At 52.9% G+C, this 230,686-nt stretch carries 257 protein-coding genes, 2 tRNA genes, 4 pseudogenes and 2 riboswitches (1 of these 265 cut by a window edge); of the genes and pseudogenes, 173 read left to right on the plus strand and 90 right to left on the minus strand.

The features are described from left to right. The 50 genes and pseudogenes from WC515_00005 to WC515_00250 all read left to right on the plus strand — a co-directional run. A partial coding sequence (locus WC515_00005) for a hypothetical protein (protein ID MFA5145754.1) occupies positions 1-115 on the plus strand: 115 nt, incomplete at its 5' end. Between the two features lie 4 nt (positions 116-119). After that, on the plus strand, positions 120-437 hold the full coding sequence (gene rpsJ / locus WC515_00010) for a 30S ribosomal protein S10 (protein ID MFA5145755.1): 318 nt from the start codon (positions 120-122) through the stop codon (positions 435-437). Positions 438-440: 3 nt separating this feature from the next. Next, positions 441-1,070 (plus strand): annotated as a pseudogene (rplC, locus tag WC515_00015) (50S ribosomal protein L3). A gap of 78 nt (positions 1,071-1,148) precedes the next feature. Further along, entirely contained in the window at positions 1,149-1,847 is a 699-nt protein-coding gene (rplD, locus tag WC515_00020) for a 50S ribosomal protein L4 (protein ID MFA5145756.1), read from the plus strand. A 2-nt stretch (positions 1,848-1,849) separates the two neighbouring features. Next, positions 1,850-2,128 (plus strand): 50S ribosomal protein L23, encoded by a 279-nt coding sequence (gene rplW, locus WC515_00025; protein MFA5145757.1) that lies wholly within the window; start codon positions 1,850-1,852, stop codon positions 2,126-2,128. A gap of 52 nt (positions 2,129-2,180) precedes the next feature. Continuing rightward, entirely contained in the window at positions 2,181-2,999 is an 819-nt protein-coding gene (rplB, locus tag WC515_00030; GenBank protein MFA5145758.1) for a 50S ribosomal protein L2, read from the plus strand. Positions 3,000-3,003: 4 nt separating this feature from the next. Continuing rightward, a complete protein-coding gene (gene rpsS, locus WC515_00035) occupies positions 3,004-3,288 on the plus strand; it encodes a 30S ribosomal protein S19 (protein MFA5145759.1) in 285 nt (94 codons plus the stop codon). A 4-nt stretch (positions 3,289-3,292) separates the two neighbouring features. Continuing rightward, entirely contained in the window at positions 3,293-3,787 is a 495-nt protein-coding gene (rplV, locus tag WC515_00040) for a 50S ribosomal protein L22 (GenBank protein ID MFA5145760.1), read from the plus strand. A gap of 11 nt (positions 3,788-3,798) precedes the next feature. After that, entirely contained in the window at positions 3,799-4,470 is a 672-nt protein-coding gene (rpsC, locus tag WC515_00045; protein MFA5145761.1) for a 30S ribosomal protein S3, read from the plus strand. A gap of 27 nt (positions 4,471-4,497) precedes the next feature. Next, on the plus strand, positions 4,498-4,911 hold the full coding sequence (gene rplP, locus WC515_00050; protein MFA5145762.1) for a 50S ribosomal protein L16: 414 nt from the start codon (positions 4,498-4,500) through the stop codon (positions 4,909-4,911). Further along, positions 4,911-5,105, plus strand: a complete 195-nt coding sequence (gene rpmC / locus WC515_00055; protein ID MFA5145763.1) for a 50S ribosomal protein L29 — start codon at positions 4,911-4,913, stop codon at positions 5,103-5,105. Before rplP ends, rpmC begins: the two co-directional genes overlap by 1 nt. Beyond that, the gene (gene rpsQ, locus WC515_00060; GenBank protein MFA5145764.1) at positions 5,095-5,352 is read left to right on the plus strand and encodes a 30S ribosomal protein S17; all 258 of its coding nucleotides are present in this window, start codon (positions 5,095-5,097) and stop codon (positions 5,350-5,352) included. The genes rpmC and rpsQ overlap by 11 nt, the downstream gene beginning before the upstream one ends. A 13-nt stretch (positions 5,353-5,365) precedes the next feature. Then, positions 5,366-5,734 (plus strand): 50S ribosomal protein L14, encoded by a 369-nt coding sequence (gene rplN, locus WC515_00065; protein ID MFA5145765.1) that lies wholly within the window; start codon positions 5,366-5,368, stop codon positions 5,732-5,734. A gap of 17 nt (positions 5,735-5,751) precedes the next feature. Then, positions 5,752-6,063, plus strand: a complete 312-nt coding sequence (gene rplX, locus WC515_00070; protein MFA5145766.1) for a 50S ribosomal protein L24 — start codon at positions 5,752-5,754, stop codon at positions 6,061-6,063. A 4-nt stretch (positions 6,064-6,067) separates the two neighbouring features. Then, a complete protein-coding gene (gene rplE / locus WC515_00075) occupies positions 6,068-6,616 on the plus strand; it encodes a 50S ribosomal protein L5 (protein ID MFA5145767.1) in 549 nt (182 codons plus the stop codon). A gap of 40 nt (positions 6,617-6,656) precedes the next feature. Continuing rightward, complete coding sequence (locus WC515_00080) at positions 6,657-6,842, plus strand: type Z 30S ribosomal protein S14 (protein MFA5145768.1); 186 nt, start codon at positions 6,657-6,659, stop codon at positions 6,840-6,842. Positions 6,843-6,891: 49 nt separating this feature from the next. Next, on the plus strand, positions 6,892-7,290 hold the full coding sequence (gene rpsH / locus WC515_00085; protein MFA5145769.1) for a 30S ribosomal protein S8: 399 nt from the start codon (positions 6,892-6,894) through the stop codon (positions 7,288-7,290). Between the two features lie 12 nt (positions 7,291-7,302). Further along, the gene (gene rplF, locus WC515_00090) at positions 7,303-7,860 is read left to right on the plus strand and encodes a 50S ribosomal protein L6 (GenBank protein MFA5145770.1); all 558 of its coding nucleotides are present in this window, start codon (positions 7,303-7,305) and stop codon (positions 7,858-7,860) included. A gap of 15 nt (positions 7,861-7,875) precedes the next feature. Next, complete coding sequence (rplR, locus tag WC515_00095; GenBank protein MFA5145771.1) at positions 7,876-8,244, plus strand: 50S ribosomal protein L18; 369 nt, start codon at positions 7,876-7,878, stop codon at positions 8,242-8,244. Between the two features lie 27 nt (positions 8,245-8,271). After that, positions 8,272-8,910, plus strand: a complete 639-nt coding sequence (gene rpsE, locus WC515_00100; protein ID MFA5145772.1) for a 30S ribosomal protein S5 — start codon at positions 8,272-8,274, stop codon at positions 8,908-8,910. Continuing rightward, on the plus strand, positions 8,897-9,343 hold the full coding sequence (rplO, locus tag WC515_00105) for a 50S ribosomal protein L15 (protein MFA5145773.1): 447 nt from the start codon (positions 8,897-8,899) through the stop codon (positions 9,341-9,343). The genes rpsE and rplO overlap by 14 nt, the downstream gene beginning before the upstream one ends. Further along, a pseudogene (secY, locus tag WC515_00110) lies at positions 9,336-10,685 on the plus strand (preprotein translocase subunit SecY). The gene rplO and the pseudogene secY overlap by 8 nt, the downstream one beginning before the upstream one ends. Continuing rightward, positions 10,685-11,341, plus strand: coding sequence for an adenylate kinase (locus WC515_00115; protein MFA5145774.1), 657 nt, complete (start codon positions 10,685-10,687; stop codon positions 11,339-11,341). Before secY ends, WC515_00115 begins: the two are co-directional and overlap by 1 nt. Then, entirely contained in the window at positions 11,338-12,087 is a 750-nt protein-coding gene (gene map / locus WC515_00120; GenBank protein MFA5145775.1) for a type I methionyl aminopeptidase, read from the plus strand. The genes WC515_00115 and map overlap by 4 nt, the downstream gene beginning before the upstream one ends. A 6-nt stretch (positions 12,088-12,093) precedes the next feature. Further along, positions 12,094-12,315 carry a translation initiation factor IF-1 gene (gene infA / locus WC515_00125; GenBank protein MFA5145776.1) on the plus strand — a complete coding sequence of 74 codons (222 nt, stop codon included), beginning with the start codon at positions 12,094-12,096 and terminating at the stop codon, positions 12,313-12,315. Then, positions 12,312-12,425, plus strand: coding sequence for a 50S ribosomal protein L36 (rpmJ, locus tag WC515_00130; GenBank protein ID MFA5145777.1), 114 nt, complete (start codon positions 12,312-12,314; stop codon positions 12,423-12,425). The genes infA and rpmJ overlap by 4 nt, the downstream gene beginning before the upstream one ends. A gap of 102 nt (positions 12,426-12,527) precedes the next feature. Next, a complete protein-coding gene (gene rpsM, locus WC515_00135; GenBank protein MFA5145778.1) occupies positions 12,528-12,941 on the plus strand; it encodes a 30S ribosomal protein S13 in 414 nt (137 codons plus the stop codon). Further along, entirely contained in the window at positions 12,922-13,317 is a 396-nt protein-coding gene (rpsK, locus tag WC515_00140) for a 30S ribosomal protein S11 (GenBank protein ID MFA5145779.1), read from the plus strand. The genes rpsM and rpsK overlap by 20 nt, the downstream gene beginning before the upstream one ends. After that, positions 13,317-13,949, plus strand: a complete 633-nt coding sequence (gene rpsD / locus WC515_00145) for a 30S ribosomal protein S4 (GenBank protein MFA5145780.1) — start codon at positions 13,317-13,319, stop codon at positions 13,947-13,949. The genes rpsK and rpsD overlap by 1 nt, the downstream gene beginning before the upstream one ends. A gap of 30 nt (positions 13,950-13,979) precedes the next feature. Beyond that, positions 13,980-14,969, plus strand: coding sequence for a DNA-directed RNA polymerase subunit alpha (locus WC515_00150; protein ID MFA5145781.1), 990 nt, complete (start codon positions 13,980-13,982; stop codon positions 14,967-14,969). A gap of 7 nt (positions 14,970-14,976) precedes the next feature. Continuing rightward, the gene (gene rplQ / locus WC515_00155; protein MFA5145782.1) at positions 14,977-15,609 is read left to right on the plus strand and encodes a 50S ribosomal protein L17; all 633 of its coding nucleotides are present in this window, start codon (positions 14,977-14,979) and stop codon (positions 15,607-15,609) included. Between the two features lie 195 nt (positions 15,610-15,804). Further along, the gene (locus tag WC515_00160; protein ID MFA5145783.1) at positions 15,805-16,971 is read left to right on the plus strand and encodes a pyridoxal phosphate-dependent aminotransferase; all 1,167 of its coding nucleotides are present in this window, start codon (positions 15,805-15,807) and stop codon (positions 16,969-16,971) included. Next, positions 16,964-18,229, plus strand: a complete 1,266-nt coding sequence (locus WC515_00165) for a 3-isopropylmalate dehydratase large subunit (protein MFA5145784.1) — start codon at positions 16,964-16,966, stop codon at positions 18,227-18,229. The genes WC515_00160 and WC515_00165 overlap by 8 nt, the downstream gene beginning before the upstream one ends. A gap of 16 nt (positions 18,230-18,245) precedes the next feature. Next, complete coding sequence (locus WC515_00170) at positions 18,246-18,746, plus strand: 3-isopropylmalate dehydratase (GenBank protein ID MFA5145785.1); 501 nt, start codon at positions 18,246-18,248, stop codon at positions 18,744-18,746. Continuing rightward, complete coding sequence (locus tag WC515_00175; GenBank protein ID MFA5145786.1) at positions 18,739-19,836, plus strand: isocitrate/isopropylmalate dehydrogenase family protein; 1,098 nt, start codon at positions 18,739-18,741, stop codon at positions 19,834-19,836. The genes WC515_00170 and WC515_00175 overlap by 8 nt, the downstream gene beginning before the upstream one ends. Next, complete coding sequence (locus tag WC515_00180) at positions 19,826-20,767, plus strand: malate dehydrogenase (protein MFA5145787.1); 942 nt, start codon at positions 19,826-19,828, stop codon at positions 20,765-20,767. Before WC515_00175 ends, WC515_00180 begins: the two co-directional genes overlap by 11 nt. Beyond that, a complete protein-coding gene (gene lpdA, locus WC515_00185) occupies positions 20,764-22,128 on the plus strand; it encodes a dihydrolipoyl dehydrogenase (protein ID MFA5145788.1) in 1,365 nt (454 codons plus the stop codon). Before WC515_00180 ends, lpdA begins: the two co-directional genes overlap by 4 nt. After that, positions 22,125-22,787 carry a lipoyl(octanoyl) transferase LipB gene (lipB, locus tag WC515_00190; GenBank protein MFA5145789.1) on the plus strand — a complete coding sequence of 221 codons (663 nt, stop codon included), beginning with the start codon at positions 22,125-22,127 and terminating at the stop codon, positions 22,785-22,787. The genes lpdA and lipB overlap by 4 nt, the downstream gene beginning before the upstream one ends. Then, a complete protein-coding gene (lipA, locus tag WC515_00195) occupies positions 22,762-23,595 on the plus strand; it encodes a lipoyl synthase (GenBank protein MFA5145790.1) in 834 nt (277 codons plus the stop codon). The genes lipB and lipA overlap by 26 nt, the downstream gene beginning before the upstream one ends. 27 nt (positions 23,596-23,622) lie before the next feature. Further along, on the plus strand, positions 23,623-23,853 hold the full coding sequence (locus tag WC515_00200) for a lipoyl domain-containing protein (GenBank protein ID MFA5145791.1): 231 nt from the start codon (positions 23,623-23,625) through the stop codon (positions 23,851-23,853). 7 nt (positions 23,854-23,860) lie between these two features. Next, on the plus strand, positions 23,861-24,982 hold the full coding sequence (locus WC515_00205; GenBank protein MFA5145792.1) for a glycosyltransferase: 1,122 nt from the start codon (positions 23,861-23,863) through the stop codon (positions 24,980-24,982). Beyond that, positions 24,979-25,836: a lysophospholipid acyltransferase family protein gene (locus WC515_00210; protein MFA5145793.1), complete on the plus strand. Its 858-nt coding sequence runs from the start codon at positions 24,979-24,981 to the stop codon at positions 25,834-25,836. The genes WC515_00205 and WC515_00210 overlap by 4 nt, the downstream gene beginning before the upstream one ends. Beyond that, positions 25,827-26,507, plus strand: coding sequence for a glycosyltransferase family 2 protein (locus WC515_00215; protein MFA5145794.1), 681 nt, complete (start codon positions 25,827-25,829; stop codon positions 26,505-26,507). The genes WC515_00210 and WC515_00215 overlap by 10 nt, the downstream gene beginning before the upstream one ends. Positions 26,508-26,528: 21 nt before the next feature. After that, the gene (locus WC515_00220; GenBank protein MFA5145795.1) at positions 26,529-27,170 is read left to right on the plus strand and encodes a protein-L-isoaspartate(D-aspartate) O-methyltransferase; all 642 of its coding nucleotides are present in this window, start codon (positions 26,529-26,531) and stop codon (positions 27,168-27,170) included. A gap of 1 nt (position 27,171) precedes the next feature. Next, the gene (locus tag WC515_00225; protein ID MFA5145796.1) at positions 27,172-27,708 is read left to right on the plus strand and encodes a cob(I)yrinic acid a,c-diamide adenosyltransferase; all 537 of its coding nucleotides are present in this window, start codon (positions 27,172-27,174) and stop codon (positions 27,706-27,708) included. A 143-nt stretch (positions 27,709-27,851) separates the two neighbouring features. After that, a riboswitch (cobalamin riboswitch) is annotated at positions 27,852-28,035 on the plus strand. 98 nt (positions 28,036-28,133) lie between these two features. Beyond that, positions 28,134-30,206: a TonB-dependent receptor gene (locus tag WC515_00230; protein MFA5145797.1), complete on the plus strand. Its 2,073-nt coding sequence runs from the start codon at positions 28,134-28,136 to the stop codon at positions 30,204-30,206. Positions 30,207-30,387: 181 nt separating this feature from the next. Continuing rightward, the gene (locus WC515_00235) at positions 30,388-30,588 is read left to right on the plus strand and encodes a cold-shock protein (protein MFA5145798.1); all 201 of its coding nucleotides are present in this window, start codon (positions 30,388-30,390) and stop codon (positions 30,586-30,588) included. A gap of 192 nt (positions 30,589-30,780) precedes the next feature. After that, on the plus strand, positions 30,781-31,731 hold the full coding sequence (locus tag WC515_00240; protein MFA5145799.1) for an aldolase catalytic domain-containing protein: 951 nt from the start codon (positions 30,781-30,783) through the stop codon (positions 31,729-31,731). Then, positions 31,724-32,380 carry a bifunctional 4-hydroxy-2-oxoglutarate aldolase/2-dehydro-3-deoxy-phosphogluconate aldolase gene (locus tag WC515_00245; GenBank protein ID MFA5145800.1) on the plus strand — a complete coding sequence of 219 codons (657 nt, stop codon included), beginning with the start codon at positions 31,724-31,726 and terminating at the stop codon, positions 32,378-32,380. Before WC515_00240 ends, WC515_00245 begins: the two co-directional genes overlap by 8 nt. 24 nt (positions 32,381-32,404) lie before the next feature. Beyond that, positions 32,405-34,876: a glycogen/starch/alpha-glucan phosphorylase gene (locus WC515_00250; protein MFA5145801.1), complete on the plus strand. Its 2,472-nt coding sequence runs from the start codon at positions 32,405-32,407 to the stop codon at positions 34,874-34,876. 6 nt (positions 34,877-34,882) lie between these two features. On the opposite strand, the gene WC515_00255 is transcribed toward WC515_00250, so the two are convergent. Further along, positions 34,883-35,605 carry a lysophospholipid acyltransferase family protein gene (locus tag WC515_00255; GenBank protein MFA5145802.1) on the minus strand — a complete coding sequence of 241 codons (723 nt, stop codon included), beginning with the start codon at positions 35,603-35,605 and terminating at the stop codon, positions 34,883-34,885. Positions 35,606-35,733: 128 nt separating this feature from the next. Between WC515_00255 and WC515_00260 the strand changes: the two genes are divergently transcribed. From WC515_00260 to WC515_00495, 48 genes are all read left to right on the plus strand, one after another. Beyond that, positions 35,734-36,462, plus strand: a complete 729-nt coding sequence (locus tag WC515_00260) for a hypothetical protein (GenBank protein MFA5145803.1) — start codon at positions 35,734-35,736, stop codon at positions 36,460-36,462. Between the two features lie 6 nt (positions 36,463-36,468). After that, positions 36,469-37,350, plus strand: a complete 882-nt coding sequence (locus WC515_00265; GenBank protein ID MFA5145804.1) for a TPM domain-containing protein — start codon at positions 36,469-36,471, stop codon at positions 37,348-37,350. A gap of 29 nt (positions 37,351-37,379) precedes the next feature. Next, on the plus strand, positions 37,380-37,937 hold the full coding sequence (locus tag WC515_00270; protein MFA5145805.1) for a LemA family protein: 558 nt from the start codon (positions 37,380-37,382) through the stop codon (positions 37,935-37,937). A gap of 1 nt (position 37,938) precedes the next feature. Continuing rightward, entirely contained in the window at positions 37,939-38,889 is a 951-nt protein-coding gene (locus tag WC515_00275) for a DHH family phosphoesterase (GenBank protein MFA5145806.1), read from the plus strand. A gap of 6 nt (positions 38,890-38,895) precedes the next feature. Continuing rightward, the gene (locus WC515_00280; GenBank protein MFA5145807.1) at positions 38,896-39,294 is read left to right on the plus strand and encodes an NYN domain-containing protein; all 399 of its coding nucleotides are present in this window, start codon (positions 38,896-38,898) and stop codon (positions 39,292-39,294) included. A gap of 71 nt (positions 39,295-39,365) precedes the next feature. Next, a complete protein-coding gene (gene rpsU, locus WC515_00285; GenBank protein ID MFA5145808.1) occupies positions 39,366-39,536 on the plus strand; it encodes a 30S ribosomal protein S21 in 171 nt (56 codons plus the stop codon). A gap of 68 nt (positions 39,537-39,604) precedes the next feature. Then, the gene (locus tag WC515_00290) at positions 39,605-42,166 is read left to right on the plus strand and encodes a pitrilysin family protein (protein ID MFA5145809.1); all 2,562 of its coding nucleotides are present in this window, start codon (positions 39,605-39,607) and stop codon (positions 42,164-42,166) included. After that, on the plus strand, positions 42,163-43,080 hold the full coding sequence (locus tag WC515_00295) for a TIM barrel protein (GenBank protein ID MFA5145810.1): 918 nt from the start codon (positions 42,163-42,165) through the stop codon (positions 43,078-43,080). The genes WC515_00290 and WC515_00295 overlap by 4 nt, the downstream gene beginning before the upstream one ends. After that, the gene (gene amrB / locus WC515_00300; protein ID MFA5145811.1) at positions 43,081-43,902 is read left to right on the plus strand and encodes an AmmeMemoRadiSam system protein B; all 822 of its coding nucleotides are present in this window, start codon (positions 43,081-43,083) and stop codon (positions 43,900-43,902) included. Positions 43,903-43,926: 24 nt separating this feature from the next. Continuing rightward, positions 43,927-44,712, plus strand: coding sequence for a patatin-like phospholipase family protein (locus tag WC515_00305; GenBank protein MFA5145812.1), 786 nt, complete (start codon positions 43,927-43,929; stop codon positions 44,710-44,712). Between the two features lie 43 nt (positions 44,713-44,755). Next, a complete protein-coding gene (locus WC515_00310; protein MFA5145813.1) occupies positions 44,756-45,097 on the plus strand; it encodes a DUF1844 domain-containing protein in 342 nt (113 codons plus the stop codon). 12 nt (positions 45,098-45,109) lie between these two features. Continuing rightward, positions 45,110-46,042 (plus strand): DNA recombination protein RmuC, encoded by a 933-nt coding sequence (locus WC515_00315; protein MFA5145814.1) that lies wholly within the window; start codon positions 45,110-45,112, stop codon positions 46,040-46,042. Positions 46,043-46,438: 396 nt separating this feature from the next. Beyond that, a complete protein-coding gene (locus WC515_00320) occupies positions 46,439-47,407 on the plus strand; it encodes a lysylphosphatidylglycerol synthase transmembrane domain-containing protein (protein MFA5145815.1) in 969 nt (322 codons plus the stop codon). Then, positions 47,404-47,598, plus strand: a complete 195-nt coding sequence (locus tag WC515_00325) for a Trm112 family protein (GenBank protein ID MFA5145816.1) — start codon at positions 47,404-47,406, stop codon at positions 47,596-47,598. The genes WC515_00320 and WC515_00325 overlap by 4 nt, the downstream gene beginning before the upstream one ends. After that, the gene (gene aroQ / locus WC515_00330; GenBank protein MFA5145817.1) at positions 47,595-48,038 is read left to right on the plus strand and encodes a type II 3-dehydroquinate dehydratase; all 444 of its coding nucleotides are present in this window, start codon (positions 47,595-47,597) and stop codon (positions 48,036-48,038) included. Before WC515_00325 ends, aroQ begins: the two co-directional genes overlap by 4 nt. Then, entirely contained in the window at positions 48,035-49,081 is a 1,047-nt protein-coding gene (locus WC515_00335; GenBank protein ID MFA5145818.1) for a Xaa-Pro peptidase family protein, read from the plus strand. Before aroQ ends, WC515_00335 begins: the two co-directional genes overlap by 4 nt. 18 nt (positions 49,082-49,099) lie before the next feature. Beyond that, complete coding sequence (accB, locus tag WC515_00340; GenBank protein ID MFA5145819.1) at positions 49,100-49,540, plus strand: acetyl-CoA carboxylase biotin carboxyl carrier protein; 441 nt, start codon at positions 49,100-49,102, stop codon at positions 49,538-49,540. Between the two features lie 10 nt (positions 49,541-49,550). Beyond that, complete coding sequence (gene accC / locus WC515_00345) at positions 49,551-50,900, plus strand: acetyl-CoA carboxylase biotin carboxylase subunit (GenBank protein MFA5145820.1); 1,350 nt, start codon at positions 49,551-49,553, stop codon at positions 50,898-50,900. 3 nt (positions 50,901-50,903) lie between these two features. Next, a complete protein-coding gene (locus WC515_00350) occupies positions 50,904-51,302 on the plus strand; it encodes an Asp23/Gls24 family envelope stress response protein (GenBank protein MFA5145821.1) in 399 nt (132 codons plus the stop codon). Between the two features lie 24 nt (positions 51,303-51,326). Continuing rightward, entirely contained in the window at positions 51,327-51,932 is a 606-nt protein-coding gene (gene amaP, locus WC515_00355) for an alkaline shock response membrane anchor protein AmaP (GenBank protein ID MFA5145822.1), read from the plus strand. A gap of 33 nt (positions 51,933-51,965) precedes the next feature. Further along, positions 51,966-53,000, plus strand: coding sequence for an ATP-dependent 6-phosphofructokinase (locus WC515_00360; GenBank protein ID MFA5145823.1), 1,035 nt, complete (start codon positions 51,966-51,968; stop codon positions 52,998-53,000). Between the two features lie 9 nt (positions 53,001-53,009). Beyond that, positions 53,010-53,579 (plus strand): D-sedoheptulose 7-phosphate isomerase, encoded by a 570-nt coding sequence (locus WC515_00365; GenBank protein MFA5145824.1) that lies wholly within the window; start codon positions 53,010-53,012, stop codon positions 53,577-53,579. Between the two features lie 3 nt (positions 53,580-53,582). Next, positions 53,583-54,056 carry a D-glycero-beta-D-manno-heptose 1-phosphate adenylyltransferase gene (gene rfaE2, locus WC515_00370; protein ID MFA5145825.1) on the plus strand — a complete coding sequence of 158 codons (474 nt, stop codon included), beginning with the start codon at positions 53,583-53,585 and terminating at the stop codon, positions 54,054-54,056. Next, the gene (locus WC515_00375; protein ID MFA5145826.1) at positions 54,053-54,484 is read left to right on the plus strand and encodes a thiamine-phosphate pyrophosphorylase; all 432 of its coding nucleotides are present in this window, start codon (positions 54,053-54,055) and stop codon (positions 54,482-54,484) included. The genes rfaE2 and WC515_00375 overlap by 4 nt, the downstream gene beginning before the upstream one ends. Continuing rightward, positions 54,429-55,061 (plus strand): thiamine phosphate synthase, encoded by a 633-nt coding sequence (gene thiE / locus WC515_00380; protein ID MFA5145827.1) that lies wholly within the window; start codon positions 54,429-54,431, stop codon positions 55,059-55,061. Before WC515_00375 ends, thiE begins: the two co-directional genes overlap by 56 nt. Before the next feature lies 1 nt (position 55,062). Continuing rightward, positions 55,063-56,352: a phosphomethylpyrimidine synthase ThiC gene (thiC, locus tag WC515_00385; protein ID MFA5145828.1), complete on the plus strand. Its 1,290-nt coding sequence runs from the start codon at positions 55,063-55,065 to the stop codon at positions 56,350-56,352. After that, positions 56,349-57,248 (plus strand): PfkB family carbohydrate kinase, encoded by a 900-nt coding sequence (locus WC515_00390; protein ID MFA5145829.1) that lies wholly within the window; start codon positions 56,349-56,351, stop codon positions 57,246-57,248. Before thiC ends, WC515_00390 begins: the two co-directional genes overlap by 4 nt. Before the next feature lie 21 nt (positions 57,249-57,269). Next, a tRNA-Gly gene (locus WC515_00395) sits at positions 57,270-57,344 on the plus strand. Positions 57,345-57,373: 29 nt separating this feature from the next. After that, entirely contained in the window at positions 57,374-57,913 is a 540-nt protein-coding gene (locus tag WC515_00400; GenBank protein MFA5145830.1) for a M23 family metallopeptidase, read from the plus strand. A 2-nt stretch (positions 57,914-57,915) separates the two neighbouring features. Further along, positions 57,916-59,550, plus strand: a complete 1,635-nt coding sequence (locus WC515_00405) for an ATP-binding protein (protein MFA5145831.1) — start codon at positions 57,916-57,918, stop codon at positions 59,548-59,550. After that, entirely contained in the window at positions 59,547-60,083 is a 537-nt protein-coding gene (locus WC515_00410; protein MFA5145832.1) for a metallophosphoesterase family protein, read from the plus strand. Before WC515_00405 ends, WC515_00410 begins: the two co-directional genes overlap by 4 nt. Next, positions 60,080-60,895 carry a thymidylate synthase gene (locus WC515_00415; protein ID MFA5145833.1) on the plus strand — a complete coding sequence of 272 codons (816 nt, stop codon included), beginning with the start codon at positions 60,080-60,082 and terminating at the stop codon, positions 60,893-60,895. The genes WC515_00410 and WC515_00415 overlap by 4 nt, the downstream gene beginning before the upstream one ends. A 10-nt stretch (positions 60,896-60,905) precedes the next feature. Then, the gene (locus WC515_00420) at positions 60,906-61,385 is read left to right on the plus strand and encodes an HIT domain-containing protein (GenBank protein ID MFA5145834.1); all 480 of its coding nucleotides are present in this window, start codon (positions 60,906-60,908) and stop codon (positions 61,383-61,385) included. Further along, complete coding sequence (locus WC515_00425; GenBank protein ID MFA5145835.1) at positions 61,379-62,530, plus strand: deoxyguanosinetriphosphate triphosphohydrolase; 1,152 nt, start codon at positions 61,379-61,381, stop codon at positions 62,528-62,530. Before WC515_00420 ends, WC515_00425 begins: the two co-directional genes overlap by 7 nt. 149 nt (positions 62,531-62,679) lie before the next feature. After that, positions 62,680-63,243 (plus strand): nitroreductase family protein, encoded by a 564-nt coding sequence (locus tag WC515_00430; GenBank protein ID MFA5145836.1) that lies wholly within the window; start codon positions 62,680-62,682, stop codon positions 63,241-63,243. Between the two features lie 96 nt (positions 63,244-63,339). Further along, complete coding sequence (locus WC515_00435; protein MFA5145837.1) at positions 63,340-63,543, plus strand: PspC domain-containing protein; 204 nt, start codon at positions 63,340-63,342, stop codon at positions 63,541-63,543. Positions 63,544-63,572: 29 nt separating this feature from the next. Continuing rightward, a complete protein-coding gene (locus tag WC515_00440; GenBank protein MFA5145838.1) occupies positions 63,573-63,887 on the plus strand; it encodes a cupin domain-containing protein in 315 nt (104 codons plus the stop codon). Between the two features lie 152 nt (positions 63,888-64,039). Beyond that, a complete protein-coding gene (locus WC515_00445) occupies positions 64,040-64,990 on the plus strand; it encodes a hypothetical protein (GenBank protein MFA5145839.1) in 951 nt (316 codons plus the stop codon). 21 nt (positions 64,991-65,011) lie between these two features. Then, a complete protein-coding gene (locus tag WC515_00450; protein MFA5145840.1) occupies positions 65,012-65,725 on the plus strand; it encodes a 16S rRNA (uracil(1498)-N(3))-methyltransferase in 714 nt (237 codons plus the stop codon). A 49-nt stretch (positions 65,726-65,774) separates the two neighbouring features. Then, entirely contained in the window at positions 65,775-67,301 is a 1,527-nt protein-coding gene (locus tag WC515_00455) for an HD domain-containing phosphohydrolase (GenBank protein ID MFA5145841.1), read from the plus strand. After that, complete coding sequence (locus WC515_00460) at positions 67,285-67,557, plus strand: hypothetical protein (protein MFA5145842.1); 273 nt, start codon at positions 67,285-67,287, stop codon at positions 67,555-67,557. Before WC515_00455 ends, WC515_00460 begins: the two co-directional genes overlap by 17 nt. 40 nt (positions 67,558-67,597) lie before the next feature. Then, positions 67,598-70,696 (plus strand): ATP-dependent DNA helicase, encoded by a 3,099-nt coding sequence (locus tag WC515_00465; GenBank protein MFA5145843.1) that lies wholly within the window; start codon positions 67,598-67,600, stop codon positions 70,694-70,696. 8 nt (positions 70,697-70,704) lie between these two features. Further along, positions 70,705-71,391 (plus strand): hypothetical protein, encoded by a 687-nt coding sequence (locus WC515_00470; GenBank protein MFA5145844.1) that lies wholly within the window; start codon positions 70,705-70,707, stop codon positions 71,389-71,391. A gap of 68 nt (positions 71,392-71,459) precedes the next feature. Next, entirely contained in the window at positions 71,460-72,077 is a 618-nt protein-coding gene (locus tag WC515_00475; GenBank protein MFA5145845.1) for an SPOR domain-containing protein, read from the plus strand. 19 nt (positions 72,078-72,096) lie between these two features. Then, positions 72,097-72,441: a small basic protein gene (locus WC515_00480; protein ID MFA5145846.1), complete on the plus strand. Its 345-nt coding sequence runs from the start codon at positions 72,097-72,099 to the stop codon at positions 72,439-72,441. Positions 72,442-72,457: 16 nt separating this feature from the next. Continuing rightward, positions 72,458-73,552 carry a 3-dehydroquinate synthase gene (gene aroB / locus WC515_00485; protein ID MFA5145847.1) on the plus strand — a complete coding sequence of 365 codons (1,095 nt, stop codon included), beginning with the start codon at positions 72,458-72,460 and terminating at the stop codon, positions 73,550-73,552. A 31-nt stretch (positions 73,553-73,583) separates the two neighbouring features. Continuing rightward, positions 73,584-74,051, plus strand: a complete 468-nt coding sequence (locus WC515_00490) for a GNAT family N-acetyltransferase (protein ID MFA5145848.1) — start codon at positions 73,584-73,586, stop codon at positions 74,049-74,051. Continuing rightward, complete coding sequence (locus tag WC515_00495) at positions 74,048-74,470, plus strand: thioesterase family protein (GenBank protein MFA5145849.1); 423 nt, start codon at positions 74,048-74,050, stop codon at positions 74,468-74,470. Before WC515_00490 ends, WC515_00495 begins: the two co-directional genes overlap by 4 nt. On the opposite strand, the gene WC515_00500 is transcribed toward WC515_00495, so the two are convergent. Further along, the gene (locus WC515_00500; protein ID MFA5145850.1) at positions 74,460-75,056 is read right to left on the minus strand and encodes a hypothetical protein; all 597 of its coding nucleotides are present in this window, start codon (positions 75,054-75,056) and stop codon (positions 74,460-74,462) included. The genes WC515_00495 and WC515_00500 overlap by 11 nt on opposite strands. After that, positions 75,053-75,868: an XrtA/PEP-CTERM system-associated ATPase gene (locus tag WC515_00505; protein MFA5145851.1), complete on the minus strand. Its 816-nt coding sequence runs from the start codon at positions 75,866-75,868 to the stop codon at positions 75,053-75,055. The genes WC515_00500 and WC515_00505 overlap by 4 nt, the downstream gene beginning before the upstream one ends. A gap of 109 nt (positions 75,869-75,977) precedes the next feature. Here WC515_00505 and WC515_00510 point away from each other — a divergent pair, with 109 nt between their 5' ends. From WC515_00510 to WC515_00860, 71 genes and pseudogenes are all read left to right on the plus strand, one after another. Beyond that, the gene (locus WC515_00510) at positions 75,978-76,352 is read left to right on the plus strand and encodes a PilZ domain-containing protein (GenBank protein ID MFA5145852.1); all 375 of its coding nucleotides are present in this window, start codon (positions 75,978-75,980) and stop codon (positions 76,350-76,352) included. A 90-nt stretch (positions 76,353-76,442) separates the two neighbouring features. Beyond that, positions 76,443-76,775, plus strand: coding sequence for an exosortase system-associated protein, TIGR04073 family (locus WC515_00515; GenBank protein MFA5145853.1), 333 nt, complete (start codon positions 76,443-76,445; stop codon positions 76,773-76,775). A gap of 82 nt (positions 76,776-76,857) precedes the next feature. After that, positions 76,858-77,226, plus strand: a complete 369-nt coding sequence (locus WC515_00520) for a PilZ domain-containing protein (protein MFA5145854.1) — start codon at positions 76,858-76,860, stop codon at positions 77,224-77,226. A gap of 10 nt (positions 77,227-77,236) precedes the next feature. Then, positions 77,237-77,602, plus strand: coding sequence for a hypothetical protein (locus WC515_00525; protein ID MFA5145855.1), 366 nt, complete (start codon positions 77,237-77,239; stop codon positions 77,600-77,602). A 1-nt stretch (position 77,603) separates the two neighbouring features. Next, positions 77,604-78,164 (plus strand): flavin reductase family protein, encoded by a 561-nt coding sequence (locus WC515_00530; protein ID MFA5145856.1) that lies wholly within the window; start codon positions 77,604-77,606, stop codon positions 78,162-78,164. Next, positions 78,145-78,687: a DUF523 domain-containing protein gene (locus WC515_00535; GenBank protein ID MFA5145857.1), complete on the plus strand. Its 543-nt coding sequence runs from the start codon at positions 78,145-78,147 to the stop codon at positions 78,685-78,687. The genes WC515_00530 and WC515_00535 overlap by 20 nt, the downstream gene beginning before the upstream one ends. A 25-nt stretch (positions 78,688-78,712) precedes the next feature. Next, a complete protein-coding gene (locus tag WC515_00540; protein MFA5145858.1) occupies positions 78,713-79,063 on the plus strand; it encodes a histidine triad nucleotide-binding protein in 351 nt (116 codons plus the stop codon). Positions 79,064-79,080: 17 nt separating this feature from the next. Next, entirely contained in the window at positions 79,081-79,443 is a 363-nt protein-coding gene (locus WC515_00545; GenBank protein MFA5145859.1) for a PilZ domain-containing protein, read from the plus strand. A gap of 22 nt (positions 79,444-79,465) precedes the next feature. Continuing rightward, a complete protein-coding gene (locus WC515_00550) occupies positions 79,466-79,957 on the plus strand; it encodes a PilZ domain-containing protein (GenBank protein ID MFA5145860.1) in 492 nt (163 codons plus the stop codon). After that, positions 79,948-80,493, plus strand: coding sequence for a DUF4416 family protein (locus tag WC515_00555; GenBank protein ID MFA5145861.1), 546 nt, complete (start codon positions 79,948-79,950; stop codon positions 80,491-80,493). Before WC515_00550 ends, WC515_00555 begins: the two co-directional genes overlap by 10 nt. Beyond that, positions 80,490-81,068 carry a hypothetical protein gene (locus WC515_00560; GenBank protein MFA5145862.1) on the plus strand — a complete coding sequence of 193 codons (579 nt, stop codon included), beginning with the start codon at positions 80,490-80,492 and terminating at the stop codon, positions 81,066-81,068. The genes WC515_00555 and WC515_00560 overlap by 4 nt, the downstream gene beginning before the upstream one ends. A gap of 4 nt (positions 81,069-81,072) precedes the next feature. Continuing rightward, positions 81,073-82,794 carry an alpha/beta hydrolase gene (locus WC515_00565; protein ID MFA5145863.1) on the plus strand — a complete coding sequence of 574 codons (1,722 nt, stop codon included), beginning with the start codon at positions 81,073-81,075 and terminating at the stop codon, positions 82,792-82,794. Then, a complete protein-coding gene (locus WC515_00570; protein MFA5145864.1) occupies positions 82,791-83,474 on the plus strand; it encodes a polysaccharide deacetylase family protein in 684 nt (227 codons plus the stop codon). The genes WC515_00565 and WC515_00570 overlap by 4 nt, the downstream gene beginning before the upstream one ends. 60 nt (positions 83,475-83,534) lie before the next feature. Beyond that, on the plus strand, positions 83,535-83,918 hold the full coding sequence (locus WC515_00575) for an exosortase system-associated protein, TIGR04073 family (GenBank protein ID MFA5145865.1): 384 nt from the start codon (positions 83,535-83,537) through the stop codon (positions 83,916-83,918). A 120-nt stretch (positions 83,919-84,038) separates the two neighbouring features. Beyond that, positions 84,039-84,425 carry a PilZ domain-containing protein gene (locus WC515_00580; protein ID MFA5145866.1) on the plus strand — a complete coding sequence of 129 codons (387 nt, stop codon included), beginning with the start codon at positions 84,039-84,041 and terminating at the stop codon, positions 84,423-84,425. After that, positions 84,422-84,766, plus strand: a complete 345-nt coding sequence (locus WC515_00585) for a hypothetical protein (GenBank protein MFA5145867.1) — start codon at positions 84,422-84,424, stop codon at positions 84,764-84,766. Before WC515_00580 ends, WC515_00585 begins: the two co-directional genes overlap by 4 nt. Before the next feature lie 18 nt (positions 84,767-84,784). After that, positions 84,785-85,135, plus strand: coding sequence for an aspartate 1-decarboxylase (panD, locus tag WC515_00590; protein MFA5145868.1), 351 nt, complete (start codon positions 84,785-84,787; stop codon positions 85,133-85,135). 7 nt (positions 85,136-85,142) lie between these two features. Next, positions 85,143-85,604 (plus strand): peptide deformylase, encoded by a 462-nt coding sequence (def, locus tag WC515_00595; protein MFA5145869.1) that lies wholly within the window; start codon positions 85,143-85,145, stop codon positions 85,602-85,604. Positions 85,605-85,801: 197 nt separating this feature from the next. Beyond that, on the plus strand, positions 85,802-86,011 hold the full coding sequence (locus WC515_00600; protein MFA5145870.1) for a cold shock domain-containing protein: 210 nt from the start codon (positions 85,802-85,804) through the stop codon (positions 86,009-86,011). A gap of 65 nt (positions 86,012-86,076) precedes the next feature. After that, on the plus strand, positions 86,077-86,523 hold the full coding sequence (locus WC515_00605; GenBank protein MFA5145871.1) for a GatB/YqeY domain-containing protein: 447 nt from the start codon (positions 86,077-86,079) through the stop codon (positions 86,521-86,523). A gap of 62 nt (positions 86,524-86,585) precedes the next feature. Then, on the plus strand, positions 86,586-86,957 hold the full coding sequence (locus WC515_00610; protein MFA5145872.1) for a hypothetical protein: 372 nt from the start codon (positions 86,586-86,588) through the stop codon (positions 86,955-86,957). Between the two features lie 89 nt (positions 86,958-87,046). Beyond that, on the plus strand, positions 87,047-87,565 hold the full coding sequence (locus WC515_00615; protein MFA5145873.1) for a M23 family metallopeptidase: 519 nt from the start codon (positions 87,047-87,049) through the stop codon (positions 87,563-87,565). Then, entirely contained in the window at positions 87,562-87,735 is a 174-nt protein-coding gene (locus WC515_00620; GenBank protein ID MFA5145874.1) for a hypothetical protein, read from the plus strand. Before WC515_00615 ends, WC515_00620 begins: the two co-directional genes overlap by 4 nt. A 19-nt stretch (positions 87,736-87,754) precedes the next feature. Then, positions 87,755-88,468 (plus strand): PilZ domain-containing protein, encoded by a 714-nt coding sequence (locus tag WC515_00625; protein ID MFA5145875.1) that lies wholly within the window; start codon positions 87,755-87,757, stop codon positions 88,466-88,468. A 14-nt stretch (positions 88,469-88,482) separates the two neighbouring features. After that, positions 88,483-89,376: an HD domain-containing phosphohydrolase gene (locus WC515_00630; GenBank protein MFA5145876.1), complete on the plus strand. Its 894-nt coding sequence runs from the start codon at positions 88,483-88,485 to the stop codon at positions 89,374-89,376. Positions 89,377-89,382: 6 nt separating this feature from the next. After that, positions 89,383-90,345, plus strand: coding sequence for a radical SAM protein (locus WC515_00635; protein MFA5145877.1), 963 nt, complete (start codon positions 89,383-89,385; stop codon positions 90,343-90,345). 2 nt (positions 90,346-90,347) lie between these two features. Continuing rightward, positions 90,348-91,055 (plus strand): GAF and ANTAR domain-containing protein, encoded by a 708-nt coding sequence (locus WC515_00640; GenBank protein MFA5145878.1) that lies wholly within the window; start codon positions 90,348-90,350, stop codon positions 91,053-91,055. Positions 91,056-91,235: 180 nt separating this feature from the next. Further along, positions 91,236-92,915: an NAD+ synthase gene (locus WC515_00645; protein MFA5145879.1), complete on the plus strand. Its 1,680-nt coding sequence runs from the start codon at positions 91,236-91,238 to the stop codon at positions 92,913-92,915. Between the two features lie 108 nt (positions 92,916-93,023). After that, positions 93,024-93,563, plus strand: coding sequence for a sigma-70 family RNA polymerase sigma factor (locus tag WC515_00650; protein MFA5145880.1), 540 nt, complete (start codon positions 93,024-93,026; stop codon positions 93,561-93,563). Positions 93,564-93,753: 190 nt separating this feature from the next. Then, entirely contained in the window at positions 93,754-95,079 is a 1,326-nt protein-coding gene (locus tag WC515_00655; protein MFA5145881.1) for a porin, read from the plus strand. A gap of 15 nt (positions 95,080-95,094) precedes the next feature. Continuing rightward, a complete protein-coding gene (locus WC515_00660; protein MFA5145882.1) occupies positions 95,095-95,838 on the plus strand; it encodes a type 1 glutamine amidotransferase in 744 nt (247 codons plus the stop codon). Between the two features lie 17 nt (positions 95,839-95,855). Then, positions 95,856-97,091: an ammonium transporter gene (locus tag WC515_00665; GenBank protein ID MFA5145883.1), complete on the plus strand. Its 1,236-nt coding sequence runs from the start codon at positions 95,856-95,858 to the stop codon at positions 97,089-97,091. A gap of 18 nt (positions 97,092-97,109) precedes the next feature. Beyond that, positions 97,110-97,451 carry a P-II family nitrogen regulator gene (locus WC515_00670; GenBank protein ID MFA5145884.1) on the plus strand — a complete coding sequence of 114 codons (342 nt, stop codon included), beginning with the start codon at positions 97,110-97,112 and terminating at the stop codon, positions 97,449-97,451. A gap of 282 nt (positions 97,452-97,733) precedes the next feature. Next, positions 97,734-99,149, plus strand: a complete 1,416-nt coding sequence (gene glnA / locus WC515_00675; GenBank protein ID MFA5145885.1) for a type I glutamate--ammonia ligase — start codon at positions 97,734-97,736, stop codon at positions 99,147-99,149. Between the two features lie 101 nt (positions 99,150-99,250). Continuing rightward, entirely contained in the window at positions 99,251-99,664 is a 414-nt protein-coding gene (locus tag WC515_00680) for a helix-turn-helix domain-containing protein (GenBank protein MFA5145886.1), read from the plus strand. After that, positions 99,661-104,184 (plus strand): glutamate synthase large subunit, encoded by a 4,524-nt coding sequence (gene gltB, locus WC515_00685; GenBank protein MFA5145887.1) that lies wholly within the window; start codon positions 99,661-99,663, stop codon positions 104,182-104,184. The genes WC515_00680 and gltB overlap by 4 nt, the downstream gene beginning before the upstream one ends. Further along, positions 104,177-105,622 (plus strand): glutamate synthase subunit beta, encoded by a 1,446-nt coding sequence (locus tag WC515_00690; protein MFA5145888.1) that lies wholly within the window; start codon positions 104,177-104,179, stop codon positions 105,620-105,622. The genes gltB and WC515_00690 overlap by 8 nt, the downstream gene beginning before the upstream one ends. A 105-nt stretch (positions 105,623-105,727) precedes the next feature. Then, positions 105,728-107,167, plus strand: a complete 1,440-nt coding sequence (locus WC515_00695) for an NADH-quinone oxidoreductase subunit L (protein MFA5145889.1) — start codon at positions 105,728-105,730, stop codon at positions 107,165-107,167. Next, positions 107,164-109,005: a proton-conducting transporter membrane subunit gene (locus tag WC515_00700; protein ID MFA5145890.1), complete on the plus strand. Its 1,842-nt coding sequence runs from the start codon at positions 107,164-107,166 to the stop codon at positions 109,003-109,005. Before WC515_00695 ends, WC515_00700 begins: the two co-directional genes overlap by 4 nt. After that, positions 109,006-110,439 (plus strand): proton-conducting transporter membrane subunit, encoded by a 1,434-nt coding sequence (locus tag WC515_00705; protein ID MFA5145891.1) that lies wholly within the window; start codon positions 109,006-109,008, stop codon positions 110,437-110,439. Positions 110,440-110,450: 11 nt separating this feature from the next. Continuing rightward, entirely contained in the window at positions 110,451-110,945 is a 495-nt protein-coding gene (locus WC515_00710) for an NADH-quinone oxidoreductase subunit J (GenBank protein MFA5145892.1), read from the plus strand. Then, positions 110,935-111,255, plus strand: a complete 321-nt coding sequence (locus WC515_00715; protein ID MFA5145893.1) for an NADH-quinone oxidoreductase subunit K — start codon at positions 110,935-110,937, stop codon at positions 111,253-111,255. The genes WC515_00710 and WC515_00715 overlap by 11 nt, the downstream gene beginning before the upstream one ends. A gap of 4 nt (positions 111,256-111,259) precedes the next feature. Beyond that, positions 111,260-111,592 carry a hypothetical protein gene (locus WC515_00720; protein ID MFA5145894.1) on the plus strand — a complete coding sequence of 111 codons (333 nt, stop codon included), beginning with the start codon at positions 111,260-111,262 and terminating at the stop codon, positions 111,590-111,592. A 1-nt stretch (position 111,593) separates the two neighbouring features. Continuing rightward, positions 111,594-112,046 carry an NADH-quinone oxidoreductase subunit B family protein gene (locus WC515_00725; protein ID MFA5145895.1) on the plus strand — a complete coding sequence of 151 codons (453 nt, stop codon included), beginning with the start codon at positions 111,594-111,596 and terminating at the stop codon, positions 112,044-112,046. Continuing rightward, positions 112,043-112,516, plus strand: a complete 474-nt coding sequence (locus tag WC515_00730; GenBank protein MFA5145896.1) for an NADH-quinone oxidoreductase subunit C — start codon at positions 112,043-112,045, stop codon at positions 112,514-112,516. Before WC515_00725 ends, WC515_00730 begins: the two co-directional genes overlap by 4 nt. Before the next feature lies 1 nt (position 112,517). Next, positions 112,518-113,750 carry a nickel-dependent hydrogenase large subunit gene (locus WC515_00735; protein MFA5145897.1) on the plus strand — a complete coding sequence of 411 codons (1,233 nt, stop codon included), beginning with the start codon at positions 112,518-112,520 and terminating at the stop codon, positions 113,748-113,750. After that, positions 113,750-114,694, plus strand: a complete 945-nt coding sequence (locus tag WC515_00740; protein ID MFA5145898.1) for a complex I subunit 1 family protein — start codon at positions 113,750-113,752, stop codon at positions 114,692-114,694. The genes WC515_00735 and WC515_00740 overlap by 1 nt, the downstream gene beginning before the upstream one ends. Further along, positions 114,691-115,074 (plus strand): 4Fe-4S binding protein, encoded by a 384-nt coding sequence (locus WC515_00745; protein ID MFA5145899.1) that lies wholly within the window; start codon positions 114,691-114,693, stop codon positions 115,072-115,074. Before WC515_00740 ends, WC515_00745 begins: the two co-directional genes overlap by 4 nt. Beyond that, the gene (locus WC515_00750) at positions 115,043-115,543 is read left to right on the plus strand and encodes a hydrogenase 3 maturation endopeptidase HyCI (protein MFA5145900.1); all 501 of its coding nucleotides are present in this window, start codon (positions 115,043-115,045) and stop codon (positions 115,541-115,543) included. The genes WC515_00745 and WC515_00750 overlap by 32 nt, the downstream gene beginning before the upstream one ends. A 7-nt stretch (positions 115,544-115,550) precedes the next feature. Continuing rightward, the gene (locus tag WC515_00755) at positions 115,551-116,201 is read left to right on the plus strand and encodes an HAD family phosphatase (protein MFA5145901.1); all 651 of its coding nucleotides are present in this window, start codon (positions 115,551-115,553) and stop codon (positions 116,199-116,201) included. After that, positions 116,194-117,969, plus strand: a complete 1,776-nt coding sequence (locus WC515_00760) for a YgiQ family radical SAM protein (GenBank protein ID MFA5145902.1) — start codon at positions 116,194-116,196, stop codon at positions 117,967-117,969. Before WC515_00755 ends, WC515_00760 begins: the two co-directional genes overlap by 8 nt. A 6-nt stretch (positions 117,970-117,975) precedes the next feature. Next, positions 117,976-119,256 (plus strand): radical SAM protein, encoded by a 1,281-nt coding sequence (locus WC515_00765; protein ID MFA5145903.1) that lies wholly within the window; start codon positions 117,976-117,978, stop codon positions 119,254-119,256. A 125-nt stretch (positions 119,257-119,381) separates the two neighbouring features. Continuing rightward, on the plus strand, positions 119,382-120,986 hold the full coding sequence (locus WC515_00770; protein MFA5145904.1) for a CTP synthase: 1,605 nt from the start codon (positions 119,382-119,384) through the stop codon (positions 120,984-120,986). A 16-nt stretch (positions 120,987-121,002) separates the two neighbouring features. Beyond that, positions 121,003-122,082, plus strand: a complete 1,080-nt coding sequence (gene carA, locus WC515_00775) for a glutamine-hydrolyzing carbamoyl-phosphate synthase small subunit (GenBank protein ID MFA5145905.1) — start codon at positions 121,003-121,005, stop codon at positions 122,080-122,082. After that, positions 122,075-123,724: pseudogene (gene carB / locus WC515_00780) on the plus strand (carbamoyl-phosphate synthase large subunit). Before carA (WC515_00775) ends, carB (WC515_00780) begins: the two are co-directional and overlap by 8 nt. A gap of 46 nt (positions 123,725-123,770) precedes the next feature. Next, positions 123,771-124,187: a secondary thiamine-phosphate synthase enzyme YjbQ gene (locus tag WC515_00785; protein MFA5145906.1), complete on the plus strand. Its 417-nt coding sequence runs from the start codon at positions 123,771-123,773 to the stop codon at positions 124,185-124,187. A gap of 20 nt (positions 124,188-124,207) precedes the next feature. Beyond that, the gene (locus WC515_00790; GenBank protein MFA5145907.1) at positions 124,208-124,666 is read left to right on the plus strand and encodes a phage holin family protein; all 459 of its coding nucleotides are present in this window, start codon (positions 124,208-124,210) and stop codon (positions 124,664-124,666) included. After that, complete coding sequence (locus WC515_00795; GenBank protein MFA5145908.1) at positions 124,641-126,314, plus strand: hypothetical protein; 1,674 nt, start codon at positions 124,641-124,643, stop codon at positions 126,312-126,314. Before WC515_00790 ends, WC515_00795 begins: the two co-directional genes overlap by 26 nt. 64 nt (positions 126,315-126,378) lie before the next feature. Continuing rightward, positions 126,379-127,908 (plus strand): DUF1846 domain-containing protein, encoded by a 1,530-nt coding sequence (locus WC515_00800; protein MFA5145909.1) that lies wholly within the window; start codon positions 126,379-126,381, stop codon positions 127,906-127,908. A gap of 296 nt (positions 127,909-128,204) precedes the next feature. Beyond that, positions 128,205-129,350 (plus strand): glutamine-hydrolyzing carbamoyl-phosphate synthase small subunit, encoded by a 1,146-nt coding sequence (carA, locus tag WC515_00805; protein ID MFA5145910.1) that lies wholly within the window; start codon positions 128,205-128,207, stop codon positions 129,348-129,350. Then, positions 129,337-132,606 (plus strand): carbamoyl-phosphate synthase large subunit, encoded by a 3,270-nt coding sequence (carB, locus tag WC515_00810; protein MFA5145911.1) that lies wholly within the window; start codon positions 129,337-129,339, stop codon positions 132,604-132,606. Before carA (WC515_00805) ends, carB (WC515_00810) begins: the two co-directional genes overlap by 14 nt. 26 nt (positions 132,607-132,632) lie before the next feature. Further along, complete coding sequence (gene purF, locus WC515_00815; GenBank protein MFA5145912.1) at positions 132,633-134,051, plus strand: amidophosphoribosyltransferase; 1,419 nt, start codon at positions 132,633-132,635, stop codon at positions 134,049-134,051. Continuing rightward, the gene (gene guaA / locus WC515_00820) at positions 134,044-135,585 is read left to right on the plus strand and encodes a glutamine-hydrolyzing GMP synthase (protein MFA5145913.1); all 1,542 of its coding nucleotides are present in this window, start codon (positions 134,044-134,046) and stop codon (positions 135,583-135,585) included. Before purF ends, guaA begins: the two co-directional genes overlap by 8 nt. Continuing rightward, on the plus strand, positions 135,586-138,447 hold the full coding sequence (purL, locus tag WC515_00825) for a phosphoribosylformylglycinamidine synthase subunit PurL (GenBank protein MFA5145914.1): 2,862 nt from the start codon (positions 135,586-135,588) through the stop codon (positions 138,445-138,447). A gap of 3 nt (positions 138,448-138,450) precedes the next feature. Then, complete coding sequence (gene purQ / locus WC515_00830) at positions 138,451-139,254, plus strand: phosphoribosylformylglycinamidine synthase I (GenBank protein ID MFA5145915.1); 804 nt, start codon at positions 138,451-138,453, stop codon at positions 139,252-139,254. 75 nt (positions 139,255-139,329) lie between these two features. Continuing rightward, positions 139,330-140,040, plus strand: coding sequence for a hypothetical protein (locus WC515_00835; protein MFA5145916.1), 711 nt, complete (start codon positions 139,330-139,332; stop codon positions 140,038-140,040). A 3-nt stretch (positions 140,041-140,043) separates the two neighbouring features. After that, positions 140,044-141,183, plus strand: a complete 1,140-nt coding sequence (locus WC515_00840; GenBank protein MFA5145917.1) for an AAA family ATPase — start codon at positions 140,044-140,046, stop codon at positions 141,181-141,183. Between the two features lie 45 nt (positions 141,184-141,228). Beyond that, positions 141,229-141,636, plus strand: coding sequence for a hypothetical protein (locus tag WC515_00845; protein MFA5145918.1), 408 nt, complete (start codon positions 141,229-141,231; stop codon positions 141,634-141,636). Positions 141,637-141,640: 4 nt separating this feature from the next. Further along, the gene (locus tag WC515_00850) at positions 141,641-142,330 is read left to right on the plus strand and encodes a TIGR00730 family Rossman fold protein (GenBank protein ID MFA5145919.1); all 690 of its coding nucleotides are present in this window, start codon (positions 141,641-141,643) and stop codon (positions 142,328-142,330) included. A 193-nt stretch (positions 142,331-142,523) separates the two neighbouring features. Further along, positions 142,524-144,350 carry a tRNA uridine-5-carboxymethylaminomethyl(34) synthesis enzyme MnmG gene (gene mnmG, locus WC515_00855; protein MFA5145920.1) on the plus strand — a complete coding sequence of 609 codons (1,827 nt, stop codon included), beginning with the start codon at positions 142,524-142,526 and terminating at the stop codon, positions 144,348-144,350. After that, positions 144,347-145,291, plus strand: a complete 945-nt coding sequence (locus tag WC515_00860; protein ID MFA5145921.1) for a TIGR01212 family radical SAM protein — start codon at positions 144,347-144,349, stop codon at positions 145,289-145,291. Before mnmG ends, WC515_00860 begins: the two co-directional genes overlap by 4 nt. Here WC515_00860 and WC515_00865 read toward each other — a convergent pair. The 14 genes from WC515_00865 to WC515_00930 form a co-directional block, all read right to left on the minus strand. After that, on the minus strand, positions 145,266-146,519 hold the full coding sequence (locus WC515_00865; GenBank protein MFA5145922.1) for a glucose-1-phosphate adenylyltransferase: 1,254 nt from the start codon (positions 146,517-146,519) through the stop codon (positions 145,266-145,268). The genes WC515_00860 and WC515_00865 overlap by 26 nt on opposite strands. A 47-nt stretch (positions 146,520-146,566) precedes the next feature. After that, positions 146,567-147,709 carry a hypothetical protein gene (locus WC515_00870; GenBank protein ID MFA5145923.1) on the minus strand — a complete coding sequence of 381 codons (1,143 nt, stop codon included), beginning with the start codon at positions 147,707-147,709 and terminating at the stop codon, positions 146,567-146,569. 83 nt (positions 147,710-147,792) lie between these two features. Continuing rightward, positions 147,793-147,888, minus strand: a riboswitch (cyclic di-GMP riboswitch). 542 nt (positions 147,889-148,430) lie between these two features. After that, positions 148,431-148,730 (minus strand): DUF134 domain-containing protein, encoded by a 300-nt coding sequence (locus tag WC515_00875; GenBank protein ID MFA5145924.1) that lies wholly within the window; start codon positions 148,728-148,730, stop codon positions 148,431-148,433. A 114-nt stretch (positions 148,731-148,844) separates the two neighbouring features. After that, the gene (locus WC515_00880; protein ID MFA5145925.1) at positions 148,845-149,402 is read right to left on the minus strand and encodes a methyl-accepting chemotaxis protein; all 558 of its coding nucleotides are present in this window, start codon (positions 149,400-149,402) and stop codon (positions 148,845-148,847) included. After that, complete coding sequence (locus WC515_00885) at positions 149,399-150,193, minus strand: SurA N-terminal domain-containing protein (protein MFA5145926.1); 795 nt, start codon at positions 150,191-150,193, stop codon at positions 149,399-149,401. The genes WC515_00880 and WC515_00885 overlap by 4 nt, the downstream gene beginning before the upstream one ends. Beyond that, entirely contained in the window at positions 150,190-151,218 is a 1,029-nt protein-coding gene (locus WC515_00890) for a PocR ligand-binding domain-containing protein (protein MFA5145927.1), read from the minus strand. Before WC515_00890 ends, WC515_00885 begins: the two co-directional genes overlap by 4 nt. A 20-nt stretch (positions 151,219-151,238) precedes the next feature. After that, complete coding sequence (locus WC515_00895; GenBank protein ID MFA5145928.1) at positions 151,239-152,636, minus strand: sigma-54 dependent transcriptional regulator; 1,398 nt, start codon at positions 152,634-152,636, stop codon at positions 151,239-151,241. Beyond that, positions 152,605-152,952, minus strand: a complete 348-nt coding sequence (locus tag WC515_00900; protein MFA5145929.1) for a hypothetical protein — start codon at positions 152,950-152,952, stop codon at positions 152,605-152,607. The genes WC515_00895 and WC515_00900 overlap by 32 nt, the downstream gene beginning before the upstream one ends. 48 nt (positions 152,953-153,000) lie before the next feature. Next, positions 153,001-153,861, minus strand: coding sequence for a tetratricopeptide repeat protein (locus WC515_00905; GenBank protein ID MFA5145930.1), 861 nt, complete (start codon positions 153,859-153,861; stop codon positions 153,001-153,003). A gap of 18 nt (positions 153,862-153,879) precedes the next feature. Then, complete coding sequence (locus WC515_00910; GenBank protein MFA5145931.1) at positions 153,880-154,740, minus strand: hypothetical protein; 861 nt, start codon at positions 154,738-154,740, stop codon at positions 153,880-153,882. 263 nt (positions 154,741-155,003) lie between these two features. Then, the gene (locus WC515_00915; GenBank protein ID MFA5145932.1) at positions 155,004-155,564 is read right to left on the minus strand and encodes a PEP-CTERM sorting domain-containing protein; all 561 of its coding nucleotides are present in this window, start codon (positions 155,562-155,564) and stop codon (positions 155,004-155,006) included. Positions 155,565-155,671: 107 nt separating this feature from the next. Next, positions 155,672-156,355, minus strand: coding sequence for a PEP-CTERM sorting domain-containing protein (locus tag WC515_00920; GenBank protein MFA5145933.1), 684 nt, complete (start codon positions 156,353-156,355; stop codon positions 155,672-155,674). Positions 156,356-156,400: 45 nt separating this feature from the next. Then, complete coding sequence (locus tag WC515_00925; GenBank protein MFA5145934.1) at positions 156,401-157,177, minus strand: PEP-CTERM sorting domain-containing protein; 777 nt, start codon at positions 157,175-157,177, stop codon at positions 156,401-156,403. A gap of 1 nt (position 157,178) precedes the next feature. Beyond that, on the minus strand, positions 157,179-157,955 hold the full coding sequence (locus tag WC515_00930; protein MFA5145935.1) for a sugar transferase: 777 nt from the start codon (positions 157,953-157,955) through the stop codon (positions 157,179-157,181). Between the two features lie 506 nt (positions 157,956-158,461). Between WC515_00930 and WC515_00935 the strand changes: the two genes are divergently transcribed. The 3 genes from WC515_00935 to WC515_00945 all read left to right on the plus strand — a co-directional run bounded on the left by WC515_00935 (position 158,462) and on the right by WC515_00945 (position 160,021). Then, positions 158,462-158,977, plus strand: a complete 516-nt coding sequence (locus WC515_00935) for an ORF6N domain-containing protein (GenBank protein ID MFA5145936.1) — start codon at positions 158,462-158,464, stop codon at positions 158,975-158,977. 70 nt (positions 158,978-159,047) lie between these two features. Continuing rightward, positions 159,048-159,560: an ORF6N domain-containing protein gene (locus tag WC515_00940; GenBank protein ID MFA5145937.1), complete on the plus strand. Its 513-nt coding sequence runs from the start codon at positions 159,048-159,050 to the stop codon at positions 159,558-159,560. Positions 159,561-159,667: 107 nt separating this feature from the next. After that, on the plus strand, positions 159,668-160,021 hold the full coding sequence (locus tag WC515_00945) for a four helix bundle protein (protein MFA5145938.1): 354 nt from the start codon (positions 159,668-159,670) through the stop codon (positions 160,019-160,021). Between the two features lie 51 nt (positions 160,022-160,072). Here WC515_00945 and WC515_00950 read toward each other — a convergent pair whose 3' ends face one another. The 28 genes and pseudogenes from WC515_00950 to WC515_01085 all read right to left on the minus strand — a co-directional run bounded on the left by WC515_00950 (position 160,073) and on the right by WC515_01085 (position 189,509). Continuing rightward, a complete protein-coding gene (locus tag WC515_00950; GenBank protein ID MFA5145939.1) occupies positions 160,073-160,702 on the minus strand; it encodes an exosortase C-terminal domain/associated protein EpsI in 630 nt (209 codons plus the stop codon). Continuing rightward, positions 160,699-161,529, minus strand: a complete 831-nt coding sequence (locus WC515_00955; protein MFA5145940.1) for an exosortase/archaeosortase family protein — start codon at positions 161,527-161,529, stop codon at positions 160,699-160,701. The genes WC515_00950 and WC515_00955 overlap by 4 nt, the downstream gene beginning before the upstream one ends. A gap of 1 nt (position 161,530) precedes the next feature. Next, the gene (locus WC515_00960; protein MFA5145941.1) at positions 161,531-162,274 is read right to left on the minus strand and encodes a C1 family peptidase; all 744 of its coding nucleotides are present in this window, start codon (positions 162,272-162,274) and stop codon (positions 161,531-161,533) included. Then, positions 162,271-164,034, minus strand: coding sequence for a glycoside hydrolase domain-containing protein (locus WC515_00965; protein ID MFA5145942.1), 1,764 nt, complete (start codon positions 164,032-164,034; stop codon positions 162,271-162,273). The genes WC515_00960 and WC515_00965 overlap by 4 nt, the downstream gene beginning before the upstream one ends. Beyond that, positions 164,034-165,032: a hypothetical protein gene (locus WC515_00970; GenBank protein ID MFA5145943.1), complete on the minus strand. Its 999-nt coding sequence runs from the start codon at positions 165,030-165,032 to the stop codon at positions 164,034-164,036. Before WC515_00970 ends, WC515_00965 begins: the two co-directional genes overlap by 1 nt. A 96-nt stretch (positions 165,033-165,128) precedes the next feature. Beyond that, positions 165,129-166,121: an NAD-dependent epimerase/dehydratase family protein gene (locus WC515_00975; protein ID MFA5145944.1), complete on the minus strand. Its 993-nt coding sequence runs from the start codon at positions 166,119-166,121 to the stop codon at positions 165,129-165,131. Positions 166,122-166,229: 108 nt separating this feature from the next. Beyond that, positions 166,230-168,512, minus strand: a pseudogene (locus tag WC515_00980) (glycosyltransferase). Then, a complete protein-coding gene (locus WC515_00985; protein ID MFA5145945.1) occupies positions 168,513-169,127 on the minus strand; it encodes a polysaccharide deacetylase family protein in 615 nt (204 codons plus the stop codon). It lies immediately after the preceding pseudogene. 11 nt (positions 169,128-169,138) lie between these two features. Continuing rightward, entirely contained in the window at positions 169,139-171,004 is a 1,866-nt protein-coding gene (asnB, locus tag WC515_00990) for an asparagine synthase (glutamine-hydrolyzing) (GenBank protein ID MFA5145946.1), read from the minus strand. Further along, positions 171,004-172,206, minus strand: a complete 1,203-nt coding sequence (locus WC515_00995; GenBank protein MFA5145947.1) for a glycosyltransferase family 4 protein — start codon at positions 172,204-172,206, stop codon at positions 171,004-171,006. Before WC515_00995 ends, asnB begins: the two co-directional genes overlap by 1 nt. Next, positions 172,203-172,796, minus strand: a complete 594-nt coding sequence (locus WC515_01000; GenBank protein MFA5145948.1) for a serine O-acetyltransferase — start codon at positions 172,794-172,796, stop codon at positions 172,203-172,205. Before WC515_01000 ends, WC515_00995 begins: the two co-directional genes overlap by 4 nt. Beyond that, entirely contained in the window at positions 172,726-173,706 is a 981-nt protein-coding gene (locus WC515_01005) for a glycosyltransferase (GenBank protein MFA5145949.1), read from the minus strand. The genes WC515_01000 and WC515_01005 overlap by 71 nt, the downstream gene beginning before the upstream one ends. A 9-nt stretch (positions 173,707-173,715) precedes the next feature. Further along, on the minus strand, positions 173,716-174,840 hold the full coding sequence (locus WC515_01010) for a glycosyltransferase (GenBank protein MFA5145950.1): 1,125 nt from the start codon (positions 174,838-174,840) through the stop codon (positions 173,716-173,718). A gap of 10 nt (positions 174,841-174,850) precedes the next feature. Next, complete coding sequence (locus tag WC515_01015) at positions 174,851-176,122, minus strand: O-antigen ligase family protein (protein MFA5145951.1); 1,272 nt, start codon at positions 176,120-176,122, stop codon at positions 174,851-174,853. Beyond that, a complete protein-coding gene (locus WC515_01020; GenBank protein MFA5145952.1) occupies positions 176,123-177,079 on the minus strand; it encodes a glycosyltransferase family 2 protein in 957 nt (318 codons plus the stop codon). After that, positions 177,076-178,563 carry a hypothetical protein gene (locus tag WC515_01025; protein ID MFA5145953.1) on the minus strand — a complete coding sequence of 496 codons (1,488 nt, stop codon included), beginning with the start codon at positions 178,561-178,563 and terminating at the stop codon, positions 177,076-177,078. Before WC515_01025 ends, WC515_01020 begins: the two co-directional genes overlap by 4 nt. After that, positions 178,550-179,533 (minus strand): glycosyltransferase, encoded by a 984-nt coding sequence (locus tag WC515_01030; protein ID MFA5145954.1) that lies wholly within the window; start codon positions 179,531-179,533, stop codon positions 178,550-178,552. The genes WC515_01025 and WC515_01030 overlap by 14 nt, the downstream gene beginning before the upstream one ends. Positions 179,534-179,537: 4 nt before the next feature. After that, a complete protein-coding gene (locus WC515_01035) occupies positions 179,538-180,203 on the minus strand; it encodes a class I SAM-dependent methyltransferase (protein ID MFA5145955.1) in 666 nt (221 codons plus the stop codon). 10 nt (positions 180,204-180,213) lie between these two features. Next, a complete protein-coding gene (locus tag WC515_01040) occupies positions 180,214-181,719 on the minus strand; it encodes an oligosaccharide flippase family protein (protein MFA5145956.1) in 1,506 nt (501 codons plus the stop codon). Beyond that, positions 181,716-182,723 carry an aminoglycoside phosphotransferase family protein gene (locus WC515_01045; protein ID MFA5145957.1) on the minus strand — a complete coding sequence of 336 codons (1,008 nt, stop codon included), beginning with the start codon at positions 182,721-182,723 and terminating at the stop codon, positions 181,716-181,718. Before WC515_01045 ends, WC515_01040 begins: the two co-directional genes overlap by 4 nt. Next, on the minus strand, positions 182,720-183,748 hold the full coding sequence (locus tag WC515_01050) for an SDR family oxidoreductase (protein ID MFA5145958.1): 1,029 nt from the start codon (positions 183,746-183,748) through the stop codon (positions 182,720-182,722). Before WC515_01050 ends, WC515_01045 begins: the two co-directional genes overlap by 4 nt. A gap of 68 nt (positions 183,749-183,816) precedes the next feature. After that, positions 183,817-184,191 (minus strand): four helix bundle protein, encoded by a 375-nt coding sequence (locus WC515_01055; GenBank protein MFA5145959.1) that lies wholly within the window; start codon positions 184,189-184,191, stop codon positions 183,817-183,819. A 59-nt stretch (positions 184,192-184,250) separates the two neighbouring features. Next, positions 184,251-184,775 carry an ORF6N domain-containing protein gene (locus tag WC515_01060; GenBank protein MFA5145960.1) on the minus strand — a complete coding sequence of 175 codons (525 nt, stop codon included), beginning with the start codon at positions 184,773-184,775 and terminating at the stop codon, positions 184,251-184,253. 141 nt (positions 184,776-184,916) lie between these two features. Continuing rightward, positions 184,917-185,738 (minus strand): CpsD/CapB family tyrosine-protein kinase, encoded by an 822-nt coding sequence (locus WC515_01065; GenBank protein ID MFA5145961.1) that lies wholly within the window; start codon positions 185,736-185,738, stop codon positions 184,917-184,919. 14 nt (positions 185,739-185,752) lie between these two features. After that, positions 185,753-186,655, minus strand: coding sequence for an AAA family ATPase (locus WC515_01070; GenBank protein ID MFA5145962.1), 903 nt, complete (start codon positions 186,653-186,655; stop codon positions 185,753-185,755). 12 nt (positions 186,656-186,667) lie between these two features. Beyond that, positions 186,668-187,984 (minus strand): GNVR domain-containing protein, encoded by a 1,317-nt coding sequence (locus tag WC515_01075; protein MFA5145963.1) that lies wholly within the window; start codon positions 187,982-187,984, stop codon positions 186,668-186,670. An 18-nt stretch (positions 187,985-188,002) separates the two neighbouring features. Continuing rightward, positions 188,003-189,049, minus strand: a complete 1,047-nt coding sequence (locus WC515_01080; GenBank protein MFA5145964.1) for a polysaccharide biosynthesis/export family protein — start codon at positions 189,047-189,049, stop codon at positions 188,003-188,005. An 82-nt stretch (positions 189,050-189,131) separates the two neighbouring features. After that, complete coding sequence (locus WC515_01085; protein MFA5145965.1) at positions 189,132-189,509, minus strand: four helix bundle protein; 378 nt, start codon at positions 189,507-189,509, stop codon at positions 189,132-189,134. Positions 189,510-189,827: 318 nt separating this feature from the next. Here WC515_01085 and rpoN point away from each other — a divergent pair, with 318 nt between their 5' ends. Next, the gene (gene rpoN / locus WC515_01090) at positions 189,828-191,138 is read left to right on the plus strand and encodes an RNA polymerase factor sigma-54 (GenBank protein ID MFA5145966.1); all 1,311 of its coding nucleotides are present in this window, start codon (positions 189,828-189,830) and stop codon (positions 191,136-191,138) included. A gap of 31 nt (positions 191,139-191,169) precedes the next feature. Here rpoN and WC515_01095 read toward each other — a convergent pair whose 3' ends face one another. From WC515_01095 to WC515_01315, 45 genes are all read right to left on the minus strand, one after another. After that, entirely contained in the window at positions 191,170-191,541 is a 372-nt protein-coding gene (locus WC515_01095; protein ID MFA5145967.1) for a hypothetical protein, read from the minus strand. After that, positions 191,504-191,674 carry a hypothetical protein gene (locus WC515_01100; protein ID MFA5145968.1) on the minus strand — a complete coding sequence of 57 codons (171 nt, stop codon included), beginning with the start codon at positions 191,672-191,674 and terminating at the stop codon, positions 191,504-191,506. The genes WC515_01095 and WC515_01100 overlap by 38 nt, the downstream gene beginning before the upstream one ends. A gap of 26 nt (positions 191,675-191,700) precedes the next feature. Next, positions 191,701-192,930 carry a flippase gene (locus WC515_01105; protein ID MFA5145969.1) on the minus strand — a complete coding sequence of 410 codons (1,230 nt, stop codon included), beginning with the start codon at positions 192,928-192,930 and terminating at the stop codon, positions 191,701-191,703. Between the two features lie 11 nt (positions 192,931-192,941). Further along, a complete protein-coding gene (locus WC515_01110; protein MFA5145970.1) occupies positions 192,942-194,153 on the minus strand; it encodes a DUF748 domain-containing protein in 1,212 nt (403 codons plus the stop codon). A gap of 119 nt (positions 194,154-194,272) precedes the next feature. Further along, a complete protein-coding gene (locus tag WC515_01115) occupies positions 194,273-195,199 on the minus strand; it encodes a PAC2 family protein (protein ID MFA5145971.1) in 927 nt (308 codons plus the stop codon). A gap of 18 nt (positions 195,200-195,217) precedes the next feature. Then, complete coding sequence (locus WC515_01120; protein MFA5145972.1) at positions 195,218-195,760, minus strand: thermonuclease family protein; 543 nt, start codon at positions 195,758-195,760, stop codon at positions 195,218-195,220. 11 nt (positions 195,761-195,771) lie between these two features. Next, complete coding sequence (locus WC515_01125) at positions 195,772-196,002, minus strand: hypothetical protein (GenBank protein MFA5145973.1); 231 nt, start codon at positions 196,000-196,002, stop codon at positions 195,772-195,774. Positions 196,003-196,020: 18 nt separating this feature from the next. Beyond that, entirely contained in the window at positions 196,021-196,722 is a 702-nt protein-coding gene (locus WC515_01130) for a hypothetical protein (GenBank protein ID MFA5145974.1), read from the minus strand. An 87-nt stretch (positions 196,723-196,809) separates the two neighbouring features. Then, positions 196,810-198,303, minus strand: coding sequence for an FAD-binding oxidoreductase (locus WC515_01135; protein ID MFA5145975.1), 1,494 nt, complete (start codon positions 198,301-198,303; stop codon positions 196,810-196,812). A gap of 7 nt (positions 198,304-198,310) precedes the next feature. Beyond that, a complete protein-coding gene (locus WC515_01140) occupies positions 198,311-200,266 on the minus strand; it encodes a patatin-like phospholipase family protein (GenBank protein ID MFA5145976.1) in 1,956 nt (651 codons plus the stop codon). Between the two features lie 92 nt (positions 200,267-200,358). Beyond that, positions 200,359-200,703 (minus strand): exosortase system-associated protein, TIGR04073 family, encoded by a 345-nt coding sequence (locus WC515_01145; protein MFA5145977.1) that lies wholly within the window; start codon positions 200,701-200,703, stop codon positions 200,359-200,361. Between the two features lie 20 nt (positions 200,704-200,723). Next, positions 200,724-201,098 carry a response regulator gene (locus WC515_01150; GenBank protein ID MFA5145978.1) on the minus strand — a complete coding sequence of 125 codons (375 nt, stop codon included), beginning with the start codon at positions 201,096-201,098 and terminating at the stop codon, positions 200,724-200,726. A 15-nt stretch (positions 201,099-201,113) separates the two neighbouring features. Next, entirely contained in the window at positions 201,114-201,524 is a 411-nt protein-coding gene (locus WC515_01155; GenBank protein ID MFA5145979.1) for a glycine zipper domain-containing protein, read from the minus strand. Between the two features lie 95 nt (positions 201,525-201,619). Next, positions 201,620-201,985: a hypothetical protein gene (locus WC515_01160; GenBank protein MFA5145980.1), complete on the minus strand. Its 366-nt coding sequence runs from the start codon at positions 201,983-201,985 to the stop codon at positions 201,620-201,622. A gap of 174 nt (positions 201,986-202,159) precedes the next feature. Continuing rightward, positions 202,160-202,936: an inositol monophosphatase family protein gene (locus WC515_01165; GenBank protein ID MFA5145981.1), complete on the minus strand. Its 777-nt coding sequence runs from the start codon at positions 202,934-202,936 to the stop codon at positions 202,160-202,162. Next, on the minus strand, positions 202,929-203,516 hold the full coding sequence (locus WC515_01170; protein MFA5145982.1) for a flavodoxin family protein: 588 nt from the start codon (positions 203,514-203,516) through the stop codon (positions 202,929-202,931). The genes WC515_01165 and WC515_01170 overlap by 8 nt, the downstream gene beginning before the upstream one ends. Before the next feature lie 37 nt (positions 203,517-203,553). After that, complete coding sequence (locus WC515_01175) at positions 203,554-203,736, minus strand: ferredoxin (GenBank protein ID MFA5145983.1); 183 nt, start codon at positions 203,734-203,736, stop codon at positions 203,554-203,556. Positions 203,737-203,748: 12 nt separating this feature from the next. Beyond that, positions 203,749-204,012, minus strand: a complete 264-nt coding sequence (locus tag WC515_01180; GenBank protein ID MFA5145984.1) for a hypothetical protein — start codon at positions 204,010-204,012, stop codon at positions 203,749-203,751. A gap of 27 nt (positions 204,013-204,039) precedes the next feature. After that, the gene (locus WC515_01185) at positions 204,040-204,450 is read right to left on the minus strand and encodes a hypothetical protein (protein MFA5145985.1); all 411 of its coding nucleotides are present in this window, start codon (positions 204,448-204,450) and stop codon (positions 204,040-204,042) included. Between the two features lie 43 nt (positions 204,451-204,493). Then, positions 204,494-205,060 (minus strand): endonuclease III domain-containing protein, encoded by a 567-nt coding sequence (locus WC515_01190; protein ID MFA5145986.1) that lies wholly within the window; start codon positions 205,058-205,060, stop codon positions 204,494-204,496. A 98-nt stretch (positions 205,061-205,158) separates the two neighbouring features. Further along, positions 205,159-206,190, minus strand: coding sequence for a HEAT repeat domain-containing protein (locus WC515_01195; GenBank protein MFA5145987.1), 1,032 nt, complete (start codon positions 206,188-206,190; stop codon positions 205,159-205,161). Positions 206,191-206,206: 16 nt separating this feature from the next. Continuing rightward, positions 206,207-207,004 carry an acyl-ACP--UDP-N-acetylglucosamine O-acyltransferase gene (lpxA, locus tag WC515_01200; GenBank protein ID MFA5145988.1) on the minus strand — a complete coding sequence of 266 codons (798 nt, stop codon included), beginning with the start codon at positions 207,002-207,004 and terminating at the stop codon, positions 206,207-206,209. Then, positions 207,001-207,441 (minus strand): HAMP domain-containing protein, encoded by a 441-nt coding sequence (locus tag WC515_01205; protein MFA5145989.1) that lies wholly within the window; start codon positions 207,439-207,441, stop codon positions 207,001-207,003. The genes lpxA and WC515_01205 overlap by 4 nt, the downstream gene beginning before the upstream one ends. After that, a complete protein-coding gene (locus tag WC515_01210; protein MFA5145990.1) occupies positions 207,438-208,229 on the minus strand; it encodes a DUF3047 domain-containing protein in 792 nt (263 codons plus the stop codon). Before WC515_01210 ends, WC515_01205 begins: the two co-directional genes overlap by 4 nt. Positions 208,230-208,324: 95 nt before the next feature. Continuing rightward, positions 208,325-209,785, minus strand: coding sequence for an alginate export family protein (locus tag WC515_01215; GenBank protein MFA5145991.1), 1,461 nt, complete (start codon positions 209,783-209,785; stop codon positions 208,325-208,327). A 291-nt stretch (positions 209,786-210,076) separates the two neighbouring features. Continuing rightward, complete coding sequence (locus WC515_01220) at positions 210,077-210,733, minus strand: histidinol phosphate phosphatase domain-containing protein (GenBank protein MFA5145992.1); 657 nt, start codon at positions 210,731-210,733, stop codon at positions 210,077-210,079. Positions 210,734-210,779: 46 nt separating this feature from the next. Continuing rightward, a tRNA-Arg gene (locus tag WC515_01225) sits at positions 210,780-210,856 on the minus strand. Between the two features lie 344 nt (positions 210,857-211,200). Then, positions 211,201-212,226, minus strand: coding sequence for an SGNH/GDSL hydrolase family protein (locus WC515_01230; GenBank protein MFA5145993.1), 1,026 nt, complete (start codon positions 212,224-212,226; stop codon positions 211,201-211,203). Beyond that, positions 212,210-213,127 (minus strand): hypothetical protein, encoded by a 918-nt coding sequence (locus WC515_01235; protein ID MFA5145994.1) that lies wholly within the window; start codon positions 213,125-213,127, stop codon positions 212,210-212,212. The genes WC515_01230 and WC515_01235 overlap by 17 nt, the downstream gene beginning before the upstream one ends. A 102-nt stretch (positions 213,128-213,229) precedes the next feature. Continuing rightward, the gene (locus WC515_01240; protein ID MFA5145995.1) at positions 213,230-213,757 is read right to left on the minus strand and encodes an adenine phosphoribosyltransferase; all 528 of its coding nucleotides are present in this window, start codon (positions 213,755-213,757) and stop codon (positions 213,230-213,232) included. Continuing rightward, the gene (locus tag WC515_01245) at positions 213,754-214,596 is read right to left on the minus strand and encodes an RNA polymerase sigma factor RpoD/SigA (GenBank protein MFA5145996.1); all 843 of its coding nucleotides are present in this window, start codon (positions 214,594-214,596) and stop codon (positions 213,754-213,756) included. The genes WC515_01240 and WC515_01245 overlap by 4 nt, the downstream gene beginning before the upstream one ends. A 76-nt stretch (positions 214,597-214,672) precedes the next feature. Continuing rightward, a complete protein-coding gene (ppdK, locus tag WC515_01250) occupies positions 214,673-217,423 on the minus strand; it encodes a pyruvate, phosphate dikinase (GenBank protein MFA5145997.1) in 2,751 nt (916 codons plus the stop codon). A 20-nt stretch (positions 217,424-217,443) separates the two neighbouring features. Beyond that, positions 217,444-218,754, minus strand: coding sequence for a glycine--tRNA ligase (locus WC515_01255; protein ID MFA5145998.1), 1,311 nt, complete (start codon positions 218,752-218,754; stop codon positions 217,444-217,446). Positions 218,755-218,794: 40 nt separating this feature from the next. Next, positions 218,795-219,130: a hypothetical protein gene (locus tag WC515_01260; GenBank protein MFA5145999.1), complete on the minus strand. Its 336-nt coding sequence runs from the start codon at positions 219,128-219,130 to the stop codon at positions 218,795-218,797. Further along, on the minus strand, positions 219,127-219,900 hold the full coding sequence (recO, locus tag WC515_01265) for a DNA repair protein RecO (protein ID MFA5146000.1): 774 nt from the start codon (positions 219,898-219,900) through the stop codon (positions 219,127-219,129). The genes WC515_01260 and recO overlap by 4 nt, the downstream gene beginning before the upstream one ends. Before the next feature lie 40 nt (positions 219,901-219,940). After that, complete coding sequence (locus tag WC515_01270; protein ID MFA5146001.1) at positions 219,941-220,639, minus strand: diacylglycerol kinase; 699 nt, start codon at positions 220,637-220,639, stop codon at positions 219,941-219,943. Beyond that, complete coding sequence (gene ybeY, locus WC515_01275) at positions 220,597-221,070, minus strand: rRNA maturation RNase YbeY (GenBank protein ID MFA5146002.1); 474 nt, start codon at positions 221,068-221,070, stop codon at positions 220,597-220,599. Before ybeY ends, WC515_01270 begins: the two co-directional genes overlap by 43 nt. Beyond that, entirely contained in the window at positions 221,067-222,014 is a 948-nt protein-coding gene (locus WC515_01280; protein ID MFA5146003.1) for a PhoH family protein, read from the minus strand. Before WC515_01280 ends, ybeY begins: the two co-directional genes overlap by 4 nt. Positions 222,015-222,027: 13 nt before the next feature. Beyond that, a complete protein-coding gene (locus WC515_01285) occupies positions 222,028-222,246 on the minus strand; it encodes a hypothetical protein (GenBank protein ID MFA5146004.1) in 219 nt (72 codons plus the stop codon). A gap of 10 nt (positions 222,247-222,256) precedes the next feature. After that, positions 222,257-224,020 carry an aspartate--tRNA ligase gene (gene aspS, locus WC515_01290; protein MFA5146005.1) on the minus strand — a complete coding sequence of 588 codons (1,764 nt, stop codon included), beginning with the start codon at positions 224,018-224,020 and terminating at the stop codon, positions 222,257-222,259. Beyond that, a complete protein-coding gene (hisS, locus tag WC515_01295) occupies positions 224,014-225,285 on the minus strand; it encodes a histidine--tRNA ligase (GenBank protein ID MFA5146006.1) in 1,272 nt (423 codons plus the stop codon). The genes aspS and hisS overlap by 7 nt, the downstream gene beginning before the upstream one ends. Before the next feature lie 100 nt (positions 225,286-225,385). After that, positions 225,386-225,658 (minus strand): HU family DNA-binding protein, encoded by a 273-nt coding sequence (locus WC515_01300; protein ID MFA5146007.1) that lies wholly within the window; start codon positions 225,656-225,658, stop codon positions 225,386-225,388. A gap of 13 nt (positions 225,659-225,671) precedes the next feature. After that, on the minus strand, positions 225,672-226,094 hold the full coding sequence (locus WC515_01305; GenBank protein MFA5146008.1) for a hypothetical protein: 423 nt from the start codon (positions 226,092-226,094) through the stop codon (positions 225,672-225,674). A 64-nt stretch (positions 226,095-226,158) separates the two neighbouring features. After that, entirely contained in the window at positions 226,159-229,608 is a 3,450-nt protein-coding gene (locus tag WC515_01310) for a DNA polymerase III subunit alpha (GenBank protein ID MFA5146009.1), read from the minus strand. Positions 229,609-229,736: 128 nt separating this feature from the next. Further along, positions 229,737-230,686 carry the 3' portion of a GuaB3 family IMP dehydrogenase-related protein gene (locus tag WC515_01315; protein ID MFA5146010.1) on the minus strand. 214 nt of this gene lie beyond the right edge of the window, so 950 of the gene's 1,164 nt are visible here — the last part of the coding sequence; the start codon falls outside the window, past its right edge — the gene reads right to left on this strand; it ends in the stop codon at positions 229,737-229,739.

Consider the following 230,686-nt stretch of genomic DNA (forward strand, 5'->3'; position numbering starts at 1 on the left):
GAATATAGAGATAACCCTAATCACGCCGATAGCGCTCGAGAAGGAACTGAGGTTCGCCGTAAGAGAAGGCGGACACACGGTAGGCGCGGGAGTCGTGACACAGGTCATTGAGTGATACGATGGCACAGCAACAGCAGCAGCAGAAGATAAGGATAAAGCTTTTGGCGTACGATCACCGCCTCCTCGATATATCCACGAGCGAGATAGTGGAGACGGCCAAGCGCACGGGCGCGCTCGTCGTCGGACCGATACCGCTCCCGACCAGGCGCGAGGTCTTCACGGTGCTCCGTTCGCCGCACGTCGACAAGAAGTCGCGGGAGCAGTTCCAGATAAAGACGCACAAGCGCCTTCTCGACATAATAAACCCTACGTCCAAGACGATCGACGCGCTGAAGAAGCTGGACCTTCCGGCCGGCGTATATGTGGAGATCAGGTGATATATGGTCAGTATACTCGGTAAAAAAGTCGGGATGACAAAGATATTCGATGAGGGCGGAAGGTACGTGCCGGTGACGCTCATAGAGGCCGGACCGTGCTATGTCCTGCAGGTGAAGACGAAGGCGACAGACGGCTACGATGCTATCCAGGTGGGGTTGGGGGAAAAGAAGGCGAAACACGCGACCCTCCCGGAACAGGGTCACGCAAAGAAGGCCGGGACCGCTATACCGCGTTTTGTCCGTGAACTGAAGGTTAAGGATGCCGCCGGTTACAAGCCGGGACAGAAGATCGAAGCGGACCTTTTCGCCAAAGGGGATTTTGTCGATGTCACAGGGACGTCGATAGGACGGGGCTTCCAGGGCGGAATGAAGCGATGGGGATGGTCGGGCGGTGACGCGGGGCACGGTTCTATGTTCCACCGCGCCGTCGGATCGATACAGTCGGGCGCCCGGCTCGGCAGGGTCACCAAGGGGCATCATCTCCCCGGCCATATGGGGAATGTGAGGATCACCATACAGAACCTGGAAGTGATCGATGTCGACAAGGAAAATAATCTTATCGCCGTAAAGGGGGCTGTGCCGGGGCATGAGGACGGTCTCCTCATAGTGAAGGAAGCGAAGAAACGGCCAAAAGGTTTCGTTAAACGCAAAGCGCCGCCGCCGGTTTCTAAGAAGAGCGTAAAGGCGCAGGCCGGAGCGAAAAAATAAGATATGAAGACAAACGAGAAGAAAACGAAGACAAAAAACCAAAATAAGACGGCGAAGGCGCCGGAAGCGGGCAAGCCGCTTTCCATCCCGGTTTACGATTCAAAGGGCAAAGAGGTCGAGAAGTATGCTCTCGATAAGGACCTCTTCACCGGGGAGATAAATAAGGGCGCCCTTTATCAGATGGTGCTGATGTACAATGCAAACCAGCGGAGCGGCACGGCATCCACCAAGACGCGCGGCGACGTATCGGGCGGCGGCAAGAAGCCGTGGAGGCAGAAGGGCACAGGCAGGGCGCGCGCCGGTTCTTCGCGGTCTCCTCTCTGGAAGGGGGGCGGCAAGATATTCGGCCCGCACCCGAGGGATTTTCATTACGATATACCCAAGAAGGTCAAACGCGTGGCATTTTTATCGAGCCTGAACGTCAAGGCCGTCGAGCACAAGATGTTCGGGCTGTCGTCCCTGGACCTGGATGAGGCGAAGACGAAAAAATTTAAGGCGATCATGGACGCCCTCAAGCTTAAAGGCAAGAGCCTGTTCGTCCTCGAGTCCGTCGACGACAAGGTCAAAAAGGCCTCGAGGAACATAGGGACGGTCTCCGTGAAGAATTACAAAGATTTCAATGCCGTCGACGTCATCGCGTGCGACACCGTCGTACTAAGCAAGGCGGCGCTCGGCAAACTTAAAGAAAGATTCGGGGATTAACGATGAAGAACCCGCACGACATAGTGAAGGGCATGATACGCACCGAAAAAGGGGCAGGCCTTCTGCAGAAGAATAAGTACCTCTTCTGGGTCGACACCGCATCGAATAAGATAGAGATAAAAGGCGCGGTCGAGGATATCTATAAAGTTAAGGTGGACAGCGTAAACACGATGATGGCCAGGGGAAAGATCAAGAGGGTCAGGTACGTAGCAGGGAAGACCTCTGACTGGAAGAAGGCGATCGTGACGCTTAAATCGGACAGTAAGATCGACGTTACATAGCAGAATAACCGGTCACCGGCAACCAGGTGCCAGTAAAGAAAAGAAAAAAAATATGGGAATAAAAAAATATAAGCCGACTACGGACGCGATGCGATGGACCTCTCTTTCGGATTTCAGCGAGATAACGAAAGACAGGCCCGAGAAGAAACTCCTTATGCCGCTCCGCAGGTCGGGAGGCAGGAATGCCCGCGGAAGGATAACGAGCCGCCACAGGGGCGGCGGCCACAAGCGGATGATCAGGATCATCGACTTCCGCAGGGATAAGCTCGAGATCCCGGCAAGGGTCATAGCCATAGAGTATGACCCGAACAGGTCTGCGCGCCTGGCGCTCCTGGAGTATAAAGACGGGGAGAAGCGTTACATAATCATGCCTTCGGGGTTGAACGTCAACGACGAGGTCATGGCAGGACCGAACGCGGAGATAAAGGTAGGGAATGCCGTTTCGCTCCGGAATATCCCGGCAGGTATCCCCATACATAACGTGGAGTTCAAAAAGGATTCCGGGGCGAGGATCGCGCGTTCGGCCGGTAACGCCTGCCTCATAATGGCCAAGGAAGGGGATTGGGCGCACGTGAAGATGCCGAGCGGCGAGATCCGCCTTATAGGGCTCGACTGTTACGCGACGATAGGACAGGTCGGCAACATCGAACACGACACCATATCGATCGGTAAGGCCGGCAGGTCACGTTGGATGGGGAAACGCCCCTACTCCAGAGGCGTCGCGAAGAACCCGCACGACCATCCGATGGGCGGCGGCGAGGGTAAGGCGAGCGGAGGGCTGCCGCGTTCGCCGTGGGGCCAGTATGCCAAAGGTCTTAAGACGCGGCATCACAGGCACTCCGACATATATATCGTCAAGAGGAGAAAATAGACAGATGTCGAGATCAACGAAGAAGGGTCCTTATATTGAAGAGAAGCTGCTGGCAAAGGTGCAGCAGATGGCCCGGTCCGGAGACAGAAAGCCGCTCAAGACCTGGTCCAGGAGATCAACGATAACGCCGGATTTTGTAGGCCTGACGGTATCCATCTACAACGGCAGGAAGTTCATCCCGGTTTACATAACCGAGAACATGGTGGGGCATAAGCTCGGCGAATTTTCGCCGACGAGAACGTTTAAAAAACACGGTGCCGCCACGGAAGTGTCCAGGGAGCTCACGTAATACGATGATCGCATACGCGAAAGCCAGGTTCATAAGGATATCGCCCAGGAAGTTCAGGCAGATCATACCCTTTGTAAAGGGCAGGAGGGCCGAAGAGGCGATGGCTGTCCTGATGAGCGTGAAGAAACGGGCATCGCAGTACACTATAGAACTTTTAAAATCGGCGATAGCGAACGCCAAAAGGATAAGGCAGGACATCAACCCCGCCAACCTTTATGTGTCCAACATCGTTGTTGACTGCGGGCCGTCGCTCAAGAGGTTCAGGGCGGCATCGATGGGAAGGGCGTCGCCTATCTTAAAGCGCACAAGCCACATAACCCTCGAGGTCGATGAGATAACCGCGAAGGGCGCGTCGGGAACGGCCCGGACCCAGCATAAGGCCGCGGCCCGGGAAAAAGGCCATCCCGAACAGGGCGGTAAGGCGCAAAAGGCCCCGCCGAAGAAGGCGGCAGAAGAGAAGATCAAAGAGAAGTCCAAAAAGCAAAAGACGACAAAGTGAGGTATGAATAGATGGGACAAAAAGTCCACCCGTACGGTTTAAGGCTGGGATATATATATGACTGGAAATCCCGGTGGTTCTCGAAGAGACAGGATTTCCCGAGGCAGCTGGCCGAAGACGTCAAGATAAGGAAGTATATCAAGAAGGCCCTCTCATCCGCTGCCGTCTCCAAGATAGAGATCGAGCGCGCGAGCGATAAGATACGCGTCTTCATATTCAGCGCAAGGCCCGGCATAATCATAGGGCGCCGCGGCTCGGAGATCGAGAAGCTGAAAGACGAGCTCCAGTCGATAGCGGGCAAGGAAGTCTCCATAGATATAAAGGAGATAAAGAACGCGAATGTCGATGCGCAGCTTGTGGCCGAGAACATAACGTTCCAGCTCGAGAAGCGCATACCTCACAGGCGGGCGATGAAGAAGGCGGTCCAGAGCGCCCTCGATTCGGGCGCCCAGGGTATAAAGATAATATGCAGCGGACGCCTCGGCGGCGCCGAGATAGCGCGCAGGGAGAGTTACCGCGTGGGGTCCATCCCGGCACAGACCCTGAGGGCCGATGTCGATTATGGTTTTGCGGAGGCGCTCACCACCTACGGTCTCATAGGCGTAAAGGTATGGATATATAAAGGCGACAAGATACTCGACAAGCCCCAGGACCAGGAAGCGCCGGAAGAGAAAAGAAAGTAACAGCGGGACGGAGCTATATTTATGGGAATGATGCCAAAGAGGGTCAAATTCAGAAAATGCCAGAGAGGAAGGCGCCTGGGGACTTCTTTTCGGGGAGCAACGCTCTCTTTCGGAGAGTTCGGCCTGAAGGCGCTCGAGAACGGCTGGTTCAGCGACCGCCAGATAGAGGCGGCGAGAGTAACGCTCATGAGACACCTGAAGGGCGGCGGCAAGGTATGGATAAGGATATTCCCGGACAAGCCCATTACGAAGAAACCGGCCGAGACAAGGATGGGAAAGGGCAAGGGGGATCCGAGCCACTGGGTCGCCATAGTGAAGAAAGGTAAGATACTGTTCGAGATGGGCGGTGTTCCGCTTGAGATAGCAAGGGAGTGCATGAGAGTGGCCGCCCACAAGATACCGGTAAGGACAAAATTTATTTCAAGGACTGCGGGATCATAATGAAAGTCAACGAACTGCGTAATATGACGGCGGATGAGGTACGGCTCAAGGTAGAGGCGTTGAAGAAGGAACTTTACAACCTCCGGTGCGAAGCCAATATCGGGCGGCTCGAAAAACCGCACAAGGTCAGAGGCGTGAGACGGGATATCGCCCGCTGTGAAACTATCTTAAGGGAGAAGGCAAATGCCAAGTGAGGCCAGGAGCAAAAGAAAAGAGCGTATCGGTATCGTGGTGAGCGACAAGATGGATAAGACCATAACCGTTAAGGTCGACAGGATAAACCGGCACGCCATTTACAATAAACTGATACGCACCGCGACGAAGTTCAAGGCGCATGACGAAAAGGATGAGGCGAAGGTCGGGGATGTGGTGAGGATAAGGGAGACGAGACCCCTTTCCAAGACCAAGCGCTGGATGCTGGTCGAGATAATCAAAAAGTAGAGAGGCACGAGCCATGATACGGATGAGGACCATTTTGGATGTTGCGGACAACACGGGCGCGCGGAAAGCGTCGTGCATAGGCGTCATAGGGCGGGCCAACAGGAAATATGCGGACGTGGGGGACATAATCACCTGCAACATAAAAGAGGCCTCCCCGGACGCCATAGTAAAGGACCACGAGGTGGTCAAAGGCGTGGTCGTGAGGACGGCATTCCCCATAAAGCGCCCGGACGGAAGCCGCCTGCGTTTTGACAGGAATGCGGTCGTCATAATAGACCTGCAGATGAACCCGAGGGGGACGAGGATATTCGGACCCGTCGCGAGGGAGCTGAGGGAGAAGAACTTCATGAAGATAATCTCTCTCGCCCCGGAAGTCGTATAAAGCCAAAGGGTTGAAAAGTGAATAAGATAAAGAAGAACGATGTGGTGTATGTCCTCAGCGGAAGGGACAGCGGAAAGACCGGCAAGGTCTTCATGGTATTCCCGAAAAAGGGGCGCGCCCTTGTCGAAGGGGTCAACTACGTGAAGAAACACGCGCGTAAGACCAAAAATGACCAGCAGGGCGGCATAATACAGAAAGAGGCGACTATACACCTCTCCAACCTGGCCCTTTTCTGCAAGACATGCAATAAGCCGTCCCATGTGGGGACCAGCGTACTGGCCGACGGGACAAGGTCCAGGTATTGTAAAAAATGCAAAGAGGTAGTATAAAGAGATGACCACTCCAAGATTGCTGGAAAGGTACAGGGGCGGGATAACGGCCGATATGATGAAGCGGTTCGGTTATAAGAACCGCCTCCAGGTGCCCAAGATCAAGAAGATCGTTCTGAACGTAGGGATGGGCGAGGCAACGCAGGATATCAAATTCCTGGAGACCGCGCAGAATGAGCTGGCCGCCATCACGGGGCAGAGACCCGTATTGACCCGGGCGAAGGTCGCCATCGCGAATTTCAAGATAAGGCGCGGCTCGGCCATAGGATGCAAGGTGACCCTGAGAAGGGGCATCATGTACGAATTTCTGGACCGCCTCATCTCTATAGCGATACCCAGGATAAGGGACTTCAGAGGGCTCCCGCCGGACTCGTTCGACAAGGGCGGTAATTATTCGTTCGGGCTGAGCGAACAGGTGATATTCCCGGAGGTCGATGTAGATAAGGTGATGAAGGCGCACGGGATGGATATAACGATAGTGACGGATGCGCATACAAGGGACGAGGCGTTCGAGCTCCTGCGGCTTTTCGGGATGCCGTTCGCCAAGAAATAGGTGGTCGCAGAAATTAACCGAAGGGGAAGAGTAAACTGATATGGCGAAGACATCGCTTATTGTAAAGCAGCGGAGGAAACCGAAATTCAAGGCACGGGGCTACAACAGGTGCCAGCTCTGCGGAAGGCCGCGCGGGTTCATGAGACGGTTCAAGCTCTGCAGGATATGCTTCAGAGAGCTGGCGTCCAGGGGCGAGATCCCCGGCGTCGTCAAGTCGAGCTGGTAATACGCGTTTAAGAAGATAGTCAAAACATCGAAAGGAAGAAATTCAAGATATGGCGTTAACAGACCCGATAGCGAACATGCTGACCGCGATCAAGAATGCGAGTTTCGCAAAGAAGAACGTGGTCGAAGTGAAAAATTCGCGTCTTTCAGAAGAGATCCTGAAGATCCTCAAGAGGGAGCGATACATCTCCAATTATAAGGTCATAAAGGATTCCAACCAGGGGATCCTGCGCGTATATCTGATGTACGGTAAGGACCTCACTCCGGCCATCATGGGGATGAAGCGTGTTTCGAAGCCGGGGTTGAGGATATACAAGAAAGTCGAAGAGCTGCCGAAAGTTTACGGCGGCCTGGGAACGGCGATAATCTCCACATCCAAAGGTCTGATGACCGATAAGGAGGCCGGGGCGGGGAAGATCGGCGGCGAGGTCATCTGTTACATCTGGTAAAGGGATAATCTAATGTCAAGGATAGGAAAGAAGCCGGTTGCGGTACCGGGCGGTGTCAAGGCGAGCGTCACAGGGGGGTCTATAATCATAGAGGGCCCCAAGGGCAAGATGAATTGCCCGCTGCCGGTACGCTTTAAGGCCGAGGTAAAGGATAATAATGTCTTCATAGGCAGGCCTTCAGACGAAAAACAGGATAAGGCGACACACGGCCTGATCCGGAGCATCGTCAACAATATGGTCACAGGCGTAACCAAGGGGTACCAGAAGGACCTGGAGATAACAGGGGTAGGGTTCAAGGCGCAGGTGCAGGGCAAGGTCCTGAACATCCAGTTGAGTTACACACACCCTATAAACTACAATATTCCGGAAGGGATAACGATAGAGACGCCCAAGCCGACAATGATCATGATCAAGGGCATCGATAAGATGCTCGTCGGCAAGGTGGCTTCGGAGATAAGGGACTTTTACAGGCCAGAGCCGTATAAGGGCAAGGGCATTAAATATTCCGGCGAGCATGTCCGCCGAAAAGCCGGTAAGGCGGTTGCCGGCGCCGGCGGAACGGGCGGATAAAGAGGGTCATTAAAAATGAAGAGATGGGTAGAGATCACGAAACGCGAGCGAAGGCACAGGATCATACGCAAGAAGGTCTCCGGGACAAAGGATGTCCCCCGGATGAACGTCTACAGGAGCCTCACCAATCTTTACGTACAGCTTATAGACGATGAGGCAGGGAAGACGATAGTATCCCTTGCCACGAACGCGCCGGGCCTCAAGGATAAGGTGAAGAATACCGGCGGCAACGTAAAAGGGGCGGTCATACTGGGTGAAGCCGTGGCCGAACTTTGCAAAGGGAAAGGGATAAAGAAGATAGTGTTCGACAGGGCAGGGTATCTTTACCACGGCAGGGTGAAGGCGCTTGCCGAAGCGGCCCGTAAGGGCGGCCTGGAATTCTAAACAACTTAAATAATAAGAGAGGTAACATTGGCAGACGCAAACGAGAACAAGGCAGAGGCAAAACCGGAAGCGAAACCGGAAGTCAAGCCGGAAGTCAGGCCGGAAGCGAAACCGGAAGTCAAAGCGGCGGAACAACGTCCGAGGCGGGGATTCGGTTTCGGCAGAGGAAGGCCGCGGCAGACAGAGGGAAGGGATGACGGACTTGTCGAAAAGGTCGTCATCATAAAACGCGTGGCTAAGGTCGTGAAGGGCGGCCGCCGTTTTTCGTTCAACGCGCTGGTCGTGGCAGGGGATGGCAAGGGGACTGCCGGTGTCGGCTTCGGCAAAGGCAACGAAGTGGCGGACGCTATAAGAAAGGGCCTTAATGACGCCAAGAAAAACTTCTTTAAAGTGCCTATGAAGGGCACCACCATACCGCACGAGATCATAGGCCACTTCAAGGCGGCCAGGGTGCTCCTGAAGCCGGCAACCCCGGGTACAGGCGTAATCGCCGGAGGGGCCGTGCGGGCGATCTGTGAGGCGTCCGGTATAAAAGATATCCTGACCAAGAGCCTCGGTTCCGATAGCGCCCTGAATGTGCTCAAGGCGGCGGTGAACGGATTGAAACAGCTGCGGTTTGAAAGGGCTATGGCGCACGAAGGGGAAGAGAAAAGTGAAAATAAATGAACTAGGCGCGCCTGAAGGCGCCAACAGGAAGACGAAACGCCGCGGGAGGGGTTCCGGATCGGGCCACGGCAAGAACGCGTGCCGCGGCAGGAAGGGCGCCAGAAAGCGCTCCGGGAGGACCACCAGGCTCAGCTTCGAAGGCGGCCAGATGCAGTTGATAAGGCGGATACCGAAAAGGGGTTTCAATTATCCTTTTAAGAATTTCTGCCAGGTCGTGAACATCGAATCGCTCAACAGGTTCAAAGCAGATTCTGTCGTAGGCCTGAAAGAGCTTAAGGAGGCGGGTCTCATAGGGAGCGAGAAAGAGCTGGTAAAGATACTGGGCGACGGGAAGCTGACGAAAGCCCTTACCGTAAAAGCACACAAGGCCTCCGGCTCCGCGATCAAAAAGATAGCGGCGGCAGGGGGAAAGATAGAGTACATAAATGCTTGAAGCATTTGCCAATACCATAAAGATACCGGACCTTCGCAAGAAGATCCTGATCACGCTGGGGCTCATCGCCGTATACAGGATAGGGACGTATATACCGACGCCCGGGATCGACGGCGCCAAGCTCGCGCAATTCTTCGCCAACCTGGCGCAGTCGCAGGGAGGGGCGTTATTCGGCATCATGAATATGTTCTCGGGAGGCGCCATATCGCGTCTCACGATATTCGCTCTTGGGATCATGCCGTACATATCGTCGTCCATCATACTGCAGCTCCTTACCGCGGTAATACCGGCGCTCGAGAAGCTTGCTAAAGAAGGCGAAGCGTGACATAAGAAGATAGTGCAGTACACGCGTTACGGGACGATCGTCCTTTCGGTGATCCAGTCGTTCTTCATAGCGCTCTGGCTGGAGAACCCGGCGAGGTTCCAGGGGTTGCAGATAGTCCAGTTCCCGGGATGGTCATTCCGGATATTGACGGTCATCACGCTCACCAGCGGCACCGCGTTCATAATGTGGCTCGGCGAGCAGATCCAGGAATTGGGCATCGGGAACGGCATGTCGCTCATAATAACGGCAGGTATCGTCTCCAGGATACCCACCGCGCTTTACCAGTTATACGCGCTCTTCTCGCCGTTCGCTCCGGAAAAGGCGCAGCTGGAGCCGTTCACTCTCATACTCATGGTCCTGATGCTCGTGATCGTCGTCGCGGCCGTGATCGTCCTGACGCAGGGACAACGGAAGATCCCTATACAGTATGCTAAGCGCGTAGTGGGACGGAAGATATACGGCGGCCAATCGACATTCCTGCCGCTCAGGGTGAACCAGGGGGGAGTCATACCTATCATATTCGCGCAGAGCATCATACTCTTTCCTGCTACGATAGCGGGGTTCGTGCAGAACCAGACATTCCAGCGCTTTGCGCAGGTCCTCATGCAGGGCGAAGTGGTTTACAATTCTTTGTACGCTTTGATGATAATATTCTTCGCGTATTTTTATACGGCCATAACCTTTAACCCGATAGACATCGCCGACAATATGAAGAAGTACGGCGGATTCGTCCCGGGCATACGTCCGGGGAAACAGACGGCGGAATATCTCGACTTCATCATGACAAGGGTCACATTCCCGGGCGCGGTCTTCCTGGCGATCATCGCCGTATTCCCGAGCATAATATCCGCATGGCTCAAGATACCGTATCTGGTGGCGAGCTTCTTCGGAGGCACGGGATTATTGATCATCGTGGGCGTCATGCTGGATACGATGAAGCAGATAGAGTCGCACCTTCTCATGAGGCATTACGAAGGCTTTATGAAGAAGGGTAAGATCAAGGCTAGGATGGCTTAATGAATATAATATTGCTGGGACCGCCGGGCGCAGGAAAAGGGACCCAGGCGGGTGTTCTTTCAAAGACGTACAGGCTGCCGCACATATCCACAGGAGACATATTGAGAGAGGCGGTCAAGCACGGTTCGGAGCTCGGCAGGAAGGCAAAGACCTTCATGGATAAAGGCGAGCTTGTCCCCGACGAGGTAGTGACGGGCATAGTGGCCGAGCGCCTGAAGGAGCCCGACACCAGGAGCGGTTTCATGCTGGACGGTTTTCCCAGGACCCTCAGGCAGGCGCAGGACCTCGACGGGGCTTTGAGCGCCAACCGGATGGGTCTGGACCTCGTCCTCTATTTTGAAACTTCTCCGGATGTCGCGATCGACCGGCTTACCGGAAGGCGGGTCTGTAAGAAGTGCGGGTTCAATTTTCATATAAGGAATATACCGCCGAAGCAGGCCGGTATATGCGATCACTGCGGCGGAGAGCTGATGCAGAGACCAGACGATAAGGAAGAGACCGTCCGTAACCGGCTCAAAGTATACGAGGACCAGACGAAGCCCCTCGTCGACTATTATATGAAGCAGAAGAAACTGAAGAGGGTCTCCGGGGATCTGGGGGTAGACGCGCTTTTTAAAGTTCTTTCTAAGACATTCGCCGAGTTGAAATTGGCATGATAGTCCTGAGGAGTGACGACGAGATAGCCGCGATACGGAAAGCGGGGGCGATCGTCGGCCGTACGCTTGAAGTTTTGAAGCGGCATGTAAAGCCGGGCATCACTACTATAGAGCTTGATGCGATAGCGCGGGACGAGATACTCAGGAGAGACGGGTTCCCCGCCTTCAAGAACTATAAAGGGTTCCCGGGAAATATATGCACCTCCATCAACGAGGTGGTGGTGCACGGTATACCGTCGAGCCGGAAGCTTAAGACAGGCGATATAATAAGCCTGGATGCGGGTGTAAAATTCCGCGATTACTATGCGGACGGTGCGGCGACTTTCGCGGTCGGCGAGGTAAGCACCGAGGCGGCGCGGATCATAAGCGTTACCGAGAATGCTCTTTATAAAGGGATCGAAGAGGCGATACCGGGCAACCGGCTGAGCGATATATCGCACAGCATACAGCAATATGTCGAAGAGAACGGTTTTGCGGTGGTCAGGGCCTTCGTAGGCCACGGTATCGGGACGAAGATACATGAGGAGCCGGAGATAGCTAACTTCGGGCCTCCCGGAAAAGGGCCTCGTCTTGAGCCGGGGATGGTGCTGGCGCTGGAGCCGATGGTCAACGCGGGGACGTTCGAGGTCCAGGTCCTGGATGACGGGTGGACGGCGGTGACCAGGGACAGGATGATATCGGCCCATTTCGAACATACGATAGCCGTCAGGGACGGGCGCGCCCAGATAATGACGTCGCCGGGGTGATGAAGAATGAGTCCAAAAGAGGAACCGATAACAGTCGAAGGTAAGGTGCTCGAAACGCTGCCCAATGCCACTTTCAGGGTTGAACTGCCGAACGGGCATAAGGTCCTGGCACATGTATCCGGCAAGATGAGGATGAACTTCATCCGCATACTGCCCGGGGACAGCGTTACGCTTGAGCTGTCACCTTACGATCTTACGCGCGGAAGGATAATAAGAAGAGAAAAATGAAAGTACGATCAAGCATCAGAAAGATATGTCCTAAGTGCAAGGTAGTGCGCCGGAGCGGCGTGCTGCGCATAATCTGTTCGAACCCCAAGCATAAGCAGAGGCAGGGGTGAAACGGTCCATGGTCTACAGACCACAGTCCACAGTTAAAACTGAACCATCGACCATGGACAGTGGACCGTGGACAAACATAGCTATAACCGGGAGGAAATAAGGTGCCGCGAATAGTAGGTGTCGATATACCGAAGGAAAAGAGGGTCGAGATCGCGTTGGGGTACATATACGGGATAGGGAGGACGGTGTCGGGCAAGATCCTCAAGATCGCCAATATCAGCCCGGACAAACGGGCAAAGGACCTTACCGAAGAGGAGGTGGCGCGGCTCTCTTCGATCATACAAAAAGATTATAAAGTGGAAGGAGATCTCCGCAGGGAGGTCAGCGCCAACATAAAACGGCTTATCGACGTCGGATCCTACCGTGGGTTACGCCACAGGAGAGGGCTCCCCGTGCGCGGTCAGAGGACGAAGACGAACGCGCGGACAAGAAAAGGGCCCAGAAAGACGGTAGGAGTGGTAAGGCAAAAGGCAGAAAGGAAGATAACTAAAGAAGGTGGAACAGAAAAAAAGTAAATTCAAAAAAGGTAAAAAGACGGCCAAGGTAGCTCCAAGCGGCATAGCCCACATCCTGGCCACGTTCAACAATACCATCGTTACCATAACCGATAAGGACGGTAACACGGTGGCATGGGCATCGACGGGGAGCGCCGGGTTCAAGGGGTCGAAGAAATCGACGCCGTTTGCCGCAGGCATAGCCGCCGATAACGCCGGCAAAAAGGCGCTCGAGCGCGGCATGAAAGAGGTGGAGGTATACGTGAAGGGTCCCGGCGCAGGCAGGGAATCGGCAATACGCTCGATCCAGGCGGCCGGCCTTACGATAAGGGCTATACGGGACGTGACTCCCATACCTCATAACGGGTGTCGTCCGCAGAAGCGGAGGAGAGTGTAATGGCCAGATATATCAGGCCCTCCTGCAGGCTATGCAGGCGCGAAGGGATAAAATTGTTCCTTAAGGGAGCGAAGTGTCAGACCGACAAGTGCCCCGTCTCCAGGCGCGCATACGCGCCGGGACAGCACGGAGCCGTAAGCGCAAGGAAGAAAGAGTCCAACTACGGCGTTCAGCTTCGCGAAAAACAGAAGGTGAAGAGGATATACGGGGTGCTTGAGAAGCAGTTCAAGCACTACTTCAGGATAGCAGAGAAGGCCAAGGGGGTGACCGGTATTACGCTCCTGCAGCTTCTCGAGAGGCGGATAGACAACGTCATCTTCAGGATGAACCTGGCCCAGTCAAGGGCCGCGGCCCGTCAGCTTGTAGGCCATGGTTCGGTCTATGTTAACGGCCGGCGCGTGGATATACCCTCATACACGGTCAAGGTAGGCGATACGATCATCCTCAAAGTGAAAGAGCCGGTCGCGAAGCGTATCAACGAAACGAGAGAAGTGCTCAAAGACAGGCCTATGGCCAAATGGCTCGGAGCGGATCCGAAGGAGTTCAAGGCGACTATCGCGGACCTTCCGACAAAGGCCGATGTAGGGTTCCCCATACAGGAACAGCTCATAGTCGAGTTATATTCGAAATAATTTTCTGTTAAATCGAAGGAGATGCGATATATGGGAATAAGCATGAAGAATTTCGAAATGCCCAAGAAACTCGTACTGGATGAGTCGAGCTATACGCCCACTTACGGGAAATTCATAGCCGAACCTTTTGAGAGAGGATACGGGACTACCGTCGGGAACTCATTGCGGAGGGTCCTCATATCGTCTATAGAGGGTACGGCCGTTACGAGCATCAAGGTGGCAGGGGTACACCATGAGTTCGGGGCCATAAAGGGCGTCGTAGAAGACGGCGCCCAGATAGTGCTGAACATAAAGAAGCTGATCCTGCGCTCCCACTTCAAGACGCCGAAGCCCATCCATATATCGGTCAGCAAAAAGGGGGAAGTGACGGCGGCGAATATCAAAGTTGACGAGACGGTCGAGGTGATAAACCCCGACCTCCATATAGCCACCCTTACAAAGGACGTAGATCTGAATATAGAGATGGAGGTGGCGCGCGGAAGAGGATATGTCCCGGCAGACCGGAACAAGAGAGAGGGGCAGCCGATAGGCGTCATCCCGATAGATTCTATATTCACTCCCGTCAAGAAAGTAAATTTCTATGTCGAGAATACGAGGGTCGGCCAGATCACAGATTATGATAAACTCATACTGGAGGTATGGACCAACGGCGCCATAGAGCCGAAAGAGGCGCTCCTCTACGCGTCTAACATACTCCAGAGGCACCTCGACATATTCGTCGGTTTCGGGAAGCTCCCGGAAGAGGAAGACGTCCCGGAAGAGACGGAAGAGGAGAGGCAATTGAGGGAGAAGTTCAAGGTGCCGATCTCCGAGCTGGAACTTTCGGTGAGAAGCTCAAATTGTTTGCGCGAGGCGCGCATAAAGACGATCGGCGACCTGGTGAAGAAGACGGAACTCGAGATGCTCAAGTACAGGAATTTTGGTAAAAAGTCGCTTGCGGAGATCAATAAGATCCTGGGCGGCATGGGTCTGGCTCTCGGGATGAAATCGGACGAGAAGAAGACAAAGAAAGAAGAGTAGACGCAAGATGAGACACGGAAAAAAACGCACTAAACTGAGCATGAAGACGAGCCACAGGAAAGCGACTATGCGCAACATGGCCCGTTCTATGCTGAAATATCAGCGTATCGAAACGACGCTGCGCAGGGCAAAAGAGGTGAGGCGTCTCGTTGAGTACCTGATAACCTTATCCAAAGACGATTCGGTCTTCGCGCGGCGCCGCGCCTACGACGTGCTCTCAGACAGGGACCTGGTGTCTAAGCTCTTCAGGGAGATATCGCCGCTATTTAAAGCCAGGGCGAGCGGTTTCACCAGGATAATACCTCTCGGGTTCAGGCGGGGCGATGGGGCCCAGATGGCCATACTGGAGCTCACCGAAAAGAAGATAGTCGAGAAACGCCCGAAGAAGAAGAAAGAGAAAGCGAAGGCCGAAGAGGTTGCCGCTGAAACAACAAAGGCAGCCGCCGAAACGGATAAGCAGGTGAAATCGGAAGAGGCGAAGAAGGAAGAGCCGAAGCCGAAACAGCCGCACAAGCCGAAAACTGCGGTGGCCGAAGAGAAGAAGGCGGAGAGGGCAAGGTCCGAGGAGAAGAAGATGACCGACAAGAAAGGGTTCATGAAGAACCTGCGCGGCTTCTTCCGTCGGAAGAGTGATATGTAGCGGATCTGGCAAAGAGCAATCCCAAAGCCCCTTAATCGTAACTCAGGTTAAGGGGCTTTTTACCGTGATCTTAACCCTCACCCAATGACCAAGCCGGCTTCCTAACCCTGACCCAACGCCCAGTAATTCAAATTTGCCCTTGAGATTTGACGGATTTATACTATAATATTAGGATATATTAATGAGGATATAGAGATGGACATAGCGAAGAGGCTGGCGGAGGTGGCGCCTTCGGCAACGTTAGAGATAAGCGCCAAGGCCAAGAAGATGGCCAAGTCGGGGATAGACGTCATCAGTTTCGGGGCCGGGGAGCCCGATTTTGACACGCCCAGGCATATAAAGGAAGCGGCCATAAAGGCGATAGATGAGGGAGTCACGAAGTATACGCCCTCCAGCGGGACGCCTGAGCTACGGGACGCCATAGCCAAAAAACTTAAGTCCGATAATTCCCTAGATTATGAGCAACCCCAGATCGTGGTATCCTGCGGGGCGAAGCATTCGCTGTATAATATATTCCAGGCGATATGCAACGAAGGCGACGAGGTCATAATCCCGTCTCCGTACTGGCTGAGCTATCCGGAGATGGTCAGGATGGCCGGGGCAAAGCCCGTTTACGCCGGGACGGAGGCTGAGAACAGTTTCAAGTTGACCGAATCGGCCCTCAGGTCAGTGATAACGGGACGCACCAGGGCGCTTGTCCTGAACAGCCCGTCGAACCCCACCGGATGTGTGTACGATAAGACGGAACTCGGGTTCATAGCCGGGCTTGCGGTAAAGCATAAATTTTTCGTCATCAGCGACGAGATATATGAAAAATTGATATACGACGGAAAGAAGCATATATCCATAGCGTCGCTCGGAAAGGATATATACGACCTGACTTTCACCGTTAACGGCCTTTCCAAAAGTTACTCCATGACCGGATGGAGGATAGGTTATGCGGCCGGACCGAAGGATCTCATGGGGGCGATATCCAATCTCCAGAGCCACGCGACGTCAAATCCCGCCTCGATGTGCCAGGCCGCCGCGCTGGCCGCGTTGACCGGCGACCAGGAGTGCGTGGCCCGGATGAGGGAAGAGTTCGAGAAGAGGCGCGATGCCATGGTCGGCATGATAGGCCTGATGCGCGGCATATCCTGCATAAAACCGGAAGGCGCCTTCTACGTATTCTGCGACATATCAAAGACCGGGATGGGCTCCATGGAAGTCGCTACGCGGCTACTGGAGGAAGCGAAAGTAGCGGTGGTGCCGGGAACGCCGTTCGGCTCGGATCGCTTCATACGGCTCAGTTTCGCTACAGGCATGGAGAAGATCGAAAAGGGCCTAACGCGTATAAAGGGGTGGATAGAAAAGTATGGGTAAGACGATAGCCGAAAAGATATTATCCCGTCACGCCGGCCAGGACCTTAAGGCCGGAGACATAGCCATATGCGATGTCGACTTCTGCTTCGGTCAGGACGGCACAAGCTCGATCATTATCGACAGCTTCAGGAAGCTGGGCCTCGGCAAGGTATTTGACAGGACAAAATTCGCCATGGTCATAGACCACAGCGCGCCCAGCCCCAACATGGGCGTTTCCGAGATCCACAAGAAGATGCGGACCTTCGCCGGGGAATTTGATCTGGAGCTGTACGATATAGGTTGCGGTGTCTGCCATCAGCTCATCCCGCAGAAGGGGCACGTCACATGCGGCGACCTCGTTCTGGGCGCAGATTCGCATACCTGCACGTACGGAGCGATCAACGTATTTTCGACCGGGGTTGGATCGACCGACCTTGCCATAACGCTCGCCAGCGGCAAGAACTGGTTCCGGGTGCCGGAGACGATAAAGGTCATAGTCAAAGGCGCCCTCCCCAGGGGCGTATATTCGAAAGATATCATACTGCATATCATAAAGGATATAGGGTCGAACGGCGCCACTTACAAGGCGGTCGAATTCCACGGTGATGCGATACGCGCGCTCAGCGTGGATGCGAGGTTCACCATATCCAATATGGCCGTTGAGATGGGCGCCAAGGCAGGGCTCATGGAAGCCGATAAGAAGGTGCTGAAATGGGTAAGCGAACATTCCGGGAAGGAACCGCATCCGGTAGCCCCGGACCCCGACGCCAGATATGCCGCCATAAAAGAGTACGACATATCCGGCCTTTCGCCTAAGGTGGCAAAGCCGCATGCCGTGGATAACGTGACGGATGCCGGAAAGCTGGCCGATGTAAAGATAGACCAGGCCTATATAGGCACGTGCACCAACGGCAGGATAGAGGACCTGGAGGTTGCCGCCAGGATCCTGAAAGGGCAGGATGTCCATCCGGACGTGAAGTTCATAATCGCGCCTGCCTCGCGGGAGATATACCTGAAGGCGGTCAAGCTGGGGCTCATATCCGTATTCGTGAGATCCGGATGCACCGTTGTCGGACCGGGCTGCGGCCCGTGCGTGGGGACGCATAACGGGGTCCTGGCTGATAACGAGGTCGCCATCTCGACCGCAAACAGGAATTTCAAGGGGAGGATGGGGAACCCTAATTCGTTCATATATCTTGCGAGTCCTGCCACCGTTGCGGCCTCCGCGATAGCCGGCAGGATCACCGATCCCCGTATGTATAAGAAGAAACTGGCGTAGATGAAAAGGTGATCCGATGAAACACTTTGCGAGACGTCTCAAGGTCCAGGATAACATAAATACCGATTATGTCATATCCGGAAGGTATAAATTCAAGATACAGGATCCCAGAGAACTGGCGAAACATATCTTTGAGGATATCGACGGCGCGTTCGCCGCGAGGGTGAAGAGGGGAGATTATCTCGTAGCCGGTGAGAATTTCGGGTGCGGCTCATCCCGGGAACAGGCGCCGCAGGCGCTGAAGCAGGCCGGTTTTCATGCCATCATCGCGAAGAGCTTCGCAAGGATATTTTACAGAAACGCTTTCAATATCGGGCTGCTGCTCGTGGAGTGCAATACCGACTTCATCGATGACGGTGATGAGATCGAGCTCGATATAGAGAAGGGAAAGATGAGAGATGTGGGCAAAGGGCTGATACTCGATATAAAGCCGATACCCTCTGTCATGAAGAGCCTTCTTGAAGACGGCGGCGTCATCGAACATTTTAAAAAGCACGGAGGGTTCAAATTTGAGTAAGTACAGGATAACGCTTATCCCGGGGGACGGGATAGGGCCCGAGATAGCCGATGCGGCAAAGAGGTGTATAGAGGCGCTGGGGCTTGATATACAATGGGATACGGTCGAGGCCGGAGAAGGCGCCATAGCCAGCCATAAGACGCCCCTCCCGCAGCACGTTCTCGATTCGATCCGCAATAACAAGCTGGCGCTTAAGGGGCCGATCACCACTCCCATAGGAAGCGGTTTCCGCAGCGTCAATGTCGAACTCAGGAGGGCGCTTGACCTGTATGCCTGCGTACGGCCGTGTAAAAGTTACAGGGGCGTACGCTCACGCTACGAAAATATAGACCTCGTCATAGTGCGCGAAAACACGGAAGACCTTTATGCGGGGATAGAGTTCGAGAAGGGCTCGGGCGATGTGAAAAAGGTGATCGACCTCCTTGAGAGGTTAAGCAAAAAGAAGATAAGGCCGGACTCGGCCATAAGTATAAAACCGATATCTGACGAAGGGTCGCGCAGGATCGTGAAGTTCGCTTTCGAGTACGCGCTTAAGAACGGGCGCAGGAAGGTCACCGCCGTACACAAGGCCAATATCATGAAGTATACGGACGGGCTTTTCCTTGAAGCGGCGCGGGACATTGCCAGATCGTACGCCGGCAGGGTGGAGTTCGAGGACAGGATAGTGGATAATATGTGCATGCAGCTTGTTCAGAAACCGGAGAACTACGATATCCTCGTCACCCCGAACCTGTACGGCGATATCATCTCCGATCTCGCGGCAGGCCTGGTCGGGGGGCTCGGCGTAGCGCCCGGCGCAAATATCGGGGACGGCGTAGCGATATTCGAGCCGACGCACGGCAGCGCGCCGAAATATAAGGGCCTGGATAAAGTGAACCCCGTAGCCATAATATTGTCTGGTGTCCTGATGCTGAGATATATGGGTGAAGCCGCGTCCGCCGACCGGCTCGAAAGGGCGGTCGCGTCCGTAATAGAAGAGGGGAGGTCTGTAACGTATGATCTCAAAAAGGACCGGGACGACCCGTCCGCGGTGAAGACGAGCCGCATGGCCGACGCGATAATCGGACAGATAAAGAAAGATGCCGCATAAGATGAAACGGTCTTACTCCAGGATAGCGGTGATAGGCGCGGGCTCGGTAGGCTCGACCCTTGCCATGCGCATCGTGGAGGACGGCCTGGCCGATGTGGTCCTCATAGATATCTTCGGGAATGCCGCGCGCGGGAAAGCCATGGATATCCTGGACAGCGCCCCTATAATGGGGCACGAACAGAATATCCACGGCACGGAAGATTATGCCGAGATGAGAGGCGCCGATATCGTGGTGGTGACCGCCGGTTTCCCGAGGAAGCCCGGGATGACGCGGGAAGAGCTTACAGCCAGGAACGCCGCGGTCGTGAAGGACGTCTCCCTAAAAATAAAGACCCATGCCCCTTCCGCCGTAGTCATAATGGTCACAAATCCTCTTGACGCCATGACATACCTGGCCTTAAGGACTACCGGGTTTAAGAGGAACAGGGTGATGGGGATGGCCGGTGTATTGGACGGCTCCCGCTTTGTCCAGCTGATAGCCTCCGAACTGAAGGTCCCGCGCTCAGCAGTCACCGCGTTCATGCTGGGAAGCCACGGCGACACCATGGTGCCGGCATTGTCGTGCACCAGGGTCTCCGGGAAGCCGATAGGCGGCCTCCTGCCGCCCGATAAGCTGGCCGCCATAGTAAAGCGCGCCAGGGAGAGGGGCGCGGAGATAGTTTCGCTCCTTGGCACAGGGAGCGCGTATTATTCGCCGAGCGGGGCCGTTCTCAAGATGGCCAGGTCCATCCTGCGCGACTCGCGGGAAGAGATGGTCGTCAGCGCATCCCTTGACGGAGAGTATGGTCTCTCTGGCCTTGCGATAGGTGTGCCGTGCGTCATAGGAAAGAACGGCATTGAGAAGATAATCCAATTAAAACTGACGGAAGAGGAGAAGGACGCTTTCGCGATATCCGCGAGTGCGATAAAAGGCTCGATCGCACAATTATGAAACATTACGATCTGGCCATAATAGGTTCAGGCCCGGGAGGCTATGTAGCAGGTCTCTATGCTGCCCGCCGGGGCCTGACCGTCTGCGTCATAGAGAAGGACCTGGTGGGCGGCACCTGTCTCAACAGGGGCTGCATACCGACAAAGGCGATGCTCCATTCAGCGTCGCTTTTTTCACGTATAAAAGAGGCCGCCGGGCACGGCATCAAAACATCCCCGCCTTCCGTGGATTTTCCCGTTGTCTTTAAGCGGAAAGAGGAGATCGTCCTGAAACTGCGAACTGGCATAGAGACGCTTTTCCGCGCTAATAAGATAGATCTGATAAAAGGGAACGCGAAATTTTGCGCCCCCCGCAGGATCGTCGCGGGCAAAGAAGAGATAGAGGCGTCTTCATCCATAATAGCGACCGGCTCACGTGCCGTAGTGCCGCCCGGAATATATGTTGACGAAACGATCATCCTCACAAGTGACGGCATCCTGGGCATGAAAGAGCTCCCCGGGAGCATCCTGGTCATAGGCGGCGGGGTCATAGGATGCGAGTTCGCCACCCTGTTCAACGCCTTCGGGGTCACGGTCACGATCGTGGAAGCTCTCGACAGGATACTGATAGGCCAATCGAGGGAGACCTCCAGAAAGATGGAGCTTCTCTTCAAAAAACGCGGCATCGCTGTGCATACCTCGTCGAAGGCAGAGGCCGTGGTCCGCAAGGATGGGGGTGTGGAGACGACCCTGTCGAACGGCCGGCGGATAGTCTCGGATAAGCTGCTTATGGCCATAGGGCGCATGCCGTATATAGAAGGTCTCGAGGAGGCATCCGCAGGCATACGTACCGAAAGAGGCAGGATCGAGGTCGACAGCTTCCTGCGCACGGGCGCCAAAAATATCTACGCGATAGGCGACTGCATCCCCGGCCCGCTTTTGGCCCACAGGGCCTCTTATGACGGTATCCTGGCGTGCGACAATATCATGGGCGCCGGGCGAAGAGCCGATTATTCGCATATACCGAATTGCGTATATACAGACCCGGAGATAGCAAGCGTCGGGCTTACCGAAGACGATGCCGGGAAGACGGTCCGGGATGCCAGGACGGTCAAATTCCCGTATCTCGCTTCCGGCAAGGCGTTCCTGATGGACCGTACCGGAGGCTTCATAAAGATCACCGGCGACCCGAGCGGGAAATTGCTGGGCGTCGAGATATTCGGTGAAGGGGCCTGCGACCTGATCGGCGAGGCGTCGCTTGCCGTCCACGCGGGCCTCTCCGTAAAAGACCTGGCCGGGACGGTACACGGCCATCCGACGTTATCCGAGATATACCAGGAGGCCGCGCACATATTCTGCGGTACGGCCATTCACAGCATATGATAATAGACCTCGGGATGACAGGGTACGAAGAATGCTACAAGGTGCAGCGGGAGTTCTGCAACCGCAGGAAGCTGGGCGAGATAGCGGACTCGCTGATAATAGCCGAGCACATGCCCGTCTTTACGCTCGGGAGGCTCGCAAAAGAGGAGAACCTCCTGGTCGACAGGGAGACCCTGAAGTCCCAGGGAATAAAGGTCCTTGATGTTGACCGCGGCGGAGATGTGACATTCCACGGCCCGGGCCAGATAGTATTGTACCCCATATTGAACCTCAAGGAGCGGAAGACGGACCTCCACAGGTACATGAGGGATATCGAAGAGGGCGTCTTGACATTTTTAAAATACTACGCGGTCAGCGGGCACCGGATAAACGGAAGGACCGGTGTATGGGTGGGAGATCGCAAGATATCTTTCATAGGGATAGCCGCGCGCGACTGGATAACGTATCACGGCGTGAGTATCAATATAGATGTCGACCTCAGGTTCTTTTCCATGATCCGCCCATGCGGCCTGAGCGGGATAAAGGTCGCAAATTTAAATACCGTCTCGGCGAAGCCGGTTTTGCTCGCCGACGCCAAACACCGGATAGCATCATGTTTTGCCGATATATTCGGTTTAAAGAGCGAGGACTATCGTGGGAAACTTCCCACCCTGGCTTAAGAAGACGCTCGTTTCGAACAGGACGGTTTTCGAGACGAAGCGCATCCTGTCCCGCTATTCGATCGGCACAGTATGCGAATCCGGCCGTTGCCCGAACCTTAATGAATGTTTCAGCCGGAGCTTTGCCACTTTTCTCATACTGGGGAGGTATTGCACCCGGAGCTGCCGTTTCTGTTCGGTCGAGAAAGGGGTGCCCGGATCGGTTGACGGCACAGAGCCGGCCAGGATAGCGGCGGCATCCAGGGAGCTGCGCCTGCGCCGTATCGTGATAACTTCCGTTACGCGCGATGACCTTACCGACGGCGGCGCCGCGCAGTTCGCCGATACCATAACGACAGTACGCGGGACGGCCGCTGATGCCGTCATTGAAGTGCTGGTCCCGGATTTCAGGGGGGCCAAAAGGTCCGTAGAGACAGTTCTTGCGGCCCGGCCGGATATCTTCGGCCATAATATCGAGACCGTTAAACGGCTTTATGAAGAGGTAAGGCCGGAAGCGCATTACGAAAGGTCTCTTTCCGTTCTGTCGATCGCGAAGAGTAAGCGGCCGGGGCAGATGGTGAAGAGCGCGCTTTTGGTCGGTATGGGCGAGACGGAAGAGGAGGTCGTGGAAACGATGCGCGACCTGCGCGGGGCCGGGTGTGATATCCTTGCCATAGGGCAATACCTGAGCCCGGGCAACGGACATATGCCGGTCAGGAGGTTCGTAGAGCCGCACGAATTTTTCAGGTATAAGGATGCAGGGGAACGGCTGGGGTTTTCACGCGTAAGCGCCGGGCCGTTCGTCCGCAGTTCCTATTATGCAGGCTGAAAAACGGCTAAGAGGGAGGAACGCGTTATGACGAATGTATTGTTGCCGCCTATAGCAGAAGGTAAAGATAAGGCGAACGTCTCATACTGGCACCGCAACGTGGGAGATAGCGTAAAAGAGGGCGAGGACCTCGTGGAGCTGGTAACGGACAAGGCCACTTTCAACCTCCCGGCGCCGGCATCGGGCATCCTGAAAGAGATAAAGGCCGCCGAAGGCGATGAGGTCAAGACGGGCGCGATCCTGGCCGTCATAGAGTGAGTCCCGCATGAAAAAAGTACTGCTCCTCTACATATCCGAAGATTCCGGGCACCATTGCGCGAGCATGGCTATCGAGAGCGCCCTTAAGAATATGGACCCGTCCGTGGAGACGGTCAATATAAACTCGTTCAATTATACCAACCCGATCCTGGAGAAGGTCATCAACAGGACCTATATGAGCGTGGTGCGCCGCACACCCGAACTCTGGGACTACCTGTATGATAATCCCAAGGTCGTCAAGAGAACACAGGGGCTGCGCGAGATGATACACCGTTTCAACACCGGCAAGCTCAAGGCGCTCCTGGACGAATTCCGGCCTGACGCGATCGTCTGTACCCAGGCCTTCCCGTGCGGCATGATAGCGGATTACAAAAAGAGCCTTAACCTCTCCGTCCCCCTTGTGGGTGTCCTGACGGACTTCGCCCCTCATTCATACTGGATATATAATAATGTCGACCGCTACGTCGTCCCCTCCGAAGAGACAGGAAAGAAGCTGGTAGATAACGGGATCGACCCGGGCAGGGTGGCCCCGTTCGGCATCCCGATCGATCCCAAATTCAGCTCGTCGCGCGCCACGAAAGACGAGATACGCAAGGCCATGTCGATCGACGGCGGAAAACCGTGCATACTTATAATGGGAGGGACTCAAGGGCTGGGCCCCATACGCGAGCTGGTCAAAAATCTGGACCGCTCGTCTCTCGACATCCAGGCCATAGTGGCTGCGGGGACGAACAAGAAGCTGTACCGGAGGCTCAAGAGGTGGGAGGGCGGCTTAAAAAAGAAGGTCATAATACTGCCGTTCGCTACAAATGTCGATGAGCTTATGGAGATATCGGACATCATAGTCACCAAGCCGGGCGGCATCACGACCGCTGAAGCCCTGGCCAAGGGGCTGCCGATGCTGATAGTCAACCCCCTCCCGGGCCAGGAGGCGATGAATACAAAGTATCTCCTGAGGAACGGGGTAGCTCTGAAGTCAGAGACCTCCTCCGAAGCCATAGTTCTCCTGGAAGAGCTCTACTACAACAGGGGGATATTGAACAGGATGCGCGAGAAGGCCCGGCGTCTTTCAAAGCCGGCAAGCTCTATAGATACGGCGCGTCTCATATTGGAGCTGATGAGATCATGATATTCTATGCTATATACAGGTTTGCAAGGTTCCTGGCCATGAATCTGCCGCTAGGTCTTTCATACGGCCTGGCATGCGTATTGGCCGATATAAAGCACCTGTTGTCGCGCAGGGACAGAAGGGCGGTCATAGAGAATCTGCGCGTGGTAACAGACGGTACCTGCGATGATGCCGGGTTGAATGAGATGACCCGCCAGGTTTTCAGGAATTTCGGAAAGTACCTTGTCGATTTTTTCCGGTTCGCTAAAGTCGACGATAACTATATACGTAAGTTCGTCAGGATAGATGGTCTGGCCAACCTCTCCGAGGCGCTATCCCGGGGGAAAGGGGTCATCCTCTTATCCGCGCATCTCGGCAGCTGGGAACTGGGCGGGTGTATCATATCTTCCATAGGATATCCCCTTAATGCCGTCGCGCTCACCCACCAGGACCGCATGGTGAACGATTTTTTCATGCGCCAGCGTATGCTGGGCAAGGTGCGCCCCATAGAGATAGGCCTCTCTCTCAGGGAATGTTACCGCGTCCTGAAAAAGAACGGGCTTGTGGCGCTCCTGGGCGACAGGGACTTCACTAAGAACGGCACGCCGGTCGCGTTCTTCGGAAAAAAGGCGCTCATTCCCAGAGGACCCTCCGTATTCGCCGCCAGGATAGGGTCGGCCATCGTCCCGACATTCATGATACGGGAAGAGGACGACACCTTCAGGCTCGTCTTCGAGACCCCGATCTATCCCGAATCGCGCGACGATGAGGGGGAGACGCTGATGATGCTCACCAGGAGATACCTTTCCGTGGTCGAGTCGTATATAAGGAGATTCCCGGTGCAGTGGTATGCCTTCAGGAGGATATGGGAATAACCATGCATGCCCTTTGCGCGCTGATACCGTCATATAACGAAGCCGCTACCATAGGCGGCATAGTCAGGAGACTGGGGAAGAGGGGCCTTGACGTATACGTGGTGGATGACGGTTCGGATGACGATACCGCCGGCATTGCTGGAAAAGAGGGCGCTGTGGTCATTCGGAATACCCGTAATCTAGGTAAAGGGGCATCCCTCAGGGAGGGGTTCAAACGGGTGCTGGAAGGCGACTACAGGATGGTGCTGGTCATGGACGGTGATGACCAGCATGACATAAACGACATCGCGCGCCTGATAAAGAGGATAAGGGAGACGGACGCGGGCATGGTAATAGGCAACAGGATGCACGACACATCGTCCATGCCCCTCATACGGATAGCGGTCAACAGGTTCATGTCATACGTAATATCTGTCGCCTCCGGCCAGAAAGTGCCTGATACGCAGTGCGGTTTCCGGCTCATAAGAAGGGATCTCCTTGAAGCGGTGACCCTGGAATCGTCAAAATATGAGATAGAATCAGAACTCATAATAAAGTCAGCCAAGAAAGGGTTCAAAATAGAATCGGCGCCTATCAAGACGGTCTACAATAACGAAAAGAGCGGCATAAACCCTATCATAGATACATTCAGGTTCATAGCATTCATGGCGAAGATCGTTTTTAAGAGATGACGGTTCTTATTTATGGACGACCTGCGTTTCGAAGAGATTCGGAAAAATATGGTCGGAGGACAGCTGGTATCGCGCGGCATATCCGGCCAGAAGGTGCTGCGGGCTTTTGAGAAGGTCCCGCGCCACGAATTCATTCCCGAAGAACTGAGACAGGATGCTTATAGCGACTACCCTCTCCCTATAGGGGAGGGTCAGACCATCTCCCAGCCGTATATGGTCGCCCTGATGACCGAGTGCCTGGGCCTTGCCGGAGGCGAACGCGTCCTCGAGGTCGGGACAGGGAGCGGATATCAGACTGCCATCCTTGCCGAGATAGCCGGAGAGGTCTATTCGGTCGAGCGCCTCGAGCGCCTTGCTCGGAGCGCCGGAGGGAACCTCAAGCGGCTGGGATATACGAATATCTCGATAAAGGTGGGGGACGGGACGCTGGGGTGGCCCGAACACGGCCCATATGACGGGATAATCGTGACTGCCGGGGCCCCGGGTATCCCTGAGGCGCTCCCGGCCCAGCTCAAAGAGAAGGGGCGGCTCGTCATACCGATCGGAGGAGGTCTCAGTCAGGTGCTTACCGTAGCCGAGAAGAGAGGAGCGACATTTTCCGCGCGGGAGGTATGCGGCTGCGCCTTCGTGCCGCTTATAGGTAAATATGGATGGGCGGAATGAGATGAAGCGGGGATATACGCACATATATACAGGCGGAGGCAAAGGAAAGACGACGGCCGGCATGGGGCTTGCGGTGAGGGCGGCCGTTTCCGGTCTGAGGGTCTGCGTCTTCCAGTTCCTCAAGAAGAGAGGTTCGTCGGCAGATAATACGCTCTCCTTGCCGCGCCTGAAGGTCGTCTGCTTCGATGAGGTGCATCCTATGTTCTGTAAAAGAGTTGGGGGTCGGGAGTCAGGAGTTTGGAGAAAATTAAAGAAAAAAATCGAAAAAGATTTTGAGAAGGCGAAAAAGATCGTCAATAGCAAACGGTACGATGTGGTGATGCTCGACGAAATATTGAACTGCGTCAGCGGAAAGTTTTTGGACGAGAAGAGACTTCTGGCGCTCATAAAGGCGAAGCCGCCCCGCCTGGAGCTGGTACTGACAGGACGCGGAGCGACGAAACGGCTCGTCGCGTCTTCAGATTACGTGACGCGCTTCAGCAAGATCAAGCATCCCTTCGACCGCGGGATCGCCGCGCGGAAGGGGATCGAGTATTAACCTTTTAGCAACGACCATTTAATGTCAAATGGCCAATCCCAAATGCCAAATTAATATCCAATTTCCAATTCCCAATTTGACATTGGAAATTAACGTGAAAATGCTTGACTTTATTTTTTTGCGAGTTAGAATTAGGTATCTTTGACATATCGATCTATATAGGCGCCCGAAAGGGATTAAAAGGGAATTCCGCTAAACGGAAACGGTCCCGCCGCTGTAGAGGATGACGAAATTCCAGAAGAGCCATTGTCCCCGAAGGGGATGAGAAGGCAGGAAGAGTAGGACGATTCCTCAGTCAGAAGACCTACCTATATATTGAATGGTGTCGCAAGAACACCGCATATAAGGGTTTGTAGAACAGGGAACTGACCCCGTACCATATCATGGTGCGGGGTTTTTTTTATGAAAAGACGAAGGGAAAGAAGATGAAGCAGACGATCATTGTATTGCTTGTGGTCATCTCCATCGTATCCGCCGCGCGCGCGGATGACGGGGAAAAAGAGAGTATCGTAGGAAAGTTCATCGACGGGACGCTCGGCCCGCTGAGCGAGATATTCGCGCCGTACCAGCGGCTGGATACCATAGTGGTGACGCCTACACGTTATGAGGACCGGGAACTGGATGTGCCGAACACGATATCGATAATAGACGAGAAAGAGATCGCCGGGTCGCACGCGAAATACGTCCCGGACCTGTTGCGGAGCAGGGCGGGGATATCGACGGCCGACCTTCTCGGCAACGGAAAGTCGAATCGTATCGACATGCGCGGCTTCGGCGATACGGCGCTGCCGAACGTCCTGGTGCTGGTGGACGGCAGGCGCACCAACCAGATAGACCTGTCGGGCGCGGATTGGATACAGATAGATACGGACTCGATCGAGCGGATAGAGGTCGTCCGCGGGCCCCAGTCGGTATTGTACGGGGACAATGCCGCCGCAGGCGTGATCAACATAATAACGAAGAAGGGGGCCGGCAAGAGACCGGGCGCCGCGTTCAAGTATGATGCGGGGTCGTACCGATATTCTTCATACAAGGGGGACATCCACGGAGGGAGCGATTTTCTCGACTATTTCGCCTCCGCCGCCACCTCGTATAATAACGGGTACAGGATAAATAACCGGCTTGAGACGGTGGACTACAGCGGAAGCGTTACCATGAAGCCCTCCGAGGGGGTACGGCTCGGGCTTTCGTCCGGCTACCACAAGGACTGGTACGGCCTTCCGGGAGCGGTAAAGCCCTCCGACATAAACAGTATCGGGCGCAGAGGGAGCATCGCGCCGGAAAACAGCGCCAAGACAGAAGATTACTACATGATGGCCACGCCTGATGTCACGAAAGACATAGGGTTCGGTGAGATAAGGTTCTTCGGCGACATCCTCGCCAGGTCAAGGCGCAACAATGCGATATTCTATTCCTCGTTCGGCGACGTAGCGAACATCCACCACATCAAGACGTTCGGCCTCACCCCGAAGTTCGCATTCCTGGCGACGCTCTTCGATATCGATAACAGGGTGCTGGCAGGGCTCGACTATTACTCCTCGAGGGACGAGATAAACAGCGGCGTGCTATCCTCGATGGACAGCATGATCATAGACAAAGATACCGCGGGGGTCTATGTGACGGACACGCTCGAACTCCCGTTCTCGCTCATAGCCAACGCCGGCTTCAGGTCCGAGTGGGCCTACTACAAATTCAACCAGGAAGCGGTCCTCACGGGAAAGAGCGAGAAGAGACCTTTCGAATACGCCTATGATGCCGCGCTCACCTATAAATATAACGACAGGTCGTCGGTATATGCGCACTATTCGCGCTCGTTCAGGTTCCCCGTTACCGAAGAGTGGTACTCGTCACTATACGTGGACTACTTCTCGGGGCTGATAGCGGGCGGATTGAACCTCGCGCTCAAGCCGCAGGTGGCCCATACCTATGAGATAGGGATAAAGGAGAATTCGTCGAAATATCTCAGCATAAGCGCCGATTACAACATAATGGATATAAAGAACGAGATATATTACGACTCTGTGGCGAACCAGAACGCGGTCCACCACCATACCATACATCACGGCCTTGAGCTGGAGAGCGAATTCCGGATAATGAACGACCTGCGCTGTTTTTTCAATTATACATACCAGAAGGCGTTCTTTGTAGGGGAGGGGTTCGCGGGGAACGAGATACCGATGGTGCCTCGCCACAAGATATCTACGGGGCTCTCGTACACGTACAAGGACTGCGTAAAGGCGACATATGCGATAAACTATGTGGGCCCGCGGCGTTTCGCGAACGACCTCCAGAACAATATGCCGCGCCTTAAAGAGTATACTACGCACGATGTAAAATTGGCATATGAGAAGTGCGGTTTTGAGGTATATGCGGCCGTTCATAACCTGTTCGACGCCGAATATTCCGAGTACGGGGCGCTCGATTTTACGCTTACAAGGCCCGGTTACTTCCCATCGCCGCGCATGAACGCCACGGCAGGGGTACGGTACACATTCTGACGCGGCAGGCAACTTTTTTAAAATTCCTGTTGACAAAGAGGTGCGATTGGTGTATCTTGTATCCATAGTAAGTACCGGTATAAGGATAGAAGGTCTGGCCGTAAGGTGAGAATCGCTAACCTTGCGGCTTTTTTGCGTATCGGTATATGCTATAATCAATCAGGAAGGGGGGGAGTTCGTAGTGGCAAAAGGGAAAGTGAAATGGTTCTCAAACCAGAAGGGTTATGGGTTTATTACTCCTGAGTCAGGTAAGGATGTATTCGTACATCATACCGCAATCCAGGGTGAAGGCTATAAAACTTTAGAGGAAGGCCAGGAAGTGGAGTTCGAGATCAAACAGGGCCCTAAAGGCGAACAAGCTGTAAACGTAGTAAAAATATAACCTGAAGTGGCGGCCCGGCTTTATGCCGGGCCGTCAATATTTAATTATACGGTCGCAATCATATCAATATTGTGATATATTATAGGCATGCGGCGCGTAAGAGCCAAGAGCATATTTTTTCGGAAATGACCTCTCGGGCTCTTTTTTTGTGCCGATATCAACCGGAAAGAATATGCATAAGCGGGAGAACCGATGTTCAGAGAGAAGATAAAGGTATTCGACTGCACCATAAGGGACGGCGGGCTCATAAACAATCACGATTTTGACCTGAGGTTCGTCAGGGAGGTCTACAGGGCCCTCTCTGAGGCCGGTGTCGACTATATGGAGATAGGGTACAAAAACTCCAAAAGTCTCTTCTCGGCCAAGGAATACGGACGGTGGAAGTTCTGCGAAGATGAGGATATAAAGAAGGTCGTAGAGGGCGCGGAGTCGGATACCAAGATCTCCGTCATGGTCGATGTCGGGCGTGTCGACATAGAGGATGTCGGCCCGGCCAAGGACAGCCCCGTAGACATGATAAGGGTCGCCTCGTATGTAAAGGACATAGACAAGGCCATATTCCTGGTGAACCATTTTGCGGAAAAGGGGTACGAGACGACCGTCAATATCATGGCCATCTCCAGGGCCCTCGACAACGAGTTGAACGAGGCGCTCCACCAGCTGGAGGAGGAGAGCCGGGCCAAGGTGGTCTACATAGTGGACAGTTTCGGCGCCCTGTATCAGGAATCGATCGAATTTCTGGTCAAGAAATTCAAGGGTATACTGAAGACCAAAGAGGTGGGGATGCACGCTCACAATAACCAGCAGCTCGCCTTCGGCAATACGATCGAGGCGATCATACACGACGCAAATTACGTGGACGGCACCGTATACGGGCTGGGCAGGGCCGCCGGGAATTGCCCGCTTGAGCTCCTGATAGGATTCCTGAAGAACCCGAAATTCGACATACGCCCTATCCTGGACCTCATCTCAAAAGAGTTCATCCCCCTTAGGGATAAAATAGAGTGGGGCTACCTTATCCCGTACGCGATCACAGGCATACTCGATGAACACCCCAAGGCCGCCATGGAGCTGCGCAAGGGCCCCAGGAAAGATGACTACAGGGAGTTTTACGAAGGACTGGCGGGCACCGACCTTGATTAAGACCGCAAATACGGGATCATTCAAGCGGCTGCCCATAATGGGGATATTGCGCGGCATAGAGGTCGACTCCGTAGCGCCTGTAATAGAGGCTGTCGCGGGTGCGGGTCTGGAGACGATAGAAGTGACGATGAATACCGCGCGGGCATCCGCCGTAATAAGAAAGGCGGTGAAGGCGGCGGGTAAGCGTCTCGCCGTAGGCGCCGGTACCGTGCTCACCGTGCGGTCGCTTGAGGAGGCGCTGAACGCGGGCGCGACATTCATCGTTATGCCGGCTTTCATAGAAGATGTGGTGAAGAGGTGCGTCAAATTGAACATCCCGTCGTTCCCGGGGGCGCTCACGCCGCAGGAGATATATAACGCGTGGCGGGGAGGGGCCAGCATGGTGAAGGTATTCCCGTCAGGGTTTTTCGGCCCGTCTTATTTCAGGGAGATAAAAGGGCCTTTCGACGATATCAGGTTGCTGGCCTGCGGCGGTGTCACCAGCGCCAACCTCGCTGAATACTTTTCGGCCGGCGCCGATGCCGTGGCGTTCGGGTCCAGCGTATTCAGGAAGGAATTACTGCTGAAGAAGGAGTACGGGAAGATAGCCGAAGGTGTCAGGTCTTATATTTCGGCATACAGGGCTATGGAGCGCGCCGCCGGCAGATAAAGCAAAACACGGAAAGGTGACGGCATGAAGCGGAGCAAGGTAGAGTCGGACCAGGTCATAATATATAAGGACATGTCCAAAGAAGGCATAAAGCGGTCGTTCCAGACGGCGCGCGAGTACGCACTCGGGAAGGACCGTTATACCGCAACGCTGTACGATGATTTTGTAGCTACGGCGATCACCGTAAGGGACCGGCTCATCGAACGGTGGATCGCGACCCAGCAGCGGTACCATCACGAGAACCTAAAGCGCGTATATTATCTTTCCATGGAATTCCTGATAGGGCGTCTTCTCGAATCGAATGTCCTTCATCTCGGTCTGTGGGAAGAGACCAGAAAGGCCCTGGAGGAACTGGGCCTCGACCCGGAAGAGGTATTCGGCCAGGAGATGGACGCCGGGCTCGGTAACGCAGGGCTAGGCCGTCTTGCCGCATGCTTCCTCGATTCTATGGCGACCCTCGGCATACCGGCCAACGGATATGGTATAAGATATGAGTACGGAAGCTTCAACCAGAAGATCATAAACGGGAACCAGGTGGAATTTCCCGATGAGTGGCTCCGGCTGGGGAACCCCTGGGAATTCGCGCGGCCGGAATATACGGTGAAGATACGCTTCTACGGGCACACTCAGATGATGCATGACGATTCCGGGAAGCTCAGGGTCCGGTGGCTCGATACGGAAGATATCCTGGCGATGGCGTATGATATCCCTGTGCCGGGTTATAAGAACGATATCGTCAACACCCTGCGCCTCTGGTCAGCGCGCAGCACAGAGGAGTTCGACCTCGGGTATTTCAATGACGGGGATTATGAACGTGCCGTATACAGCAAGATGCTCTCAGAGAACATCTCCAAGGTGCTTTACCCGAACGATAATGTGAGCCAGGGGAGGGAGCTCCGCCTCAAACAGGAGTATTTCTTCACGGCCGCTTCGATAGCCGATATAATAAGGCGCTTCAAGGTGGAGAATTCGGACCTGAAGAGACTGCCCGATAAGGCGGTCATGCAACTTAACGACACGCATCCGGCCATCGCCATACCAGAACTTATGAGGATATTGATAGACGAGGAAGGCCTCGACTGGGATACTGCGTGGGAAGCGACGGAAAAGACGTTCGCCTACACAAACCACACGATAATGCCGGAGGCGCTGGAGTGCTGGCCGGTCGGCCTCTTCGAACAGATACTGCCGCGCCATCTGCAGATCATATACGAGATAAACCTCAGGTTCCTGAGGGAAGTGGCCAACAGGTTCCCGGGCGACAACGACCGGCTGAGAAGGATGTCGATAGTGGAAGAAGGGGACCCGAAGAGGATACGGATGGGCCATCTTGCCATAATCGGCTCAAACTCCATAAACGGCGTTTCCGAGCTCCACTCGGAGCTTTTGAAGACACAGCTATTCAGGGATTTTTACGACCTCTTTCCGGAAAAGTTCAACAATAAGACGAACGGTATCACGCAACGCCGGTGGCTGAAGAAGGCCAACCCCCGTCTTTCGCAGCTGGTCACAGAGACGGTGGGGGAGGGCTGGGTAAAGGACCTGCGCGGGCTGGAAAAACTCCTTCCGCATAAAGACGACGCCGCTTTTCGCGACAGGTGGTCTCATATAAAGGATGAGAATAAGAAGGACCTGGCCGAATATATACGCCACTCCGCAGGGGTATCGGTAGACCCTAAATCGTTATTCGATATCCAGGTGAAGCGGGTGCACGAGTATAAGCGGCAGCTCCTCTTCGCGTTCTATATACTCTCCCAGTACCTTGCCATCAAGAATAACCCCGGCAAGCACCCGCAGCCGCGCACTTACATATTCGGGGGTAAGGCCGCGCCGTCTTATTTCATGGCAAAGCTGATAATAAAATTTGTCAATAATGTCGCCAATGTCATCAACAGCGACAAGGGACTTCATGACAAGATGAAGGTCGTCTTCCTCGAAAATTACAGGGTGTCGCTCGCGGAGAAGATATTCCCGGCATGCGACCTTTCAGAGCAGATATCCACCGCCGGCACCGAGGCGTCCGGGACCGGCTGCATGAAGTTCATGGTGAACGGGGCCCTGACCATAGGTACGCTTGACGGGGCAAATATCGAAATTGCGAAGGAGGTCGGCGCCGAGAACATCTTCATATTCGGCCTTAAGGCGCAGGAGATCATAGAGATGAGGGCGCGCGGGTACAATCCCCGCGATCACGTGGATGGCTCCCCGCGGCTGAAGGAGATATTCGAGCTCATACAGTCGAACTTCCTTTCGCCCCTGGATTATGGGCTCTTTGACCCCATAATCGATTCCCTGCTCAATTCGGACCATTTCTTCGTCTGCGCCGATTTCGAAAGTTACTGTAATGCGCAGGATGCCGTATCGGCGCTGTACCATAACAGGGCCGAATGGGTCAAACGGTCGATAATAAACGTTGCGAGATCAGGCAAATTTTCCAGCGACCGCACGATCAAAGAGTACGCCAAAGATATATGGCGCGTCCCCGTGAAACATTGACCGGCTTTAAGAAGCCGCGGCCTCCAGCGCTGAACGCACCCTCTCTTTTATCGTCTCAAAATCCCTTTCTTCAAACCCCGAGGTAGCTACTGCGGGCAGGACGGTGATGCTGCAGGGCACTTTTGCGGTGAAACGCCAGTTTCCCTTCGGTATGGCATTCCCCGTACCGTTGATCCGGACGGGAAGTATGGGCACCTTCTCTCTCAGGGCAAGCTTGAACGCCCCATTCTGGAAATCTTTCATCTCGCCCGTCTCGCTCCTCGTCCCCTCGGGGAAGAAGATGACGGACATCCCGCGCCTGAGCCAGCCGGCCGCCTGGCGGTATACCGTTTTTATGCTGGAAAAATTCCCGCGGTCTATCCTGATGTGTTTTGCCAGGGATAGGTTCCAGCCCAAAAGCGGCACCCTGAAGAGGCTCTCCTTGGCGACCCATTTGAACTGCATCCTCGTCTTGTAGAACAATATGATGTCGGCGAGGCTCTGGTGGTTGGCCACTATAACATATGTCTTTGAATGGTCTATATTTTCGAGACCGCTCACCGTCACATCCCAGTAAGGGTTAAGTCTTATCACGGCATCGGCCCACCAGAAACACTGGGCATGGGCGACCTTGCGTTTTTTGTCAAAAGGGAAGAGTATGACGGTGAAGAATACCATCGTCAGGAAGAGGATGAACATCAGAAAGATCCCCACCCCCCAGACCACAAGAGACATCAGGGTCCTTTTCATATGGGAACATATATTAAGACATCCCCGTTTTCCTGTCAACAAATAACGCAAGATCCCGCGCCTGATAAAATTTTATGTCTAAAGGGCGGCGGATGTGTTAAAATGTTGATAATGTACGGAGGAACGGCATGAAAGATACGGTTTCGTTGCCCGGAAATATCGCAAAGGTGACGGGCGATTTCGTAGGGCGGCTGAAGGATATATACGGCGAAGATCTGGTATCGGCCGTATTATACGGGAGCGCTTCACGCGGTGAATTTTCTAAAGGCGCTTCGAATGTAAATATAGCCGTCGTCCTGCGCGATACCGGACCGGATAACCTGGCGAAGATGAGGGCCCTTACCGGCAGTTTCCGGTTCAGGACCTTCCGTCCCGTACTATTCACCGAAAGCTACCTGGCTCGCTCGCTCGATGTCTTCCCGATAGAATTCCTGGATATCAAAGAGAACGGCATAGTCCTGTACGGCAAAGACGTTTTCGGCAGTTGCGATATAGATACCACGAACCTGCGTTTCCAGTGTGAACACGAGTTGAAGGCGCTGCTCATACGGGCAAGGCGCATATATATGACGTATCGGGACGCGGGAGCGCTCAAAAAGGCGCTCTTCGGTCTCACTACATCGGCGCTGCATATATCGAGGAACCTGCTCCGCACAAAGGGGTATCTCCCGGGCGCGGGCAGGGCAGGGGTCCTTGATGGGATCAGCTGCCGGTTTAATGTAGATACGGGGCCGTTCTCCGCTATGTTTGATGCACGGGACGGGGTCGTGAGGATCCGGGCAGGGGAGGTCGATGCCCTATTCCGGCGTTTTTTGTCCTCATTGGAGTCGCTCACGGAAGCCGCGGACAGGTCCTGACGACCGATGAAAAGAACGGCACTTATATTCTCTATATGCGGACTGCTCGCATCGGTCCCGCTATACGGCCGGGAGATACCGGCGCCGCGCGGCTGGGTCAATGACTTCGCGAACGTCATCCCCGATGAGTACCGGCTGAAACTGGAGGCGGTCATAACGGAACTCGAAACGAAGAGTTCCGCGGAAGTTGCCGTCGTCACCATAGGATCGATAGCGCCGTACGATGAAAAGGCGTACGCGCGTATGCTCTTTGATGAATGGAAACCGGGGAAGAAGGGGAAGGATAACGGCGTCCTCGTGCTGGTAGCAGTTAAAGAGAGACGGTGGCGCATCGAAGTCGGGTACGGGCTGGAAGGCGCGCTGCCTGACTCGCTCTGTGGGGAGATAGGCCGTACGCGTATGGTCCCTTATTTTGGCCGCGGCGAATACGGTAAAGGGCTCTATTACGGCGTGTCGGCAATAGCTGAGGCGGTCGCAAAGGAGTACAACGTCCCGCTTGACGGGGTCGGCGGGGATATTATCCCGGCCGGCGACGGCCTGCCGCCTTTCCTGTATATCTTTGTTCCCATCTTCTTCTTCATATGGAACCTGCCGTGGCCGGTCCCGATCGGGCTTACCTTCACCCTCTTCTTTGCGGCCGTATTCTTCGGCATGTCCAGGATACTCGGCGTTCTGGTGATAGCCGCTTATCTTTCATCTATGCTCTTCAGGTACAGGTATTGGAAGCGCCTTCCGCCGGATGAGCGGAAGGGCTTCTTCGGACCTCAGACGTACGGAGGGACATTCTCCGGCACCGGCGGCGGGTTCGGCGGAGGAGGGTTCGGAGGCGGCGGGGGCGGGTTCGGCGGAGGAGGAGGCGGAGGAGGAGGCGCAGGCGGAGGATTTTAAAAAAGCGTAACGTCAAAGGAGGGATATAGATGAAGAATTTTCTGATAGGAGTTGCAATAGCGGCCGTTCTTCTGGCCGGGTCGTTCATACTAACCTACAATAATATAGTGTCGCTGCATGAGAATATCACGGCCAAATGGGCACAGGTCGAGAACCAGCTCCAGCGGCGTAACGACCTGATACCGAATCTCGTTAATACCGTCAAGGGGTATGCCGCGCACGAAAAGAGACTGTTCGAGGACGTGACGGAGGCCAGGAGCCGGTGGGCCGGCGCAGCCACTCTCGGCGATAAAGTAAACGCGGCGTCTCAGATGGATGCGGCCCTTGCCAGACTTCTTGTGGTAGTAGAAAATTATCCGACCCTTAAGGCCGACCAGACGTTCCTTAAGCTGATGGACGAGCTCGCCGGCACGGAGAACCGCATCGCCGTGGAGCGGATGCGTTATAACGAAGGGGTCAGGGATTATAATATAACCATACGCAAGTTCCCCGGGAACGTGGTAGCCGGTATATGCGGATATAAAAAAGAGACGGAATACTTTAAGGCCGAGGAGAAGGCCAGGGCGGTCCCGGAGGTAAAATTTTAATATGAACGGTCTCAAGGGCGCGGTGAGGTGTATCAAAAGGGCCAGGACGATAGCCGTAGCCGGACACGTAAATCCGGACGGCGACTCGATAGGCTCTCTCCTGTCCCTCGGATTGGGACTCGAAAAACTGGGAAAACGCGTCTATATGGTGAGCTCGGACGGCGTCCCGAAAAAATATGCCACGCTGCCCGGGGCGAGGCGCATCATCACCGATACCGACAGGAAGGTCGACCTGGCTATAGCCGTAGATTGCAGCAACAGAGAGATACTCGGGCGCGCGTTCCGCATCTTTGAACGGGCCGGTGAGATATTGGAGATAGACCATCACGACTTCAGGAGACCGTTTTGCGACGTCTGTTTCATCGAACCCAGGGCGGGGGCAGTAGGGGAGATGATATATATCCTCCTGAAGAAACTGCGCGCTCCCATCACGCCAAGCGTCGCACAGAGCCTGATGACATCGATAATCGTAGAGACCAGTTCTTTCCGGCTGCCCGGAGTGAGACCTTTCACATTTGAAGCGTGTAACGACCTGATCAGGAAAGGGGTCAACTTTTACAAGCTCGTAGATACCGTATTCTGGTCGATGAGCAGGGAATCGGTCATCCTCTCGGGGATATGCCTGGCCAGGTGTAAATTCATTAAGAGGGGAAAGGTGGTATGGTCTCATATAGGCATAAAAGATTTCAAAGCGGTGAGAGGGAAAGACGAAGACGTTGACGCAGTCGCTGACGACATGCGCGCCATAAAAGGGGTCGACATAGCCGTCCTTTTCAGAGAAAAAGACCGGGAGACCATCAGGGTCAGCCTGAGATCGAAGCACAGGATAAATATCGCAAAGATAGCCGAATACTACGGCGGGGGCGGCCACTTCGACGTTGCCGGCTGCAGCATACCTAATTCCGCGGCCGCCATCAACGACCTCCTTTCCCGCACAGCCGCCTTACCGTGACGAGATATGCCCATACTCATCGATGGCTGGAACCTGATACGGGACGATAAATCCGACATATCCGACGACGATTGCGACTCGATCGAGTCGGCAACGCACCTCATCATGTACCTCGCAGGTTTCCAGAAGAGACACAGGGACCCCATAACCGTCGTCTTTGACAGCTCGCGCGGATTTTTGGATATAGAACATACCAATACCGATACGCTATCTCTCGTTGCCGTAAAAGATGCGGACCGTTACATAAGATCGTACATAGAGAAGACACCGGAGAGGCAGAGGCCGGGTATGCGCGTAGTTTCGTCAGACAAGGCGATATACTATTATGTGCGGTCCCTCAATGCTGCCGCCGTCACGAGCGGGGAGTTCTGGGACAAACTCCGGAGTAGCAGACATAGGGCGTGATCCGTAGTCCTTGACAAAATGGCAGGGCGCTGTTACAATAAAGAAAATATGATATAGAAAGGGTGATAATAATGTCGAAAGTGAGCGTTGGCGAGCATGAACCTCTGGAGAGGGCTCTCAGGCGCTTCAAGAAGAAGATCGAGCGGGAGGGTATCTTAAAGGCCCTCAAAGCGCGAAAGCACTATGAAAAGCCCAGTGAGCGTAAGCGCCGAAAAAGAAAGATGACGTCATCAAAGTGGTAATAAAACGGCCGGCGTCTTTCTTATCAGGCTGGTTTATCCTATTTTCATCGGTCGTATGCCTCTCTTCTATGGCCGCCGGTGATGCGCCGCATGCGAAAATAGAGCTTCCTCAGGAGACCGTTTTCAGGAAAATTCTTGAAAACGGTCTCGTCATTTTAGCCAAAGAGGCGCCGCCATCCGACCTTATGGCGATCGATATAACGATACGGGCCGGGTCGGCCACGGAAGGCGAATACCTCGGATCAGGCATATCCCACCTTACCGAACACATGGTCTTCAAGGGGACCTCCTCAAAGGGGCAGGGTACCATAGAGCGTGAGATGAAGTCTTACGGCGGGTTCCTTAACGGCTCGGTTTCGCACGATATAACCGATTTTCATGTCACCGTCCCGATCGAGCATTTCGACCGGACCCTTGCGCTTTTGAAAGAGATGCTCTTGAATGCCGTCTTTGACAATACGGAGCTCGAGAAGGAAAAGTCGGTCATATCGAAAGAGATAAAGATGAACGAGGATGAGCCGCAGAGTGCGCTCGCGAAGGCGCTTTACAGGACGGCATACCTGCGCCATCCTTACCGTTTCCCGGTCATCGGCTATGAAGATAAGCTCGCGCGCCTCGACAGGGAGGACCTCATGCGTTATTACCAGCGTATGTATGTGCCCAACAGGATGGTCATAGCCGTCGCGGGCGGCGGCGCGGAAAAGGCAGCGGAGACGATAGAGAGGGAATTTAAAAATTTTCGCGCGCCGTATTACGGCGAACCCGTTGTGGCCGCAGAACCTCCGCAGATAGCGAAGCGGTTGCTTGACGCAAGGCGGCCGATGAACCTTTCGTACCTGGCCATGGGGTTCCATTCAACGGGAGTGCTCGATAGAGATATCTTTGCCATGGATGTGCTTGCGATCATGCTAGGGATAGGCGACTCTTCGCGGCTGAACGATACGCTGGTCAAGGAAAAGCAGCTCGCCTACTATGTGGGCGCCTGGAATTATGTATCGGAAGATCCCGGCCTCATGGTGGTCACGGCCATACTCGACGATAAGAAGATCGCCCCGGCCGAGTCGGAGATCCTTGCCGAGATACAGAAGGTCCGTGACGGCCTGCCGGACACAAAAGAGCTTGAGAGGGCAAAGCGTATCGTGCTGAGCGACTTCATATTCTCCCGGCAGACGCTGGAAGAGCAGGCCTCCGACATGAGCAAGAACGAGATATTGACAGGCGACTACGATTTCTCAAGGCGCTACGTTGCCGGCATCCAGTCCGTTACGGGAGAAGACGTCCGGAGGGTTGCCGGGAAGTATCTTAGAGAGGAGAATCTTACGACCATAAGGCTCCTTCCTGTCGCCCCCGGCCTCCTGAAGCCCGGATCTGCGCAGGCGGCCGGACGGGTTACGGGCAGGACGTCAAAGCATACGCTTCCGAACGGCCTCCGTCTCCTTCTCAGAGAGGACCCCAAGACGCCGACCGTTTCCGTAACGATAGCTTTTCTCGGAGGGTTGGCGGCCGAGACGGAGAAGACGAACGGCATATCCTCCATTACATCGGCGCTATTATTAAAAGGCACCCCCTCCAGGAAAGAGGCAGAGATAAAGGGGGCCATCGAGCGCCTGGGAGGAAATATAGATTCATTCAGCGGGATGGATAGTTTCGGGCTGACCCTGGAAGTGCTCAAAGGGGACCTCGATACGGCGCTCGATATCGTGAAGGATGCGCTCATCAACTCGGATTTCCCGGAAGAGGAGATAGCGAAGATGAAGCTCTTGACCCTGGCTTCCATAAAAGACGAGGACGGCGACATATTCGAACAGGGTGTACTGAGATCCAGGAAAGTACTTTTCGGTCCCCATCCTTATGGCATGAGATATAAAGGCGAAGAGACGACCGTCATGTCCCTGACAAGGGACGACATCGCCGGTTTCCGCCGGAAGTATTGCGTGCCCGCCAATATGGTCATTTCGGTATCCGGCGACATCGAGGAGAAGGCCGTTCTCGAAAGATTAAGATCCCTTTTCGGCGTCATGGACGGAGCGGCCGGGCCCGATATGCCGGGGCACACTGTAAAGCCGGCCTCCGCAAAGACCGTGACATACGCCATGCCCCGGGAAGAGAGCCTCGTCGTCATGGCATTCAATACGGTCGGTATAAAGGATAAAGATATCTACGCCTTCGAGGTGCTGGGTTCGATCGTCTCCGGCCACTCCGGACGGCTTTTCGAAGAGCTTCGCGACAAGAGATCGCTGGCGTACACCCTGGGATGCCTTCAAAGGCACGGGGCGCTTGCCGGCTACCTCCTGCTCTATGTAGCTACGGTAAAGGATAAGATAGCCGAGACGGAGAAGGCGCTTGCGCAGGAGTTGAAGACCCTGCGCGAAAAGGCGGTCAGCGACGAAGATCTCCTCTTTGCAAAACGTGAATTGATAGCATCCCGCAAGGGCCTCATGCAGACCAACGGCTTCCTTTCGCTTGAGTGCGCCCTGAACGAGCTATACGGCAACGGGTTCGAAGAAGTATATAATTACGAAAAGGGCATAGGGCTGGTCACCAAAGAGGATATAAAAAATGCCGCCGCGAGATATATGACCCCGGACGCCTGCGTCGAAGTGGTCATCGCGCCGGACGGGGTAAAATGATCTTCAGCCTCTCCACTTCATGGAATTCATTCCGCCACACCAGCGGCATAGACCTGATAAATGAGATAAGGTCGATCGGGTTCGACACGGTCGAGCTGAACTTCGCCCTGACCGAAGATATGGTGGACGACGTACGGTCTCTCAGGGATGAGGGGAAGATATCCGTTTCCAGCCTGCACAATATATGTCCGCTCCCCGCCGGGATCAGGCCGGAAGAGGCCTCGCCGGACTGCTATTCGCTTGCGTCGCCCGACGAAAAGGAACGCGCCCTTGCGGTCCGTGCGGCGAAGAATACGATAGACTGGGCCGGCCGTCTCGGCGCCGGGGCCGTGGTCCTGCATACCGGAAGGGTGGAGATGAAGGATAGGACCAGGGAACTTGCTTCGGCCGCGGGTGACGCTGTCCTGGAGAAAGAGATACGGGAAGCGATGGCCGGAGAGAGAGAGGAGAAGAAGGGCGGATACCTGGGTAATGTCATAAAGAGCCTCGAAGAGTTGATCCCTTACGCAAAGGGTCCCGGGGTGCGCCTCGGCGTAGAGAACCGCTACTACTACAGAGAGATACCTCTCTTCGACGAATTCGAGACGCTCTTCAAAAGGTTCAGAGTGGGGGACCTCTTTTACTGGCACGACGTCGGCCATGCCCAGGTCTTTGAGAACCTGGGGATCTTGCGGCACGAAGATCTGCTGAAGAAGTTCTCGGGCCGCTTGCTGGGGGTCCATCTCCATGATATAATTAGCCCTATAAGCGACCACCATGCGCCCGGCCGCGGCGAGATCGATTTCAGGATGATAGCGCCGTATATAAAGAGCGGCACAATAAAGGTGATAGAGGCGCACAGGCAGGCCTCGGCGGACGATATCCGCCGGAGCGTCCATTATCTGAAAGAGATGGGTATAGGAGACGGTCGATAGATGGCTGATAGCGTGCGAGATCCCGCAGTGGCCGGGCAATTTTACGCCGGCTCCCGCAACTCGCTTCTGAAAGAAGCAGGTTCGCTGATCGAAACGGGTGCGGAGAGGGAGGGCGCGATAGGGGCGGTCCTGCCCCATGCCGGTTACGTATATTCCGGCGCCGTCGCGGGTAGCGTCCTGTCTATCATGAAGCCAAGGACCACCTACATAATAATAGGGCCCAATCACACCGGGATGGGGGAACGTTTCAGCATGGCAGGCCACCGTCGATGGAAGACGCCTCTCGGGGACGTTGAGATCGACCGGGAGCTGTCGGAGGCGATACTCAAAAAGTGCGGTCTGATAAAGAGGGACGCGCTGGCGCACCTCCGCGAACATTCTATAGAGGTACAGCTTCCGCTACTTCAGTTATCGAATAAGGGGCCTTTCAGCATAGTCCCGATAGCGGCGTCGGGGGCGGATATAGATACTTACCGGCGGATAGGGACGGCGCTTGCGGCTTCGGTAAAAGAGGCCGGGCGTTCACGCGACGTAGCCGTTATAGCATCGAGCGATATGACGCATTACGAAGAACGGGATATCGCCGAGCGGAAGGATAAAGTCGCGATCGAGGCCATCCTTGCCCTCGACGAAGAGATGCTTGTCCGGTATGTGGAAGGATCCGATATAAGCATGTGCGGTTATATACCAGTTGCGATCATGCTGAGCGCGGTTAAAGAGCTGGGCGCGCGGGCCGCGCGCCTGGTCCGATACCAGACGAGCGGAGATGTCTCCGGCGACTACACATCGGTCGTCGGCTATGCCGGCATTCTCATAAAGTGACCGGCCTGTAGGGAAGGAGCGGATATGGGATGGTTCTTCGGAAGGGGCAAAAAGGTCGTCCTGGTCCTGGGAGGCGGTTCTGCGCGGGGCATCGCCCATATAGGCGTCCTGAAGGTGCTGGAGAGGGAGAAGATAAAGGTCGAGCGCGTAATAGGGACCAGCATGGGGGCGCTGGTGGGGGCCGCATACTGCGTCGGTGTCCCCATAGAGGTCATGGAGAAGAAGGCCTACGCGTTCACCCTCGGTAAGCTCCTGGACCCCACCATGCCTAAGATGGGTCTCCTGGCCGGGGCTAAACTGGAGGCGACCATAAATGACATCATAGGAGGCAAGGGGTTCGCCGATTGCACTATACCCCTCTCGGTGGTGGCCACGGATATCGAAAATAACGAGGAGGTAGTATACACTAGCGGCGACCTGCTGAAGATAGTAAGGGCCAGCTGTTCCTGGCCCGGCATCTTCAACCCGGTGAGGATCGACGGGCGCCTTCTTGTCGACGGCGGGATAAAGAACAGCGTCCCTACGAAGATAGCCAAGGCGCACAAGTTCGATTATATGATAGCCGTCGACGTGGGCTTCTGTGTAAAGATAGGCGCGATAGACAGCATATTCCAGATGATGCTTCAATCTTTCCAGATAATGGGACACGAGCTTAACGCATATCAGGCGAATGAAGCCGATGTCGTGATAAACGTCGACCTCGGCAATCTCGACCAGGCGGCGTTCGGCAGGGCCCGCGAGGCCGTTGAGAAAGGGATGCGGGCGGCCGAAGAGAAGGTAGGGACGATCAAACGCGACCTCTGGTTGTAACGGGCGGCCTGGATCGGATAAGGCAAGAAAGGAGTACGGTGTAATGGACGCGGATGCGATGAAGAAGAAGGTGGACGAATCATGGAAAGAGGCCGTCGATAAGGAGCGGAGCGCCTCTCAGGCCGCAGGACACGAAGAGGTGGAGGCGACGTTCGGCCTCTTCATCTCCAGTATTATGATGCAATGCCTGATAGCCCTCGGCGAGATAGAGAACCCCCTGACGAAGAAGAAAGACGAGAATATGCAGCAGGCGCGTTTTCTCATAGACACTCTGGGCATGATAAAGGAAAAGACGGCCAATAATCTCACGAAGGACGAGGCAGAGACACTCGAGGCGATGCTCTATGAGCTTCGGATGCGTTTCGTTAACAAGACGTCTTCATAAAAGGCAATTATAATGCTCACCATATATGCCGTCACGGTCCTCATATTAGGCGCGCTCGCGCTGGCCGTCTTCTATCTCATAGTCCGCACGCGCGACATCGGTGAAAATATAGCGAAGCTTAACGAGAAGCTCTTCCTGTCGGACGACATGCGCAAGCAGGCATCCGAGACGATAGCAAACCTCAACGAGAAGATGGGGAGCCTGAACCAGAAGGCCTCGCAGATACGGGATGTCATGACGGAAGTTACGAACCTGCGCAATCTCTTCATAATGCCGAAACGGGCGGGGGGAGCGGGTGAGCGGCTCCTCGAAAAGGCGCTCCGCGACGTCCTGCCGTCCGAGATGGTGCTGGCGCAGTACAGCCTGAGCCCGGGGCCCGTGGATTTCGTCGTTAAATTCCGCGATTACCTCGTCCCCATAGATTCTAAACTTTCGCTCGAGAACTTCAACCGTATGCTCGCGGCGACCGAAGAGCCGGCCAAAAAGACGTTCTGGAAGGCGTTCACGGGCGACGTTAAGCGGCGCATAGACGAGACGGCCAGGTATATACTGCCCGGCGAGAAGACCACCGACTTCGCCCTGATGTATATAGCGTCGGAGAGCGTCTACTATGAGGCCTTCGTCAAGGACACCAATTTCGGCGAGAACAATGTAGTCCTGGATTACGCCCTTAAGAAGAAGGTTTACCCGGTCTCGCCGCAGACGATCTACCCGTACCTGATGACGATACTCCAGGGTATGAAGGCGCTCAGGATAGAGGAGAATGCAAAGGAGATACTTGGCAAGGTGGGCGGGCTGCGCAACGATTTCGAGCGGTTCAAGGTCATATACGCCATCATCATCGACCACCTGAATAACGCCCGCAAGAAGCACGACAACGAAGCCCAGGGCGCCCTCACGAAGGTCGACCACCACATCTCCAGCCTCGAACAGAAGTCCAGATAACCCATTCCGCTTCATAAAATTTTTCGTCTTCTATCCGGTCCCCTCTCCGGTGGGGTATCTCCCGGGAACGTCACATTTTCCCCTGCGAGGAAAATGTGACTCCGGAAAATCGCTCGCTCCCCGCCTCCGCATTCAACATATCACTAGACCGGGTGCTTCGGCGGGTCCATGCCCGCTCGCGATTTTCACCCAGAATTTGTCATGGCAAATTCTGGATATTCGTCTGATGATACGATATCCAAATTTTGCCCTGTCAAAATTTGGATTCAGGTCCCGGTCGATACCCCACCATCGGGGGCCCCTTCGATGAGAGACGAAAAATTTTACCCAGTTCCATTCACCAGAGACGAAATTCTACTTTACTTAAAGACGCCTTTATGATAAATTAAAATCCTTATGAAGAAGGGGATTTTACTGACATTTGTGCGCGTTTTCGTATCCCTCGCCCTTATCATATTATTACTATATATTATGAGGGATAAGTACGCGGATATAGCCGCGCGCCTCAGGCGCACGGACCTTTCGCTATTCGCTCTCGCGATAGGCATATTCCTGGTGGCCGTCGTCACAGGGGCGTTCCGGCTGAAGCTTATAATAGAGGCCCAGGACCTTAGAGTGACTTTCGGCGAAACGCTGTCGCTGGCTTTCATAGGTTATTTCTTCAACAACTTTCTCCCTACGACGATAGGCGGAGACGTGGTCAAGGGCTACTACCTTTCGAAGAAGACGAACGAAAAGATGGGCTCGTACTCCGCGATATTCGTCGACAGGGTCATAGGCCTCTTCACCATGATATTCATGGCATTCTTTGCGTTACTCTTCGCCGGGAGCCAGTTTTCCGATAACAGGGTCAGGTACCTCATCTACCTGACCACCGCCATTTCTGTCACCGGTATCATATTCATAACGAGCAAAAGCTTTGCGCGTCTCTTTTCGTTCCTGCTTGTATTCATGAAGCCTTTCGAGGACAAGATACGCAGGGCCTATGAAGTCATACACCGGTACAAGCACAGGCGCCTTTTGATGTACCAGTCGTTCTTCATCTCCATAATAAGCCAGATATTCTTCTTTTTGAGCCTGGGCATGCTCGCCCTCAGCATCGGATCGAAGATAAGGATCATGGACCTCCTCTTGCGTATGCCGGTCATAAGCGCCCTGAGCCTCCTGCCGTCTATAAACGGTCTCGGCGTCCGGGAGAGCTCTACGGTGGTCTTCTTCGGGCCGCTGATAGGCAAGGAGAATGCTTTCGCCGTAAGCATCCTGTGGCTCCTCGTGCTCTTCATAGTGAGCGTGGCGGGGGGAATAGTCTATGCCACACATCCTCAGTTCAAGATAAAATGGAAAGAAGTGGAGGCTGCGGAATGAACAGGACGATCGATAAAGAACTCCTGAAGATACTGGCATGCCCTGTATGTAAATCCGGCGTGGTCCCGGAAGATGACCGTATCGCCTGCCGCAAGTGCGGGCGGATATATCGTATCGATAACGGTATACCCGTGATGCTGGCGGATGAGGCGACCCTTCGGGGCGGACAAAAAGGAGGAGACCTTTCATGAGAAAGATACTCGTGATACACGGCCCTAACCTTAACCTTCTCGGCAAGCGGGAGGTCGATGTATACGGCGAAGTTACGATAGACGAGATCAACGGGGACCTTATGAAGCTGGCGAAAGCCGGAAAGATTAAGTTGGAGATCGTTCAGTCGAACCATGAGGGCGAGATCGTGGAGCTGATAGGCACAGCCGGCGGAAAGTACGACGGCATACTCATAAATCCGGCGGCATACACGCATACGAGTGTAGCTATACGCGACGCGGTGAGCGCCGTGAATATACCGACCGTAGAAGTTCACCTTTCGAATATCTACGCGCGCGAAGAGTTCCGTCACACCTCGCTCATTGCCCCTGTGGCAAAGGGACAGGTATCGGGCTTCGGCAAGATGAGCTATATCCTGGGGCTCAAGGCGCTGGAAGCGCTCCTGGGGCGGGAAAAGTGAACTACAGGAAACGGATGCTCCGGCTCGGTGACGTCATGAAGAGGGCCCGTCTCGACGCCTTTCTTGTGACTGACGAGACGAACGTAAGTTATCTCACGGGGTTTCTCGGGCACGATTCTATGCTGCTCGTGACCGGGGGCTCCCGGTGCTTCATAACGGATTCAAGATACGCCGAGGAGGCAGAAGAGACCGTCAGCGGGTGCAAGGTCACGGTAGTGGAGCGCTCGACATACGAGACGATCGGTGAGATCGTCTCGCGGGAGCGCCTGAAGAAGGTCGGCTTCGAATCGTCGGACCTTCCCTATGCGGTAGCCAGGCGGCTGGCCTCTTCAATAAAGGGCGCGCATCTCGTGCCGTTAAAGGACGCGGTGGAGGATATCCGCTCTGTGAAGGACGCGGAGGAGATAGGCCTTATAAGACGGGCGGTCGCGGTGACGAAAGAGGTCATAGGGGAGGCCGTCAGGACGCTCAGGACGGGCATCTCCGAAGAGGCGGTGGCGGAAAAGGTCGAGATGGAATTCATAAAGCGGGGCGCCAGGTGCGCATTCGAACCGATAGTCGCATTCGGCCGTAATTCGTCAAAGCCGCACGCGCGCGCAACGGGCAAGGCGATAGGGAGGAACGGTCCGGTGATGGTAGACATCGGCTGTAAAAAAGACGGTTACTGCGCCGACATGACGAGGATGGTCTCCCTCGGCAGGGTAAAGGACCGGTTCAGGAGGATGCTCGATACGGTGAAACGCGCCCAGGAGAGGGCAATAGAGAAGATATCTCCCGGCACAAGGATAGCGGATGTCGATATGGCGGCTAGAGATTATATAAGAGGGGAAGGGTTCGGCGCCCATTTCGGCCATGCCCTGGGTCACGGCGTGGGGTTGGGAGTCCACGAGAAACCGTCGGTTTCACCGTTGAATTGCGAGATGCTGAAACCCGGCATGGTCTTTACGGTCGAACCGGCCGTATATATACCGGGGTTCGGCGGAGTCAGAATAGAAGATATGGTCCTGGTCACCGAAAAAGGGTCCGAGGTCCTGACGCAATAGAAGACACGGAGGAAGATAATGTATATAAAAGAGATCAAGGATATGATAAACCTTATGAACGAGAACGGCCTGACCGAGCTCGAGATAGAGAAGGAGGGGGTCAGGATACGGCTCAAGAAGGGTACAGCCGGCTATGAAAAGATCGTGGAGTCCGTGCCGCAGCATCCGCCGGCGCCTCTTCCGCAGGCGAAACCGGCAGAGAAGACCGAGAGCAGGAATACCGTTGATGTAAAGGCGCCCATGGTCGGCACCTTCTACCGCGCCCCGTCGCCCGAAGCGCCGCCTTACGTGAACATCGGCGATACCGTAGAACAGGGCCAGGTCATCTGCATAATCGAGGCGATGAAGCTCATGAACGAGATAAAGTCGGACGTCAAGGGCAAGCTGGTGGATATACAGGTCGAGAACGGCGAACCTGTGGAATTCGGCCAGGTACTTTTTGTAGTAGAACCTCTATAAGGATATACGCATGTTCTCAAAGATACTTATAGCGAACAGGGGGGAAGTGGCCCTCAGGATAATAAGGGCCTGCAAGGAGATGGGCATACGGACGGTGGCCGTCTACTCGGAACCGGACATCAAGTCGCTCCATGTCAAGTTCGCGGATGAGGCCATCTGTATAGGGAGCGCGGCAAGCGCCAACAGCTACCTGCACATACCGAGCATAATAAGCGCGGCCGAGATAACCGATGTCGAGGCGATCCATCCCGGCTACGGTTTTCTTGCCGAAGACGCGCATTTTGCGGAGATATGCGAGTCGTGCAAGATAAAATTCATAGGCCCGACGCCCCAGAACATACGTCTCATGGGAGACAAGATGACCGCGAAGGAGACGGTGAGGAAGGCTGGCCTGCCGGTGATCCCGGGGAGCCGCAGCGTGGTGAAGACGAAAGAAGAGGCGCTTAAGATAGCCAAGGAGATGCGCTATCCCGTGATAATAAAGGCGGCCGCGGGCGGGGGCGGCAAGGGCATGAGGGTCTGCCATAACGACGTGCGCCTGATCAGCGCCTTCCTGACGGCCCAGCGCGAGGCGGAGGCCGCTTTCGGCAACGCCGACGTTTATATAGAGAAGTACGTGGAGAGCCCGAGGCACATCGAGTTCCAGATACTAGGCGACCAGCACGGGCACATCATCCATCTCGGCGAACGGGATTGCACAATCCAGCGGCGGCACCAGAAGCTGATCGAAGAGACGCCGTCTCCCGTAATGGATTCCAAGCTCAGAAAGAAGATGAGCGAATGCGCCGTCAAGGGGGCCAAGTCGATAGGGTATGTGAACGCGGGGACGATCGAATTCCTCCTCGATAAAGATAATTCTTTCTATTTCATGGAGATGAATACCCGCATCCAGGTGGAGCACCCGGTGACCGAGGCGGTCACCGGCATAGACCTTGTGAAAGAGCAGTTGCGCATCTCAAGCGGAGAGAAGCTGCGTTACAAACAGGATGATATAGAGTTCCGCGGGAGCGCCATAGAGTGCCGGATAATGGCGGAGGACCCGGACAACGATTTCATGCCGTCGCCGGGGAAGATCGCCACGCTCAACATACCCGGAGGAAGGGGCATACGCGTGGACACTCACATATATACCGGCTACGAGATATCGCCTTATTACGATTCGATGATAGGCAAACTGATAGCCCACGGAAAGGACCGGTTCGAGGCGATAAAGATCTGCGAGCGCGCCCTGGACGAGTTCATCATAGAGCCGATAAAGACGACGATACCTTTCCACAAGAAGGTGATGAATAACCCCGCGTTCCTGCGCGGAAAATTTTCGACCGATTTCATAGAACGGCTTTTCGAAAAGAAGGAGTAGAGAATGGCACAGGATATATCTCAGAGGGACAGGACCACCGACCTGGGGGTCGTGCGTATCAATAACGACGTCCTGGCATCGATCGCCTCCATCGCCGCTACCGAGGTGAGGGGCGTCTACAGGATGGGCGGCGGGATAACGAGGACCATCTGCGACCTCTTCTTCAAGAAGACGTATACAAAAGGGGTGCGTGTCCACGTCAAAGAGAGCGAAGTGAGCCTTACCGTATCCATAATAGTTGAATACGGGGTCGACATCCCGCGTGTAGCCGACGAAGTGCAGGAGAAGGTGAAGGTCGTGGTCGAAAAGATGGCCGGGCTCGTCCTCTCCGAGGTCGATGTCATAGTGGAGGGTGTCCACGCCAAGGCGCCTGCAAAAGAGGCGGAAACTAAAAAATTCTGATGTCGAAAATTTCAGGAGGTTACCATGAGATTCATTAGCGGATTGACGCTCTTCTTCTATACGCTCGTCTTCTTCCTGCTGGGAGGCGTATTGATCTCGGTGTCGCTCAGGGTCATACCGGAAGACGCCGTCTCCGTGGCCCTGTCAACGGTATATGCGACTACCAACATACGGCTGGCGCTAGGCATAACCGGGCTGGCGCTGATATTCATCAGTTTGCTGGTGGTGCAGATAACCATGGGCAAGATCAAGCGGGAAAAGACGATAGCGTTCGAGAACCCGGACGGACAGGTGACGATATCGCTGACCGCTATAGAGGATTTCATAAAGAGGGCCATAAAACAGCTGCCGGAGGTCAAGGAGCTTAAGCCGAACGTGCGCGCGAGCAAAAAAGGTATATCCATAATAAACAGGGTGATACTCTTTTCCGACATAAATATACCGGAAACCACGGAAAAGATCCAGCATATCGTCAAGACGCGGGTACAGGATATGCTGGGCGTGGAAGAGCCTATCACGATACGCGTGCACGTGGTGAAGATAGTACATAAAGAGGACTCGAAGAAGGAAGCGCGAAAGGGCGAATTGTCGTCTCCTTTCAGGGGCAATATAGAGTACGGCGGCAGTTAACTGCCGAAATAAAAAAACAGGAGGTCATAGGCAATGGAGAGGATAGGTGTATTGACGGGCGGCGGCGACTGCCCAGGTTTAAACGCGGTCATAAGGGCCGTCGTCAGGAAGGCGACCCAGAATAATATAAAAGTTATCGGTATCAAGAACGGCTGGAAAGGCCTGATCTCAAATGATACCGTGGGGCTGGACATGGCCTCGGTATCGGGGATCCTGCCCAAGGGCGGGACCGTCCTGGGCACATCCCGGACCAACCCGTACAAGAATCCCGGCGATGTAGATAAGGCCATATCCGTCTATAAGAAACTTTCGCTCGACGCGCTGATCGCGATCGGCGGCGAGGACACCCTGGGCGTGGCCAACAAACTGATAAAGGAGAATAAAGGGCTCAATATAGTGGGCGTCCCGAAGACGATCGACAATGACCTCTCGGGCACGGACTACACCTTCGGGTTCGATACCGCGATCAATATAGCGACTGAAGCGATGGACCGGCTGCATACGACCGCCGAAAGCCATCACAGGATAATGGTGGTGGAGGTTATGGGCCGCCACGCGGGCTGGATAGCCATATATTCGGGCCTCGCCTCCGGCGCGGATGTCATACTCATCCCCGAGGTGCCCATAGACCTCGACGAGGTATGCGACATCCTCAAAAAACGCCACGCCAGGGGCAAGGGCTTCTCGATCATAGCGGTGGCGGAAGGCGCGAACTTCAAGACAGGCCAGGTCGTGACCAAAGAGGACAGGCTGGATGCCTTCGGTCATGTACGCCTGGGCGGCATAGGCGAGACACTGGCCGAAGAGGTGGAGAAGCGCACCAAATTTGAAACGCGCGTGACGGTCCTGGGCCACATACAGCGGGGCGGGACACCGAGCGCCTCCGACAGGGTGCTCGCCACACGGTTCGGCGTAAAAGCGATGGAGCTGGTGCTTGATAAGAAGTTCGGTTTCATGGCCAGCCTGTCTGGGAATGAGGTCACCGAGGTGCCGATAGAGAAAGCGGTCGGCACCCTCAAGACCGTAGACATGAAATTTTATGAGCTTGCCAAAACATTCTTCGGATGACAGGCATATATGAAAGACGAAATAAGACGTCTCATACAAGATAGTATAAAGGTCAAGGAGACCGTCGCCCGCGACGAGGCCGGGAATATAGAAAAGGCGGCACAGGCTATAGTCGCGGCCGTGAGGTCGGGCGGCAAGCTGCTCGTCTTCGGTAACGGCGGCAGCGCGGCCGATAGCCAGCACATAGCGGCGGAATTCGTGGGGAGGTTCAAGAAGGAGAGGAAGGCCATCGCCGCCATCGCGCTGACGACCAACACATCCGCTATGAGCGCCATCGCCAACGACTACGGTTACGACACCGTTTTCTCCAGGCAGGTGGAGGCGCTGGGCAGGCGCGGCGATGTCGCGCTCGGCATTTCGACGAGCGGGCGGTCGAAGAACGTCGTCGATGCCATAAATAAGGCCAAGGCGCTGGGGCTGGTCACGATCTCTCTCATTGGCGCAGGCGGAGGGATATTGGCAAAAGAGAGCGATATATCGATAACGGTAGATTCCACCGATACCCCGCGGATACAGGAATCCCATATCATGATAGGCCACATAATATGCGAGCTGGCCGAAAAGGAGCTCTGTAAGTAATCGATGAAGACCAAGATCTTGAGCCGGGCCCGCCTCGCAAAGATCATTTCGCGTTCACGGTCCGGAGGGAAGAAGGTCGTCTTTACGAACGGCTGTTTCGACATCCTGCATATCGGGCACGTCACGCTGCTTCAGAAAGCAAGATCCCTGGGCGATATACTGGTAGTGGGGCTGAACAGCGACCTTTCGGTCAAGGCCTTAAAAGGCGACTCCCGCCCGGTAAACAAGGTCAGGGAGAGGGCGGCTGTGCTGGCAGCTCTCGGATGCGTGGACTACGTTACGGTCTTCGGGGAACGCACCCCATACGGCCTGATAAAGCTTCTCAGGCCGGATGTCCTGGTGAAGGGCGGGGATTGGCGGATCAAAGATATAGTGGGCGGCGATATCGTAAAGGCATCGGGAGGCAGGGTCATAGCGATCCCTTTCGTAAAAGGATATTCGACCAGCTCTTTAATAAATAGGATAGCGTCCTTATGAAGAAGGCGGCATACCGCATACTCGATGCGAACCTCAACAGGTGCCGCGAGGGGTTGAGGGTCTGCGAAGAGATAGGGCGGTTCGTCATGAATTCAAAGACGCTTGCGTCAGAACTTAAGCGTGTGCGCCACTCGGTCGCCTCAGCGGCCCGCGGGCTTGGCCCGGGGAGCGCGTTCGCGCTTTCGCGCGATGCCGGAGGAGACGTGGGGCGGCTATCGCGCATAAAGAGCGAGAGGACACGGCATGGTTTTAGCGATATATTCGCTGCGAACCTCCAGAGGGTGAAGGAGTCGCTGAGGGTGCTGGAAGAGTTCGCAAAACTCATCGACGAGAAGAGTTCGCGCAGGTTTGAGGTCCTGAGGTTCAGGGTATATGAGATCGAAAAAAGATCTTTTAAAAGAGTCGCGGCTCTGCGTCATCTTAGATAGAGAGACGCTGAAGGGGAAGGACATTTTAAGGGTTGCGTACGAGGCGGCGCGCGGCGGGGCCGACATGCTGCAGCTGAGGGATAAGACGCCTCTTTCGCATGCCAATATAGATGTTGCCAGACGGCTCAAGAAGATAGCCGCCGGGTTTCGCATACCTTTCATCGTAAATGATAACGCCGCCGTGGCTCTGGCAAGCGGCGCGGATGGGCTTCACATCGGGCGCGGAGATATAAGCGTAAAGCTGGCAAGGCGGTTGATGGGCGCGGCCGCCATACTGGGCGTTTCGGCGCACACCTACGGCGAAGCGGCCCGGGCAAGTCACGATGGGGCGGACTATATCGGCGCGGGACCGGTCTTCAAAACGCCCATCAAGTCGGATATGCGACCCGAGGGGGTAGATGAGATAGTGAAGATGGAACGGTTGAAAGTGCCTGTATTCGCGATAGGCGGGATAGATGCCGGTAATACCCCCTGGCTGGCGGCGCGCGGCATAAGGCGCATAGCGGTGATACGCGCCGTCTGCGCGGCGCACGATGTGCGCGCTATGACAGAGCGGCTTAAAGAGGAGCTATCGTAACATGACACAACTGAAAGCCGCCAGGGCGGGGAAGATCACGGCAGAGATGAAATATGCCGCCAGGGCGGAAAAGACGGACCCGGAACTGCTCAGGCAGAGCGTAGCCGCGGGCCGGACCGTCATACCGAAGAACAGGTCCCGCCGCGTGCGGAAACCGTGCGCCATAGGCGAGCGCCTTACGACAAAAGTAAACGCAAATATAGGCACGTCCAAAGATTCTTCGGATATAGGCCGCGAGATCAGGAAGATGAGAGAGGCGATCGGACTGGGCGCAGACGCCGTGATGGACCTCTCTACCGGCCGCAGTATACGGGAGACCCGCAAGAGGATATTGGCCTCGTCCGAAGTCCCGGTGGGCACGGTCCCCATATATGAGATGGCGATAGAGGTCCTCCGGAAAGGCGGACGCATACAGGATATATCCTTAAAGGATATGCTGGCCGTGCTCGAAACCCAGGCGCGCGATGGGGTGGATTTCTTCACCATACACGCCGGCGTAACGAGGAAGGCGCTGGAGGCGCTGAAGTCCCAGCCCCGCATACTCGATATAGTGAGCAGGGGCGGCGCATTCCTGGCGAAATGGATACTGGCTAACGGCGAAGAGAACCCGTTCTATTCGCACTTCGACGATGTGCTGGACATTGCAGAGGCATACGACGTTACTCTGAGCCTTGGTGACGGGATGCGGCCGGGAAGCATACGGGACGCTACGGACAGCTCGCAGATAGCCGAGCTGGCAACGCTGGGCGAACTTCAGAGGCGCTCTTACGACCGCGGTGTCCAGGTCATGATCGAAGGGCCGGGCCACGTGCCGATACACGAGATAGAGGCCAATATCGTATTGGAGAAGAAGCTATGTAACGGCGCGCCGTTCTATGTATTGGGTCCGCTCGTGACAGATATAGCGCCCGGATACGACCATATAACCGCCGCTATAGGGGGCGCCGTGGCAGGCGCAGCCGGCGCCGATTTTCTCTGTTATGTAACACCCGCCGAACACCTGCGGCTTCCCACGATAGATGATGTAAGGGAAGGGGTAATAGCGACGAAGATAGCCGCGCATGCGGCAGATATCGCCAAGGGGATAGGCGGGGCTCTCGAACGGGATATCGGGATCTCGAAAGCCCGCCGGGCCAGGGACTGGAAGGGACAGTTCGCGCTCGCATTGGACAGCGTAAAACCCAGGGCCTACAGGCGGAGATCAAAACCTGCGACTAGCGATGTATGCACCATGTGCAGCGACTACTGTTCGATAAAGATATCCGAGGAATGTTTCAGGAGAGGGTCATGAGCATATTAGTCATCGGATCGGTAGCCATAGATTCGATCACCACGCCTTTCGGGAAGAATGACGAGGCGCTCGGGGGTTCCGCAACATACTTTTCTATAGCGGCGTCCTTTTTCGATAAGGTGGATATCGTCGCGGTCGTCGGGAAGGACTTTCCTTCGAGATACATAACTCTATTCAAGAACCGCAATATAGGCACAAGCGGCCTGGAGACCGTAAAGGGAAAGACATTCAGGTGGAGCGGCCGGTATGACTATGACCTCAACACTGCGATAACGCTGTCGACACATCTCAATGTCTTTAAGAACTTCAAACCGGACGTACCGCAGCCCCTCCGGAATTCCAAATACCTTTTCCTGGCCAATATAGATCCCGAACTCCAGTACGCCGTCCTGAAACAGGTCAGGTCGCCGCGGTTCGTCGCGTGTGACTCGATGAATTACTGGATATCGACCAAGAAGAGGGCGCTTGAACGTCTGCTGGGAAGCGTCGACGTCCTGCTCCTGAATGACGCAGAGGCGCGCCAGTTCAGCGGCGAGGCGAACCTTTTGAAGGCGGCGCAGCTTATCATATCTTTCGGCCCGAAGGCCGTGGTGATAAAGAAGGGAGAGCACGGCGTGCTTTATTGCTCCAAGAGCTCGCACTTCATCGCGCCGGCCTACCCGCTCGAATCGGTATATGATCCGACGGGGGCCGGGGATACGTTCGCCGGCGGCATGATGGGATACCTGAGCCGGGCATCTTCGATAAGCGAGGCCACCGTCAGGAAGGCCATCATATACGGGAGCATCCTCGCCTCGTTCGTCGTCGAGGACTTCAGCGTCAACCGGCTCCTCGAGCTGTCGATGCACGACATACGCAGGCGGTATGACCATTTTAAGAAGATCACGACATTCTGATGAAAAAGATCGATATATCATGCGGGTGTAACACAACGGCTAGTGTTCCAGCTTCCCAAGCTGGATACGAGGGTTCGACTCCCTTCACCCGCTCCATTGTCGCCGGCGCGGGCGGGGTCCTGATAATGAATGTGATGTTATTGTCGGGGTGCGCTACTACGCCCGGGACGCATACCTCCTCATACACTTCCGGCGGAAAGGTCTCCGGGGCGCCGGTATACCAGTCCGCCAGGCACCCGGAAATATCACGGACCCAGGCGAATATACCGGCAGTGTCACGCGGCCCGTTCTCCTGGCCCATAAAGGGGACCATAGCTTCATCTTTCGGGGAGAATGTCGACCACATAAAGAATAAAGGCCTCGACATACTTGCCCGTGCAGGGAGCGAGGTACGGGCCGCCCGGGCCGGAAAGGTCGTCTTCAAGGACGACAAATTCAAGGGATTCGGTAAGACGGTCATCATAGATCACGGTGACGGGTATCAGACCGTATACGCATATAATTCGCAGGTGCTTGTGAATATCGGCGACCCGATAGCACAGAATGATGTCATAGCGATGGTAGGGACGAGCGGCCGGGCCAAGGTGCCGTGCCTCCACTTCGAGATACGGAAGAACGGCGAGCCGCAGGACCCGTCAGGCCTCCTGCCGAAAGAGAGGATATAAGAATGTTCAGCGAACCTGCGGTAGGGGAACGGTTCTTCGGGCGGAAAGAGGTCCTTGAGATACTGAACAAGAGGGTCTCGGCCCTCAAGGACGGGTACCGTCAGAACGTGGCATTGACCGGCCAGTCGCTCTCGGGGAAATCATCGATACTGCACCACTTCCTGCACACCCTGAGGGAAGAGAATATCGTGCCCGTCTACGTCGAGGTCGTGAAAGAGCCGTTCGGGTCGTTCGCCAATAAATTCATCGCAACGCTGCTCTATAATACGCTCAGGGGTATGGGTGAGGATACCGGCATAGAATTCGACTCTATACTCGAAAAGGCAAAAGAGTCCCTGCCCAGGACGTATGCGGCGTCAAAACATATATTTTCCAATATAGAGCGCGCCAATTTCGACGAGGCATACGCGGCGCTTTTGGGCCTAACATCGGTGCTGAAGGACGAAACGCGGATGTCATGTCTTGTCATCTTCGACGAGTTCGATAACCTCGAGCACCTCGGCATCAAGAACCCTTTCCTCAATTTCGGCAAGGTGATAATGGTCCAGAAGGATACGATGTACATAGTCGCGAGCTCCAGGGGAGAGGCGATCAAGAAGATACTTTCGGAAAAGCTATCTCTCCTTTTCGGGAATTTCGAAGTAGTTACGGTCGCCGGCTTCAGCCGCGCCACGGCATACGACTTCATCGGATCGAAGACGGCCGGGTTCGACATCGACGATATATTGAAGGCGTTCATCCTGGCGTTCACCGGGGGCAACGCCTTTTATCTCGACAAGATCTTATTGCGGGCAAGGGAGAAGGCCGCCGAGCGTATGACGAACCACATAGACGAAGACGCGCTCGGCGCGGCTATACTGGAGCTTATATATGACTCCGGCGGCGTCATCCACCAGTACCTTATGAATTCCCTGCTCGAATTGCTCGATACGAAGAATAAGGATATGTACCTCGCCATACTCCTTTCGATAGCGAACGGACGCAATCGTCAGCTCGAGATCGCACGCTCCGTAAAGACGAAACGCGCCGACGCGGTGAAGCACCTTGCCCGGCTGTCGGAGCTGGGGCTCGTATCGAAATGCGGCGCCTTTTACGCCATAGACGACGTCATCCTCGAATTCTGGCTGAAGCATGTCTACCAGAGGAAACGCAATTTCCTGGTGGGCGGCGCCCTCGACAGGGCCGCCATATTCGCCAGCGACATAAGGGCATATCTTGCCGATTTCAGGAATGAGACCGACAAGAGCGACGCGGCATCGAAGGTAGCCGAGCTCTTTGACTCATTTTCCAATGACCTGGTCTGCCTCGATTCGAGATCGGCGCGGCTGCCGCATTTCACCAGAGTGGAGAAACGGTCTTTCGGCGAGAAGAGGCCTTTCGTCGCAGCATCGGTGCGCGGCAAATACTGGATCGCCCAGCCGTACGGGGACGTGGTGGGCGAGAACGATGTCATCGAGTTCATAAGGAACGCGAAGTCCCTAGGCTGCAAGATATCCAATAAATTGATAATACCTCTCGCGGGTATGGATGAAAATGCCAAGCTCCTGGCGAAAGAGCTGAAGATAGCAATATGGGACCTCGCCACCATAAATACCCTTTTGACCTTTTACGGGAAGAAGAGAATAGTGCTATTATGAACGATAACGCTTCGGGCGCCGGAGGCACAAAGAGGAACGGGAAAGGGATGACCCGGATACTCGTCCTGGCGGACACCCATATACCGCGTTCGGCCCACGACCTGCCGCATGAGATATATGATGTGTTGGATGATATAGACATGATATTCCATGCCGGCGACTTCGTCGAGAAAGAGATATACGAAAAACTGGCAAAATTAAAACCCTTGAAGGCCGTTTACGGCAATATGGACTCGCGCCAGGTCACGGAGAACCTGAACCAGAAGGAGATAGTGCAGGTCGGCAGGTTCAGGATCGGGCTCATACACGGTTACGGCGTCCCGCGCGATATAATAGATACTGTACGCGGAGAGTTCAGGGACGTGCACGCCATCGTCTTCGGCCATTCGCACGAGGCGATAAACATGACAAAGGAGGGGATCCTCTTCTTTAACCCGGGGAGCCCGACCGATAAGGTCTTTGCGGCGTACAATTCATACGGTATCCTTGAGGTAACGGATACGAAGATCGAGGGGAAGATCGTAAAATTATGAAAAATGAGATACCGGTCATAAAGGTGGAGGGGAAGACACTCCCGGAGGCGTGGGAGAAGGCCGTGCGGGCCACGTGGGATGAAGGACTTGAGATACGCACCGAATACGATAAACCGGGCGATCCCGAAAGCAGGGATTCGACGATGATCATGGTTGTGAAAGAACCGATGGCGGAACCGAGGATACACCGCTCTTTCCCGGGTGGCCTGGAGGACCTTGAGATATACAGGCAGGAGGTGGTGGACGGGATCCATGACCACTGGATAAAACCCGAGGAAGGGAAATGGACTTATACTTATCACCAGAGGATATGCTCTTTTCCTATCGAGGGCAGGAAGGTGAACCAGCTCGATTACATAATAAAGAAACTTGCATCGGCCCCGCATTCAAGGAGGGCGCAGGCGATCACCTGGAACCCCGGCATAGATCCCGAGACCGATGATCCGCCGTGTTTACAGCGTATATGGTGCCGTCTCATCGAACAGAGCGGGGAGGGGCGTTATGCCCTGGATATGAATACCCACTGGAGGTCCAGGGACGCCTACAAGGCAAGCTTCATGAATATATTTGCGCTGACCGACCTTCAACGGTCGATAGCGGAGGACATCTCAAGGTCGCTTAAGGCAGAGGTCAGGGTGGGCAGGTACGTCGACATAAGCGACAGCTTCCATATCTACGGGAGCTACGCGGCGGAATTCAGGAACTTCCTGAAGACGGCCGGCGAGAGGTCATTTGCCGACAAGACCTGGACCAGCGATTTCGCCAAACCGTTCTTCGAGGACGCCCGCCTTAAATTGAAGAACGAAACGTGAGGGGGAACGGATGAAAGAGCTCTGGGCACCGTGGAGAAGCAAATATATTTACGCCAGGAAACAGACGCGCTGCATATTCTGCGGCAACAGGACGCGATCGAAGAACGACAGGAAGAGATACATCGTAGCCAGGTCGGAACATTCTTTCGCGATGCTCAACCTCTACCCGTACAATAACGGCCACGTCATGGTCGCCCCATACAGGCACGTTAAGAGCATCGAGTATCTGTCCGGAGAAGAACTGACAGACGTCATGGGGCTCGTCCGTAAGGAGAAGATGCTTCTCGACAGGAAACTGAAACCCCACGGTTACAATATAGGCATGAATATAGGCAGGGTGGGCGGCGCAGGTTTCGACGGCCACGTACACATACATATCGTGCCGCGGTGGACGGGTGATACGAACTTCATGCCCGTGCTTTCCGGCACAAAAGTCGTGGCGGAGTCGCTCGACGTGTTGTACAAACTACTTACCGGGGCAGAATGCTGAAACGGAAAGACCTGGAAAAACGCGAGGATATCCTCGCCCCGTATGCCCAGAAGAGCCGGCTCTCGAAGGGCAGGTTCTACAGGGAACCGGAACACGACTACCGGACCGCCTATCAGCGCGACAGGGACCGCATCATCTATTCCACCGCATTCCGCCGCCTCGAATATAAGACCCAGGTATTCGTGAACCACGAAGGCGACTACTACAGGACGCGCCTCACGCATACGCTGGAGGTCGGCCAGATCGCCAAGTCGATCGCGCGCGCGCTCGGACTGAACGAGGACCTGGTGGAGGCGATAAGCTTCGCCCACGACCTCGGCCATACGCCGTTCGGCCATTCGGGGGAAGATGCCCTCCATGAGCTCATGCGCGATTACGGGGGTTTCGACCATAATACCCAGGGCCTCAGGGTGGTCGACCACCTCGAGGAACGTTATTCCGACTTCCCGGGGCTTAACCTCACATATGAAGTGAGGGAGGGGATCATCAAGCACTCTACGCCGTTCGACAGCCCGCGTCCGGCCATACCGTTCGAATCAAAAGGTTCTCCGATCCTCGAGATACAGGTGGTCGACATCGCGGATGAGATCGCCTACGACAACCATGACCTTGACGACGGGATCACGAGCGGACTGATAAAAGAGAAAGACCTCAGGAAGGTAAAACTATGGACGGAGAAGGACAGGGAGATAAAGCGCCGCTCTCCCCACATAAAGGATGAGGTCCGTAAGTATCAGGTGATACGCGCTATCATAAATGAGCAGGTCACCGACCTTTTGCGCCAGACCGAGCTCAATATAAAGAAGTTCAAGCTCCAGCGGCCGCAGGACACGGTCAGGATACCGGAACGTATCGTGACATTCTCCAAGACGATGCAGGGCCTTCGCGCGCCGATGCGGGAGTTCCTCATGGAAAATCTCTACCAGCATTACCGCGTGGTCAGGATGGCGAACAAGGCCTATCGTTTCATCGCCGACCTCTTCAATGTCTACCTCGATAAGGTCGAACAGCTGCCGCCGACGACCCAGGGCCGGCTCAAGAAAGAGGAGAAGCACCGCGTCGTCTGTGACTACATCGCCGGCATGACGGACCGCTACGCGCTCGATGAGTACAAGAAGTTCTTCGAGCCGTACGAGCGAGTGTAACGTTAATTTCAAATTTCCAATGTCAAATCCCAAATTAATTCCCGATGTCCAATGTCAAATTGGGAATTGGACATTAATTTGACATTTGGAATTGGTCATTTGACATTAACATATCTTTATCCGCTGTTATCTAAGGAAGGGGCTTAATAATGAACCCGACAATCGAGATGATACTGGGGAGGAGGGCGGTGAGGGCGTATGAGGCGAAGCCAATACCGAGAGACGTTATGGAGGAGATAATAAGGGCGGGGAATGCGGCGCCGAGCGGATGCAATGCCCAGGCCTGGAGGTTCGTCGCGGTCGAGGACGCCGAATCCCGGGAACGGCTTGCCGCGCTTGCCCTCCCGCGGTACAAGAAATGGATGGCCGGCGCGTCCGACGGGTTAAAAGAGATGCGCGAGGAGATCGACTCTGTCGTGAAAGACCCCGTATACTACTCGGCGCCTTCCATCGTCTTTGTGATAGGGAGCGGCATGACAGCCGATCTCGACAGCCCTATGGTCTGCCAGAATATGATGCTTGCCGCCAGGTCGTTGGGGGTGGGCAGCTGCTGGGTATACTTCGGGCAACTGGTCCTTGACGACAAAGACGTCAGGGCTGCCCTGGAGTTAAGGGAGGACGAGAAGGTATACGGGCCGATACTGTTCGGATATCCCAAGGACGGCTTCCCCGATTCCCCTCCGAAGAAAGAAGCGACGGTGAAATGGATATAGCTGACCGGAACAGGGAATATCTTCCGTTAATTTCCAATGTCCAATGTCAAATTCCAAATTAATTCCCAATAACCGATTTCAAATCAGGAGGCGGAGATGAAACGGCTTTTTCTTTCCGATACGGACCGTAAGATAGGCGGGGTCTGCGGAGGGCTGGGGGAGTTTTTCGATAAAGACCCGACCATCTTCAGGATCCTATTTGTCATCATAAGCATGCTGTGGGGGTTCGGGATCATCGTATATCTCATAATGTGGCTTATCATCCCGAGGAAGCCGAAGGGTGCGTCTCCGGAAAAATAGGTAGTAGAAAAAAATAAAATAGGGATGAGATGATAAAGGCGAAGGCGGGGAAGTTAGCGGCTGAGGCGGCTTACCAGAAAAATTCTATTGTCAGCCGCGAGATCATCAATAAGAAGACGGGGACCGTTACCGTCTTCGCGTTCGATAAGGACGAAGGGCTGAGCGAACACACGGCGCCTTTCGATGCGCTTATTTATATACTGGACGGCGAGGCGAGGGTTTTCATCTCCGGCAGGGCGCATCGGGTAAAGAAGGACGAGGCGATCATAATGCCGGCAAATAGACCCCATTCCCTGAAGGCGCTGAAAAGATTCAAGATGCTCTTGATCATGATAAGATCGTAGGAATGCGCTAGGAGAAGAGACAATATGCAGATCTTTGGTATAGTAAGCACGCTTTTGTTCACACTTTGTTTCATCCGGTCTTCTCCTGTCCTTTGTTACATTTACGCTGATCGTTTATTACAGAAAATGATAAAGACAAGGACATCTTTTTCATGAAGATATCATTCGATAACCATCGGATCTCCGCCGGACCTCTCAATATTTTACAACACATATATTATGCTCCTAACCATTACGGTCTTTCTGTAAGACAGACCACCGGGATGCATCAGGACTACTGGTCCAAGGAGTTGCCGAAGCTTTTAAAAAATGCAAAAGATAGAAGCGATTTACTGAATCGGCTCATCAAAGAACTTGAGCATTTAGGCGCAAGAGCCGAAGAGCGCCGGGCCAGACAACGGGAACAGATCCACGGAGGGAAATGGGCTGAAAAAGAGATAGTGCTAAATGCGGAGCTCCTGGCCGTGCTTTCGGCCCTGCCCGATACCTTGCTCGGAAGTTTTTTTACGCGCCTTACCGGAGCGCGCGACTTCCCGAAAAGATGCCGGGTTGTAGATCTTAAGCTTAAAAAAGAGCGCGATGGCGAAGATACGGATTTTGTAGAACCGGATCTACTTATATTGGGCGAAGACACCTTGCTCATGATAGAGATAAAGAGTCGCGGCGGGAAGACAAGCTCCCGCAGTTATCCTCCCTTGCAGCTTCTCAATTATATGAGGCTTATAATAGAGTGCCGCAAGACGGAAGATGATAAGCTGCCTTCCAGGTTTGGGCACCTTATACTGATGCCGTCATTGGACCTGAAGTGGTTGGAGCAGCATGAGAAATGGGTCATGGGGATCGACAAAGACAATGAGAGGAAACTTCGGGTAAATGCGAATGCGTCTCTTGTATTCGGTGATACATATGTGAAGAAGCATAGAGGTGAATTTTATAATACCTTGAAAAGCACACCCATTTATTACCGATCGTGGGACGAGCTTGCCGATGCATTTCAACAGGAAATACAAGCTGCCACAAAGGACCCTTATCATAAACATTGGGAAAGGGTAGGGGCAGAATTACTGGAGATGGCAAATAAAGCCGGTATGTATAAGCAGTAAAGTGACTGTTCCTAATATGAGATGAACCTTATCCTTCTCTCCAAAGACGACTTTATCGATCCCGGCAGGCGCGTCCGCCTTACGGGGAGGCGCCACAAGCATATCCGCGAAATACTTAAATCATCGATCGGTGACGAACTTTGTGTGGGCCTCCTGGGTGACAGGATAGGCAAGGGGCGAGTTCTCGCGATCGACGATAAGGCGGTCGAGATGGAGATATCCCTCGAGACCGACCCGCCCCGGCCGGTACCTATCACCCTCGTCCTCGCCCTGCCGCGGCCCATCGTCTTAAAAAGAGTCCTCAGCCACGTGACGGCCCTCGGCATAAAGAAGATAATACTCATACAGACAGAGAGGGTAGAGAAGAGCTACTGGAATAGCCCGGCACTCAAGGAAGAGAGCATACGGACGCAACTTATGCTCGGGCTTGAACAGGCCAAAGATACTATCATGCCTGAAGTCCTATGCCGTACGAAGTTCAAGCCGTTCGCCGAAGACGAACTTCCCAGCCTGATAAGAGGTACGCGCGCCTTCCTTGCCGATCCCGAGGCAGAGGAGGCGGCCCCCTGCGGAAATGCGACCCCCGCCACCCTTGTGATAGGTACGGAAGGCGGCTTCCTGCCTAATGAAGCCGCGCTCCTTAAGAGAGCCGGATGCGAAAGCGTCCGTTTCGGCAAACGCATCCTGCGCGTAGAGACGGCCGTAATAGCGGCCATAGCGCGCCTGGCGCCTTGACCCTTTAAACTATTGACAACTCGCGCGACGAGGATTATAATCAGGGTCAATGGCAGAAGAGATCAAGGAAGGAGAATACAGGCAGGAGCTGTTCGAGCGGCTCAAGAAGAGCATCAGCCTGAAGAAGGAAGAGGAGTGCTTCGGCGTCTGTATAAAGCCTGCCCTCTGGTGGATCATCGACAGGCCGCACCCCAAAGAGATCGACCTCGAGCGCGCCATCTACCCCAATTGCCCCCACCTGAAGAAGTCGAGATCCTCCAGGAGGAAACGCTGTCTCGGCGACCTCGCCTCGGCCGTAAAGAACGCCACATCGACGAAGGCGGTGGCCAAGTTCGAGTGCGGGGAGGGGCTTCACGGGTTCGTATATCCCATCTTCCAGGGTGAAAAGCTTTACGGCTACATAGGCGCCTGCTATGCGAAAAGGGAGATCTCTCCCTCTATCCTCAATATCTTTGCCGCCTTCACCGATACGATCATAAAAGAGATACAGAAAGAGCTCGAGCTCTCCAAACTATACGAAACGATACGCCCGCGCGCGATAGCGCTGTCGACCGTCCACACCGTGCACCGGCTCATAAGCTCGACTCTCGACCTGAACGAGCTCCTCCCGCGCATAGCGCGGCTCTCCCTGCAGATAATGCGCGCGAACCGCTGTTCCATAAAACTTGTCGACTCTACCAGGCGGGTCCTCCTCCCGAAGGTGACCATAGACCTCAGGAAGAAGACGACGAAACTTAAGAAGGTCAGGGTCGGCCGGTACGCCCCCGGCAAGGCGGTGAAGTTCGGCAGGCCCATCCGCGGAGCTAATTACATATCGGTACCTCTCATCGACGAGGATGTCATAGGTGTAGTCACGCTATACGACAAGATCGACACAAAGCCGTTCTCGGCCTTCGACCAGGAGATAATGGCGACCCTTGCCGAGCAGGCGGTAATAGCCATAAAGAACGCGCAATTATATAAAGAGCAGGAGAAGCTCACCATGGGCAGCATACGGTCGCTCGCGACGATCCTCGATTCGCGCGCGCCCGGCACCTTCGTGCCCCGCGCGTCGTTCCTGAAGATCGTCATCGCCATGGGGCAGGAGCTCCGGATGGATAACGGCGAGCTGAAGAGCCTGGAATACGCCGCCCTGCTGCACGATGCCGGCCAGATAGCCCTCCCCGACGAGGTCCTCTCCAAACCGGACAAGCTCACAGGCGCCGAATACGACATGGTCAAGGCGCACCCGGCGCACAGTGTCGAGATCATACGCCACATGAAGGCCCTCAAGACCGTCATACCCATCATACTCTACCATCACGAAAATTACGACGGCTCGGGATATCCGAAACACCTGAAGAAGGAACAGATACCTCTCGGCGCGAGGATAATGGCCATCATAGACGCCTTTGAGGCGATGATAACGAAGAGGCCTTACCGGGAGCCGAAGAGCATAGATGCGGCGATAGAAGAGATAAGGCACAACGCCGGGACGCAGTTCGACCCGAAGATCGTGGACCTCTTCCTTAAGGTGATGAAACGGAGGGATATAAGGCAGACGCTGGAAAGGGAGCTATATGAAAAAAATAGATGATCTCGCAAAATCCGATATTCATATGAAGATACTGGCTTTCTTTCACGAGAATCAGGCCTCGATAGACACCCCGCGCGGCGTCGCCACCTGGATCAGGGAGGACAGGGCCAAGGTCAAACGGGCCCTCGAAGACCTCGTATCGCTCAAGGTCCTGGTCGCCCATAGGGCCACTTCGACTACCGGGTACGGGTATACGAGCTCGAATACGATAATATCCAAGGTCGGGCGCCTCCTCGGGAAGAGGAAGACATCCTGAAGACATAGCTCTCCGAAGGACCCGCCATCCGATCAACCATATGAAAGATTATACAAGAGCGTATGATGAATTGAACGACCGGCAGAAGCTGGCCGTGGACACGGTCGACGGCCCGGTCCTCGTGCTCGCAGGTCCGGGCACGGGGAAGACACAGCTCCTGTCGATACGCGCGGCCGCCATTCTCAAAAAGAGGAAAGCGGCGCCGGAGAATATCCTGGTAGTCACGTACACGAACTCCGCGGCGAAGGCGATGAAAGAGCGCCTGGCCTCCGTAATAGGGGAAGAGGGCTACAATATAGAGGTCGGGACGTTCCACGCGTTCGCCAATTCCATCATACAGGACTCGGAAGAGGCCGCAAATTACACCGGCGACAAGATACAGATGAGCGAGATAGAGCAGGTCCGCGCCGTCGAGTATGCCCTCGACCACGCTAAAGGCGTTGACGAGATACGCCCATTCCGCGCCCCGTACATGTACACCGGCGAGGTCCTGCAGAAGATAGGGGAGCTGAAGAGGGACGGCATCACGCCCGGCGGATTCGCGGCATATATGAAGAGGAAGTCCGCCGGCGGCACCGCGGCCATGGACGAGAAGTACGTAAAGCGGCTCCATGCCTTCGGCAGGGTCTACGCCATGTACGAGGACCTGAAGAGCGGAACGAACAAGGATGTATTCGATGAGCGCGGACGGTATGATTTTGACGACATGATCCTCTTTGCCACGGAGGCGCTTAAAAAGGAGGAGGGGCTTCGCGAACGGTACCGGTCGCTCTACCGTTATGTGATGGTCGATGAGTACCAGGACACTAACGGCGCCCAGATGGACCTCCTGTTCACGCTGCTCGATTATAAGGACCCTAACCTCTGCTGCGTCGGTGATGATGACCAATCGATATACCGTTTCCAGGGCGCGAGTATCGCAAACTTCAAACTGCTCCATGACCGGTTCCGCGGCATCAGGGAGATACATTTAAAGGACAATTACCGCTCGGCCCAGGAATTGATCAAGATCTCCGACAGCATAATCCGCCTGATACCGGCCGAAGAGCGGGTGACGGAGAAGTCGCTCGCGGCGGTGCGGAGTTACGCGGGTAAAGAGATAGAGTTCAGGGAATTCACCACGGAGAGCGAAGAGCTCGTATATATCATCGACAAGATACGCGAGCTCAGGGAGAAGATAGAGCGCGACAGGTCCATACCGGAGGAGGAGCGTTCGCATCCGTACAACAACATCGCGATCCTCGTGAGGAAGCGCAAGAACATACTTACCGTGATAGACGCGCTCCTGGGCGCAGGCATCCCTTATGCCACGGACGGCAAAGAGGATATAAGCGGGGAGAAGCGCGTAAGGCAGCTTCTCGATATCCTGGAGCTGGCCTCGGCCGACCCGTCCAATATCGAAACTAAAGACCTGGACCTGTACAGGGTCCTCATCGCCGATTATTTTGAGATACCGCACGCGGACCTGCTGAGGTTCATAGGACACGTGAACGCCGGGAAAGCAAAAGACCGCACCGTCTCGATACTCTCCGCCTTTCTGGAATATCCTTTCGGCGCGAAAGACGAGATCAGGTTCACGGACCCGAAGAAGATGATCTTCGCCCGGGAGGCCGTGAAACGCCTGCTCGGCGATGCCCGCTCAAGGCCGGTCCACGAGATACTGCTCTCTTTCATAAAAGACGCCGGGATATTCAGGTTCATACTGGAGAAATACGCCGACAACGGTGTCATGAAGATCCGGGAGCTTAGGGCGCTCAGCTCTTTCATAAATATGGTCAAGAGGTCGGACCTCGCAAACCCCGGCGTACGGCTGGACGATTTCATGTCCGAGCTGAAGACGCGCAAGGACCATGGGATGCCGATACAGGGGTCGCTCGTCACCATGACGCAGGACGGGGTCAGGGTATTCACCGCGCACGGCTCTAAAGGGCAGGAGTTCCGTTCGGTCATAATACCCTTCTGCATACACGATAAGAACTGGCCCATCAGGCAGCCCGTAGAAAAGATACCCCTGCCGGCGGGGCTCTTCCGGGCCAGAGAGAAGGCGAAGGACAAGGATCTCCTTAAGAAACTTTTCCTCTACGATGAGACACGCCTCTTTTACGTCGCCATAACGAGGGCAAGATCCAACCTCATATTCACCTCGAGCCCGGCCGAGGGGTCCGTATCGAGCCCCTACGTCACCCACCTGGACATAGCATCGGCATATCCGGACATCCTCCCGGAAGAGGAGGTCATGGCCAGGTCCCTCTCGGTGACCGACCTTGAGGACCCGTTCATCGGAACGGAGGCGGTATTGAAAGATATGATATCCAATATGACCCTGAACCCCACGCGCCTGAATAATTACATACGATGCAGGCGGAAATTCCTCTACACGGATGTGCTCAAGCTCCCCGGGACCAAAAAGAAGAGCCTGGTATTCGGTAACTGCGTGCACAAGGGGCTCGAGGAGACGTATGCGCAGTACATGAAGACCGGACGTTTCCCGCCGTTCAATTTTTTCTTCACGGTATTCAGGCGCGAGCTGAAATTCCAGGGCGTAGATAAGGCCATAGAGCTGCACTGCCTGGGCGAGGGGCAGATAGACAAATTGAAGGGATGGTTCGCCATCGCCTCGCGAAACCCGGTCATGCCCATCGGGCTTGAACGGAAGCTGGCGGTGACTGTGGGCGACGGCATCATCTTCACCGGAAAGTACGACAGGATGGAGTGGGAGGACGAAGCCGGGCGTCTGGTGAGAATAGTCGATTACAAGACGGGGAAGCCGGACGACCACCTCAAGTCGCTCGAGAACGGCGAGGACCTCGCCAGTGACGCGTGCGAAGGGTACCTCCGCCAGCTCGTCGCGTACCGTATGCTTTTCGAGAAGGATAAAAAGGAGTCCGGGCCCATGCGCGCAAGGGCGGGTGTGCTGGTATTCATCGAGCCCATAAACGCGGACATGCGACGTCTCGGATACAAAAAGGGCGATTATGTATCGAAACGCATCGAGATAACGGACGAGATGGTCGCGCGGCTGGAAGAGGTGATAAAAGAGGTGTGGGCGAATATAAAAGACCTGCAGTTCGAGAAGCTGAAAGAACGCGACGAGAAGAAGTGCGGGAATTGCGATTTTGACACGGTATGCTGGAGGTAGGAACGGGTATGGGTAAAAGAACGCGTTACATAGCCGCCGCGGCCGTCTTGGCGCTCGCGGCGGTATTATATATATTCGCGGCCGATATCATGGTCCGCGCCTTCGCGGCGGCCAACGGTCTCGACATCGCATACAAGGACGCCGGGAACGTATGGTTCACAAGATTCGTCTTCGCCGACCTGAGGGTCGCGGAGAGGAAGAGCGGTGTCGGTTTCTCCGCAGAGGCCGCGGATATCAGGATACGGTTGAGAAAGGGATCGATCTCGGCAGACTTCAACTTTCGCGGCGTGCGGCTGATACGGGAGAAGGGGGCAAGGGAAAGTTCGTACGACAGTATTGACGGGCTGGTGGCCTCTCCGTTCGCGTCCAGCTGGAAGTACGAGACGATCTCCGGCACCGCTGAACGGAGAGAGGACGGGCTCATCCTGAAAGATGTGCGGGCCGTAAGCGACGATATAAGGCTCTCCGTCAACGGCGCATTACATAAAGATGCCACCGTGGACGCCGATATCATGATATATTTTTCCCCGAATATCACCCGCAAGGTCCCCGAAGAGCTCACAAAAGTCGTCCTGACCGATGAGCCTGAGGGCTGGAAGAGTATATCGGTAAAACTTAACGGTAATTACCTGGCCCCATCGATCCAGCTCTCGAGCAAACTGTTCCGGCTCAACATCCGCAGCGTCTCGCCATAGCTATACAATTGCAATTTATAATGCGTTATGTTATAATTCCATCCTGTCAATGATAAGGGTGAGAGACGATGGTAAGCCAGGAAGAGCAGAAAGAACTGTTTGAGTTCAAGGAGCAGCCGAAGAAACGCTTTGGCGGCTTTCCCAGGATATTCCCGGCCGAAAATATGTCCGTAACACTCTCGATGGAAAGGCTCATCCTCTTCTCGATAGGTATCATCATGGTAGCGGTCCTGGTATACGCCCTAGGCGTGGAACGCGGTAAATCGCTGGGCAGGGCCCCTGTTACGGTCCTGAGTCAGCAGCCCGCGACAAAGCCGCCGTCATCGGCCCGGAACAGACCGCCCGAGGCCGTGCAGGTCAATCCGGTCCGGGTCGCGCCGGCAAAGGCGGCCGGGCAGGTACAGGAAAGGTCTTATTTGAAGACCCCGGGCCCGCAGTCACAGGCGACAGAGCGTACCAGGGGGTACACTATAGTGGTCGGGACGTTCTCGAATAAAGATAATGCCGCAGCCATGGTGAGCCGCATCAAAAAGAACGACGGGTTAAGCGCTTTCCTGATACAGGGCGATTCGTATTTTCAGGTGTGCATAGGGAATTATCCGGACAAAGAGAGCGTACAATCGAAAAAGGCGCTTGCCCGGATAGCCCAGAGATACAAGGGCGCCTATTTCAAACTATCCAGGTAACTAAATAAGATCGGAGGTAATGATGTCACAGCATCCCAGCTTGCGCTCATCGGAAAAGGACAAACAACAGAGGACCGTCCTTAAGCGTTATGAACGGATCAAATCCCTCAAGGAGAAGGAGAAGTGGAAAGACGGGGACTCCGTCTTCGGTCTTCCCAAGGTAAGGGTCATGCGCTTCAAGATCAAGAAAGAGAAGGCCGCCGCAGCCGAAGGCACTGAAGCCGTCGCCGGCGCCGAGACCGCTGCCGCACCGGCCGCTCCTGGAAAGACCGCTGCCGCCGCTCCGGGAAAGGCCGCACCGGCCGCCAAGGCCCCGGGCGCCAAAGATACGGCAAAGACGAAGGAAGCGGAAGGCAAGAAATAAGAGACAGCAAAATCTTATGAAGAAGATACAGCTATCCCTGCCGGGCAGGAGTTACGATATCCTTATCGGCAGAGGCCTGACATATGACTGCGGGGCCGCCATACGGGGCCTCAGGATAGGGAGAGATGCCGTTGTCGTCACCAATGAACGGCTCTTCGCGCTTTACGGAAAGGCGATAAGGGCATCGCTCAGACGGGCCGGGCTCTCGGTGCATTTCGAGCTCGTGCCCGACTCGGAACGGGCGAAATCCGCAAAGGTCGTATTCGGCCTGATCAATGACATAAGCACATATGATAAGGACAGGACCCTCTTCCTGGTGGCATTCGGAGGCGGGGTAGTAGGAGATGTAGCGGGTTTTGCGGCCGCCGTATACAAGCGGGGCATCCCGTATGTGCAGATGCCGACCACCCTGCTCGCTCAGGTCGACTCTGCCATAGGCGGAAAGACCGCCATAGACACAACTGTCGCGAAGAACCTCGTGGGCGCTTTTTATCAGCCGCGCATCGTCCTTTCCGATACCGGCATGCTCGACTCTCTGGCGCCGCGTCAGATGAGGACGGGCATGGCCGAGGTCATAAAATACGGCGTCATAAAAGACGCCCGGCTCTTTGAATATCTCGAAAATAACCTGAGAAACATATACGCCCACAGGCCGGAAGCGCTCGAATTGATCGTCTCCAGGTCCAGCGCCATAAAGGCGCGCGTGGTGGAGGCGGATGAATTCGACAGAAAAGGCGCCAGGGTCATCCTGAATTACGGCCATACGATAGGCCACGCCATAGAGACCGCCTCCGGATACTCGGGGCGTTATTCGCACGGAGAAGCGATATCCATAGGCATGGTGGTCGCCTCAGATATAGCGGTGCGGCTGGGCCTGTTGAAGGCCCCGGACGGCGCCAGGATAGAAGCGCTCATAAAGAAGGCGGGACTGCCGACGGCCCTTGCGGGCCTCCGGCTCCGCGACCTGTACGAGGCGCACCGCCACGACAAGAAGTTCATCCACGGCAAGAACAGGTTCGTCCTGCCGCGCGGCATAGGGATCGCCGGGACGGTCGAAGATATCCCCGAAGCGGTCATAAAGGGTTCTCTTGCCGGTCGGTTGAGCAGATGACCTTAACGGCTTGAAAATCACGGAGGGCTGTGTGACACATACTTTAAGGCATTTCAGGAGAGAGGACGCGGACGGCGTCAAAGAGCTGATAATGCTCATCCTTTCGAAAGAGTACCCCTTCGACAGGGCCGCATATTCCGACAGTGATCTCGACAGGATAGACGAGGTATACGGTGGGGCGAACAGCGCCTTTTTCGTCGTGGAAGAGAACGGCTCCATAGTCGGTACCGTCGGGATAAAAGAGGAGACGAAAGACGAGGCGCTCATGCGCCGCCTCTTCGTCGACCCTAAATACCGCAGGCACGGATACGGCGCGGCGCTCCTCCAAAAGGCCCTGGAGTTCTGCAAAGAGCGCGGCTATAAGCGCATCTTCTTCAGATGCACCGACAGGATGGCGGACGCGATGCGCCTATGTAAAAAACACGGATTCAAAGAGACCGAGTCGCTCGACGTAAGCGGTTTCAAGATACACAAGCTGGAGCTGGCCGTCAGGCAATGAGACATCACGAGACCGAGATACGCGTCAGGTACAAAGAGACCGACCAGATGGGGGTAGTATACTATTCGAACTACTTTGTCTGGTTCGAGGTGGCACGGACCGAATACCTGCGGGCCATGGGGCTGGCATACAGCGAGATAGAGAAGAGGGGGCTGCGCCTGATGGTCGCCCGCGCCGACTGCACCTATCTTTCGCCGGCGCGCTACGACGATATGGTCACGGTATCTTCATGGATACCCGAGATCAGGAATTCAAGTCTCACATTTGAATATAAGATATCGGTAGGGGACAGGCCGGTCGCTACCGGCAAGTCCGTGCACGTATTCACCGATCCGTCCGCAAAACCCGTCAGGATACCTAAGGACCTCAAGGATATACTCGGGCGGGACCCAGGCGCCGGCAAGGGCGTCACTTCCTGAGGCTGAGAGTTATCTCCGTATCATTCAAATTCATAAGGACACCGTTCTTCATTATCCTTATCACCTTAGCCCCGCTGATCATATCTCCTTCTTCGACCACGCCGTTATTGATTATGGCCTGAGGGCGCTCTTCTATATACATTATACCGTTAAGGACAAAATCGGGATATTGCAATTTCGCGGGCGGGGTCTCCCTGGCAGGAGCGGGCGCAGAGATACCGTCCGCGCCGGGCCGCCCGGAGGCCTCTTCAGGCACAGCGTTCTTCTCGGCGCCTGCGATGGGCTTATAGGCCACTTCCTGATGCGATGCCGTTCCGTCGGGCTGCGTCTTCCCCTGGCGGCCCCCCGTTGCCGTATAAAGCCAGAAGACCGCTATTATGACGGCTACGGACAGGACGACTGAAACGATCTGCTCCGGGGCAACCGCGGGTCTTTTCTTTATCGGCGAAAAGATGGCAGGAGGGAGAGGGTTCGGGGATGGCTGGAATTTGTGCCGTTCGTCCGTCCTGACGACGGGCTCCGGAGTCCGGGTACCGCCCCTTATCTCGCCCTGCACCTTCTTAAGGGCTTCCTGTATTATGCTCATACGGTAACAACACCTTCTATCTCGTGGATGCTCTTCTCTATAATAGCGTCGCTGATATCCCTGGTCTCCATAACGTAAGCGGCCAGGAGCGCCTTATCGCATACCATGTTTATCAGGCGCGGGATGCCTCCCGAGTACCTGTGTACCGATTCTATGGCATCCGGGGCAAAACGTATCTGGCCGTCGGAACCGGCGACGGTGAGCCGGTGGTAGATATATTTATCGATCTCGTCTTTTTCGAGAGGGGATATGTGGAACCTGACGCCGATGCGCTGCCTGAGCTGCCTCAGGTTCGGCGAATTGAGCTTGGTCTTAAGCTCCGGCTGTCCCACGAGTATTATCTGAAAAAGTTTCTCCTTGTCCGTCTCAAGGTTCGACAGCATTCGTATCTCTTCCAGGATGGATGTCTTAAGGTTCTGCGCCTCGTCGATTATCAGGATGACGTTATTACCTTTCGACAATTCTTCTATGAGAAAACCGTTAAGCTGACGCAGCATGGAGGATTTGTTCCTTCTCTCCACGACCAGGCCGAAGTCCTCCAGTATCATCTGCAGGAGTTGAAGCTCGGGAAGGGTGGAATTGAAGATAAAGGCGCTCTTCGTATTGCGGTCGAGCTGGTTGATGAGGGCCCTGCAGAGAGTCGTCTTGCCGGCGCCGACCTCCCCGGTGATCTCCAGGAAACCTTTTCGTTCTTTTATCCCGTATATGAGATGGACGAACGCTTCCCTGTGGACTCTGCTCAGGAATAAGAAGTTGGGGTCGCTGGTGACGTTGAACGGCTTTTCTTTTAACCCGAAAAATTCTCTGTACATTTCGCTATAAGTATACACCCGGCCCGCGGCCTTTGCAAATAGATTTTTCCTTGCTTTTTCGGTATCGCTTATGTATACTTGACACATTGGACAAAAGAGGAGAACGCGGATGTGGAACGGTATTAACAGACGAAGGTTCCCAAGGGCAAGCTACAAGTGCCTCATTACCATAAAGAAACGCCTGAACGCCAAGACCATAAGCACAAATACCGAGAACATAGGCGCAGGCGGCATATGCGTTATAATAAAAGAGGACCTGGGATTATTCCAGGGGGTGGACCTTGAGCTTCATATTGATGACGACCTTGAGCCTATACGGTGCGGCGGCACCGTGGTATGGGTCGTGAAGAAGGCGGACCCCAGACAAAAAGGCGTCCATTTCTACGATACGGGCCTGGAATTCATAGATGTGCGGCCTGAGGACAGGGAACGCATCTCCGAAGTCGTGGAGGCGATACTGGAGAGGAACCGCAAGAAGGGGTAAGCGCTACGCTGCATGCGCGGTCTCTTGACAAAGTCAGTTTCTTATGCTATACTTAGGAAAATTAATAGCGAGGGGAGGTGAAATAGTAAAATGAAAAGTATGATAAAGGGTATTATTATATGTGTTGCTATATTAATGGTATTGAATATAGCGACATCAAGCTATGCGCAGGATCCCGCGAAAAAACTCGGAAGAGGACTCGCGAACATATTGACTGGCTGGATAGAGCTTCCGAAGAACATCTATGACACCAGCGTGGAAGATAACCCTCTCTCCGGTCTCACGATCGGATTGGCAAAGGGCGTTGGAATGACGATAGTCAGGACCGGAGCCGGAGTCTATGAAACGGTCACGTTCCCGTTCCCGATCCCTGAGGGGTATGCCCCGGTGTTAGAGCCAGAGTTCGTATTCAAGAGTCAGTAATGATTTCTGGATTAACTGAAAATAAGGGGATAGTAAAATATCCCCTTATTTTTTGTACTCTTCATACAATATGGAGGTTGGTGTGACCGAGAGACGAAGATGGCTGCGATTTGACACCGCCCTCACTGCGCTGTGCGAGATCGTCAGTGAAAAATACAAGGCGTCATCTAGCGTAAAGAACATCTCAAAAGAAGGCGCGCTGCTCCTCCTGGACAAGCCGCTTAAGAACGGGTCCGAGCTTAAGGTCTCACTGGATATCCCCGGCGACAATATCCCGATCTTCGCGTCATGCGAAGTGGCATGGCAGAAGAAGGGTGACAGGCGGGACGGCACGGACGAACGCCTGTATGAGACGGGTGTGAAGTTCACAAGGATAGACGGCTCCGACAAGGGACGGCTGCTGGAATATATATATACTCAATGGCTAAGGCTACTCGATAAGATACATTAACGGAATGGATATGACAGAAGAAATAAAGAAAGACAATACTAAAGATAGCGCGGAACCTAAGGTCGAACCCAAGGCTGAGACGAAGGCAGAACCGAAATCCGAGGTCAAGGCAGACGCCAAGCCCGCTGCTGCGGCATCTGCTGCGGCATCTGCTGCGGCAGTACAGGGCCAGGCTGCCGAGAAGAAGGACGATGCAAAAGCGCCCGTGGCTAAGAAAGAGAAACCGGCAAACTGCGCATCGTGCAACAAGTCGATCAAGGGAAAACGCTGGTATTACAGAAACGGCAAGTACTACTGCTCCAAGAGATGCTGGACGGACGCGTCCAAGAAGGCTAAAGCGGCCGCGGCCCAGCCGGCACAGGACGCCCCTAAATAAGATGGCAAAGCGCGAGCTTCCGCCCCGCGAAGCCCTGTACCCGGTCCCGGTAGTCCTCGTAAGCTGTTCAGATAAAGATGCCCGCCGCACCAACATAATCACTATAGCATGGTGCGGGGTCATCTCGTCCGATCCTCCGCTCCTCAGCGTCTCAATACGCCCGTCCAGGCACTCGCACAGGCTCATCACCGAGACGAAGGATTTTGTCATAAACATCCCCACGGCGGCAATGCTCAAGAAGGTCGATCACTGCGGCCTGGTATCGGGCAAAGAGACGGATAAGTTCGCGGAATGCTCTTTTACGCCTCTCAATTCCAAAAAGACGGTATCAAGGGCCATAGAAGAGTGCCCCGTCAATATAGAATGCCGACTTAAAAGGTCCGTCTCCCTTGGCGCGCACGACATGTTCATAGGCGAAGTGGTGCTCGTGCGCGTTGACGAGTCCATCCTGGGTAAGGACGGCGCCATCGATTATAAAAAAGCGGATCCGATCGTATATAATCAGGGAGAGTATTGGAACCTGGGCAATAATATCGGCCGATATGGCTGCTCCCTCAAGTAGACCGCTCCTCGGCAAACCAAAAAAGAGATCCTCTATCCTCATAAGCGCCTGCCTTGCGGGTATAAACTGTAACCACAGGGGGGAGAACGAGCTTCTCGGCTCATTAAAACCGCTCATGTCGCAGTTCACCGTAGTGGCGGTCTGTCCGGAAGTGCTCGGAGGTCTCCCGGTCCCGAGAGAGGCGGCCGAGATATCCGGCGGGGAAGGAAAGGATGTGCTGGACGGAACGGCCCGGGTCGTAACACGGTCGGGGAGAGACGTGACGGCGAAATTCGTCCTGGGCGCAAGAGAGGCGTTAAAGATAGCCGCGATCTATCGTCCCGTTGCCGCCATATTGAGATCTAACAGCCCTTCCTGCGGATACGGCAGAATATATGACGGGTCGTTCAAAAAACGGCTCAGAAGAGGGTCGGGCCTGCTGGCCGCGCTTCTGAAGAGAGACCGCATAAAAGTCTACACAGAGAAGACACTAGCCATAGCAAAAAGAAAGCTTGAAAAGAACTCAGGGTACATGATACAATGAAAGCGTTGGTTATAAATTATATATTATGACAAAAGACACCTGCTTATTCTGTAAAATAGTCAAAAGAGATATCCCGGCGAAGATAGTATTTGAAGACAATAAGATATTGGCGTTCGAGGACATAAGGCCCCAGGCGCCGGTCCATATCGTAATAATCCCGAAATATCACATCGACCGCATATCCGACGCAAACGAAGAGAATATCCACCTCATAGGCAGCCTGATGCTGGCCGCCGGGAATATCGCCAGGTCCAGGAAGATAGACGCTTCGGGTTACAGAATAGTGGTCAACTGTAATAAAGACGGGGGGCAGGAGGTATATCACCTGCACCTGCACCTACTGGGCGGAAGACCCATGACCTGGCCGCCCGGATAACAGACAGGTATCCGAACATGAACCAGAACGAAGAAAGACGTAAATTCCCGCGGGTAAAAGATGACGAGCTGTCGTTGAAGCTCAAGGTCGGTGATTTCGACACCGTAGCGCACACGCTGGATATAAGCGCGTCCGGGCTCTATTGCAAAATAGAGAAAGAGATACCTCTCATGTCGAGGGTAAATATCGTGCTCGTGGTACCCTCTGATGACGGCGCACAGAAGAGGCTGGAAGTTACAGGCGTGGTGGTGCGCGAACACCCTGTGATTATAGACGGCCAGACCAAACATTATGACGCGGCGATATTCTTTGAGGACCTTTCCCAGAAAGACCGCGAGATCATAACCGGATACATAGGTCACAAGCCGGCAAAGACATAGCCCGCAGAAAGGGGCCTTCGCCATGTTCCTCATAATAGAGATACTATTCATAGTGCTTCTGGCCATGATACTTTTGATGATATACAGGAACGAGCGCCTCTCCTCTAAACATCTGGGCTCACGCGCCGCTCTCGAAGAGTACTGGGCCGGCAGGGAGCGCCGCCAGTGCGTGCGGTTCAAAAAAGTCCTTAACGTAAGCTACGGCATAGAAAAGAAGGCCCACCTGAAGAAGAACGGCAAGACGGTCGATATATCCGAGAGCGGGGTAAAGATAATGCTGGATGAAAAGCTTCCAAAGGGGACCATAATAGACCTGCACCTGGGCATCCCCGGCGTAAAAGACCCGCTGGAGATAGAGGGGGAGATCGTCTGGGCTGAAGAAGCCCCGGAGACGAGTTCATCCGACAAGCGCTTTTTTCACGCAGGAGTGCGTTTCCTGGCCATACGCCCTCCCAACACCGCGCTGCTGCGGGAGTACATAAAGTCGATATGCGACTCCCAGGCATGCCCATAACTTTCACCGTGGGATCGCCTCGCCTTCCTCAGAAAGTTAAACTCGTAGCCGGCATGATCTCGCGCGATACGGCCCTATTTGACAGGGTCCGGAAGGGGATGGAACGCCTCTTCAGGAATAAGGCCGATTTTGAAAGCGGCGTATTCGATTTTACACAGACCGGCTATTACAACAACGAGATGGGCGACGGTCTGAAGAGAAAGTTCCTGAGTTTCGCCGGAACGGTCGCTTTAAAAGACCTGTATAAGGTCAAGCTCCTGACCAATGCCCTCGAGAGAAAATTTTCGCGCGGCGGTAACAGGACGGTAAATATCGACCCGGGATACGTGGACCTGGCAAAACTGGTTCTCTTCTCTACCAAGGACTACTCTCACAGGTTATATCTGGGCGGCGGCATATATGCGGAGGTGACCTTATCTTACAAGGATAAGACATTTCAACCCTGGCCGTGGACCTACCCCGATTACGCCACGGCAGGCTATATAGGGACGTTCAACGCCATCCGGGAAATATATAAAAAACAGGTGTGCCGATGATAATTAAAAAGAAGAGCATGATCGTTGCGGTAATGTCGAGCGTTGTGATCTCCATAGTACTGGTAATGACCCTGATCGCCTACCTTACGTATATAGAGCTGAAAGGCGAGGAATTCAGGAGATCATACCAGGTGCTCCTCCAGAAAGTCAACGCCAGGGTATACGCGCGCCATCTGGAGATCTCCGGACTGGACGCCAGGATAGAGGCCTCCGGACCGCTTAAGGGAAAACCGGTCATAGAGGGATCCATAAAAAATAACGGGTCGAGAGGTATCGACGATATAATCCTCAAGGTCCGATTCCTTGACTCAGACGGCGCTATTTTATATGAAGCCACATTCCACCCCCAGGACCCGCCGCTCGGGGCATCCGCGCTGCAACAGGTCGCCATACCTTATCTGACCGGCCACTCGCATGAGATGATCAGGCCAGGGAGCACATTCCCGTTCAAGGCCATAATGGCCGACTGTCCGCCCGAGATGCTTATGTCCCTTCGAAAAGACGGGAGATCCTCGAAGGTATCCGGGGCGTGGTCCGGACGGTTATCTCCGGAAGTGATCGCCATGGACTTTTAAAGATATGAGAACCATCTACATAGTCGTATCGGCCCTCTTCCTTATCACGGTCTTTCTTTTCATCGGGGCGTTCGTATATCTGGATAAGGAGAAACGTTCGACGTACTATTATGTCGTCAACGTCGACGGGCATGACGTAGGCAGTATAAAGATCGAGCGGTTCGTGACCGAAGATAAGCTTATCTACCGGTCTGTAAGGGAGATGCCTTTCGAACCTTTCTATAAAAACTCGAAGACGCGCCTCGTCCTTGATAAAAGATACGTCCTGAACAGCTATCTGGGTGAACGTTCGGGCAACGGCGGGGCCGAAATATTTTATATAGAGAGGAAGGAAGGCAACACCTCATCCGTATCCGTCTTCCAGTCGGAATTCGCATATGCCAAGAATATACCCGTAAAAGAGGGGGCGTTCATCTTTAAGGAAGATTCGCCGGTCACTTATCTTCCGTTGATCGAAAATTACAACTTCAAAAAGGGCCGGTTCCAGGGATTCAATGCCCTCACTCCTTTCGCGCAGGCCCTGCCTCCGATCAGGCGTTTTATCACGCTCACATCCATACGCGATGAATACCTCAAGATAGGGTCGAGAAGCATAAAGACCGAATGTCTGTTCCTGAAGATAAGAAATTATCCGCAGGGGAGCATATGGGTCTCCAAGTCGGACAGGAGCCTTGTCATGCTGGAGCTGCCCGCCAGACACCTGAGGATAACCAGGACATTCTCTCCCCCCGTGCTCCCGCAACCGGAGAATTACACATTGCAGAGCGATCGCTATACATCCAGGGAGGCCGTCATTAAGAACGGCGGTATCCAGCTGAGCGGCACGATGACCGTCCCTTCGGGGGAAGGCACCTTCCCGGCGGTCCTGCTTCTATGCGGGCCCGGGCCGCAGGACCGCGACTACCAGGGGCTCTTCCTGTCGCTGGCCGATCACCTTTCCCGTAACGGGTTCTGCGTCCTCCGTTTTGACAAAAGGGGTATAGCCTCAAGCGGCGGGGATTTTTCCGCGACTACCGACAGTGACGAGTTGAGCGATGGCAGGGCCGCGCTCGACTACATGGAGACCCAGAAAGAGGCCGATCCCGGAAAGATCGCCATAGTGGCACACTCAAAAGGCGTATGGCATGCCATGGGGCTTTCGAAAGAGAACCCTAAAGTCAAAGCCATGGTAATGATGGCGCCGTTATGCTACACGTCGGCCGATACCGAACCGTACCTTACCCGTCTCAGGGGGATGTCGGTCATCTCCAAATGGAGCGACGAGTATCTGAAGAGCGCCATGAAATCGAACCTCGAGACGTGGGAAGTCGTAACGAACACCAAGCGGGCATGGGCATCCGTCCTGGGCAAGAGATGCTTCACCAAACGCATGAAAGAATGGCTTGAGACCAAACCCCTTGAAACGGCCAAAGGGGTATCGGTGCCAGTCCTCATCCTGCAGGGCAGGGAAGATGAGGAGATCTTCTTAGAGTCGGCAACCGCACTGGACAAGGCGCTGGAGGAGGGAGGCAATAAATACCGGTCTTTAACGTATTTCGGTTATCTCGGACACTTTTTCGGCCCTCTCGTAAACGACGGCGTGCGCACCATACATTACGAAACGGATACGGGGGTCATGGAACAGATGGCCCGGTGGTTAAAGGATAACCTGGCCGATAAACCGGTCGAGCTCACGCCCGTTGAGGCCGTGCCTCAGGAAAGCCCCGCGCCCGAAATTGCGCAATGAAAGCACCTGCCGCACTCCACAAGACCCGTATCCTGGTCTACCACAGCATCTCATCCTCAAATACGCACTACGTCTCGAAACCGTTATACATGACCGGGCCGGCCGAGTTCGAAGAACAGATGCGTTACCTGAAGGACAACTATGCCGTTATCGGACTTGATGAAGTCGTTCGGGGGATACGGGAAGGCAAAAGCCCTGGACGCGATCGTGCGGCAGTGACGTTCGACGATGGCCATGCCGACAGCTATTCGGCCGCGATACCGGTACTTAAGCGTTACGCCATACCGGCGACCTTCTTCATAACGACAGGTTTTATAGGCACTCCGGGTTACCTCACATGGGATGAACTCCGCAGGATGAGCGGGGAGGGGTTTGGGTGCGGGTGTCATACGGTATCTCATCGCCGCCTTACCCCCCTGGCAGAAGGCGAGATATACGATGAGGTATCCGCATCAAAGGCCGTCCTTGAGAAGGAGCTGTCAGCCGGGATACCGTATTTTTCGTACCCTTACGGGGAGCTCTCGCCCGGGGTGATCTCAGCCGTAAAGAGGGCCTCTTTCGAAGCCGCATTCTCCACGGTCGACGCGCCTTGCGGCCCCGGGTCGGACCTCTTCGCCATACCCAGGAAAGAGGTGCTGAGGCAGCCTTTCCATAACTTCACCGCCTGGTTGCGGTTGTAATAGATTTGACAATCTTACTTTCATATGATATACTTTAACCAGTAAAAAGGGGGTGAATAGATGAAAATGTTGAAACTAGGACTTATAATTTTAATGGTGCTGTGCATTACGAATTTATCTTACGGTGAAACCACCTCGAATATCACGCCGGCCAATAAAGGCGCGGCCACGGGGGACACTTCAAGCGTAAGGCCGGCCGGGGCAAAGGCGGAGAGAGGGATAAAGAACATCCTTTTTGGATGGACCGAGATACCCAAATCGATAGTCCAGGTCACAAAGGATTCCAAGAACCCCTTCTGGGGTATTACCGGCGGGACCCTTAAAGGCCTGGGCAAGGCTTTCCCCAGGACCGTTTCAGGGGTGGCCGACCTCGTTTCGTTCCCGATAGCCAGCTATGATAAGATGCCGATAAAACCTGACGAGTTGAACACAGGGATTAAATAGCATAAAGGTTGTAAAATATAGACAGGGCTTGCGCAAAAGACGCGCGAGCCCTGTTTTCTTTATATTAAATCTGTTGACGCACCATATCCGATATGTTATAGTGAACCAAAAAAGGGAGAGATGGATACTATCGGAAAGCATCTTCTGGAGAGAAGGCGGTATATACGTCTGGATATTTCCGCGCCCATCTCCTATACCTTCCCGGATAACAGGAAGATATACAAGGCCGTCACAAAGAACATATCGGCTGACGGTATAAGATTTGAGGCCCACCACAAGACGCTGGACGTGGCGGGCGTCATAGACGTAACGCTATCCATCCCGGGCCCGGCGCACCCGGTCCATGCCAGGTGCAGGGTGATATGGAAACGGAAGGTCTCCCTGGAAGACAAGGCGCCGTTTGACATAGGCGTTGAGATCATCGAATTAGGAGAGGAGGACAAGAACCTCTTTCTTAAGTTCCTGTGCGATGCCTTATACTCTTTAGCCCCGGAGAAGAAGAGATGAAAAGAAGATACTGTACGGCTGCGATATATTTCATGCTGTTGTGCCTCTCTCCCTTATTGGCGGGGTGTTCCATCATACAGATACCCGACCCTGATGATGTAGCACGCCATCCCCTGGGCACCGAATCGGTCAAGATAGGGATGACCAAGCAGGAGGTCGAATCGTTGTGGGGAAGACCGAACGAGATAACGACCGCGGAAGACAAAGAGAGGTGGCAGGGCACACGCGAGGTCTGGATATATCACGCGCAATACACAAATGTACCAGTAGATGCGGGATACCTCTCCAAAACTAAGAGATTATACTTTGACGGGAACAACCTCACCAATATAACCGATTGAACTCCAACGGGTAAATATATGTTAAGGTTAATGTGTAAATCGAAGATCCACAGGGCCCATATAACCAAAGTCGACCTTCATTATGAAGGAAGTATAGGCATCGATAAGGACCTCCTTAAGGCGGCCGATATCTACCCCAACGAGATAGTCCAGGTCGTAAATATAAACAACGGCTCACGGTTCGAGACATACGCCATAGAGGAGCCTGCGGGTTCCGGCACCATAGGCCTGTATGGAGCCGCCGCCCACCTCGGCAAGGCCGGCGATCTCGTCATAATCCTGTCTTATTCCTTTCTGGATGATGCCGAATCGCGGAAACTGAAGCTTAAAACGGTAAAGGTAGACAGCCGGAACCGTATGGCCATCTAATGATCATATGGGATTAGAGATAAGAAAGTTCCCGGATACCATTTTGCGGAAGAAGGCATCCTCGGTCATCCGCGTCACCGATGAGGAGCGCAGGATATTGTGCGATATGGCCGACTCCATGTATCTGAATAACGGGGTGGGACTGGCCGCCGTACAGGTAGGCATCGATAAACAACTGGCGGTCATAGACATAGGAAAAGGTCTGGTAAAACTGATAAACCCATCGATAACAAAGAAGATGGGGACGGAAACGCAGGAAGAGGGATGCCTGAGCGTCCCGGATGCCGTTGTCAAAGTGAAGAGGGCAAAGAAGGTGACCGTATCCTTCCTGGACGAGAACGGTGAAGTACGGCAGATAACGGCGGAAGGCCTCTTTGCGCGCGCGATCCAGCACGAGGTCGACCACCTTTCCGGCAAACTGATAGTCGACTACCTTAACCCCATAAAACGCCTCTTTTTAAAGAGATAACCTCTATTTTCGTGCCCCACTTGACTTTTACACAAATATATGCTATATTTATAGCAATATTTATGAGTAGGTGTAGCTAATACGTGCAATCAGTACGTAAGTCACAGAAAGAAGACCATTTGGGACTTTGAGGACAAAGTCGCGAATGGTTTTTTTTATGCGGACAGCTATATTACGGAGGGGGGTGAACGAAGAGTATGGTGCAAGGAACCGTGAAGTGGTTCAATGACAAAAAGGGCTTTGGCTTCATAATAGCCACCGATACAGGAAAAGATGTTTTCGTCCATCATTCCGCGATCGAGGGCGAGGGCTATAAGTCGCTCAAGGAAGGCGATAAGGTCGAGTTTGACATAGTGAATGGTCCGAAGGGTGACCAGGCCACAAAAGTCGTAAAGCTTACCGCCTAAGTCATAATATATCCCACCCGTAAAGGATGTGTTGAAGACCGCACCGTCAGGGAAGAGGTGTTGTTATGGCTTTATATAAACGTATTGAAGAAGATGCAAAAGAGGCGCTCAAGAAGAATGACCCCGTGCGCCTTTCCGTGCTGCGTATGGTGATAGCCGCAATACGGATGCTGGAGATAGAGAAGAAGAGCGGCCCCGTTGCGGATGACGATATACTGGCCATCGTTCAGAGGCAGATAAAACAGCATAAAGAATCGATCGAACAGTTCACTAAAGGGAACCGGCAGGACCTCGTCGACAAGGAGGCAAAAGAGCTTGCGATACTCCAGTCGTACATGCCGGCCCAGCTTCCCGAGGAAGAGGTCTTGAAGATCATAAAAGATGCCATAGCGGAGACAGGGGCGGCCGCGAAATCCGATGCAGGTAAAGTGATAAAGGCCGTTATGGCAAAGGCGAAGGGCAGGGCTGACGGAAAGACGGTAAATCAGCTTGTTATGGGCCTCTTAAAATAGCGTTTTCTGTTGATTCCGCGTTAACGATATAGTATAATAAATCTATAAGAAAGGAGGAGAACATGGGAAAGAATATCTGTGTGTTCATTTTGGCCTTTTGCTTCATACTCGGTTCGGTCGCGTATGCTGCAGAACAGGGGACATCTGACAAGTCGGCTAAGAACCTATGGCAGAAGGTAATAAAATACCCCGCTAAGGTCACTGATGAATCGGCAAAAGTAGTGGCCGATACCGGCAAGAAGAGCGTCGAAGTGGTAACTAATGAAGTAAAGAGAACGGCCGAGGTCACATCAGGCGACGTCGCAAAGACGAAAGAGCTGGTGGTAGAACCGCTCCAGGGTACGGCCGAGACGACGGTAAAGGCTGTTGAAGGAACAGTTAAAGTACCGGTTGAAGCAGCAAAGGAAGAGACTGCTGAGACAGCGGCACAATAATCCATTGCCTAAAGAAAAAGCCATATCTTCTTTTTATATTAAAGAAGTATGGCTTTTTCTACGGCATCATCATCTATTAATCGGACATTATGAGGCATCCATGGGTAACGGTCACAACCGTAACGGTTACGGTGATCATTACCGTTTTCCTATACAAACCGGTCTCTTTGGCCATCTACACCATCAGGGAACCCTATTTTGCATATCCCGTAAAACCGGTATCCGGTAAGGTGGTCATACGGAACGACGGGAGGGGGGACGGGGAATTCGGGGCAAGGCGCCGTAACGGCAGGACGCACGCGGGCATCGATATGCTGGCCCCTGTGGGCACCCCGGTATATGCCTCAAAGAGCGGCATCGCTTTCTGCGGAAATGTGCCTACGGGTTACGGCAAATATATCATGATATACCATCCCGACGGCTATCAGACGATGTACGGGCACCTCTCCGGTTCCTGCGTGGTCTCGACGCAGAAGGTCAGGCGCGGTGACCTCATCGGTTTTGTAGGGAAGACCGGCAACGCCGCTTCAAAATCTATAGAGCCCCATCTCCATTTCGAGATCCGCAAGGACGATGGGCCGCTGAACCCAAGGCCTCTGATGCGATGAAACCGATATACAGGATACGGAGGGACACCATGAGAAGGGCCATAGCCGTTTTTTTACTGATATCTCTCTCCATGATATCTTCCGGGTGCGGAGAGACCCTGCACGGGGTCGGAAGAGATGTCGGCAGGATGGGAAAAGGGATCAACACCTTCTTCTTCAGGCAACCATAGAACGCGCGATCGGGGAACTATGCCATTACGTATACGCGAATCCGGGGGCATAACGATACTGGATATCGAAGGCAATATAGACATAAACTCCTCCGAGATAATCGAAACGGTGGGGTGGCTCATCAACAGCGGGAAGATCAATATCCTGGTCAACCTTGAAAATGTCGACCTCGTCGATTACAGCGGGTTATCGATACTGGCGATCGCATATAAGAACGTAGTAAACCATAAAGGTAAATTGAAGTTCCTCAAGACCCCGCTTTCGGTCATCGAGCTCTTCAAGGTAGTGCGCCTGGAAGCGGTCTTCGAATTATATACGGACGAAGAGGAGGCGATAAAGAGTTTCTATGACGAAGGCGTGGAACAGCTTCGACTCCGCAGGAAGTTCAAGCGGCTCGATATACATCTCAGGGTCAGGTACAGGATAGTCGGCGGCCAGAAGAACCCCAAGTCATTCGAAGGGGATGTGCTCAATATAAGCGCCGCCGGGATATACATATATTCACCATATACGTTCCCCATGAACAGCGTGGTCGATATGGAGATAACCCTTCACGATCCGCCGCTTTCTCTCGAAACCCAGGGCCGCGTCATATGGCTTGCCGACAAAGACCTGCAGCTGCACGCCTACCCCGGGATGGGTGTCTCATTTGTCCACCTGACCCCGGAAAGGGAGAAGGCGATAATCGATTTTATCGACAAGAATATCACGAACCGGGCAGAACCCATATAACCTCGGGAGGCACCATGCCTCTATGCTTATTGAGAGACGTATACACCGTCTACGGCGATCTCCTCGTTAAAAAAGAGACCGCGATCACCCCTTCCGTAATAGCGAAGATACGCTCTATGAGCAACAAACATAAACAGGTAAGGGTACCCCTGAAGAACACCGATATCTTTACGGACTTCGAAAAGATATTCGATGACGAGCGCTATTCCACCATGCTGGCGAGCCCGGTATCAAAGGCGCAGATATGCAAGATCGCCGGCCGGCTCAGGATCGAGAACGATCTCATATTTGAGCTGAATAATATGAAGCGCAACCTGCCATACACATATAGACATGTCCTGGTAGTTGCCGCGTTCGTCATAAAACTCTCCCGGACGTACAGGCCCCGGATATTTGACGAAGAGATCATCTCCCACTGCGGCTTTACGCACGATATAGGGAAGACGCGAGTGCCCATCTCTATCCTGAATAAGAAGGAGGCCCTGACGCGCGAAGAGAGGGCCGTCATAGAGACGCACCCTACTATGGGTTATCTCCTCCTTAACTACTACCTGAAAAAGGACCGCGTGGAATGCGCCCTGGCGAGCCTGGACCACCATGAACGGATGGACGGGAGCGGCTATCCATGCGGCATCAAACGGCTGAGCAAATATACGCAGCTGATAAGTCCCGTTGACGTAATGGATGCGCTTATGACATCCCGGCCATACAGGAATAAGGTCTTCTCCCTGAGGGCAACCCTCGACTACCTTCTCAGGGAGGCCGTTATGAAACGCCTCAATAAGGACGTGATACTCACCCTGATAAGTTACGCGCGGAAAGATAAACCGGACATAAAGAAGATGAAGATATCCGCTGAGACGCGCGAAAGACTTCCGGAAGCGATGACCCACGATAAGTATCAATGATCCGACATGATAGACGTCCCCGCTAAGCTGCGACATATAAAGAAGGCCGCCGGCATACTGAGCGGTTCCATGGAGCGATGCGTCATATGCCCGCGCAGATGCGCCGTTAACAGGGCCGGCGGGAAGAAAGGTTACTGCAGGGCCCCTTCCAACCCCGTCGTATACAGCTACATGGCCCACCACGGCGAAGAGCCGGCCATCTCCGGTTCAAAAGGTTCGGGCACGATCTTCTTCGCGCACTGCAATATGAGATGCGTCTACTGCCAGAACTACTACTTCAGCCAGCTCGATAACGGTGAAGAGGCGGCCCCGGGCCGCCTGGCCGATATGATGCTAGGCCTCCAGAGGCGCGGTTGCCATAACATAAACCTTGTGAGCCCGACACATTTCATGCCGCAGATAGTCACTGCGCTCGAATACGCCGTGGAAAAGGGCCTTAGCATACCCATCGTCTACAATACCGGCGGCTACGAACTCCCGGAGATGATCAGATCATTGGACGGAGTGGTCGATATATACATGCCGGATATGCGGTATTCCGACAACGCTATGGCGAAAAGATATTCCGATGCCGCCGACTACGTAGAGTATAACAGGGCGGCCGTAAAGGAGATGCAGGGCCAGACGGGAGACCTCGTCCTGGACGGGAACGGCCTGGCGGAGAGGGGCCTCATCATACGGCTCCTTGCATTGCCGGGCGGGATATCCGGGATAAAGGAGAGTCTGTTATTCATAAGAGACCATCTATCGCCTAACGCGTACCTAAGCATTATGAGCCAGTACTACCCCACATTCAGGTCGCATGAGTACAGGGAACTTTCCGGACCCGTTACCGCCGCCGAATATGAGAATATAGTTGACGAGGCAAAAAAAATAGGGTTAAATAACGGATGGGTGCAGGAGAAACCCGCAAAATTCGACCCCAGATTCCGCGGAACCAATATTGAACGCAAAACGGACATAGAGTGACAATGGCAAAGAAAAGACAGGTCTCCCACGCCAGGCAGCTGGAGGCGATCTCCAAGATGAGCAAGATGATAACGTCCGATCTCTATCTTGAAGATATACTCCGCCTCATAGTGACGGTGACTGCGGAGATAATGAACTCGAAGATATGTTCGCTTATGCTTGTCGACGAAAAGACCAAAGAGCTTGTATTAAAGGCGACGCAATCTATGAGCGACGTCTACAATAAGAAACCCCGCCTGAAGATAGGGGAGGGCATAGCGGGAAAGGTCGCACTCCAGAACCGGCCGAGGGCAATATACGATATATCCAAAGAGGCGGAGTATAAGTATAAGGATATCGCAAAAAAAGAGGGGCTCAAGTCGCTCCTCTCCGTTCCCCTGGCCGTAAAGGGCAGGGTCATAGGCGTCCTGAACAACTACACGTCATATCCCCATGTCTTCACCGCCGACGAGATGAATATAATGACGACCGTGGCGAACCAGGCGGCTATAGTCATAGAGAACGGGGAGCTGATGGTGAAAACGAAGGTGGTTCAGGAAGAGCTGGAGACGCGGAAGATCGTAGAGAAGGCAAAAGGCATACTGATGCGCGAACAGAACCTTTCAGAGGAAGAGGCCTTCCGTAAGATACAGAAGCAGAGCATGGACATGAGGAAGTCGATGCGCGAGATAGCGGAGGCGATAGTCCTTATAGATACGATGAAGAAGTGAGTTAAGTATCAAAAAATTCAGCCGATTCTTGTTGACAAACCTGAAAATTGTGATATAGTATGGATGAAAGACAAAGAGGTCTTCCGGCAAAGTACGCCGGAAGACGTTTTGTTTTAAGGACTATGGCGTCTGGATCCGGAGTTTTGGATAAGGACGCTTTTTTGTTATAAGGTGAGAGCCATGAAGAATAAGATCCGGTTTGCGATAGGCCAGATAAACAGCGCGGTGGGCGACTTCAGGGGAAATGCCATCAAGATAGCCGAATATATCGAAAAGGCAAAGGCGGCGGACGCCGAGGTGATCGCCTTTCCGGAACTCGCGATCACCGGCTATCCGCCCGAAGACCTCCTGTTCAGGGCGCAATTTATCGATGAAAACCTCGCCTCGCTCGACACCATTTCGAAGGCGACGAAAGGGATAGCGGCGATAGTCGGTTTTGTGGACAGGCAAAAGAAGGATATCTATAACGCCGCGGCCGTCTTGTGTAACGGGAAGGTCGCCGGCGTATACCATAAGATATCTTTGCCGAATTACGGGGTATTCGACGAAAAGCGTTACTTTAAACCCGGGTCGGGGCCGTTCATATTCGGGATAGGGAAAACGGTATTAGGCGTAAGTATATGCGAAGACCTGTGGCAGAGGGAGGGTCCGGATAAGCGCGAGGCAGCCCCGGGGGCCCATCTCATAATAAGTATAAATGCCTCGCCTTACCACGCCGGTAAGACCAAAGAACGCGAATCGGTCATCAGGGCCCGGGCGAGAGAGGAGAGGGCTTCATTGGCGTATGTAAATCTCGTGGGCGGCCAGGATGAGCTGGTATTCGACGGACAGAGCATGATAATAGATGATTCCGGGACCATTACGCACAGGGCGGATCCGTTCAGGGAGGATCTGCTCATAGCCGATATAGAGGTAAGCGCCCGGCCCCTTGCGAAACCGGCCAAAAGACCGGTCACCCTGGAGTGCCGGGCAGAGAAGAAGACGGCGCCTGTAACCAGGAGAAAGACCGGGCCGCTTGAGCCGTCTGCCGAGATCTATGAGGCCCTGAAGCTCGGGCTTAAGGATTACATCGTGAAGAACGGCTTCCGGAAAGTTGTCCTGGGGATGAGCGGCGGCATAGATTCATCCCTTGTGGCGGCGCTTGCCGCAGATGCGCTTGGCCCCGAAAATGTCACCGGCGTATTCATGCCGTCCAGATACTCTTCGCCGGCTTCCGCGGCTGACTCGAAAGAGGTCGCCGGACGGCTTGGGATAAAATTCTTCAATGTGCCGATAGACCAGCTCTTTAAGATATACCTCCTGGCGCTCGAGCCGCATTTCGTCGGATCCGAAAGGGGTATCGCCGAAGAGAACCTTCAGGCGCGGATACGCGGGACGATCCTTATGGCCCTATCCAATAAATTCGGGTGGCTCGTCCTGATCACCGGGAATAAATCGGAGATGAGCACCGGGTACGCGACGCTTTACGGCGACATGGCGGGGGGATTCGCCCCATTGAAAGATGTGCCCAAGACGCTTGTATACAAGCTCTCCAAATACAGGAATTCTCTCGGCGAGGTGATACCGGAGACGGTCATCCGTAAAGAGCCGACTGCCGAACTGCGGCCTGACCAGAAGGACCGGGACACGCTGCCGCCATACGGGGAACTGGACCCCATACTGAAACTATACGTAGAAGAGGACCGCGATATAGGAGAGATGGTGAAAGAGGGATTCGATAAGGATACGGCGCGGAAGGTGATGGCCATGGTCGATAAGAGCGAGTATAAGAGACGGCAATCGCCTCCCGGGATAAAGATAACTCCCAAGGCCTTCGGCAGGGACAGGAGAATGCCCATAAGCAACAGGTACAGAGGTTAACGAAGACCGGGTCTTGACTCGCTGACGAGTCGTTGCTGGACGATGACGCCCTTTATAAGAGCAGAGCTGCTTATAAGGGGCTTTCTGTTTAAAGGGAAGGTAAACGTTATGAACGAAAAATTTGAACGCATATATGAGAGGTTATCCCCGACATTGAAGAGGATATGCCACCGTCTGAACGGCCATTTCTCCTTCTTCAATGACGATGACCTCCTTCAGGAGGCGGCGATAAACCTCTGGCTGCTCTTCCGGTTGGGCAAGCTGGCCGATAAGACCGACAGCTATATGCTGCAGGGGTGTTACTTCCACCTTAAGAACTACATACGCACGGCTATGGACAGGGTTGATCTTACGAGCATGAACCGCCTTGCAGAAGACGGCGATTCGACCCTCGAAGACCTCATCGCGTCCGGAGATACTGCACTCGAAGACCATGTAAACGCGTCCCTCCTGAAAGAGAGGGTAGGCGGGGCAGGGCTCACAGAAAGGGAGAAGGATGTCCTGTCCCTCTCGCTGGACGGTCTCACCGTGCGGGAGATAGGAAAACGGATGGGCATATCCCACGTCATGGTGATAAAGATACGTAAGGCGATAAGGAATAAATGCCGTTTTCTTAAAAGCTCCGGCAGGGCCGGTTACCATAATTGATCCGGTTTTACTTGTATATATGAGGCCCGCGCAGGGGCCATACACAGAGATGTGTACACAAGACGAAGGCGTTCACTGAGAGAGAACGCTTTTTTTATTACCGAGACACAGGCGTCTTACTCCCCAGAGACGGGGATGAGGCGCCTTTTTTCATGCAAAAGGGATATGCGTTAAACCGTAAGGAGAATATATGCGTAGAGTTAGAAAGATAGCATGCATCATGGCAATACACTTTTTTTGTTCGTCTGTCGGTCCTTTCCCTGCTTTTGCGGATCAGGCGGCTATTGAGAACGCGGAGCTGAAGAAAGAGATCGCGCTGTTGAAAGAGCGCTTAAATGCGCTGGAAGAGAAGGTGAAGTTATCCGAGACCAAAACCGAAAACATAGAACGCAAAGTATCGGCGCCCGGGACCGGGATGCAGGAGGCCGTAACCTCATTCGCAAAGGAGATAGAGGTCCACGGTTTCGTCGATACTTCCTATATATTCAACACGAACACTCCGGTCGCGCCCAACTCCAGGACGAACAACCTCAGGGTCTTCGATACCGAGGCAAACGGCTTTATGCTTAATATGGCCCAGATAAACTTCGAAAAACCGGTAAGCATGGAATCCCCGGTAGGGTTCCGCGTGGACCTTGACTATGGGCGGGATGCGCGGCTTATCCATTCGAACGGCCTTGGAAACACCGGGGATGAGTTTGACCTGCAGCAGGCGTATGCCCAGTTCTGCGTTCCGTTCACCCTGCCCCTGATGGAGAGGCTGACTTTCAAGGTAGGTAAATTTGCCACACTGCACGGCGCAGAAGTCATAGAGTCGGTCAATAATTGGAGCTTTTCGAGGTCATACCTTTTCGGCTACGCCATCCCGTTCACGCATACAGGCGTGAGGGCATATTACAAGCCTTTTGAGAATGTGCCGGTCGAAACATATATAGGTATAGTGAACGGCTGGGACCAGGTGGTCGATCTCAATAAGGCGAAGACCGTAGAGGCGCAGATATATATTACACCGATAGAACCGCTCTCTTTAGGGGTGGGAGGGATGTTCGGAGCGGAACGGGCCGACTCCGACAAAGACCTCAGGAACCTGATCGACCTTGTCGCCACCTATAAAGTGACCGACAAACTGACCCTTAAAGCAAATTATGATTACGGCTGGGAGAAGAACGGCGCCTCCGCATTTGCCGGCTACACAGACGGTAAGGACGCCACATGGGACGGCATTGCCGGCTACGTCAAATATGACCTCTTTGACTGGTGGTCCATAGCGGGCAGAGGCGAATTCTTTCACGACAGGGACGGCGTGCGGACCGGAGTCCTTACTAGCACAACAATGCCTGTGTCGGATTTGGAACTGTGGGAATTCACGCTCACGAACGAATTCAGATTATTCAAAAACCTCATAACGAGGTTCGAATACAGGTATGACAAGGCGAGCGGCCAGGTATTCACCAGCGACAAAACGACGTCAAATTATCAAAACACACTGTCCGCGGAAGTGATCGCCAGGTTCTAGGGCCGGGAGAAAGTTATGTCGGGGAAGATAGTGGTCTTAAAACATGTTGGATCTGAAGGTCCGGGCACCATAGCCGATTTTTTCGCAAATACAAAGTGGGACCTTAGTGTGATCGACCTGGGCAGGGAGAGTGCGCTCCTGGGCGAACTTACCAATATAGACGGGATCGTCTCCATGGGCGGACCGATGAACGCATATGAAGAGGAGCTATATCCGTTCCTGAAAGATGAGATCGCGTTCCTGAAGAAGGCAGTAGAGGAAGAGATCCCCACAATAGGAATATGTCTTGGGGCGCAGTTGCTGGCCAGGTCCTGCGGGGCGACGGTAAAGAGGGCGGAAGAGGAAGAGATCGGGTGGTACGATGTCGAATTGACCGAGGACGGCCTGCGCGATCCGTTATTCTCCGGGATACCGGCGAAGATACGCGTCTTCCAATGGCATCATGATACTTTTGAAATACCCGCGGGAGGCACGCTTATGGCAAAAGGCCGGGGTTGTTTGAACCAGGCGTTCAAGGTCGGCGCCAACGCGTATGGCCTTCAATTCCATGTTGAGGTGACCCCTCAGATGATAACAAGCTGGATAAGAGAGTGCGGCGAATTAAGAGAGGGTGCGGCCGATATCCTTTTTGAGTGTTATGAAGGCCGTGAAGCCCTCAGGGAGCTGACAGAGAAGCTCTGCCTTAATTTTTCCAGGATGATCTCGGTTTCACAAAGATCCGCAACCGGGCGAACCCCGGCCGGGCATAAAACGTTTTAACTAAAAAGGAGGCGGTTATGATAAATTCAGGCGATACGGCGTGGGTCCTGATATCGAGCGCGCTCGTGATGCTTATGACGGCGCCGGGGCTGGCGTTCTTCTACGGGGGGCTCGTGAGGCGCAAGAACGTCCTCGCGACGATGATGCAGTCGTTCTTCATCCTATGCCTCCTGAGCATCCAATGGATACTCTGGGGCTATACGCTATCATTCGGCCCTGACAAAGGGCACTTCATAGGAGGTCTTGCGTGGTTCGGCCTTAAAGGCGTGGGCATGGCCCCTAACGCCGATTATGCGGCCACTATACCGCATCTCCTCTTTATGGCATACCAGATGATGTTCGCGGTCATAACGCCGGCACTCATCACCGGCGCCTTCGCGGAGAGGATGAAGTTCTCTACATACGTTATATTCACGCTGCTATGGGCAACGCTGGTCTACGACCCCGTGTGCCACTGGGTATGGGGGACCGGAGGATGGTTGCGCGCTAAAGGGGCCCTCGATTTTGCCGGCGGCACGGTAGTCCATGTCTCCTCGGGTATAGCCGCGCTGGTCGCGGCACTGGTACTGGGTAAGAGGCGCGGTTATGGCCGTGAACCGATGAGCCCTCACAACCTGCCCCTTACGGTACTGGGCGCGGCGCTATTGTGGTTCGGGTGGTTCGGGTTCAATGCGGGGAGCGCGCTCGGCGCGAATGAGCTGGCGGTATGGGCATTCATCTCGACCAACACCGCGGCAGCGGCAGCCGCCCTCACATGGATGTTCATAGAGTGGAAGACGGTGGGAAAACCGACCATCCTTGGAGGGGCGACAGGAGCGGTAGCCGGCCTCGTTGCGATAACCCCTGCGGCCGGGTTCGTCTCTCCGATCTCCGCGATATTTATAGGGATAATAGTAGGGCTTGTATGCTACATGGCGGTGGCGGTCATAAAACTGAAACTGGCCTACGATGACTCTCTTGACGCATTCGGCGTCCACGGCGTGGGAGGTACGGTCGGCGCCCTTGCGACGGGCCTATTTGCCCAGAAGGCCATAAATCCCGCGGGGAACAACGGCCTCTTCTTCGGGAACCCTTCTCAATTCATGGTCCAGCTTACGGGCGTCCTGGCCACGATGGTATATTCCGTGGTGGTCACGTTCGTATTGTTGAAGGTCCTGGACGCCGTCATGGGTCTGAGGGTGGACGACGATGACGAGGTCGTGGGCCTCGACATTTCGCAGCACGAGGAGAGCGCATATACGTTGCTGGACTAATAGGAAAGGAAGGCACATATGAAACTTATAATCGCGATACTGCAGCCGCACAAGCTGGAGAATGTCCTGCAGGAGCTTGACAGGGACCAGATATATCTTAAGACGGTCTCGAACGTCCTCGGATGCGGGCGCCAGAAGGGACGTACCGAAGTATACCGGGGGAGGAAAGAGACCGGCAATATGCTGAAGAAGGTACGCCTCGAGATAGCCGTCAACGACAAGTACCTGCAGCCGGCCGTAAATGCTATAATGCGCGGCGCAAAGACGGGGAACATAGGGGACGGGAAGATATTTGTGCTCGACCTTGCAGAGTGTATGCGTATAAGGACCGGAGAGAAGGGCGGAGAGGCGATAGGATAAAAACTGGATTCTGGTTACCAAATCCGGCCCGTTTTTACTTGTATATACAGGTGGCTAAAATATAGGCACATTGTAGTGCCTCTTTAAGCAAAGAAGATAAGAACATAGGCGTTCGAACAGGTCAACGAAGTCGTGACCATTCGGACGCTTTTTTATTTGGTAAAAATAACGAAAGATAAAAGGAGGAATAGAGCGATGGCAAAGAAGAAAGAGATGATAGAGGTTAAGACCAAAAACCCTCTCGTGAACGGCTCATTTGACGAAAAGGCGGCGCGGTCGGTGATGAAGATGGTGAAGGATAAGGGTATCCAGATAATCGACCTGAAGTTCAATGACCTGCCCGGCCTGTGGCAGCACTTTTCCATACCGGCCACTGAGATGAAAGAGATGGACGATATCACACGTTCCATATGGGTGGACGGTATAGGGTTCGACGGCTCATCCATAAGAGGCTTCCAGAAGATACAGGAGTCGGACATGATACTCATACCCGACCCTTCGACCGCAGTCATAGACCCTGTCTGCGAAGTCCCTACGTTGAGCCTCATATGCGACATCTACGACCCTCTTTCCAGAAAGGCATACACGCGCGACCCCCGCTACATAGCCAAGAAGGCGGAGAAGTACCTCAAGACGACCGGGATCGCCGACAGCGTCTACTTCGGGCCGGAAGCCGAATTCTTCATCTTCAACGATGTCCGGTTCGACCAGACAGAGAACTCCGGCTACTACTTTATCGACTCCGATGAGGCGGACTGGAACACGGGGAGGACAGAAAACCCCAACCTGGGTTACAAGATAAGGTTCAAAGAAGGATACTTCCCTGTACCTCCGCATGATTCCTTACAGGACCTCAGGAGCAGGATAATCCTTAAGATGCTCGAATCCGGCATCAATGTGGAGGTCCATCACCATGAAGTCGCGACAGCCGGCCAGTGCGAGATAGACATGAAGTTCGACAAGCTGACAAAGATGGCCGACAACCTGCTCCTCTACAAATACATAATAAAGAACATGGCCAGGAAGAACGGGATGGTAGCGACGTTCATGCCCAAACCTCTCTTTGCGGATAACGGTTCGGGCATGCATTGTCACCAGAGCCTGTGGAAGAACGGCGTCAACCTATTCTACGACAAGAACGGCTATGCCCTGCTCAGCCAGACGGCGAAATACTATATAGGAGGGCTCCTGAAGCATGCCAACAGTTTAATGGCCTTCTGCGCCCCGACCACCAACTCCTATAAACGGCTTGTGCCCGGATATGAGGCGCCCGTCAACCTCGTCTATTCGGCCAGGAACCGTTCTGCGGCGGTACGCATACCTATGTACTCCGACAGCCCTAAATCGAAGCGTATAGAGTTCCGTCCGCCTGACCCGGCATGTAACGGCTACATCGCATTCAGCGCCATGCTGATGGCCGGCCTGGACGGCATACAGAACAAGATAGACCCGGGTGAGCCGAATGATGCCGATCTCTTTGAGCTGAACGAAGAAGAGCTTAAGAAGATACCGACCGTACCGTCATCTCTGCGAAGGGCGATCGATGCCCTGGAGGCGGACCACGAATACCTCCTCAAGGGAGGCGTCTTCACCAAAGATGTCATAGACATCTGGATAGAATACAAGAGAAAGAAAGAGATAGATTCCGTGCGGATGCGGCCGCACCCTTACGAATTCTACCTCTACTTCGATATTTAAACAGGTCCGGGCTTTCCCGCCGGCTGCCTTTTGACCGGAAAAGAGGCGGCCGGCGGAAAAAGATCAGGAACATATTTTTTTTAATAAAGGATGCCTATATTTTGGGCAAGAAACCGAAGAAGGTCAAGATGGTGACTATACTGATCTCCAGGGACGAAAAGAACATACAGCGCATACTGACCGATGCCCTGCAGAGGGAAGGGTATGGGACATCCGTAGACCTGAAGACGGATGATATGATGCGGCTAGCCGGCAAGATCAATGAACCCGGGGCGTCGACGCTGAAAGATATAATCACCAGGCTGGGGGAGTCGCTCTGCCGCGAAAAGAACGGTGTGCTGTACAGGTCTATCCTGGAGATCATCGAGAAACCGCTCATAGAATATACCCTCGAGAGGACGGAGGGAAATCAATTGAAGGCGGCCAGGATACTCGGGATCAACCGCAATACGATGCGCTCAAAGATAAAGAGGCTGAACATCGATGTCGATAGGTGGAAGGTGCCCATACAATGAACTTTCACAACGTTCCGGAAGAACAGGGATTATACGACCCGCGCTTTGAGCACGACAGCTGCGGTGTAGGATTCGTGTGCGACATAAAGGGCATACGGTCGAATGACATCATACGCCAGGCCCTGGAGGTGCTCGGACACCTTTCTCACCGCGGGGCGACCGGGGCCGATCCGAAAACTGGCGACGGAGCCGGCATCCTTATGCAGATGCCGCACAAATTCTTTTCTACGGTTTGCGACAGGGCAGGTATAGCGCTTCCGGGCGAGGGCGATTACGGCTCAGGCCTCGTATTCTTATCCCGTGACCCGGAAGAAAGGAAGTCCCATAAACGCATCTTCGAAAAGATCGTAAGGGAAGAGGGGCAGGTCTGCGCCGGTTGGCGGGCGGTCCCGGTAGACGATTCCGATATAGGGCTAGCGGCGCGCGAGACGGAACCGGTGATAGAACAGGTCTTCATAACGAAGGGTAAGGGGGTCTCCGATATCTTCGATTTTGAGAGGAAGCTCTATCTGATCCGAAGGCGCGTCGAAAACGCGATAAGGGGCGGCGGGGCCGCAGGCAAGGTCTCCTTTTACGTCACAAACCTGTCGTGCCGGACATTCTCCTACAAAGGCCTCCTGACGCCTTCTCAGACGGGAAATTTCTTCCCCGACCTGAAAGACCGGGCAATGGAAAGCGCCATATGCGTCGTCCATTCGCGCTACAGCACCAATACGTTCCCGACATGGGACCTTGCCCAGCCGTTCCGTTTCCTGGCCCACAACGGGGAGATAAACACCCTGCGCGGCAATATAAACTGGATGCATGCGAGGGAAGGTCTCTTGAAGAGCAGGCTCTTCGGGAAGGACATCAGGAAGATAATGCCTGTCATAGTTCCCGGCGGCAGCGATTCGGCGAACATCGATAATGTCTTTGAACTGCTCGTACTGTCCGGCAGGTCTATGCCTCACGCGATGAGCATGCTCATACCGTCCGCATGGGAAGAGAACGGTCTCATGAAGAAGAAGATAAAAGACTTCCACAGGTACCACGCCTGCCTGACCGAACCATGGGACGGCCCGGCGGCCATAGCGTTCACGGACGGGACGAGGGTCGGCGCTGTATTGGACCGGAACGGCCTGCGCCCCGCTCGGTACATAATAACGAAACGGGATCTTGTCGTCATGGCCTCGGAAGTAGGGGTGCTCGATATCAACCCTTCGGATATACTCGTCTCCGCGAAACTTGAGCCGGGCAAGATGTTCTTCATAGATACCGCCGAGGGGCGCATAATAGACGACGATGAGATAAAGGGCGGCCTCGCATCCGGGGCTCCCTACTCCGCATGGCTCGATTCGCACCTTGTCGACCTTGAGGACTTGCCCGACGGAAAAGTGCCCGCCGATAAGGGGGATCTCCAGACGGCCCTGAAGGCGTTCGGTTATACCAGGGAAGACCTGAAGATGATCATCAAGCCGATGGCTGAAAAGGGGGTTGAGCCGATCGGTTCCATGGGAAACGACACGCCGCATGCGGCGCTATCGGAGGTCCCGCAGCTTATTTACAGCTACTTCAAACAGCTGTTCGCACAGGTGACTAACCCGGCCATAGACCCCATACGCGAAGAGCTCGTCATGAGCCTGGAGACGTATCTCGGCCCGGAGGGGAACCTCCTGGACGAAACGGATGAGCATTGCCGGCGGCTCAGGGTGAAACGGCCAATACTCACTAACGAGGAACTGGCGAAGATACGCGCGATAAAGAAGAACGGCTTCAGGACAAAGACGATATCCACCCTCTTTGACCCATCCGATAAGGACGGGTTTGAAAATACGCTATCGTCGATATGCCGCAAGGTCTCTTCCGCGATACGGGAAGGGTGTACCTTCATCATATTGAGCGACCGCGGCGTCGACAGGGACCATGCGGCCCTGCCGGCCCTTATGGCGATCGGCGCCGTCCACCACCATCTCGTCAGGAAGGCATTGCGGACGAGGATAGGCATCATAGTGGAAAGCGGAGAGCCGCGCGAGGTGCACCATTTCGCGCTCCTCTTCGGCTACGGCGCGGACTGCGTCAACCCGTACCTGGCCTATGAGACGATCGGCCATCTTAAGGCAACGGGCGAACTCTCTCCGAACGTTAAAGTTGCGCTCAAGAATTATATTGCGGCGGTGAACAAAGGCATAATGAAGGTCCTTTCCAAGATGGGGATATCGACGCTCCAGAGCTACAGGGGCGCCCAGATCTTCGAGGCGCTGGGCCTGAATAAAGACGTGGTGGAGAGGTGTTTTGCAGGGACCGTCTCCAGGATAGGCGGATCCGATCTCAACGCCATCCAGGAAGAGTACCTTTCGAGGCACAGGGAGGCATACCCGGCAGGAGTCTACCCGCAGCCGTATCTCGCCTCGGGCGGCATCTACCAATGGAAAAAGGACGGGGAGTTCCACCTCTGGAACCCCGACAGCATAGCGGCCCTTCAGGACGCCGCAAGGAAGGACGACTATCCAAGGTATAAGGAGTTTGCAAAACTTATCAATGACCAGCGGGAACACCCGACTACCCTCAGGGGCCTCCTCGCCTTCAGGAAAGCGGTGCCGATACCCATCGACGAAGTAGAACCCGTTGAAGATATAGTGAAACGCTTCGCGACGGGCGCCATGAGCTTCGGGTCCATAAGCAGGGCCGCGCATGAAACGATAGCGATAGCGATGAACCGCCTCGGCGGGCGCTCAAACACGGGAGAGGGCGGAGAAGACCCCGCAAGGTTCAGTCCCCTCCCGAACGGCGATTCGGTCCGGAGCTCCGTCAAACAGGTCGCATCAGGGAGATTCGGCGTCACCATAAATTACCTTGTGAACGCTGATGAGCTCCAGATAAAGATCGCCCAGGGTGCCAAGCCCGGAGAAGGAGGCCAGCTGCCCGGACATAAGGTCAGCGCCACCATCGCCAAAACCCGTTATACTACACCCGGCGTCACGCTCATATCTCCGCCGCCGCACCACGACATATACTCGATCGAAGACCTCGCCCAGCTTATCTTCGACCTCAAGAACGCAAACCCCAGGGCGCGCATAAGCGTGAAGCTCGTATCCGAGGCAGGGGTTGGTACGGTCGCGGCAGGGGTGGCAAAAGGGCATGCAGACATGATATTGATCGCGGGAGGGGACGGGGGCACCGGCGCCTCCCCGTTAAGTTCCATACGCCACGCCGGGCTGCCCTGGGAACTGGGGCTTTCGGAGACGCACCAGACGCTCGTCCTCAACAGGCTGAGGAGCAGGGTACGCCTCCAGACGGACGGTCAGATGCGTACAGGCAGGGACGTGGCAATAGCGGCGTTATTGGGCGCCGAGGAGTTCGGGTTCAGCACCGCCGTACTAATAGTCATGGGATGCGTCATGCTGCGCCATTGCCATCTCAACAACTGTTCCCTGGGCGTAGCGACCCAGGACGCTGCCCTGGAGAAGAGATTTTCCGGGAGGCCCGAGCATATCATTAATTATTTCCATTTTGTGGCACAGGAGCTGCGCGAGATCATGGCTTCTCTGGGTATAAGGAAGATCGACGACATGGTAGGGAGGACCGACCTGCTCGAAACAGATGAGAATATCTGCCGTAAGAAGACGCGCATGATAGACCTCTCAAAGGTACTCTACAGGCCGGCCGCGGGTCCGGAGAACGGCGTACACCGGACAAGATACCAGGACCATGGGATCGACAGTGTCCTGGACCTCAGACTGATCGAACTGTCGAAAGATGCCCTGGAAAAGAGAGCGCCGGTGCTGGTGAGATCCGTCATCCGCAATACCGACAGGACGACCGGCGCCATGCTGAGCGGCCGCGTCTCGGCTCTTTACGGCGAAGAGGGCCTGCCCGAAGATACCATACACTGCGGGTTCAAAGGCGTTGCGGGGCAGAGCTTCGGCGCCTTCCTCGCAAAAGGGATCACCTTTGAGCTTGAGGGTATGACCAACGACTACGTCGGTAAAGGCATCTCGGGCGGAAAGATAATAGTATATCCGGACAGGCGTACGGACTACCTCCCGGAAAAGAATATACTGATAGGCAATACGACGTTTTACGGCGCGATAAGCGGTGAGGCATACATAAGGGGCATAGCCGGAGAGCGCTTCGCCATACGCAATTCCGGGCTCTACGCGGTCGTCGAGGGCCTCGGAGACCATGGATGCGAATACATGACCGGCGGCAGGGTGGTCATCCTGGGAAAGACCGGGAGGAATTTTGCGGCAGGCATGTCCGGAGGGATAGCTTACATTTACGATGACCCGCGTTTCGCCTCCAAATATAACAGGGAGATGGTCGAGCTGGAAGAGCTGTCAGAGAGCGACATAGAGACGCTGCGGACGCTCATATCCAACCACCATCGCTACACCGGAAGCGCCGTCGCCGGGAAGATACTCGATAATTTCCAATACGAGGTGCGGGCTTTCATCAAGGTCATGCCGGTAGAATATAAACAGGTCCTGGGCCAGAGAAAAAGCGCGGGAAAACCGGACCTGGTAGAGGTGTCCGATGGGTAACCCGAACGGTTTTTTAAAAGTGAAGCGCGACACATTCGCCTACAGGCCCGTATGCGAGCGCCTGAAGGATTACCGCGAGGTCACGGCCATCCCCGGCGCCGCCCATTCGGAAGACCAGGCATCCCGTTGCATGGACTGCGGCACGCCGTTCTGCCACTGGGCCTGCCCGATAGGCAACTACATACCGGAATGGAACGACCTCGTCTTCCACAAACAATGGGCAAAGGCATTCGAGCTCCTGCGCGCGACCAACAATTTCCCCGAGATCACAGGGCGGCTATGTCCCGCTTTATGCGAATATTCATGCGTCCTCGGGATAAACGACGACCCGGTGACCATAAGGGAGAACGAACTGGCGATAATCGAGAACGCTTTCAAGAGAGGCATAATAAAGCCGGTCCCGCCCGGGCGGAGAAGCGGGAAGAGGGTCGCCGTAATAGGGTCCGGTCCGGCCGGCCTGGCGGCGGCTGACCAGCTTAACAGGGCGGGCCACAGCGTGACCGTTTTTGAGAGAGACGATAAGGCAGGGGGCATATTACGGTATGGCATCCCGGACTTCAAGCTGGAGAAGCGCATAATCGACCGGCGCCTGAATATACTGGAAAGGGAAGGGGTAGAATTCGTGATCCGGACTGAGGCGGGGTGCGATATAAAGACGACGGCGCTCATAAAAGATTTTGACGCCTTATGCCTTGCGGGCGGAAGCCGCGTGCCGCGGGACCTCCGGATAGAGGGGAGAGACCTTAAAGGCATACACTTTGCCATGGAATACCTGATGCAGGCGAACAGGCGCGCCTCAGGCGAAACCATATCTGCCGACAGGCTGATAGATGCCCGGGATAAACGCGTCGTCGTGATAGGCGGCGGTGATACGGGCGCGGATTGCGTGGGCACGGCTCACAGGCAGGGGGCAAGGTGCGTGGTGCAGCTGGAGGTGATGCCAAAACCGCCGTCGGGCAGGACGGACAGCCAGCCATGGCCGAGATACCCGCTCATATTGAAGACGTCGACAAGCCATGAAGAGGGCGGAGAACGCCACTGGTCCGTCTCTACAAAAAGGTTTGAGGGAAAGGGAGGGCACGTCAGTAAGATCGCATGCGTCCGCCTCGAAGCCGTGATGACGGGTAAAGGTGCCGCCCCGGAGATGCGGGAGATGGCCGGGAGCGATTTTTACATCGACGCAGACCTGGTGATACTGGCCATAGGATTCGTACATCCGGAAAGGAGCGGGCTTCTCGACTCTCTGGGGATCGATCTGGATGGCCGCGGACAGGTAAAGACCGACGGCCGTTTCATGACCTCCATGAAAGGCGTATTCGCCTCTGGCGATATGCGCCGGGGGCAATCCCTGATCGTCTGGGCCATCTCCGAAGGCAGGCAGGCGGCACATTACATAGACCTATACCTTATGGGAAAGACCGTACTGCCAAAATTTTAGTTGAAATATGGCACATCCTGTGCTATAGTACCGCCTGTAAGACGGGTGGAAGCATAGAAGCTCACCTGGAACGCAAGGTAAGCTTCTTTTATTTTGTTACCTTATATGAAAAACGAGATATATCTTTTATCGGCAGTCCTTGTACCGACCGTAGGGGCATTTCTCCTTCCGCTTGCCGGTTCGGTTTCGGTCCGGTTCAGGAACGCGCTCGCCCTCATACTCGTGTCTGTATCTTTACTGGCTTCCGCGGCCCTGATCCCGGCGCTTGGGTCCGGCACGGTCGTGAAGGCGGTCATACCTTTCTCGCCCGGGTTCGATTTCGTCCTTGTCGCAGACCACCTCGCCGTATTCATGGCCATCGTCTCATCTTTCATAGGCGCCGTCATCGTCTTCTACTCTTTCGGGTATATAAGCCACTACAAAAACCAGAATGAATACTATCTGATGGTAGTACTATTCCTCGGATCGATGATGGGGCTGGTCTTCTCGGGCAACCTCATCTTCCTGTATATGTTCTGGGAGATGACCGCCCTGGCCTGCTGGCGCCTGATAGGATTCTTCAGGGAACGTCAGCATGTATTGCGGGCGGACAAGGCATTCCTTGTCACCGTCTTCGGAGCGCTCGTAATGCTCATAGGGTTCATCTTGATCTACACCCAGACAGGTTCCTTCGAGCTTTCCGTGATAAAAGAGAAACTGCAGGCTACGCCCGTTTCGGACACGGCGGTCCTGCTTATCCTTGTCGGCATATTTTCGAAGTCCGCGACGCTCCCGTTCCATACCTGGCTCCCGGATGCCGGCGTCGCGCCGTCACCGGTAACGGCCCTTCTCCATGCGGCAGTCCTGGTGAAGATCGGCGTTTACGTATTTGCGCGGCTCTTTATCGCCACCTTCAGCGTCAGCGCCATGTGGCACGTAGCGATACCGGCGGTCGTCGCGGTGAGCGCCCTCGTCTCGGCCGGGGCCGCACTCGTGGAAACGGACATGAAAAGGATCATAGCCTATTCAACGGTAAGCCAGCTTGCATTCATATTCTTCGGCTTCGCCGTGGGTAACGACGTGGGCATAGCCGGGGCCCTGCTTTATATACTTATGCACGGCCTCGCAAAGGGAGGGCTCTTCCTATGCGCGGGCATAGTGGAGCAGAATACACATACCAAAGATATAACGAAGATGGGCGGCCTCATGCAGACGATGCCTATAACGGCCGTATCTTTCATCATCTGCGCATTTTCGGTGATGGGCCTGCCACCTTTCGGCGGCTTCTTCAGCAAATATCTGGTATTCTCCGGCGCGATCAACTCCGGGCAACTGGCCGTCACCTCCGTCTTCCTGGTGGGTGCATTCCTGACCATAATGTATCTATTGAGGATATTCAACCTTATATTTCTCGGTGAGCAGAAGGTCCGCGCGACAGAGGCATCTGCGACTATGCTCATTTCGGTCGCGCTCCTGGCCGCGCTCTCGCTGGCGGCGGGGGTATGCATATATTATCCGTCTATCTTCACCCAGACGGCGGTCAGACAGATGTTAGGTACCCTATGACAAATATACCCCTTTATCTCTTCATACTTGTTCCTGTTGCGGCCGGGATCGCTGTGCTCTTCGTGCCGGGAAAGGCACGGTATATCAAAGAGACGATATCGCTTCTTGCCGCGGTCCTTCTCTTCGTATTTTTGACTGCGCTGAAGGGGCAGGAGGTACATTCCGCCCTCACCTGGTTATCACCGGGGATAGAATTTTCGCTGCGCCTGTACCATTTTAACGCGTTCATAATCCTCGCAACCTCGTTCTTCGGCCTTTTGACCATCCTCTATTCCAGCGTATTCATGGCCGGCAAGGACCGCTCCAACCAGTTCTATTCGTACCTGCTGATATCCATCGGCTTCGCCAACGGCGCCGTCCTGGCGGATAACCTGATCGTCCTCCTCTTCTTCTGGGAGGGGCTTCTCGTCACCCTCTTCGGTATGATCGCCATCGGCAATAAGAACGCTTTCAAAACGGCAACCAAGGCGTTGATCATAGTCGGCATAAGCGACCTTATCATGATGGCCGGCATCGCGCTTTCGGCCCACCTCGGCGGGACGTTCGAGATATCGAAGATGAAGCTGACGGTCGACGGGCTGGGGGGAGTTGCATTCATACTGCTCATAACGGGCGCCGTCGCAAAAGCCGGCTCTATGCCTTTCCATACCTGGATACCGGATGCCGCCGTCGACGCGCCGCTGCCGTTCATGGCGTTCGTCCCGGCAGCGCTGGAAAAACTTATAGGCATATATCTCCTCACGCGCATCTCGCTCGACATCTTCACCCTTACACCTCATTCGTGGGCAAGCACGGTCCTCATGGCGATAGGTTCGATAACTCTCTTCCTTGCGGTAATGATGGCATTGGTGCAGAAGGACTATAAACGGCTCCTGTCTTACCACGCCATAAGCCAGCTCGGCTACATGGTCCTGGGCATAGGCACATTCACGCCGGTCGGGATCGTCGGCGGCATATTCCACATGATAAATAATGCGTTATATAAGAGCGGCCTCTTCCTGACCGGAGGGGCGGTGGAGCGGCAGGCGGGGACTACAGACCTGGATAAACTGGGAGGCCTGGGCAGGCAGATGCCGGTCACGTTCGCGTGTTTCATCATAACGGCCCTTTCCATATCCGGGGTGCCGCCGTTCAACGGTTTCTTCTCCAAAGAGCTTATATACGACGGCGCGCTGGAATGCGGACGCATCTTTTATATCGCCGCGATAGCAGGATCCTTCCTGACGGCGGCCTCATTCCTGAAGCTGGGGCACGCGGCATTCCTCGGGAAGGGGAGAGAGCCCGGGATGTCGAAGGTAAAAGAGGCGCCGGTCCTTATGCTCATACCGATGGCCGTAATCGCGGCGGTCTGTGTCATATTCGGCGTATGGAACTCTTTTCCTATCAACGGGCTGATCGTACCTATCCTGGGTGAGGCGCGCGCTCATGGGCATATCTTCTCGGGATTCCCGGCCAACGCGACGCTCGTCCTTATAACCGTCGCCGTACTGGTCGCGGCGCTCGTGAACCATATCTACGGCGTAAGGCGCACGGGAAGAGGGGCCGGGGCAGTCGACCATATCCATCACGCGCCCGGGCTCCGCTATATCTATGATAAGGCGGAGAGGGGATACCTCGATCCGTATAACATATGGAGCCGGGCAGTGAAAGTTTTTTCCGCCGCGGCCATGTTATTCGACAGGACCATAGATCTCATCTACGACCGCCTCGTGGTGGGGGCGGCGTCCTTCTCTTCGTCCGCTATCAGGGGGCTGCACAACGGAAATTATAAGACATATATGCTCTGGTCGATGATAACCGCCGCCATCCTCATCGCCATTATCGCGGGGGTGATATAGATGCCTTACCTGTTCATACTGATGCCGATGATCGGCATAATGATCCTGAATATATTTTTCGGGAAGCGCCTGAAACGCTTTGCCTTCTGGTTTGCGTTCGCGCTCTTCTTTACACAGATGATCATAGCCGTATTTCACCGCCTTATCACGGTGGAAACAGGATCCGGCTATACCGATATCTTCTTTAAAGCCGATTTTTTAACGGACCACCTCAGCTTCATAATGCTTCTCTCCATAGGTATCGTCTCTTTCGCAAGCATCCTCGTCTCGCGTCATGCCATACCTGAAGATAAGAGCAGGTTCAAGTTCATAAACCTTCTTATGGTGGCGTCCATCGGCATGAGCGGTATCGCCATAGTGAAGGACCTCTTTTCGCTTTACGTATTCCTTGAGATAACATCGATATCGGCGTTCATCCTGATCGCATTCCAGAGGGACATCCTCGGGCTTGAGGGTTCATTCAAATATATAATGCTCTCGGCCCTGGCGACTATAGCGATGCTCGTGGCCATAGCGATATTCCTGCTCATATCGGAGAGCACCTCATTCGACTCGATAGCCGCCGCCCTCAAGGACTCGCGCTCGAGCCGCCTGGTGCTCTTAGCCATAGGCCTCTTCCTGTGCGGCCTGTTCATAAAAGGAGGCGTGGTCCCTTTTCACGGATGGCTTCCGGACGCATATTCCGCGGCGCCCGCACCCGCATCGGTGCTCCTTGCGGGCATAGTCACGAAGGCCTGCGGCATCTACGGTATAATAAGGGTGGTGACCTCCGTCTTCGGTTTTGACGAAACGATCAAAAATATCCTGCTCATCGCCGGCACGGTCTCTATGCTGGTAGGCGCCGTCGCGGCGCTCGGGCAGAAGAACCTTAAGAGGATGCTTGCCTACTCGAGCATAAGCCAGATAGGGTACATAGTCGTCGGTTTCGGCACGGGCACGGCGCTGGGAATCGCGGGGGCGATATTCCATTTCTTCAACCATGCGATATTCAAATCGCTCCTTTTCGTGAATGCGTCGGCCCTGGAGATGGAGACGGGCACCAACGAGATGGATGCGATGGGAGGGGTATCCGAGAAGATGCCGGTCACGGGCACCACATCCATCATCGGCTTTCTCTCGGCCTCAGGCATACCGCCGCTCGCGGGGTTCTGGAGCAAGCTTATTATAGTGATAGCATTATGGAAGACCGGAAATTACTTATACGCGGTGATAGCGGTGCTTGCGGGGATCATCACGCTGGCATACCTCCTCACCATGCAGAGAAGGATATTCTTCGGTAAACTTGCCGCCGGGCTGGAAAACCTGAAAGAGGCGGGGCCGGGGATCACGACGGCGGCGATATTCCTGGCCGCCATAACGATTGTCGCGGGGATATTCTTCCCTTTAATATTCGATAAATTGATCATGCCGATGAACGGGATGGCTTTATTCTAAAGAGGGGATAGATGACGCTCGATACGTTTCTTCTTGCAGTGACATTGGCTTTCTCGCTGTGGACGGTCATGGCCAAAAGCCTGCTCCGTTCCGCCATAGGGCTGGCCGCCACGAGCGTGGCGGTGACGGTTCTCATGTTCAGGCTGAATTCGCCGCTCGCGGCGGTATTCGAACTATCCGTCTGCTCGGGTCTCATCACGGTCATATTCATAAGCACCATAAGCCTCACAAAGCCCCTGGCCGCAAAAGAGGCGATCGAAGCGGGGAAGGCGCACGTAAGGCGATTCCGATACCTGTTCGTCCTGGTTGCAGCCGCCGGCATCGGGATGCTCTTCCTGAACCTCGTACCGGACTTCAAGCCACATTGCTCCGCGGCCGCTTCCGATGCGCGCGCCATACTGTGGAACTTCAGGCAGATGGACCTCTTCGGGCAGATAATAATCATCATAGTGGGGGCGCTGGGCGTGGTGGTGCTTTTTGCGGAAAGGGGCAAAGATGAGCGGTGACATGCTGCAGGTGACCCTCTCTTTCGGGTTCTTTATAGTGCTTATCTTCATAACCGGATTTTACTGCCTGCTGGTGACGCGTAACCTTATACGCGCGCTCATATCCATAGAGCTTCTCATGAAGGCGGTGACGCTGCTCTTCATGGTAGTCGGATATGTCACTAACCGCACGGCGCTGGCCCAGGGCTTGATAATAACCGTCATCGTGATAGAGGTGGTCCTTGCCGTCGTTGTCGGCGGCGTCATATTGAGCATATTTACACGGAACAATTCTATCGATGCCTCTCTCCTGAAGAAATTGAAAGGTTAATGGCATGACCGATCTCATACTTCTGCCACCGGTAAGTTTTATCATAGTCCTGGCCGTCATGATGGCCATGGCAAAGCTCTTTTCGCGGCTCGCTTTCAAGAGCAGGGGGAAGGACGGAGATATGCGAAAGTCCTATGCGTGCGGGGAGGACGTCCCGTCCGGCCAGGCACAACCCGATTACGGCCAGTTCTTCCCGTTTGCCTTCTTCTTCACGGTGCTGCACGTAGTCGCGCTTACGATATCGACCATACCCGCCGTCACGGCGGGATCGTCCCTGATCGCGCTCGTATATATATCCGGGGCGGTCACAGGATTATTCATACTGTTCAGGAGATGATATGAAGTTTACGGAAAAGGTGACTAACTGGGCGCGGATCAAGTCGCCGTGGATACTCCACTTCAATACCGGGGCCTGCAACGCCTGCGACATAGAGATCATCGCGGCGCTCACCCCGCGATATGACCTGGAACGTTTCGGGGTGCAGCTCAAGGGCACTCCCAGGCATGCGGATGTGCTCATCTGCTCCGGGCCGGTCACAAAACAGGTCAAGTCGCGGCTGAGGCGTATTTACGAGCAGATGCCGGAACCGAAATTCGTCGTAGCCGTAGGGACCTGCTCCTGCTCCGGCGGCGTCTTCGACGGGTGCTATAGCGTGGAATCGGGCGTGGATAAGGTAATACCGGTAGCGGCGTACATACCCGGCTGCCCGGCCAGCCCCAAGGCGATAATAGACGGGGTCGTAAAATTGCTGGTGAGCCTCGAGGAGAAGGAAGAGAGGGAGAAGAGATGACCGCTGAAGAGACGATCGTCTCCGGATTCCAGGATAAGTTCGCGAACCTTGCCGGGAAGATAAGGGTGGCCAGGCAGAGGCGCATCTTCATAGAAGGCGTCGATCACCTTAATTTTTCTGAAGTATTCGATTACGCGGTGCGGGAGCCGGGATTCTCGATCCTGCTTACCATAACCGGACTGGACGAAGGCCAGACGCTCGGTTTCATATACCACATGGCAAGGCCGGACGGGATCATACTCAATATCAAGACATCCGTCCCGAAAGAGAGACCTGTCCTGAAGACGGTCTGCCGCACCTTCCCCGGCGCAGAGAACTACGAACGCGAGGTGGCCGATCTTTTAGGCGCGGTGATCGAGGGGCTCCCGGAGGGGAAACGTTACCCGCTGCCGGACGATTGGCCGGCCGGGCAGTACCCGCTGCGGAAGGACTGGAAACCCGAAACCAAAGACGAGAAGGAGACACAGTAATATGCATAAAGTGGTGATCCCCATAGGACCTCAGCACCCAGCGCTCAAGGAACCGGAGAGCTTCAGGGTCACGCTGCAGGGAGAACGCATCATGGCATTCAGCGCGCGGCTCGGTTACAACCACCGCGGCATCGAGAAAGCGTGCGAAGAACGCACATACACACAGGACGTCTATCTGGCGGAACGCGTATGCGGGATATGCTCGCATGCCCATTCGACATGTTTTGTCCAGGCGGTCGAGGAGATAGCCGCTCTCGCGGTACCTAAGCGAGCCCTGTACATCAGGACACTGGTGGGCGAACTGGAGAGGATACACAGTCATCTCCTGTGGCTCGGGGTGGCGGGACACGAGGTGGGATTCGACACCCTTCTCATGTACACGTGGCGCGACCGGGAGATCGTGATGGATATCCTGGCATCCCTTACGGGCAACCGCGTGAACTACGGGATAAACACCATAGGCGGTGTCCGGCGGGATATAACGCCGGAACAGGCAAAATATGTCCTCGCAGGTATCAATAAACTGGAAGAGCGGACCAAATATTACATACAGGTGGCCAAGGAAGAGGTGACATTGATACAGCGTTTATCGGGCGTAGGCATGCTGTCGCACGAAGCCGCAATAAAACTCGGCGCCGTAGGCCCGACCGCGCGCGCTTCCGGGGTGGACAGGGACACGCGCCGCGATGACCCGTATGCCGCATACGGAGAGCTGGACTTCAAGGTCGTCACGGATGACCACAACGACGTTTACGGGAGGACCCTGGTGAGGATGGGCGAGCTCATGGAGTCGTATAAGATGATCCGGCAGGCCCTGAAGAAGATGCCGGACGGCCCCATAACCGTAAAGGCGCCCCGCAAGATACCGGCAGGGGAGGCGGTAAGCCGTTACGAAGCCCCGCGCGGAGAGGACGTGCATTACGTCAAGTCGAACGGTACGGAGAGACCGGAAAGGGTGAAGATGAGGGCGCCCACCCTGGCGAATATGCAGACCGTGGCCACCATGCTCAAGGACAGGAATCTCGCGGATCTTCCGATAGTGATAGCCGCGATAGACCCGTGCTTCTCCTGCACGGACCGCCTGACGCTCGTAAAAGATCTTTCAACCAGGGAGAGGAAGGTCATGAAGTGGGAAGAGCTCCATTCATACAGCATGGGCTGGTACAACGCAAAGGGTATAGAATTTTCGGAGCTTAACAAAAAATTAAAAAGGCTGATGGCAGGAAGGCGCTGATGCTCATTTCGATAGTAAACATCCTCATATTCCCGGGTTTTCTGTTCCTGGCCGTTTTAGGGTTTGCCGCCGAATACATAGACCGTAAACTTTACGCGCGGCTGCAGAACAGGGTGGGTCCGCCGTGGTATCAGCCCGCCGCCGACTTCATAAAACTTCTGGGAAAAGAAGATATAGTGCCTGAGGAGGCGAACCCGGCAATATTCAAATTGATGCCGATATTCGCCCTCACGGCCACAATCACCTCCATATCCTATATCCCGCTGTGGGGGGAGAACGCCCTCTTCTCGTTCAACGGAGACCTCATAGTGGTCCTGTATCTTCTGACGCTTCCGACCATCACCTATTTCCTCGGCGGATGGTATTCGACCTCTCTCTTCTCCAGGATAGGCGCAGTCAGGGCGCTCACGCAGCTCTTCGCGTACGAGGTGCCGTTCTTCATAAGCATACTGGCACCGGCGATGCTCGCCAATACCTGGTCGTTAAGCGAGATGGCCGCCTTCTATGCGGACCACAGCTGGTACTGGCTCTTCAATATCCTGGGATTCGCCATATCGCTCGTGGCGCTCCTGGGTAAGCTGGAAAAGGTGCCGTTCGATATCCCTGAGGCGGAGACCGAAATAGTGGCCGGCACGTTCACGGAATACAGCGGCCGTCTCCTTGGCCTCTTCCGCCTGAACCTCGATATAGAACTTGTCGTATGTTCCTCTCTCCTGGCGGCCGTTTACCTTCCTTTCTGGCTCGATCTCCCTGCGGTCACCGGCTTCCTGGTATTCCTGGCCAAGGTCCTGTTCATAATCTGTCTTCTATCTTTCCTCAGGACGCTCTTCGCGCGCCTGCGCATAGACCAGATGGTCGCATTTTGCTGGAAGGTCCTTGCGCCGTGCGCATTTGTACAATTTTTGTTTGACCTCTATGCGAAAGGGTTCCTGGTGAAGATATGATACGCCCCGGAAAGATGATACGACAGCTCCTGGAATCTTTTTTCAGGCGTCCCGCAACGACAAAATACCCCTTTATGAAGAAGGCGACCGACATGCCGGAACATTTCCGGGGGAAGCTCCTGTTCCATCCGGAGAAATGCATCGGCTGCAAAATGTGCATGAGGGACTGCCCGTCGAACGCCATCACCATAAAGAAGGTGGGGGAGAAGAAGTTCGAAGCCGAAATAGACCTGGGCAAATGCATATACTGCGCACAGTGCGTCGACACGTGCCCGAAAAAAGCGCTTGAGGCCACCGGAGAGTTCGAGCTCGCCTCTCTGGACCGCAAAAAACTTAAGGTCACATTCCGTGCAGACGATAAAGTCGCTCCTCAAGGATAGGCTCACCGGCGCTAAGAGGATAGCCGTCCTGGGCGTCGGCTCGGACCTGAGGGCCGATGACGAAGCCGGCCTCCTTGTGGCGAAAGGACTGCTGAAGAACAGCCCGTCCCGGAAGGGCAGGGTCCCGATCGCGGCCTTCATAGGAGCTACCGCCCCCGAGAACCTTACCGGAGAGATAAAACGTTTTAAGCCCTCGCACCTCCTCATAATCGACAGCGCGGAGTTCGGCAATAAGCCCGGCACGATCCTCGTGTTGAAGCCGGCCGACATAAAAGAAGGGGTGACCTTTTCCACACACCTCATGCCGGCCAGGATCCTGTCCGAATATTTTCATACCTCCATGAAATGCGACATAACCATAATAGGCATCCAGCCCGGGACGATGAAGTTCGGCAAGCCCGTATCGAAATCGGTAAAGAGCGCGGCGAAAGAGGTCATCGCGGCCATCCTCAGCGCGGCGAAACGCTGATCAGTCTATGCGCTACAAGATGATCATCTTCGACATAGACGGCACCATCACCACCCATATAAGTTCCTGGCGCTACATACACGAAAAGCTGCGCATGTGGGACGATATCGCCTTCCGTTATCAGAAGAGGTTCCTGGCCGGGAAGATAAGCTACAGGAAATTCTGCGAACTCGATGCCGCGCACTGGAGAGGCCTGCCCGAGGCGCGCATACGCCGCATATTCGGGACCGTCCGGTATTCAAAGAACGCGGCGCGCTACATAAGGAAACTTAAAGAGGCGGGGTTCATACTGGTCGCCGTCTCTACCGGGTTACAGTTCATGGCCGACAGGATAAAAAGAGAGCTCGGGTTCGATCACGCCGTATCGAATGAGCTCGCTTGCCGGGGAGGCATCATCACAGGCAGGGTCAAGATCAATATATCGCACGGAGCAAAGGGAAAGATACTTAAGAAGATATTCAGGCGCTTCGGGGTCAGGCCGGATGAGGTGATAAGCGTGGGGGACAGCGAAGGAGACATCCCGCTCGCTAAGAATTCCGGATACTCGATAGCGTTCAACTCCTCCAGCGCCCGTCTCTCGAAGATCGCCGACTATGACTGCAGGACGAAGGATTTCGGTGAAGTATACAAAAAGATACTGAGGATAACATATGAATAAGGGATTCCTCCCGGCCTCCGCAGAAGAGATGGAACGGCGCGGCTGGAAAGAACCGGATATCGTCCTGATCACCGGCGACGCCTATGTGGACCACCCGTCCTACGGCACTGCTCTCATCGGAAGGGTGCTCGAATACGCCGGATTCCGGGTTGGGATAATAGCGCAGCCTGACTGCAGCCGTACGGACGACTTCAAAAGACTCGGAAGGCCGAAACTCTTCTTCGGGGTCACCGCGGGAAACCTCGATTCTATGGTGGCCAACTATACGGCCAACCGGAAGATACGCACCGGTGACGATTATTCTCCGGGCGGCAGGGCAGGCCTGAGGCCGGACAGGGCGACCATCGTCTACACAAATAAGATAAAGGAAGCGTTCCCCGGGGCTGTCGTCGTAATAGGCGGGATGGAAGCGAGTATGAGGCGGCTGGCCCATTACGATTACTGGTCCGATACGGTCCGCCGCTCCGTATTGTTCGATGCCAAGGCCGATATACTAGTATACGGGATGGGGGAGAGGCAGATCACCGAGATCGCGCGCCGCCTGAGGCAGGGTGACCCCATAAAGGCGCTGGATGATATAAGGGGGACCGTTACGGCGCGCGGGGACTTAAGCGGTATCGATGGCTATATCGAGATCCCGTCGTTCGATTCGGTCAAGTCAGATAAGGATGCTTTCAATAAAGCGCTGAAGACGGTCTATTCACAGGCAGACCCGTTCCGCGGCAGGACGATAGTCCAGCGGCACGGCGACAGGTTCGCCGTACATCATCCTCCGGAACTCCCGTTAAAGACGGGAGAGATGGATAAGCTCTATAGCCTGCCGTATCTGCGTAAGCCGCATACCATATACGACGGCATCGGCGCCATCCCCGGTTTCGAGATGGTCAGGTTCTCCGTCACCTCCCACCGCGGATGCCCCGGCGGTTGTAACTTCTGCTCTCTATACCTCCACCAGGGCAGGATCGTCCAGAGCAGGAGCGAAAGATCGATAGTCGAAGAAATATCGGAGATCTCTCGCGATAAAGATTTCCGCGGTACGGTCACCGACATAGGCGGCCCTACGGCCAACCTGTACAGGGCAAGGTGTGAGCGATGGACGGATAGAGGCGCCTGTGAAGGTAAACATTGCCTGACGCCGGCGAAGTGCAAAGATCTCACGCTCGGATATCCCGAGATGATGAAGCTATGGAGATCCGTAAAGGATATCGGCAGGGTAAAACACGTATTCACGGGGAGCGGGGTCAGGTACGACCTCCTGACCGACAAAGGATCGGACGGATACTTCAACGCCTTATGTAAGGAACATATCAGCGGACAGCTCAAGGTGGCCCCGGAACACAGCGAAGAGGCGGTCCTGAAGCTTATGAACAAACCCTCTTTCAAAGTATACGAAAATTTCTTAAACAAGTTCGGCGCTATGAACGGGAGATTACGGAAGAGACAGTACCTTGTCAATTACCTGATAAGCGCGCATCCGGGCGCCCGGCTGGAAGACGCACTGCGCCTTTCGCTTGAGCTCATTAAGCTCGATATACACCCAGAACAGATACAGGACTTCATACCGCTTCCCATGACCGTTTCGGGGGGCATGTACTACACGGAGAGGGACCCTTTTACGGGAAGGCCTGTCTACGTGGCAAAGGGGGAGAGGGAGAGAAAACTGCAGAGGGCCCTCCTCCAGTATAAACAACCCAGGAACAGAAGGTATGTGCTGGAGGCGCTGAGGAAACTGGGCAGGATGGACCTTAAGACTGTATTTTTACACTAGACCATTATGACCTTAAAAGCGGTATCCCCGTATAAAATGGTGGTTGCGGACAGGAGAGGGAGGATCTTCCCCGTGCCCGGGATAGAGCCGCTGGGCATGGAGTCAGGCAGATTTTTCCGGTTCCGCGGCGAAGACCTTATCCCCTTACCGGAAGGCAGCCGGCTCTTCATGCTTCCCGGCAGGACCCCTGTCGGTTACGACGGAGGCTCCGGCAACATAAGGGCCCTAGACAGATACCTTGCAGCCGCCGCCTTCACCCCGCCGGGCTTCACCGTGACGCATAATAGCGCCTATGAAGAGAGGGGTACCGCGCGCATCCTCCCGCTCTTCGCGTATGCTGCGGTGGCGTGGCGTAATGACAGATTTTACGCCGCCGTGACACTGGTAGACCGGGACCGTAGGCACAGCGAGGATACGATCGACATAAAGAAGGTGAGAGAAAAGATAAAGCTTTTCAGGAAGATATTCCCCCATAACCGCGTGGTACGCCACCTGGAAAGATGCGCCACCGGATACTCCTGCCCCAACGCCCAGAACTTTTTCCTCTCAAGATACGAAGCGCCCCTGCCAGTATCGCCGCGTTGTAACGCGAACTGCGCGGGGTGCATATCTTATCAGCCGCGCGGCCGCTGTCCCGCGACGCAGCCGAGGATAAGATTTACCCCGGCCCCGGAAGAGTTATCGGAAGTCGCTCTTTTTCATATCGATAATGTCCTCGGCGCAATAGTGAGCTTCGGCCAGGGCTGTGAGGGCGAACCGCTCCTGGCGGCAGATACGATATCCGAGACGATACGCCTGATAAGGCGGCGAACGCCGCGCGGCACAATACATATGAATACGAACGCAAGCCGACCGGAAGCCGTAAGGCGCCTCTTCGACTCAGGCCTCGACAGTATGCGCGTGAGCATGAATAGCGTACGGCCCGAGTACTATACGCGTTATTATAAGCCGCGCGGGTATACGTTCCGTGACGTACTGAGATCGATAGAGTCGGCCCCGGGGAAGAGAGGGTTTGTGGCGCTCAACTACCTGACCATGCCCGGATTCACCGATTCCGAGAGTGAATTCGCGGCATTGAAAGGCATTCTTAAGAGTCATAATATAGGCATGATCCAGTGGAGGAATCTCAACTTCGACCCACAGGCGTATTTCAGGGAGATCGGGCTTACCGTACCGCGCCATGATATCCTTGGCATCCGCCATGTAATAGCCTCTCTCAAAAAAGATTTCCCCGGGCTGCTCATGGGCTACTTCAACCCGCCTAAAAAGGGCCAAAAAAAATCTTGACATAAGCAAAAGATGTGATAATATAACAGATGACAGTTCGAAGCGGAACTATGCAAAAACAAAGGCGTTTTAGGGCCGGACCATCGGCGCTTAAAACGCCCTTTCTGTTTGTAGGGGATAGGAAGATGCCAAAGTACATATTCATAACCGGGGGTGTAATATCGAGCCTGGGGAAGGGTATCGCGTCGGCATCTATCGGAAGGATAATGGAGGCGCGCGGCCTCAAGATAACCCTCCTGAAGCTTGACCCTTACATAAACGTCGACCCGGGAACGATGAACCCTTTCCAGCACGGAGAGGTGTATGTTACCGATGACGGCGCCGAGACGGACCTTGACCTGGGACACTACGAACGATTCACCAATGCGAAACTGACCAAATTCAATAACGCCACCACCGGTCAGGTCTATAACACGGTCATCTCGCGTGAACGGCACGGCGATTACCTGGGCAAGACGATCCAGGTGATCCCGCACATCACGGATGAGATAAAGAGACGGATAAAGAAAGTGGCCGAGGTCTCGGATGCGGATATAATACTCGTGGAGATAGGCGGGACCGTCGGCGACATAGAGGGGCTGCCCTTCCTTGAAGCGGCGCGCCAGTTCCGGCTGGAGGCCGGATATAACAATACCCTTTACGTACACGCCACGCTCATCCCGTATATGCGCGCGGCGGGGGAGATCAAGACGAAGCCGACGCAGCACAGCGTCGGCAAGCTGCGTGAGATAGGTATCCAGCCGGACATCCTGATATGCCGCACGGAGAAGCCCCTGGCCCCGGACGTGAAAGAGAAGATATCCCTTTTTTGCAACGTCCATAAAGAGGCGGTCATCGAGGGACGGGACGCCGACTGCATATACGAGATCCCGCTCTTATTCAAAGAACAGAAGCTGGACCACATCATCCTTGACCACTTCGGCTTGCGGTCCAGGTCGACAGACCTGAAACGCTGGAAGAGAGAGGTCGTCGACAGGGCGCTCCATCCCGCGCATAAAGTCACCATAGCGCTGATAGGGAAGTATATAGCGCTGCAGGATGCCTATAAATCTATCTACGAGTCGCTTGCCCACGCGGGCATACATAACGATACCAGGGTCGAGATCAGGAAAGTGGACTCGGAAGAGATAGAGAAGGTGGGGGCGGAAAAGCTCCTGAAAGGCGTCTCCGGCATACTGGTGCCGGGCGGCTTCGGCTACCGCGGCATCGAAGGGAAGATAGGGACGATAGAGTTTGCCAGGAAGAACTATATACCGTTCCTGGGGCTCTGCCTGGGCATGCAATGCGCGGTAATAGAATTTTCCAGGAATGTGTGCGGCCTGAAAGACGCCAACTCCACGGAATTTAAGCCATCCGCGCGGCAGCCTGTGATAAGCCTCCTCGAAGAACAGCAAAAGATAAAAGAGATGGGCGGATCGATGCGGCTGGGGGCATACCCGTGCCGGATAAAGAAGGGAACGCACGCCTTTAAAGTGTACGGCAGAGGGCTGATCTCCGAAAGGCACCGGCACAGATACGAGTTCAATAACGCGTACCGGTCCCTGCTGGAGAAGAAGGGTATGGTATTTTCCGGTACGTACCCCGAAAAGGACCTCGTAGAGATAGTGGAATTGAAAGATCATCCTTACTTCATCGCCGTTCAATACCACCCGGAGTTCAAATCAAAACCGGATAAGCCGCACCCGCTCTTCAGGGATTTCATAAAAGCGGCGTTGAAAGTTAAAAAATAGCTGCTGAAAGCTGATAATGAAAGCGATCCTCGCATTAGAAGACGGGAAGATATACAGGGGCAGATCATTCGGCGCATCCGGAGAAAGCTACGGAGAGGTCGTCTTCAACACGAGCATGGCCGGATACCAGGAGATAATAACGGACCCGTCCTATAAGGGTCAGATCGTCGTCATGACATATCCCCTGATCGGGAATTACGGCGTGAACGAAGATGACGCGGAGTCCCGCAGGCCCTTCGTAGAAGGTTTTGTGGTCAAAGAGTACAGCAAGATCGCCTCTAACTTCCAGAGCATGGGCACGCTCGGAGATTACCTGGCCGCGAACAATATACCCGGCATCGAAGGTATCGACACGCGTGACCTGACTCTCCATATAAGGCAGGCGGGTGAGCTGAAGGCGGTCCTTTCCACCGTCGACCTCGACGAAGCCGGCCTCGTAAAGAAGGCCCGGGATTCGAAAGGGCTTATGGGGAGAGACCTGGTCAAAGAGGTCGTGCCGGACAAAGGATACGAATGGAACAAAACCGGCAAGTACAAGGTCGTGGTCCTCGATTGCGGGGTCAAATTGAACATCCTCAGGCAGCTTGCCAAAAATGGCTGTCGTGTATCTGTGGTACCGGCAACGGTCCCGGCCGCGGATATCCTGGAGATGAGACCGGACGGCGTGCTCCTTTCGAACGGCCCCGGAGATCCGGCCGCTCTCCCGTACGTGGTGAAGACAGCGCAGGAGCTAATAGGTAAGGTACCCATATTCGGTATCTGCCTGGGCCATCAGGTGCTCGGGCAGGCGTTCGGCGGGAAGACATATAAGCTTAAATTCGGCCACCACGGAGGCAATCACCCGGTCAAGGACGTGAAGACCGCAAAGGTCGCCATCACTGTCCAGAACCACGGTTTTTGCGTCGATATGGATACGCTCAATAGAAGGGAACTGGAACTGACGCATCTGAACCTTAACGACCAGACACTGGAGGGCATGAGGCACAGGAAGCTGCCCATCTTTTCGGTACAGTTCCATCCCGAAGCTTCGCCGGGGCCGCGCGACGCGGAGTATCTCTTCGGGAAATTTACGGAGATGATGAAACGGTATGCCTAAACGCAAAGACATTAAGAAGATACTCATCATCGGCTCCGGACCTATAACCATAGGCCAGGCGTGCGAGTTCGACTACTCCGGCTCCCAGGCATGCAAGGTCCTGAGACAGGAAGGATATAAGGTCGTGCTGGTAAATTCTAACCCGGCGACCATCATGACGGACCCGGAGATGGCAGACAGGACATACATCGAGCCGATAACCGTAGAGGTCATAGAGAAGATCATAGCCAGGGAGAGGCCGGAAGCACTCCTGCCCACGCTGGGAGGGCAGACCGCGCTCAACACAGCCGTGGGGCTGGCAGAGGCCGGCGTCCTTAAAAGATATAAAGTCGAGACGATCGGCGCCAATATCAGGTCCATAAAGAAGGCGGAAGACAGGCGTCTCTTCAAAGAGGCGATGCAGAAGATAGGGCTGGACCTTCCGAAGAGCGACAAGGCATACGATATAGACGAGGCGCTCGATGCGGCAGATAAGATAGGCTTCCCCATAATCATACGGCCGAGTTTTACGCTGGGGGGCACGGGAGGAAGCGTCGCCTACAACAGGGAGGAATTTAAGGAGCTTGCTAAAATAGGCCTCGAGTCGAGCATGATAAGCGAGGTATTGATCGAGGAGTCGGTCATAGGATGGAAGGAATTCGAGCTCGAGGTCATGCGGGACATAAATGATAACGTCGTCATAATATGCTCCATAGAAAATCTCGACCCGATGGGTGTCCACACCGGTGACAGCATAACCGTCGCGCCCCAGCAGACACTGACGGACCGCGAATACCAGAGTATGAGGGACGCGGCCATCGCCTGCATCAGGGAGATAGGCGTAGAGACGGGCGGGTCGAATATCCAGTTCGCGGTCCATCCTGAGACGGGCCGCATGGTCGTAATAGAGATGAACCCGAGGGTGTCGAGGAGTTCGGCCTTGGCCTCCAAGGCGACGGGATTCCCCATAGCGAAGATCGCCGCAAAACTTGCGGTGGGTTATACCCTGGACGAGATACCGAACGACATAACGAAAGAGACGCCCGCCTGTTTCGAGCCGGCCATAGATTACTGCGTCGTCAAGATACCACGTTTCACGTTCGAAAAATTCCCGGCGGCGGACCCGACGCTCACGGTATCGATGAAATCGGTGGGTGAGGCGATGGCGATAGGGAGGACCTTCAAGGAGGCCCTGCAGAAAGGGCTCCGTTCCCTCGAGATAAAGAAGTCGGGGCTCGAGAGCATCCTCTTCAGGGAGACGAGAGACCCGGACAGCGCAGCGATCGACGCTATTTATGAAAAGCTCCGGAAGCCGAATGCCGAACGCATATTCTATATCGGCGACGCCTTCCGCGCGGGTATATCCGTAGACCAGATCTACGAACTTACAAAGATAGACAGGTGGTTCCTTAACAATATAAAGGAGATCGTGGATTTCGAGAAAGGGCTCATAGAAAAGAAGGGCTCGATATCGGTCAAACTGCTGTCCGAGGCCAAACAGTTCGGTTTCAGCGATCGCCAGCTCTCGGTGCTTCTGGGTGTCGCCGAAGAGGAGATATACCGTCTTCGTAAATCGCACAATATAGCTCCCGATTTTAAACTCGTAGATACATGCGCCGCCGAGTTCACGGCGCACACGCCGTATTATTACTCTACTTACGACGTTTAGGAAAGTTGCGCCAAACGTCTTTTCCTGATACAATACCCATATGAAAGCGCACACAAAATATCTGTGGCTAAATACCGAAGAGCGCCAGGCCTTCGTGAACATCACATCCGAGGTGGAGGCGGCAGTAAGAGAATCGAAGGTGCGCGAGGGTATATGCCTGGTGAACGCCATGCACATAACGAGCTCCGTATTCATAAACGATAATGAAGACGGCCTGCACAGGGATTTCGCCAGGTGGCTCGAGAAACTCGCGCCTTACGGGCGCCATAGCTACGATCACAACCTTACCGGAGAGGACAATGCCGACGCGCACCTGAAACGGACGATCATGGGCAGGGAAGCGGTGGTCGCCGTCACCAACGGAAAACTGGACTTCGGCCCCTGGGAACAGATCTTCTACGGAGAGTTCGACGGCCAGAGGCGGAAGCGAGTACTTATAAAAGTGATAGGCGAGTAGGGTATAGGGTATAGAATATAATGAGCTACTTCCTGGCCAAATGGGTCATTAATATATTATCCCTTTTTGTGGTAGCGCATGTCGTCGCCGGCATAAGCACTGACGGATGGCAGGCGACCATCGTAGCCGCGCTCGTCCTGGGCGCCCTGAACGCGTTCCTCAGGCCTATACTTATAGGCCTGACGCTTCCGATCAATATATTATCGCTGGGGTCTTTCACTCTCATCATAAACGGTTTTCTCTTCTACCTCACTTCGCGTTTCGTCCCGGGATTTGCCGTCGCAAGCTTCGGCCACGCCTTTCTGGCGGCTATCCTATTCAGCATCATAAGCTTCATACTGAATATCGCGCTCGGGCCGGCGTTCACCGTAAGGATGAGCTACCCCGGCCGCAGATCCGGGCCCCGGGAGCGGGAGGGCGGGGATGACGGCGTGATCGACGTGGAGGCGAAGGTTGAAGAAGAGGGCCCTGACAAATAATATAAAGACCGGATATCTGGTCTTTTTTTTGGCTCTGGTCATAGCAACGTGGTCTCAGTACCACAGCTTTACCAATAAATATCTTCTGGCATACGACTTTCATCGCCATTCGTTCTGGATGCAGCAACTTCGCGACCCGTCATTATTCAGAGGCGACCCCTTAACAGATTATTCAAAACACCACGAACCGCCGGGTTTCATCGCCCTCTATTATTTTTTATCCTTTTTTACAGACCCGCTCCTTGCATCCAAGATCATCCCGCTTTTTCTCTTCGCCCTGTCCGCATTATATCTTTTCAAGCTCGTCCTTCTTATCGCCGATACGCGAACAGCGTTCTTGGCAGGCACGCTCTTCATCGTATCGTCGTTCTATTTTGAACAGATGGTCGGCGGCTTGCCGCGGGCTTTCGCAACACCTCTGATGATACTTTTCATTTACTATCTCATGCGCGGGAAATACGCAAGATCGTCTTCTATCCTGGTGGCTCAGGCACTATTCTATCCCGTTATATTCTTTGAATCTCTGCTGACATATCTGCTTGTGATGATCGATAAGGCGCGTAAAAAGGACCTGCCGGACGCATTTACCCGCCACAGAAAGATATTTCTTGCTGCAATAGCGATATCGCTTTTTATCCTGTCAATGAAATACGTTTTTACCGACCCTGCCGTAGGAACACTGGTCATGCGCGCTCAGATAGCCACCGATCGCGATCTGACGATACCGGCACGCTATCTTTCACCTCCGAAATGGTCCGATCTCACCGGCCTGCTGGTCTCATATATCGACTGCAGCAGCGTCTTCCTCCATAAGATATGCGGCCTCCTTGCATCCGCCGGATGGGGAAACGGGATCATGCTCATAACTCTCTTTTCCGCAGGTCTCCTGTTATCACTATTAGCCAGGTCGCATTCCCGGAAAGCGCTGCTGCCGCATGAGATAATTTTCCTTTTATCCGCCGGCTTTATCATGTTCTACGTAGCGGATGCGCTTCTATTTGTGCTCTATCTGCCTACGCGGCAGCTTCATTACATACTGCCCATGACGATACTGATCCTATCCGCGGTTGTCGTCGGCCGGATGGTGATCTCCGTAAATAACCCGCGGCTGCGGAATACCATATACGGCCTGATCATACTCCTTGCGTTTTCGAATCGAGGCATCCACCGCAACATAGGCCTCCTGGACTATTCCGCTTATCACGGCTTATACAGCTATATAGGCTCCTTGCCTGAAGACGCCCTGATCGCCGCTCCACCCGATATAGCCGACGGCATACCGACATTCTCTTTCAGAAAGGTCTTTCTGACCCGGGCCTCCGCCGATACGATCTACGACCATCACAGCAAATTGATCAAAAAACGTTTTTATGATTTTTATAGATCCTATTATTCGAAGGACCCGGGCCCTATATACGATTTCTGTGAAAGGAACGGTATAGATTATATCGTAGTCGATATAAAAAAATTTTTAAACGACACCCCTTCCCGCGAGATCGCTTTTTTAAAGGATGAGCCCCTCGCATCCATTCTTAACGGCACTTTGACCGGCGGGAAAAAATTCGCGCTCATGAAGATCCCCGACCATGATAAACTTTTTATGGGCGACGGCATCTTCGTGATAAAGAAAGATGCCCTGTCCCGCTGATATTTTTCCTTTACATCCATGGCGCAGTGATACTATAATACTCCCTATTACCAACTCAGGCGATATGACAAAAACAGGTTTTGATAACGAGAAGTATTTAAAAGAACAGACGCAGGCGATCCTCGATCGCGTAAAGAAGTTCGATAACAAGCTCTACCTCGAATTCGGCGGCAAGCTCTGTTTCGATTATCACGCCGCGCGCGTCCTCCCCGGATACGACCCCAACGTAAAGATACGCCTCCTCCAGTCGCTAAAAGACAAGATAGATATCATACTGTGCATATACGCGGGGGACATCGAGAAGGGCAGGGTGCGCGGCGACTTCGGGATCACTTATGACGCTGCCACGCTCAAGCTCATAGACGACCTCAGGAAGTGGGGCCTCGATATACTGGCCGTCGTGATAACGAGGTTCGCGAACCAATCGGCCGCCTCCATATTCAAGAATAAACTCGAGCGGCGGGGGGTGAAGGTATACCTCCATTACCCGATAGATAAGTACCCTACCGACGTAGACCTGGTGGTAAGCGACGCCGGATTCGGGAAGAACGACTATATAGAGACCAAAAAACCCATAGCCATAGTGACCGGGCCCGGTCCGAACAGCGGCAAACTCTCCACGTGCCTTTCCCAGCTCTACCAGGAACATAAGCGCGGCGTGAACGCCGGCTACGCGAAGTTCGAGACGTTCCCTATATGGAACCTTCCGCTGAAACACCCCGTAAATGTCGCATACGAGGCGGCCACCGCGGATATACAGGACTTCAACCTGGTCGACCCGTTCCACCTCGGCACATACAAAGAGACAGCCATAAACTATAATCGCGACGTCGAAAGCTTCCCCATACTGAAACTGATATTGAACAGGATATTCAAGAAGAACGGTACGGGAAACATGCCCATGTATAACTCGCCGACGGACATGGGCGTGAACAAGGCCGGGTTCGGCATAGTGGACGACGCCGCAGTCTGCGAAGCGGCAAAACAGGAATTGATCCGCCGGTATTTCCGGTACAACGCGGAGTACGTCATGGGCATAGAACGGAAAGAGACGGTGGACCGCGTAGCGCTCCTGATGGAAGAGATGGGCATGAAGGTGACGGACAGGCCTGTGGTCAATGCCGCGAGGAAAGCGGCCGAAGATGCGGAGGCGAAAGGGAAGGGCCACGCAGGGATATTCTGCGGCTCCGCCATACAGCTCAAAGACGGCAGGGTCATCACCGGTAAGAATTCGAAGCTCATGCATGCCTCTTCCAGCCTTGTCCTTAACGCAGTGAAACTCCTGGCCAACATACCGGATGAGATACTGCTCCTCTCCCCGCATATCATAAACCAGATATCCAAGCTGAAGGAGGGGATACTCAACGCGGAACCGGAAAGCTTAGACCTTGAGGAGACGCTCATAGCGCTGTCTATAAGCGCCACCACCAACCACACCGCCGAAATAGCCATGAAGAAGCTGATAGAGCTGAGGGGCTGCGAAGTCCATATCACCCATATACCGACCCCCGGGGACGAAGTAGGCCTGAAGATGCTGGGGGTCAACCTCACTACCGACGGAAAATTCTCCTCCAGGAACCTCTTTGTGACATAATATGCTTGACAGCGTCACGACGGCGTGTTATCATCAAAGAGTTATTTTAAGATAATGATGCGTCAGGGAGGCGCATAACCGGATATAATATGAAAAACATGACATATACACATATGGAACATATTAATGTGCATAACCAAGGGGAGCTCAAGATACAAGGGGAGTAAGATCGCTCAACAGCTTCACGCGTTGTGGCCAGGGGGACTATCGTCTTCGCTGGCCGTTTTTATCCTTCGGTATACTCAGGATAAAATCCTGAGCTTTTGTCGAAGGATTTTTATTTTCGGGAGAATATCATGAATTCGGTGCTTATCCTGGAGAACGGAGAGATATTCGACGGTGTCTCTATAGGCGTAAGCGGTGAACGCATAGGCGAAGTGGTGCTGGATACCGCCGTCGTCGGCTACCAGGAGATAATGTCGGACCCCGCCAATGCCGGCAAGATAGTCGTCATGACGTACCCGTTGATAGGGAATTACGGGGTAGCCGATAAATTTTACGAATCGAAAAAGTGCTGGATCGGCGGACTTATCATAAAAGAGAAGACCCGGATATATTCGAACTGGCAGGCGGAGGGCTCATTTGACGGTCTCCTCAAGAAAGAGGGGATCGTGGCCATGGAAGGTGTCGATACCAGAACGCTTGCCATAACGATACGCGACGAAGGGGAGATGCTCGGGATGATCTCCGCCGGTAAGACGCCGGCATCGGAGCTCATGAAACGGCTCAAAGCCCATAAGAAGGGGAGCAGGATCGACTTCATCCGTTCCATATCGACAAAAGGCATTGTCGAGATAAAGGCAAAACCCTCCGGGCCCAGGATAGTAGTCATAGATATCGGCGTACTGAACAGCTTCGTTTCACAGTTGAAGACGCTGGGATGCAACATAACGCTCGTCCCTTACGATACGGATGCGGCCGCTATACTGGGGATGGCTCCCGACGGTGTTATAATATCGAACGGCCCTGAGGCGGACGTCTCATTACCGGCTGTCGCAAAGACGGCGAAAGACCTGATGGGAAGAGTCCCGCTCCTGGGCATATCTACGGGCCATGAAGTCATAGGGCTCGCGCTGGGCGCGAAATTACGGAAGATGAAGACGGGCCATCACGGCGTAAATTATCCCGTCAAACCTTCTGACTCATGGAAAGGCGAGATAACGGTCCAGAACCATTCGTATGTGATCGATGAGAACTCCCTGCCGAAAAAGGGCGGCATCGATGTCATATTGAGAAACCTGAACGATGACTCCGTAGAGGCGCTTGAAAGCAAAAAATTGAGGTTCATATCCGTGCAGTATTATCCGTCCAGCCCGGGATTCGGCGAGGTGAACCCGATCTTACGGCGTTTTATGGCTATGGCAGCACGTACGGACCGCATGGGGTCATCAAGGAGACCGTCCATGATGCATGACGGGGAGATAGAGCATGCCAAAGCGTAGAGATATACATAAGATATTGATGATCGGTTCCGGCCCTATAGTCATAGGACAGGCGTGCGAATTCGATTACTCGGGATCCCAGGCATGCAAGGCGCTCAGGGAAGAGGGTTATCACACCATCCTGGTCAACTCGAACCCCGCGACCATAATGACCGATCCCAATATGGCCGATGTGACTTATATAGAACCTCTTACCATTGAAGCAGTGAGCGAGATAATACGCAAGGAGAGGCCGGATGCGATCCTCCCGACATTGGGCGGACAGACAGGCCTGAACCTGGCGTTCTTCCTGATGAAGGAAGGCATATTGAAGAGATACGGCGTGGAGTCGATAGGGGCCGATGTCGATGCCATATCCCGCGCCGAAGACAGGGACCTGTTCAAAAAGGCCATGCAGGAGATAGGGGTGGGCGTGCCGAAGAGCGGCATCGCCACCGGCGTCGAAGAGGGGATGAAAATAGGGCTTGGCATAGGGTTCCCGCTCATCCTGCGGCCGGCTTACACCCTCGGGGGGAGCGGCGGCTCCATAGCTTATAACAAAGAGGAGCTGGAACAGTTCATCGCGAAAGGCATAGAGATAAGCCCCGTGGGGCAGGTGCTCGTAGAGCAGTCGGTCCTCGGGTGGAAAGAGATAGAGTTCGAGGTCATGAGGGATTGCGTAGATAATGTCATCATGATAACTTCCATGGAGAACGTAGACCCTATGGGAGTACATACAGGCGACAGCATAGTCGTGGCGCCGTCCCAGACGCTTACGGCCGAAGAGTATACACAATTTGTCAACCTCTCAAAACGCATAATACGCAAGATAGGCATAACGGGCGGCGGGGCCAATATACAGTTCGCCCAGAACCCGGATAACGGTAATATAGTCATAATAGAGGTCAACCCCCGGCTCTCGAGAAGCTCGGCGCTTGCCTCCAAGGCGACGGGATTTCCCATCGCCCGCGTGGCGACGAAGCTCGCCGTGGGCCTGACGCTCCCGGAAGTCCTGAACCAGGTCACAGGAAAGACATCGGCCTTCTTTGAGCCGACGGTCGATTACTGCGTATTCAAGATATGCCGGTTCACCTTCGAGAAGTTCCCGCAGACGAAGCGCATCCTGAACACGTCGATGAAGGCGGTGGGTGAAGCGATGTCGATCGGCAGGAACTTCAGGGAAGCCCTGCAGAAGGGGATACGGTCCACCGAGACACGGAGGTTCGGGCTCGGCTCAGACGGCAGGGACAGGATCGCGGACAGGATGCTGAAGAACCCCGGACAGGATATACTGGACGAGATACGGGATAAGATACGCACCCCTAATGATGACCGGCTCTTTTACATCCGTTACGGCATCAAGGCGGGGTTATCGACAGACGAGATATATGAGCTATCGAAGATCGACAGGTGGTTCATAGACAACCTGAGACAGATAGTGGAGCTCGAAGAGAAACTTCATCACTATAGGGCCGGGACTGCGAAGGACGGGATAAAAGTCCCGCATGACCTGCTCCTGGAGGCAAAACGGTACGGTTTTTCGGATATCCAGATAGCCCATATCATAAACTCAACGGAGAACACTGTGAGAACGCACAGAAAGAAGATGAAGATAAAACCGGCATATAAACTGGTCGATACGTGTGGCGGAGAGTTCAAAGCGGAACGGCCTTACTATTATTCGACCTACGAAACGAAAGATGAGAGCGCGCCTTCCAATAAGAAGAAAGTCCTTATCCTGGGCGGCGGGCCTAACAGGATAGGCCAGGGGATAGAGTTCGATTACTGCTGCTGCCATGCCTCATATGCGCTGAGGGACGAGGGGATAGAGAGCATCATGATAAACTGCAACCCGGAGACCGTCTCCACCGACTACGACACCTCCGACAAGCTCTATTTCGAGCCGCTCACCGTTGAGGACGTGATGAATATAGTCGACCTCGAAAAACCGGTCGGCATAATAGTCCAGTTCGGCGGCCAGACGCCACTCAACATATCGGGCGCCCTTTCGAAGGCAGGGGTCAATATACTGGGCACCAGCCCCGACTCCATAGACATCGCCGAGGACAGGAAAAGGTTCCAGGTGATGCTCAAGAAGCTCAAACTTATACAGCCCGATAACGGCACCGCGACCTCATTCGAGGAAGCCAGGGAGGTCGCCCAGAAGATCAGCTACCCGGTAGTGGTGCGTCCCTCATATGTCCTCGGCGGACGGGCGATGGAGATCGTCTACGATGAAAAAGGGCTGAGCGATTATATGGAGAAGGCGGTAGAGGCATCGCCCGAGAGACCCATACTGATCGATAAATTCCTCGAGGATGCCATCGAAGTCGACGTCGACGCCATAGCGGACGGGAACAGATGCGTTATAGGCGGCATAATGGAGCACATAGAAGAGGCGGGGATACATTCCGGGGACAGCGCTATGGTGCTCCCTCCTCATACCCTGGGGAAAGATATCATCGAAACGATCAGGAAGAACACCTATGCGATGGCAAAAGAGCTCAAGGTGAAGGGGCTCATGAACGTCCAGTACGCCGTCAAGAACAACATCGTATATGTTCTCGAGGTAAACCCGCGCGCATCCAGGACGATCCCGTTCGTGAGCAAGGTGATAGGCGTGCCGCTCGCGAAGCTGGCCACTAAGATAATGCTGGGAAAGACGCTGGATGAGCTCGGCTTCACAAAAGAGAAGACACCGAAGTCCGTCGCGGTCAAAGAGTCCGTATTCCCGTTCATAAGGTTCCCCGGCGTAGACGCGATCCTTGGGCCGGAGATGAAATCGACCGGAGAGGTGATGGGGATAGATTCGACATTCGGCGTCGCCTACGCCAAGAGCCAGATAGCGGCAGGGCAGAAACTGCCGGTCAAAGGGAACGTATTCATAAGCGTAAAGAACCAGGACAAGCGTAATGTCGTATTCGTCGCGAAGAAGCTGGCGGACCTCGGCTTCAAGATCATGGCGACCTCCGGGACCGCCGATGCCCTCAAGAACAACGACATAGACGTCCGGGTCCTGCCGAAGATACAGGAGGGCCGGCCGAATATCATCGACCTGATAAAAGACAGGAAGGTAGGGTTGATCATAAATACGCCGTCCGGCAAAGCCACAAAAGAGGATGAGACGAAGATACGTTCGCACGCTATACTGTACAGCGTTCCGCTCATCACGACCATTTCCGGGGCGCAGGCCTCGGTCAACGGTATAGAGAACCTTATAAAGCACCCGAAGATGGGCGTGAAGTCGCTTCAGGAATATCACAAAGATATAAAATAGCATAACACCGCTTATAAGGCTTAAATATGAAAGAGTACTGCGGAGTTGTCGGCATTTACGGCCATAAAGACGCGGCCCGCCTGGCCTACCTGGCCCTCTATGCCCTCCAGCACAGGGGGGAAGAGTCCGCCGGGATAGTCAGCTTCGACGGAAAGCGCGTACATTCCCATAAGGGCATGGGGCTCGTGGGGGTCGTATTCGACGAGCCGAACCTGAAGAAATTGAAAGGCCCTGCCGCCATAGGCCACGTGAGATACTCGACGACCGGGTCGAGCGTGGTAAAGAACGTCCAGCCCTTATTGATAAACCATAAACGCGGCTTCATAGCGGTAGCCCATAACGGGAATATCACCAATTCGGTGGAGATACGGAACGAGCTTGAAGACGGCGGCTCCATACTGCAGACGACGATGGACTCCGAGCTCATCGTACACCTCCTGGTCAAGGACCAGAAGAATAATTACAGACAGAAGATAGTGCCCATAACGTCCAAGCTTGAGGGCGCCTATTCGTTCGTCCTAATGATAAACGACTCCATATATGCCATACGCGATCCTCATGGTTTCAGGCCGCTCTGCCTTGGAAAACTCGACGGCGCCTATATCGTGGCAAGCGAGACGTGCGCCCTGGACATGATACAGGCCACCTACGTGCGCGATATCGAGCCCGGCGAGGTCCTGATAATAAATAAAGACGGCCTCACCTCCCTGAGACAGCCGACAGCCAAAAGACACGCCTTCTGTATATTCGAATATATATATTTCGCCAGGCCCGACAGCAATATATTCCAGAAGAGCGTCTACCTTGCCAGGAAGAACCTGGGCAGGGCGCTCGCAAAGGAGCATCCGGCCCAGGCCGACATCGTCATGCCGATACCCGACTCGGGCACCTGCGCCGCCCTGGGCTACGCCGAGGAGTCGAAGATACCGATAGAGATGGCCTTTGTCAGGAACCACTATATCGGCAGGACGTTCATCCAGCCGAGCCAGCTCATACGGGACTTCAAGGTGAAGGTGAAACTTAATCCCGTCAGGGATGCCATCAACGGGAAGAGGATAGCCATCATCGAGGACTCCATAGTGAGGGGCACAACCTCAAGGGGGAGGGTGAGGGCCCTGAGGCAGGCCGGCGCGAAGGAGATACATATGCGCGTCAGCTGCCCGCCGCTCATATCGCCCTGTTTTTACGGCATTGACTTCCCGACGAAAAAAGAGCTGGTGGCGTCAAAACATACCGTTGACGAGATAGCCCGTTTCATAGGCGTCGACAGCTTAAAATACCTGAGCCTGGAGGGGATGCTCGACTCCATGCTTCTCCCTAAAGAGGAATTCTGTACCGCCTGTTTCACCGGGAATTACCCCACGACGATATGCAAACCCCCGTCGAAGAAGGCCCTGGAACGGAGGGCCTGCGCGGGATTTGCGAAAGAAGAGATGCATGACTAACGAGATCCTGATAATAGATTTCGGTTCCCAGTATAATCAGCTGATCGCGCGTAAGGTCCGTGAGCATAGCGTGTTCTGCGAGATAGTGCCGCCGGATATAAAGGCCGGCTCCATAGACCCCAGGAAGGTCAGGGGGATCATCCTTTCCGGAGGGCCGGCCAGCGTCTACGAAAAGATGGCGCCCGTATGCGAAGAGGGGATATTCCGCCTCGGGATACCCGTCCTGGGCATATGCTACGGCATGCAGCTTATGGCCAGGATGCTGGGCGGAGAGGTCGCAAAGGCGGGTTCGCGGGAATACGGGCGGGCCTCCATCACCGTTACCGACCATCGTCTCCTATTCAAAGGCATACCAAAACGCAGCGTGACATGGATGAGCCACGGCGATAAGGTGAAGAGACTGCCCCGCGGCTTCAGGCGTATCGCCCTGTCGCAGAATACCTCGATCGCCGCATTCGCCGACCCTGCCAGAAAATTTTTCGGCGTCCAATTCCATCCGGAGGTCGCGCACACACGTTACGGGTCCGCGATATTGAAGAATTTCATAAAGGAGATATGCGGCGCCAAGAGCGACTGGTCGATGCGGTCGTTCGTGCGCGAGTCGGTCGCGGAGATACGAAAGACCGTCGGTCCGCGCGACAGGGTCATACTGGGCCTGTCCGGAGGGGTCGATTCTTCCGTCGCGGCCGTCCTCCTGAATAAGGCCATCGGTCACCGGCTTGTAGCCATATTCGTAGACAACGGGCTAATGCGCAAGAATGAGTCGAAAACGGTCGGCGAGGTCTTCCGGCGCCATTTTAAGATAAATCTGAAATCGATCGACGCGCAGGATGAATTCCTCAATAATCTCAGGGGCGTGGCTGACCCGGAGAAGAAGAGGAAGATCATAGGCAGGACCTTTGTCCGGATATTTGAACGCGAGGCGAAGAAGGTCGGGGGCGCAAAGTTCCTGGCGCAGGGGACATTGTATCCGGACCTCATCGAATCCCGTTCGGCGTTCGGCGGGCCGAGCGCCACCATAAAGACACACCACAATGTCGGCGGGCTCCCGAAGAAGATGAATCTTAAGCTGATAGAGCCGTTAAAGTACCTCTTTAAAGATGAGGTGCGCAGGGTAGGGAAAGAGCTGGGGATGCCGTGGGAAGTGCTAGGGCGCCACCCGTTCCCCGGGCCGGGCCTGGCCGTCCGCATACTGGGCGACGTGACAAGGGCCAGGTGCGATGTTTTGAGAGAGGTGGACGACCGTTTCATCTCGACCCTCATCAAAGAAGGATTATACGACACGATCTGGCAGGCGTTCGCGGTCCTGCTGCCTATAAAATCGGTAGGCGTCATGGGCGATGAGCGGACTTATGAGAATGCCGTGGCCATAAGGGCCGTCACGAGCCTTGACGGTATGACCGCCGACTGGGCAAAGATACCGTACGATGTGCTGGGCAAGGTGTCGAACCGCATAATAAACGAGGTAAAAGGAGTGAACAGGGTGGTATACGACATCAGCTCGAAGCCGCCTGCTACGATAGAGTGGGAGTAGATGATCTGGAGAGTTGAAGTAAAAGAGAAACGCGGTTTTTATGATGCCGCTGGCGAAAGCATAAAGAAGGACATCGCCGACCTCGGGTTCGCCCGCGCGATAGAGAAGGTCGTCTATATACAGGTCTATCTCCTGGGGGGCGACGCGGATGAGCGGGATATAAAGTTTATCTGCGAAGAGCTGCTCACGGACCCGGTAACCCAGGATTACAGTTATAACGGGAACGTATCGGACGAAAAAGGGCTCAAGGTAGTCGAGGTGGCCTATAACCCCGGCGTCATGGACCCCGTCGAGGAGAGCGCCAGGAAGGCGATAAGGGACCTGGGCATCACCGGCATCACCGCCGTAAAGACCGCAAAAAAATACCTCATCAAAGGAAGGCTCTCCCTCGGAGATATCCATTCGATAGCGGAGAAGGCCCTTTACAACAAGGTCATACAGCATATCGTGAAAGGGCGCTCTACGATAGCCCCGGAGCCCCCGCCTTACAGGTTCGAATTACGCCATATAAATATCCTGGACGCCTCTCCCGAAGGCCTTAAAAAGATATCGCGAAAAGGCCAGCTCTTCTTAAGCGTCGAAGAGATGCTCTCCATACAGAAATACTTCAAAAAACTGGGCCGCCCGCCCACGGATTGCGAACTCGAGACGATAGCGCAGACCTGGTCCGAACACTGTAAACATAAGACGTTCCGGGGATCGATAGAATTCGAAGGCAGGACGATACGCAACCTTTTGAAACGCACCGTAATGAAGGTCACGGAGGAGCTCGATAGACCGTGGTGCGTATCCGTATTCAAGGACAACTCCGGCATCATAAGGTTCGACGAAAAACATAACATCTGTTTCAAGGTCGAGACCCATAACCATCCGTCGGCGCTTGAGCCCTACGGGGGCGCGGGGACCGGCATAGGAGGCGTCATACGCGACCCTATGGGTACGGGCCTCGGCGCCAAACCGATAATAAATACCGACATATTCTGCTTCGCGCCTCCGGACTATCCTCACAAAAAAGTCCCGCGGGGAGTCCTCCATCCGAAAAGGGTCATGAAAGGCGTCGTTGCCGGAGTGAGGGATTACGGGAATAGGATGGGCATACCCACCTCGAACGGCGCGGTACTCTTTGACGAGGATTTTCTCGGCAACCCTCTCGTCTTCTGCGGGAACGTAGGCATCATGCCGAAAGAGAAGTCTTTTAAGAAGACGTTCTCGGGGGACCTGGTGGTCGTGGTAGGGGGGAGGACCGGCAGGGACGGCATACACGGCGCGACATTCTCCTCCGGCGAGCTGACGCATGAATCCGAAGAGGTATCAGGTTCCGCCGTCCAGATAGGGAACCCGATACAGGAAAAGAAGATGGCGGACGTCCTGATACAGGCCCGGGACCTGGACCTTTATAACGCTATCACCGACTGCGGCGCGGGCGGCCTCTCGAGCGCCGTAGGCGAAATGGGCGAGGAGCTGGGGGCAGAGGTGCACCTGGATAAGGTGCCTCTTAAATATAAGGGGCTGAGTTACGACGAGATATGGATATCGGAGGCGCAGGAGAGGATGGTCCTCGCCGTAGATCCAAAAAATATAGGCAGGCTGAAAGACCTTTTCGCCGGGGAGAACGTGGAGGCCACGGTCATAGGACGTTTCACGTCGGACAGGCGCCTGCGCCTCTTCTACGAAGGCACCGTCGTCTGCGACATGGATATGAAGTTCCTCCATGACGGTGTGCCGGACGTCAGGAGAAAGGCGGTATGGAAAAGGCCGTCTCACAAGGAACCCCGCCTGCCGGATAAGAGGGACCTCACTTCCGATCTCATAGGGCTCCTATCCAACTGGAACATCGCAAGCAAAGAATGGATCATACGGCAATACGACCATGAAGTGCAGGGGGGCAGCGTGCTGAAGCCGCTCCAGGGCGCAACGAACGACGGTCCGGGCGACGCGTCAATAACGCGGCCCATACTCGGCTCCAAAAAGGGTATCATATTATCGTGCGGGATAAATCCGGACCACGGGAAGATAGACCCGTACTGGATGGCGGCCGGCGCCATCGACGAGGCGCTGAGACAGATAACGGCGGTAGGCGGCGATATCGGAAAGGCGGCGCTCCTCGACAATTTCTGCTGGGGCAATACGAATAAGCCGGACCGGCTGGGCGGGCTGGTAAGGGCCTCCCGCGCATGTTACGATATAGCAAAGATATACGGCACGCCTTTCATATCCGGGAAGGATAGCCTTAATAACGAATATTCGACCGGCAAAAAGACGATCTCCATACCGCCGACACTCCTGATATCCTGTATAGCCGTAATGGACGATGTATCGAAGGCCGTGACGATGGACGCGAAGCGCCCCGGTAACGCCGTCTATCTCGTGGGATACACCCATGACGAACTGGGCGGCTCTCAATACTACAAGATGAAAGGATGTATCGGCAATAAAGTCCCAAAGGTCTACCCGTCATACGGAAAACGGCTGATGACCGCCCTGGCAGGAGCCATATCCAAAGGGACGGTCGCGTCCTGCCATGACTGTTCCGAAGGCGGGATGGCCGTCGCGCTCGCCGAGATGGCATTTGCCGGAGGTTACGGCATGGCGATAGACCTTGATACGGACGCGCTTCCTGAAGGGCAGGAGATATTGACGGATACCGTATTCCTATTTTCCGAATCGAACACCCGTTTCGTGGTAGAAACGAAAGACGAGCGCGCCTTCCTTGCCGCCCTTAAGGGTATCCCCGTATGGAAATTGGGCCGCGTATCAGACGGCCGATCCTTTAAAATAACCGGCCGGGATAAGAGACCGGTAATAACGACCGACACAGGGGCCCTGAAGGCGGCATGGCAGCGGCCTTTTAAGGATATCTGACAGATGGCCAAGACCGTAAATACGATAGTTCTGAGGACCGCGGGGACGAATTGCGACAGAGAGACGGCTTTTGCTTTCGAGAAGGCGGGCGCGCGGCCCGAACTCGTACATATAAATCTCCTGGCCTCCGGGAAAAAACGTCTATCGGATTACCAGATACTGGCCATACCCGGCGGTTTCACTTACGGCGACGACATAGCGAGCGGGAAGATACTGGCAAATGAGCTTAAGTTCGGGTTGAAAGACCAGGTGAGGGAGTTCATCGCGGACGGCAAACTCATCATAGGCATCTGCAACGGCTTCCAGATACTCGTCAAGGCGGGGCTCCTCCCGAACCTTGCCGGCGACTTCAGCACGATCGAAGCGACCCTTACATTAAACGACTCCGCCCGCTTCGAGGATCGTTGGGTTTTCCTCCAAGCTCCAAGCTCCAAGCCTCAAGCCAACTGCGTGTGGACTAACGGGATAGATGACGTCATTGAACTGCCGATAGCGCACGGAGAAGGGAAGTTCATCCCCAGGGACAGCAAGGTGCTGGATCAACTGAAGAAGAAAGGACTGATCGTCTTCCGATATACGGACGAAAAAGGCGGCATTAAGGGTTACCCGCTCAACCCGAACGGCTCCGTAGAGAATATCGCGGCAATATGCGACACTACGGGCCGTATAATGGGGCTGATGCCGCACCCCGAACGGCACATAGACACGTTCCAGCACCCGAGATGGACCAGAAGGAAGAGAGGCGGCCCGGGTGACGGGTTACGCATATTCCGGAATGGCGTGGCTTTTTCCAAAAAATATTTGTAAATTACACGATTATAGGATATATTATATAGAAATACCGGTTTTTATATTATTTATATTGGCTATAACCAACTTTAAATGAGTAAAACCATAGAATCCGTAAGACGTTTCCCCGCAAAAGACGACATCCTTCACGATCATATTGCCAATACCTATTTTTACCAGAAGACCCGCAAGAAAAAAGCCAAACCTCTGCATAAGAGCATAAAGATAAATGCCGGGGCCGCGGCATTTTTCATAGCCGTAGCCTTCCTCATAGCCGCTTCACCGTCTATTTATAATATTTACCTTGAATCGCTCAAGAAGAAGATAATGGCATCCGATCAGATAAAGATAGTGGACGGAGGGCGCCTGGATAAGCTGGCCCTGAAGAACTTCTCCTTCCGCGGTTATGCCAGGGGAAAGAGCGGGTTTGCCGGCACATACCTGCTGCTGAACAACGCTAAAAAATATAACTGGGCAGACCTCTCCGCGGACTTCAAATTCCCGCTCGACCTTTCCAAAAGGGTCGTCTCGGTGACCATCAGGGGGAGCACAGGCGGAGAGAAGGTAACGCTGGTGCTGCGTGACTCCGCCAGCAGGTCCTCCCGCGCAAACGACATATACCTTACCCCGGACTGGAAGACGGTGGCAATACCCGTTTCGATCTTCAGCGGTCAGATAGACACCTCTTCCGTCACGCACATGAGGATCGAATACGGTCATATAGGCGAATCGGCAAAAGAGATGGATATCCCGATCGAAGTGAAAATATACGTTAAAGATCTTTCTATCTTAAAGGAGGGCTAGTGTATGACGACCATTGCCATTGCTAATCAAAAGGGAGGATGCGGAAAGACCACTACCGCCATCAACCTGGCAAGCGCTTTTGCCGAAGCGGGGAAGAGGGTGCTCCTGATAGACCTCGATCCACAATCGCACGCATCTTTCGGGCTGGGCGTAACCAACCAGCTCCTGGACAAATCCGTATACAACGTCCTGACCGACAACCAGGATAAAAAATGCGCAATAGAACAGTGTGTAATGAACGTCTCAAAGAACCTGGACATAGTCCCGTCGAACATACTCCTCAGCACGCTCGAACAGGAACTGAAAGACAAGGAAGATGCCGTTTCCCGTCTTTACCAGGTCATTTCGTCTTCCACCCTGAAATATGATTATGTCGTTATCGACTGCCCGCCCTCGCTCGGCTTCCTGACCTTCAACGCCCTCAGGGCTGCCGCGCTCGTCCTGGTGCCCATAGACATGAGCGCATTCTCGCTCATGGGGGTGGGGAAACTCCTGGGTATGCTCGAGCTGATAAAGGTCAAGATACACCATGCCCCGGCAGTGAACGCCGTGGCCACCCTCTTTGACAGGCGGACAAAATATTCGCAGACCATGCTGGACGAGATCCGGGCGTTCTTCAGGGACCAGATGCTCAACACGGTCATCAGGATGAGCGTGGCCCTCAGGAAAGCGGTATCGCGGGGTGTATCCGCCATCCAGTTCGAAAGGACATCGAACGGCGCCATCGACTACATCGCCCTTGCGGCCGAGATACTCCAGAAGACGGAAGCGCCCGCGGAAAAGAAAGAGACGGTGGCCACTTCAAGCGCGACCGAGATGGCAAGTTCCGATACTACGGCCGCCGAAGAGGCGACCAGGAGCGCCGTTCATGATATACAGGCGACCGACAGGGAGATGCTCTTCGACATAACGGCTCCTCAGGCAAAAGAGATATATCTGGTAGGTGATTTCAACCAGTGGAAGATAGGGGAAGAGAACCGCCTCGCGCGGCTTGATGACGGAAGGTGGGAAAAGAAGCTGGCTCTCCAGCCGGGGAGATACCGGTATAAGTTCGTGGTCGACGGCGAGTGGCTGCTCGACACGAAGAATTCCGAGAAGGAACAGAACCCGTTCGGCACATTCGATTCTATAATAAAATTATAAACCGGCAGGAATAAGGAGAACGATATCAAACCGCGCGCGCATGTATTGACATCCGGTATAATAAGCGTTTTCGTATGGTATTATTTCAGGTCCATAAACTGCGCCATAATATCTTTCGCCTCCGGGGTGCTGATCGACCTTGACCACCTGGTCGATTACTATACAAGCCACGATTTCACATTCAGGGTAAAGAGCATATATTCGGCGTGCATCCGCCTGGATCTCGACCGGCTTTACCTGGTGCTGCACTCATACGAGCTGATCGCCCTCTTATGGTTCTCGATATACCTTTTTTCACTGCCTGACGTATGGAAGGCCGTTGCGATAGGGTTCACCCAGCATCTCATATTCGACCAGATAACGAACCCGTTCAACCCGTTCGGCTATTTCATGACATACAGGGCGACAAAGGGTTTCGACACAAAACTGCTGTTGGAGGAAGCCGGGAAATAATACCATGCCCACCTTAAAACAGGATTTCACAAAAGAGGACCCCTGGCGCATATTCCGGATCATGAGCGAATTCGTGGACGGCTTCGAAGAGCTTTCGGATGTGAAGGAGGCCGTCTCGATATTCGGCTCTTCCAAGACCGGGAGAAAGGACAGGTTCTACCGGCTTGCGGAGGAGACGGCGGCGCTCCTTTCCAGGAACGGGTATTCGATAATCACGGGCGCCGGACCCGGCATCATGGAAGCGGCAAATAAGGGCGCCAAGAAGGCCGGGGGAGAATCGATAGGCCTCAATATCCTGATACCGACAATGCAGAGGCCGAACAAGTACATCACCCGGCTCCTGGAGTTCAAATACTTCTTCTGCAGAAAGGTTATGTTCGCCAAATATTCCAAGGCATTCGTCGTCTTCCCGGGAGGTTTCGGGACCCTGGACGAATTCTTTGAAGCCGTCACGCTGGTCCAGACAAAAAGGGTCGAACCCTTTCCGGTGATACTATTCGACAGGGAGTACTGGAAGGGGCTGAACGGCTGGATGCGCGACACCCTGCTGAAGCACGGGACGATCGGAAGAGAAGACCTCAACCTACTTACCATAGCCGACACGCCCGGGGAGGTCCTTAAAACGATAGAGGATTTTTACAGGGGCAAGGAACACCTGGTCAGGCGGATCGTCAATTCCCTCCGAAAAAGGTAATATCCCGTAGTCATATCCCCGCTGGAAATAAAAAGGATGGCAACAGCACTGTTTAGGTATCTCGTACCTTTAGACCCGAGAACGGGTCGATTGGCCGTTGTCATCCATATCTAGTATACATGATATTTGTCAAAAAGACAAGGGTGCGCCTTGACCCTTGACCCCTGAGCCTTGGTCCTGTTATAATGACTTTATGGCAACCGAATACGACGTTATAGTGATAGGAGGGGGGCACGCCGGATGCGAGGCGAGCCTAGCATCGGCCCGCCTTGGCTGTAAAACCCTTCTCCTTACCATGAGCGCGGATACGATAGGGCTTATGTCCTGTAACCCTGCCATAGGCGGGCTCGCAAAGGGCCAGCTTGTGAAAGAGATAGACGCCCTTGGCGGCCAGATGGCCAAGGTCACGGATATGACCGCCATACAATTCCGCCTCCTCAATACACGTAAAGGGGCAGCGGTCCGCTCTACAAGGGCCCAGGCGGACAGGCACGCATACCGCCTTGCCATGAAGGCCGTAATGGAGGCCCAGGACCGTCTCGATATCAGGGAAGGCCTGGCAGAGGCCGTTATCTTGAGGAACGGCGCTGTAAGGGGCGTCATAACGTCGCTCAGCGAAAGATATAACACAGGGGCCCTCATAGTGACCCCGGGGACCTTCCTCCACGGGCTTATCCATATAGGGCTGGATAACCACCCGGGCGGGCGGGTAGGGGAGAGGGCATCCGAAGACCTTGCCGATTCGATCAAAGGGCTGGGACTAAAAATGGGGCGGCTTAAGACAGGCACCTGCGCGCGCCTTGACGGTAAGACGATAGACTTCTCGAAACTGCAGGTCCAGCACGGCGACGAAGAAGTGACACCCTTTTCGTTCACGACAAAACGTTTTTCCAGGGAACAACTGCCGTGTTATATCACGTACACGAACGAGAGGACCCATTCCATAATACGGGCCTCTCTGGACAGGTCCCCGCTCTTTACGGGGATAATAAAAGGGACCGGGGTCAGGTACTGCCCCTCGATAGAGGACAAGGTATTCAGGTTCCCCGGGCGCGACAGGCACCATATATTCCTGGAGCCGGAGGGGATGAACACCACAGAATACTATCCCAACGGCATATCCACAAGCCTTCCGGTAGATGTCCAGGAGGAGATCGTCCGCTCCATAGAGGGCCTGGAGCGCGCTCACATAACAAGGCCCGGGTATGGGATAGAATACGATTACGTGGACCCTACGGAACTGTATCCGACCCTGGAGACGAAGAAGATACCTGGCCTTTACCTGGCAGGACAGATAAACGGCACCACAGGTTATGAGGAGGCGGCAAGCCTCGGCCTCATGGCCGGTATAAACGCCGCGTTGAAGATAAGGGAGAAGGAGCCTCTCGTGCTTGACCGTTCGCAGGCCTATATAGGCGTCCTCATAGACGACCTGGTCACGAAAGGGACGAATGAGCCGTACCGCATGTTCACATCCAGGGTGGAATACCGGCTCCTCTTGAGAGAGGACAACGCGGACCTGCGTCTTGTACCGATCGGCCGCCGTATAGGGCTGATAGGCGACGACCGGTACGAAGGGCTTATGAGAAAGAGAGAACGGATCGAGCGGGAGATAGAGCGGCTGAAAAAGACCGGCATGGAGAAGAAGCTGAGAAGGCCGGAGATATCATATGCCGACCTGGGCCTCAAAGAGCCGGACGGGGGATTGTCTGCGGAAGAGATAAAAGTGGTGGAGACCGAGGTAAAATACGACGGCTTCATAAAGAGGCAGCTCAACGAGATATCGCGTTTCGAAAAGATAGAAAAGATAAAGATCCCTGCCCGGCTCGATTATTCGAATATACCGGGACTTTCCTCGGAGATAAAAGAGAAACTCTCGGATATGCGTCCTATGAACCTGGGCCAGGCATCCCGCATATCGGGCGTAACTCCAGCCGCCGTGTCGATACTTATGATATATTTAGAGAAGATGAGAAGGGAAAAGACCGTGAAACAACCGGTTGCGAAGGATAAAATATGAAAGACGAAACGTTGCCTAGCACTAAGCTCTATAACGACTACAACACTTACCTGAAGAACCGCTACGGCGAAAAGGTCTACCGTATAGGCCTTGATGCCGGCTTTACCTGTCCTAACAGGGACGGGACCAGGGGTAGAGGCGGCTGCATATATTGCGCGGGGGACGGCTCGCGCTCGTCCTACACCGACCCGAAAAATAGCGTAACTGAACAGCTGCGAAGCCGGATCGAATATCTTAAGGAGAAGAAAGGCGCCGCGAAATTCATAGCATACTTCCAGGCGTTCACCAATACCTACGCTCCCGTCGCGGTCCTGAAGCGGGCATATGACCAGGTCCTGCCGTTCAAGGATGTGGTAGGGCTCTCCATAGGGACAAGGCCGGACGCGGTGGATAAAGAAAAGATGGAGCTGATAGCGTCTTACAAAAAATGGTACGATGTCTGGGTGGAGTACGGCCTCCAGTCCGTGAACGACAGGACGCTGGCTGCCATAAAACGGGGCCACTCTTTCGGGGACTTTCTGAACGCACTTAACCTGGCCAAGAAGGCGGGCGTAAAGGTCGCGGTCCATGTCATACTGGGCCTGCCGGGAGAGACCAGGGAAGATATGATCAATACGGCACGGACGCTGAACAAGATGCGGATCAACGGCATCAAGATACATCTTCTGCATGTGCTCAAGGGAAGCGTCCTTGAAAAATTGCACCGGAGAAGGAAGGTCCGCCTCCTGGAACAGGCGGAATATGCGGATCTCGTCTGCGACTTCCTGGAACACCTCTCAAGCGATATAATAATACAGAGGTTGACCGGGGAGGGGACAAGGGAGAGCCATATAGCGCCGGCGTGGGCGCTGGATAAACTGGGCACGCTTGCCAAGATCAGGGAAACTATGGAAAAGCGGGGGAGCTGCCAGGGGGCTAAATCCGCGTCCCGTCCGGGATGACCGCGTTCTTCGGCACGATCACGATGCCGTCACGTATGAAGTAATTCTTGCCGTCGAACTGTTTCAGGTTATTTATATTCTTTATCACGACGTTCTTGCCGATACGCGCGTTCTTATCGATTATGGCCCGCTCTATCACGGAGCCGTCGCCGATGCCCAATCTGATGTTTTCCCTTTCCCCTTGCGCCTCATAATAATCCGCCCCCATAAGGACGGTCTTCGATATTGTACAACCTTTTCCTACGATCGAGCGCAGCCCCACTATGGAATCGTGTATCTGGGCATCCGCTATAACGCAGCCCTCGGTGATCAGGGAATGTTTGATCCTGCAGGCTGTGATCCGGGCGGAGGGCAGGAAGCGCGGCCTCGTGAATACATCGCCGTTGTAGAAGAACGAGAAATGCGGCTTATATGACGTCATCTCTATATTGACATTGTAATACGATTTGATGGTCCCGACATCTTTCCAGTAGTTATTAAAGACATAACCGAACCCCTTCAGGCGGCGTATCGAATGCGGTATCACTTCGCGCCCGAAATCGGTATCGTTACCGTCCAGGACCTCAGCCAGGGCCCTGGCGTTAAAGATATATACCCCCATCGATGCCAGGTAGGCAGGGTAGGGGAGGGGACCGGCAAAGGTGGCTATATTCCTGGAGAACCTGAACCCGCGCAGGTCCGAAGGCGTTTCCGGCTTCTCCCTGAAGCCGAGTATCCTGTCATTGCTCCCCAGGCGCAATATACCGAACTCTTTCACTTCGTCCTTCCGTACCGGTATTACGGAGACCGTGAAATCGGCCTCCTTTTTCCTGTGAAAGGCCACCAGGTCCCTGTAATCCATCTCATAGAGGTGGTCGCCCGAGAGTATCAGTATCTCTTCATCGCCCTTAAGATTGAGGTGGCATATATTCCTGCGTACCGAATCGGCGGTGCCCTGGAACCAGTTGGTACTTTCGACCGTCTGTTCTGCGGCCAGTATACGCACGAAGGCGCGGGAGAAAAAATCGAAACGATAGGTATTATTCACGTGGTTATTGAGCGATTCCGAGTTGAATTGCGTCAGAACGTATATGTCTTTTATGTTGGAGTGGAGACAATTCGATATGGGTATGTCGATGAGACGGTATTTACCGCCGATCGGGACTGCCGGCTTGGAACGATACATCGTGAGCGGAAAGAGCCGCTTTCCCTGTCCGCCGCCCAGTATGAGCGCTATCGTCTTTTTCATATTTCAGATTATATCACAAACCCATTCAAAAACAAGGATGATGTGCCTTATTCTTTACCCCCGGCGGGCTGCAGTCTTATCCTTTCTTCGAGCTCTCTCTCACGCATAGCCATCTGCTTCTCGAAAATACCGAACTTGTCATCGGTCGGTCTGCCATACCAAAGTTTAAGCTGCTCAAGCGCAAGTTTATTCTGAGGCGTAAAGTGCCTGTTACCGGGTCCGCCTGAGCGGGCATATGTATTCCAGCTCCACCAGTATGTACCGAAGAACCATGGCTTATCCCAGAACGTCTCAAAGACCGCCTTGTAACAATTGGCCTGTATATCCATATTGGGGCTTCCGGACACCGCTTCCTCCCACGGCTTCATGGCGGCTATATCCGAGCTGCAATACCCGCACTCCGTAAAGATAACCGGCTTATTCACCCCGGCCTGCCACGCCTCGATCTCGGAAAGCCACTTTTTCCATCCCTCCTTTATAACGGACAGGGGAGGGTTAGAGGTCCCGGAGAGGGGAAAGTAGGCATCGATACCGGCATAATCGAGATCACCCCAGAACTGAACGGAGCTGTATTCATCCCAATTAGCGGCATATGTGATATGTCCGGAGAATATCTTCCGCACAGCGGGTATGACCTTATTTTTCCAGGACCCGACCCTTGTTGACGCGAAAGATAACTCTGTGCCTATGCAGAAGAACTCCGCGTGTTCCTCTTCCGCTATACGCGCGTAATGGCTTATGAACTTCGTATAATTGGAGAACCACTTCTCCCATTCGCCATCGGTCTGGAACCCTATATCCGAACGCGTGTTATCCGCCTGGTCCTCAAGGTCTATATGGGGCTTGACCATGACCATCATGCCGTTCTCGCGGGCCTTCCTTATTGCATGCCTGAGGCTCGAATCCGAGGGCGTCTTTTCGGTAGGCATGATGGCCGTGGAATCGAACTTCTCCTGATACCATGTGGGCACGATAGCCGCGCATGAGATCCCGGCGTCCGCCATGGACCTCAGTGACTCATCCGACTTCGGGGTTGAAAACCCTTCTGTGGTCCAGGTGACATACGTCATACCCTTATGGAAAATGGGGTAATTGATCACCCCCGTGGCGGGCACAGTATAGTCGGCGGACACAAGAAGGACCGCCAAAAAACCTGTCAGTATAGGCCTCTTAAAAGCTCCTGCAAACATATTTACCATCCTTTCAAGGCAAACCCCGAAAGGGTGGCAAAAAAAATACCGGGCGAAAGCAAACCCGGTTTTTCCCTATTCATTTCGGTAGCCTGGCGGCCTTATCCTTACTGAAACTCCAGGATTTAGGTCCATGGCTTTGCGTGCCCATTCTTTCGAATGGTTTGCCTTTATCGCGTGAAATCTTTTTCCTGTGATACAAAGAGCGGACTTTAGTACTCCTGATTAGTATACCCTATGAAGTCGTATGTGGCAATGGACAAAATCTGCCTTTTGTATCCTTATGCAGCGCACCCACAAGAAGATCGGGGGAGAGGATCGGCGAGGCGTAAAATAGCACTGTAGATAGTTAGGTGTTTGGAGTTGGGAGTTAGGAGGAAAAGAATAGCGTATAAAATAAACTTATTCGTAATAACGTATAGAATGAAGCAAAAACACAGGTTATCAACAGTTAATTTTACACTATATATAACATATTGGGGCACAAAAGGTTGAATCCATTGCTTCCCCTATGCCTAGTTAACATAAGATATATTATAGGACGTTCCCTATTCGGCCCAGGGCGGGCTGATCTTAAGGTCTTTATGGGTCTTTTTACATGAACCAGCCGAGTAGCGGAATATTTGGGATCGGGATGGAACTCGGGATCGGGATCGATGCGCAGCCGGATAATAGGAATATTATCGATATCAGAATAAGTGCTGTATATAGCGTCCCTGGCCTATTTTTCAACCCTGAAGCTTCCTCCCCGCACCTTTATGATATGGCCCATTACAAGGGCCTCTGCGAGCCGTTTCCGGCCGCTCTTTAAGACCCTCGAGAACGTCTGCTGGCTTATCCCCATGAATCCGGCGGCCTCTTTCTGGCTCAGGCCCATATGGTCCGAAAACCGTATCGCTTCGGCCTCTTCGGTCTTGAGCTCTATATTGCCCGGCCTGCCGATCCTGCCCCTGGGGCTGAACTGCTTCACCTTGAGCTCGGTCCTTATGACCCGCGGCTTTATAGGACGGCCTCTCGTCATTACAAAACCCCCGGTTTAGAAAAGTTGCCCACAGGTTATTTTATGAGTATACACTCATAAATATATAACAATGTAGGGGACACTTAAGTGTCCCCTACAAATTTGCGTATCCTGTTACGATGAGACCTTGAAGTGCTCTATCTCGTTCCTGAGGGTCTCCATCACCTTCAGTATCTTTTCGGCGCTTGCCGGGTCGTCCTTTTTGGATATGAGCTGCCTCAGCTCTTCGGTGCTCTCCTTTATCTTCCCCACTCTCTGGTCGAGCGACTCCACGAGCACGTTGAGCGCCTCTTTCAATTCGGTGAGCTGGTCGCTGTTCCTGAGGGCTATCCTCTTTGTGAGGTCCCCGAACCCTATCTCCTCAAGGTCCTTTTCGAACCTGTAGAGGGGCCCGGCTATCCTGTGCGAAAGGAGGATGAATATGATCATGGCGGCCGCGCATATCCCCACCCCCGTTATCATGAGTATGAGCAGGAACGGCACAAAGAAGAAACTGGGGGTCGATTCGACCCTCAATACCGAATCGAGATACCCTGTGGTCACCGTATCGGTCGATACGCGCATGAAGAGCGATATGACGAGCGCCGCTTCCAGCACCAAAAGGAGCACGAAACTGAGGGCGAACTTCAGTTGGAAACGCTTCTTTATGAAATAGTTCCTTCTCCTTATCATATACCCTTCCTCAAGGCATCATCGTTTATCTTTATCTTCGCCTTCTTCCGCCTGTCCTTCAACCAATCTTCGAAGAGGCGCCTCTCCTTAAGCGCGACCACCTTCTTCTCGATCTCCGGCTTCATGCTCTCCATAGGAGCCAGGTCCACCCTCTCTCTTTCCACGACCTCTATGAGATAATAATAAGGCGAAGATTCGAATACCTTTGCCTCGCCTTTCCCCATTTCGAAGGCATCGAGGAAGGCGCTCGAGGCGATCTCATCATAAGCAAGCGGGCCTATGACCTTCCAGCCCGTAGTGTCCTTATCTTTAAGATATTTCTTATAGGCCTCATCTACCGGCTTCCGGTCGCGGCTCTTGAGCGCCTTGAAGGTGACCCTTTGAGACATATTGTCGTAATACCTGCTGATATCGTCATCCGTGGCAAAGAGATAGTCCTGCCACTCCTTCTTCTTATAGTCGATGAAATCCTTTATGAGGGCGTGCTCCCATATCAACCGTATGGAGTTCACAAAACGCTCATCCCGGGCAAGGCCCTTCTCCATGGCATACTGGATGATGAGCTTCTTCTCTATCATCGACTCCAGCTGTTCCTGCTCGGTATCGGGGCTGATCTTGAAGTCGGGGTCGAACCTGGCCCGGAGCGCCAGGTCGCGCATAAGGTCCGTCTTGGTCACGGTGTCCTTATTGACGCGGGCGACGACCTCTTCATTGGCCGGCCGGCCGGAGGTGCCGCATCCCTGTAAAAGGACCGCGATCGCTATTATGATAAAAATGGTATTGGATCTCATATCTTGGCAGAGACCGATTTGAGCGGTATCAGGGCCGTACTGGCCATCCTGACGAGCTCTTTGACAACGGCTATATCTTTCTGCGAAAAATCGGTCTCTTTCCTTACCATATTGAGGTTTATGACGCCGTACACTTCCGCGGTATTGCCCTTATTGAACGGCATTATCATCGATGATTTTATGTAGTCCCGCTTCATCTTATCGGAGATACCCTTCTTGTCCTTATCCTTGGGCAGTATTATGGGCTGGGCCGTGGCGGCCGCCATGCCGGCCAGCCCCTCCCCCACCCTTATATTTGTGGTACGGACTATCTTCTCATCGAGCTTTGAGGCGACTTTTATATGGAGCATATTGGTCGCCTTATCGACCGTCATTACGGACCCGGAGTCGGCATCGAGCGCCATCACACAGGAATTTAGGAGGGAGTTCAATATCTTCTCCTCGTAATAGCGGGAGAAGAGCGGGTCCATCTCCACCACCTCGGGAGCTATCTCTCCGAGCCGCTTCTTGTGGTAGCCGTTCTGGACCATGTGAGAGAAGATGCTCCGTATAAGCTTATTTATCGCGTAGACCTTATTGTAAGAGAATACGTTTATCTCGATGAGCGCGTCCGTGACCTCTTCCGGGTCGAGGCCCATCCTCTTCGCCTCTTCCGCGTACTCGGCCTTCGTCCTCCTGGCCTTTGGTATGAAAGGGCCTATTATGACATAGGCGACTACACGGTGCGCGATCATCATGATGGGAACGGAGAACGCCTCAAGCCCGAAAGGACACTTGAAGCTGGTATCGGTCTTTGTGTGGTTCTGTTTTCTGATTATACAATCGCCGCAGGGGTCTTTGGATCCGGAATATTTGGGAAGGACATCTTTGCAGAGACGGCTCGGCCTGCTCATCTCGGATAGCGGCGTGCCGTCCAATGAAACCGTCCTGAGGGTGATCTCCAGGACTTCTGAAAAAGAATCCTGCGTATTTTGCCACTCCTCAGGATTCACCAGATCTGTCAGTCGCAGATCTTCTTGGAACATTAATAATTAGGAGTCCGTGCTTATTTCTCGGAGTCAGAAATAAGATTATACTTCTTCAGTTTATTGTACAGGGTGGTTCTGTTCACCCCCAGTTTTTTGGCCGCCCTCTTCTTGTTCCATCCCGTCTCTTCCAGCACCTTGAGTATATAGACCTTCTCCGGGTCCTTCAGCGCGTCTTTCAGCGATGCGATATCTTTTATCTTGCCGCGGGCGTCATCGGAGGTTATCACGGTCGCCGACTCACGGAGCATCTCGGGCAGGTCGTCCTTATGGAGCGTGCCGTCGACATCGAGTATTACGGCCCGCTCTATTATATTTTCCAGCTCGCGTATATTGCCGGGCCAGTTATAGGCCATCAGGACGTCCAGGGCGTCTTCGGATATGCCCTTTATCTTCTTGTGGTTCTCTTTCGAAAAGAGCCCTATGAAGTGGTCTACGAGGAACGGCAGGTCCTCTTTGCGTTTCCTTAGCGGCGGTATGGTGATAGATATGACGTTGAGCCGGTAGTAAAGGTCTTCCCTGAACTTCTTTTCGGAGACCGCCTTCTCGAGGTCCTGGTTCGTGCTTACTATAACGCGCACATCGACCTTCATCGTCTTGTGGTCACCGACCCGCTCGAACTCTTTCTCCTGGAGCACCCTCAATAACTTCACCTGGAGGTCCAGCGAGAACGAATCTATATCATCGAGGAGCATCGTGCCGCTGTGCGACAGCTCAAAGCGGCCCTTGCGGTCGTTTATCGCCCCTGTGAAGGCCCCTTTGGTGTGGCCGAAGAGCTCGCTCTCTATTATCTCCCTGGGGAGCGCGCCGCACGATATCTCTATGAACGGCTTCTCCTTCCTCTTCTTATCCGCCTTATGTATGGCGCGGGCTATCATCCTCTTGCCTGTGCCGCTCTCCCCGCGCAACAGCACGGTGGCCCTGGATGGCGCTATGCGGTCGATGAGCGCATATATATCCCTCATTATTGCGCTCTTACCGACAAGTCCGTGATAGGTCTCGTCTTTATGTATAAGCCGGCTTATGAAGGACGGCTTGCCTGTATTCAACGATTTGTCGGCGAGCGCCCGTTCGATGGCCGAGATTATCTTCTCGTCTTCGACAGGTTTGGAGAGATACTCAAAAGCCGATATCCGCTTATTGAGCGGCAGCGAATCGATATCTTCTTTTGATGAGAGGACCACGACTTCCGATGGATAGGACTTCTCTTTGACTATGTTGAGGGAGCTGAGGTCACCGATATCGGGACCGTCTATATCGGCGAGTATCACGTGCCAGAGTTTCTCTTCAAGGTGCCTGAGGGCCTCCTTTACCGAAACGGCTATATCTGCTTCATAGCCGCTCCTGCAGAGCATCTCGTAAAGAGATTTCTGGGAGAGCTTGTCATCAGTTACTATGAGAACTCGGGCTTTGTCCATTCTTAGCTATTATCTCGGATATCTCTTTTTCTATCTCTTTAGCGTAACTATCAAGCCGTTTGAGCAGGACCGACGTCTTCCTGATGCCTTCCTTCGATTCGAGCAAGAACTGCCTTGACTGCGAATCTTCGCCTACCGTGTGAAGCGCAAGATTTATGAACCGGTTGATCGTATCTATCGGGCTGTATAATTCGTTGATGATATCTACCGAGACCTTGCCTATCGAGGCCAGCCTCTTGTAGGACTCGATCTCATCTTTCGCGACACAGCCCGTCTCCGGTTTCTTCTGTTCTATGTTGTCCTTAGAGTTTATCATATGAAATTGTAGCGGTCAAATGGAATAACTACCTTTTTTCTGAATTAACTATTTTTTGGTTTTACCTTCAGTCGCATCTATGGCGCCCTGCAAAAATTTTATCAACTTTTCGTCTTTGACCCTGCCCTGTATACCCTTATATATCGCGACCGCCTTGTCGGGTCTCTTCAACTCTTTCGTATAGATATAATCTATATACGGGAATTGCTGTGACATCGTTAGCGGTAAAGGATATGTATCTATCATCTCTTCCAGCGTCCGGCCCGCCTGCTCGTAGTTCTTCACTGACATATACGAGTGCATCAGGAAGTTCAACGCGGCGTACCCCATCGCCTTCCCCTTTTCTCTTGCGGCAAGGTTCGCATAAAATTGCGCCGCATCGGCGTATGCGGCGTTCGCCTCAGCCGTCTTACCTTCATCCTCGTAGTGCTTCCCTATATACATCGGTATCTGTATGCCGAACTGCGTATCGGTGAAGTTGTCGCGCAGGGCCATGTACTCCCTGAGCGCCGCATCCCACTTCCCCTGGCGCTCATAGGCAAACCCCTTGAGGAACTGGGCCGAACTGAGCACACCGTTGCCAAAGCTCTTCGTGGCGAGGATGGAGCCGATCAGCTTAAATGCCTTATCGTAATCTTTATTGAATATGTAAAATTCTGCGAGCGATATGTGGGCCGCCTTTGCGGTATTGGTCCTGGGGTATTTCTTTATTATCTTCAGGAACGTCTTTTCGACCGAAGCGATCATGGCCGGCGGGGCCACATCGGGATTGACGGTGATCTTACCGCTGCCCTTCATCGCGCGATAGAATAGCCGTTCCGCCGCGTACTCCCCTCCCGCTCCGAGGATAGATAGCGCTATGAACACAGCTACCAGGATTGAAACCAATACTATTATCGTCTTCTTCACTTTTTTTACTCCAAACTCCTAACTCCCAACTCCTAACTCTTTATCCGCCACGAACTGCGCCGCAACAAGAATGACGAAACAATCTATGAATATCGAAAGCACACTCCCCAGCACTGTCACGAGCACTACAGATTCCGGGACCGTCTTATCCATGATGGCACCCGAGAATGACTTCAGCAGGACTACCGGCAGATACACAAGGTACGGGAGGAGCACCAATCCTATGATAGTAGGAAAATTTTTGACGGCAAGTGTAACGCTCCTTACGACTGCCTTGACCAACGGCTTATTTGCCAGGACTATAAGAGGGACGACCGATATCATGAATGCCTGGAGTATGACATTCAGGAAGAATACGCCCAGGATCGACGCAAGCCCGAATACGCGGATCGGTATCTGAGGGATAAGACGTGAGATGAAACGCGTCGCTTTAAAGAAGACGAAACCGCTCCCCTTCTCTATGACCATCATGAGCGCTATGAAGAGTATTCCATATGCCATGAAGGAGAAATACCTCTTTGCGACGTTCTTGATCACAGCACCCGTTATGACAGGAAGGCCCGCCTTAGTGTTCTTGAATATCTGTACGGTGACGGCTGTCAGGAAGACACTCACCGAGATATATATGAATATCTGCGAATAGTAGAATAACTTCCCCAGTATCGCCAGGTGGGCCGGATAATGCGTGAGCCCTTCCCCGAAGAACTTCTTCACTATGGGATCCACTACAAGAGAGATGGGCCATCTGGGAGAGAAATATATCAGCTCGAGAGCCAATATCTCAAAGAATGCGATGAATATGAATGGCATAAGGACCCTGGGGTTCTTTGCCATCAGCTCGACCGTCTCCGTCCAATTCTTGCGTATGTTATATTTCATATTATCTGGCTATTATATACATAATAAAGAAAATGTAAAGAAAAAAGGGGTAAATATCAAACTTATACTTACCCCTTTTGTGATCGGCTGCCTTGCCAAGCTTGCCTTTTTAAACTATTTTACTTATCTATTATGTAATTATTAGACCGGTGGGAGAACATAAACCTTACCGGCTTATGCTCTCACCACGTAAGCATGCTTACTGGTTCAGAGCATACTCCCGTAGTGCGCCCCTCGCCTTAGCTCGGGACGCAATACGGGAATTATGCCATGAACTTCCTTCTTAGCTTACCAACGAACCCTACCAGGCCGAGGCCCAATAGCATCGCGCTGGCCGGCTCAGGTACTGCCGGTGCATAAGTATCCAACCTTGTGTTACCGGTGCCCTGCAACTGAGTCGTACCGAATAATTGATACGTCGGCGCATTCGTCTCTATCCACATCAACCCGCTGGTGCTACCGGGGGCGACTGGCGGAACGAGATACGAAAACGACACGGCATTACCTGGTGCTGGCCGCGATATCAGGAATGGGATAACCCCGGGACCTAAGACATCCACATTGGTGGTGAAGCTGTCATAGTCCGTGGTATCTGCCAAAGTGATAGACGCAACCGAACCCGGGTTATTTATGACCTGGTATTCGAACACCATAAGACCTGCCGCGTTGGCCCTTACCCACTGGTTCAGGACGCCGGTAAACCACACGTTATTATTCGCGTCCAGACCGGTGAACGGTATACTCAGTGACGCTAACGCCGCACCAATACCCGGCGAAGGCGTAACGCCCGTTGCAAACGCAGTCCCTCCTATCGGGAGCGGCACTGCATCGGCCTGACCAACCATGCCAATAAGCATAGCAAGTATCGCTACTGCAAATACTATCTTCTTCATCTATTCACCTCCTCTCATCCATGGATTTATTAAAAACTTTATCTGACGCGCCTTTTGCGCGCTACCAATCCTGCTAATCCTAACCCCAATAACGACATCGTCGCCGGCTCCGGGACTACATCCGAAGAAGTGGCCAACACTTTTACATAATCAACTTTACCCTGGTAGTCCCAGCCGTTGCCAAAGACCTGGACATCCGATAAACTCTTCATGCCGCCCGGTACGCTGAAAAGATCCAGCTGATAATCATACCAGGTGCCGGACTGCACATATGTTCCTATAGACCCGGCGCTCCCGCTGTAATAGAACGCATGCCTGTACGAACGAGCCACGTTACCAAGATCGACGTAGTCGACCTGTATATTGGCAGGGTACTCCGATGCGGAAGGCGATGAGAGATTCTGATATATGGGCGATATCCTCGTTTGGAGGAGCAGTGAAGAGTAGCCGGAGACGGCGGCATTAAGCATCTGATAAGCCCCTGTAGCATTGCCATCGGAACCGGAGGCAGACATCATCCAATAGAGCACTCCGCCGGACGCGGATACGCTCGGATTTCCCCATATTCCCGCACCACCCGTATAATGAAATGTTGTCCAATTCGATATACCCAATGAAAAATCCCCATTCGTCACAAGATCGATCGTGCCAGAGAAGGCCGGGGCCTGAGACGCCATTACGCCAAAAGCAACAAGGGCCATTATAAGTAATGCTCTCTTCATCCTCTCCTCCATTTTTTCTCCAAACTCCTAACTCCCAACTCTTAACTAAACTCGTTTTTTCCGCGCAACAAACCCTGCCAACCCGAACGCCACGAGCGCCATCGTCGCCGGCTCAGGGGCCACCTTCCCATCCACCTCTATAAAGTCGTTACCGCATGTCTCGGTCCAATGTACCCTGAAATCGTAATTATGGGTCCAGTTATCTCCGAACGCGGATACCGGGACATATCCTTCTATTATGTAGCGTTTCGGGCCATAGTAAGAATACATTATGTTTGTCGTGCCGGGGGTCCAGATCGTGCCGTTTATCGCCAGTATCTCCGTAGGCGCTCCGAGATAGGCATTGTAATTTGCGTTATTGCCATTCCATATACCCCAGTTCTTCTCCCCCAATCCCCACGTCTTTACGTCATAGAGCGTGCCTTTGCTGAAACCGCCGTTACCGGTCGTTTCGATCCCGTATGTATAGGCGGCCGTCTTGGCGCCGAACTGTATGGCTATATCTCCGGGACGTATACCGTTCAGTCCGGTAAACGGAAATCCGGTCACTACGGCGAAATAGAGATTGGTATTGTCAAAATATGTGTACATCGCTTCTGCATCATAGTCCTGCCCGCCGTAACCGGGATAGAGGAAATAACTCGTCTGATCCTCTACTGTATAAAATAGATTACTCGAAGAAGTGGGCGTCCAGTTCGTCCCGGGCGTCACTCCCCAATCGGAAAGGGATCCGTCAGTTACATCGATAGATAGCGCGAATGACGCGCCGGCACAGAATACAGACAGCAATACAAATAGTGCTACCAAGATCGTTCTCTTCATATTATCGCGCTCCTTTTCCGCGTGCCGAAACGATGATCGTCCTGAAGAATATCCTCAGGTCCACCATGAAGCACATCTCTCTTATATATAGGAGGTCATATTTGACCTTCTTCCTTACATCCTGTAACGTCTCATCATATTTGTGCCACACCTGGGCCAACCCGGTGATGCCGGGCCTTACCTCGACCCGTCTGGAGTAATCGGATATCTTGCCGCTCAGCTCTTTGACGAATACGGGCCTCTCAGGCCGCGGCCCTATGATGCTCATGTCGCCCCGGAGCACGTTAAATAACTGGGGTAGCTCATCTATATGCATCTTACGTATGGTCCTTCCGAATTTGATAAGACGGGGGTCGTTCTCCCTCGCCCATACAGGACCTGTATGTTTCTCCGCATCTATCTTCATCGTACGTATCTTATATATACGGAATATCTCCCCGTCCCTCCCCACCCTCTCCTGCGAAAAGAATACAGGCCCCGGGGAGACGGTCTTGATGATGACGGCGGTAAGGGCGATGACCGGCGATGCTATGACAAGGCCTATGGAACCGACGATGATATCGAAGACCCTCTTGAATTCGTGGAACCGGCGCCTGGCGAATCTGACCAGCCATCCGGCAAAACCGGTAGATATGAGCGCCATCGTTCCCGGCTCAGGAGCTATCAGCGGGGATTGGTTATTGGTCTGGGCGTAGCAAAAATTGATGATGAAGAGCGCCGAGAATACGAGAAAGCCGAATATCACGGCGTAATGGAATCCTGTCTTAAAAGTTCTCATGCCTCTATTCGCCCTTCTCTCTTCGTGAAATACGCTCGTAACGACGTATAGCCAGGAAGATATCTATATCTTTCCGTAACTCGTCGATCACTTCCCTTATGTTCTCCAGCATCTTCTTCATCTTTTCCTCTCACAAATATTATTTATCACTCTATATATAAGCATTAACTATGCCAAACTCAGATCTGGACTCAAAAAGTCAGTATTATTATTAATCGTAACTTATTACTGTATAATATGTTAAATCTGTTAGATATAGCGATAACCACGAAAAACCATGACATACCATGACAATCGTAGATAGGCGATTGGTGTCGGTTAAACACGCCGTCGGGTTGTGTTGAGTTGGGTGGACAATGGTAGTTTGGAGTTAGGAGTTGGGAGTTAGGAGGAAAATAAAAATAAGTTGCAATAATTTCCGCGTTTTTGGCATCTATATATGTGGGGGCGTAGTTGGGAGTTAGGAGATTGGAGGCGGGAGGAAAAGCAAACTTAAGGAGGGAAATATGAAAGATGTGGCATTACAAGAAGCTATTGAACAAAAGATATTCATCATAAGAGGCAAAAAAGTTATGATCGATAGAGACCTTGCTGAATTATACCAAGTTGAAACAAAGTATCTTAACAGACAGATGAGGCGCAACATTAATAGGTTTCCTGAAGAGTTCATGTTTCAGCTTACCGTTGCCGAAAAGAATGAACTGGTGACAAATTGGCACCGGTTTGACACAATGAAGCATTCAGCAACCCTGCCATTTGCATTTACTGAGCATGGGGTGGCAATGTTAGCCAGTGTTTTAAATAACGACAGAGCGATAAAGATCAGTATTTTTATCATTAATACTTTCGTAAAACTACGAGAAATGATCTCAACACATAAAGAGCTCGCGCATAAGCTAAAAGAACTCGAAGGCAAGATCGAAAAACATGACGCGGAGATCCAGGCGATTTTCGAAGCGATACGTCAGTTGATGACGCCTCCGCCTGCGCCACCGAAACGGCGCATAGGGTTTCATTCGTAGAGGCGTGAGGGTGGGTTGTGAGTTGTGAGTCGGGGGTGAGGATTAGGGTGAAAAAACAAAGGAGGAATAGATGAAAGATATGGTGACGCAGGAGGTTATTGAAAGAAAAATCTATCTTATAAGAGGCCACAAGGTTATGTTGGATAGTGACTTGGCAGAGCTTTACGCAGTAGAGACGAGAAATTTAAATAAGGCAGTAAGTAGAAATTTAGACCGTTTTCCGGATGATTTTATGTTCAGTCTGAGCAAGGAAGAACTTAACAACTTGATGTTCCAATTTGGAACATCAAGATGGGGCGGTACGCGAAAGCCGCCGCGGGTCTTTACCGAACAGGGTATCGCCATGCTATCAAGCGTTCTTAGGAGTAAGAGGGCAATTCAGGTCAATATTGCGATCATGCGGGTTTTTGTGAAGTTGAAAGAGATGCTATTGGCCCATAAGGAACTCGCACGTAAGCTTGCTGAACTCGAAAATAAGATTGAAAAACATGACGCGGAGATCCAGGCGATTTTTGAGGCAATACGCCAGTTGATGGCTCCGCCTCCTGCGCCACCGAAACGGCGCATAGGGTTTCATTCGTAGAGGCGTGAGGGTGGGTTGTGAGTTGTGAGTCGGGGGTGAGGATGAGGGTGGGTTCTGGGTTAGATGGTCCACTGTCCATAGTCGACGGTCCACAGTAAAGGATAAAAATGTCATTTAAATTTGAAAAGCTGGACGTCTGGCAAAAATCGGTAGATTTAAGTTCTGACATTCATGAATTGACACGCGAGTTTCCAAAAGAAGAATTATATATTCTTACTTCTCAGATTAAACGAGCGGCTGACTCAATTGCCTTAAATATTGCAGAGGGATCAACCGGTCAATCAAATGCAGAGTTTAGGCAATTTGTTGGATATGCTATAAGATCAGCGATTGAAGTAGTGTCGTGTCTTTATATAGGCAGGAAACGCGATATGATCAAAGATGATAATTTTAAAAAGCTCTATTTGGATACTGAAAGGATAGTCCGGATGCTACAAGCTCTTAGAAACTCTCTCGAATAAACTATGAGCTATGGACTTTCCGTGGACCATGGACCGTGGACTATGGACTATTTAGCTAGTAAGCGCCTCCACCGCCTTCACCGTTTGCCCGAGGAACTCTTTAAGCGTTGCAACCGTCTTGGATCCATCTCCGCTGACGACCATCGACACCCTGACCGTCGCCCCGGGCACATTACGGCCGAAGAGTTGGTGGGCGATAAGATAGAGCTGCTGCAGATAAAAATTTTCGGTATATAACTTCCCCGCTTTATACGAGTAAAGGACCATCTCTCTTAGTCCCGATTTCTCCAGGTCCAGTTTATTGGTGATGAACGATCGTTTATCGGAGGAGACCATTTCTGTCTTTTTGTTAACTATAGTCATCCCCTCCCCTATCAGACATACCTCCGGAGGATGGAAGACCGCCCTGTTCGTCTCCGAGTATATGAGAAATAGCGCCAGCTTATCACCTGAGGTGTTGACGTACTCCCGCAGTATCAGGTTTCGCGTCTCGAGTATCCGGTACTCCTCCTCGGTCATCTTGAGATCTCTCCCTTTCCACTCTCCGACCGAGTATGGGAACTTCCGGATATCGACCCTATCATGAGCCGCCTTCTCGCGGGATAAGAGGCTCAGCGACATCACGCCAGTGAGCACGAGTAATGCGATGATAGCGAGAAATCCCATCGTCTGCTTGTTCATTGCTTCCCTCCTTCGAGCGCCTTACTAACAGCAAGAAGCCCTACGAATGCGAAGGCGAAGACGAAGAACCCCGTGAAATCATGGAAGAAGCCCATGGCAACATTTTTCCCGTAGAGATCGTTGACTGTGGCAAGCAATATTATCCTCGACACGTTCGACGCGATCGCTATAGGAATAGACGAAAGGAATAGGATCGTCTTTTTGGTATATGACACCTTGAGTGAGTATGCGAAGAGTAGCCCCAGCGTCAGTAGCGAGATGAGCGAGCGGAGACCGCTGCACGGTGCCTCTATCGCAACGAAAGAATTGGGCATACGTATGATGCTGCCGTCCAGTACCGAAGGGAAACCTATCCTGTTCAGGATGAACGTCGCACATCCTGCTGCGAACAATTTTAACTTGACGGTCAGGTTGCCTATGATAACGAGCGGAAGCGGCACCATGGCGAGGAGAAAGAATACAGGGAATATCAGGTTACGGGTCATTTCCCTTCCCAGGAAGAAGAGTATAAGCCCATAAAGGACAAATACGAAAGAGAACCCTGATACGAATGATACCTTAAGCGAGGCGGATATTATATGGACGAGGAGGCCGGCAGCGACTATCCAGAGCCCTTTCATGTCGCTCGATACCGTTACTTTCTTCAGGATATCTTTCCTCTGCCATGCGATAAATAACGATACTATCGGTATCAGTATCCCGTGCCCGTAATACGACTCCTCCCCCATCCACCTGTCGTACATCCACACGAGCGTCGGTGCGTAGGCTACGAGCGTCAGCGCCAGGCACGTAGCAAATTTCAGTAGCGAACTTAATTTATTGCTCATCTCATCTCCTGACTGTCCAGAAATCACCCGCTAAGGTCTCGAGATACCGAAATGGCATCGTAAAATAACCGTCCATCCCCCACCCCTGGCCCCATGAATTCCGCACCAGGAAGCGCCGGGCCTTCTGATCATACCCTACCGCCAGTACGGCATGGCCGCCGAGGGCGCTCTCATCCTCCCCGGGCATATTTACAATGCCGGTCTTCGCGACCTTTGGCGATTCGAAACTTTCGTAGACGGTGAAACCGAAGACGAACGGATATCCTTCCGCAAGGCAGACAAGCATCTCGCGAAGCGTATTGATCCGGTGGTACGATTCTATCCGATGTCCTTTCGCCTCCTTGTAGCACTTCGCCGGCGGCTTATCATCGAACTTTTCTATTACGTACGGCCACATACGCTCCTCGCATGCCCCGTCATCCTTGAGTGACTTGATACCGTCTCGAAGCGACGCCCCTGAGTCGTAATCTACGCTGTCTATCAGGACGCGCTCGTTATAATATATGAATAACCGGCTCACATCCGTATAGATATGGTCTATCTTCATATCGAGGAACTCGAGGTTCCCTGCCAACGCCTGTGCCGTACAGCTCCCGAGGTTCCCCTGGTCCTCTACCATCGAACAATGCTCCCTTAGATCGACTTTCTCCGGCAACCTTACCACCGGCCGTATCGCCGTATAAAGATAATCCCTTTGATCCGGTATATCCGGATACCATCCGTAACTGCGCTTTATTGGTTTCATTTAGCCCCTTTACTTGCGGATAATATCACTTTTGCCAGCTCCATCCTTGCTGTATACCATGCATTGACATCCTTGTTCCATTTTTTCGGGGCGATGATAACGCTATCTACGATAGATGCTACCTCTTTCTCTTTTCCCATAGATCTGGCAAGCCACATATACTCATAGTCCTGTAACCCTCTCCTAAGCGATTTCATTATAAAACTTGATATGGGTTCCTGCAGCCCTATATATTCTCCGGGATAAAATAAAACGCCGTCTCCGTTAAGGCGCATAGCATCGCTTTCACGATAACCGGGTCTGCGCATCTGGTCATACGTCATTGGGTCCTTCCAAACATTTGTACTGTATTGAGCGGGGTTTTTGTTTATCTCTCCACCTGAAATTTTGTTTCCGTTCTTATCCCTCAGGCTGTGTGTGTCTATCCAATAACAGCTGTCCCAGAACATCCATCCTTCGATATCAAATTTCCATCCCATCCATGCGTGAGTTCTGCCGGCAAGTCCTGATGTGTCAACATACGGTCCTCCGCCCCACCCCATATTATACGTCCATATCTTATCACCCGCTTTCTGCCTGGCGCGCACATCCTGCAATACAGAATCTCCGCTATTCCATATATCGACATAACCGACGAGAGAACCCCAGGAGCGTTCCGGTGGTTTTATTGGGACTGTAACCATGCAAGGGAGCTTTTTACCTAAGGCCTTGTGCACCCAATCGCATCTTTCCCGTATAAAATCGTAATTCTTTTTTGAGCATGGCTCATCATATACGTATAACATCAGGATGTCAGGGACGTTCTTCTCGGCAAAAAATCTGAGCGCTTCTTTGCCCAGCCTTTGATATTCTGGTTCATGATCAAAATCATCTATTTGGATGACCCAGGTATTGACCGGGGTCTTTTTGCCGACACGTTTTGTATAAGCGGAACCATCTATGTAAGGACCCCTTCCGCGTTCGCTCCAATATTTTTCAAACTTATCGTAGCCCCATTCCATCTCCAGGTTAGGACAGAGGACCAGCCGATGCTGGTGTGCCATCTGAAAAAATTTGTCTTCGAGGGCCCTGAATTCAGGGTAACCTGAATCGTTATATCCAAATGCCCATCTCAGCTGTTCAGAGCCATAATAGATATACGTCCTGAAGTGTGTCTCATGCGGCAACATGAAATCCCAGACCGTAAGTATCACTCTCACCTTTACCGGCTCTTTTCCGTCGCTAACGATCGTAAAAACAGACTCATACTCACCCGCTACGGCGTCTTCCGGTATATATATGTCAACCCAGATCGGCTGGTTCTGGTCTTTTTCGATCTTAAACGGCATAATAGTTTTTCTTCCGGAACGAAACGGGATCATCTGTGTCGGATATACGCCTATCTGTGCTTCGTCAACCGGCTTTCCGTCGAAACTCGATGGTACGGTGACTTTTAAATAGTGCTCCTTGAATAGATCTATGTTACTTGCTTCTATTATGCCGGCATCTTTTCCCCGAAATTCATCTGCTAAAACCGTTACGCCGGATAAACTTTCGTTTAGGGCTTTGATTATCACCTGAAATGAGACATATTCATTCCTTGCGCCGTATATTTTAACGACATTTTCATCTCCATCCCAAAACAGATTTTTCTTTTCCGATTTATCATAAGGTGCTATTTTCTCACAATCACCAACACACCATATACTCACTTCTGCATATGCTGGCTCGAAATAAGATATTGATAGGATCAGAAAGACAGATATCAGGATATTTTTCATTAGCAGCGCCTTTTCAGAAGATAATCGCGATACATGGCTGGGTTACCGTTCAAGCCACCCTCGGCTGCTTTTATGATGTTGTAGATCTCCCGCGCCGTGACATAATGCAACATGTACTTCTTTCCATCGTTGTACTTCTCTTTCAGGTACGAATGCATCTTTCGGATACTTTCGCCGAGGAATATATCCGAGTTCGCCTCCTGAGCGCCATGAGTGTACACCTTTACGAATATCCATTCCGGCCTGCCTTTAACATGTATCTTCGCGTCTATCCAGTAGTCGATCCTTGTCTTCGTCGGAGGATTATGCGCGGATATCTCTCCGTTCTCGATCCGCGGAAGCACCTTCCATTTTCGCCGTCTCCAGTTAAGTGTAAGCGGACCCTGTATGATCATAAGGTCGCCGGACGGTTCTTTGCCCGCTTCCACATCTGTGCCGGTATCATGTGATTTTGGCCTTGCCGGATCGTCCTTTGCGTAATATATGCTGTTTATCTTACCTGTCTGCGAGCGATCGGGCGCTGACGGCAGGGTAAAATCGGCATAGCAGCCCAGATCATTGAGCAGTTTCAGTTCGCTATTCACTCCGCACCACCTGCTATCCCCTCTTGAGTTATTAAGCGCCCAATTACCGTGTACAAACCCGAATTTCGTCTCTTTTGTCTTGCAGTCAAAGGACAATGCTCCATGCTTGGAGAAGCGGTCTTTGCACCTTTTCAGTTTTTCTCTCATACCATCGGCGGTATCATGGTGGTGATGAAGATGAACTTCGATCTCGCCGAACCCTTTCCTGCATAATTCCGACAGCTTATCGAGATGTTCGGGCCTGTACTCTTCTTCGGGATAAAAGAAAGTGTGCTGCGGGAATTTCCCGTCAGAGTCGGCGAACTCACCTGCTGCTGCCGGGTAACCTTCCACCCATCTTTTGATCCTGCCTACTTCTGTCGAATATGCCGGCTCATTCCAGCCCGGCTCAAAGTGATCCGCCACACAGAACATGATGTGTACCGGCCGCTTTGCAGGGCGCCCCCGGTTCGGCTCAATACGCTGCCTTATATAACTCGATAACCAGATATGAGTGTTCTTTAACATATATTACACTAAAGCCGCTGCCCTCTTTTCAACCTGCTCTTTTATCCAGGGATATGTCTTCTCAAGGCCTGCCTTTAGACTGCATGAGGGGGCCCATCCCAGCTTCTTATATATGAGCGAATTGTCGGAATTCCTTCCGCGCACACCTGTGGGGCCGGCAATATGGTTCACGCTAAGCTTCTTCCCGGCAATGGCTTTCACCATCTCGACAAGCTGATTTATCGTGACCATCTCATCCGAACCTATATTCACAGGGTCCGTAAAGTCCGATCTGACCAGCCGCCTTATCCCCTCAACGCATTCGTCTATATATAGGAATGACCTTGTCTGCTTTCCGTCACCCCATATCTCGATCCTGCTGCCGTCTTCGGCCTCAGCCACCTTCCTGCATATGGCGGCAGGCGCCTTTTCCCGTCCGCCCTCCCATGTCCCCTCCGGACCGAAGATATTGTGGAATCTTGCTATCCTTACGGCCATGCCGTAGTTCCTGTGGTATGCGAGGTATATACGCTCGCTGAAGAGCTTCTCCCAGCCGTATTCACTGTCCGGCGCCGCCGGATATGCGGAATCTTCCGAGCATTTCGGATTATCCGGGTCCTCCTGGTTATAGGCCGGGTACATGCATGCCGATGACGAATAGAATACCTTCTTTACGTTCGTCACACGAAACCGTTCGACCATGTTGAGATTTATGGTAGCGGAGTTATGCATCAGGTCTGCGTCATGTTCTCCGGTAAATATATATCCCGCTCCTCCCATGTCGGCCGCCAGCTGATACGCTTCATCGAACGTCATATCGGTGATCCTCTCGCAGACGGTCTGATCCCGCAAATCGCCTATGATAAAGTCGTCCGCCTCTGTCGGGCTGAACTCGGGGTATTTGAGGTCCACCCCCCTGACCCAGTAACCTTCTTTCTTAAGCCGCTTCACCAGGTGGCTTCCTATGAAACCGCCGGCGCCGGTTACGAGCGCTGTCAATCTCTTGTCTGTCTTCATACCATTCTCCTTTTTAGTGCTTCTGTTGTTTGTTATCGAAAAGAGACCGCAATATCCGTCTATAGCCGTCTCTTTCGTGAAATTGTCCTCAAAACACTTCCGGGCGTTCACCTTTATTCTCTCTGCCATCTCAGGGTCTTTATGAAGGGCCTTCAGTATTTCCGTTACCCCATCCACGTCATCCTGCTCCGCGCAGAAACCGCTCTGGTATTTGTCCACCACCTTTGAGACGTCGGAATTCTTATCGACGAGCCCTAGGATGATCTGCCCAGCGGCAAGCGACGTGTACAATTTGCAGGGCGCCGCCACACAATCCAGGCTCTTCTCCAAACTCACCACCGAAATGTCCCCTGATGTAAGCGAATACGGCAGCACCGCTTTATCCTGATAAGGCAAGAACAACACATTGTCCAGCCCTTTCTCGCGCGCCATATCCATCAATTTCTTCTTCTTGCCGCCTTCGCCTATGAAGACGAACTTTATCCCATCCTCTTTTCTCAATCGATCTGCGGCCTCTATAAGCGTCTCCAGCTGGTGGAACAGACCAATATTCCCCGCATATAATACGGTCAGCTTATCATCCAAACCGTACTTTTTCGAAAACCAGTTATCCGATTTTTTAATAGGCCTGATAAATTCTCCGTCCGCCCAGTTGCAGATGACTTTGATCTTATTGCCGTTCCTGCCGATCTTGCTCTCTATAAGCTCTTTCATATTTTCGCTCGGCACGATCACGAAATCCGCATTCCTGAAGAATACCTTATTGCAGCTATCCCAGAGACGCGCAACGATACTCCCTTTTTTGATATACCCGAGCCGTTCCGCGATATCCGGATAGAGGTCATAGATGAGGCATATATATCTCTGCCCCCGGATAAGATTCAAGAGATACCCCACGATAAACAAAAACGGCGGCGTCGAAACTATAAAAAGAGGCGTCCTATCTTTCGAAAAGAGAAGTTTAAAGAATGCCAGGATCGTAAAACTTGTCCAGTTCAGCATCCTGCCCATAGAGCTATTCTTCTCAAAACGGGTGCACGCCACCCTTTCTATTTCGATCCCGTTATATAGTTCTTTGGACGGAAGCGTCTTACTCTTCGTGTATGTGGGCTGGCCTGTGAGCGCCGTGACGCTCCATCCCTTCCCAACCAAAGATTCCGCAAGTTCAGTCATCAGCTGGGCCGTCGATGCCACCTCAGGATGAAAATATTGCAGCACAAATCTTATCTTTTTCGTATCTTTCTTAAATATATCATTCCATTTATCCAATATAGAACCGGCATTTTTTACCCATGTATGTCTTTCCGCCACTTCCCGGCACGCTATGGAAGATATCTTTTCATAAAGCGCCGCATCGCTTAATATCCTCATCATCATCTCGCTTAAACTATCTTTATTATTCCTGGAAAAAAGTAAACCGTTGGAGCCGTCATCTATTATCTCTTCTATAGGGCGTATCCGTGGCGCAAGGACCGGTTTCGCCATAGCCATATATTCAAATATCTTTATAGGGGAACCGTAATCATTTGAATCCGGCATAACGCCGATATCAAAAGACGCTATATATTGAGGAAGTTCGTCATGAGGCACAGACCCGGTAAAGATAACCGCGTTCTTCAGGGCTCCGCTCCCCACTTTTTCTTCAAGCTCTTCCTTCATCGGCCCATCCCCGACCAGCATAAATTTTGTCGCGGGCGCTCTCTTTATGACGCTCTCTGCCGCATCTAAAAGAAGGTCCAGACCATGCCAGGGATAGAAGCCGCCTACGAAACCGATCACTTTGCCGCCGTTCAATCCGTGTCTGTCCCTGACGTTTTTTCCCGATATGGAGGCATCAAAGACGTCTGTATCTGCGGCATTGTGAAGTACTATTATCTTCCTTTCGGATATACCGAATTCATTTATTAAACTTTCTTTTAAAACCGATGAAACCGTCACTATCCCATCGGCCTTGTTGAATATGAATCTATCAATGGCCTCCCCCAATCGTGACAATGCCTTTGTTCTCTTGGGATACACCGATGTCCGCGAAGTAAAACTCACTTCAATGATAATAGGCACCCGACGCACCTTGGCCGATACAACACCCGCTATACTGAATATCGCGTATCGTTCGTATATAAAACCATACTGCTTTTTCTTTAACTGCTTCTGTATCCCCCAGAACGCAACGACATTGTACATGATCTCGAGAAGCTCAAAAACTATCTGCGGGACCAGGTAACGGCTCTTCTTCTGTGAACCGGTTTTAGAACCGGGGAAATTTCGCACACCCGGAGGCGAAACAATATCAACCTCATGGCCAAGCTTTTTGAATGCTTTTGCCATCTCGTCTATGTGACGGCCTGCCGCGCCGGTTGCCTGTGTTCTATGGTGATATAAGATATTCATCTAGCTCTTTCCTAACAGTTCGCTCACCGTTCTGAATTCGAAACCTCTGGTCTTCAGATCGGTCAATATATCCGGCAATGCTTCTTTCGTGTGCGCATAATCTTCGTGGAAAAGGAGTATATCTCCCGCGCTTATCCTCGACCGCCTTAGATGCCTCCGAAGTTCCTCCGCCGTATTAAATTTGTAGTCATGACTGTCGAATGACCATAAAACTATCTTCATATTGCTTGTCGCTGTATATAGCAATTTTTTTAGGCCTATCCTGCCCCATGGCGGCCTGAATAGGCGCGGAGATGATCCGACAATACCCTCTATGCTCTTTTCCGTCTCCTTTATCTCTTCCACGCCGCCCTTTCTGCTATGCCAGTAGGAATGGTTGGCAACCTCATGCTGATCCTCCGCCATGTGCCTAACAAGGGCCGGATGACGCTCGGCCTCCTTGCCGATAACAAAGAACGTCGCCTTTACGTTCTCGCTCTTCAGTATTTTCAGTATATCTTCCGTATGATCGACATGCGGCCCGTCGTCGAAAGTAAGTGCGATCCTTTTGTCTTTCACTTTTCCGCTGAAAGCGAAATATCTGTTTGATATTAATCTCTTAATAAGCTTCTTCATCTGATCCATCCTCAATCTATATATTTCCGATGCCATAATTCCAGCGTCACAAAAGAGAATATGCGGCGGCCCAGGTCTTCATTTTTCTTTATATTCTCGAAGAGCGTATCTATGTAGGCCCTGTTAAAATATCCTCTCTCAAGAGTCCTTTTTTCCGTGAGTAAGCTTTTCGCGTTGTCATACAGCGCTCCGCCGAACCATGCTGAAAGCGGCACAGGGAAACCCATCTTTTTCCTGTTGATAACCTTCTCCGGGAGAAGATCTTTCATTGCTTCCTTGAGGATATGTTTACCTATAGCGCCGTTAAGTTTATAACTATCCGGAAGGGATGTCACAAACTCTATAAGTTCATGGTCTAAAAATGGCGCGCGCAGTTCCACAGATGCCGCCATGGTCATCCGGTCTGACTTTAAGAGAATATCTTCCGCAAGCCACGATTTTGTGTCTATATAAAGCATTTTGCTCAGCATGCTTTTTCCACTCACGCGATCATGTAATCCTGCAAAATAATCGCTCTGCCGCTTGTCCACTACGTTTTTTAACGCCGGTGAGTACATCCTGTTTTTAATGCTTTCTGTCAAATCATACGATACTGACCTATAGCGGCGCTCAAACGGCTCTGCCATCCATTCAAAATACTTGCACATCTTCTCCTGTTTACTCATGCAGACCATTGCCTTTGCTATAAAGCAAAAGGGTACAAATCTTAAAAATCTCCTCATCGATTCTATCCTATACATCTTCGAATAGAGGGAATATCCGGCAAATATCTCATCGGATCCTTCCCCGGATAAAAGAACCGTAGCGTGCGGCTTGGCAAGAGAGGCGAGCTTGTATAACGCTATCGCCGCACTCTCAACGATAGGTTCTCCGCTGTGCTCAAGGAGAGTATCTATCGAACTAAAGAGATCCTCCGGGGTCAGGATAAATTCGTGGTGCTGTGTATTAAATCGAGACGCCACAATATTCGCAAACCCAAGCTCGCTCATATTTCCGACATCCTTATATCCTACGGAGAATGTCTGAACTGTTTTCCCTAGAATATCCGACATCAGGGCGACTATAGCGCTCGAGTCAAGCCCGCCGCTTAGAAAAACACCGAGTGGAACCTCGCTCATGAGCCGCATCTCAACGCTCTTTACCAGTAAATTCTTGGTCTTTTCACGGGCATCTTCAAACGATATGTCTATGGGTTCCATCTGCGCAATATCCCAATATCCTCTGGTATCTGTCTTCCCGTTTTCCGACATGAGCATATAATGAGCCGGCTCAAGCTTAAAAATGTTTTCGAATACTGTCTCTGGACCCGGCGTATATCCCAATGACAGGTAGAAATCGAGCACCGGCTTATGGACCTTAGCCCTAACAATTCCTGTCTTTAAAATGGCCTTTATCTCTGACGCGAAAAGGAAAACGTTATCATCCCGGTAAAAATATAACGGTTTCTTCCCCACTCTATCGCGGGCCAGCATCAAGTGCTTTGATCTTTTGTCCCATATGGCAAACGCGAACATCCCGTGTAACTTTTTGACGCAGTCAGGCCCATATTCTTCATAGGCATGCACTACCACCTCTGTATCGCTTTTCGTGGAAAAAGAATGGCCTCTCTTTATAAGCTCGATTCGTAAGTTTTGATAATTGTAAATTTCACCGTTGAATACTATGCATAAGGAATTATCCTCATTGAAGATCGGCTGGTGCCCGCTTGATATATCTATGATGCTAAGCCGGCGCTGGCCAAGCCCTACGTTGCCCTCAACGAAAAATCCCTCATCATCGGGCCCGCGATGGCGCATTGTGTCCGCCATCTGTTTCACCCACTCACGGGGAACTTTCTTTGTATTATCCCTGTATATCGCTCCGCAGATTCCGCACATTATACGGTACCGCTCCTTCTTGCGATGACTTTTTGAAACACATCCCGGTATTTCTCCGCCGCTGCCTTCCACGAAAGCTCGCTAACCGAACGGCGTATTTCATCCTCTTTCCATCCCTTCTTCAGCGCCGCGGAAAGAGAGGCGCTTAATTCGGATATATCCCCGGCATTGACTAAAATACCGTTCTTTTCGTTAACCAGTTCCGGGATCTCCCCCACCCTGGCAGCCACCACCGGTTTACCGCAAGCAAGGGCTTCAAGAACTACCGTAGGACACCCTTCGCTCAAGCTGGGCAGGCACATGAGATCGCTTGCTCCGAACCACTTATATATCTGGCTATGGTCCTTTTCGCCATAGAATTTTATCCTGTGAGATAATCCGTATCTCGAAACTTCATCCTCATAGCGCTGGCGCAATGGCCCATCTCCGACAACGGCAAGTTCGAAATCATCCTGAAGCGAACTCTCGAGTTGCTTTATTGCCTTGATCAGGCGATCGAAACCCTTAACCTCGACCAGCCGCCCCACAAAGATGATTATTTTTTGCCGTACATCCAAATTCAGCTCTTTTCGGCGATCTGTCCTATCCTGTATTGTAAAGTCACTTCCAAAACCGTTATTTATCACAGTTATTTTAGAATCGGCGAAGCCGGCCTTGCATAATTTCTCTTTCTGCTTTCCGCTTACTACCGTTATCAGGTCAGCTCTTTTTAACGCGTTCATGATCTGCTTCCGTCTTAGCGGCATATCTAGGTAGAAATTGATATCGCATCCGTGGGCCGACAGGACTATGGGTATATGCAGTATCTTCGCGATCCAGCATGCAGCTATTCCATCAGGAAATAACCAGTGCGCGTTAATAAGGTCAAACCTTTTGCTTTTATGCAACCTCATGACAGTAGGCAGGAGCGCAACAAACAGGAAGAAGCTATGTAAAAAACCCATTTTCGGGATCGCGATATATTTAGGACATACCACCTCGTGGCCGTCGATCATGTAATCGGCAGGGATAAGCGAAAATCGATACCATCTTTCGAATCTTTTTAATGCCTTCCACCTGGGAAATAAGGGAATGGGAGATATAACGGTTACATCGACCGTATTTCTCATCTCCTTAACCATATCCGCGACAAATATGCCGCGGTTAGGCTCCGCCGGATTCGGAAATAGATTAGTTATAAGTAGCAATTTTATATTTTTCATGTCCTATATTTCAATATTTTTGCCGGCACTCCTCCGACAACCGCATTATCGGGCACGTCCTTTACAACAACTGCATTTGCGCCTATTACAACGTTATTGCCGACTCTTATACCACCCAGGACCTTTGCCCCTGCGCCTATATGCACTCCATCTCCTATATTAGGCGCCCTTTCGGTTTCAAAAGGCGCCTTTACGCCGACTGTAACCCCCTGCGATATATTACAGTTTTTCCCTATTTTGACATTCGAATGGATAAAGATACCCCCAAAATGGCCTATATATAACCCTTCCCCTATCTCCGACCGTTCATTTATACTGATACCCGTTATCGCTTCAATGAAAAGTCGCAGTAAAAAATATATCTTTCGCGCTATTTTTCTGGCTAAGCCACTTCCCTCGTAACACCATTGGCCAAACCTGTATACCATGACCGCCTGATATCCTTGTGTCGTATGCAGATATATGAACCTGCTCAAACCCGGCTTGAATTCTTTGAGATCAATAGCCAGGAACCTTTTCTTATCGGCCGCAAGCCTTACAAACCAGCTCCGTTTTTCCATTTTCTGACCTTTGTTTAAATCTCTTAACAAACGATATGAATGAAAATCTTAAAAATGTAGCCAAATAGTAGATAAATACATCTTTTTGGAATCTGCACCCCAGGGACCTGACAAACTCTTCCCTCGCCTCTTTAAGCCTGCCCTTACAGAAGAGATCGTATCCTATCGTGTAATGGTTTTTTGCAAAACGATAGCTAAGATATCTTTTGATCTCCTTTCCGATCTCCGGATTGGTTTTTACCAGCTTTTCCATTACCCTGTCTATCCATAAATAAGTTTCTCTGATATCGCGCCTGGAGATATGGTCGGCATGCTGCCTTACGTTAACTATCCGGTCATTCACATAGCCGATATCGTGCACCTTGGCAATGCGAAGCCACAGGTCATAATCTTCCGACATGAAAAAGTCTTCATCGAACGCGCCCAGGACCTCTAATACGATTTTTTTGACTACGACCGTCGATGTCCTTATAAAATTTTCTTTTACCAGGGGATAAAAGGCGCTGCCGGAAAAGTTACGTTTTGCGGTACTGGAAAATTCTGACTTTTTTGTAATCCCGCTATTGTTAAAGTACATGAAATCTGAATGCACCAGTGCCAGCGAGGGCTCTTTTTTAAAAAAATCGAGCTGAGCCTTCAATTTCTCCGGAAGCCAAATATCGTCGGAATCTAAAAATGCCACATATTCCCCCCTGGCTTCTTTTATCCCCCTATTCCGGGCCTTTCCGGGGCCGCTGTTCTTCTGATAAATGCAGCTCATTTTACCGGGATGTTCAGCCGCATATTTTTTTAATATGTCTATGGTTCCGTCGGTCGACCCGTCATCTATGACAATGACCTCAAAATCTCTATATGTCTGATAAAACACGGAATCCAGCGCTTCAGAGATATATCTAGCGCAGTTATATGCCGGAATTATTACGCTTACCAGTTCTTTCATATATGCCTTCTACGTATTCGAACAAACTTCTTCATATATCTTTTCGTACTTTTCAACCATTGAATTGAACGTAAAGTGGTTTTTCACCCTCTCTTTTCCCCTGGCTGCCATCCTCTTCGCTTTAGACCTGTCTGTCAAAAGGTTTAGTATCGCTGCGGATAACTCTTTAGGATCTGCCGGAGGTACTACGAACCCCGTCTCCTCATGAAGTACCAGTTCACCGTTGCCGTCGACATCCGTAGCCACTATTGGCAAGCCGGACGCCATGGCCTCCAAAAGCACGATCGGCAGGCCTTCTCTCTTTGACGAGAGGACAAAGAGGTCCATCATCTTTAAAAGCTGTGGTATATCACGCCTATTCCCTAGAAATTTTATCCTGGCGGGTATCTTAAGTTCGCCCGCAAAGCTTTCAATTTTATACTTTAAAGGACCGTCGCCGATCAACAGCAGATAGACATTTGGGATTTTTTCAAGCACTAATTTAAAAGCACGCAATAGCGTTTGATGGTCTTTATTCTCATAAAATCTTGCAATATTTCCTATAACGAATTCATCCTGCCTGATCGATAACTCGCCGCGCATTTTCTCTTTATTAGCGCCTGTGTCAAACCTCTCGGTTTCGATCGCGTTATACACAACCTCTATTTTTTTTGAATTTATGCCTGATCTTTTTATCATGTGCGTTTTTACGCTTCCGGCCACTGCGGTTATGCGTCTCGTAAATTTCGCCAAGGCCCATTCGATGAATTCCCACCTCTTGACATGATAACTGTCATAATCTGTCGTTGTGTGCTCCGTGTGTATCAACGGAAGGCCCGCCAGGCGTGCTGCAATGCCCCCATAAAGCCAGTTCGTCGGATTATGAGTATGCACTATGCTGATATTTTCTTCCCGCAGTATCTTTGATAACCGAAATGGCAGCAAGATGTCGAACCTCTCTTTCTTACTAACCTCTATAACGCCTATACCGGATCTCAAATATTCGTCTTTTAATTTGCCGTCTTTTTCAAATACGAATATGCATGGTTCGAATACCGACCTGTTGAGCCGCTTGCATATCTCGAGAATAAGCGTCTCTATGCCTCCGACGTTGAGAGAATAATTTACAAATCCTATCTTTATCTTTCTCCTCATCCCCGCCTCTTCATATTATCTCTTTTATCGCTACAAGATAGATGCTGAACACTATCGCGACCATAGTCACGCATACTATACCGATATCTTTAAACGAGAACCTGAAGAATCCGTTGCCGGTCTCGCCTCGCGCAATATTTATGGTGGCGGCGCACAGCCCAAACCATAGAAAGAGTATTGCAAGCTCCATGGTTATAAAATAAGTCGTAACGACATACCCTACCATGCTTGAGAAAAGAGCTTCGGAAAGACTTATCAACTTTTTGTCCTTTATCTTTTCCAAACTATTTTTGCTTACTATACGTAACCATTTAAGGGAAAGATATATCAGTGCGGTATATATGAATAACCCGGGGACTCCCATCTCGACCATGGTCTGGACAAAATTATTGTGCCCCACCTCGTGATATACCTCCTGGAATTGCCCCTTGCCTATACCGAATACAGGATTTTCTCTGAAGAGGTTATATCCCCTCTCCCATATCCATGTCCGCTCATGGGCTGATTCCTCTGTAGAATTTAACTCATTCATCCTTGAGGGGCCGAAATTAAGTACAATTAAAATCGCGAAAACGACTGCAACACCCCAAAGGATTTTGGCTGACAACCGTTTCTGATACATGAATTTATTCCAGAGAAAAGTCACTATCACCGCTAAAAGTCCCAGGACCCCTCCGCGTGAATTCGTCAGATATACACCATACATCATGATCGCTATAAAAATTACATTTGCGATCCTTACCAACATGCTATAAGGATGAGTAATAAAACCGAACGATAGGGCGATGGCGATGACAAATAAAAGGCATAGAACATTTGGACCATCCCACGCCCCGATCCACGAAACCCTGTTATCTTTTGTCGTCGTTTGTCCATATACCGAGATGCCGTATAAATTATGGAGTATGACCTGTATGGCAAGAATCACGCTCAGTAAAATTATAAAAGATATTACTTTCCTTAACTGACCCGTGTCCCTGATGCTGAATATGAGAATGAAGAATATTGCCGTTCTTTTAAAATAATCGATAAGTTGCGGCGTAGCCGCATCAGCGTGCCCGGTAAAGAGATTGGATAAGAAGACCATCGCTAGGTAAAAAATAATGAAAAATAACTGCGCTGAGACAATCGGCCGTTTCTGTTGAGGCAAATTTACAAAAGCAATGATGAGAGCCACGCTCCCGACAATATCAACGAGCGGGAAGCCGTACATAGAGGGCAGCCAGTCCTGAGGCCTTATGTACAATGCGATCAAATATGAAAAAATTGCGATAACGCTCATCTATGCTTCTACCTTATTCAATACGTTTTCAGCAAAACCTATCGCCTCGTTGACTATATATATAGGCCTGCCTTTGACCTCTTCGAAGATCCTTCCTATATATTCGCCTATTATGCCCAGGAAGACGAGCTGAACGCCGCCTATAAAAGTAACTGCTATCAAAAGCGAAGACCATCCGGGTACGGCTTTAGATGTGAACAGCCTGATAAAGATCGCATACAGCGTATAGGCAAAACTAAAAAAAGAGACAAGAAGTCCAAAATATGTCGCCACCTGCAGAGGAAACCAGGAAAACGAAGTGATGCCGTCTACGGCAAGCCGCATCATTTTCCTTATAGAGTACTTGGAATTACCCGAATATCTTGCCGGAGCCACATATTCGACCCCTATTTGCTTAAAACCGACCCATTTAACCAATCCCCTGATGAATCTGGATCTCTCCCTTATAGTCCTGAAACTACGTATCACTTTTTTATCCATTAACCGGAAATCCGCTATACCCGGCGAAACATCAATTCTTGATATCTTTGATAATACTTTATAGAAGAATGCGGAGGTGGCTTTTTTAAATAATCCCGCCCCTTCGGTATCTTTTCTGATCGTATATACAACATCGTAACCGTCTTCCCATCTTGAGATCAGATCTTTTATGATCTCCGGCGGGTGCTGCAAATCGGCATCCATAACGATAACTGCGTCACCCGATGCCTTATCTATGCCTGCGGTGAGCGCTATCTGGTGTCCAAAATTACGAGAAAAGGATATTATCCTGACCCGACTATCCTGATCACGCAGATCCTTCATTACAGTGATGGAATCATCACCGCTGCCGTCATCGACAAATATGACCTCATATCCGTAACCGATCGACTCCAATGACTTATTTAATCTGTCATAAAATATCGATAGATTGCTTTCCTCATTATATACTGGCACTACGATCGATAATAGTTTCATAGCTTATTCACCTCGCCGTTTTTGATCGTAAGAAATAGCATTCCGGTCTTGTTGACGATTTTGCTCAATTCCTTTTCTTCTATAATAGATACGCCAAAATCACCCCTCCCGGCCTTCTGGTGTAAAATGTCATGTGCCCCATATGCTATAACATTGAAACCTTTGAGGTAGAATAGGGAATATTCCCTTTCGCGCGTTTCCGGATTCACAAGGACCAGCTCCCCGTTTTCCGGGATTTTCGATAACCATGGCTCGATCTGCCGTACCACCCTGGCGCTCTCTTCACCGCTTTTCTTCATTAATACAGCTTTATTCCTCACTGCTATGGCCTGAACGCTCATCATCACAAGTATTATCAAAACTATAGATGCCAGCAGGACTCTCCTATTTTTTCCCGTGGCGCTCTCTATGGCCTTACCCGCGCCGATCCCGGCCAAAATTGAAACATAGGGCATGGCGCTATATGTGTACATCTCCGAGACATGCAATATGAGAAATGTAGGGAATAGCGCCATGACGCTTATGATGCCTATAGCTGCTAACATCGCTTTATTCTTGGCTTTCATCAGCCCGTATCCTGCAATGATCCAAAATATGAAAGTGGTTACGAAATAAAATGTGATCTTAACAACGTTTTTTGAGATAATCGAAAAATAGATATCTATGGATGACCACGGCATGATTGCGCTCGATCCCTGCATGATCAAATTCTTGATCACATAAAAACCAAATCCTATGGTGTAGTTGTCCTGGCTGCTGTGCGATGGCGGGACAACTACATAAGAACGGATTATATAATATATTGCAAAAATAACAAAAAATGGCACTGTCAGAGCAAAAGAACGCATCAGCGAGCCGAACCTTCGCCCTTTCACGATCTCATAGCACGTTATTACAAAAGGAATGATAAGGAGATAGGAGATACCGTTCTCTTTCATAAAAATCGATACGGTAAAGCATAGAAGCGAGGCCAGATAATATTTTAGATCCATCCTTTCCGTTTTCGGTTCACAATGTGCACTATATATAAAGAAAAGTCCGAGCGCTCCGAAAAAAACTGATGCAATATGATTGAAAGCGTCATTGCCCAATACTGCGAGCACATTTATCTGGCCTACAGCCATGTAAAGTGCGGATAGGAACGCCGGTAACCTTCCAAAACCGGCATATACAACAAATCTGTACACAAAAGTGCATAGTAAAATATGAAGGGATATCTGCACGATCTGCATCGGCCATGTTGCACTTCCGAAAAACGTTTGGATAAGCGCGGCAAACATTGCCTGAAGGGGCCTATATGTATGGATACCGGGATTGGTGTGTGTGAAAAAGTAAAAGATTTTCGATGATGGGTTTTCGAACACAAACTTGTAATCATCATTGAAATAATGATGTCCTATGCCGGGATAGTATATAGCAAATATGGCCATAACCGTCATAATGAATACGGCAAACGGATGATACTGTATCTTAATCGGTTTCATAGGTATTTTGCGATGCCCCGGATTTAAGCTTCTTTTTTATATTTCTTAAATACTCCGAAAACTTTACACCTAAAACATTTGCTAGTGTTATTTTGAACAGTGCGGAAAACTTAGCATTGTTCAGACCGGCATAATATAAATGCTTACTTATCTGTTTTAATGCTCCCCTGAAATCATTATTGACCAGAAGGTCTTCGGCATAATCTTTGTGCACTTCAGCGAGAACCTTCCTTACAAGCGGCCTGTTCGCTTCGGCAAATTTCAGCTTCCCGTCCAAGAAGTTCCTGATAGCCTGGAGTTGACGGGCATGGATATGTGCATGCTTGCTTGTGTTCATATCGTACTGCCTGTATTTCGTCAATGGCTTATCGATAAGGCCTATAGGAAAAGCCGCTGCGGCCCTAAAAAGAAAATCAGTATCTTCTCCGCCGTCTCTAAAGGATTCGTCGAATAGACCTATGCTATTAAAAATCTCCCTCTTCACCATAATGGAAGATGGCATTATTCCGTGATGTTCAAACACATACTTTATCACCATCCCATCGAGCGGGATCTTCCTACGGCGATCAGAATATCCAATGGTATTCCCGTGCTCATCAATCAATTCCAGCTCCGTATAACACATGTACATCTCCGGATTATTCTTTAAAAAATTTACCTGTTGATAAAGCTTGTCGGTCTGCCAAACATCATCCGAATCTAAGAATGCTATGTAATCACCCCTTGATCTCTGTATGCCGAAATTGCGGGCACTCGCTATACCCCCGTTTTCTTTGTAAAAGTAGTTTATCACCGCCATATAAGGCTTGAGCACTTCCTTGACAGCGGCATTAGTGGAGCCATCGTTCACGACTATAACCTCATAATCTTTATATGTTTGTGACAATACGCTCTCTATTGTCTCCGCTATATAATCCGCGCGATTATAAACCGGTATTATTACACTTGTTTCGGGCCTGTGGCTGTTCATGCTTTCATTCTTTCTGGGCAACGCATGCAAACTGACGAAACCTCATATCCTCAAACATATTAAATAAAATACGGTTTATGATTTCGAATTTCCACGAGAATTTTCCGGCATTTATGCCTTCTAATTTAATTATGCGATAATCACAGGCTTTAAACATATCCCTTATGCTTTCTTCAACAAAGAATCTTAAGTGAGTTTTATCCAGTATGCCCTCGTCTTCATATTTCCATTGTTTATCTATCAAAAGCTTCTTTATGTTTGACAGGAATCTTACGTTGGGAATAGAGGCGACGACGTAGCCCCCTTCAACAATATATTCCCTGACGTCTCGCAATACGGTCCATGGATATTTAAAATGTTCTATAACGTCGTTGAATACTACACAATCAAAGTATTTTTTCGGGACATCGACATTCTCATCTTCAAAGTCGCCCACGATAAAATGATCCAACCTAGAAATCGCCTCATCCGCTACCGGCAAAGACATATCCACTCCCCACACCTCAACCCCCCTAAGCCGTTTCAATAACAAGCCAAAGCTTCCTTCCGCACATCCTATTTCCAGTACCTTATGCACGCCGGGAGGGACGAATTTAAGCATTTCATTGCGCGCACAAGAATAATACTTTTTGTTCTTTCTTTTATCTGGACAAAAAATATTATCATCCATATAGCGTAATTTAATACCCCAGTATTATTTTCCTGAAGTATTTCCTTTCGATGCTATTGAATCCAAAAAAAAGTATAAATGTTGAAATGATCGCACATTCACATATAATAAGTGGGACGATATTAAAATAATTGGGGACCATAAAACCCTTGAGCACATGCCAGAGTATCAGAAAAAAAACCGATGATTTTAATACTATAGGTAACAGAATTTTAAAATAAAATTCACTGACCCCTATCTTTATAACCCTGCAGACATATACCGGCTGTATCATAACTTTTAAAACGATCATGGGTATCGCAGATCCTAATGCTACCCCCATAAGCCCGAATTTCCTGACAAGTATCAGGGCCATGAAAAAAGAAATGAATCCTTCAACGGTGTTAGCTATGGCCAGGAACCTGTGCTTCGATATTCCGTAGAGAAGTCCCCATGAGGGGCTCTGTATGGAGGAAAAAACTGTACTTATAACCAAAACCACCAGTATCGGATACGCTGCCAGGTAATCTTTGCCCATCCACCTTTCAATAAAAACCCTGCCGAACAGTATCATGGTCCCGCCGATTAAAGTCGATAAATAACCGCTGATCTTTACTGACAGGATATATTTTTCTCGTATTGAATCGTAGTCCCCCTTACCTTCATATTGACTAAAAACCGGCAACAAAAGGCTGACTGTGTTAATAATAAGCTGATTGAAATATCTGATCAGATTTGAGGATACGGAATATAAAGTAACATATGCCAGACCCAAAAACCCCGCGATAACAAAATTACTTATATCAAGCCGGAATCTATCCACTATTTGAATTACAAAACTGAAAAAACTGAATTTGAAAAGAGGTTTTATTTTACCCATCTCTATGTATTTTCTTGAAAAGGTGATATATTTGAATATCGATTTAACCAATATAAACTTTATGAGATAGCCGCACATCTCAATTCCAAAATTGATTAACGCTAAGGCCAAAATACCGTGCCCCGTCTTCAGGAAAAAAATTACCAAAATCACTCTTGCTGCTATTTTTATCAACTCAATTATGTTATACAGGTCATATCGTATATGGGATATAAGCACTGCGGAAAATACGCGCATGGGAAATCCGATGGCCACGCTTAGACCCAAGATAACCAATATCTTTCTGAAAAGATCTATTTCCGCTACGTTCTTTATAAAAAATGGTGCCACTAAAGCGCCTGTTACCAAAAGCAACAATACGATGAACCCGATTACTGCATAAAGGTAAAATGATGTGTTCACAAATTTATTAGTTTCTTTGTAATCCTCTCTCCCTATCGCCTGCGAGATATACCTCTGGACGGCAAAAACCAAACCGAAATCAAAAAATCCATAATAACCCAGTATTGACCCCACTACCATCCACAGACCATACATCCTATCGCCTAATGCATGGACTATAAAAGGCATGAGAACCAGGCCGGCTACAGCATTTGCGAAGAAATTGCATGCGCCAAGCATCGAACCGTGCACTATTTTTTTTGCCCTAGAACTCATTTGATCTCCGCGATTTTATCAATTATCCCGTACAGGTCATTGCATATCAAATCTGTCGTGTTATTCTCAAATTGTTTTCTATATCTTTCTATAAGATGGTTTATCCAATACATCAAGAGCATCGGCCTTATAAATTCGCTGTTTATCGCGGTGATATTAATATACTCAGCAATGATCTCTCTTTCCAAGCCGACAAAATCCAATTTTAAAAATCTATCCGCGAATATCTCGGATGTGTCTTTACCTGTCAGCATACTGTCTCTATACAGCAAAAGATAAAATATATCGAGAAGAGGAAGCCCTCTCTCCCTGGACAGATCCCAGTCAATTACACCTCTTATTCCCCAGTGCTTCTTGTCAAATAGTACATTTTCGACCTTATAGTCGCCATGGAACCACACCGTCTTAAGCCGTTTCCCGATCAGCCGCTTCTTAAGCATCTTCTCCAAGCGTAAAAGCTTTTCTTTGTATTCACCCTTAAGATAATAGGACAGTTTGACAATGCTTTTGGCAAATAGACGCTTAAAATATATTTCGTCTATGGTGATCTCCTGCGCCGTCTCTTTATGAAATTCGGTTATGAAATCGGCTGCTTTTATCACAAGTTCGTCCATCCTGTTAAGCGGGATATCTATTGCCGCGCCGGGAAGACGCGTTTCGCAATAATATGGTTGACCGTCGAACCTGCCTTCCTTCAGAAAACGCGGCACGAAAGAAGAGATGCCCGTCTTGCATAGTTTTTTCAGCATCATCTTATTAAGACGACATCGCGCAGTGCTTAAGCGATCCATCGGCATCTTCACTATGGTATCGTTCGTCACTATTATCAGCGTATTCGGCTTTCCGATAATGATCTTATCGATACCCCTCAAGCCGATATGCCTCACTGCCTTCCGGGCCATATCTACCGATCCGGCATCCTGCAATAAAGGATTCTGCAGGATCGCGGATCGCACAGAATCTTTCAGGATCATGATATTGTCTTTGAGTTCGCTTATTGTCATATTTTAGTATTGTGTATAGAGTATTGGGTATTGAGCAAAGACCTAAAATATTCTACGGTCCTTCTCAGCCCCTCTTCGAAATTTACCGCCGGTTTGTAGCCGAGCTTCGCGGTGATCTTCGAGATATCGGCGAGGGTCCGGAATACGTCTCCGGCTCGAGTAGGCGTGTGGATTGGCGCTATCGATTTGCCGGTGATTTTGTTGAGTAATACTACGAGTTCCAGGATCGAATTATCCGAGCTGCAAGCAACATTGAATACTTCGCAAAATGTCGACGCTTCACTGTGGACTGTGGACTGTGGACTGTGGACTCTTGTGGTAGCCGCGAGTATATTCGCCTGAACGACGTTATCAACGTACGTAAAGTCCCTCGACTGCTTTCCCGTCCCGTGGATCGGCGGTTGCTTATCATTGAGGATGCAATCGATAAATTTAGGTATAACTACGGCGTATTCATCATCAAGCGACTGTCTTGGACCAAAGACGTTAAAATATCTCAGGTTTACGGTCTCCAGGCCGTAGTTTTCGCTATACACTCTCGAATAATACTCGCCGGCCAGTTTCGTCAGGGCATACGGCGATATGAGAAGCGGCGCATCTGTCTCGCTCTGCGGGAACTTCTGCGTGTCTCCGTAGATCGCGCTCGTTGAAGCGATCACAACGCGTTTTACCTTCGACTTGAGCGCGGCCTGTAGGATATTAAGTGTTCCGTCGATATTTACGGCATTATACTCGTGCGGCAGTTCGAGCGACTTCGGCACGCTTCGCAGGGCGGCCTGGTGGAGGACGTAGTCGACGCCGTTGCATGCGTCGAGACAAACGTCGTAGTCGCGAATATCGCCTCGTATTAACTCGAAGTCACCAGGACACCAGGTCACCAGGTCACCAGTAAAAGCAAAACTTAGATTGGACTCCTTGCCGCTCGAAAAGTTGTCGAGAACCCGCACAAAGTGACCATCGTTTAGTAAACGCTCTGTGATATGGGAGCCGATAAACCCGGCACCGCCGGTTACGAGAAAGCGCATCGTGTGTTGCCTCCTTGATCTGGTTATCGGTGATCGGTTTTCGGTTAACGGTTTGCGGTGTTCGGTGTTCATGAATAACTTCCGCTCGTTCGCAGACCTTTGATCAAATTCCTAAGCATTCTTGAAGTATGATCGATCTCTTCCAATAATTCTTTTTCAGTATCTTTGCCTATGTATTCCAGCTCTTTAGAAATTGTTATTTGGGTTTCCAATTCCGACGCTGAGCCCAACGATATGTAAATAAATTGAATATACTCATTTTTGGACTGCCTTGATTTTCCCTCAGCTATATTTGACGGAATCGATACAGCTGCCCTGCGCATCTGATTTATCAAACCATAAGTCTCTTCCTTAGGATACTTTTGAGTTGTAATATATATCCTCTTAACTAATTGTATGGATTTTTGCCAAACATCCAAGTCGCGAAAACTCTTAATATCCATTCGGACTCCCTCTTATTATCCGAAAACCGATAACCCAACACCGATAACCACTTAGCGATTTACTCCGCATGAAACCCGATTCTACGCTTAGGCGGTTCAGGTGTAGGCGTCATGAGCTGCCGGATTGCCTCGAATATCGTCAAGATGTCAGTATCGTGTTTTGATACCTTATGTTCAAGCTCGCGTAACTTTGCCGCAAGTTCCTTATGGGTCGCGAGTATTTCTCTGAGCTTAACAAAAGCTCGCATTATTACAATGTTAACCTGAACGGCTCTTTCACTATTTAAAACACTTGAGAGCATCGCAACCCCTTGTTCAGTAAAAGCATAGGGAAGATATTTAATATGTTTTCCATGTACTCCTCTTAAGGTCACAATTTGTGACCTTAAGATATCCACCTCATCCCACGTCAGTTGAAACATAAAATCTTCCGGGAATCTTTTTAAATTACGTTTTACAGCCTGAGTTAGCACTTTGGCCTCTACACCATAAAGCTCTGCCAGGTGCATGCTTAGCATGACCTTAAGCCCTCTTATGACAAAGATCCGATTCTCAATCACTTCCTGCGCTAATATTTGCTTCATGCTTTCCTCCTTTTTGTAAGTTTAACATCTTATTATTCTCCCCTACTATATAAGATGCTAAAAGGAGGAAAATTATTGCAACATCTTTTATCTTTTCTTACCAACCTCTAACCGAAAACCTATAACCGATAACCTATAACGCTAAACGCCCACCGTCTCCTTCCGATAATACGCCTCGTCGCTGTACTTGTGGACGTAACGGTAGAGGTAATGAGGAAGGTGATACTCAACGTTCGTCATTATGTAGCCGATCGTCCTGGCGTGGGCCTGGTGAAGGCGCTGTTCGGCGTGGCGTATTATATCGCGCTGGGTCCTGCCTGCCTGTATGATCATTATGACACCGTCCGCTATAGTGCCGAGGACGCAAGGGTCCGTCAGGGGCATGATCGGAGGCGAATCGATGAATATATAGTCGAACCTTGTCTTCATAGAGGCGAGAAGGTTCTTCATGTTCTTAGACGCCAGGAGTTCGGCCGGGTTCTTGGGCACCCTGCCTGAAGGCATGACCGTCAAATTCTCGATATCCTGGCTTACGAACGTTATTTCGGCCTCGGCCTCCCCTTTCAGCACTTCGGACAATCCGGGGTTCGAGTGTATCCCGAGGTACTTCGCGATCCTGCCTTTACGCATATCGGCGTCTATCAGCAGGATGCTCTTATTATTGAGGTCGTGCGCCATGGTCATCGCGAGGTTTATCGTGGTAACGGTCTTCCCCTCACCGCTTATGGAGCTTGTGATGAGGAACGTCTTGAGGTCCCTCGTCTCCCGCATGCTCTGGATGTTGGTACGTATTATCTTGTACTGCTCGCCGATCGGCGAGGACGGGTCATGGAACGCGACGATGTGCGGTTCGATCCTGGTGTTCTCGACCTTCTTTATCACATACTCAAGCTCCGGCTTTTTCTGTATCCTTTGTATGCGCTCGTCGGTGACTTTCTTCAATGCATCTGTTATTTTACCCATTCGTTTTTCTCCTTTTACTGTGGACCGTCGACTATGGACAGTGGACCATTCTGTAAATTGTGCAATATCTCATCAGAAACCTCTTCTTGCCCACCGGCCGATTTAGAACCCAGGCCGTAAAGCGCCTCGGCGACCGCTTCGCGGGCGATCTTTGCGGTGATCTTCTTCGACTCATATACCAGCCCGCTTATCAGGGCGTTGTGGCAGGCGACGTTGATGAGGCGCGGGACCCCTCCGGAGAATTTGTATATCTCTTCTATCGCTTCATCCGAAAAGATCTCAGGATCCGTGCCGCCGGCCCTGGCAAGGCGATGCTTTATATACCTGGTCGTCTCTTCACGGCTCAGCGGTTCTATATGGTAATGAAAAACGACCCTCTGCCTGAACTGTTCAAGTTTAGGCAGGGCCAGCTTCTGTTTCAACTCCGGCTGACCCATAAGCACTATCTGTATGAGCTTCTCCTTCTCCGTCTCCAGGTTGGAGAGCATCCTCACTTCCTCTATCACCGAAGGGGTCAGGTTCTGCGCCTCGTCTATTATGAGGACCACATTGACATCGCCAGAGGCCTGCTTAAGGAGATACTTATTTAGGGCGGAGATGAGGTGCGTCTTGGACGTAGACCTGTACTCTATATCCAGATCCTCGAGTATAGTCGTCAGGAGCTCCTTCTTCCCAAGGTGCGTATTGAGCACCAGGGCGACTTTCGTGGTCGGCTCAAGCCGGTTAAGGAGGGCTCGGGAGACGGTCGTCTTGCCGGCCCCTATCTCGCCCGTTATCACGACGAACCCGTTACGCTCGCTTATGGCGAGAAGAAGGCAGTTGAGCGCCTCCTCGTGCTTGGGGCTAGCAAAGAAGAACTTCGAGTCCGGTGTCATATTGAACGGTCGATCGGTAAATCCGTAGAACTTTTCGTACATTGGATGCCCCTCCTAGTTACCCAGGAACACGTTGAATATGATCACTACAAGCAATACTACGCCGGTCATGACAGAGATACCCGTTACCCGTGTATTATGGAGTTTCTGCGTCCTTATATCGTCTTCGGTCACTATCTTCGATACCGCCCCGAATATGGGCAGCTCCAGGAACGTCCTTGCCTCATCGATGCCGAGGAAAGAATGATCGAATAGCTCCATAAGGAATACCAATCCTATGCCCGCTCCGGCGCCTATCGCCAATCCCATGAAGAGGACCATCAGCTTATTGGGCTTTACCGGTTTTAGCGGAAGGCGCGCGGGGTCGAGTATCGTATATCTAGTCCCCTCCTTTGATGATTCGAGCCGCTGGGTGATCTTGGCGGTTTCGAGACGCTCGAGAAGCGTATTGTAGAGCTTCTTTGTGACATCCGCGTCACGCGCCTCGACCTGGCTCAGCTTATCGAGAAGGAGCAGTTTATACAGCTTATCGTTAGTAGCGCTCGCTATCTTCGTCCTGTTCACGCCACCATCCTGCGCGTCTAAGCTCGAGGTCGATACTTCGTCTTTCAGTTTCTTCAAGTCCTCTTTAAGGGACTTTAGTTCGCTGTCGGAACCGGCGACCTGGGCGGCATCAAGTTCATAGTCGCCCTGGTCCATCTCGGCCCGTGCCGAAGCGATCTTCTTCTTCAATTCAAGGACGAGCGGGTGCTTCTCGGTCGAATCGACAAGGAGCTTCTTCAGCTGGTCCTCCATGGATGATATCTCGGACTGCTTCAGCTTCTTCTGATAAAGCCCAAGCTGGTCGTTTATGAACCCTACGGCGTCATCCGTCTCCTTATTCTGCTGTCTCAGGTTCTCGGCGATGAATATGTCGGTGATCGTTTTCACTATATTCTGCGCCTCGAGAGGGTTCTGGCCTTCATATGAGATGCGTATCAGACTGCTTCCCTTTAAACTCACCTCTATATTCTTCCTCAATTTCTTGACAAGCCCTTCAAACTGCCATTGTGTCTTTACATCCTTTGCGAGGTCCAACGCCTTTATGAGCTGGAGGATCCTGTCCCAGCCGAGTATCTGTTCACGCAGGACCTGGAGCCGCTGGGCGGTGCTGCTCGAAACCGCCAATCCCTGGATCAGCGGGTTGATGATCCTCCCCTCTTCTACGAGGATCAGGGTCGATGCCTCATACACCTTGGGGAGCATGTTCCCGGCTATGATGCCTCCTACGATGCCTATAACAGCCGGTATGATTATGAACCACTTCCTCCTGAAGAATATCTTCAGGTAGTCGGCGGGGTTCTTCTGGGTCTGGATATTTTCGGTCATCATTCTCTTCTCCTTATATGTTTATAGTGCGCCGGCGGCGATGCCTGCGCCCTGAGCTACATGGCCGGCCGTCTCACCCGCAAAATTGGTGACGGGCGATATGACGCGTATTATCTTAGCTATGACCGTTGACGGTATATACAGGACGTCCCCCGGCTGCATCTCTATATTCTCTTTGAGGTCTCCCGCGTAAAGGAGCTCATAAACATTGATATATCTGGTTGTGCCTTTTCCCTTCGAAGAGGGTGATATGAGACGGCATTTTCTAGTCGAAGCCGCGGTATTGGGAAGACCCGCCTGTACCAGCGCCTCCCGGACAGTAACGGTATTCCCCTTCATATAGAACTTGCCCGGTTTATTGACCTCTCCCACGACATAGAAGACCTTGCTGAGATATGCCATTATCTGGACGTTGACCTCCGGTTCTATGACATATTCGGAGAGTATGGCGCTGAGCCGTTCCTGTAACTGTGCCTTGGTGAGCCCGTCCACCACTATATCCCCTACGAACTTATACTCGATCTTCCCTTCCGCGGTGACCGTGTACTGGCCGCTGAACTCGGGGTGCCTGCGCACCTCTACCTGGATGACGTCATCAGGGCCGAGCGTATATTTGCTCGCCTCAGCGACTGTGGCAGGCGGTGTAGAGACCACCGGGAGCACCGCAAGGTTGATATCCACGGCCGTCTTCGTCTCTCTCACGGCATTGCCCTGGGCAGGGCCTGCCTCCGTATAATAGGCCGGCTTCTGCGCACCCTGCGCTGCGGCGGTCCCGCCGTACACCGCACCACACGGGATAATAGAAGCGGCTATGGCCAGCGCCGATATGATGACGCTCATGACGTTCGATTTCGCGAAGCTCATGCCGGCACCTATGCTTTCGTTATACTCGTAGCTGCTCTCATAGAACTTCCTTATATCATCCAGGTCATCCTTGAGATAGAACCTCCAGCCGCGCCAGTCGCGCTTTGAGCGCCGGATCTTCCCGGTCTTCTCCCAGCGCATTATCGTGCGTGGTGTCACTCCGAGTGTCTTCGCAACATCCGTTATAGTCAATCTTCCGTCCATCGCTTCTCCTCCGTCGGTTAATATTGAATAATAATGCTGTCCACTGCGGGGTCACCAGGACACCAAGTCACCAGGTCACCCGTTAAAAGCTTTTGTAAAAATTCCACAGCAAACCCCCAACTTCTTTTCTCAATCCCTCTAATCGGTTATAACTTTCATCGTTTAGATATTTAAGGCGAACACAAAAATCCAATAGATACTCGGTTTCTGCTAAAGAACCCAGGGCGATATTCGTAAATTGCTTAAGCTCATTCCTACCCTGCCGGCCCGTTCCCTCAACTATATTAGTAGGTATCGAAAAAGCCGCCCTCCTCAATTGAGACGTTATCCCGTACATCTCTTCTTTCGGAAACTTCTTTGTTTCCAAATAAATCTCATATGCCAATTCGTCGGCTTTGCGCCAAACGATTAATTTCTTATATCCTTTTTCTAAAGCTTTTTCACTGGTGACTTGTGACATGGTGACGTGGTGACCCTTCTAATTTTTATTATGCCTATCTATGACAAGCTACGACATACATACATCTTCATACTTAAGCACTACACGTGCCAAAGCGTGTATGAAAAGGATTGATCTTACATGGATTGCACAACTTATTACAGGACAAGGTGTTGCGTAATAATATATCCTGCAGAAATGGCGTAACTCTTGTCTTTCCGGCGTGTTAAGAAAGCCAGGTTGTTGAGTTCCGGCTACATTGTGTTGATTTATCGTGTACTGTTAGGAATCTTAAAATAAAAGTTGCCTTCTTTTTTCTTAACGTGTAAAATTGATAATATGAAAAATAAGCTGTCGCATCAACAGCGGTTGGCGCAGAGGATGGCGCTCACCCCCCAGATGAGGCAATCGATAAAACTGCTCAGCATGTCCATAAAGGACCTCAATGAGCATATCGAATCGGTCCTGACAGCCAATCCTTTCCTTAAGAAGCTGGTAGAGACGACGAACCGGGAGCAATATTCCCGCTCCTCCCGTGAAACATCCTTCCGGCCTGAGCTCCAGGTATCATCCGACCGCAATGAAAATCCCAGGCAGGGCATCCTCTCTCAGCTGACGATGCTGGGCCTGGACAAGAAGGCATTCGAGATAGCGGAATACCTTATATATGAGCTGGATGACAACGGTTATCTCTCTGCGGAACTTGAGGCGGGTGCAGGCGACCTTGGGGTAAGCATAGAGGACGCCGAAAAAGGCCTTGAGACGGTCCAGGGCCTTGAGCCGGCAGGCATAGGCGCGCGGGATGTCGGGGAGTGCCTCGAACTTCAGCTGAAGAGGGCCGGCAAGGAGGATTCGCTCGAACACAGGATAGTCACGGAGGCGCTCAATGAACTTGTCAAGAATGATGCCGACACTATAGCAAGGTCCCTGGGGACGGACAAGGATAAGGTGCTTGATGCGCTCCGTAATATCAAAAAACTGAACCCGCGGCCTGCCAGCGCCGTATTGGGCGAGGATGCGCAGGCGGTCATACCGGAGCTCATCGCCAAAGTGAAGCGCAATAAGGTCCAGATAGCCATAAACCGCGAACGCCTCCCCCAGCTGAAACTGTATAACCCTTACGAGCACGAGCTTGACATCATAAAGGACCCGGAGGCGAGAAAGTTCCTGAAGGATAATATGGACTCCGCCAAGACGCTCATGGACGGCCTCAAGAGGCGTGAGGAGACGATATCCGACGTAGCTACCTATATACTGGGCTTCCAGCAGGAGGCACTCGCCGTGGACAGCCGCGACATCAAGTGCCTCACCATAAAAGATGTCGCAAGGGCGCTCGGCTTCCACCCCTCCACCATAAGCAGGGCTGTGTCGAATAAGTACATACAGGTGAACGATAAGGTGATGGCACTGAAAGACCTGTTGAGCCAGGGGCTGAAGAAGGGTAACGGCGAAACGACGTCGAAGGCGCAGGTCCTGAACAGGATCTCCGAGATAGTGTCAAAAGAGGATAGATCCGCGCCCTTGAGCGATGAAAAGATATGCGGTCGGTTGGAATCCGAAGGGATAATGATCAAACGGCGCACGGTAGCGAAGTACAGGGAGGCGTTGAGGATATTGCCGACTTATTTGAGAAGGAAAGCGAGAAGTTAGGGTATAGGGTATAGGGTATAGGGTATAGGGTTTAATTGAAGGGCTTTAAAATCCCCAGCCTGCCTAAGAATACCAAAAGACCGCTGTAGACGACCACCGCCACCACCAGCTTAAATAATTCGCGAAGCGCATGCTGCCTGTCGCGTATTAGAGCCCTTCCGCTTATATACATCAGGAGAATACCCAGGACGTTACTAAGCCAGTAGAATACCACTACGACAAGCGTAAAATCGGCCCGCATGAAACGCGCTGCGATATTCGCCGATATGTACGAAATCGGTATATTTATGAGCGGGTCATTCCAAACCGTAAAGGGAGAGAGGATCCATCCTATAAAAAAGACGGCCCTCGCGAAGAAACCCCCTTTACTTCTCGTCTCCCTCTTCACTGTTATCGGATACAAACCGTCTGATCTCTTCTATGTTTTCCAGGATCATCTTGGCTTTTGTCATTCCGAACGAAAACGGGTATTTGTCATTCTCATCCCGCTTTATTACCATGACGGGTTTACCTTTATACTCGCTTCTCTCTACCATCTAATCCTCCGTTTGTTAGGGCAATATTATATCACAACCGTGCGCGAAAATCCTATTTTATTTTTATAAATCGAAAGGATCCAGCATAGGGCGACCAGCTCGGCCGCCAGGAACGACACCGCCGCGCCGACCATGCCATACCGGCCCATAAGGACTACGTTCAATATTACGTTGACGGCGGCGCTCCCAATCGTCTGCGCGAGGACCTTCCGCTCCATCCCCGCGGCCACGAGCCCGGTCGAATACGGGATATTTATCAGGACTAGGAGAAGGCTCGAAAGCATTATCTTCATGGTGAGGTCCGCCGCGAGATACTCCTCCCCGACCGACAGCAATATTATCTTATCGCTGAATAATACGGCGGGCACCAGTATGAGCAAGGCCGCCGAGACGGTTAGCTTCAGAAATGCCCGGGTCGCCTCCGTGAACCCGGCCCGGTCGCCCGCGAACGTGAAGGCCAGGCGCGGCAACGCCGCGTTTACCAGGAATACCATGAGCAGTGTTATGCCCCCGACCGCCCTCCTGGCTATCGTGAAACAGCCGACCTCTTCGGGGGACCTGAAGAAACCGAGGAGTATTATATCGAGCCCGTTGTAAACCTGGGCAAAGATAGATATCCCCCATATGACAAGGGCGCTCGAAAGGTAGCGTTTCATCCTGATGAGATCATCGCCCTTTATCCTGAAGGCGAACCTGAAATGGCGCAGGAATATGAGGAGTATCGGTATAGCCGCCAGGTATTGCGCGAGCGGGACTTTCAGTATGTCGGCAGGCCCTTTCACGGCTATATATACGAGGGATATTTGCAGGGCGGCGGTAAGCGCAAAAGAGACGAGGACCATATGCATCGCTTCTATGCCCTGGAAGGCCCATTCGGTGGCACAGGCGGCGATGAAGAATAAGAGCGCCGTCTCCAGTAGCAGGGCCCTGATCTCTGCCAGCTGCGGGAAGAGGTACGAGAGCGCAACAACGGCCAGATATAAGAAGAGCGCTATCAGGAGGCGGAACGAGACGATCTCGGAGACGTATTCAGAGACCCTCTTCCTGTCCTTGGACACCTCGCGGATGCCGTATGTCGTAAGCCCAAGGTCGACGAAATTGAGCAGGTAGAAGACGAGCGACTGGACATAGGCGAGGCGGCCGAACCCCGCAGGATGGAGTACGCGGGCCAGGTATATATATACAAATATGCCGCACAACGCTGCTACTGCATTGGCGGCAGCCATCCACAGGAAATTACCGGTCAGTTTCTTCACAAGTATGCGGGCTATTTCTTATTTATCAGTCCTTTGAATATGTCGATATACTCTTTCGCCTTTTCGATATCGGTCTTCTGGCCGGTGGCGGCGCCTTCTCCCCTGGAGCCCATCTGTCCGATGACATCCGTTATCTTATCGACCGCCATGGAGGCGAGCGCCTGTTTCGATATCGGCCCCAGGTAGAACTTGGGGTCGCCTATCTCGCCCTTTATCTTGAAGTCGAAGACGACTTCGCCGGAAGGGGTCGCGAAATATTTGGCCAGGTCCTGGACCGATGTCTGCCAGAACCCGGCATTCTCATATCCCCTCTTTATGTAAAAGACAAAATCGGATATGTGCACCTCGTTGGTCGACCCTATGCTGCCGTTATCGAAGTCAAAGATGAGGGTACCGGAGAATTTGCCCTTATTAAATACGAAGGGCGCATATTTATCGTAATACGGCTCAAACGTAAGGATGTCGAGGCCGGAGACCTCGAACCTGTTCGACATGGTGAGCTTCGGCGTCGCCGGGTCGAGCGATACGTCCCACTTTATGACCTCGCCCCGGTTCCCGCTAAGGTTGCCTTCGCCGGCGGAACTCAGCGCAAGCACCTTCGTATATGTGTCATCGAACCTCACCGTCACCCGGCCCTCTATATTCTCGAAAGTTATGATATTGGGCCTGGGGCCGATAAACCTGTCTGTGAATATTATCCTGCCGCCGCTTATCGTAAATGTCTCCGGCAGTTTCAGTATCTCCGACGGCTTCTTCCCGCCGGTCAGTTTCGAAACGAGCACCCCCTGAGGGTTGCCGGACGGCCTTGCCGCGGCCGGACGGCTGCCGGATCCCGGTTGCACGACCTCCCCCATCCCTTCTATATTCGTCTTACCGTCCCGGGACCTCTCTATCCTGAGGACAAAGTCCTTGAATAACGGGTCGAATATTTCGAACCCGTCGAGCGGGCTTTTACCCATCATGCGGTACGAGCAGGAGACCTTCCCTATCTCAAGCAGGTACTTCTCTGAAGAGCCGGGCGGGTTCAACACCTTGAAACCATCGAGCGATATCCTGCTGTTCCTGGCATCGAACGTTATAGTATCGATCCTGACAAAATCGGGTAGGGCGTTACGTATGATATTTTCGGCGGAGTACTGGATGACACGGTAGCGGTAGAAGTACACCGCGGCGCCGATGGCGACGCAGAGAAGCACTATTACGATGAGCAGACGTCTAAGCATAGAGGTCACCCGAGTCACAAAGTCACGAATAAAAAGTCACCACGTCACCATGTCACAAGGTCACACGTAAAAGCTTTTACTGGTGACGTGGTGTCTTGGTGACCTGGTGACCTGTTACACTACTGTCCTTCTTCGAACAGATCCAAGAACCTGTCCTCGTAGAGCTTATACAGGTCCCACCTGTCGAGCTCCTTCTTCAGGATGCCGGCCTTCGTCTTATCGAGCTTTGCCTCGCGGAACATCTTCTCTATCTTCTCCATGATATAGCCGGGTATCTTCTTGTCCACGGGCGGCGTCTCAGGGGCTTCGTCCTCTATGGTGAAGGCATCCTTGACCTTATCCTCGATGACGCTCATGCGCTCGTCCATCTCCTTTATATCCTCGATCATCTCCTGCCGGTCCACCTCAAAGGAGAGGATGCGCTCCAGGGCGTCGATTATGGCGTTCGATGCCTTCGGGTTCGGGAAGCTTATCGCGTATTGCGGCATCGTCGCCAGGAGGCACAGGGCGTCTATATTCCGTTCCTCCGCAAAGCCGAGGATAAGGCCGTTAAGCCCGGAGATGTGGCCTCCCTCCATCGGTTTCACCCCGGCCTTCGTGATGGTATCGAGGAGCGCCGCCCTGTTGGCCACGCCGTACACTTCCGGGGGCTCCCTGTAACTTACAGGCAGCGGGAAAGCCGCGCCCGTGAATATCATCTTCGTCCTGAAAGAAGCGGCCGCCTCGAGGACTTTCTTCAGAAGGGCTATCCCCGCGGCACCCTGCAGCTGCACCTCCCCTTCGAACATCACTATATTCTTCTCTTTATCGTAATAGAAGACGTTGCGCGGCACCTCCGCGTACCTGGCTACGCCGTTCTCGACTATCACCGAATCGAGCACCGAGAACTTATCGATCTCTATTTCGGCTATCTCTACCGTCTTCATATTCCGCCTGAGGTAATCGACCGTGCCGAGAGCTACATTACCCATGCCCGGCCAGCCTGCTATCATGACCGGCTCGACCACCTTTATATCTTTGAGTATCTTTATGCCTTCCGGTGCCATCCTGATCCTGTCCGGGCGCTATTTGCCCCACAACCCCCGGTTATTCTCCCTCGCCTCTTTCTGCAACTTCGCGAAAGTGTCGGCGAATTTCACGTTCGGGGGCACAGTCATGACTTCGCCGTACCCTTCCTCAACGATCTTTGCGTTCACGAACGTCCCGTCCTCGAGATATACGTATGCCAGGAGGCGTTTGTACTTATCGCGTTTTTCGACATCAAAATCGAGGCGCACGTTCCTGCCCGCGCACAGTTTCTTTGTAAAAGATGACGCCCTCCTGCCCAGGGCCTCTATCACCTTCATATCCTTACCGCTGCGGCGTGCATCCCGCACGAGCTTGCTATTATACCTCGCCTCGGGCGTATCCACGCCTATAAGGCGGACTTTCTCGCCGTTTGATATCTGCAGGGTATCGCCGTCAATGACGCGCGTTACCCGGAAAAACTCTTTTTTGGTATGACCTTCCTGCGTGGAGGAGAGCGATGTGACGACCCAATAGAGGAGCGCTGCCGCAGTGAGCGTAATGACCCTGAGACGCGCCTTCCCGAAGGATCTGTCTATCACGGGATCCCTGCCTATTTGGCCTTGCGTCCCCGCTCCGGGATCACGGCCATGACCTCTTCGCCGTTACCCTGCGAAGGCAGCTGGACCTTCCGCCACACGCCGGAGTTCACTATCCAGGCGTCGCCGGTCAAACGGTCGACCCTTACTACAACAGGAGAATCCACTATGACCGTGTAGCGGAATTCCAGGAGAGCCGCTATGCTCACGACCAGTATTACGATAGCAATTATGATATTTTTCACGATACACCTCCCGTATGATTAATAGTATATCTCTTCTTCGGAGACGACCTTGCCGCTTTCGTCGTACTTGCGGATTATCTTCTTACGGGTGCCGTCCGGCATGACTTCGTAGCCCGGCTGCTGGGCCTGCTGGGTCACCTGCTGCTGGGTGGCCTGTCTCTTCGGTATCCTGCGGTAGACCTTGCCGCGCCTCTGTTCGGCCGGCTGGGTCAACGTGTCGAGGAGCGCATTCCCTATGACAGAGGTGCCGGCGCCTATGAGAGCACCCTTACCGGCGTCACCGCCGGAAGCGCCTGCCGCTATCGCGCCCGTGCCCGCTCCAAGAAGGCCCTGTTTTATTATGTTGGACGAACCGGACTGCTGAGGCGGTTCCTCGTAATACTCCTCCGGCTGTTCCTCATAGTAATAATAATCGTCGTCCTGGGCGACCGGCGCGCTGCTCACCCTGCGCGGCGCCGAGGAGGAAGAAGATGATGGCCCTGTCAATGAATCGAGAAGGGCGCTTCCGATGACCGATGTGCCTGCGCCTATAAGGGCGCCCTGCCCCGCCTTTCCGCCTGAGGCGCTGGCCGCTATCGCGCCCGTACCGGCCCCCAATAACCCCTGCTTAAGCACGTTCCTTGTGCTGTCATCCACCCCGTAAAGAGGGACGGCGGCACACATAACGATCACTGCCGCGAGCACCACCATTGCAACCTGTCTTGCCTTTATCTTCTCCATATATATCCTCCTATTATTGATTGCCGTATAATTATAGTATTAATTACTTAAAAACTCAAGGATAATACAACCCCCATACCCCATACCCTATACCCTACTCAGCTCTTCCGCCGCAAATATATTGCCCGGGCTGAGGATCCCATCCGGATCGAGCGCCTTCTTCAGCCGTGCCATCTCCCGGACCCCTTCCTTCCCGTACATCTCCTCCAGGTACCTGTGGCGCGTCTTGCCGATGCCGTGTTCGGCAGAGACCGTGCCGCCCAGGGCCACGCCCTTCCTGACAAATTTAAGGCAAAGCTCCTGTGAACGCCGCGCCTCGTCTTCGGACCTGGGCAGCAGGTTCACATGGACGTGGTTCTCTCCTATATGGCCGAATATGACGTGCTCGATACGCGTATCCCTGAGCAGGTCCGTATAGAACCGCATCATCTCATAAGACCCCTTGTCGGGCACGGCTATATCTGTGCTAAGCTTCCTGAAGCCGCTTCGCCTGACGATGTCGTTTATGGTCTCCGGTATCGCATACCTGAAGGCAGTAAAATCATCGAGCTCTTTTTCGTTCATGGCGACCCATGTGTCATCGAGCGAGGAACGGTGGCGCGATATGAGGCGTTCCACTATCCCGAACCGGGCGTCGTCCCTGCCTCCGGGGAGTTCCTCTTCGAAGAATATGGCGGCCCGGGCCTTCCCGGGGACATTCTTATTTCCGGACCGCAGCATCCCTACGGCGTTCGTGTCGAAATACTCCACCGACAGGACATCGAGCGTCTCCGTCTTCCTGCCGGCCATCCGCCTTTGCGACATCGTCTTCAGTTCCGAGGCAAAACCCCATGCATCGCGGGGGGCCGTAAAGAAGACGAAACAGCCGAATATCCCCCGGGGCTTTTCCGCCAGGCCCATCTCCGCTTCCGTTATGACGGATAGGGTCCCCTCCTGTCCGATGAAGAGGTCTATAAGGTCCATACCGTCCCTGGCATAATATCCCGCCGAATTTTTCACGTCCGGCATCCTGTAGGACGGGAACGGCAGCCGCAGTAGAGCGCCGCTTGCGGTCATCATACCGGGCATCTTCCCCGAGAGGAACTTCTCCCCCCGCCTCAGTTCGAGCATAGACCCGTCGGCCATCACCATCTTCAGTCGTTTAACGTGTTTTCGCGTAGGGCCGTATTTAAAAGACCTGGCGCCTGAGGCGTTTGTGGCTATCGTCCCGCCGACGAAGGCGGTCCTTTCGGTCGGGTGGCACGGGTAAAAAAGCCCGTTCTTTTCGGCGGCCGCCTTGAACTCCTCCACGAGGACGCCTGCCTGGACCGTGCCGGCCATAGCGCCTCCCGATATATCCATGATCCCGTTCAGCCGCTCCATCGACACCACAGTCCCGCCGAACGGTATCCTGCCGCCCGTAGTGCCTGTGCCGCCCCCTGTTATATAGAGCGGTGTCTTCTTTGAGGCGGCCTCCCGGACCGCTTCCGCAACCTCACCCGCGTCACCGGGGATGACGACCTTTTCGGCGTACCCTCCCTGGAGGTTCGAGCTGTCCTCCAGGTACGGACGCATAGTATCTATGTCGGTCTTCACTATCATAATATCTTCAGCTTGCGATCAGCTCTTTCATGCGGGAGATATACTTCGAGGCCTCTTCCTCTCCGGACTTTATTATCCTGGTACCCTCATATATCTCATACCATTCCACTGCCGGTAGGACGGGATGTATGGCTATATCGGCCGTTTCGGAACTCATTTCGGCCAGGAGATATTCGCTTGCCTGGATGCTGTTCACGATCACGTCGAAGATGCTCGTCACCTTCTTTTTCGATCTCTGTATATCCTGGGGGCTCGGGAGCGTATTCACGGCAATGATCTTCGTCACCCCCGCCCTTGCGAGGACACTCGTCGGAAGCGGGTTTATTATACCCCCGTCCACAAGGGGCCTCCCGGCTATCATCACCGGCTCGAAGACGCCCGGTATCGCTACGGATGCCGAGATGGCGTCCACGACGCTCCCCTTCTCGAGGACGACCTCTTCGCGTGTCTCTATATCGCAGGTCGCTATCTTGAACGGCAAACGGAGATCGTAAAATGTCATGTCGCCCAGGTGCGCATGAAAAAATTTCCTCAGCTCCGCGCCTTTGATTATCCCCTTAACCGGAAAGACAGGGTCTATAAGGCGGAGCGCCTTTATCTTGTGTTTGAACTCCATCATTATCTTTTCCATCTCGAAAGAGTCCTTGCCGGAGGCCCATAACGCCCCCATGAACGCCCCGACGCTAGTCCCGGAGAGCATATCTACAGGGATCCGCTCCCTCTCTATCACCCTCAAGACGCCTATATGCGCAAGCCCCAGGGCCGCGCCGCATCCCAGGGCCAGGCCGACGAGGCACCCGCCGACCTCGCGCGATATCCTGCGGACCGCCCTCGAATATTCGCACTCCGGGAAGGCGGACGAAAGCGGACTTCCCGCCTTAAGCGCCTTCCGCCGCATCGCATCATCGACGGGCGGCAGTGTCGCATATATGCCGTGCTTGAGCATCTTTGTCTTTTCATCGAAGCCGACTTCGCCGGGCGCCCCGAACTCATTCACTATGACCTTTATGCGCTGCGCCATCTCGGCCGATGACTTCGTAAGCTCATCTATCATCTTCTTCGTCGATATCAGGCTCGGTTCATCGGAGGCGGTTATTATATGTATTATATCCGACTGCTTCAGCGACTCGAATGTAGTCCGGCCCATGTGCGTGGGAAGGTCCGCCACCACGTAGTGGTAATCGTTGGTCAGATAGCTCAAAAGGGGCACTATGTGCGTTACGTCCCCGTCGTCGTCCGTACGGTACGGTATATTCAATATGTCTATACCCAGCGGGTGGCGAGCTATGCTCCTTATGACGGAGGATTCATTGAAGAACGGCGAGTCCAGGCCAAGCGGTCTCACCCCGTCTTTGATCCCGAGGAGGTCCGATATCTCGGTGCCCTCCCTGCTTATGTCGAGGAGTATGACCTTCTTATTCGTCTGGGACCTGAGAGAGACGGCCAGATTCACGGCATAATGAGTCGCTCCGACCTTATCGGGGGTACCGAATACGGATATGATGGTGCTCTCGAAGACCCTCTTTTCGTGAATATCTTTACGCTTAAGCCGGCGCGACAGCGTCTCGCCGAGACGTATGGCGAGGACGGGCAACCGCTTCAGCATTTTGTCGAAATCTTTTTTTGGGATCTTGAGCAGGATAGAATCGTTCACCGTTTCAACGGTGGCCGAATGGGGTTCGCTTGTGAGTATAGAGATTATGCCGAAAAATCTTCCGCGCTTGAGATATTCCAGGTCCTCTTTCCCTGAGGGCCTCGTTATATAGACCCTGAGGCGCCCTGTGATCACGCAGTAGAACGCGTCTGCGGCCTCGCCTTCCCTGTATATAGCGGTATCTTTTTTGTACTCGGCTATGGCGCTTACGGCGGCAACGGCCTTCTTATCTTTCTGCGAAAGGCCGGCGAAGACGGGAAGCTGGTCTATTATAAAGAGCTTCTCCTGCAGGCGCAGCGGATCATCCATTATCCTCACCTTTCAGTGAAGGCGCATAAAGACAAGAGGACGGCTCCCTGGAAAGTCCAAGAACCGTCCTCTTTAAAGATCTCCCGGATATCTTATTTATATCCGCAGAACGGGCAAGTATCCAATGAAGCAACCGACTCACCCGGTGTCCAGAACGTTACTACCTCTACCGCTCCTGCGCCGGTCCTGGTGATCGCGTTCCCTACACCCCTGAAGAAACCGACTATCGGGTTACCGCCTTCGGCAACGACCTTACCAGGCCTGAAGAAAATTTCAGTCCATCCGAATGCAACGTTACAAAGACCGCTGCCGAGACGTGAACCCCACGTCTTCTGCATATCGGCCCCTTTCAGGTTCGAGCACATCTGGCATTCCGCAGACGCTATCGATGCGGAAAGCAGCAGCACCGCCACTACCATTAACATCTTCTTCATCATCCCACCTCCTTTTTTCCCTTTTACAGACCGAGGATCTCCCTGACCCTCTTTACCAGCTTCTCTATATCGATCGGTTTGATGAAATAATCCACTACACCGACCGCATAAGCCCTCTTTATGTCGGATTCGTCCGAAAGCGCAGAAACGATTATTATCGGCAGGTCTTTTGTGGCAGGATTTCTCTTTATGGCTTCGCAGGCCTGCAGGCCGTTTATCCCGGGCATCTTCACATCCATGAGTATCAGGTCGGGAAGTTTTGTGGCGAGTTCCAGCCCCGCCTCTACGGCGCTGGTGGCCAGGACGACTTCGATGCCGCGCAACTCCATCGAATCCCTCAGGATCCTCAGGAAGTCCTCTTCGTCGTCTACTATCAGTATTCTTTTCCGGGGTGTCATTCTATGATAAGATAATTAATTCGCTGCTTCCGTTTCGGAAATAACATTCCCCTGTTCGTCGTACTTTCTTATTACCCTCTTCTTTATCGTCTGCGGGGCCGCGGCCTCTACCTCGGGGACCGTCTCGACCTCTTCCTCATAAGCGGCCTCCTGCCGCCTCTTCGACTCCTGATTGGCGCTGAGCAGGGTCCCGCCTACCGCCCCGACCCCCGCGCCTATGGCAGCACCTGTGCCTGCTTTACCTGAAGCGCTTCCTATGGCGGCTCCGAGCCCTGCGCCTAAGAGTCCTCCCATAAGAGCTCCGCCCAACGCGTTACCGGCGCTGTTACCTTCGCTGTCACTGTCGCGGCCGGTCGCTCCGGGACACGGGGCAGCCGACATCGAGATCGTAACGGCAGCTATAAGTATCCAGGCAAATATCTTCATATCAACTCCTTATTAGGGTTTAATACTCTTAATTAATATACATGGAAAACCGGGGATTTGCAAGAAAAATTTACGGTATGCTGCAGCGGATAGGACTACTTTCTTATGTGCGCGAGGGCTTCCGAGGTCTGCCGTTCGTTCCAGGCCTTTTTGAATTCAGCATGCCTGTCCTTATCGCATGCCGTCTTGAGAGGCGGCTGGACCGCATCGAGTCCGCATATGCCGGCAGCAAAATTTTTGGAAGGCCTTAATTGATTGCCCGAGATGAGACCTGCCGTGACGAGAAGTGCCGCAATGACCACGCTTGTGAGCGCTATCCTGGCGGCAGCGACAGGCTTTGTCTTACATTTCATATCTACGCCTGAAACGAGGTTTCCTGACAGATATTCACCTACTATCTCCAGGGCTTCGCTCTTATTTTCAGCGTCGCTTGTTATCTCTATGACGGTCTTGTATTTCATGGACTCTCCCCTGATCGAAGCAGTACGAGTATATACTATCTTTAAAGGTGTGTCAAGGAAAAATATATAACTATTTTATAATCTAACAGAGCCATTTCATCTTCACATTTAAGCAATTATAGAAAACTAAATATCGTTACTTTCTTCTAACTGTTAAAGCAAAAAAAATTGGCATCACCTGCACTTAAGTATCTTTACCATAGCCCTGTGGATCCTGCCGTTCGTAGCCAGGACGTCCTTATCATAATGCGAATAGCGCGTGCCGTCGAATCTCGTGACGATCCCTTTGGCCTCCCTGACTATAAGGCATCCGGCCGCGCTGTCCCACGGGCGCAGGTCCAGTTCCCAGAAACCGTCAAACCTGCCGCACGCGACATAACAGAGGTCCAGGGCGGCAGACCCGGCCCGCCGTATGCCCTGGGCACGCATCAGAAAATTCTTAAAATTTTCTATGTTTGTCTCTTTCTTCTCGCGAACACCGTATGAGAACCCTGTGGCAAGAAGAGATCTCCTGAGGGCCGGGGTCCGCGACGCGGATATTCTCTTCTTATTGAGGAATGACCCTTCATTCTTCACGGCCGTGAAGAGCTCTTCCCTCATCGGATCATACACGACACCGAGTATCACATCCCCCTCCTCTTCCAGGGCGACCGAAACAGAGAAGAAAGGGAAAGAATGGGCAAAGTTGGTGGTGCCGTCAAGCGGGTCGATGACCCACCTGTACGGCGAACGGCCTATCCTCGGGGGGCCTTCTTCGGAGAGTATCGAGTGGCCGGGGAACGCCTTGCGGACCTTTTTTATTATAAGGTCTTCGGACCGCCTGTCGACGTCGGTGACAATATTTATCCTCCCTTTATAGGAGATCTTTCCCGTCCTCCCGACGGACTTTCTTATCATGGCGCCGCTTTCGAGGGCTGCTTCTGTTGCTATTCTAAGGAATAGATCAGGCATTGTTTGTTAGTTTGGAGTTAGGAGGAATAAGCTGGTAGCCGAGCCGGAAGGCCCGTTCCAGGAGGTCTGGCCTCTTATTTATATCACCGGCGTCTTCGATCCTGCCGCAGAAGAGCTCGCCGGCATATTCGGTATCGATCGTCTTGAAGAATACCTTCACGATCTGTCTCGCATTCTCGAAAAAATCATTCTTATCATAACCGCCCGCGGAAAGGAATATCCCCCGCCTCTTCTTCCCGTCCCGTATCTTCAACATATACTTCTTGATCCATGCGCACTGGAAACGGTCTATCATCGTCTTCATCTGAGCGCTCAAACTTCCGAAGAATACCGGGGAAGCGAGTATAAGACCGTCCGCCTCTTTTATCTTGTCATATATGGCACACATGCCATCCCTGATGACACAGGCGCCTGTCTTGCGGCATCCTCCGCACTCCTGACAGGGCTTGAATTCGAGGTCGTTCAGGACTATCTTCTCTACGGAAGCCCCGGCAGACCCGGCCCCCTCCAGGGCTTTATCGAGAAGGATATCGGTATTGCCGCCTTTGCGCGGGCTGCCGCCTATTCCGAGGATCTTCATTATCGGCTTTCAGCTGTCAGCTTTTGCTGATAGCTCTTTATTTCACGATTATAGCGCTGACGGGACATTGCTCGGCGATCTCGCCGAGGTCGCAGCTTGCGCAGCTGTCACTTATTGCGTGGGCTATATTATCATCCCCTACCTCGAAAACATCGGGGCAATTAGAAGCACAGAGGCCGCATCCGGTACAGAGTGAATCGTCGATAGTGATCTTCGCCATGTAGATCCCCTTTCAATTCCCCTTCTTATCATCTTCGGAAATGCGCAGCCCTACGGTACGGGCTATCTCGCGGAACTCTTTATCATTTATCTCGTCGAGCGATTTGCGCAGTTTATTCAACTGTTCGTTGAACTTTATGGCCTTCTCCTGCATCATCTCGTGCGTCTCGTGTGAGCCTCCGAAAAGACGGAAGTTCTTCCCCCTCGTTATACGCACGTGGCCATCCTTGGAATCGAATCCCAATCCCAGCAAAACCTTCCTGTATAGTCGGTTCACCTTTCACCCTTCATACTGATATTTATCCTACACCCTGTAAACGCTGTCACCTATCCTGACGCGCGATCTTACCAGAAGGCCTATCTCCTGGGACTTCCTGCCTTCTTCTATAGAAACGTGATCGAGCTGTATGGATAACACCTTCTCTTTAAAATCGGTCGTGTGGCCTTTAAGATATATCTCATCGCCCACCCTGAGACCGTCTTTCAGGAGCAGTACGGCGGCGGCCTTTACATGCGGAAAATAGTGGGTCACCTCCCCCACCTTCTCCATCGTCGCCTCGGGCCCGGTCAACGCGGGTTTCTTTGTTTTCTTGACCCTTGACCTTTGACCCTTCGCTTTCCTGACCCTTGACCCTTGACCCTTCGTTTTCTTGACCCTCTTCTTTACAACGGTCTTTTTCGGAGTTCTCTTCTTCGCCTTCTTTTTCGTCGCCATATTCACCCCCCGATTTTACGACTTATTATATTATCCCCCTTTTCTATTTGCAAGTATTTTTGTGCGTCTTTAACGGGCAGCTGCCGCAGAGAGGTCTCTTCTTGCAGAAATCTTTTCCGGTCCTGACTATAAGCGCGTGATACTCATTGAAGAGTCCCGCGCGTTTCGGCAGGTTCTCCATGAAGAGCTCCTGCATCTCTTCATATGTCGCGTCTTCGGATACCAGGCCGTGCCTGGTAAAGACCCTCCTGGTGTAGGCATCTATGACGAAGACCGGTCTCCCGAAGGCATAGAGGAGTATGGAGTCGCACGTCTCGGGACCCACGCCGTTCACCCCCAGGACCTTCCGCCGTAATTCCGCGGTCCCCGAGCGGGACATCGCGGAGATGCTTCCGCCGTAGTCGGAGGATATAAGGTCGATGAGGTTCTTCAGGCGTCTTGCCTTGATATTATAATATCCGGCCGGCCTTATCACCTGCGCGAGAGACGCAGCCGGGGCCTTTTTGATGGCGCGGGGCGAAGAGAGTAGCCCGGCGGCCTTTAGGTTCAAGATCGCTTTTTCGACGTTCTTCCAGGACGTGTTTTGCGTCAGGACGGCGCCGACCATCATCTCGAGCGGGCCCTCGGCAGGCCACCAATCCTGCGGTCCATAGGCAGCGTAGAGCCGCCTGTAGATGGCCAGTAAAATACGCCGCTTATATTTTTTGCTTATTTTGTCGTCCCTTTTGCTCTTATCTCGTCTATTGCCACCTGCGAGGCCTTACGCACTTTCATGCTTTCGTCCTTTGAAAGGGCTTCCAGGTCAGGGATGAACTCCGGTTTCCCTATCCTGGCGAGCGACTGTATGGCCGCCAGCCGTATATCGATCACTTCATCGCTCAGGAATTTTTTAAGGGTCGGGATCACTTCATCGGTGCCTATATCCCCCAGGGAAATGACGGCTATTCGCCTGAGGTCTTTCTCGTCCCTCTCGGCAACCTTCATAAGGTAAGGCACAGAGCTCGGATCGCCGATCTTTCCGAGGGCGATAAGGGCTTCACGCCTGATCTTTATATTCCTGTCTTCCGAAAGCGTATTGAGTGCCGGTACTGCGGACTTCGTCCCTATATCCTTCAGGGCAACGACTATACAAAGACGCACGTTATCATCGTATTCGCCCGTCATATTCGAAAGTTTCTCCACTGCCCGTTCTTCTTTTATGTCGCCCAGGCCCTCTATGGCCAGGCACTTTATCCTGAGGTCAGGATCGTCCGTCAGCTTAAGGAAGACATCGCCGAGCGACGGGTCCTTTATCTCCTGGAGCGAACGTGTTGCCAGATACCTGACTTCGGAGTCGTGGTCCGCAAGGGCCTCCTTCAGGACCCCGACGGCCCTGCTGTCGCCTATCTTCCCCAGCGCCTTTGCCGATGCCCGGCGTATCTTTACATCGGTATCTTTCATAGTCAGGACCAGCGCATCGACCGCCATGGGGCTCCTGATATATCCCATGATGTCGATAACGGCTATCCTCTGGCTTACCTTGGCTTCCTTGTTCTTCGCTTCCTCTGCGAGCGCCGGCACCGCCTTCTCCTTCAGCGAGGTCAACGCGACCGTGGCTTCATGAGCGTATTTCGTATCTTTGAGAAGCTCTATGCTCCTTCTCGCGGTCGACTCCGCCCTCAGGTCCGCATCATCGGCATACGCCGGTACCGCGGAAAATATTAAAGCGCTGATCAAAACTATCACCTGACCCTTGCCCATACGTCCCCTCCTTTTTTTACTCAAAGAACTCCGTATCGCTGTACTTATATTTACATATCCCGCGTTTGGACGTCTGTATAAATTCTATAAGATGGCTTATCTCTTTTGAAGACGGGAGCTTCTTCATCTCCTCTATCGCCTGCGTCGTGTTCAGCTCGGACTGATAGAGCAATTTAAACGCGTCCTTTATTCTCTTTATCTCTTCTCTCGGGAATTTTGCCCTCCTCAGCCCTACAAGGTTAACGGAGCGCACGACCGACGGGCCGCGGACCAGCATATAAGGGGGCACGTCCTTATTCACCCCTGTGAACCCGCCCACGATGGCAAGCGTTCCTATCCTGCAGAACTGGTGGACGACCACATTACCCGATATGAATACGCCGTCCCCGACAATGACATGGCCTGCCAAAAGCGCGCAGTTGGCGATGATCACCCGGCTGCCTATATGGCAATCGTGGCCGATATGCGAGACCGCCATGAGATAACAGTCGTCACCTATGACCGTAGGAGAGTCCTCCTTCGTCCCCCTGTGGATGGTCGCATACTCTCTTATGATATTACGCTTTCCTATGATGAGCCGCGTCTTCAGGCCCTTGTCGAATGTCAGGTCCTGCGGCGTGTGGCCCAGGACGGCGCCCATGTGTATCTCAGTGCCGTCCCCCACGCTGGTACCGTTCATAACGTGGGCATGCGGCCACACCTTGACGTCCTTACCAAGTTCGACGTCATCCTCTATTATCGCAAACGGCCCTATATCTACGCCCGGGGCTATCCTGGCCCCTTTGCCGACTATCGCCTTTTCGCTTACGCTCATTTTGCACTTCCTTCTATCTTATCCAGCAACTTGTTCAACGCTTCCGCCACCGGCCTTACATCGTCCCTCCTCCTCACCCTTATACGTTTTGAAAAGTCCCCGCTGTCGGATATCCTCCTTATCTCCCTCTCGAGGCGCTCCATGGGGCCCACGAACCTGTGCGACATCGCGATGCCCCATATCATCAATATAAGGAAGAGGGGCGGCACGCCTATCAGGAGCACGAAATTTATCTTCTGTATCACCGGGAATAGGTTATATGCGATATATTCCGGTATGCCCAGCTGTTCCGCCATCACGTTGAATATCAGGTAATAGAGGCACCCCCCTACGAACAGCACCGGGACGATCATCGACACCATCAGGAGAAAGAGATACCTCAGCTGGACAGGCCCGCCGGTAAAGAACTTCACCCGTATAAATCTGGTCCTCATCATCTGGTCCCCCTTTCGCTGGCGAAACCGTCTTCTTTATACCCCAGTTTTATCTCGTCATACATCGATTCCGCGCTGGTGAGCGTGTGTTCGGTGTTCGTCATGAAAGCTATAGCCCCGACATTGCGCTCCGGATCCTTCCCGAACGCCTTCCTGTAGTCGGCCAGTATGTCGCGTTCCTCGCGGCACCAGCCGTCACCCTCACCGGGACCGCTCCTCAATACGACCAGCTTTATGTTCTTTGAATAGGGGCTTGTGCCTGTAGTGCCCGCCGGGACCGTCTCGGTCCACATATATTCGATGACCTTTGAATTAAGGACGAACGGCGCCAGGAATATCACGTAGACCCTGGCGGCGAAGTCGTCTTCTTCCGTCGTCTTAAGGCTCTCGGGCAATTTTTTGGCCGGGAATTTATTCACCCTCCACTTCCAGGTGATGATGGGGTTCTTCGTCTTCGCGTCCATATTTATCTTATAGTAAAGGGCCGAGGCGGTCGAATCGCTCGTGGCCTTTACATAAGAGAGCGTGCCGTCCTTCTCTACCTTATAAGCCACCTTTCCCCTGAATACCTTCTCCTCCCACTCCTTTAACTCGTTCTCATCGGAGAACGGGAACCACTTCACCAGGAGCATCTTATATATGAGGGGTATCTCTCTCGCTTTTTTTATCTCTTCCGGTCCTTTTCCCGGCAGGAAATGCCTGTAGCAGAAAGGCAGGGAGGCGAGCACGGCTAGCAGGATAAATACGGCTATCTTCCAGTATCTCTTCTTTGCCAGGCGCCTGTTTTGCATATATTGGTTAGTATTTTATTGCGGCGCCTGATAAAAGTCAATAAAAAACCCCGCCCTTTTTTCAAAGGGCGGGGTTAAATACAGCAAATAACTACTTAGAAGCTTACCTTCACTGTACCAACAACATCGGAAGCGACTTCATCATTTCCGCCGCCGTACACTTCACCGGGGAAGAACCAGCCGGCCAGAATGCCGAAGCTGACGTCTTCTGTGTAATCCCAGTTGGCCTGCAGGTCTATTTCGCTGCCGACATAACCGTCTGAATCGGAATCGTTATAAATATACTGCTTCGCGTTCCAGAATAGGTTATAGTTGGCCTTCAGCGTCAGACTGTCAACAGGCTGTAGGCTTCCTACGAAAATGACCTGGTGCTGGTTGGTGAACGATGCATCGGCTGAGCTCTGGAGCTGACCACTCCTTGTAGGATACTGATTGGTCGTATAGAACTTTCCGACGAATTCACGGATGGCCGAATCAAACTTGCCTCTATACATCGGATCCCATCCCTTGAATGTACCGCCGGCCCCTGCCGGGCTCTCTTCCGCCTTGTTGCCGGAGTAGTATACCCACTCTGCGCCGATCTTCGGCTTCCATGCGAACTTCTCTGTGAAGTATCTGCACTCACCGCTGATATCGAGCGCCCATGCCGAACGGGACCTGTCATTGATCTGTAACCTGCTGCCCAGGTACTCACCGCACTGGTATGCGCCTTCTGCCGCGACCGTGAACGCCTCGATCGGGTCGACGCTTCCACGCAGACCGAACGTATGCACCTCATTGCGGGCTTTCGAACCGACCCAATCTTCGATGCTCCTGTCTCTCTTCCAGAACCAATAACCTTCTGCCTCGGCCTTGTAGGAATCGAACTTGTAACCGACGTTCGCGCCCCAAAGGTCTACATCATCAGAGGCCTGTACCGCGTTCTCGGCGATCTTCGAATATACGCCCGTGATCGTCCAAGGATCGAAGTCCAATACCGCTTTCACGGCATCGAACGCAGTCATTACCGAGTATTCCTGCGCCTGTATAGCTCCGGTCGGATCGGTGTTATTTAAATTCGATCCAACGATGAAGCCCTTACCGAACCACAGGTTCTGCCGGCCGATAGTTACCGTGAGGGGCGAATAGATGAAGTCCTTCAGGGTAACATACGCCAACTCTAATTCAACATCGAACTCATCCGGGTTATCCGTGTAACCGCCGAGACCGTTTGGCGCAAGAGTGGTGTCACTCTGGATGTTCTTCGCCTTGACGTTCCAGTCTCTCTGGTTTGCCAGCCTGATGACCGTCTGGACGTTATCCGTCAGATCGGCCTCAACCTGCACTTCTGCGGTCGACATGATCCAATCCTGGTTCGACTGCTGAATACCGGTTCTGGTGCCCAGTCCGGCCGCTACGTCTTCCGCAGGTTTGCTTACGTAGTCGTAAGAATCCCTGTAGAAACCGCGGATGGCCAGGTCACCACTGACCTTCACGCTCTGTGTCTCAGCGTATGCGCCGCTTACCATGAAGCAGAGCGCCAGCGCCAAAACGCATAGCACGTTTAAAAACTTCATTATACAACCTCCTTGTTATGTCTTATGAACAATTTAACTTTATATTTCACAATTCGGCCCTTTAAAGATCTGCGTGCCCCGTTGATGGGCCTTATCGTATATGTATTTCATTTATTATCTATAACGCCACACTTTGATAACTTAGAGCTTGCTTGTGCACCACCTCCTCTTGCGCTAAGATTTAAGTCATCTATGACGGTATAGTCGAACTACCTTTTGGTAGTTAACAGAAGTATATCATATAGGGTAATGGGTGTCAAGGGTATTTCACCTTTTTATTCCTAACGTTTCCTAACGTAAAACCCCTATTTTCCGCAATAAAACCCTTGAATTCCAGAAAATCGACCTGCGGGCGGCCTTACCAACCCCTATGTTCCGCAAGAATATATCTGCCTTTTTATCGGAGATGAGATCTTCCGGGCTGTGAGAATCGGTATTCAGCACCAATTTAGCCCCGACAGAGCCCGCCATCCTGAAGAGACGCTTATCGGGAAGGCGGTGGCTCTTGCGCGTAGTGAGCTCAAGATAGACACCCCTCTTTGCGGCCAACGCCATGTCCTCTTTACTTATCAGACCGGGATGGGCAAGGATATCGCACCCGGCCTCTATGGCCCGCCTGTTCGTCCCGGGCAGGACCGGCTCAGAGATGGTCTCGCCGTGGACTATCACGATCTTCGCTCCGGCCTTCCTGGCGAACTTCACGAGCGGACGTATCTCCTCCAGCGGAGCGTGCGTTATCTCCACGCCCGGGATCGAGATTATATCCCAGTACCTGTTGAGGACTTTGCATGTCTTGACTATGCGGGGAAGGACGAAATCTATATTGGAGAGGTCCACGTGATCGGTGATCGCTATCGCCTCATAGCCGACAGCCTCCGCCCTCCTCACGAGCTCGCTCGGCAGTAGCTCTCCATCGCTGAAAAGTGTATGAGTGTGAAGATCGATCATTTTCTTTCCAACCTCCTAACTCCCAACTCCAAGCTCCAAACTATATTGGCGCCCCTGGCCTGAGTCGAACAGGCGACACCAGGTTTAGGAAACCTGTGCTCTATCCATCTGAGCTACAGGGGCGTCTATTTCTTAAGCTTCCTTAATGCTCAGATGGATGCCTACTACTAGTCTATTGCTACGAAGGCTATCCATCTGAGCTACAGGGGCGATGTTGTTATGCTGTATTCGCCCTGCTGGCGAAATCTCGCCGAAGCCCTCTGTCTATCGCACGTTGATGGCGTAGGCGGATGAGCTACAGGGGCTAGAAAATTTCTGTCTATCTCTTCATGAAATTTTCACTCCGATGCCTGCAAGCAAATTCCGGAGGAATTTGCGCAGCGCTTAGGCATCGGAGGAACAATACCAAAAAGCCGCGATGATTATAACAACTTTTCACGGCGCTGTAAAGAAAGTTCTGACATTCTCTATTTTTTGAAATCTACAACCGCCAGCAGCGCGGCGGCCACTTTTTCGTGGCCGCGCCTGTTCATATGCCCGTCCAGCATATAATAATCGTCCCCGGAGAGGATATCTTTCGCATCCAGCACCGCCATCTCCCTGATGAACCGGGGACGGCCGTCTGAACCTTTTTTCTTCTTCAGCGCAGGCACAAAATCATCGTCTTTGCCGAACTTCACGACTATAACCCGGACCCCCGTAAGGTCGATCCCGCTATTGATGACCGCGTTCAGGAAAAAAGCGGCCGAACCCCTGTACGAAGATGCCCCGTTTCCATCTTTCCGGGAGGAGGCCATATCTTTGATCTTTCTTATGATACCGTTATACTTGGAAAGGAGGTGCTTCCCAAAAAAGTACCTCCTTCTATTCCCCTCTTTACGGACAAGCCGGTCGTACCTGCCGGGACCGGTCACCGGGAGCATGTTTTTATTTAAATAAAATTCCCTGTTCTCGTTGTAGTCGTTAGTATCATATTCGATTATGAGATACTTCAACCGGCTCCTGTCCACCCGTTTCAGCAGGAGCATCTCCCTTACCGTGCCGTATGAAGAGACGGCGGCATTCAAGACCGGCAGGCCGGTCTTCCTTTCGATTATCTGCGGAAAGGTCTCATCCTGTTCCACGCCCCAACCCATGGCGATAGAGTCCCCCGCTACTACTATAACAGGGGACCCCAGGGACGCTTCATCATCACGCACGCCAAGGGAATTGACAAGATATTCCGTGCGAAATTCGATATTCGAAAAGATGAACCTCCCCGGCCGCAGGGTGTACATGACGCCGCTGTCATACCGCGCGCATTCCGGCATAAACTGTATTATGTTGACGTTGCGCATATACAGGCTGCTGAAGAAAAATACGACACTCCTCGGAGCATACCTTAACAATGGGTACGGGTTGTTCAATACCAGGACAAAAACGCCCTCCAGCGCCGCTGACAGGATCACTATCAGGAGCAGGATAGAGAGCGGTGTTTTATACTTTTTTTTCATGGAGCATTACCTGCAACACGCCGGTCAGCTCTTCCGCCAGCACCTTCCCGCATATCTCATGCCCCTTATCATTCCAGTGCATGTCCCCCTTGCGCAGGAAGAGATCGATCCCTTCGGTATATGCCCTGTCGATCGCTTCCGGCACGCGGTCTATAAACATGATGCCGTTCGCCGCGCATATCTTCCGGAACTCTCCCAGGTAGGGCTGATAATCATCCGCTGCGAAAACGACTATCGGGATACCCCCTGCCCTCGCTTTCATCTTTTCTATTATCTTTCCGGTCACAACGACCGATTCCCTGAAATTCGCTAAATCCGCGCCCCTCTCTTTTATATCTTCCTCGACATTATATAACCGGCCGCCGTGCGCCAGGGCCGATGATATCCGGTCCATCCTGTTAAAGATGAAATAGAAGACCCTTGAATGGGTTGCCAGGGATATCCTGGTCTTGCCCCACCGCCGCGGGAAACGGTATTCTATCCTGCCATCTATGAGATAAGGCCTTGTGATCAGGCTGTTGCTGACGAAGCTGGCAACATCGAGCTCCCACAGGTTATTGATGAAGTCGTTCCCGCAGGAGATCTGGAGGACGACCAGGTCCGGCTTTATCTCATCTATGAACTTATCAATGACTATATATTCTTGCAGGGTCCCGTACGCAAGCCCTCCGTAAGCGAACACCTCCGCATTCAGGATATCACCGGCCACTCTGTAATACATCTTATCTTCATCAACGCCCGACCCGTATGTGAATGAATCCCCGACGAAAAATATCTTATACCTTTTGGAGGACGGGTCCCCGAAGACCTTCTTCCCCTTCCACCCCAGTTCGTCATCATACCGGAAGAAAGGCGAGCCGGTGAAAGGTATGCCGAACCTTATCTTGTGATATGCGCGCAACAGGACTTCACCTGAAAGGAATACAAATAGGAGATACCCGCACAGGATAAAGAGGGATACTGCCGGAATGGATTTTTTTGATCTATCGGTTTTCAGGGGATATCAGCAATATTCGTCTTTGATCAGAGAAACGACGGGATAACCCTTGAGCTTCTCGCGCCCTTTCAGGGGGAGGAGCTCGACCACGAAAGCTAGGCCGACTATCTTGCCTCCCATATTCTCTATCATCTCTACCACGGCATGGGTCGTCCCGCCCGTGGCCAAGAGATCATCCACTATAAGGAGATTCGCGCCTTTTTTGAACGCATCCTGGTGGATCTCAAGCGTATCTTTGCCGTACTCGAGGTCGTAAGTCACGCTGTTCGTCTTGAACGGCAGCTTCCCCTTCTTCCTCACCGGTATGATGCCTACGCCGAGCTTATAAGCGAGGGCGGCGCCGAATATGAACCCCCTGGCCTCCACGCTCAATACCGCATCGATCGACTTTCCCTTGAACTGATCGGCTATCATATCCACGGATTCCCTGAAGGTCCTGCCGTCTTTCAGGAGCGGCGTGATATCCTTGAATATGATCCCCTCTTTAGGAAAACCGGGCACATCCCTTATGTAGGATTTCAGTTCCGTTATCATCTCTTTGCGGCCTCCTCTCTTCTTGCGGTGATCTCCTTTTCCTGCTGCATTATCACTTCCCGCATCTTCTTCATCGCTGCGTTCTCTATCTGGCGGACCCTCTCACGCGTGATACCAAAATATTTTGCGGTATCCCTCAGGGTCTTAGGCACACCGTCCTTAAGCCCGAACCTCAATACCAGTATCCGTTTCTCTCTCTTCGACATCTTATCTAGCAGGTCCTTGATCCTCTCCTGCATAAGAAAGTTGGACAGGCCGTCCACGGCGGAGACGATGCTCTCGTCCTCTATGAGATCGAGGAACTCCGTTGAGCTGTCCTCCCCTATGGGCGTGTTGAGGCTCGATATCCCGGTCGCCATCTTGCTCAACTGCCTGGCGCGCTTCATCGGGAGCCGCATCTTTTTCGCTATCTCACTCACCTTGGGCTTGCGCTTGAAAGTCACCGTCAGCTGGTCCGTCGCCTTTTTGAACCTCATCAGAAGTTCGATTATGTAAACCGGCATCCTGACGGTCTTCCCCTGGTTTGCGATCGCCCTGGATATGTACTGGCGTATCCACCATGCCGCGTAAGTGGAGAACCTGTAACCTTTCTTGGGGTTGAACTTCTCGACGGCCTTCATCAGACCGAGGTTGCCCTCTTCTATCAGGTCGAGCATCGAGACGCCGAGGTTCGAATACTTCTTGGCGATGTTGATGACGAGGCGGAGGTTCGATTGGATCATCTTCGCGCGCGCCGCCTTATCGCCTTTCTTTATGCGATTGGCGAGGTCTATCTCCTCCTCGGGCGTGAGGAGCGGGAGCTTCTTGATGTCTTTGAGATACAGTCTTATAGCATCCATAGTATTTAGTTTGGAGTTTGGGGTTAGGAGTTGGGAGCAAAACCCCTAACTCCCAACTCATAACTCCTAACTTATTCTACTTCTTCCCCTTCCCTTCCACCGCCGCCTGCGCCGCCGCAAGGCGCGCTATCGGCACACGGAACGGGGAGCAACTCACGTAATTCATCCCTACCCTGTGGCAGAATTTAACGCTGTCAGGGTCGCCGCCGTGTTCGCCGCAGATACCCACCTTAAGGTCCTTCCGGACCGACCGGCCGCGGTCTATGCCTATCTTTATAAGCTCGCCCACACCTTCCGTATCGATCGTCTGGAACGGGTCGGCGGGCAGTATCTTGGCATCGAGGTAGTCGGGGAGGAAACTGCCGATATCGTCGCGGCTGAACCCGAACGTCATCTGGGTCAGGTCGTTTGTGCCGTAGGAGAAGAACTCGGCCACTTCCGCCATCTTTGCGGCCTGGAGCGCCGCGCGCGGTATCTCTATCATAGTGCCGTACATGAAAGGAAGGGTTTTAAGCCCGAACTTTGCCATTACCTCCTTATGCACCCTGTCGACGATCGCCTTCTGGTGGACGAGCTCCTGGGGCGTGCATGTCACCGGTATCATGATCTCCGGGTACGCCTTCTTGCCGGCCTTTATGAGCTCTGCTGTCGCCTCCAGTATGGCGCGCACCTGCATCTCGGCTATCTCCGGATATGTGATGCCGAGGCGGACGCCGCGATGGCCTAACATGGGATTATTCTCATGGAGGTCATCCGCGCGCCTGTTCAGCTCGCCCATATCGATGCCGAGTTCTTCCGCGAGCGCCTTTAACCTGTTTTCATCGAGAGGGACGAATTCGTGCAGAGGCGGGTCGAGGAGCCGGATCGTGACCGGATACCCCTTCATCGCCTCTATCGTCGCCTTCACGTCGTTCTTGACGAACGGGAAGAGCTCTCCGAGCGCCTTGCGCCGTTCCTCTTCCGTATTTGACATGATCATCTTGCGGAGCAGGAAGAGCGGCTTATCGCTCCCTTCGCCGTAGAACATATGCTCGGTCCTGAAGAGGCCTATACCCTCGGCGCCGAATTTTACCGCCTGGGCCGCGTCTTTCGGGGTATCGGCATTGGTGCGGACTTTCAGCACCCTGAACTTATCCACAAGCTTCATCAGCTCCGTATATGCCTTATTGTTATCGAGGTCTATATCTACCAGGGCCAGCTTTCCTTTATATACCAGCCCCTTGGTGCCGTTCAGGGATAACCAGTCACCCTCTTTGACGACCTCGCCTTTCTTCGTCTCAAAAGATCTGCCGTCCTGGGCGATCTCCAGGTCCGAACATCCCACTATACAGCACCTGCCCCAGCCGCGGGCAACGAGCGCCGCGTGCGAAGTCATACCGCCCTTCAGGGTGAGGATGGCCTGCGCCTTATGCATACCGTCGACATCTTCGGGGGACGTCTCTTCCCGCACGAGTATGACCTTCTCCCCGCGCGAGGCCCACTCCACTGCATCCTCGGACGTAAATACAACGCGTCCCACCGCGCCCCCCGGACCCGCCGGCAGCCCTTTGGCTATCGCGCCGGCGCTCAACTCCGCCTTCGGATCGAGCATGGGCAGAAGCAGCTCGACCAGCTGGTTCGGCCCGACCCGCATGATAGCGGTCGCCCCGTCGATAAGCTTCTCTTTATGCATATCCACCGCCATGCGCACCGCGGCAACTCCGTTCCTCTTGCCCACACGGCACTGGAGCATGTAGAGCTTCCCCTTTTCGATGGTGAACTCTATATCCTGCATGTCGCGGTAATGCTCTTCCAGGCGCGTGCGGATAGAGTCAAGCTCCCTGTATAATTTAGGCATGATCTTTTCAAGCGTCGGGAGGGACTTGCTCTGGTCGTTTTTGGAATATTCATTGATGGGGCCGGGCGTACGTATGCCGGCGACCACGTCCTCACCCTGCGCGTTCACGAGATATTCACCGTAGAACTGCGCCTCACCGTTGCCCGGGTTACGGCTGAATGCCACACCCGTGGCCGAATCGTCTCCCATATTCCCGAATACCATCGTCTGCACGGTCACTGCCGTACCCCACTCATCCGGTATCTTCTCGATACGCCTGTACTCAAAGGCGCGCTTCCCGTTCCAGCTTGCGAAGACCGCGCCCACGCCGCCCCACAACTGCTCCTGGGCATCGTCCGGGAAAGGCCTGCCGAGGACGTCCTTGATCGTCTTCTTAAAATCGGCGACGAGCTTCTTCAGCTCCCCTGCCGTAAGCTCGGTATCGGACCTGTAGCCTCTCGCCTTCTTCACCTGTCCAAGCTTCTCATCCAGTATCTTGCGTATGCCCTTACCGTCTTTGGGTTCGATCCCGGCGGCCTTCTCCATAACGACGTCGGAATACATCATGATGAGCCGCCTGTAAGCGTCGTAGACGAACCTCTCGTTCCCCGTCGCCTTGATGAGCCCGGGTATCGTGCTCTCGGTGAGCCCGACGTTCAAAACCGTCTCCATCATGCCGGGCATCGAGCGGCGTGCCCCGGAACGGACCGAGACCAAAAGCGGGTTATTCCGGTCGCCGAACTTCTTTCCCATGATCTTCTCGACACCGGCCATGGCGGCGTCCACCTGGGACTTCAGCTCTTTGGGATATGACTTCCTGTTCCTGTAATAATAAGTGCAGACCTCTGTCGTGATGGTGAAACCCGGAGGTACGGGAAGGCGCAGTTTCGGATGCCCCGCCATCTCGGCCAGGTTGGCCCCCTTGCCCCCCAACAGGTTCTTCATCGATTCGTTGCCGTCGGCCTTGCCGCCGCCGAAGAAATATACGTACTTCACTTTTTTACCACCCATCTGTACTACGCTCCTTTCAGTTACGACTTTAATTTATCCGCCAGGTATCCTTTGACCTTCTCGACGCTCACGCGGTCCTGCTTCATCGAATCGCGGTCGCGGATCGTGACCTTCTTATCCTCAAGGCTATCCACATCTACGGTGACGCAGTACGGCGTCCCGACCTCGTCCTGTCTCCTATAAAGCCGTCCTATCGAGGCGGTATCGTCATACACCGCCTTGATATCCTGTTTCAGACCGTCGGTTATATCGTGCGCGAGTTTCACTATCTCCGGCCTGTTGCGCAGAAGCGGCAAGACCGCGGCCTTTATCGGGGCTAAACTTTTGTGGAGCTTCAGGCTAACCCGTTTCTCGCCCTTGACCTCTTCTTCGGAATACGAATCGGCCAGGAACGCGAGGACTGACCTGTCGATCCCGCCCGAGGGCTCTATCACATAGGGGGTGAACTTATCCTTCGTCTCTTCATCGAAATACTGGAGGTCCTTGCCGGAGAGGCGCATGTGCTGTTTGAGGTCGAAGTCGGTCCTGTTGGCTATCCCTTCGAGCTCGGACCAGCCGAACGGGAACTTATACTCTATATCCGTGCATGCCTTGGCGTAGTGGGCAAGCTCATCCTTTTCATGCTGCCGCTTCCTCAGGTTCTCTTCTCTTATGCCCAGGGAGACGTACCAGTTGAAACGCTCGGCCACCCACTTCCCGTACCACTCCTCGTCCGTGCCCGGCTTCACGAAAAATTCTATCTCCATCTGTTCGAACTCCCGGGAACGGAACGTAAGGTTCCCGGTAGTAACTTCGTTCCTGAACGACTTGCCTATCTGCGCTATCCCGAAAGGTATCTTGCGTCTCATGGAAGTGATGACGTTCTGGAAGTTCACGAATATTCCCTGCGCGGTTTCGGGCCTCAGATATGACAGGCTGCCCCCGTCCTCTATCGGCCCCAGGTGGGTCTTGAGCATAAGGTTGAACTGCCGCGCCTCGGTGAGCTCGCCGCCGCACTCCGGGCATTTCTTGCCGGTGACATGTTCTATCTTAAAACGCTTTTTACACCCTTTGCAGTCGACGAGCGTATCCTCAAAACTCGTGACGTGGCCCGAAGCCATCCAGACCGAAGGGTGCATGAGTATGGCCGCGTCCAACCCTTCGACATCGCCCCTCCGGTATACGTTCGAGCGCCACCATGCCTCTTTAAGATTGCGCTTCAGCTCGGCGCCGAGCGGGCCGTAGTCCCAAACGCTCCCTAACCCGCCGTATATTTCACTGGATTGGAACAGGAACCCCCGCCTCTTGCAAAGGGAACCTATCTTCTCCATTAAGTCCGGTGCTTTATTCATAAGTTTCCGCTATCCTAACACAAAGGTACTGTTAAATCAATCACTTTTTGTCCTCTTTTTTGTCGAGGGCCTCTTTCAGCAGGACGATCTCTCCGCCGAGCGCCTTTTGCTCCGCTTCGATCCTGTCCAGCCGGGCCGCGACCGTATCGAATTCCCGGGATGCGTATTCATCGGTGCTCTCCAGATAGATGCGCCCCTCTTCCCGGCGCAGCTGGCCTCCTTTAGGTACCACTATATTCACATCCCCCGCCTTCTCCACCTCCATGCCGGCAGGTATCCTTACGTCGCTCTCCGTCTTTTCGGCTGAGTACGCGGGACCGGCAATGAGTGCGGCATGGATCAAGCCGGTTAAAACAAAGAGCATCACCTTATTCATCGCGCCGTCTCCTTTACGCCCTTATCTATGGTATCGAGGAACTTGACCGTCTTGAGCCGCCTCTCTATATGATAATCCAGGAACTTCCGCAGTATCTTTTCCAGCTCCTCTCCGACCTGTGAAGAGACCTTGATCCTGTCCACCTTATCGAACGGCAAACCCTGTATATGCTCTATGAACTTTACCGTGCCCTGGAGGACCTCTGCCGCATCCTTATCCGAGCCGAGACATTTTTTGCATATCAGGCCGCCGTTACGGAAGCTGAACCGCGCCCCGTCCCCGGCCTTATCCGAACAGTTGGCGCACAGATCCAGCGTAGGCATAAGCCCCAGAAGGCTCAGGAGCTTTATCTCGAATATCCTCGTGACGCGCTTCGGGCTCGCTTCTCCGGCCAGGAGCCGCAGGCTGTTCAGTAATATGTCGAAGACGTCCCTGTGCGGATCGGAGAGGGACGTGACCGAGTCGAGAAGCTCCGCCATATACGCCGCATACGCCAGCCGTTCCAGGGATTCGCGGATAGGGCTGAAGAACTCCACGAGGTCGCATTGCGATATGGTATACAGGTCGCTCTTCTTGCGCTCATAGAAGACAAGCTCGTCGAGCGCAAATATCTCCAAACTCCCGCCGCCGTATTGCGCGTGAGGCCCGCGTACGCCGCGCACTATCCCTTTGATCTTCCCGAAATCTTTTGTGTAGAAGGTGAGGATGAGGCTCGTCTCGCGCAGGTCCTGGCGGCTTAATAGGATCGCTTCGGTCTTCTGGATGGCCATTATCAGCTTTCAACAGCTGTCAGCTTTTTTTGGCTGATAGCTATCTTAATATCTGGAACACAAAAGTAGTTAAGAGGATGCCTATGACCGCGCCCGCGAAGACCTCCGAAAACGTGTGCACCGCGTCCTTTATCCTGTGCCTGGCTATGAGGAACGCCATGAAGAACGCCAGGACTATGACGATCGAGTTATTTGTCAAAAAGGTTATTATGGTCCATATGGAGAAGGCGATCGCCGAATGGCCGGAAGGCATCCCGCCGCGCAAAGGCGTGCCCCTGTGGAATATTATCTTTCCCATTATCGATGTGCCGAATACGAGGATCAGCGCTATGAACGTAATATGCCACGGGGACTGTTTTATCCGCACCATCGCATCCTCTATCCTGAAAGGCACCCTTTTGGAAAAGAGCGAGTACCCGACTATCGCCGCATTGATCGATGTGAGCAGGACCGCCCCGGCGCTCACGTCTTTGATGATGCGGGCGATGGGATGGAATTCGCTCTTGATCATATCCACGACAAGCTCTACGCATGTATTTATCATCTCTGCCGACAGGACGAATGTTATCGTAAGACACAGGATGAGTATCTCGCCCATGCTGAAGCTGAGGTATATGCCGAGGAGGATAATGAGGACGGCCGAGAGGAAATGTATGCGCATGTTCCTCTGCGTCCTCATGACGTAGATGAAACCTTCTATCGCGTCGTTAAAACTCTCGATAAATTTTCGTTCTTGCATAGATATCTTAAGACCTTCTTCTCTTTACGGGACATCCGGGCCCGCTCCCCCGGGGTACCGTCCTCATAACCGAGGAAGTGGAGTATGCCGTGTATAACGTAAAGGACGAGCTCCTCGGCAAAACCGGTCCCGAAACGTACGGCGTTCCTTGACGCCGTGTCGGATGAGATGAATATCTCGCCGAAGAACGCGTCCGTGCCCATCCCGTCTTTTGGCAGCCTGAAACTCAGCACGTCGGTGGCCCTGTCCGCGCCTTTATACTTCCTGTTAAAAACGCGCATCGCCCCGTCGCTCAAGAATACGACCTCGAACTCCGTCTCCGGGGGTTCTTTTAATATCTCCAGTATCCTGATCACCAGCCGCCTGATAAAACGCCTGTTAAGGCCGAAAGAGCCGTTAGCATTTATTACGGTGATATGCGGAGGTGTCATGCCTTTACGTTCTCGTATGCCTTGATGATATCCTGGACGAGCTCGTGCCTGACGACATCCTCGCCCTTAAGATAGACGAATGAGATGCCTTCTATTCCTTTAAGGACGGTGCGGACCTGGCTCAACCCGGATACCTTGTGGCTGGGCAGGTCGCTCTGGGTTATATCCCCGGTTATGACGGTCTTCGAGTCAAAACCGAGACGCGTCAGGAACATCTTCATCTGCTCGGGCGTGGAATTCTGCGCCTCGTCCATGATTATGAACGAATCGTTCAAAGTCCTCCCTCTCATGTACGCAAGCGGCACCACCTCTATTATGCCGCGCTCTATAGAATCCTTGATCCTCTCCACCTCCATCATATCGTAAAGGGCGTCGTAAAGCGGCCTCAGGTAAGGCGTAACCTTGGCGGAGAGATCGCCGGGCAGGTATCCTAAACTTTCGCCCGCCTCGACCGCCGGACGCGTAAGTATGATACGGCTCACGAGCTGTTTCTTCAGGGCGTTCACGGCCATCGCCATCGCCAGATACGTCTTCCCTGTGCCGGCGGGCCCTATGCAGAATACGATATCGTTATGCCTTATCGCATCGACATACTCTTTTTGCCCTTTCGATTTCGGGGTTATGTACTGCCTTTTGGAGGAGACCTCTATCCTGTCGAGGTAGATCGAGTGGATATCGCGTGTTTCGTCTTCTTTTATGGCATGTATGGCATACAGGAGCTCGTGTTTCTTCACCAGGCCGCCGCTCCGTATCGTAAGGAGAAGCTCCTCGAAGAGGCGCGATGCCTGTTCTACGGGTGACGATCCCCCCTCCAGGTTAAGGGTCTCGCCCCTCGTCGCTATGCTGATCCCGAATTCGTTCTCTACTACCTTCAGGTTCTCGTCGTGGGTGCCGAATAGCGTCTTGGCTTCCTGCATATTATTAAGTTTGATAGACCGTTCCATGATAAAGCCGTTCCTAATTTATGAGGTCTACATCCAAAGCTATAAATTCGCGCTTCAGGTCTCCCCTGTCAGGCGCGGGCGGAGGCGTGCCCTTGAGATATCCCCTGTTGCCGGCGGCCATATTCTGGTCTACCCTGTCCATCTTCATCTTATAAGGCGCGCTTACGCGCTCGCAGCCTGTTGTTATGATGAGAAGAGAGAGCCCGAGGAACGCCACGCATACAACTCGCATAAAACCTCCTTTACTTCTTTATACGGATACCCAATTCGTTCAACTGTTTCTCATCGACCGGCGAAGGGGCGCTCGTCATCGGGCAGAACGCCTTCTGCGTCTTGGGAAAGGCGATCACATCCCTGATCGAATCGCAGCCCAGGAATAGCGTAAGGAGTCGGTCCAGGCCGAATGCTACGCCGCCGTGAGGGGGCGCGCCGTACTTGAACGCTTCAAGGAGAAACCCGAAACGCGCCTGTGCATCCTCTTTTTTGAAACCGATTATCCCGAATATCTTCTCCTGCAGGGCCGTGTCGTGTATCCTGATGCTGCCCGACCCTATCTCGGTGCCGTTTATGACGAGGTCATAAGACCGGGACCTCACCCTGTCGAGGCCGTCCTTACTGTCCAGAAGGGCGATGTCATCCCGGTGTACCGATGTGAACGGATGGTGTTCCGACTCCCACCTCTTCTCTTCGGCGTTGTATTTGAACAGCGGGAAATCGGTCACCCAGAGAAAATCGAACCTCTTTTCGTCTATCAGGTTGAGCCGTTTGCCCATAAGTTTCCGGAGCGCCGCCATAGAATCGTACGCGACCTTTTCGCCGTCCGCCACTATGAATATCATGTCACCCTCTCCGGCACCGAGCGCATCCTTTATCGAGCCCAGCTCTGCGGCAGAGAAGAATTTATCTATCTGGGATACGGGCTTACCGCCCTCTATCCTGAAATTGGCCAGCCCCTTCGCGCCGTATCCTTTCACGAATTCTATGAGCTCATCGACCTGGCCGCGCGAATACTGCCCGCACCCGGGTGCGGCGAGCGCTATGACCTTCCCCTTTTTGGCGACCACATCTTTGAATATCTTGAACTGGCAATCCTTCACTATGCCGGTTATCTCTTTCAGCTCCATGCCGAACCGCGTATCCGGCTTGTCGCACCCGTACCTCGACATCGCTTCGCCGTATTTGAGCCGCGGGAAGGGTGTCTTCAGGTCCACGCCTATCGTCTCCCTGAATAACTTCTTCATGAGCCCTTCGGATATATCAAATATATCCTCTTCCGTGACGAATGACATCTCTATGTCGAACTGGGTGAACTCCGGCTGTCTGTCGGCACGCAGGTCCTCGTCCCTGAAGCATTTCGCTATCTGGAAGTACCTGTCCAGCGACGAGACCATCAGTATCTGCTTGAAGAGCTGGGGCGATTGAGGGAGCGCGTAAAACATGCCCGGGTTGAGGCGCGAAGGGACCAGATAATCGCGCGCGCCTTCCGGCGTCGATTTGGTCAGTACAGGCGTCTCGACCTCCACGAACCTGCGCTCATCAAAATAGTCGCGCGCCAGCTTGCAGACCTTGTGCCTGAGGCGTAAACTCTTCTGCATCATGGGACGCCTTATGTCGAGGTATCTGTACTTCAGGCGGATCTCCTCCGCTATCGCGCTGTCATCGGCTATCTCGAACGGCGGGGTGAGGGCCTTATTGAATATCTCTACGGAGGCGGCGCGGAGTTCCACTTTTCCCGTGGGGAGTTTCTCGTTCTCGGTGCCCTTAGGGCGCTCTTCCACTATGCCTTCGACCTTCACCACAAATTCGGAGCGCAGGGATTCGCCTCTCTTATGTATGTCCGTATCCGACTTCGTATCGAAGACGACCTGCGTCACGCCGAACCCGTCCCTCAGGTCTATGAATATGAGGTTTCCGTGGTCACGGCGCGACCACACCCATCCGCATAACGTCGCCCTCTTCCCTATCTCCTTCTCGGTCAGCTCCCCGCACGTGTGCGTCCTTAACATATCCGCTTCCTCACTTCTTCTATGATATGATCTGTATCAACGGGCACCTGATCATCTTTTTTTGCCATATCTTTGATCAATACCTTATTCTGCCTCAACTCATCATCCCCGATGATAAGGACGAACCTCACTCCCAGCGCGTCCGCTGTTCTCATTTGAGATTTTAAAGACTTGCCCTCATAATCCATCTCGCATGATATGCCGGCGTCTCTCAATACGTTCGCTATAACAAATGCTTTTGAATAAGGGGACTCTCCGATGGTGGCCACAAAAACATCCGCTCCATGTTTCTTTAAGTCGCCGCCTGTTTTACGCCCCCATGCCAGGATCATCCTGTCCAGACCAAGCGCAAAACCACACGCACCCAGGGCAGGTCCTCCCATATCGCTTATAAGATTATCATATCTCCCACCTGCGCCTATCGCATCCTGCGCACCGAGATCTCTTTGAGTTATCTCGAACACGGTCCTGGTGTAGTAGTCCAATCCTCTTACAATATGATTATCCACATCATAAGGTATTTTTAACGAATCCAAAAACCCGAGCACCTTATTAAAATGGTCCTTGCAGTCGCCGCACAAGAATTCCGCTTTTTTAAAGCTTCCTTTTACGATCGCCCTGCAATTTTCGTTTTTACAATCGAGCACTCTTAAAGGATTGGTCTTCAGCCGCCGTTTGCAATCTTCGCACAAGATCTCTGCTGTCCCTTTATCCGAAAAGGTTTTCTTCAAAATCTTTTTCAGTTCTTCCTTATCTTTACTACAACCCAGATTATTTATTTTCAGCTGACAACCTTTTATGTCGGAATCTTCCAATATCCTCATGGCAATTTTTATGACTTCCGCATCTACGGCAGGGCTGGTTGATCCTATGGCCTCTAATCCTATCTGATAGAACTGTCTCATACGACCCGCTTGCGGACGTTCCGCCCTGAACATGGGGCCTATATAATACAATTTTTGAAATGGATCGGTTTTATAAAGATTATTTTCCAGGTATGCTCTCACTATCGGGGCCGTTCCTTCCGGCCTCAACGAGATATTCCTCCCGCCACGGTCTTCAAATGAGAACATCTCCTTATTGACTATATCAGTATCCTCCCCAACGCTCTTGATGAAAAGGGCCGTCTCTTCCATCACCGGTGTACGTATCTCTCTGTATCCGCATTTTTTAAATATATTGCGAGAGATATCTTCTATCCGCTGCCATCCGGACGATTCATCCGGCAGTATATCCCTCGTACCCCTTATCGTCTTGTATTTCATCTTTCTATCCCCTATCCCCTATACCCTAACTCTCTATCTCTTAGCTAATACCCTATACCCCAACTCCCTATTTCTCAGCTAATACCCCATACCCCGCCACTCACTTCGCCTTCTTCTTCATCACCATCCCCGCCTTGAACGTGACGACCTTCCGCTCCGGTATGGGCACTTCCTGGCCGGTCTTCGGGTTACGACCGATCCGCGGCTTCCTCGTCTTCACCTTGAAGACCCCGAAGTTCCTCAACTCCACCGTCTCGCCCTTTGCGAGCGAATTGGTGATATGGTCAAGCGTCTTCTGGACGACCTTCTTTACATCTATCTGTTTCAGGTCCGTCTCTTCCGATATCTTCAATACTATCTCTTTCTTGGTCATTCTCCCTCCCCTTTCACGTTGATCTTCCCGCAAATATCCGTTTGAAAAATGCGCCCACAGGATTGAATTCTTCGATACGCCGTTTCTTATCTTTGAGCCGTTCCAGTATGTTATTCAGGAATATATATGAATCCCGCCAGTCCTCTTCGACCTTCTTCAGGTGTTTTTCCGACATGAAGAGGATATTCTCAAGCGCCAGTATCTCATTCACAGGGTCGGTCAACCGCCCGTGCGGCATGTACTTGAACTCCAGGCCATTCTTCATCGTCGCATACTTATCCCTGAGGATGCGCTTTGTATCAAGGAATTTGTATTCGTCGTCTTTAGTGATCGTCCCTTTGGATATGGTGCCATCATATATGGAGTGCAGTTTGGCCCACAGCTCCAGGAAGCTCTTCACCGATTTTATATCGGCCTCTGTCTTTTTATCTATCATAACATTCTGTTTTGCAATGAGTTATGGTAGCATTCTTATGCTAGCTTGTCAAGGTGTTAACTCACTACGTCCTGAAGCTCACGACATCCCGCCCGAATATCTTCTCTATGTCCTTGACGAGCCCTTCGTGCGGCTCGACGGTCAGCATCTTCCCTACCGAGAGGAGCGTCTTCTTCCCGTCAGGCTTCCTGAATGACAGGTAAACGGGTATGACCCCGGGATACCTGGATAGCACCTTCTTAAGGTTATCGAGCGAATGCTTCTCCAGGCCGGCCGTAACGAGCTCTATGAGAAGCGCCTTGGTGTACTTCGCCTTCACCGACTCCAGCGTCGATATCTCGCTGGCGATCAACTTCGGCTCCTCTTCCCTCATATTCAGGCGGCCTTTCATGAAGACCATACCGTCCTGCTTTACAAGGTTCCCCCATTTTGCGAAAGTGCTGGGGAAGACGAGGACCTCTACGGTACCGCTCAGGTCCTCAAGCGTTACGATCGCCATCTTCTCGTTCGTCTTCCTCGTAACGGTGAACTTGACCTTGCTTATTATACCGCCCAGCAGGATCTCATCGCCGTCCCTCTGCGTCTCGAGAGAGGTGATCTCGCACGTGGAGTATGTGTTGAGCAGTTTTTCGAACCGCGCGAGCGGATGTTTTGTGATGTAAAATCCCAGGAGCTCCTTCTCATATGCCAGGAGCTGGTTCTCGGGCCACTCCTGTATGTTCGGGATGTCCTGAAAGGTCTTTTTGAAATTCTCCTCATCCTGGAACTTATCAAAAAAGGAGAGCTGCCCGTTCATCTTGTCTTTATGGATATTGCCCGCCGCCTCCAGCGCCTTGTCTATGATCGCGGCGAGCTGCGACCTGAAGAGACCGAGCGAATCCATGGCCCCGCATTTTATTAGACTCTCTATCACCTTCCTGTTGACAAGACGCGGGTCGACCCTTTCGGTGAAGTCGTATATCGATTTGAAGCGCCCGTCTTTCTGGCGCATGGTGATTATCGAATCTATCGCCCCCTGGCCGACATTCTTCACCGCCACGAGCCCGAACCGTATCGATTCGCCGATGACGGTAAAGTTGGCAAAGCTCTCGTTTATATCGGGCGGCAGGATCTTTATCCCCATCCTGACCGCCTCGTTGATATAGGCCGCTATCTTGTCGAGGTTATCTTTTTCGCTTGTGAGAAGGGCTGTCATGAATTCGACCGGATAGTTGGCCTTAAGGTAAGCCGTGCGGTAGCTTATCATGGCGTAGGCGGCGGAATGGGATTTATTGAAGCCGTATCCCGCGAAATACTCTATCTGGTTAAAGATACGATCGGCCGTCTTGCGGTCGATATCATTGTTGAGGCACCCGTCTACGAAGTGCTGGCGCACCTGGGCCATGACCTCGGGCGTCTTCTTCGCCATCGCGCGGCGCAGGTTATCGGCCTGGGCCAGCGAGAAACCGGCGAGCGTCGAGGCGATCCGCATGACCTGTTCCTGGAAGACGATGATCCCGTAGGTCTCCTTCAGTATCGGCTCGAGCAGTTCGTGGTCATATCTTATCTTGACCTCGCCGTGTTTACGTTTCATGAAGTCGTCCAGCATGCCCGAGCCTATGGGGCCCGGCCTGAATAAGGCCAGGAGAGAGACGATATCCTCGAACCGCTCCGGCTTCAGCTTCTTCAGGAGGTCCCTCATCCCGGAACTCTCAAGCTGGAAGATACCGCTCGATTCCGCATTGGCCAGGAGTTTATATGTCTTCCTGTCGTCAAGCGGTATCTTCTCTATGACAACGTCCGAGCCTTTCGTGCGCTTCACTATCTTCACCGTTTCGCTTACTACCGTGAGAGTCCTCAGGCCCAGGAAGTCCATCTTCAGGAGCCCGATCTTCTCCAGCGACGTCATCGGGTAACCGGTGGTGATCTGCTGGTCCTGCACCTTATATAACGGGGCGTAGTTGACCAGCGGTTTTTCGCTTATGACGACCCCGGCGGCATGGGTCGAGGCATGACGCGTCAGGCCTTCGAGGGTGAGCGATGTGTCTATCAGGCGGGTGATGTTCGGGTCGGACCTGTAAAGCGTCATCAGCTCGGGTTCCTGCTCGAGGGCATGGTGGAGCGTCATATTGAGATCGTTGGGCACGAGCTTCGCTATCTTGTCTACGTCGCCGTAGGCCATGCCGTATGCCCGGCCCACATCCCTTATTACCGCCTTCGCCAGCATAGTCCCGAAGGTGATGATCTGCGCGACGTTATCTTTGGAGTATTTTTTGACGACGTAATCTATGACCTCGCCCCGCCGCTCATAACAGAAGTCGATATCTATATCGGGTAGGCTCACCCTCTCCGGGTTCAGGAACCTCTCGAAGAGGAGGTCATACTTCAGGGGGTCTATGTCGGTGATCCCGAGCGAATAGCTCACGACGCTCCCCGCGGCGCTGCCCCGCCCGGGGCCCACGGGTATGCCTATCTCCTTCGCGTGGTGGACGAAGTCCCAGGCGATCAGGAAGTAGCTCGTATAGCCGGAGTTCTCTATGATCTCCAGTTCATGCCGTACGCGTTCCATGACCGTCTTGTCCGGGGTTTCGCCGTATCTCGTCTTCAGGCCGTCATATACGAGTTCGTGCAGGTATCCCTCATTGGTCTTCCCCTCGGGGGAATGGTAATGAGGGAGGTGGGCCGTCTTAAAGTCGAGCTCCAGGTTACACTTCTCCGCGATGGCGATGGTGTTCTTCAGGGCCTCCGGGGCGATAGAGCCGAATGAGCGGGCCATCTCTTCTTTCGATTTGAAATAGAACTCCTCTGTCTGGAGGCGCATCCTGTTAGGGTCTTCCATCGTCGTCTGCGTCTGTATGCAGAGGAGCACCTCGTGGCTCTTCGCGTGCTCCTTTTCGAGGTAATGGATATCGTTGGTGGCGACAAGCCCCAGCCCCATATCTTTGGAAAGCTTTATGAGCTCTTCGTTCACCGTCCCCTGTTCCGGGATGAGGTTATCCTGTATCTCAAGGTAGAAGTTCTCTTTACCGAAGATGCTCTTATACTCGTCTATGACCTTCTTCGCCTGAGGAAGCTGGTTCGTGGATATGAGGTGCGGTATCTCGCCTTTTAAACAGGCGGAGAGGCATATCAGACCGTCCTTGTGTTTCGCAAGTATCTCTTTGTCGATACGCGGCCTGTAATAGAACCCCTCGAGAAATCCGGCCGAGACGAGTTTCATCAGGTTCCTGTAGCCGGTCTCGTTCTTTGCCAGGAGCACCAGGTGGAAAGACGCCTCCTGGATCCCGTGGCTCGACTTCTCGAACCTGGAATCCGGCGCTATGTAGACCTCGCTCCCTATGATCGGCTTTATGCCGTGTTTGATCGCCAGGTCATAGAACTCGATCGCCCCGAACATGTTGCCGTGGTCGGTAACGGCGCATGCGGGCATCCGGCAATCTTTTATCTTCTGGATCAGGCGCTCAAGGAGGCAGGCGCCGTCAAGGAGGCTATACTGAGTATGGACGTGGAGATGGACAAAGTCGGAGTGTGTCATTTATATAAGCTCAAAAACGAGAGAAATCACAAGTCACAGATATCGGGTCACAACGTCACCACGTCACAAGGTCACACGTAAAAGCATACACTGGTGACGTGGTGTCTTGGTGACCTGGTGACCTATTATTATTTTCCCATCCCTACCCGCTGGGCGACCTGGAAGACCTTGCCCTCGGTCTGGATCGACGGCGCTATTATTATCTCAGTCCTGTGCATCTCTTTCATGTTGCGTGCGCCGAGATTTCCCATAGATGTCTGGAGCGCGCCCATAAGGTTCTGTGAACCGTCGTCGACCTTTGCCGGGCCGTACAGGATCTCCTCCAGGCTCCCGGTGACGCCTACCCTTATGCGCGTCCCTCTCGGAAGGTTCGCATGCGGAGTGGCCATCCCCCAGTGGAATCCCCTTCCCGGGGCCTCTTTGGACCTGGCGAACGCCGAACCTACCATAACGGCGTCGGCGCCGCAGGCGAACGCCTTGCATATCTCGCCGCCTATCGACATCCCGCCGTCGGTGATGATAGGGACATACCGTTTTGTCTTCTTATAATAAGTATTCCTCGCCGCCGCGCAATCTACCGTTGCCGTGACCTGCGGGACCCCTATACCGAGGACACCCCGCGTGGTGCATGCCGCCCCCGGACCTATGCCGACCAGGAGGCCGCTCGCGCCGGTATCCATAAGGGCAAGGGCAACTTCATACGTTACGCAGTTACCTATAATGACCGGCACTTTCATCTTTTTACAGAACTTGTAGAAATCGAGAGCCCTGTACGCCTTCGACAGGTGTTTCACGGTCGTGACCGTAGATTGCACTATGAATATATCTACGCCTGCCTCCTCCGCTATCTCGCCGAACCTCTCCGCGCGCTGCGGTATGGCGCTCACTATCGCCGGGACCTTTGCCTTCTTTATCTCTTCTATCCGCTTTGAGATGAGATACTCTTTTATCGGCTCCTTGTATATATCCTGCACCAGCTTCGTCGCCTCATCCGGCGTCGCGCTCGCTATCCTGTCAAGGACTTCACCCGCATTTTCGTAACGTGTCTGTATGCCCTCCAGGTTGAGCACCGCCAGCC

This window comes from Candidatus Omnitrophota bacterium (assembly GCA_041650805.1).
In the GTDB taxonomy this organism is placed as follows: domain Bacteria; phylum Omnitrophota; class Gorgyraeia; order 2-01-FULL-45-10; family 2-01-FULL-45-10; genus JBAZKM01.

Bases quoted from the DNA above. Each gene is read 5' to 3' on its own strand.
- WC515_01210 (MFA5145990.1), bottom strand. From the start codon at position 208,229: ATGCAAAACAGGCGCCTGGCAAAGAAGAGATACTGGAAGATAGCCGTA.
- WC515_00850 (MFA5145919.1), top strand. From the start codon at position 141,641: ATGCCCACCTTAAAACAGGATTTCACAAAAGAGGACCCCTGGCGCATA.
- WC515_00225 (MFA5145796.1), top strand. From the start codon at position 27,172: ATGAAGCGGGGATATACGCACATATATACAGGCGGAGGCAAAGGAAAG.
- WC515_00420 (MFA5145834.1), top strand. From the start codon at position 60,906: ATGAAAGAGCTCTGGGCACCGTGGAGAAGCAAATATATTTACGCCAGG.
- WC515_00960 (MFA5145941.1), bottom strand. From the start codon at position 162,274: ATGAAACCAATAAAGCGCAGTTACGGATGGTATCCGGATATACCGGAT.
- WC515_00545 (MFA5145859.1), top strand. From the start codon at position 79,081: ATGAACCAGAACGAAGAAAGACGTAAATTCCCGCGGGTAAAAGATGAC.
- aspS (MFA5146005.1), bottom strand. From the start codon at position 224,020: ATGTTAAGGACGCACACGTGCGGGGAGCTGACCGAGAAGGAGATAGGG.
- rpsQ (MFA5145764.1), top strand. From the start codon at position 5,095: ATGCCAAGTGAGGCCAGGAGCAAAAGAAAAGAGCGTATCGGTATCGTG.
- def (MFA5145869.1), top strand. From the start codon at position 85,143: ATGGGATTAGAGATAAGAAAGTTCCCGGATACCATTTTGCGGAAGAAG.
- WC515_00365 (MFA5145824.1), top strand. From the start codon at position 53,010: ATGAAAGACGAAATAAGACGTCTCATACAAGATAGTATAAAGGTCAAG.
- WC515_01285 (MFA5146004.1), bottom strand. From the start codon at position 222,246: ATGCGAGTTGTATGCGTGGCGTTCCTCGGGCTCTCTCTTCTCATCATA.
- WC515_00200 (MFA5145791.1), top strand. From the start codon at position 23,623: ATGACGAATGTATTGTTGCCGCCTATAGCAGAAGGTAAAGATAAGGCG.
- rplR (MFA5145771.1), top strand. From the start codon at position 7,876: ATGAAGAGATGGGTAGAGATCACGAAACGCGAGCGAAGGCACAGGATC.
- WC515_01270 (MFA5146001.1), bottom strand. From the start codon at position 220,639: ATGCAAGAACGAAAATTTATCGAGAGTTTTAACGACGCGATAGAAGGT.
- WC515_00560 (MFA5145862.1), top strand. From the start codon at position 80,490: ATGATAATTAAAAAGAAGAGCATGATCGTTGCGGTAATGTCGAGCGTT.
- WC515_00405 (MFA5145831.1), top strand. From the start codon at position 57,916: ATGTTCAGCGAACCTGCGGTAGGGGAACGGTTCTTCGGGCGGAAAGAG.
- WC515_01260 (MFA5145999.1), bottom strand. From the start codon at position 219,130: ATGAATAAGGTGATGCTCTTTGTTTTAACCGGCTTGATCCATGCCGCA.
- WC515_00205 (MFA5145792.1), top strand. From the start codon at position 23,861: ATGAAAAAAGTACTGCTCCTCTACATATCCGAAGATTCCGGGCACCAT.
- WC515_00160 (MFA5145783.1), top strand. From the start codon at position 15,805: ATGGACATAGCGAAGAGGCTGGCGGAGGTGGCGCCTTCGGCAACGTTA.
- WC515_00080 (MFA5145768.1), top strand. From the start codon at position 6,657: ATGGCGAAGACATCGCTTATTGTAAAGCAGCGGAGGAAACCGAAATTC.
- WC515_00720 (MFA5145894.1), top strand. From the start codon at position 111,260: ATGACCGATCTCATACTTCTGCCACCGGTAAGTTTTATCATAGTCCTG.
- WC515_00115 (MFA5145774.1), top strand. From the start codon at position 10,685: ATGAATATAATATTGCTGGGACCGCCGGGCGCAGGAAAAGGGACCCAG.
- WC515_01195 (MFA5145987.1), bottom strand. From the start codon at position 206,190: ATGGGCAAGGGTCAGGTGATAGTTTTGATCAGCGCTTTAATATTTTCC.
- WC515_01045 (MFA5145957.1), bottom strand. From the start codon at position 182,723: ATGACAATAAGCGAACTCAAAGACAATATCATGATCCTGAAAGATTCT.
- WC515_00550 (MFA5145860.1), top strand. From the start codon at position 79,466: ATGTTCCTCATAATAGAGATACTATTCATAGTGCTTCTGGCCATGATA.
- WC515_01305 (MFA5146008.1), bottom strand. From the start codon at position 226,094: ATGATAGATAAAAAGACAGAGGCCGATATAAAATCGGTGAAGAGCTTC.
- WC515_00790 (MFA5145907.1), top strand. From the start codon at position 124,208: ATGAGCTACTTCCTGGCCAAATGGGTCATTAATATATTATCCCTTTTT.
- WC515_00745 (MFA5145899.1), top strand. From the start codon at position 114,691: ATGATACGCCCCGGAAAGATGATACGACAGCTCCTGGAATCTTTTTTC.
- WC515_00620 (MFA5145874.1), top strand. From the start codon at position 87,562: ATGAAACCGATATACAGGATACGGAGGGACACCATGAGAAGGGCCATA.
- aroQ (MFA5145817.1), top strand. From the start codon at position 47,595: ATGAGAAAGATACTCGTGATACACGGCCCTAACCTTAACCTTCTCGGC.
- WC515_00315 (MFA5145814.1), top strand. From the start codon at position 45,110: ATGCTCACCATATATGCCGTCACGGTCCTCATATTAGGCGCGCTCGCG.
- WC515_01190 (MFA5145986.1), bottom strand. From the start codon at position 205,060: ATGATGGTCGGCGCCGTCCTGACGCAAAACACGTCCTGGAAGAACGTC.
- amrB (MFA5145811.1), top strand. From the start codon at position 43,081: ATGGCTGATAGCGTGCGAGATCCCGCAGTGGCCGGGCAATTTTACGCC.
- WC515_00835 (MFA5145916.1), top strand. From the start codon at position 139,330: ATGAGTAAAACCATAGAATCCGTAAGACGTTTCCCCGCAAAAGACGAC.
- WC515_01185 (MFA5145985.1), bottom strand. From the start codon at position 204,450: ATGGCGACGAAAAAGAAGGCGAAGAAGAGAACTCCGAAAAAGACCGTT.
- recO (MFA5146000.1), bottom strand. From the start codon at position 219,900: ATGGCCATCCAGAAGACCGAAGCGATCCTATTAAGCCGCCAGGACCTG.
- WC515_01170 (MFA5145982.1), bottom strand. From the start codon at position 203,516: ATGAAGATCCTCGGAATAGGCGGCAGCCCGCGCAAAGGCGGCAATACC.
- WC515_01310 (MFA5146009.1), bottom strand. From the start codon at position 229,608: ATGACACACTCCGACTTTGTCCATCTCCACGTCCATACTCAGTATAGC.
- accB (MFA5145819.1), top strand. From the start codon at position 49,100: ATGTATATAAAAGAGATCAAGGATATGATAAACCTTATGAACGAGAAC.
- WC515_00840 (MFA5145917.1), top strand. From the start codon at position 140,044: ATGACGACCATTGCCATTGCTAATCAAAAGGGAGGATGCGGAAAGACC.
- WC515_00525 (MFA5145855.1), top strand. From the start codon at position 77,237: ATGACAGAAGAAATAAAGAAAGACAATACTAAAGATAGCGCGGAACCT.
- WC515_00275 (MFA5145806.1), top strand. From the start codon at position 37,939: ATGAACGGTCTCAAGGGCGCGGTGAGGTGTATCAAAAGGGCCAGGACG.
- purF (MFA5145912.1), top strand. From the start codon at position 132,633: ATGAAAGAGTACTGCGGAGTTGTCGGCATTTACGGCCATAAAGACGCG.
- WC515_00165 (MFA5145784.1), top strand. From the start codon at position 16,964: ATGGGTAAGACGATAGCCGAAAAGATATTATCCCGTCACGCCGGCCAG.
- WC515_00170 (MFA5145785.1), top strand. From the start codon at position 18,246: ATGAAACACTTTGCGAGACGTCTCAAGGTCCAGGATAACATAAATACC.
- rplD (MFA5145756.1), top strand. From the start codon at position 1,149: ATGAAGACAAACGAGAAGAAAACGAAGACAAAAAACCAAAATAAGACG.
- WC515_01230 (MFA5145993.1), bottom strand. From the start codon at position 212,226: ATGAAAAAAAAGTATAAAACACCGCTCTCTATCCTGCTCCTGATAGTG.
- WC515_01025 (MFA5145953.1), bottom strand. From the start codon at position 178,563: ATGAAACCGATTAAGATACAGTATCATCCGTTTGCCGTATTCATTATG.
- WC515_00975 (MFA5145944.1), bottom strand. From the start codon at position 166,121: ATGAAGACAGACAAGAGATTGACAGCGCTCGTAACCGGCGCCGGCGGT.
- rplN (MFA5145765.1), top strand. From the start codon at position 5,366: ATGATACGGATGAGGACCATTTTGGATGTTGCGGACAACACGGGCGCG.
- WC515_01010 (MFA5145950.1), bottom strand. From the start codon at position 174,840: ATGAGGAGAAAGATAAAGATAGGATTTGTAAATTATTCTCTCAACGTC.
- rplF (MFA5145770.1), top strand. From the start codon at position 7,303: ATGTCAAGGATAGGAAAGAAGCCGGTTGCGGTACCGGGCGGTGTCAAG.
- WC515_00400 (MFA5145830.1), top strand. From the start codon at position 57,374: ATGAATGTGATGTTATTGTCGGGGTGCGCTACTACGCCCGGGACGCAT.
- WC515_00665 (MFA5145883.1), top strand. From the start codon at position 95,856: ATGATAAATTCAGGCGATACGGCGTGGGTCCTGATATCGAGCGCGCTC.
- rpoN (MFA5145966.1), top strand. From the start codon at position 189,828: ATGAAAAATAAGCTGTCGCATCAACAGCGGTTGGCGCAGAGGATGGCG.
- WC515_01280 (MFA5146003.1), bottom strand. From the start codon at position 222,014: ATGGAACGGTCTATCAAACTTAATAATATGCAGGAAGCCAAGACGCTA.
- WC515_00755 (MFA5145901.1), top strand. From the start codon at position 115,551: ATGCGCTACAAGATGATCATCTTCGACATAGACGGCACCATCACCACC.
- WC515_00325 (MFA5145816.1), top strand. From the start codon at position 47,404: ATGAACAGGACGATCGATAAAGAACTCCTGAAGATACTGGCATGCCCT.
- WC515_00785 (MFA5145906.1), top strand. From the start codon at position 123,771: ATGAAAGCGCACACAAAATATCTGTGGCTAAATACCGAAGAGCGCCAG.
- carB (MFA5145911.1), top strand. From the start codon at position 129,337: ATGCCAAAGCGTAGAGATATACATAAGATATTGATGATCGGTTCCGGC.
- WC515_01175 (MFA5145983.1), bottom strand. From the start codon at position 203,736: ATGGCGAAGATCACTATCGACGATTCACTCTGTACCGGATGCGGCCTC.
- WC515_00470 (MFA5145844.1), top strand. From the start codon at position 70,705: ATGGGTAAAAGAACGCGTTACATAGCCGCCGCGGCCGTCTTGGCGCTC.
- WC515_00610 (MFA5145872.1), top strand. From the start codon at position 86,586: ATGGGAAAGAATATCTGTGTGTTCATTTTGGCCTTTTGCTTCATACTC.
- WC515_00910 (MFA5145931.1), bottom strand. From the start codon at position 154,740: ATGAAATATAACATACGCAAGAATTGGACGGAGACGGTCGAGCTGATG.
- WC515_01070 (MFA5145962.1), bottom strand. From the start codon at position 186,655: ATGTACGAAAAGTTCTACGGATTTACCGATCGACCGTTCAATATGACA.
- WC515_00360 (MFA5145823.1), top strand. From the start codon at position 51,966: ATGGAGAGGATAGGTGTATTGACGGGCGGCGGCGACTGCCCAGGTTTA.
- rplW (MFA5145757.1), top strand. From the start codon at position 1,850: ATGAAGAACCCGCACGACATAGTGAAGGGCATGATACGCACCGAAAAA.
- gltB (MFA5145887.1), top strand. From the start codon at position 99,661: ATGAACTTTCACAACGTTCCGGAAGAACAGGGATTATACGACCCGCGC.
- WC515_01140 (MFA5145976.1), bottom strand. From the start codon at position 200,266: ATGGATGATCCGCTGCGCCTGCAGGAGAAGCTCTTTATAATAGACCAG.
- WC515_01150 (MFA5145978.1), bottom strand. From the start codon at position 201,098: ATGACACCCCGGAAAAGAATACTGATAGTAGACGACGAAGAGGACTTC.
- WC515_00650 (MFA5145880.1), top strand. From the start codon at position 93,024: ATGAACGAAAAATTTGAACGCATATATGAGAGGTTATCCCCGACATTG.
- WC515_01130 (MFA5145974.1), bottom strand. From the start codon at position 196,722: ATGGAGAAGATAAAGGCAAGACAGGTTGCAATGGTGGTGCTCGCGGCA.
- WC515_00630 (MFA5145876.1), top strand. From the start codon at position 88,483: ATGCCTCTATGCTTATTGAGAGACGTATACACCGTCTACGGCGATCTC.
- WC515_00515 (MFA5145853.1), top strand. From the start codon at position 76,443: ATGAAAAGTATGATAAAGGGTATTATTATATGTGTTGCTATATTAATG.
- panD (MFA5145868.1), top strand. From the start codon at position 84,785: ATGTTAAGGTTAATGTGTAAATCGAAGATCCACAGGGCCCATATAACC.
- WC515_00585 (MFA5145867.1), top strand. From the start codon at position 84,422: ATGAAAAGAAGATACTGTACGGCTGCGATATATTTCATGCTGTTGTGC.
- WC515_00265 (MFA5145804.1), top strand. From the start codon at position 36,469: ATGAAAAGAACGGCACTTATATTCTCTATATGCGGACTGCTCGCATCG.
- WC515_00255 (MFA5145802.1), bottom strand. From the start codon at position 35,605: ATGAAAAGGACCCTGATGTCTCTTGTGGTCTGGGGGGTGGGGATCTTT.
- WC515_00530 (MFA5145856.1), top strand. From the start codon at position 77,604: ATGGCAAAGCGCGAGCTTCCGCCCCGCGAAGCCCTGTACCCGGTCCCG.
- WC515_01165 (MFA5145981.1), bottom strand. From the start codon at position 202,936: ATGCCTGATCTATTCCTTAGAATAGCAACAGAAGCAGCCCTCGAAAGC.
- WC515_00460 (MFA5145842.1), top strand. From the start codon at position 67,285: ATGAAAAAAATAGATGATCTCGCAAAATCCGATATTCATATGAAGATA.
- WC515_01135 (MFA5145975.1), bottom strand. From the start codon at position 198,303: ATGATAGTGAAGACCGACATAGATACTATGCGTCCGTACCTGGAGGAC.
- WC515_00575 (MFA5145865.1), top strand. From the start codon at position 83,535: ATGAAAATGTTGAAACTAGGACTTATAATTTTAATGGTGCTGTGCATT.
- WC515_00635 (MFA5145877.1), top strand. From the start codon at position 89,383: ATGATAGACGTCCCCGCTAAGCTGCGACATATAAAGAAGGCCGCCGGC.
- WC515_00875 (MFA5145924.1), bottom strand. From the start codon at position 148,730: ATGACGAGAGGCCGTCCTATAAAGCCGCGGGTCATAAGGACCGAGCTC.
- accC (MFA5145820.1), top strand. From the start codon at position 49,551: ATGTTCTCAAAGATACTTATAGCGAACAGGGGGGAAGTGGCCCTCAGG.
- WC515_00655 (MFA5145881.1), top strand. From the start codon at position 93,754: ATGCGTAGAGTTAGAAAGATAGCATGCATCATGGCAATACACTTTTTT.
- rplE (MFA5145767.1), top strand. From the start codon at position 6,068: ATGACCACTCCAAGATTGCTGGAAAGGTACAGGGGCGGGATAACGGCC.
- WC515_00925 (MFA5145934.1), bottom strand. From the start codon at position 157,177: ATGAAGAGAACGATCTTGGTAGCACTATTTGTATTGCTGTCTGTATTC.
- rpsC (MFA5145761.1), top strand. From the start codon at position 3,799: ATGGGACAAAAAGTCCACCCGTACGGTTTAAGGCTGGGATATATATAT.
- rpsH (MFA5145769.1), top strand. From the start codon at position 6,892: ATGGCGTTAACAGACCCGATAGCGAACATGCTGACCGCGATCAAGAAT.
- hisS (MFA5146006.1), bottom strand. From the start codon at position 225,285: ATGAAATACAAGACGATAAGGGGTACGAGGGATATACTGCCGGATGAA.
- WC515_00765 (MFA5145903.1), top strand. From the start codon at position 117,976: ATGACCTTAAAAGCGGTATCCCCGTATAAAATGGTGGTTGCGGACAGG.
- WC515_00870 (MFA5145923.1), bottom strand. From the start codon at position 147,709: ATGTTTGCAGGAGCTTTTAAGAGGCCTATACTGACAGGTTTTTTGGCG.
- WC515_01080 (MFA5145964.1), bottom strand. From the start codon at position 189,049: ATGGACGGAAGATTGACTATAACGGATGTTGCGAAGACACTCGGAGTG.
- WC515_00985 (MFA5145945.1), bottom strand. From the start codon at position 169,127: ATGAAGAAGCTTATTAAGAGATTAATATCAAACAGATATTTCGCTTTC.
- rpsJ (MFA5145755.1), top strand. From the start codon at position 120: ATGGCACAGCAACAGCAGCAGCAGAAGATAAGGATAAAGCTTTTGGCG.
- WC515_01215 (MFA5145991.1), bottom strand. From the start codon at position 209,785: ATGAAGTTTTTAAACGTGCTATGCGTTTTGGCGCTGGCGCTCTGCTTC.
- WC515_00310 (MFA5145813.1), top strand. From the start codon at position 44,756: ATGGACGCGGATGCGATGAAGAAGAAGGTGGACGAATCATGGAAAGAG.
- WC515_00540 (MFA5145858.1), top strand. From the start codon at position 78,713: ATGACAAAAGACACCTGCTTATTCTGTAAAATAGTCAAAAGAGATATC.
- WC515_01055 (MFA5145959.1), bottom strand. From the start codon at position 184,191: ATGGATATTAAGAGTTTTCGCGACTTGGATGTTTGGCAAAAATCCATA.
- WC515_00210 (MFA5145793.1), top strand. From the start codon at position 24,979: ATGATATTCTATGCTATATACAGGTTTGCAAGGTTCCTGGCCATGAAT.
- WC515_00555 (MFA5145861.1), top strand. From the start codon at position 79,948: ATGCCCATAACTTTCACCGTGGGATCGCCTCGCCTTCCTCAGAAAGTT.
- WC515_01160 (MFA5145980.1), bottom strand. From the start codon at position 201,985: ATGAAATACAAGACCGTCATAGAGATAACAAGCGACGCTGAAAATAAG.
- lpxA (MFA5145988.1), bottom strand. From the start codon at position 207,004: ATGAGCGTAAGCGAAAAGGCGATAGTCGGCAAAGGGGCCAGGATAGCC.
- WC515_00935 (MFA5145936.1), top strand. From the start codon at position 158,462: ATGAAAGATGTGGCATTACAAGAAGCTATTGAACAAAAGATATTCATC.
- WC515_00450 (MFA5145840.1), top strand. From the start codon at position 65,012: ATGAACCTTATCCTTCTCTCCAAAGACGACTTTATCGATCCCGGCAGG.
- amaP (MFA5145822.1), top strand. From the start codon at position 51,327: ATGAGATTCATTAGCGGATTGACGCTCTTCTTCTATACGCTCGTCTTC.
- WC515_00510 (MFA5145852.1), top strand. From the start codon at position 75,978: ATGTGGAACGGTATTAACAGACGAAGGTTCCCAAGGGCAAGCTACAAG.
- map (MFA5145775.1), top strand. From the start codon at position 11,338: ATGATAGTCCTGAGGAGTGACGACGAGATAGCCGCGATACGGAAAGCG.
- WC515_01005 (MFA5145949.1), bottom strand. From the start codon at position 173,706: ATGAAAGAACTGGTAAGCGTAATAATTCCGGCATATAACTGCGCTAGA.
- rplB (MFA5145758.1), top strand. From the start codon at position 2,181: ATGGGAATAAAAAAATATAAGCCGACTACGGACGCGATGCGATGGACC.
- WC515_00535 (MFA5145857.1), top strand. From the start codon at position 78,145: ATGGCTGCTCCCTCAAGTAGACCGCTCCTCGGCAAACCAAAAAAGAGA.
- carA (MFA5145905.1), top strand. From the start codon at position 121,003: ATGAAAGCGATCCTCGCATTAGAAGACGGGAAGATATACAGGGGCAGA.
- ppdK (MFA5145997.1), bottom strand. From the start codon at position 217,423: ATGGGTGGTAAAAAAGTGAAGTACGTATATTTCTTCGGCGGCGGCAAG.
- WC515_00375 (MFA5145826.1), top strand. From the start codon at position 54,053: ATGAAGAAGGCGGCATACCGCATACTCGATGCGAACCTCAACAGGTGC.
- WC515_01050 (MFA5145958.1), bottom strand. From the start codon at position 183,748: ATGCGCTTTCTCGTAACCGGCGGTGCCGGGTTTATCGGCTCCCATATC.
- WC515_00640 (MFA5145878.1), top strand. From the start codon at position 90,348: ATGGCAAAGAAAAGACAGGTCTCCCACGCCAGGCAGCTGGAGGCGATC.
- WC515_00615 (MFA5145873.1), top strand. From the start codon at position 87,047: ATGAGGCATCCATGGGTAACGGTCACAACCGTAACGGTTACGGTGATC.
- glnA (MFA5145885.1), top strand. From the start codon at position 97,734: ATGAAGATGGTGAAGGATAAGGGTATCCAGATAATCGACCTGAAGTTC.
- WC515_00500 (MFA5145850.1), bottom strand. From the start codon at position 75,056: ATGAGCATAATACAGGAAGCCCTTAAGAAGGTGCAGGGCGAGATAAGG.
- rpmC (MFA5145763.1), top strand. From the start codon at position 4,911: ATGAAAGTCAACGAACTGCGTAATATGACGGCGGATGAGGTACGGCTC.
- WC515_01065 (MFA5145961.1), bottom strand. From the start codon at position 185,738: ATGGGTAAAATAACAGATGCATTGAAGAAAGTCACCGACGAGCGCATA.
- rfaE2 (MFA5145825.1), top strand. From the start codon at position 53,583: ATGAAGACCAAGATCTTGAGCCGGGCCCGCCTCGCAAAGATCATTTCG.
- WC515_00465 (MFA5145843.1), top strand. From the start codon at position 67,598: ATGAAAGATTATACAAGAGCGTATGATGAATTGAACGACCGGCAGAAG.
- WC515_00410 (MFA5145832.1), top strand. From the start codon at position 59,547: ATGAACGATAACGCTTCGGGCGCCGGAGGCACAAAGAGGAACGGGAAA.
- WC515_01085 (MFA5145965.1), bottom strand. From the start codon at position 189,509: ATGTCACAAGTCACCAGTGAAAAAGCTTTAGAAAAAGGATATAAGAAA.
- WC515_00475 (MFA5145845.1), top strand. From the start codon at position 71,460: ATGGTAAGCCAGGAAGAGCAGAAAGAACTGTTTGAGTTCAAGGAGCAG.
- WC515_00600 (MFA5145870.1), top strand. From the start codon at position 85,802: ATGGTGCAAGGAACCGTGAAGTGGTTCAATGACAAAAAGGGCTTTGGC.
- WC515_00445 (MFA5145839.1), top strand. From the start codon at position 64,040: ATGAAGATATCATTCGATAACCATCGGATCTCCGCCGGACCTCTCAAT.
- WC515_00705 (MFA5145891.1), top strand. From the start codon at position 109,006: ATGCCTTACCTGTTCATACTGATGCCGATGATCGGCATAATGATCCTG.
- WC515_00350 (MFA5145821.1), top strand. From the start codon at position 50,904: ATGGCACAGGATATATCTCAGAGGGACAGGACCACCGACCTGGGGGTC.
- WC515_00570 (MFA5145864.1), top strand. From the start codon at position 82,791: ATGAAAGCACCTGCCGCACTCCACAAGACCCGTATCCTGGTCTACCAC.
- purL (MFA5145914.1), top strand. From the start codon at position 135,586: ATGATCTGGAGAGTTGAAGTAAAAGAGAAACGCGGTTTTTATGATGCC.
- WC515_00290 (MFA5145809.1), top strand. From the start codon at position 39,605: ATGGCCGCCGGTGATGCGCCGCATGCGAAAATAGAGCTTCCTCAGGAG.
- WC515_00440 (MFA5145838.1), top strand. From the start codon at position 63,573: ATGATAAAGGCGAAGGCGGGGAAGTTAGCGGCTGAGGCGGCTTACCAG.
- rplQ (MFA5145782.1), top strand. From the start codon at position 14,977: ATGAGACACGGAAAAAAACGCACTAAACTGAGCATGAAGACGAGCCAC.
- WC515_00215 (MFA5145794.1), top strand. From the start codon at position 25,827: ATGGGAATAACCATGCATGCCCTTTGCGCGCTGATACCGTCATATAAC.
- lipB (MFA5145789.1), top strand. From the start codon at position 22,125: ATGATAATAGACCTCGGGATGACAGGGTACGAAGAATGCTACAAGGTG.
- WC515_00740 (MFA5145898.1), top strand. From the start codon at position 113,750: ATGCTCATTTCGATAGTAAACATCCTCATATTCCCGGGTTTTCTGTTC.
- WC515_00710 (MFA5145892.1), top strand. From the start codon at position 110,451: ATGACGCTCGATACGTTTCTTCTTGCAGTGACATTGGCTTTCTCGCTG.
- WC515_01300 (MFA5146007.1), bottom strand. From the start codon at position 225,658: ATGACCAAGAAAGAGATAGTATTGAAGATATCGGAAGAGACGGACCTG.
- WC515_00660 (MFA5145882.1), top strand. From the start codon at position 95,095: ATGTCGGGGAAGATAGTGGTCTTAAAACATGTTGGATCTGAAGGTCCG.
- thiE (MFA5145827.1), top strand. From the start codon at position 54,429: ATGAGATCGAAAAAAGATCTTTTAAAAGAGTCGCGGCTCTGCGTCATC.
- WC515_00150 (MFA5145781.1), top strand. From the start codon at position 13,980: ATGGGAATAAGCATGAAGAATTTCGAAATGCCCAAGAAACTCGTACTG.
- WC515_00505 (MFA5145851.1), bottom strand. From the start codon at position 75,868: ATGTACAGAGAATTTTTCGGGTTAAAAGAAAAGCCGTTCAACGTCACC.
- WC515_00695 (MFA5145889.1), top strand. From the start codon at position 105,728: ATGAAAAACGAGATATATCTTTTATCGGCAGTCCTTGTACCGACCGTA.
- WC515_00945 (MFA5145938.1), top strand. From the start codon at position 159,668: ATGTCATTTAAATTTGAAAAGCTGGACGTCTGGCAAAAATCGGTAGAT.
- WC515_00700 (MFA5145890.1), top strand. From the start codon at position 107,164: ATGACAAATATACCCCTTTATCTCTTCATACTTGTTCCTGTTGCGGCC.
- WC515_01030 (MFA5145954.1), bottom strand. From the start codon at position 179,533: ATGAACAGCCACAGGCCCGAAACAAGTGTAATAATACCGGTTTATAAT.
- rpsU (MFA5145808.1), top strand. From the start codon at position 39,366: ATGTCGAAAGTGAGCGTTGGCGAGCATGAACCTCTGGAGAGGGCTCTC.
- WC515_01220 (MFA5145992.1), bottom strand. From the start codon at position 210,733: ATGATCGATCTTCACACTCATACACTTTTCAGCGATGGAGAGCTACTG.
- WC515_01245 (MFA5145996.1), bottom strand. From the start codon at position 214,596: ATGGATGCTATAAGACTGTATCTCAAAGACATCAAGAAGCTCCCGCTC.
- WC515_01240 (MFA5145995.1), bottom strand. From the start codon at position 213,757: ATGATAACGGAACTGAAATCCTACATAAGGGATGTGCCCGGTTTTCCT.
- rplV (MFA5145760.1), top strand. From the start codon at position 3,293: ATGATCGCATACGCGAAAGCCAGGTTCATAAGGATATCGCCCAGGAAG.
- WC515_01075 (MFA5145963.1), bottom strand. From the start codon at position 187,984: ATGATGACCGAAAATATCCAGACCCAGAAGAACCCCGCCGACTACCTG.
- WC515_00900 (MFA5145929.1), bottom strand. From the start codon at position 152,952: ATGATAAACTCTAAGGACAACATAGAACAGAAGAAACCGGAGACGGGC.
- WC515_00280 (MFA5145807.1), top strand. From the start codon at position 38,896: ATGCCCATACTCATCGATGGCTGGAACCTGATACGGGACGATAAATCC.
- WC515_00885 (MFA5145926.1), bottom strand. From the start codon at position 150,193: ATGAGATCCAATACCATTTTTATCATAATAGCGATCGCGGTCCTTTTA.
- WC515_00390 (MFA5145829.1), top strand. From the start codon at position 56,349: ATGAGCATATTAGTCATCGGATCGGTAGCCATAGATTCGATCACCACG.
- purQ (MFA5145915.1), top strand. From the start codon at position 138,451: ATGGCCAAGACCGTAAATACGATAGTTCTGAGGACCGCGGGGACGAAT.
- aroB (MFA5145847.1), top strand. From the start codon at position 72,458: ATGAAGAAGATACAGCTATCCCTGCCGGGCAGGAGTTACGATATCCTT.
- WC515_01115 (MFA5145971.1), bottom strand. From the start codon at position 195,199: ATGGCACCGGAAGGCATAAAGATACTCAAAGATATAAAGGTGGTCGAG.
- guaA (MFA5145913.1), top strand. From the start codon at position 134,044: ATGACTAACGAGATCCTGATAATAGATTTCGGTTCCCAGTATAATCAG.
- rpsD (MFA5145780.1), top strand. From the start codon at position 13,317: ATGGCCAGATATATCAGGCCCTCCTGCAGGCTATGCAGGCGCGAAGGG.
- rpmJ (MFA5145777.1), top strand. From the start codon at position 12,312: ATGAAAGTACGATCAAGCATCAGAAAGATATGTCCTAAGTGCAAGGTA.
- mnmG (MFA5145920.1), top strand. From the start codon at position 142,524: ATGGCAACCGAATACGACGTTATAGTGATAGGAGGGGGGCACGCCGGA.
- WC515_00930 (MFA5145935.1), bottom strand. From the start codon at position 157,955: ATGAGAACTTTTAAGACAGGATTCCATTACGCCGTGATATTCGGCTTT.
- thiC (MFA5145828.1), top strand. From the start codon at position 55,063: ATGACACAACTGAAAGCCGCCAGGGCGGGGAAGATCACGGCAGAGATG.
- WC515_00480 (MFA5145846.1), top strand. From the start codon at position 72,097: ATGATGTCACAGCATCCCAGCTTGCGCTCATCGGAAAAGGACAAACAA.
- WC515_00295 (MFA5145810.1), top strand. From the start codon at position 42,163: ATGATCTTCAGCCTCTCCACTTCATGGAATTCATTCCGCCACACCAGC.
- rpsS (MFA5145759.1), top strand. From the start codon at position 3,004: ATGTCGAGATCAACGAAGAAGGGTCCTTATATTGAAGAGAAGCTGCTG.
- WC515_00605 (MFA5145871.1), top strand. From the start codon at position 86,077: ATGGCTTTATATAAACGTATTGAAGAAGATGCAAAAGAGGCGCTCAAG.
- WC515_00725 (MFA5145895.1), top strand. From the start codon at position 111,594: ATGAAGTTTACGGAAAAGGTGACTAACTGGGCGCGGATCAAGTCGCCG.
- asnB (MFA5145946.1), bottom strand. From the start codon at position 171,004: ATGTGCGGAATCTGCGGAGCGATATACAGGGATAATACAAAGAAAGTT.
- WC515_01020 (MFA5145952.1), bottom strand. From the start codon at position 177,079: ATGAAACTATTATCGATCGTAGTGCCAGTATATAATGAGGAAAGCAAT.
- WC515_00895 (MFA5145928.1), bottom strand. From the start codon at position 152,636: ATGGACAAAGCCCGAGTTCTCATAGTAACTGATGACAAGCTCTCCCAG.
- WC515_00995 (MFA5145947.1), bottom strand. From the start codon at position 172,206: ATGAAAAATATAAAATTGCTACTTATAACTAATCTATTTCCGAATCCG.
- WC515_01255 (MFA5145998.1), bottom strand. From the start codon at position 218,754: ATGAATAAAGCACCGGACTTAATGGAGAAGATAGGTTCCCTTTGCAAG.
- WC515_01205 (MFA5145989.1), bottom strand. From the start codon at position 207,441: ATGATGAGGACCAGATTTATACGGGTGAAGTTCTTTACCGGCGGGCCT.
- WC515_00800 (MFA5145909.1), top strand. From the start codon at position 126,379: ATGACAAAAACAGGTTTTGATAACGAGAAGTATTTAAAAGAACAGACG.
- WC515_00715 (MFA5145893.1), top strand. From the start codon at position 110,935: ATGAGCGGTGACATGCTGCAGGTGACCCTCTCTTTCGGGTTCTTTATA.
- WC515_00435 (MFA5145837.1), top strand. From the start codon at position 63,340: ATGAAACGGCTTTTTCTTTCCGATACGGACCGTAAGATAGGCGGGGTC.
- WC515_00730 (MFA5145896.1), top strand. From the start codon at position 112,043: ATGACCGCTGAAGAGACGATCGTCTCCGGATTCCAGGATAAGTTCGCG.
- WC515_00415 (MFA5145833.1), top strand. From the start codon at position 60,080: ATGAAAAATGAGATACCGGTCATAAAGGTGGAGGGGAAGACACTCCCG.
- WC515_01145 (MFA5145977.1), bottom strand. From the start codon at position 200,703: ATGATGAAGAAGATGTTAATGGTAGTGGCGGTGCTGCTGCTTTCCGCA.
- WC515_00495 (MFA5145849.1), top strand. From the start codon at position 74,048: ATGAGACATCACGAGACCGAGATACGCGTCAGGTACAAAGAGACCGAC.
- WC515_00970 (MFA5145943.1), bottom strand. From the start codon at position 165,032: ATGTTCTGTGTGGCGGATCACTTTGAGCCGGGCTGGAATGAGCCGGCA.
- WC515_01015 (MFA5145951.1), bottom strand. From the start codon at position 176,122: ATGAGCGTTATCGCAATTTTTTCATATTTGATCGCATTGTACATAAGG.
- infA (MFA5145776.1), top strand. From the start codon at position 12,094: ATGAGTCCAAAAGAGGAACCGATAACAGTCGAAGGTAAGGTGCTCGAA.
- WC515_00565 (MFA5145863.1), top strand. From the start codon at position 81,073: ATGAGAACCATCTACATAGTCGTATCGGCCCTCTTCCTTATCACGGTC.
- WC515_00455 (MFA5145841.1), top strand. From the start codon at position 65,775: ATGGCAGAAGAGATCAAGGAAGGAGAATACAGGCAGGAGCTGTTCGAG.
- WC515_01040 (MFA5145956.1), bottom strand. From the start codon at position 181,719: ATGAGTTCTAGGGCAAAAAAAATAGTGCACGGTTCGATGCTTGGCGCA.
- ybeY (MFA5146002.1), bottom strand. From the start codon at position 221,070: ATGACACCTCCGCATATCACCGTAATAAATGCTAACGGCTCTTTCGGC.
- WC515_00950 (MFA5145939.1), bottom strand. From the start codon at position 160,702: ATGAACAAGCAGACGATGGGATTTCTCGCTATCATCGCATTACTCGTG.
- WC515_00955 (MFA5145940.1), bottom strand. From the start codon at position 161,529: ATGAGCAATAAATTAAGTTCGCTACTGAAATTTGCTACGTGCCTGGCG.
- WC515_01100 (MFA5145968.1), bottom strand. From the start codon at position 191,674: ATGGTAGAGAGAAGCGAGTATAAAGGTAAACCCGTCATGGTAATAAAG.
- WC515_00770 (MFA5145904.1), top strand. From the start codon at position 119,382: ATGCCAAAGTACATATTCATAACCGGGGGTGTAATATCGAGCCTGGGG.
- WC515_00860 (MFA5145921.1), top strand. From the start codon at position 144,347: ATGAAAGACGAAACGTTGCCTAGCACTAAGCTCTATAACGACTACAAC.
- carA (MFA5145910.1), top strand. From the start codon at position 128,205: ATGAATTCGGTGCTTATCCTGGAGAACGGAGAGATATTCGACGGTGTC.
- WC515_00625 (MFA5145875.1), top strand. From the start codon at position 87,755: ATGCCATTACGTATACGCGAATCCGGGGGCATAACGATACTGGATATC.
- WC515_00890 (MFA5145927.1), bottom strand. From the start codon at position 151,218: ATGTTCCAAGAAGATCTGCGACTGACAGATCTGGTGAATCCTGAGGAG.
- WC515_00580 (MFA5145866.1), top strand. From the start codon at position 84,039: ATGGATACTATCGGAAAGCATCTTCTGGAGAGAAGGCGGTATATACGT.
- WC515_00645 (MFA5145879.1), top strand. From the start codon at position 91,236: ATGAAGAATAAGATCCGGTTTGCGATAGGCCAGATAAACAGCGCGGTG.
- WC515_01110 (MFA5145970.1), bottom strand. From the start codon at position 194,153: ATGCTTAGACGTCTGCTCATCGTAATAGTGCTTCTCTGCGTCGCCATC.
- WC515_00430 (MFA5145836.1), top strand. From the start codon at position 62,680: ATGAACCCGACAATCGAGATGATACTGGGGAGGAGGGCGGTGAGGGCG.
- WC515_00305 (MFA5145812.1), top strand. From the start codon at position 43,927: ATGGGATGGTTCTTCGGAAGGGGCAAAAAGGTCGTCCTGGTCCTGGGA.
- WC515_00865 (MFA5145922.1), bottom strand. From the start codon at position 146,519: ATGAAAAAGACGATAGCGCTCATACTGGGCGGCGGACAGGGAAAGCGG.
- WC515_00320 (MFA5145815.1), top strand. From the start codon at position 46,439: ATGAAGAAGGGGATTTTACTGACATTTGTGCGCGTTTTCGTATCCCTC.
- WC515_00425 (MFA5145835.1), top strand. From the start codon at position 61,379: ATGCTGAAACGGAAAGACCTGGAAAAACGCGAGGATATCCTCGCCCCG.
- lpdA (MFA5145788.1), top strand. From the start codon at position 20,764: ATGAAACATTACGATCTGGCCATAATAGGTTCAGGCCCGGGAGGCTAT.
- WC515_00735 (MFA5145897.1), top strand. From the start codon at position 112,518: ATGCATAAAGTGGTGATCCCCATAGGACCTCAGCACCCAGCGCTCAAG.
- WC515_00230 (MFA5145797.1), top strand. From the start codon at position 28,134: ATGAAGCAGACGATCATTGTATTGCTTGTGGTCATCTCCATCGTATCC.
- WC515_00760 (MFA5145902.1), top strand. From the start codon at position 116,194: ATGAATAAGGGATTCCTCCCGGCCTCCGCAGAAGAGATGGAACGGCGC.
- WC515_00920 (MFA5145933.1), bottom strand. From the start codon at position 156,355: ATGAAGAGAGCATTACTTATAATGGCCCTTGTTGCTTTTGGCGTAATG.
- WC515_00270 (MFA5145805.1), top strand. From the start codon at position 37,380: ATGAAGAATTTTCTGATAGGAGTTGCAATAGCGGCCGTTCTTCTGGCC.
- WC515_00240 (MFA5145799.1), top strand. From the start codon at position 30,781: ATGTTCAGAGAGAAGATAAAGGTATTCGACTGCACCATAAGGGACGGC.
- WC515_01060 (MFA5145960.1), bottom strand. From the start codon at position 184,775: ATGAAGCAAATATTAGCGCAGGAAGTGATTGAGAATCGGATCTTTGTC.
- WC515_00670 (MFA5145884.1), top strand. From the start codon at position 97,110: ATGAAACTTATAATCGCGATACTGCAGCCGCACAAGCTGGAGAATGTC.
- WC515_00180 (MFA5145787.1), top strand. From the start codon at position 19,826: ATGCCGCATAAGATGAAACGGTCTTACTCCAGGATAGCGGTGATAGGC.
- WC515_00250 (MFA5145801.1), top strand. From the start codon at position 32,405: ATGAAGCGGAGCAAGGTAGAGTCGGACCAGGTCATAATATATAAGGAC.
- WC515_00940 (MFA5145937.1), top strand. From the start codon at position 159,048: ATGAAAGATATGGTGACGCAGGAGGTTATTGAAAGAAAAATCTATCTT.
- WC515_00690 (MFA5145888.1), top strand. From the start codon at position 104,177: ATGGGTAACCCGAACGGTTTTTTAAAAGTGAAGCGCGACACATTCGCC.
- WC515_01155 (MFA5145979.1), bottom strand. From the start codon at position 201,524: ATGAAGATATTTGCCTGGATACTTATAGCTGCCGTTACGATCTCGATG.
- WC515_00880 (MFA5145925.1), bottom strand. From the start codon at position 149,402: ATGATAAGGAGAAGGAACTATTTCATAAAGAAGCGTTTCCAACTGAAG.
- WC515_00260 (MFA5145803.1), top strand. From the start codon at position 35,734: ATGAAAGATACGGTTTCGTTGCCCGGAAATATCGCAAAGGTGACGGGC.
- WC515_00965 (MFA5145942.1), bottom strand. From the start codon at position 164,034: ATGAAAAATATCCTGATATCTGTCTTTCTGATCCTATCAATATCTTAT.
- WC515_01035 (MFA5145955.1), bottom strand. From the start codon at position 180,203: ATGGATGATAATATTTTTTGTCCAGATAAAAGAAAGAACAAAAAGTAT.
- rplP (MFA5145762.1), top strand. From the start codon at position 4,498: ATGATGCCAAAGAGGGTCAAATTCAGAAAATGCCAGAGAGGAAGGCGC.